Origin of the sequence: Lysinibacillus sp. K60, from assembly GCF_019731275.1 — a bacterium.
Classification (GTDB): Bacteria; Bacillota; Bacilli; order Bacillales_A; family Planococcaceae; genus Lysinibacillus; species Lysinibacillus capsici.
Window position 1 is genome coordinate 288,356 of the sequence record NZ_JAASJR010000003.1, and the last position, 230,686, is coordinate 519,041.

At 38.3% G+C, this 230,686-nt stretch carries 215 protein-coding genes, 1 other RNA gene, 3 pseudogenes and 3 riboswitches (2 of these 222 cut by a window edge); of the genes and pseudogenes, 155 read left to right on the forward strand and 64 right to left on the reverse strand.

Translation table 11 applies throughout. From position 1 onward, the window contains the following. The 5 genes from HCH28_RS08785 to HCH28_RS08805 form a co-directional block, all read left to right on the forward strand. Positions 1-424, forward strand: the 3' portion of a protein-coding gene (locus HCH28_RS08785) for an isocitrate lyase/PEP mutase family protein (protein ID WP_221680631.1). The gene continues 344 nt to the left of window position 1, outside the view; 424 of the gene's 768 nt are visible here — the last part of the coding sequence; its start codon lies off the left edge, out of view; the stop codon is at positions 422-424. Positions 425-449: 25 nt separating this feature from the next. Continuing rightward, positions 450-1,007: a bifunctional transcriptional activator/DNA repair enzyme AdaA gene (locus tag HCH28_RS08790; protein ID WP_221680632.1), complete on the forward strand. Its 558-nt coding sequence runs from the start codon at positions 450-452 to the stop codon at positions 1,005-1,007. Between the two features lie 14 nt (positions 1,008-1,021). Continuing rightward, complete coding sequence (locus HCH28_RS08795) at positions 1,022-1,936, forward strand: DNA-3-methyladenine glycosylase family protein (protein ID WP_221680633.1); 915 nt, start codon at positions 1,022-1,024, stop codon at positions 1,934-1,936. Further along, a complete protein-coding gene (locus HCH28_RS08800; protein ID WP_221680634.1) occupies positions 1,923-2,408 on the forward strand; it encodes a methylated-DNA--[protein]-cysteine S-methyltransferase in 486 nt (161 codons plus the stop codon). Before HCH28_RS08795 ends, HCH28_RS08800 begins: the two co-directional genes overlap by 14 nt. 182 nt (positions 2,409-2,590) lie before the next feature. Next, on the forward strand, positions 2,591-2,908 hold the full coding sequence (locus tag HCH28_RS08805) for a DUF378 domain-containing protein (protein ID WP_004232735.1): 318 nt from the start codon (positions 2,591-2,593) through the stop codon (positions 2,906-2,908). 92 nt (positions 2,909-3,000) lie between these two features. On the opposite strand, the gene HCH28_RS08810 is transcribed toward HCH28_RS08805, so the two are convergent. The 3 genes from HCH28_RS08810 to HCH28_RS08820 form a co-directional block, all read right to left on the reverse strand. Further along, positions 3,001-4,521, reverse strand: coding sequence for a CoA-acylating methylmalonate-semialdehyde dehydrogenase (locus HCH28_RS08810; RefSeq protein WP_221680635.1), 1,521 nt, complete (start codon positions 4,519-4,521; stop codon positions 3,001-3,003). A 13-nt stretch (positions 4,522-4,534) separates the two neighbouring features. After that, the gene (locus tag HCH28_RS08815; protein WP_221680636.1) at positions 4,535-5,896 is read right to left on the reverse strand and encodes an aspartate aminotransferase family protein; all 1,362 of its coding nucleotides are present in this window, start codon (positions 5,894-5,896) and stop codon (positions 4,535-4,537) included. A gap of 172 nt (positions 5,897-6,068) precedes the next feature. Next, positions 6,069-7,238 carry a PucR family transcriptional regulator gene (locus HCH28_RS08820; RefSeq protein WP_221680637.1) on the reverse strand — a complete coding sequence of 390 codons (1,170 nt, stop codon included), beginning with the start codon at positions 7,236-7,238 and terminating at the stop codon, positions 6,069-6,071. A 140-nt stretch (positions 7,239-7,378) separates the two neighbouring features. Here HCH28_RS08820 and HCH28_RS08825 point away from each other — a divergent pair, with 140 nt between their 5' ends. The 10 genes from HCH28_RS08825 (at position 7,379) to HCH28_RS08870 (ending at position 20,289) form a co-directional block, all read left to right on the forward strand. Then, complete coding sequence (locus HCH28_RS08825) at positions 7,379-8,623, forward strand: Zn-dependent hydrolase (RefSeq protein ID WP_221680638.1); 1,245 nt, start codon at positions 7,379-7,381, stop codon at positions 8,621-8,623. A 44-nt stretch (positions 8,624-8,667) separates the two neighbouring features. Further along, entirely contained in the window at positions 8,668-10,071 is a 1,404-nt protein-coding gene (hydA, locus tag HCH28_RS08830; RefSeq protein ID WP_221680639.1) for a dihydropyrimidinase, read from the forward strand. Positions 10,072-10,171: 100 nt separating this feature from the next. Next, complete coding sequence (locus HCH28_RS08835; protein WP_221680640.1) at positions 10,172-11,539, forward strand: NAD(P)-dependent oxidoreductase; 1,368 nt, start codon at positions 10,172-10,174, stop codon at positions 11,537-11,539. A gap of 195 nt (positions 11,540-11,734) precedes the next feature. Next, positions 11,735-12,997, forward strand: a complete 1,263-nt coding sequence (gene preA / locus HCH28_RS08840) for an NAD-dependent dihydropyrimidine dehydrogenase subunit PreA (protein WP_221680641.1) — start codon at positions 11,735-11,737, stop codon at positions 12,995-12,997. Between the two features lie 124 nt (positions 12,998-13,121). Then, complete coding sequence (locus tag HCH28_RS08845; RefSeq protein WP_221680642.1) at positions 13,122-14,636, forward strand: NCS1 family transporter; 1,515 nt, start codon at positions 13,122-13,124, stop codon at positions 14,634-14,636. Between the two features lie 45 nt (positions 14,637-14,681). Beyond that, a complete protein-coding gene (locus HCH28_RS08850; RefSeq protein ID WP_004232753.1) occupies positions 14,682-14,891 on the forward strand; it encodes a hypothetical protein in 210 nt (69 codons plus the stop codon). Between the two features lie 256 nt (positions 14,892-15,147). Continuing rightward, positions 15,148-16,521 carry an amino acid permease gene (locus HCH28_RS08855; RefSeq protein WP_221680643.1) on the forward strand — a complete coding sequence of 458 codons (1,374 nt, stop codon included), beginning with the start codon at positions 15,148-15,150 and terminating at the stop codon, positions 16,519-16,521. A 153-nt stretch (positions 16,522-16,674) separates the two neighbouring features. Beyond that, entirely contained in the window at positions 16,675-18,069 is a 1,395-nt protein-coding gene (locus HCH28_RS08860; RefSeq protein ID WP_221680644.1) for a spore germination protein, read from the forward strand. Positions 18,070-18,097: 28 nt separating this feature from the next. Then, positions 18,098-19,180 carry a GerAB/ArcD/ProY family transporter gene (locus HCH28_RS08865; RefSeq protein ID WP_054550732.1) on the forward strand — a complete coding sequence of 361 codons (1,083 nt, stop codon included), beginning with the start codon at positions 18,098-18,100 and terminating at the stop codon, positions 19,178-19,180. Then, positions 19,177-20,289, forward strand: a complete 1,113-nt coding sequence (locus HCH28_RS08870; RefSeq protein WP_221680645.1) for a Ger(x)C family spore germination protein — start codon at positions 19,177-19,179, stop codon at positions 20,287-20,289. The genes HCH28_RS08865 and HCH28_RS08870 overlap by 4 nt, the downstream gene beginning before the upstream one ends. A 36-nt stretch (positions 20,290-20,325) precedes the next feature. On the opposite strand, the gene pgeF is transcribed toward HCH28_RS08870, so the two are convergent. Next, positions 20,326-21,090 carry a peptidoglycan editing factor PgeF gene (gene pgeF, locus HCH28_RS08875; RefSeq protein ID WP_221680646.1) on the reverse strand — a complete coding sequence of 255 codons (765 nt, stop codon included), beginning with the start codon at positions 21,088-21,090 and terminating at the stop codon, positions 20,326-20,328. Positions 21,091-21,248: 158 nt separating this feature from the next. On the opposite strand from pgeF, the gene HCH28_RS08880 reads away from it, so the two are divergent. From HCH28_RS08880 to HCH28_RS08895, 4 genes are all read left to right on the forward strand, one after another. After that, positions 21,249-21,878 (forward strand): transmembrane-type terpene cyclase, encoded by a 630-nt coding sequence (locus tag HCH28_RS08880; RefSeq protein ID WP_221680647.1) that lies wholly within the window; start codon positions 21,249-21,251, stop codon positions 21,876-21,878. A 231-nt stretch (positions 21,879-22,109) separates the two neighbouring features. Further along, the gene (locus HCH28_RS08885) at positions 22,110-22,718 is read left to right on the forward strand and encodes a CAP domain-containing protein (RefSeq protein WP_221680648.1); all 609 of its coding nucleotides are present in this window, start codon (positions 22,110-22,112) and stop codon (positions 22,716-22,718) included. Positions 22,719-23,058: 340 nt separating this feature from the next. Further along, on the forward strand, positions 23,059-24,033 hold the full coding sequence (locus tag HCH28_RS08890; RefSeq protein ID WP_221680649.1) for a VanW family protein: 975 nt from the start codon (positions 23,059-23,061) through the stop codon (positions 24,031-24,033). A 98-nt stretch (positions 24,034-24,131) separates the two neighbouring features. Beyond that, complete coding sequence (locus tag HCH28_RS08895; protein WP_221680650.1) at positions 24,132-24,956, forward strand: methyl-accepting chemotaxis protein; 825 nt, start codon at positions 24,132-24,134, stop codon at positions 24,954-24,956. A 46-nt stretch (positions 24,957-25,002) separates the two neighbouring features. Here the strand turns inward: HCH28_RS08895 and HCH28_RS08900 are convergent, their stop codons facing one another. The 3 genes from HCH28_RS08900 to HCH28_RS08910 all read right to left on the reverse strand — a co-directional run bounded on the left by HCH28_RS08900 (position 25,003) and on the right by HCH28_RS08910 (position 27,759). Beyond that, positions 25,003-25,620, reverse strand: a complete 618-nt coding sequence (locus HCH28_RS08900) for an HAD-IA family hydrolase (RefSeq protein WP_221680651.1) — start codon at positions 25,618-25,620, stop codon at positions 25,003-25,005. 241 nt (positions 25,621-25,861) lie between these two features. Next, positions 25,862-26,638, reverse strand: coding sequence for a YibE/F family protein (locus tag HCH28_RS08905; RefSeq protein WP_221680652.1), 777 nt, complete (start codon positions 26,636-26,638; stop codon positions 25,862-25,864). Beyond that, entirely contained in the window at positions 26,635-27,759 is a 1,125-nt protein-coding gene (locus HCH28_RS08910; protein WP_221680653.1) for a YibE/F family protein, read from the reverse strand. Before HCH28_RS08910 ends, HCH28_RS08905 begins: the two co-directional genes overlap by 4 nt. Before the next feature lie 220 nt (positions 27,760-27,979). Further along, positions 27,980-28,105, forward strand: a riboswitch (FMN riboswitch). Positions 28,106-28,221: 116 nt separating this feature from the next. Continuing rightward, a riboswitch (FMN riboswitch) is annotated at positions 28,222-28,347 on the forward strand. A 199-nt stretch (positions 28,348-28,546) separates the two neighbouring features. Between HCH28_RS08910 and ribE the strand changes: the two genes are divergently transcribed. The 7 genes from ribE to HCH28_RS08945 all read left to right on the forward strand — a co-directional run bounded on the left by ribE (position 28,547) and on the right by HCH28_RS08945 (position 35,037). Next, entirely contained in the window at positions 28,547-29,185 is a 639-nt protein-coding gene (gene ribE / locus HCH28_RS08915; RefSeq protein ID WP_221680654.1) for a riboflavin synthase, read from the forward strand. Positions 29,186-29,209: 24 nt separating this feature from the next. Then, entirely contained in the window at positions 29,210-29,839 is a 630-nt protein-coding gene (gene ribB / locus HCH28_RS08920; RefSeq protein ID WP_221680655.1) for a 3,4-dihydroxy-2-butanone-4-phosphate synthase, read from the forward strand. Between the two features lie 15 nt (positions 29,840-29,854). Then, positions 29,855-30,337 (forward strand): 6,7-dimethyl-8-ribityllumazine synthase, encoded by a 483-nt coding sequence (gene ribH, locus HCH28_RS08925; protein WP_221680656.1) that lies wholly within the window; start codon positions 29,855-29,857, stop codon positions 30,335-30,337. Between the two features lie 138 nt (positions 30,338-30,475). After that, a complete protein-coding gene (locus HCH28_RS08930; RefSeq protein WP_221680657.1) occupies positions 30,476-31,942 on the forward strand; it encodes a spore germination protein in 1,467 nt (488 codons plus the stop codon). Between the two features lie 280 nt (positions 31,943-32,222). Further along, on the forward strand, positions 32,223-33,530 hold the full coding sequence (locus tag HCH28_RS08935; RefSeq protein WP_221680658.1) for an ATP-binding protein: 1,308 nt from the start codon (positions 32,223-32,225) through the stop codon (positions 33,528-33,530). A 99-nt stretch (positions 33,531-33,629) separates the two neighbouring features. Further along, positions 33,630-34,178: a histidine phosphatase family protein gene (locus HCH28_RS08940; protein WP_221680659.1), complete on the forward strand. Its 549-nt coding sequence runs from the start codon at positions 33,630-33,632 to the stop codon at positions 34,176-34,178. A 13-nt stretch (positions 34,179-34,191) separates the two neighbouring features. Then, entirely contained in the window at positions 34,192-35,037 is an 846-nt protein-coding gene (locus HCH28_RS08945) for a GNAT family N-acetyltransferase (RefSeq protein ID WP_221680660.1), read from the forward strand. A 118-nt stretch (positions 35,038-35,155) separates the two neighbouring features. On the opposite strand, the gene HCH28_RS08950 is transcribed toward HCH28_RS08945, so the two are convergent. Then, positions 35,156-38,257 (reverse strand): copper amine oxidase N-terminal domain-containing protein, encoded by a 3,102-nt coding sequence (locus HCH28_RS08950; protein ID WP_221680661.1) that lies wholly within the window; start codon positions 38,255-38,257, stop codon positions 35,156-35,158. Between the two features lie 419 nt (positions 38,258-38,676). On the opposite strand from HCH28_RS08950, the gene HCH28_RS08955 reads away from it, so the two are divergent. The 4 genes from HCH28_RS08955 (at position 38,677) to HCH28_RS08970 (ending at position 42,680) form a co-directional block, all read left to right on the forward strand. Next, a complete protein-coding gene (locus HCH28_RS08955; RefSeq protein WP_004232790.1) occupies positions 38,677-38,901 on the forward strand; it encodes a transcriptional regulator SplA domain-containing protein in 225 nt (74 codons plus the stop codon). A gap of 12 nt (positions 38,902-38,913) precedes the next feature. Further along, positions 38,914-39,942, forward strand: a complete 1,029-nt coding sequence (splB, locus tag HCH28_RS08960) for a spore photoproduct lyase (protein WP_036219626.1) — start codon at positions 38,914-38,916, stop codon at positions 39,940-39,942. 472 nt (positions 39,943-40,414) lie between these two features. After that, positions 40,415-41,350: an arginine deiminase family protein gene (locus HCH28_RS08965; RefSeq protein WP_221680662.1), complete on the forward strand. Its 936-nt coding sequence runs from the start codon at positions 40,415-40,417 to the stop codon at positions 41,348-41,350. A 16-nt stretch (positions 41,351-41,366) separates the two neighbouring features. Next, complete coding sequence (locus tag HCH28_RS08970; RefSeq protein ID WP_221680663.1) at positions 41,367-42,680, forward strand: amino acid permease; 1,314 nt, start codon at positions 41,367-41,369, stop codon at positions 42,678-42,680. On the opposite strand, the gene HCH28_RS08975 is transcribed toward HCH28_RS08970, so the two are convergent. Next, positions 42,627-43,433 (reverse strand): YqcI/YcgG family protein, encoded by an 807-nt coding sequence (locus HCH28_RS08975; RefSeq protein ID WP_221680664.1) that lies wholly within the window; start codon positions 43,431-43,433, stop codon positions 42,627-42,629. The two genes, HCH28_RS08970 and HCH28_RS08975, sit on opposite strands and share 54 nt — an antisense overlap. Before the next feature lie 425 nt (positions 43,434-43,858). Next, a complete protein-coding gene (locus HCH28_RS08980) occupies positions 43,859-44,296 on the reverse strand; it encodes a MarR family winged helix-turn-helix transcriptional regulator (RefSeq protein ID WP_221680665.1) in 438 nt (145 codons plus the stop codon). Positions 44,297-44,417: 121 nt separating this feature from the next. Between HCH28_RS08980 and HCH28_RS08985 the strand changes: the two genes are divergently transcribed. After that, complete coding sequence (locus tag HCH28_RS08985; RefSeq protein WP_004232802.1) at positions 44,418-45,005, forward strand: NAD(P)H-dependent oxidoreductase; 588 nt, start codon at positions 44,418-44,420, stop codon at positions 45,003-45,005. A gap of 24 nt (positions 45,006-45,029) precedes the next feature. Here HCH28_RS08985 and HCH28_RS08990 read toward each other — a convergent pair whose 3' ends face one another. From HCH28_RS08990 to HCH28_RS09005, 4 genes and pseudogenes are all read right to left on the reverse strand, one after another. Beyond that, on the reverse strand, positions 45,030-46,103 hold the full coding sequence (locus HCH28_RS08990; protein WP_221680666.1) for a sensor histidine kinase: 1,074 nt from the start codon (positions 46,101-46,103) through the stop codon (positions 45,030-45,032). Then, positions 46,100-46,777 carry a response regulator transcription factor gene (locus HCH28_RS08995; protein WP_221680667.1) on the reverse strand — a complete coding sequence of 226 codons (678 nt, stop codon included), beginning with the start codon at positions 46,775-46,777 and terminating at the stop codon, positions 46,100-46,102. Before HCH28_RS08995 ends, HCH28_RS08990 begins: the two co-directional genes overlap by 4 nt. A gap of 14 nt (positions 46,778-46,791) precedes the next feature. Further along, a pseudogene (locus HCH28_RS09000) lies at positions 46,792-48,550 on the reverse strand (ABC transporter ATP-binding protein). A gap of 131 nt (positions 48,551-48,681) precedes the next feature. Further along, positions 48,682-50,400, reverse strand: a complete 1,719-nt coding sequence (locus tag HCH28_RS09005; protein WP_221680668.1) for a PucR family transcriptional regulator — start codon at positions 50,398-50,400, stop codon at positions 48,682-48,684. 214 nt (positions 50,401-50,614) lie between these two features. Here HCH28_RS09005 and HCH28_RS09010 point away from each other — a divergent pair, with 214 nt between their 5' ends. Then, the gene (locus tag HCH28_RS09010) at positions 50,615-51,223 is read left to right on the forward strand and encodes an ankyrin repeat domain-containing protein (protein ID WP_221680669.1); all 609 of its coding nucleotides are present in this window, start codon (positions 50,615-50,617) and stop codon (positions 51,221-51,223) included. A 366-nt stretch (positions 51,224-51,589) separates the two neighbouring features. After that, complete coding sequence (locus HCH28_RS09015; protein ID WP_221680670.1) at positions 51,590-52,840, forward strand: MFS transporter; 1,251 nt, start codon at positions 51,590-51,592, stop codon at positions 52,838-52,840. A 61-nt stretch (positions 52,841-52,901) separates the two neighbouring features. Here the strand turns inward: HCH28_RS09015 and HCH28_RS09020 are convergent, their stop codons facing one another. Then, a complete protein-coding gene (locus tag HCH28_RS09020) occupies positions 52,902-54,776 on the reverse strand; it encodes a multicopper oxidase family protein (protein WP_221680880.1) in 1,875 nt (624 codons plus the stop codon). Positions 54,777-55,096: 320 nt separating this feature from the next. Here HCH28_RS09020 and HCH28_RS09025 point away from each other — a divergent pair, with 320 nt between their 5' ends. From HCH28_RS09025 to HCH28_RS09055, 7 genes are all read left to right on the forward strand, one after another. Beyond that, entirely contained in the window at positions 55,097-56,521 is a 1,425-nt protein-coding gene (locus HCH28_RS09025; protein ID WP_221680671.1) for a tetratricopeptide repeat-containing diguanylate cyclase, read from the forward strand. 318 nt (positions 56,522-56,839) lie between these two features. Continuing rightward, complete coding sequence (locus tag HCH28_RS09030; RefSeq protein ID WP_016994292.1) at positions 56,840-57,322, forward strand: cell wall elongation regulator TseB-like domain-containing protein; 483 nt, start codon at positions 56,840-56,842, stop codon at positions 57,320-57,322. A 16-nt stretch (positions 57,323-57,338) separates the two neighbouring features. Further along, positions 57,339-58,532, forward strand: coding sequence for a pyridoxal phosphate-dependent aminotransferase (locus HCH28_RS09035; protein ID WP_221680672.1), 1,194 nt, complete (start codon positions 57,339-57,341; stop codon positions 58,530-58,532). Between the two features lie 28 nt (positions 58,533-58,560). Further along, positions 58,561-59,856 (forward strand): asparagine--tRNA ligase, encoded by a 1,296-nt coding sequence (gene asnS / locus HCH28_RS09040; RefSeq protein WP_221680673.1) that lies wholly within the window; start codon positions 58,561-58,563, stop codon positions 59,854-59,856. 77 nt (positions 59,857-59,933) lie between these two features. Further along, entirely contained in the window at positions 59,934-60,662 is a 729-nt protein-coding gene (locus HCH28_RS09045) for a DnaD domain-containing protein (RefSeq protein WP_221680674.1), read from the forward strand. Positions 60,663-60,675: 13 nt separating this feature from the next. After that, positions 60,676-61,338, forward strand: a complete 663-nt coding sequence (gene nth / locus HCH28_RS09050; protein WP_221680675.1) for an endonuclease III — start codon at positions 60,676-60,678, stop codon at positions 61,336-61,338. Then, positions 61,335-61,646, forward strand: a complete 312-nt coding sequence (locus tag HCH28_RS09055) for a YpoC family protein (protein ID WP_221680676.1) — start codon at positions 61,335-61,337, stop codon at positions 61,644-61,646. The genes nth and HCH28_RS09055 overlap by 4 nt, the downstream gene beginning before the upstream one ends. A gap of 149 nt (positions 61,647-61,795) precedes the next feature. On the opposite strand, the gene HCH28_RS09060 is transcribed toward HCH28_RS09055, so the two are convergent. Together HCH28_RS09060 and recU are read right to left on the reverse strand one after the other, a co-directional pair. Further along, positions 61,796-64,468, reverse strand: coding sequence for a penicillin-binding protein 1A (locus tag HCH28_RS09060; RefSeq protein WP_221680677.1), 2,673 nt, complete (start codon positions 64,466-64,468; stop codon positions 61,796-61,798). 2 nt (positions 64,469-64,470) lie between these two features. Further along, complete coding sequence (gene recU / locus HCH28_RS09065) at positions 64,471-65,115, reverse strand: Holliday junction resolvase RecU (RefSeq protein WP_221680678.1); 645 nt, start codon at positions 65,113-65,115, stop codon at positions 64,471-64,473. A 381-nt stretch (positions 65,116-65,496) separates the two neighbouring features. Between recU and HCH28_RS09070 the strand changes: the two genes are divergently transcribed. From HCH28_RS09070 to HCH28_RS09080, 3 genes are all read left to right on the forward strand, one after another. Beyond that, entirely contained in the window at positions 65,497-65,694 is a 198-nt protein-coding gene (locus HCH28_RS09070) for a hypothetical protein (protein ID WP_004225568.1), read from the forward strand. Positions 65,695-65,901: 207 nt separating this feature from the next. Beyond that, a complete protein-coding gene (locus HCH28_RS09075) occupies positions 65,902-66,285 on the forward strand; it encodes a YppE family protein (RefSeq protein ID WP_221680679.1) in 384 nt (127 codons plus the stop codon). Then, positions 66,260-68,527 carry a DEAD/DEAH box helicase gene (locus HCH28_RS09080; RefSeq protein WP_221680680.1) on the forward strand — a complete coding sequence of 756 codons (2,268 nt, stop codon included), beginning with the start codon at positions 66,260-66,262 and terminating at the stop codon, positions 68,525-68,527. Before HCH28_RS09075 ends, HCH28_RS09080 begins: the two co-directional genes overlap by 26 nt. Before the next feature lie 665 nt (positions 68,528-69,192). On the opposite strand, the gene HCH28_RS09085 is transcribed toward HCH28_RS09080, so the two are convergent. After that, the gene (locus tag HCH28_RS09085) at positions 69,193-69,822 is read right to left on the reverse strand and encodes a DUF2306 domain-containing protein (protein ID WP_221680681.1); all 630 of its coding nucleotides are present in this window, start codon (positions 69,820-69,822) and stop codon (positions 69,193-69,195) included. A 1,213-nt stretch (positions 69,823-71,035) separates the two neighbouring features. Between HCH28_RS09085 and HCH28_RS09090 the strand changes: the two genes are divergently transcribed. From HCH28_RS09090 to HCH28_RS09275, 38 genes and pseudogenes are all read left to right on the forward strand, one after another. Beyond that, a complete protein-coding gene (locus tag HCH28_RS09090; RefSeq protein ID WP_221680682.1) occupies positions 71,036-71,815 on the forward strand; it encodes an SDR family NAD(P)-dependent oxidoreductase in 780 nt (259 codons plus the stop codon). A 106-nt stretch (positions 71,816-71,921) separates the two neighbouring features. After that, positions 71,922-72,494 carry a TetR/AcrR family transcriptional regulator gene (locus HCH28_RS09095; protein ID WP_221680683.1) on the forward strand — a complete coding sequence of 191 codons (573 nt, stop codon included), beginning with the start codon at positions 71,922-71,924 and terminating at the stop codon, positions 72,492-72,494. A 236-nt stretch (positions 72,495-72,730) separates the two neighbouring features. Continuing rightward, positions 72,731-72,919 carry a hypothetical protein gene (locus HCH28_RS09100; RefSeq protein ID WP_221680684.1) on the forward strand — a complete coding sequence of 63 codons (189 nt, stop codon included), beginning with the start codon at positions 72,731-72,733 and terminating at the stop codon, positions 72,917-72,919. Between the two features lie 973 nt (positions 72,920-73,892). After that, entirely contained in the window at positions 73,893-75,023 is a 1,131-nt protein-coding gene (locus HCH28_RS09105) for a DUF3419 family protein (protein ID WP_221680685.1), read from the forward strand. After that, positions 75,020-76,165: a Glu/Leu/Phe/Val dehydrogenase dimerization domain-containing protein gene (locus tag HCH28_RS09110; RefSeq protein ID WP_221680686.1), complete on the forward strand. Its 1,146-nt coding sequence runs from the start codon at positions 75,020-75,022 to the stop codon at positions 76,163-76,165. Before HCH28_RS09105 ends, HCH28_RS09110 begins: the two co-directional genes overlap by 4 nt. Before the next feature lie 148 nt (positions 76,166-76,313). Beyond that, the gene (locus HCH28_RS09115) at positions 76,314-76,685 is read left to right on the forward strand and encodes a DUF5367 domain-containing protein (protein WP_221680687.1); all 372 of its coding nucleotides are present in this window, start codon (positions 76,314-76,316) and stop codon (positions 76,683-76,685) included. Positions 76,686-76,696: 11 nt separating this feature from the next. Beyond that, positions 76,697-77,713, forward strand: coding sequence for an SDR family oxidoreductase (locus HCH28_RS09120; protein WP_221680688.1), 1,017 nt, complete (start codon positions 76,697-76,699; stop codon positions 77,711-77,713). 460 nt (positions 77,714-78,173) lie between these two features. Continuing rightward, positions 78,174-79,421 carry an aspartate aminotransferase family protein gene (locus tag HCH28_RS09125; RefSeq protein WP_221680689.1) on the forward strand — a complete coding sequence of 416 codons (1,248 nt, stop codon included), beginning with the start codon at positions 78,174-78,176 and terminating at the stop codon, positions 79,419-79,421. Between the two features lie 20 nt (positions 79,422-79,441). After that, positions 79,442-79,921: an SRPBCC family protein gene (locus HCH28_RS09130; protein ID WP_221680690.1), complete on the forward strand. Its 480-nt coding sequence runs from the start codon at positions 79,442-79,444 to the stop codon at positions 79,919-79,921. Continuing rightward, positions 79,921-81,030, forward strand: coding sequence for an acyl-CoA dehydrogenase family protein (locus tag HCH28_RS09135; protein ID WP_221680691.1), 1,110 nt, complete (start codon positions 79,921-79,923; stop codon positions 81,028-81,030). Before HCH28_RS09130 ends, HCH28_RS09135 begins: the two co-directional genes overlap by 1 nt. A gap of 618 nt (positions 81,031-81,648) precedes the next feature. Next, entirely contained in the window at positions 81,649-82,041 is a 393-nt protein-coding gene (locus tag HCH28_RS09140) for a hypothetical protein (protein WP_221680692.1), read from the forward strand. 247 nt (positions 82,042-82,288) lie between these two features. Beyond that, on the forward strand, positions 82,289-82,804 hold the full coding sequence (locus HCH28_RS09145; protein ID WP_221680693.1) for a serine hydrolase: 516 nt from the start codon (positions 82,289-82,291) through the stop codon (positions 82,802-82,804). 381 nt (positions 82,805-83,185) lie between these two features. Next, complete coding sequence (locus HCH28_RS09150; protein WP_221680694.1) at positions 83,186-84,436, forward strand: ribonuclease H-like domain-containing protein; 1,251 nt, start codon at positions 83,186-83,188, stop codon at positions 84,434-84,436. 121 nt (positions 84,437-84,557) lie between these two features. Beyond that, positions 84,558-84,854, forward strand: coding sequence for a cell division regulator GpsB (gene gpsB / locus HCH28_RS09155; protein ID WP_004269307.1), 297 nt, complete (start codon positions 84,558-84,560; stop codon positions 84,852-84,854). A 60-nt stretch (positions 84,855-84,914) separates the two neighbouring features. Next, positions 84,915-85,295: RNase P RNA component class B (gene rnpB / locus HCH28_RS09160), an RNA gene on the forward strand. Positions 85,296-85,779: 484 nt separating this feature from the next. Beyond that, the gene (locus HCH28_RS09165; protein ID WP_221680695.1) at positions 85,780-87,525 is read left to right on the forward strand and encodes a GGDEF domain-containing phosphodiesterase; all 1,746 of its coding nucleotides are present in this window, start codon (positions 85,780-85,782) and stop codon (positions 87,523-87,525) included. Between the two features lie 3 nt (positions 87,526-87,528). Further along, positions 87,529-88,665: a THUMP domain-containing class I SAM-dependent RNA methyltransferase gene (locus HCH28_RS09170; protein ID WP_221680696.1), complete on the forward strand. Its 1,137-nt coding sequence runs from the start codon at positions 87,529-87,531 to the stop codon at positions 88,663-88,665. A gap of 85 nt (positions 88,666-88,750) precedes the next feature. Next, the gene (locus HCH28_RS09175; protein ID WP_221680697.1) at positions 88,751-90,658 is read left to right on the forward strand and encodes an ATP-dependent DNA helicase; all 1,908 of its coding nucleotides are present in this window, start codon (positions 88,751-88,753) and stop codon (positions 90,656-90,658) included. A 226-nt stretch (positions 90,659-90,884) separates the two neighbouring features. Next, a complete protein-coding gene (locus tag HCH28_RS09180) occupies positions 90,885-92,345 on the forward strand; it encodes a sensor histidine kinase (RefSeq protein ID WP_221680698.1) in 1,461 nt (486 codons plus the stop codon). Beyond that, complete coding sequence (locus tag HCH28_RS09185; RefSeq protein ID WP_004269312.1) at positions 92,338-92,916, forward strand: ANTAR domain-containing response regulator; 579 nt, start codon at positions 92,338-92,340, stop codon at positions 92,914-92,916. The genes HCH28_RS09180 and HCH28_RS09185 overlap by 8 nt, the downstream gene beginning before the upstream one ends. Before the next feature lie 83 nt (positions 92,917-92,999). Beyond that, positions 93,000-94,250 (forward strand): ethanolamine utilization protein EutH, encoded by a 1,251-nt coding sequence (gene eutH / locus HCH28_RS09190; protein WP_004269313.1) that lies wholly within the window; start codon positions 93,000-93,002, stop codon positions 94,248-94,250. Between the two features lie 19 nt (positions 94,251-94,269). Beyond that, positions 94,270-94,611, forward strand: a complete 342-nt coding sequence (gene eutS / locus HCH28_RS09195; protein WP_004269314.1) for an ethanolamine utilization microcompartment protein EutS — start codon at positions 94,270-94,272, stop codon at positions 94,609-94,611. 10 nt (positions 94,612-94,621) lie between these two features. Then, entirely contained in the window at positions 94,622-95,122 is a 501-nt protein-coding gene (locus HCH28_RS09200; RefSeq protein WP_221680699.1) for a EutP/PduV family microcompartment system protein, read from the forward strand. A gap of 17 nt (positions 95,123-95,139) precedes the next feature. Next, positions 95,140-96,561 carry an ethanolamine ammonia-lyase reactivating factor EutA gene (locus HCH28_RS09205; RefSeq protein ID WP_221680700.1) on the forward strand — a complete coding sequence of 474 codons (1,422 nt, stop codon included), beginning with the start codon at positions 95,140-95,142 and terminating at the stop codon, positions 96,559-96,561. Positions 96,562-96,566: 5 nt separating this feature from the next. Next, positions 96,567-97,937, forward strand: coding sequence for an ethanolamine ammonia-lyase subunit EutB (locus HCH28_RS09210; protein ID WP_008176446.1), 1,371 nt, complete (start codon positions 96,567-96,569; stop codon positions 97,935-97,937). Positions 97,938-97,946: 9 nt separating this feature from the next. Next, positions 97,947-98,957, forward strand: a complete 1,011-nt coding sequence (gene eutC, locus HCH28_RS09215) for an ethanolamine ammonia-lyase subunit EutC (RefSeq protein WP_221680701.1) — start codon at positions 97,947-97,949, stop codon at positions 98,955-98,957. Between the two features lie 11 nt (positions 98,958-98,968). Beyond that, a complete protein-coding gene (gene eutL / locus HCH28_RS09220; RefSeq protein ID WP_221680702.1) occupies positions 98,969-99,619 on the forward strand; it encodes an ethanolamine utilization microcompartment protein EutL in 651 nt (216 codons plus the stop codon). A 15-nt stretch (positions 99,620-99,634) separates the two neighbouring features. Then, a complete protein-coding gene (locus HCH28_RS09225) occupies positions 99,635-101,125 on the forward strand; it encodes an aldehyde dehydrogenase family protein (RefSeq protein WP_202341743.1) in 1,491 nt (496 codons plus the stop codon). 20 nt (positions 101,126-101,145) lie between these two features. Then, positions 101,146-101,424, forward strand: coding sequence for a BMC domain-containing protein (locus HCH28_RS09230; protein WP_004269321.1), 279 nt, complete (start codon positions 101,146-101,148; stop codon positions 101,422-101,424). Positions 101,425-101,552: 128 nt separating this feature from the next. Further along, the gene (locus tag HCH28_RS09235; protein WP_221680703.1) at positions 101,553-102,143 is read left to right on the forward strand and encodes a phosphate propanoyltransferase; all 591 of its coding nucleotides are present in this window, start codon (positions 101,553-101,555) and stop codon (positions 102,141-102,143) included. A 12-nt stretch (positions 102,144-102,155) separates the two neighbouring features. Continuing rightward, entirely contained in the window at positions 102,156-103,025 is an 870-nt protein-coding gene (locus tag HCH28_RS09240; RefSeq protein ID WP_009370493.1) for a phosphate propanoyltransferase, read from the forward strand. Positions 103,026-103,061: 36 nt separating this feature from the next. After that, the gene (locus tag HCH28_RS09245; protein WP_004269324.1) at positions 103,062-103,346 is read left to right on the forward strand and encodes a EutN/CcmL family microcompartment protein; all 285 of its coding nucleotides are present in this window, start codon (positions 103,062-103,064) and stop codon (positions 103,344-103,346) included. After that, on the forward strand, positions 103,339-103,707 hold the full coding sequence (locus HCH28_RS09250) for a BMC domain-containing protein (RefSeq protein ID WP_221680704.1): 369 nt from the start codon (positions 103,339-103,341) through the stop codon (positions 103,705-103,707). The genes HCH28_RS09245 and HCH28_RS09250 overlap by 8 nt, the downstream gene beginning before the upstream one ends. Then, entirely contained in the window at positions 103,707-104,654 is a 948-nt protein-coding gene (gene mdh, locus HCH28_RS09255) for a malate dehydrogenase (RefSeq protein ID WP_004269326.1), read from the forward strand. The genes HCH28_RS09250 and mdh overlap by 1 nt, the downstream gene beginning before the upstream one ends. A gap of 267 nt (positions 104,655-104,921) precedes the next feature. After that, positions 104,922-106,016 carry a helix-turn-helix domain-containing protein gene (locus tag HCH28_RS09260; RefSeq protein ID WP_221680705.1) on the forward strand — a complete coding sequence of 365 codons (1,095 nt, stop codon included), beginning with the start codon at positions 104,922-104,924 and terminating at the stop codon, positions 106,014-106,016. A 76-nt stretch (positions 106,017-106,092) separates the two neighbouring features. Further along, positions 106,093-107,589: a carboxypeptidase M32 gene (locus HCH28_RS09265; protein ID WP_221680706.1), complete on the forward strand. Its 1,497-nt coding sequence runs from the start codon at positions 106,093-106,095 to the stop codon at positions 107,587-107,589. A 352-nt stretch (positions 107,590-107,941) separates the two neighbouring features. Then, positions 107,942-108,208, forward strand: a complete 267-nt coding sequence (locus HCH28_RS09270) for a hypothetical protein (protein WP_054550783.1) — start codon at positions 107,942-107,944, stop codon at positions 108,206-108,208. Between the two features lie 528 nt (positions 108,209-108,736). Next, positions 108,737-109,042: pseudogene (locus HCH28_RS09275) on the forward strand (carboxypeptidase M32); the annotation flags it as partial. A 64-nt stretch (positions 109,043-109,106) separates the two neighbouring features. On the opposite strand, the gene HCH28_RS09280 reads toward HCH28_RS09275, so the two are convergent. The 4 genes from HCH28_RS09280 to HCH28_RS09295 form a co-directional block, all read right to left on the reverse strand. Further along, complete coding sequence (locus HCH28_RS09280) at positions 109,107-110,768, reverse strand: b(o/a)3-type cytochrome-c oxidase subunit 1 (RefSeq protein ID WP_221680707.1); 1,662 nt, start codon at positions 110,766-110,768, stop codon at positions 109,107-109,109. Then, entirely contained in the window at positions 110,755-111,246 is a 492-nt protein-coding gene (locus tag HCH28_RS09285) for a cupredoxin domain-containing protein (RefSeq protein ID WP_004269330.1), read from the reverse strand. Before HCH28_RS09285 ends, HCH28_RS09280 begins: the two co-directional genes overlap by 14 nt. Before the next feature lie 24 nt (positions 111,247-111,270). Further along, positions 111,271-111,441: a hypothetical protein gene (locus HCH28_RS09290; RefSeq protein ID WP_175400755.1), complete on the reverse strand. Its 171-nt coding sequence runs from the start codon at positions 111,439-111,441 to the stop codon at positions 111,271-111,273. Positions 111,442-111,725: 284 nt separating this feature from the next. Then, entirely contained in the window at positions 111,726-112,187 is a 462-nt protein-coding gene (locus HCH28_RS09295) for a chemotaxis protein CheX (protein WP_004269332.1), read from the reverse strand. A 592-nt stretch (positions 112,188-112,779) separates the two neighbouring features. Here HCH28_RS09295 and pcp point away from each other — a divergent pair. The 4 genes from pcp to HCH28_RS09315 are packed head-to-tail and all read left to right on the forward strand — an operon-like array spanning position 112,780 to position 115,674. Beyond that, entirely contained in the window at positions 112,780-113,394 is a 615-nt protein-coding gene (pcp, locus tag HCH28_RS09300; protein WP_221680708.1) for a pyroglutamyl-peptidase I, read from the forward strand. After that, positions 113,378-114,073, forward strand: coding sequence for a 5-oxoprolinase subunit PxpB (gene pxpB / locus HCH28_RS09305; RefSeq protein WP_221680709.1), 696 nt, complete (start codon positions 113,378-113,380; stop codon positions 114,071-114,073). The genes pcp and pxpB overlap by 17 nt, the downstream gene beginning before the upstream one ends. 3 nt (positions 114,074-114,076) lie before the next feature. Then, positions 114,077-114,940, forward strand: a complete 864-nt coding sequence (locus HCH28_RS09310; RefSeq protein WP_205442542.1) for a 5-oxoprolinase subunit C family protein — start codon at positions 114,077-114,079, stop codon at positions 114,938-114,940. Beyond that, positions 114,940-115,674, forward strand: a complete 735-nt coding sequence (locus tag HCH28_RS09315; protein ID WP_370635367.1) for a 5-oxoprolinase subunit PxpA — start codon at positions 114,940-114,942, stop codon at positions 115,672-115,674. The genes HCH28_RS09310 and HCH28_RS09315 overlap by 1 nt, the downstream gene beginning before the upstream one ends. A 40-nt stretch (positions 115,675-115,714) precedes the next feature. On the opposite strand, the gene HCH28_RS25405 is transcribed toward HCH28_RS09315, so the two are convergent. Next, entirely contained in the window at positions 115,715-116,035 is a 321-nt protein-coding gene (locus HCH28_RS25405; protein ID WP_221680711.1) for a DUF4183 domain-containing protein, read from the reverse strand. Positions 116,036-116,059: 24 nt separating this feature from the next. Further along, complete coding sequence (locus tag HCH28_RS09325) at positions 116,060-116,482, reverse strand: DUF4183 domain-containing protein (protein ID WP_221680712.1); 423 nt, start codon at positions 116,480-116,482, stop codon at positions 116,060-116,062. 243 nt (positions 116,483-116,725) lie between these two features. On the opposite strand from HCH28_RS09325, the gene HCH28_RS09330 reads away from it, so the two are divergent. The 6 genes from HCH28_RS09330 (at position 116,726) to HCH28_RS09355 (ending at position 125,708) form a co-directional block, all read left to right on the forward strand. After that, positions 116,726-120,337 carry a dynamin family protein gene (locus HCH28_RS09330; RefSeq protein WP_221680713.1) on the forward strand — a complete coding sequence of 1,204 codons (3,612 nt, stop codon included), beginning with the start codon at positions 116,726-116,728 and terminating at the stop codon, positions 120,335-120,337. A gap of 10 nt (positions 120,338-120,347) precedes the next feature. Continuing rightward, on the forward strand, positions 120,348-121,157 hold the full coding sequence (locus HCH28_RS09335) for a sulfurtransferase (protein ID WP_221680714.1): 810 nt from the start codon (positions 120,348-120,350) through the stop codon (positions 121,155-121,157). Between the two features lie 411 nt (positions 121,158-121,568). Beyond that, the gene (locus tag HCH28_RS24995; protein WP_255601007.1) at positions 121,569-122,666 is read left to right on the forward strand and encodes a hypothetical protein; all 1,098 of its coding nucleotides are present in this window, start codon (positions 121,569-121,571) and stop codon (positions 122,664-122,666) included. Next, positions 122,659-123,213, forward strand: coding sequence for a hypothetical protein (locus HCH28_RS09345; RefSeq protein ID WP_221680715.1), 555 nt, complete (start codon positions 122,659-122,661; stop codon positions 123,211-123,213). The genes HCH28_RS24995 and HCH28_RS09345 overlap by 8 nt, the downstream gene beginning before the upstream one ends. A 54-nt stretch (positions 123,214-123,267) precedes the next feature. Beyond that, positions 123,268-124,098 carry an MBL fold metallo-hydrolase gene (locus tag HCH28_RS09350; protein WP_221680716.1) on the forward strand — a complete coding sequence of 277 codons (831 nt, stop codon included), beginning with the start codon at positions 123,268-123,270 and terminating at the stop codon, positions 124,096-124,098. 407 nt (positions 124,099-124,505) lie between these two features. Next, positions 124,506-125,708, forward strand: coding sequence for an NAD(P)-dependent malic enzyme (locus HCH28_RS09355; protein WP_004269353.1), 1,203 nt, complete (start codon positions 124,506-124,508; stop codon positions 125,706-125,708). Positions 125,709-125,807: 99 nt separating this feature from the next. Here HCH28_RS09355 and HCH28_RS09360 read toward each other — a convergent pair whose 3' ends face one another. The 3 genes from HCH28_RS09360 to gdhA form a co-directional block, all read right to left on the reverse strand. After that, entirely contained in the window at positions 125,808-126,461 is a 654-nt protein-coding gene (locus HCH28_RS09360) for a Yip1 family protein (protein ID WP_221680717.1), read from the reverse strand. Positions 126,462-126,607: 146 nt separating this feature from the next. Further along, the gene (locus HCH28_RS09365; RefSeq protein ID WP_004269355.1) at positions 126,608-127,294 is read right to left on the reverse strand and encodes a phosphoribosylaminoimidazolesuccinocarboxamide synthase; all 687 of its coding nucleotides are present in this window, start codon (positions 127,292-127,294) and stop codon (positions 126,608-126,610) included. Positions 127,295-127,511: 217 nt separating this feature from the next. Continuing rightward, positions 127,512-128,885 (reverse strand): NADP-specific glutamate dehydrogenase, encoded by a 1,374-nt coding sequence (gdhA, locus tag HCH28_RS09370; protein ID WP_004269356.1) that lies wholly within the window; start codon positions 128,883-128,885, stop codon positions 127,512-127,514. A 175-nt stretch (positions 128,886-129,060) separates the two neighbouring features. Between gdhA and HCH28_RS09375 the strand changes: the two genes are divergently transcribed. Both HCH28_RS09375 and HCH28_RS09380 read left to right on the forward strand, forming a co-directional pair. Continuing rightward, positions 129,061-129,534, forward strand: a complete 474-nt coding sequence (locus tag HCH28_RS09375; protein ID WP_221680718.1) for a YaiI/YqxD family protein — start codon at positions 129,061-129,063, stop codon at positions 129,532-129,534. Beyond that, complete coding sequence (locus tag HCH28_RS09380) at positions 129,524-130,852, forward strand: D-serine ammonia-lyase (RefSeq protein ID WP_221680719.1); 1,329 nt, start codon at positions 129,524-129,526, stop codon at positions 130,850-130,852. Before HCH28_RS09375 ends, HCH28_RS09380 begins: the two co-directional genes overlap by 11 nt. Before the next feature lie 538 nt (positions 130,853-131,390). Here the strand turns inward: HCH28_RS09380 and HCH28_RS09385 are convergent. Further along, complete coding sequence (locus HCH28_RS09385) at positions 131,391-132,560, reverse strand: pyridoxal-phosphate-dependent aminotransferase family protein (RefSeq protein ID WP_221680720.1); 1,170 nt, start codon at positions 132,558-132,560, stop codon at positions 131,391-131,393. A gap of 141 nt (positions 132,561-132,701) precedes the next feature. Here HCH28_RS09385 and HCH28_RS09390 point away from each other — a divergent pair, with 141 nt between their 5' ends. After that, positions 132,702-133,751 (forward strand): DUF1835 domain-containing protein, encoded by a 1,050-nt coding sequence (locus tag HCH28_RS09390; RefSeq protein ID WP_221680721.1) that lies wholly within the window; start codon positions 132,702-132,704, stop codon positions 133,749-133,751. Positions 133,752-133,779: 28 nt separating this feature from the next. Here HCH28_RS09390 and HCH28_RS09395 read toward each other — a convergent pair whose 3' ends face one another. Together HCH28_RS09395 and HCH28_RS09400 are read right to left on the reverse strand one after the other, a co-directional pair. Further along, complete coding sequence (locus tag HCH28_RS09395) at positions 133,780-134,277, reverse strand: hypothetical protein (RefSeq protein WP_221680722.1); 498 nt, start codon at positions 134,275-134,277, stop codon at positions 133,780-133,782. A 350-nt stretch (positions 134,278-134,627) separates the two neighbouring features. Continuing rightward, complete coding sequence (locus tag HCH28_RS09400) at positions 134,628-135,254, reverse strand: nitroreductase family protein (RefSeq protein ID WP_221680723.1); 627 nt, start codon at positions 135,252-135,254, stop codon at positions 134,628-134,630. A gap of 194 nt (positions 135,255-135,448) precedes the next feature. Here HCH28_RS09400 and HCH28_RS09405 point away from each other — a divergent pair, with 194 nt between their 5' ends. Further along, positions 135,449-137,479, forward strand: coding sequence for a methyl-accepting chemotaxis protein (locus tag HCH28_RS09405; RefSeq protein ID WP_221680724.1), 2,031 nt, complete (start codon positions 135,449-135,451; stop codon positions 137,477-137,479). Between the two features lie 37 nt (positions 137,480-137,516). On the opposite strand, the gene HCH28_RS09410 is transcribed toward HCH28_RS09405, so the two are convergent. Continuing rightward, positions 137,517-138,749: a ferredoxin reductase family protein gene (locus HCH28_RS09410; protein WP_221680725.1), complete on the reverse strand. Its 1,233-nt coding sequence runs from the start codon at positions 138,747-138,749 to the stop codon at positions 137,517-137,519. A gap of 157 nt (positions 138,750-138,906) precedes the next feature. On the opposite strand from HCH28_RS09410, the gene HCH28_RS09415 reads away from it, so the two are divergent. After that, a complete protein-coding gene (locus tag HCH28_RS09415; RefSeq protein ID WP_004269365.1) occupies positions 138,907-139,395 on the forward strand; it encodes a metal-dependent hydrolase in 489 nt (162 codons plus the stop codon). Between the two features lie 41 nt (positions 139,396-139,436). On the opposite strand, the gene HCH28_RS09420 is transcribed toward HCH28_RS09415, so the two are convergent. Then, on the reverse strand, positions 139,437-140,258 hold the full coding sequence (locus HCH28_RS09420) for a squalene/phytoene synthase family protein (protein WP_221680726.1): 822 nt from the start codon (positions 140,256-140,258) through the stop codon (positions 139,437-139,439). Between the two features lie 214 nt (positions 140,259-140,472). Between HCH28_RS09420 and HCH28_RS09425 the strand changes: the two genes are divergently transcribed. The 5 genes from HCH28_RS09425 (at position 140,473) to HCH28_RS09440 (ending at position 143,552) form a co-directional block, all read left to right on the forward strand. Continuing rightward, complete coding sequence (locus tag HCH28_RS09425) at positions 140,473-141,207, forward strand: SDR family NAD(P)-dependent oxidoreductase (protein ID WP_004269367.1); 735 nt, start codon at positions 140,473-140,475, stop codon at positions 141,205-141,207. 628 nt (positions 141,208-141,835) lie between these two features. After that, on the forward strand, positions 141,836-142,672 hold the full coding sequence (gene coaW / locus HCH28_RS09430) for a type II pantothenate kinase (protein WP_131519759.1): 837 nt from the start codon (positions 141,836-141,838) through the stop codon (positions 142,670-142,672). A gap of 126 nt (positions 142,673-142,798) precedes the next feature. Next, the gene (locus HCH28_RS09435) at positions 142,799-143,023 is read left to right on the forward strand and encodes a hypothetical protein (protein WP_004269369.1); all 225 of its coding nucleotides are present in this window, start codon (positions 142,799-142,801) and stop codon (positions 143,021-143,023) included. A 14-nt stretch (positions 143,024-143,037) separates the two neighbouring features. Continuing rightward, positions 143,038-143,169: a hypothetical protein gene (locus HCH28_RS25000; protein ID WP_004269370.1), complete on the forward strand. Its 132-nt coding sequence runs from the start codon at positions 143,038-143,040 to the stop codon at positions 143,167-143,169. A 56-nt stretch (positions 143,170-143,225) separates the two neighbouring features. Further along, the gene (locus tag HCH28_RS09440) at positions 143,226-143,552 is read left to right on the forward strand and encodes a DUF3889 domain-containing protein (RefSeq protein WP_221680727.1); all 327 of its coding nucleotides are present in this window, start codon (positions 143,226-143,228) and stop codon (positions 143,550-143,552) included. Between the two features lie 35 nt (positions 143,553-143,587). On the opposite strand, the gene HCH28_RS09445 is transcribed toward HCH28_RS09440, so the two are convergent. After that, a complete protein-coding gene (locus tag HCH28_RS09445) occupies positions 143,588-144,142 on the reverse strand; it encodes a DJ-1/PfpI family protein (protein ID WP_221680728.1) in 555 nt (184 codons plus the stop codon). Between the two features lie 167 nt (positions 144,143-144,309). Here HCH28_RS09445 and HCH28_RS09450 point away from each other — a divergent pair, with 167 nt between their 5' ends. From HCH28_RS09450 to HCH28_RS25010, 6 genes and pseudogenes are all read left to right on the forward strand, one after another. Next, positions 144,310-144,708: a MarR family winged helix-turn-helix transcriptional regulator gene (locus tag HCH28_RS09450; RefSeq protein ID WP_004269373.1), complete on the forward strand. Its 399-nt coding sequence runs from the start codon at positions 144,310-144,312 to the stop codon at positions 144,706-144,708. Positions 144,709-144,713: 5 nt separating this feature from the next. Beyond that, positions 144,714-145,904: an MFS transporter gene (locus HCH28_RS09455; RefSeq protein ID WP_370635370.1), complete on the forward strand. Its 1,191-nt coding sequence runs from the start codon at positions 144,714-144,716 to the stop codon at positions 145,902-145,904. A gap of 499 nt (positions 145,905-146,403) precedes the next feature. After that, positions 146,404-147,012: pseudogene (locus HCH28_RS09460) on the forward strand (NUDIX hydrolase). A 244-nt stretch (positions 147,013-147,256) separates the two neighbouring features. Continuing rightward, positions 147,257-147,952, forward strand: coding sequence for a response regulator transcription factor (locus HCH28_RS09465; protein WP_004269376.1), 696 nt, complete (start codon positions 147,257-147,259; stop codon positions 147,950-147,952). 79 nt (positions 147,953-148,031) lie between these two features. Continuing rightward, a complete protein-coding gene (locus HCH28_RS25005) occupies positions 148,032-148,862 on the forward strand; it encodes a hypothetical protein (RefSeq protein WP_255601010.1) in 831 nt (276 codons plus the stop codon). Next, positions 148,852-149,991 (forward strand): sensor histidine kinase, encoded by a 1,140-nt coding sequence (locus tag HCH28_RS25010; protein WP_255601011.1) that lies wholly within the window; start codon positions 148,852-148,854, stop codon positions 149,989-149,991. The genes HCH28_RS25005 and HCH28_RS25010 overlap by 11 nt, the downstream gene beginning before the upstream one ends. 374 nt (positions 149,992-150,365) lie before the next feature. Here the strand turns inward: HCH28_RS25010 and HCH28_RS09475 are convergent, their stop codons facing one another. The 5 genes from HCH28_RS09475 to HCH28_RS09495 all read right to left on the reverse strand — a co-directional run bounded on the left by HCH28_RS09475 (position 150,366) and on the right by HCH28_RS09495 (position 153,527). Beyond that, positions 150,366-150,569, reverse strand: a complete 204-nt coding sequence (locus tag HCH28_RS09475; RefSeq protein WP_221680730.1) for a hypothetical protein — start codon at positions 150,567-150,569, stop codon at positions 150,366-150,368. A gap of 53 nt (positions 150,570-150,622) precedes the next feature. Then, a complete protein-coding gene (locus HCH28_RS09480) occupies positions 150,623-151,369 on the reverse strand; it encodes an amino acid ABC transporter ATP-binding protein (RefSeq protein ID WP_221680731.1) in 747 nt (248 codons plus the stop codon). Positions 151,370-151,380: 11 nt separating this feature from the next. Beyond that, positions 151,381-152,037 (reverse strand): amino acid ABC transporter permease, encoded by a 657-nt coding sequence (locus tag HCH28_RS09485; protein ID WP_004269380.1) that lies wholly within the window; start codon positions 152,035-152,037, stop codon positions 151,381-151,383. 67 nt (positions 152,038-152,104) lie between these two features. Further along, positions 152,105-152,902, reverse strand: coding sequence for an amino acid ABC transporter substrate-binding protein (locus tag HCH28_RS09490; RefSeq protein ID WP_221680732.1), 798 nt, complete (start codon positions 152,900-152,902; stop codon positions 152,105-152,107). Between the two features lie 232 nt (positions 152,903-153,134). Beyond that, entirely contained in the window at positions 153,135-153,527 is a 393-nt protein-coding gene (locus HCH28_RS09495) for a ribonuclease HI family protein (RefSeq protein ID WP_221680733.1), read from the reverse strand. A gap of 186 nt (positions 153,528-153,713) precedes the next feature. On the opposite strand from HCH28_RS09495, the gene HCH28_RS09500 reads away from it, so the two are divergent. Next, positions 153,714-153,905, forward strand: a complete 192-nt coding sequence (locus HCH28_RS09500) for a zinc-finger domain-containing protein (protein ID WP_004269383.1) — start codon at positions 153,714-153,716, stop codon at positions 153,903-153,905. Positions 153,906-153,964: 59 nt separating this feature from the next. On the opposite strand, the gene HCH28_RS09505 is transcribed toward HCH28_RS09500, so the two are convergent. Together HCH28_RS09505 and pepF are read right to left on the reverse strand one after the other, a co-directional pair. Then, positions 153,965-154,948 carry an SEC-C domain-containing protein gene (locus HCH28_RS09505; RefSeq protein ID WP_221680734.1) on the reverse strand — a complete coding sequence of 328 codons (984 nt, stop codon included), beginning with the start codon at positions 154,946-154,948 and terminating at the stop codon, positions 153,965-153,967. 227 nt (positions 154,949-155,175) lie between these two features. Next, on the reverse strand, positions 155,176-156,990 hold the full coding sequence (gene pepF / locus HCH28_RS09510; protein ID WP_221680735.1) for an oligoendopeptidase F: 1,815 nt from the start codon (positions 156,988-156,990) through the stop codon (positions 155,176-155,178). 217 nt (positions 156,991-157,207) lie between these two features. On the opposite strand from pepF, the gene HCH28_RS09515 reads away from it, so the two are divergent. Then, positions 157,208-157,648 carry a Dps family protein gene (locus HCH28_RS09515; RefSeq protein ID WP_016994902.1) on the forward strand — a complete coding sequence of 147 codons (441 nt, stop codon included), beginning with the start codon at positions 157,208-157,210 and terminating at the stop codon, positions 157,646-157,648. A gap of 190 nt (positions 157,649-157,838) precedes the next feature. Beyond that, entirely contained in the window at positions 157,839-158,276 is a 438-nt protein-coding gene (locus HCH28_RS09520; RefSeq protein WP_048390084.1) for a general stress protein, read from the forward strand. Between the two features lie 115 nt (positions 158,277-158,391). Here HCH28_RS09520 and HCH28_RS09525 read toward each other — a convergent pair whose 3' ends face one another. Both HCH28_RS09525 and HCH28_RS09530 read right to left on the reverse strand, forming a co-directional pair. After that, a complete protein-coding gene (locus HCH28_RS09525; RefSeq protein WP_131519768.1) occupies positions 158,392-158,748 on the reverse strand; it encodes a hypothetical protein in 357 nt (118 codons plus the stop codon). Between the two features lie 134 nt (positions 158,749-158,882). Next, positions 158,883-159,782, reverse strand: coding sequence for a DMT family transporter (locus HCH28_RS09530; protein ID WP_004269389.1), 900 nt, complete (start codon positions 159,780-159,782; stop codon positions 158,883-158,885). A 133-nt stretch (positions 159,783-159,915) separates the two neighbouring features. On the opposite strand from HCH28_RS09530, the gene HCH28_RS09535 reads away from it, so the two are divergent. From HCH28_RS09535 to HCH28_RS09555, 5 genes are all read left to right on the forward strand, one after another. Further along, complete coding sequence (locus tag HCH28_RS09535) at positions 159,916-160,797, forward strand: LysR family transcriptional regulator (RefSeq protein ID WP_048390089.1); 882 nt, start codon at positions 159,916-159,918, stop codon at positions 160,795-160,797. Positions 160,798-160,868: 71 nt separating this feature from the next. Continuing rightward, positions 160,869-161,543: a phosphopantothenoylcysteine decarboxylase domain-containing protein gene (locus HCH28_RS09540; protein ID WP_221680736.1), complete on the forward strand. Its 675-nt coding sequence runs from the start codon at positions 160,869-160,871 to the stop codon at positions 161,541-161,543. Positions 161,544-161,645: 102 nt separating this feature from the next. After that, positions 161,646-162,248 (forward strand): TetR/AcrR family transcriptional regulator, encoded by a 603-nt coding sequence (locus HCH28_RS09545; RefSeq protein ID WP_131519769.1) that lies wholly within the window; start codon positions 161,646-161,648, stop codon positions 162,246-162,248. After that, positions 162,232-163,326 (forward strand): DUF418 domain-containing protein, encoded by a 1,095-nt coding sequence (locus tag HCH28_RS09550; protein WP_221680737.1) that lies wholly within the window; start codon positions 162,232-162,234, stop codon positions 163,324-163,326. Before HCH28_RS09545 ends, HCH28_RS09550 begins: the two co-directional genes overlap by 17 nt. A gap of 170 nt (positions 163,327-163,496) precedes the next feature. Then, a riboswitch (SAM riboswitch) is annotated at positions 163,497-163,592 on the forward strand. 70 nt (positions 163,593-163,662) lie between these two features. Continuing rightward, positions 163,663-163,818, forward strand: coding sequence for a YezD family protein (locus tag HCH28_RS09555; protein WP_004269393.1), 156 nt, complete (start codon positions 163,663-163,665; stop codon positions 163,816-163,818). An 89-nt stretch (positions 163,819-163,907) separates the two neighbouring features. Here HCH28_RS09555 and HCH28_RS09560 read toward each other — a convergent pair whose 3' ends face one another. Next, positions 163,908-164,393, reverse strand: coding sequence for a flavin reductase family protein (locus HCH28_RS09560; RefSeq protein ID WP_221680738.1), 486 nt, complete (start codon positions 164,391-164,393; stop codon positions 163,908-163,910). Between the two features lie 149 nt (positions 164,394-164,542). Between HCH28_RS09560 and HCH28_RS09565 the strand changes: the two genes are divergently transcribed. Then, on the forward strand, positions 164,543-165,328 hold the full coding sequence (locus HCH28_RS09565; RefSeq protein WP_221680739.1) for a VOC family protein: 786 nt from the start codon (positions 164,543-164,545) through the stop codon (positions 165,326-165,328). Positions 165,329-165,727: 399 nt separating this feature from the next. On the opposite strand, the gene HCH28_RS09570 is transcribed toward HCH28_RS09565, so the two are convergent. Beyond that, entirely contained in the window at positions 165,728-165,997 is a 270-nt protein-coding gene (locus HCH28_RS09570; protein ID WP_221680740.1) for an amphi-Trp domain-containing protein, read from the reverse strand. Between the two features lie 143 nt (positions 165,998-166,140). Beyond that, the gene (locus tag HCH28_RS09575) at positions 166,141-166,341 is read right to left on the reverse strand and encodes a cold-shock protein (protein WP_004269397.1); all 201 of its coding nucleotides are present in this window, start codon (positions 166,339-166,341) and stop codon (positions 166,141-166,143) included. Between the two features lie 213 nt (positions 166,342-166,554). Here HCH28_RS09575 and HCH28_RS09580 point away from each other — a divergent pair, with 213 nt between their 5' ends. The 7 genes from HCH28_RS09580 to HCH28_RS09610 all read left to right on the forward strand — a co-directional run bounded on the left by HCH28_RS09580 (position 166,555) and on the right by HCH28_RS09610 (position 177,118). Beyond that, complete coding sequence (locus HCH28_RS09580) at positions 166,555-168,234, forward strand: formate--tetrahydrofolate ligase (protein WP_221680741.1); 1,680 nt, start codon at positions 166,555-166,557, stop codon at positions 168,232-168,234. A gap of 426 nt (positions 168,235-168,660) precedes the next feature. Beyond that, the gene (locus tag HCH28_RS09585; protein ID WP_221680742.1) at positions 168,661-170,697 is read left to right on the forward strand and encodes a hydantoinase/oxoprolinase family protein; all 2,037 of its coding nucleotides are present in this window, start codon (positions 168,661-168,663) and stop codon (positions 170,695-170,697) included. A gap of 3 nt (positions 170,698-170,700) precedes the next feature. Next, positions 170,701-172,380 carry a hydantoinase B/oxoprolinase family protein gene (locus HCH28_RS09590; RefSeq protein WP_221680743.1) on the forward strand — a complete coding sequence of 560 codons (1,680 nt, stop codon included), beginning with the start codon at positions 170,701-170,703 and terminating at the stop codon, positions 172,378-172,380. A gap of 12 nt (positions 172,381-172,392) precedes the next feature. Further along, positions 172,393-173,145, forward strand: a complete 753-nt coding sequence (locus tag HCH28_RS09595) for an IclR family transcriptional regulator (RefSeq protein ID WP_221680744.1) — start codon at positions 172,393-172,395, stop codon at positions 173,143-173,145. A gap of 22 nt (positions 173,146-173,167) precedes the next feature. Continuing rightward, complete coding sequence (locus tag HCH28_RS09600) at positions 173,168-174,742, forward strand: OPT/YSL family transporter (protein ID WP_221680745.1); 1,575 nt, start codon at positions 173,168-173,170, stop codon at positions 174,740-174,742. Positions 174,743-174,758: 16 nt separating this feature from the next. Continuing rightward, entirely contained in the window at positions 174,759-175,802 is a 1,044-nt protein-coding gene (locus HCH28_RS09605) for an S-methyl thiohydantoin desulfurase domain-containing protein (protein ID WP_221680746.1), read from the forward strand. A gap of 701 nt (positions 175,803-176,503) precedes the next feature. Continuing rightward, positions 176,504-177,118: an HD domain-containing protein gene (locus tag HCH28_RS09610; RefSeq protein WP_221680747.1), complete on the forward strand. Its 615-nt coding sequence runs from the start codon at positions 176,504-176,506 to the stop codon at positions 177,116-177,118. A gap of 139 nt (positions 177,119-177,257) precedes the next feature. Here HCH28_RS09610 and HCH28_RS09615 read toward each other — a convergent pair whose 3' ends face one another. Beyond that, on the reverse strand, positions 177,258-178,664 hold the full coding sequence (locus tag HCH28_RS09615; protein ID WP_221680748.1) for a pyridoxal phosphate-dependent decarboxylase family protein: 1,407 nt from the start codon (positions 178,662-178,664) through the stop codon (positions 177,258-177,260). A gap of 101 nt (positions 178,665-178,765) precedes the next feature. Between HCH28_RS09615 and pdxR the strand changes: the two genes are divergently transcribed. The 13 genes from pdxR to HCH28_RS09680 all read left to right on the forward strand — a co-directional run bounded on the left by pdxR (position 178,766) and on the right by HCH28_RS09680 (position 194,918). Next, positions 178,766-180,232, forward strand: coding sequence for a MocR-like pyridoxine biosynthesis transcription factor PdxR (pdxR, locus tag HCH28_RS09620; RefSeq protein ID WP_221680749.1), 1,467 nt, complete (start codon positions 178,766-178,768; stop codon positions 180,230-180,232). A gap of 121 nt (positions 180,233-180,353) precedes the next feature. Beyond that, entirely contained in the window at positions 180,354-182,240 is a 1,887-nt protein-coding gene (locus tag HCH28_RS09625; RefSeq protein ID WP_221680750.1) for an ABC-F family ATP-binding cassette domain-containing protein, read from the forward strand. 12 nt (positions 182,241-182,252) lie between these two features. Then, entirely contained in the window at positions 182,253-183,380 is a 1,128-nt protein-coding gene (locus HCH28_RS09630) for a conserved virulence factor C family protein (RefSeq protein ID WP_221680751.1), read from the forward strand. A 628-nt stretch (positions 183,381-184,008) separates the two neighbouring features. After that, complete coding sequence (locus HCH28_RS09635) at positions 184,009-185,241, forward strand: M20 family metallopeptidase (protein WP_221680752.1); 1,233 nt, start codon at positions 184,009-184,011, stop codon at positions 185,239-185,241. Further along, a complete protein-coding gene (locus tag HCH28_RS09640; RefSeq protein ID WP_221680753.1) occupies positions 185,238-186,326 on the forward strand; it encodes a tartrate dehydrogenase in 1,089 nt (362 codons plus the stop codon). Before HCH28_RS09635 ends, HCH28_RS09640 begins: the two co-directional genes overlap by 4 nt. Position 186,327: 1 nt before the next feature. Further along, complete coding sequence (locus HCH28_RS09645) at positions 186,328-187,074, forward strand: SDR family NAD(P)-dependent oxidoreductase (protein WP_221680754.1); 747 nt, start codon at positions 186,328-186,330, stop codon at positions 187,072-187,074. Between the two features lie 10 nt (positions 187,075-187,084). Further along, positions 187,085-188,539, forward strand: coding sequence for an aldehyde dehydrogenase family protein (locus HCH28_RS09650; protein ID WP_221680755.1), 1,455 nt, complete (start codon positions 187,085-187,087; stop codon positions 188,537-188,539). A gap of 15 nt (positions 188,540-188,554) precedes the next feature. Further along, the gene (locus HCH28_RS09655; RefSeq protein ID WP_221680756.1) at positions 188,555-189,589 is read left to right on the forward strand and encodes an ABC transporter ATP-binding protein; all 1,035 of its coding nucleotides are present in this window, start codon (positions 188,555-188,557) and stop codon (positions 189,587-189,589) included. Then, positions 189,558-190,571: an ABC transporter ATP-binding protein gene (locus HCH28_RS09660; protein ID WP_221680757.1), complete on the forward strand. Its 1,014-nt coding sequence runs from the start codon at positions 189,558-189,560 to the stop codon at positions 190,569-190,571. The genes HCH28_RS09655 and HCH28_RS09660 overlap by 32 nt, the downstream gene beginning before the upstream one ends. A 3-nt stretch (positions 190,572-190,574) precedes the next feature. Continuing rightward, complete coding sequence (locus tag HCH28_RS09665; protein WP_221680758.1) at positions 190,575-191,546, forward strand: P1 family peptidase; 972 nt, start codon at positions 190,575-190,577, stop codon at positions 191,544-191,546. 17 nt (positions 191,547-191,563) lie between these two features. Further along, positions 191,564-193,120: an ABC transporter substrate-binding protein gene (locus HCH28_RS09670; protein ID WP_221680759.1), complete on the forward strand. Its 1,557-nt coding sequence runs from the start codon at positions 191,564-191,566 to the stop codon at positions 193,118-193,120. A gap of 16 nt (positions 193,121-193,136) precedes the next feature. Further along, a complete protein-coding gene (locus HCH28_RS09675) occupies positions 193,137-194,078 on the forward strand; it encodes an ABC transporter permease (RefSeq protein ID WP_221680760.1) in 942 nt (313 codons plus the stop codon). Between the two features lie 12 nt (positions 194,079-194,090). Continuing rightward, complete coding sequence (locus HCH28_RS09680; protein ID WP_221680761.1) at positions 194,091-194,918, forward strand: ABC transporter permease; 828 nt, start codon at positions 194,091-194,093, stop codon at positions 194,916-194,918. On the opposite strand, the gene HCH28_RS09685 is transcribed toward HCH28_RS09680, so the two are convergent. After that, positions 194,907-196,544, reverse strand: a complete 1,638-nt coding sequence (locus HCH28_RS09685) for a PucR family transcriptional regulator (protein ID WP_221680762.1) — start codon at positions 196,542-196,544, stop codon at positions 194,907-194,909. The two genes, HCH28_RS09680 and HCH28_RS09685, sit on opposite strands and share 12 nt — an antisense overlap. 140 nt (positions 196,545-196,684) lie before the next feature. Here HCH28_RS09685 and HCH28_RS09690 point away from each other — a divergent pair, with 140 nt between their 5' ends. After that, positions 196,685-198,040, forward strand: a complete 1,356-nt coding sequence (locus HCH28_RS09690) for an aspartate aminotransferase family protein (RefSeq protein WP_221680763.1) — start codon at positions 196,685-196,687, stop codon at positions 198,038-198,040. A 43-nt stretch (positions 198,041-198,083) separates the two neighbouring features. Here HCH28_RS09690 and HCH28_RS09695 read toward each other — a convergent pair whose 3' ends face one another. Further along, positions 198,084-198,536, reverse strand: a complete 453-nt coding sequence (locus HCH28_RS09695) for a MarR family winged helix-turn-helix transcriptional regulator (RefSeq protein ID WP_004229576.1) — start codon at positions 198,534-198,536, stop codon at positions 198,084-198,086. Between the two features lie 122 nt (positions 198,537-198,658). On the opposite strand from HCH28_RS09695, the gene HCH28_RS09700 reads away from it, so the two are divergent. Together HCH28_RS09700 and HCH28_RS09705 are read left to right on the forward strand one after the other, a co-directional pair. Then, on the forward strand, positions 198,659-199,090 hold the full coding sequence (locus HCH28_RS09700) for a GNAT family N-acetyltransferase (RefSeq protein WP_066037722.1): 432 nt from the start codon (positions 198,659-198,661) through the stop codon (positions 199,088-199,090). A 94-nt stretch (positions 199,091-199,184) separates the two neighbouring features. Then, on the forward strand, positions 199,185-199,868 hold the full coding sequence (locus tag HCH28_RS09705; RefSeq protein ID WP_255601016.1) for a hypothetical protein: 684 nt from the start codon (positions 199,185-199,187) through the stop codon (positions 199,866-199,868). Between the two features lie 138 nt (positions 199,869-200,006). On the opposite strand, the gene HCH28_RS09710 is transcribed toward HCH28_RS09705, so the two are convergent. The 6 genes from HCH28_RS09710 to HCH28_RS09735 form a co-directional block, all read right to left on the reverse strand. After that, the gene (locus tag HCH28_RS09710) at positions 200,007-200,396 is read right to left on the reverse strand and encodes an RDD family protein (RefSeq protein ID WP_221680765.1); all 390 of its coding nucleotides are present in this window, start codon (positions 200,394-200,396) and stop codon (positions 200,007-200,009) included. A 63-nt stretch (positions 200,397-200,459) separates the two neighbouring features. Further along, complete coding sequence (locus tag HCH28_RS09715; RefSeq protein WP_221680766.1) at positions 200,460-201,422, reverse strand: carbohydrate kinase family protein; 963 nt, start codon at positions 201,420-201,422, stop codon at positions 200,460-200,462. Further along, on the reverse strand, positions 201,422-202,306 hold the full coding sequence (locus HCH28_RS09720) for a DMT family transporter (RefSeq protein WP_221680767.1): 885 nt from the start codon (positions 202,304-202,306) through the stop codon (positions 201,422-201,424). The genes HCH28_RS09715 and HCH28_RS09720 overlap by 1 nt, the downstream gene beginning before the upstream one ends. A gap of 39 nt (positions 202,307-202,345) precedes the next feature. Continuing rightward, positions 202,346-203,596, reverse strand: coding sequence for a glutamate-5-semialdehyde dehydrogenase (locus HCH28_RS09725; RefSeq protein ID WP_221680768.1), 1,251 nt, complete (start codon positions 203,594-203,596; stop codon positions 202,346-202,348). Between the two features lie 13 nt (positions 203,597-203,609). Continuing rightward, the gene (gene proB, locus HCH28_RS09730; RefSeq protein WP_221680769.1) at positions 203,610-204,704 is read right to left on the reverse strand and encodes a glutamate 5-kinase; all 1,095 of its coding nucleotides are present in this window, start codon (positions 204,702-204,704) and stop codon (positions 203,610-203,612) included. Between the two features lie 390 nt (positions 204,705-205,094). After that, a complete protein-coding gene (locus HCH28_RS09735; RefSeq protein ID WP_004229554.1) occupies positions 205,095-205,478 on the reverse strand; it encodes a hypothetical protein in 384 nt (127 codons plus the stop codon). Between the two features lie 215 nt (positions 205,479-205,693). Between HCH28_RS09735 and HCH28_RS09740 the strand changes: the two genes are divergently transcribed. Then, positions 205,694-206,317 carry a LysE family translocator gene (locus HCH28_RS09740; protein WP_221680770.1) on the forward strand — a complete coding sequence of 208 codons (624 nt, stop codon included), beginning with the start codon at positions 205,694-205,696 and terminating at the stop codon, positions 206,315-206,317. A 12-nt stretch (positions 206,318-206,329) separates the two neighbouring features. Continuing rightward, positions 206,330-207,118 carry a DUF1835 domain-containing protein gene (locus HCH28_RS09745; protein WP_221680771.1) on the forward strand — a complete coding sequence of 263 codons (789 nt, stop codon included), beginning with the start codon at positions 206,330-206,332 and terminating at the stop codon, positions 207,116-207,118. 142 nt (positions 207,119-207,260) lie between these two features. Here HCH28_RS09745 and HCH28_RS09750 read toward each other — a convergent pair whose 3' ends face one another. Together HCH28_RS09750 and HCH28_RS09755 are read right to left on the reverse strand one after the other, a co-directional pair. Then, complete coding sequence (locus HCH28_RS09750) at positions 207,261-207,827, reverse strand: DUF5412 family protein (protein WP_221680772.1); 567 nt, start codon at positions 207,825-207,827, stop codon at positions 207,261-207,263. Positions 207,828-207,917: 90 nt separating this feature from the next. After that, positions 207,918-208,799 carry a LysR family transcriptional regulator gene (locus HCH28_RS09755; protein WP_048390154.1) on the reverse strand — a complete coding sequence of 294 codons (882 nt, stop codon included), beginning with the start codon at positions 208,797-208,799 and terminating at the stop codon, positions 207,918-207,920. Positions 208,800-209,084: 285 nt separating this feature from the next. On the opposite strand from HCH28_RS09755, the gene HCH28_RS09760 reads away from it, so the two are divergent. Together HCH28_RS09760 and brnQ are read left to right on the forward strand one after the other, a co-directional pair. After that, complete coding sequence (locus HCH28_RS09760; RefSeq protein ID WP_221680773.1) at positions 209,085-209,837, forward strand: alpha/beta hydrolase; 753 nt, start codon at positions 209,085-209,087, stop codon at positions 209,835-209,837. A 166-nt stretch (positions 209,838-210,003) separates the two neighbouring features. Next, entirely contained in the window at positions 210,004-211,344 is a 1,341-nt protein-coding gene (gene brnQ, locus HCH28_RS09765; RefSeq protein WP_221680774.1) for a branched-chain amino acid transport system II carrier protein, read from the forward strand. Positions 211,345-211,392: 48 nt separating this feature from the next. On the opposite strand, the gene HCH28_RS09770 is transcribed toward brnQ, so the two are convergent. Further along, positions 211,393-212,151: an SDR family oxidoreductase gene (locus HCH28_RS09770; protein WP_048390161.1), complete on the reverse strand. Its 759-nt coding sequence runs from the start codon at positions 212,149-212,151 to the stop codon at positions 211,393-211,395. A gap of 155 nt (positions 212,152-212,306) precedes the next feature. On the opposite strand from HCH28_RS09770, the gene HCH28_RS09775 reads away from it, so the two are divergent. Further along, complete coding sequence (locus tag HCH28_RS09775) at positions 212,307-212,888, forward strand: TetR/AcrR family transcriptional regulator (protein ID WP_221680775.1); 582 nt, start codon at positions 212,307-212,309, stop codon at positions 212,886-212,888. A 164-nt stretch (positions 212,889-213,052) separates the two neighbouring features. Here HCH28_RS09775 and HCH28_RS09780 read toward each other — a convergent pair whose 3' ends face one another. Further along, positions 213,053-214,249 (reverse strand): YhgE/Pip domain-containing protein, encoded by a 1,197-nt coding sequence (locus HCH28_RS09780; protein WP_221680776.1) that lies wholly within the window; start codon positions 214,247-214,249, stop codon positions 213,053-213,055. Between the two features lie 58 nt (positions 214,250-214,307). Beyond that, the gene (locus HCH28_RS09785; RefSeq protein WP_255601018.1) at positions 214,308-214,895 is read right to left on the reverse strand and encodes a TetR/AcrR family transcriptional regulator; all 588 of its coding nucleotides are present in this window, start codon (positions 214,893-214,895) and stop codon (positions 214,308-214,310) included. A gap of 152 nt (positions 214,896-215,047) precedes the next feature. On the opposite strand from HCH28_RS09785, the gene HCH28_RS09790 reads away from it, so the two are divergent. The 10 genes from HCH28_RS09790 (at position 215,048) to HCH28_RS09835 (ending at position 224,770) form a co-directional block, all read left to right on the forward strand. Then, on the forward strand, positions 215,048-215,362 hold the full coding sequence (locus tag HCH28_RS09790) for a PadR family transcriptional regulator (protein WP_221680778.1): 315 nt from the start codon (positions 215,048-215,050) through the stop codon (positions 215,360-215,362). Position 215,363: 1 nt separating this feature from the next. Then, on the forward strand, positions 215,364-215,900 hold the full coding sequence (locus HCH28_RS09795; protein WP_221680779.1) for a DUF2812 domain-containing protein: 537 nt from the start codon (positions 215,364-215,366) through the stop codon (positions 215,898-215,900). A gap of 77 nt (positions 215,901-215,977) precedes the next feature. Further along, a complete protein-coding gene (locus HCH28_RS09800; protein WP_221680780.1) occupies positions 215,978-216,508 on the forward strand; it encodes a DUF2812 domain-containing protein in 531 nt (176 codons plus the stop codon). A gap of 13 nt (positions 216,509-216,521) precedes the next feature. Beyond that, positions 216,522-217,427, forward strand: coding sequence for an ABC transporter ATP-binding protein (locus tag HCH28_RS09805; protein WP_221680781.1), 906 nt, complete (start codon positions 216,522-216,524; stop codon positions 217,425-217,427). Continuing rightward, the gene (locus HCH28_RS09810) at positions 217,411-218,655 is read left to right on the forward strand and encodes an ABC transporter permease (protein WP_221680782.1); all 1,245 of its coding nucleotides are present in this window, start codon (positions 217,411-217,413) and stop codon (positions 218,653-218,655) included. The genes HCH28_RS09805 and HCH28_RS09810 overlap by 17 nt, the downstream gene beginning before the upstream one ends. A gap of 139 nt (positions 218,656-218,794) precedes the next feature. Continuing rightward, entirely contained in the window at positions 218,795-219,052 is a 258-nt protein-coding gene (locus HCH28_RS09815; RefSeq protein ID WP_221680783.1) for a hypothetical protein, read from the forward strand. A gap of 67 nt (positions 219,053-219,119) precedes the next feature. Continuing rightward, entirely contained in the window at positions 219,120-220,289 is a 1,170-nt protein-coding gene (locus tag HCH28_RS09820; RefSeq protein WP_221680784.1) for a toxic anion resistance protein, read from the forward strand. A 219-nt stretch (positions 220,290-220,508) separates the two neighbouring features. Beyond that, positions 220,509-221,045, forward strand: a complete 537-nt coding sequence (locus HCH28_RS09825; RefSeq protein ID WP_221680785.1) for a hypothetical protein — start codon at positions 220,509-220,511, stop codon at positions 221,043-221,045. A 134-nt stretch (positions 221,046-221,179) separates the two neighbouring features. Beyond that, on the forward strand, positions 221,180-222,088 hold the full coding sequence (gene rarD / locus HCH28_RS09830) for an EamA family transporter RarD (protein WP_221680786.1): 909 nt from the start codon (positions 221,180-221,182) through the stop codon (positions 222,086-222,088). Between the two features lie 777 nt (positions 222,089-222,865). Further along, positions 222,866-224,770 carry an endonuclease MutS2 gene (locus tag HCH28_RS09835; RefSeq protein WP_221680787.1) on the forward strand — a complete coding sequence of 635 codons (1,905 nt, stop codon included), beginning with the start codon at positions 222,866-222,868 and terminating at the stop codon, positions 224,768-224,770. 40 nt (positions 224,771-224,810) lie between these two features. Here the strand turns inward: HCH28_RS09835 and HCH28_RS09840 are convergent, their stop codons facing one another. Beyond that, a complete protein-coding gene (locus tag HCH28_RS09840) occupies positions 224,811-226,064 on the reverse strand; it encodes a helix-turn-helix domain-containing protein (protein ID WP_221680788.1) in 1,254 nt (417 codons plus the stop codon). Between the two features lie 121 nt (positions 226,065-226,185). Here HCH28_RS09840 and HCH28_RS09845 point away from each other — a divergent pair, with 121 nt between their 5' ends. After that, positions 226,186-227,481, forward strand: a complete 1,296-nt coding sequence (locus HCH28_RS09845; protein ID WP_221680789.1) for an MFS transporter — start codon at positions 226,186-226,188, stop codon at positions 227,479-227,481. Positions 227,482-227,517: 36 nt separating this feature from the next. Here HCH28_RS09845 and HCH28_RS09850 read toward each other — a convergent pair whose 3' ends face one another. The 4 genes from HCH28_RS09850 to HCH28_RS09865 form a co-directional block, all read right to left on the reverse strand. Further along, the gene (locus HCH28_RS09850; protein ID WP_221680790.1) at positions 227,518-228,234 is read right to left on the reverse strand and encodes a LutC/YkgG family protein; all 717 of its coding nucleotides are present in this window, start codon (positions 228,232-228,234) and stop codon (positions 227,518-227,520) included. Then, positions 228,234-229,661, reverse strand: a complete 1,428-nt coding sequence (locus HCH28_RS09855; protein ID WP_221680791.1) for a LutB/LldF family L-lactate oxidation iron-sulfur protein — start codon at positions 229,659-229,661, stop codon at positions 228,234-228,236. The genes HCH28_RS09850 and HCH28_RS09855 overlap by 1 nt, the downstream gene beginning before the upstream one ends. A 15-nt stretch (positions 229,662-229,676) precedes the next feature. Then, positions 229,677-230,393: a (Fe-S)-binding protein gene (locus HCH28_RS09860; RefSeq protein WP_221680792.1), complete on the reverse strand. Its 717-nt coding sequence runs from the start codon at positions 230,391-230,393 to the stop codon at positions 229,677-229,679. A 137-nt stretch (positions 230,394-230,530) separates the two neighbouring features. After that, on the reverse strand, positions 230,531-230,686 hold the 3' end of the coding sequence (locus HCH28_RS09865) for a FadR/GntR family transcriptional regulator (protein ID WP_255601019.1). The gene runs 576 nt beyond the window's last position; only the last 156 of its 732 coding nucleotides appear in the window; its start codon lies beyond the right edge, outside the window; its stop codon occupies positions 230,531-230,533.

A 230,686-nucleotide genomic window follows, 5' to 3' on the forward strand; every position in this document is an offset into this window, starting at 1 on the left:
ACATCAAACAGGCTTAAGAAGCATAATTGAACACTGTTATTTATTAACAAACATGAAGAAAGAATTAGATAATCATGGCTATAAAGATTTCTTTATTAATGCTCGAACGGATACGTATTTTCAATTGGAGCAACCATTTGAGGAAACATGCACAAGAGCAAAAGCTTATATTGAAAGTGGAGCAAGTGGTATATTTATCCCAGGCTTAACAGATGCCAATGAAATAAGCACGGTGACTTGTAATATAAATGCGCCCATTAATCTTCTTTCTTTACCTAATTTAACGAATGTCAAGCTGTTAAAAGAATTAGGGGTGAAACGTTTTAGCTTTGGTAATGCACTTTCAGATAAAATAATTGCGCATTTAACAAAGCATGCTGCAAAATTATTAAAAGACCAAGATACTTCTGTGTTATATATTTAGTCGATGGGAATGAGGTGAAATAATCATGGACGATGCAGTCAATTTATCATTTGAGGAAAAATGGGAAAAGATTATAATGTGTGATCAAACCTATGATGGGCTTTTTTATACAGCGGTTAAAACTACTAAGATTTATTGTCGTCCTTCCTGTAAATCCAGAAAACCGAAAAAGATGAATGTTGAATTTTATGAAGATATCCAAAAGGTAGAGGCGGCTGGCTATCGGGCATGTAAACGATGTCAGCCTGAAATCGAACATTCCCCTCACACGCAATTGATTAAAAATGTCACGACTTTTATGATGAACGAATATAAACAAAGAGTGACTTTACAGGATATGGCGGAGCATGTTGGCCTCAGTCCCTTTCACCTTGAACGACTATTTAAACAAGAGACTGCTGAGACACCCCGAACGTATTTAGAGAAAATCAGAATTGATAAGGCTGCCCATCTATTAAAACATACCGACTTTACAAATTTAGAGATATGTTATGAAGCTGGCTTTCAAAGTCCATCTAATTTTTATAAAGTTTTTCGACGGATGAAAAATTGTTCACCTACAGAATACCGTAACTTATCGTAACAGGGGGACATGATATGAAATGGACAAACGATGTTGGTTATTTAGTGATCGAGTTACCACAAGCATTTAATTATAGAGAGTGTTTGCAGTTCTTAAAGCGCTCACATCACGAAATTCTTCACCATATAAAGGATAATGTGCTCTACAAATTATTGAAGATTGATGAACAGTTTATTTTATGTGAAATAACTGATCAAGCCCATAAAATAATAGTAACATTTCCAATGAAACAGCCAGCTAGCCATGAACAGGCAATCATCGCAAAATATGTCGCAGAGTGGTTTGATTTAACAAAGGATTTGCAGGGGTATTACCAGATGGCTGAAAACGATCAAATCTTAAGTTCACTTGTGAAAAAATATAGCGGATTACGGTTAATCGGGATTCCTGATTTATTTGAGGCATTAGTTTGGGCAATTATTGGTCAACAAATAAATTTATCTTTTGCCTATACGTTAAAAAAGAGATTTGTCGAGCAATTTGGAGAATATATTTACTTTGAAGGGCAAAGCTATTGGCTGTTTCCAACGCCAGAGAGAATAGCTGTTATTGAGGTAGATAATTTGATCAACCTCCAATTTACACGGCGGAAATCAGAATACATTATTGATATTGCCAAAATGATCGCAAGCGGTCAATTGACAAAAGATTTGCTGTGTCAACAAGAGGACTACGAAGCCATGAAAAAAAGATTAATGGACATTCGAGGAATTGGAGCATGGACAGCAGATTATGTGCTTATGAAGTGTCTGCAACAACCGACAGCATTTCCTATAGCAGATGTTGGTCTGCATAATGCTTTAAAAACACAACTAGGCTTAGAACAAAAACCAACAATTGAAGAATTAAAGAACTATGCGGAACATTGGCAAGGCTGGCAAGCTTATGCCACCTTTTATTTATGGAGGTCACTGTATGAAACGGTATAAATTAGATTATCCATCACCAATTGGGATTATAGAAGTTGAGGGAAGTGATACAGCAATTGATGCCATTAACTTTGTAGAGCGAGAGCAAGTCGTCAATGCTCCTCAGCAAGACACACCTGAAGTTTTACTAGAATGTGTTAAGCAATTGCATGAGTATTTTCTAGGTGATCGTCAGGAGTTCTCATTTCCTTATGTTTTTCAAGGTACAGATTTTCAACAAGCTGTTTGGCATGTTTTACAGAGTGTAGGATTTGGTGAAACGGCTTCATATAAGGATATCGCCATTGCTATTAACAATGAAAAAGCTGTAAGGGCTGTTGGTAGTGCGAATGGTAAAAATAATATCAGCATTGTTGTGCCATGTCATCGAATTATCGGCTCCAATGGAACGCTAACAGGTTATGGAGGCGGGATGTGGCGCAAAGAATGGCTGCTTCAGCATGAGCAGACACATAAAAATCCATCCAAGTAACGCCATTCATCAGCGTACGTTATTTCGCCATTTGTACACAGTATAAAAAAGAGGTTATTGCAAAAAATAAGACCGTCAAAACGGCGGTTGTAATGACTAGTCTTTGTCATTTTATCGCTTCTTATGACACCTCCCTGCTAAGAAATATAGCTTGGAGTATTGAAAATAAAGGAGGTGTACACATGAGCGTGCTTTATAGAATCGCCTTAGTACTAGTTATTATAGGTGCAATCAACTGGGGACTCATTGGATTCTTTAGATTTGATTTAGTGGCTTATTTATTTGGTGGACAAACGGCGGTCTTATCTCGTTGGATTTATGCACTCGTTGGTCTTGCTGGGCTAGTTTCGATTCCAATTCTTGTAAAGCGATTTGAAGACGAGGATGATGTGGATACATTCACTCGTATGGATAGAAATCCTAGCTATGGCATGGAGGCTGGGGAAGAAACAGATTTCTCAGAAGTAAGAAAAACGGAAGAGAAAAAAGAGAACAAGTAGTTAAACTGTAAAAACTGATGACCATGTTGGTATGTCAGTTTTTTCAAAATATTCGCGTAGTTATTGACTACGCGAATATTTATTTTTTAGGATTAGTCCTGATTACTTGGAAATGCAAAGGAAGAGGTAACGTCATTCCCTTGTTCTATCCATTTTTCTGAAATGGTTTTCGCTTTTGTGAAGAAACGTACTTGGTCAGGTCCAAACATATACCCCTCACCAAATCTTGAACGTTTCCAGCCACCAAAGTTATGATAACCTACTGGAATAGGAATCGGTACATTGACACCTACCATACCTACTTCAATTTCAGTGGTAAACTTTCGAGCTGCTGCACCATTGTTTGTAAAGATGGTTACACCATTTCCTAATTCATGGGCATTAATAAGGGCTATAGCTTCCTCTAATGTTGCCACGCGGACGACATTCCGTGCAGGTCCAAAAACCTCTTGTTCATAAATTTCCATCCCAGGCTTTACATGATCGAGTAATGTAGGTCCAAGATAGAAACCGTTCGATTGTTTGGCAATTTCCGGATTTCGCCCATCGCAGACCAGTGTTGCGCCTTCTTCTAGGCTACGATCGATATAGCCAATGATGGCATCCTTAGATTGCTGAGTAATGACTGGTCCAAAATCAACTTCGGCATCTGTATAGGGACCCACTTTTAATTTGGCAATTTTATCGGCAAGAATACCCACTAATTTATTGGCTGTATCCTCACCAACAGGAATAATGGTAGACAGTGCCATACAACGCTGGGAGGCAGCTCCATAGGCAGCCCCTAAAAAGGCATTTGCTACATGCTCTAAGTCAGCATCTGGCATAACCACCATATTATTTTTACCTCCCCCTAGTGCTGTGACACGCTTCCCATGTTTAGAGGCTGTAGCATAAATGGCTTCTGCAACTGGCGTAGAGCCTACAAAGGAAATCGCTTCAATGGCTGGATGGCATAACAGCTCATTCACAGCATCTTTGTCCCCATTAATAACAGTCCAAACCCCATCTGGTAAGCCTGCCTCTTTCCACAGCTCTGATAAAAATAATGCGGAGCAAGGAACCCGCTCTGACGGCTTCAGAATCACACAGTTTCCTACAGCCACCGCCATGCTTGTAATTGCTAGCGGTACCATGACAGGGAAATTAAATGGTGAAATAGCCGCTACAATGCCTAATGGTTCTTTCAGAGAATAGGCATTGATATGACCACCAACATTCACCGAATACTCTCCTTTAAGTAAATGTGGAGCATTGATAGCTAAATCAACAGATTCTAACCCGCGAGTAATTTCGCCCTTGGCATCCTCAATCGTTTTGCCACTCTCTGTACAAATCATATCAATTAGTTCATCGATATTTTCTGTTATGAGTTGGCGGAATTTAAGGATAATTTCAGCTCGTTTACCAACTGATAAGGCACGCCAAGCAGGAAAAGCCGCTTGGGCAGCAGCAATCGCCTCCTGTACCTCTTGTTTTGTTGCCAAAGGTACGCGAGCAATGACAGTACCAGTGCTTGGGTTGAATACATCTGAAAACTGGCCGCTTTTCCCTAGAACTGTTTGTCCATTGATAAAATGACCTAAATCCTGTATGTCTGTATTCGTTACCATCTAGTTATTCCTCCTACAGTTTAATAGAATGTAAGGCTTGTACAAATTTTTCAACAATGAAATTCTTCTCATCTGAGGAAATATTCAGAGGAGGAGATAAGGTTAACACATTATTGAAACCTGCCACGGTTACCCCGTTTTTCCCAATGATTAACCCTTGTTCCTTGCATTGTGTGATTACTTTGTTCACAAGCGTAATGTCGAGCGGTATTTTGCTGTCTTTATCTTGTACTAGCTCTACGCCAATTAATAAGCCTTTCCCACGAACATCCCCAACATTCGGGTGCTCCTTTAATTGCTCCTGTAATGTAGTGAGTAATGTAGCACCTAGAGCAGCCGAGTGGGCAAATAAATTTTCCTTTTCCATTATTTCAATATTTTTTAATGCGACGGCACATGCTGCTGGTGATCCACCGAATGTGTTGACATGACGGAAAAAGTCATATTCCTCAGTTCCAGCAAACGCCTCATAAATTTCACGACGAACAGCTGTAGCAGACAGTGGCATATAAGCGCTTGTTAAGCCTTTCGCCATAGTCACAATATCAGGCTGGATGCCGTAGTTTTGGAATCCAAAAGCTTTGCCTGTACGACCAAAACCACAAATGACTTCATCGACAATGAGTAGTGCGCCATGCTTCTCACAAACAGCTTTAACTCCTTGTAAGTAACGGTCGTGGGGCATAATTACCCCACCGCCAGTAATAATAGGCTCCATAATGACTGCTGCTATGGAATCTGACATTTCCCAAGTCATAACATGATCGATTGCTTGGACGGATGGTAATGCACAAGGGTCCTTACTTTGAATATGGTCCTCATTGGCACGATAAGTGTCAGGTGGTGTGACATGTAAAAAACCTGGTGCCAGTGGCTCATATTTATATTTTCGTTGAGCTTGTCCAGTTGCTGCAAGAGCACCCATCGAGCTACCATGATAGGCACGGTAACGAGAAATAATTTTCGTTCGATTGACGTGACCTTTTTGTTGATGATATTGTCTAGCTATTTTGAAGGCTGCCTCATTTGCCTCAGAGCCACTATTAGAGAAAAAGATGACATAATCATCCCCTAAAAGCTCATTAATTTTTTCACTTAATTGAATAGCAGGGATGTGCCCAATAGATAATGGGGTATACGTATTTTCTAGCAGTTGCTCATAGGCAACTTTGGCAATCTCCTCACGTCCATAACCAACGTTCACACACCATAAACCTGCCATTGCATCTAAATAGCGCTTACCTTCAATGTCAGTAATCCATGCTCCTTTAGAGGATTGGACGATCATTGTTGCATTTGGATTGTAGGGCTTCATAGAATGCCATACAAATTGTTCATCTTTTACTTGCCAATTGGGACTTGTTACATTTGTCACGAAGCTTCACTCCTTCTAAACAGGTAGTTGATTAGCATGCATATGTTTTCCTCAGATGTGGACAACAAAAATGCACAGTCGCCCCCATTTGTACTTTATATGTATGCTTCCAGAATTTTAGAAGGAGTATTTAACGAGAAAGATAATTCAGTTAATTTAAAATTGTGACAGGCTATTGATGCATTAAGACATCCTCAATTAAAAAGGCAATATACAAATTAGTCTTCGTAAAGGGATTGCCTAAGTCCATATCTAATAGCATTTCAATTTTCTTAATTTTATAGAGGACCGTGTTTCGATGTATAAATTGACGTTCACTAATCCTGCTTGTACTGCCATTTTCCTCAACGAAAATCCGTAAAAAAGGTACATAGTCTGTCCCATGTAATTCATCGTAGCGATAAAGCTGTCCTAAAATATCCTGACTGAACGATTTCATTAGGGGCTGATTTTTCACAGCCATCAATATTTTATAGGCACCGATTTCTTTATACTTATACAAATAACGGTTGTTATGAAGCTGTGCTAAATGGATGACGGTTAAGGACTCATCATAGCTTTGGCGAACATTTTCTAGCTCTTTATGAAAGTTACCTTTGCCGATAATAATATCCAAGTAACCATTTTTTAGTGTGATTTTTTCATAGATTTCTTCCACAACTTTTGAGAAGGGGATATTAGGTGTATTGATTTGTGCTTTATCAATTAAAAAGATGAGGTGATTTTTATGCTTTAATTTTAAGAAGCGTTGATAGCGATTTTGAAAAGCGAATTGGATCATGACCTCATAACGGTCAATAGCTGTTTGAGAGCCGATGGTTGTACAAGTTATGATCGCTAATTCTCTTCCTTGAGGAAATCCTAGCTGTGCTAGTTGATCTTTCATTGTGTTAGTGTTTTGTTTGTAATGAAATAGTAGATTGAAAAGAACCTTTTCTTCGATAGAAAGCTCTTGATGGTGATTGGCAATAAATTGAAAGGTAGTTTTTAATAGATCAGCAATGCGATAATTCCATGGCATTTGAAAAATAGGGAAATCATGTTGATTGGCAAAAGAGATGACGGCTTCTGGAATGCTAGGAATGAATGGTCCTGTATTAATGATAAAGCCAGCTACTTTTTTCGTGTATGCCTGTTTGACAAGATGTTCCAAGGAGTCTTGCTGCGCATCTAAATGAATGCCTGTTGTGACAACCAATTCATTGGGTCTACAAAACATGATTAAATCACTGCTTTCCACAACATTAATACCAGTAACTCTGCGATACGTACCACTATGTCCAGCGACTAATGTGAGCATTGGGAAATGAACTCCCTCTACAATTTTACGAATCGTCCCCATACGTTCCCCCCTTAATTATGAACATAACTTACCATATATGATGTGCAGTTGCACATATTTTTTTAGTTTACTATCCATATCTCACAAATTTTATCTATTTTAGAATGTTTATTAACTACTGTGAAAGAGAGGACTTGCATATGTATAAATGTAATAGTAGACGATTGCAAGAGTTAATTGAACAATTTAGTCAATTTGGGGCCACCGAAAATGGTGGCGTCACACGTTTGTCTCTTTCGAATGAGGATGTATTAGCAAGAAACTATTTTTGTGAGTGTTGCAAAACGTTAGGAATGGATATTCAGGTGGACGATATGGGCAACATTTACGCCACTCTTCCTGGTAAAAAGAATGTGCCACCCATTGTCATGGGTTCCCATCTAGATTCAGTAGAAAAAGGTGGAAAATTTGATGGTGTGTTAGGTGTACTAACAGCGATCGAGGCCATTCGAACAATAAAGGAAAATGATATCGAAGTGGACATTCCTCTTACGATTGTCAATTTCACGAATGAAGAAGGGGCACGTTTTGATCCAGCCATGATGAGTTCAGGCGTCATCACCTCGAAATTTGACAAAGAAAAAATGCTCCAATCTACGGATAAAAACGGCATTCGTTTTCAACAAGCTTTACAAGCAAGTGGCTATGAGGGAGAGCAAGCCAATCGTCTGAAGGAAGCACTTGCGTATATCGAATTGCATATTGAACAAGGGCCAGTATTAGAAGCAAAACAGCAGGAAATTGGTGTGGTTGAGGGTGTGCTAGGTATGGTCTGCTATGAAATTACAATTAGAGGGCAATCAAACCATGCAGGTACAACCCCAATGTCAATGCGTAAAGACCCAATGATTGTGGCATCAACCATCATTAAAGAGCTATATGAACAATTAGGAAAAATTGACGAACAACTTGTTTTTACTTTTGGTCGTATGAATGTTTCCCCAAATATTCATACCGTCATCCCAAATAAGGTGACATTTACAATTGATTCACGTCATCAAAAACCAATGGTCATGCAACAGGTTGAGGATATTCTCAACGCGCTTCCTGAGACAGCAGGCGGATGCCATATTCAGCCTGTCAAATTATGGGGCAGAGATACCGTGTATTTTGATAGTGCGATTTGCAATGAAGTAGAAAGAGCTTGTCAAAGCTTTGGCTATTCATCTCATCGTATGTTTAGTGGCGCTGGACATGATGCACAGTATATGGCAAGTATGGTTCCTTCCGCGATGATTTTTGTTCCAAGTATTCAAGGGAAGAGTCATTGTGAAGAAGAGGAAACAGCCTTTGAAGATTGTGCAAAGGGCGCAGATATTTTATTGGAAACGGTGTTAACGCTACAAACGAAGTTTAGTATGGGCGAAACATATACACTGCATTAACTATCAAGCATTCTCTAATTTTGTGATGAAGGGTGAGAGGCATAGTGAAAAAAATCATTAAAGGTGGACGAGTAGCAACAGCTGCTGATGTATTTGAGGCAGATATTTTAATTGAGAACGGTAAAATTGTTCAGATTGGACAAAATTTAATCGAAGCTGGTGCTGAAATTATTGATGCTACAGGCAAGTACGTATTGCCTGGTGGCATTGATCCCCATACGCATTTAGACATGCCATTCAATAATACGGTGACGGATGATGATTGGAAATCAGGCACCATTGCAGCGGCTTTTGGTGGGACAACTACTATTTTAGATTTCTGTTTAACAGCAGGAGAAGAAAAATTATCGACAGCCGTAGAGAAATGGCACGACAAGGCAAAAGGAAAGTCTGCTATTGACTATGGCTTCCACTTGATGATTGGTGATCTAACACCTGAAACCGAAGCTGAATTACCACAATTATTGGAGCAAGAGGGCATTACTTCTGTCAAGGTCTTCATGGCTTATGCAAAAGAATTCCAAGCAACAGATCGTACACTATTTAAAGCCTTTAAAATCGCTAAGGATCTTGGTGCGATAGTGATGGTTCATTGTGAAAATGGCTCTGTTATAGATGAGTTAGTAGAGGAGGCAAGACGTGCTGGACATAAGGAACCGATCTATCATGCACTAACTCGTCCAGCGGAATTGGAGGGAGAGGCAACAAAACGTGCTATCGAATTAGCGCATATAGCTGGTGCGAAGCTCTATGTGGTGCATGTGACATGTAAAGAAGCTGTAGATGAAATTATTGCTGCTCGTGAAAAGGGCTATGATGTTTATGGTGAAACTTGTCCACCGTATTTAACGCTTGATCAATCCGCATTAGCGCAACCAGGCTTTGAAGGAGCCAAATATGTTTGGTCACCGCCACTTCGTCCTAAATATCATCAAGAACATTTATGGAATGCCTTAAAGGCAAAACAGCTACAGACGATTGGCTCAGACCAATGCTCCTTTAGCTTTAAAGGTAAAAAGCAGTTAGGCTTAAATGATTTCTCGAAAATTCCAAATGGCGGACCATTCATTGAAGACCGCTTCAGTATTTTATACTCAGAGGGCGTGGCAAAAGGCAGAATTTCCATCAATGAATTTGTAGATATGATCTCTACTAGTGCCGCAAAAATATTTGGCTTATTCCCGCAAAAAGGAACGATTGCAATTGGTTCAGATGCGGATATCGTCATTTTTGACCCAGAGGCACAGCGCCAAATTTCAGCTAAAACACATCATATGAATGTGGACTATAACCCATATGAAGGCTGGGAGGTAACAGGTGAGCCTGTTAGTGTACTCGTACGTGGGGAATATGTCATTAAAAATAAAGAATTTGTAGGTGTACTTGGCAGTGGACGATACATTAAACGTCCATTAAAAACAGTAGCTGCGGAAGCACTAAACATTTAGCTTCCTGCAGGATAGGACCGATTGTTTTGACTGGAGAGCAAAGCAATCGGTCTACGTAATTAGGGTACGGAAAAAATGAACACATGAGGGGGATGTGGAAATGGTTCCGATTCAAGAAAATGCAATGACCGTTCAGCTTAGACGTAATTTTGTAGAATTAAAAGGTAAGATGACAAAGAATGAGGCTATTGAGGAAGCCAATCGTTGTCTGTATTGCTATGACGCACCATGTATTAAAGCATGTCCAACAAGTATTCAAATACCCAATTTTATAAAAAAAATTGCATCTGGTAATATGAAGGGTTCTGCTACGACTATATTAGAAGCAAACCCAATTGGTGCAAGCTGTGCAAGAGTTTGTCCAACGGAAGAACTGTGTGAAGGGGCGTGTGTCTTAAATTCTTCAACAAAGCCAATTAAAATTGGTGAGTTACAACGTTATGCAACGGATTGGGCAATGGAAACCAATGCTCAGCTATTTAAGGCAGGTCCACATAATGGACAGAAAATAGCCATTGTAGGGGCAGGTCCTGCTGGTTTGTCTGCAGCTCGTGAGCTCAGTCGCTTAGGCTATCAAGTAACTATTTATGAAGCTGAAGCGAAGGCTGGGGGCTTAGGAAGCTATGGAATTGTAGCATTCCGATTACCAAATGATGTCGTAGATTGGGAAGTAGAGCAGATTGAACAGCTTGGTGTGGACATTCAAACGAATACAGCTGTAGGTGTGGATATTTCTGCAGATGAAATTTTGGCGCACTATGACAGTGTGATTTTAGCTGTTGGTATGGGTGCTGTCCCAAACTTGGGCATTGATGGAGAAGATTTAGAAGGGGTACATGATGCAATTGAGTTTATTCGAAAAACAAAAATGGGACCGCTTACAAATGATATTGTAGGGAAACGAGTAGCCGTAATCGGTGCTGGAAACACGGCGATAGATGGTGCTACAAGTGCGGTACGTTTAGGTGCAGACAATGTACAAATTCTCTATCGCAGAACAGAAAAAGAAATGACAGCATACAAATTTGAATATGAATTTGCCAAGCAGGATGGTGTGGAATTTAAATGGCTAACTGCACCTAAAAAAATTATTGGCAACGAAGCAGGAAAGGTGACAGGCATTGAATGTGTGAAAATGAAGCTCGGTGAGGCAGGTCCTGATGGTCGACAACGCCCTGAAGAAGTAAAGGGCTCCAATTTTATCATTGAAGTGGATGCTGTTATTAAAGCCATCGGGCAAACTCGTTTTGTATCGTTAATTGAAGCCTTTGGTTTAGCTCATACAAATGGTGTCGTAGACATTGATGAGACAACAATGCAAACGTCCAATGACAAAGTATTTGCATGTGGAGATGTTGTCTTTGGTAATGGACAGGGTGAAGCGATGGTAGTGACCGCTGTACAGCAAGGAAAAGATGCAGCATATAAGATTCATGAACGTTTAAGAAAACCAAGTGAGATTGCATAAAGTGAACCTTCAATCAGTGGAGGCTCTTCCTTCACTGATTGTTAGATTCACCAATCGGGTTTTTACAGGCTGTTAACCCTCTTCAGAATGATTATACAGTATCCTATGTTCTGAAATGGTGGTCATACAGCCTGTATCTGGCACTATGCTTTCAGTTGACAAAAGATTGTTAGTACGGTTAGAGGGGGAACTTATATGGCAGACTTACGCATTAATTTAGCGGGCATCAAATCGCCGAATCCATTTTGGCTAGCATCTGCTCCACCAACGAATTCAGGCTATCAAGTACAACGTGCATTTGAAGCGGGCTGGGGTGGCGCAGTTTGGAAAACGTTAGGAGAACCTATTTTAAATGTGTCTTCCCGTTTTGCAGCAGTTAGCTATAATGGCCAACGTGTAGCAGGCTTTAACAATATTGAATTAATTACGGATCGACCATTAGAAGTGAATTTACAAGAAATCTATGAAACGAAAAAGAAGTTTCCTAACCACGCAATTATTGCCTCGTTAATGGTGGAACCAAAGCAAGAAAAATGGCATGAAATTGTGAAACGAGTAGAAGATGTGGGGGTTGATGGTCTTGAGCTTAACTTTGGTTGTCCACATGGGATGGCAGAACGAGGCATGGGTTCTGCCTCTGGTCAAGTCCCTGAATTGGTGGAAAAACAAACGTACTGGGTAAAGGAAGCGGCGCGTACACCTGTCATTGTTAAACTAACGCCCAACATTACGGATATTACCGTGACGGCGGAAGCGGCAACACGAGGTGGAGCAGATGCTGTGAGTATGATTAATACGATTAACAGTTTAGCCGGTGTTGATTTAGATTCTTGGAATACCGTACCACATGTGGCTGGAAAAGGAGCTCATGGGGGCTATTGTGGTCCAGCAGTTAAACCAATTGCACTAAACATGGTTGCAGAATGTGCTCGTAATCCATTAGTCAATGTACCGATATCAGGTATTGGTGGCATCTCGAATTGGCAGGATGCAGCAGAATTTATTTTAATGGGTGCGACAGGCGTGCAGGTATGTACAGCAGCGATGCACCATGGCTTTAGTATTGTAGAGGATATGATTGATGGTCTAAATAATTATTTAGATGATAAAGGTCTAGCTTCCGTCATGGAATTAGTTGGTCGCTCTGTGCAAAGGTATTCAAACTGGGGTGATTTAGATTTAAATTATAAAATTGTCGCAGAAATTAATAATGATGTTTGTATTAATTGCAATAAGTGTCATATTGCTTGCGAAGATACATCCCATCAATGTATTGACCTTTATACGGAGGATGGTCGCCCAATGCTAAAGGTTCGTGAGGAAGACTGCGTAGGCTGTAATTTATGCTCAATTGTTTGTCCTGTCGATGGTGCCATTTCAATGGTTGAACGTCCATCCACAATTCCGCCAATGACATGGAATGAACGCCAATCACTTCTTAGCAGTCTATCAAAATAAAGGACCGTTGTTCAATTTTGAAGAAAGATTAAAATCGAAATTCCACCTTCCTTCAGCATTTTGGGTGAAGGAAGGCACTTCAAGTAGGTTGTCACGGAAATTAGGAAAAAAGGAGAGAAACATTATGGAACGTGAAGGGAATTATTTAAAATCCCCAGATTTACTTCCAGTGACACATCAACAAAGAAATATTGGAACATTTGGTTTTGCGGTAATTTGGATAGGAATGGCAATTGTATTAGCGGCTTTTGCCATTGGTGGTTCGGCTATTATGAGTTTATCCTTACCCATGGTGATTGTGGCAACATTGGTAGGTTCTTGTTTAATTGGCGTCTTTATGACGTTAATTGGTGATATAGGAATAGAGCATGGATTATCTTTCCCTGTTTATATGCGTGCACCATTTGGCACATTCGGTACTCATATACCTTCCCTTGTACGTGGTATTACAGCTGCCTGTTGGTTTGGTTTGAATACGTACTTTGGTGCCTTAGCGATAAACGGAATTTTAAATTTATTGTTTGACTTTGATAATTGGTTTATCTGCTTCCTTGTGTTTGCAGCGCTTCAACTCTTTAATACATCACTTGGTATTAAATCCATTGAGCGATTTGCCGATTTAGCAGCCCCTGTCATTATTTTAATTTCTTGTTGGATGTATTACACATTGGCAGATAATGCAACATCTCAGGGGAAAAATATTTGGACGTGGGTGGAAACCCCAACAACAGGCTTCGCTGCTTTTACCGCCTTTATGGTAGTAGTGATGGCAAATATGGGCTTTTGGGCAACATTAGCAGCTGATATGCCATCCTTGTCCCGATTCTTTAAGGCACCTAAAAATGAGCGTAATTGGTTTAAGCGTAATAAAACACAGCTTGTAGGCTCTTTAATTGTTATGCCCATTACAAACACATTCATTGTTACGATTGGTGCAGTTTGCTATATGGCAGTTGCCTCGGCAGACCCAATTAATGCCTTACAGCAAAGTGCAAGCGGCTTTATTCTTGGGATTCTATTGCTGATGATTGTATTAGCACAATGGTCGACAAATACCTCTGCCAACGTTGTACCAGCAGCTACTATTTTCTCTAATATCGGGGGGCCAAAAGTGCCATTCTGGGTAGGGGTAGTTATTGCAGGGATTATTGGTATTCTTGCACAGCCTTGGAGTCTATTTGATGTCATGGTCAATGTCCTATTAATCATTGGCGGTATTTTAACAGCGATTGTAGGTATTTTATTTGCTGATTACTACCTGATTCGTAAACGGCGCGTACATGTAAAAGAGCTTTATGAATTAGATGGGCAATTTAAATATTATAAGGGCTTTAATATGGCTGGGTTAATCGCCTGGGTAATCGGTGGTGCAGTTGCCAATATATTTTCAACTTACTCTTCTTTAGTAGGGTTCGCTGTAGGCGCGATTGTATATTATGTATTAGCGAAGTATTGGTGGTTTAAAAAGTATCCACAAGCTGAGCTAGATGATCCAAGTGATGCCAAATATTTAGGTATTACAGTCGGATATAATTTAGATGAAATATTTGGCCAACCAGCAGCTCCAACGGCGGTCCCAAATGAAGATGAACTGGTGGAGCAACCAGATCCTCTGTTAGAGATGAAGGGTGCCGAGTAAGTGAGACAACATCAAGACATTTTCAAAAGAAGGTGAGGTGATGGCATGTCTGAATTCCAACAAAGCACAGAGGAAATTCAAAAAGTAGATCATTATTTAGATAGTGGCTTTAAAATCAAATATGTCTACGAAAATTTAAGTGGGATGTTTGTAGAATTTGCACGTCAAGAAGAAGTGACTTTGCTACAAATTCTAACAGCAGATGCACGTAAATACTTCTCTGCTAAATTACACGAACAAACTTTATTACAATAACGAAGCAAACTCTATTCCTTTCGACTTGAATGGAATAGAGTTTTTTGAATTTTCTGATTTAAATAATGTTGAAGTAACATCATATTTCGTACAAACATCAATTAAATCGTCGTTATTACCTATTTTTCGTTATTCTATTAAAATAGCAATATTTTTTGTTTTTCCTAAAAATACATTTGTCTTTTTTAGAAAAATTGATTATTATTTTAAAGTAAAAACATCGTAGAAAGAACAACAGGAAAAGAGGCGTTATGGAGTGGCCAATAAGGAATTGAAAAGAGGATTAGAAGCACGTCATATTCAAATGATTGCACTTGGCGGTACGATTGGTGTTGGGCTATTTATGGGCTCAGCAAGTGCTATTCAATGGACGGGACCTTCTGTACTCCTTGCCTATGGTATTGCAGGTATTTTTATTTTTTTCATTATGAGGGCAATGGGTGAGATGCTTTATATGGAGCCAAGTACAGGCTCTTTTGCCACATTTGGCTATAAATATATTCATCCTTTAGCAGGGTATTTAACAGCTTGGAGTAACTGGTTCCAATGGGTTATTGTTGGGATGTCTGAAATTATAGCAGTAGGAACGTATATGCAATATTGGTATCCAGAATTACCGGCTTGGATACCTGGTCTAATTGCAATGGTGATTTTAGGTGTGGCGAACTTCATTTCTGTCAAATCATTTGGAGAATTTGAATTCTGGTTTGCGATGATTAAAATTGTTACGATTATTTTAATGATTATTGCAGGGGTCGGACTTATCTTCTTTGGCTTTGGCAATGATGGGATAGCAATCGGCTTATCCAATCTGTGGAGTCACGGTGGCTTCTTTACAGGTGGCTGGACAGGATTTTTCTTTGCCTTATCTTTAGTTGTTGCGGCCTATCAAGGGGTGGAGCTCATTGGAATTACGGCGGGAGAAGCAAAAAATCCGCAGAAAACAATTACCAATGCGATTCAAAGTATCATTTGGCGTATTTTAATTTTCTATATCGGTGCAATCTTTGTCATTGTTACAGTGTATCCTTGGGACGAGCTTGGCACAATTGGTAGTCCTTTCGTTGCGACATTTGCTAAGGTAGGTATCACAGCTGCTGCAGGCATTATTAATTTCGTCGTCATCACTGCTGCAATGTCAGGGTGTAACAGTGGAATCTATAGTGCTGGACGTATGTTATATACACTTGCTATGAATGGACAAGCACCAAAATTTTTCGCAAAGCTTTCTAGTAATGGCGTGCCTTTATTTGGAACAGCGGGTGTATTAGTGGGGTTAGTTATTGGTGTTATACTAAGCTATATTGCCCCTAAAAACTTATTTGTTTATGTGTATAGTGCAAGTGTTTTACCAGGGATGATTCCATGGTTTATCATTTTAATAAGTCAAATTCGTTTTAGAAAAGAAAAGGGAGCGCAGCTAGCTAAGCATCCTTTCAAAATGCCGTTCGCACCGATTACAAACTATGTAACAATCATCTTTTTAATCATGGTACTAGTCGGCATGTGGTTCAATGATGATACACGCGTGTCATTAATAGTGGGTATTATTTTCTTAGTTCTTGTAACCATTAGCTACTACGTATTTGGTATTGGTAAAAACCGATACAGCAAAGATTCTATAGAATAGCGTAAAAGGATGCATCTCTAAATGGGATGCATCCTTTTTGTATGGCTATTTTTGCTAGCACAATTTTTACATAATTAAATGAAAAAAAGACAAACTACTAAAAATTGAATGATATGGACTGGTATTTATCGGAACAAAAGGGGTGGAGCGAAAATGAACGAGATACCCGAGCAGATTGTCGCTAAATTAAAGCAGGAGATTAACGAAGTCGATGACGTAAAACTGAAAATGATTGCTACAGAAGAAGGGGATGTGACGGTCATTTATTTCTCCTCACTCATCGAAAAAATGACCTTACAAACCATGGTGACGATTCCACTAGCTAATAATTTGAAACAAATTCATCAAATGGCTCAATATGTGGACCCGAAGGATGTGAAAGGTGTCGTTAAAAAATTGAATGCTGGGCAAACCCTTCTTTTTTTTCACGAAACCAACGCCCTATTAAGCGTCGATACGTATAGCGCACCTACAAGGGCCATTACGGATACGGAAACAGAGTCGACTGTAATTGGTCCACAGGATGCATTTACAGAATCATTAGAAACGAATATATCGTTAGTGAGAAGACGTATTCAAAGCTCCATGCTAAAAAATGAAAATCGAATTGTTGGGTCAGAAGCCAATATTAAAATATCGATTATGTATATGGATAATATCGTGAGCCATGAAAATTTAGATGATTTAAGAAACCGTATTGACCAGGTAGATTATCCGTTATTTACGGATATATCCGTGTTGAAGCAATTAATTGAGGATAATCCATTATCGCCCTTTCCACAATACTACATGACAGTCCGTCCAGATAGTATTTGCCGTTATCTTCTGGATGGGAGAATCGTCATTTTTATGGATAATAGTCAACTAGCCATTGTCTGTCCCACATCTTTTTTTGAAATGTTCGTGTCGATTGAGGATTACTACAACCGTTGGACAACAGCATCTTTATTAAGGATGCTGCGCTTTTTTGGTTTTTTCTTAACGATCATGATTACACCAATGTATATATCAGCCTTAACCTTCCATCCAGAAATTTTGCCATACGAATTATTACTAAATCTTCAGGAATCAAGAAGTAAGGTACCTTTTCCTCCACTGATTGAAGTATTATTTATCGAGCTTATTATTGAAGTGTTGCGAGAAGCGGGCTCCCGAATGCCTGCCAAAGTCGGACAAACAATTGGTATCGTAGGAGGTATTGTAATTGGTACAGCGGCTGTAGAAGCTGGATTACTTAGTAATATACTCATTGTATTAGTCGCTACCTCAGCGCTACTTTCCTTCTTACCGCCAATTTTCTTAATGAGTAATACAAGTCGTTTTGTAAGGTATATTTTTATCTTATCAGCAGGGCTGTTTGGCTTATTTGGACAGATGCTCGCCTTTGCGTGGTTGATTCACCATCTATTAAGTCTCAAATCTTTAGGAACGCATTATATGACACCTGCTATTCCAAGAAAGCCAAGCGATTTATTGGATAGTGTCATCCGATTTCCAACTAAATATATAAGAAGTAAGACTGGTATTTCAAAAGTACAGAAAAAATAGTGTCAGAATGAGAATGAGGTGGTTAACTTTGAATACAACAAAAGGAAAGGTGTTAAATCGTTATCATGTCATCTTCTTAGCGCAAAGTATTATGATTGGTACCGGTATCCTTTCGCTCCCTCAGAAATTAAGTCCTATGGGCTACACACAATCATTTATGCCTCTTCTCTTTGGTGTGATTGCTAGCCTGACACTATTTGCGATGGTATGGCTTTGTTCGAAGTTTCCCAATGATGATTTATTTCGAATGAATGAAATATTATTGGGAAAATGGCTCGGAAAATTTATAAATCTACTCGTCATTATTCAATTTATTGTTTTTAGTGCAGGGATTATTAGTAATTATATGCACTTAATTCAAAGTACAGCATTGCAGGAACAAACCATCACCATGCCTGTTCTTTGCTTTTTACTGCTACTTATTTATATTGTAAGTGGGGGTATTAAATCTATTGCACGATTTTGTATAATGACATTTTTTATTACCATTGGATTATTCTATTTTACACGCTGGGCCATTGAAAAAGGTGATCCAAGTCATTTTTTGCCACTCTTTAATTTTACGCCTAAGGAATTTTATGAAGCGTTAAAGCAAGGATATTTTTCTATCCTTGGTTACGAATTAATTCTATTTTATTTTCCATATATCATCGATCAAAAAAAGGCATTTCGTCATTCCTTAATCGGTATTTGGATTAGTATATTTTTATGCTTTATCACAACAGCTATTAGCGTCATGTATTATTCAGAGTGGCAATTAAAAAATGTAGAGTTTTCAGTATTAAACCTATTTAAGGCAGGAGAATTTACCTTTATTGAGCGAATCGATATCATTGGCATTACGCTTTGGGTTTTTCTAATCTTATCCTCGATTACAGCCTATGTATGGTGTGCAAAGAGGGGTATGGATACCTTCCTTAAAAAGAAAAAGCAAAGTTATCAGTTGTATATCATCGCCTTGATTATTTTCTTTATTGTAAAAATGCCCTTTTCGCGTGAATTCCAAGAAAAATTATTTATGGCAAGTAACTATGTAGGCTATGTGCTGGTAAGCTGGCCAGTGTTTTTAATCCTGATATATGTTATTCGAAAAAAGCAGGTGCAGGTATGAAAAATAAACATCTATGCATCATTTCTTTTTTGATTTTCGTTTTACTTGCAGGTTGTTCTAAAAAAGAAATAAAAGTTCCTCTAGAGGATGTTGGGATGGTAGATTCGATGGCTTTTGACTATATCGATGAGAATCAGATGAGACTCACAGTAGCGATCCCCCAATATTCTCCAGACGCAGAAAAGGACACACAAACTTTTTCTATCACAACAGATTTAGTATCAAGCGGCATCGTGGAAATAGAAAAGCAATCCGATAAGAAAATAGTCTTCAATCAATTGCGAGTTGTCTTAGTAAACGAAGATTTTGCGCGGAAAGGGAATGTTCGAAAAATTGTTCAGCACTTATATCGCAATGCGGAAGTAGGTAATAAAGTATTGATAGCTGTTGTGAAGGATAATGCGGAAGCGATTTTAAAAGGGGATTATCCTGATAAGCCAAGTATTAATTTTTATTTGAACAATCTATTAGAGCCGAGTATCAATACTGCTTTTAATCCCAATACCAATATTCATGATTTTATGTACTCGATTACAAATCCTGTAGTGGATACAGTATTACCCTATGTTGAAAAACGAGGGGAGAAATTAGAGATTAAAGGCGTTGCCATATTTAAAGGGAATCAGATGCATGAATTAATTAAACCTGAGGAAGCACTAGTTATTCAAGCTTTAAGTGGACAGAAAAATCTTGCTCCTTTGCACCTTGATTTAAATGCGGGACATGGAGAAGAAAAGGTAATGATTGATTTAATCGAGAGCAGTGTGAAAAAAGAGAGTAATAAAAATATGGAATCACCCAAATTAACGATTTTCTTAAAAATAAAGGGTACTTTAAGCGAATATAAGGGAGAAAGAGAATCACATTTATTTACAGTTGAAAGTATAAGTGATTTGGAAAAAGATGTGAATAAACAGCTGGAACAGGATATTAGTGAATTTTTAGCGCGATTAAATAAAACAGAGGTAGATCCAGCTGGCTTAAGTGAAGAATTTAGAATGTATCATCATGGAAAATGGACATCGAAAAAAACAAGAGAGCTTATTAGAAAATTAGACGTGAAGGTCCATGTAGAAACGTCCATTATTAGTACAGGTACTTTAAAATAACAGCAAAGACCCATTCGATAAGAAGGGTCTTTGCTGTTAGTGTGTTTTTCGCATAATAAAGCTTAAATGTCTTCCAGCTTGTTTGTCTTGACGATAAGAAAAGCCATCGGGACTAAGGAATGTACAGGTTTCATCAATTTGTATTTGATTCGCTGGAATACCCGCAAGCTCACATTGCTTTTTGACTGTTTGCTGATTATCAATATGGTATTTTTTCGTTTCTGCATTGTAATACATAAATTCTTCAGCATAACCAAGACTGTGAAATTTTTCATATACATCTGCGTCTACCTCAAATTTCTGCTGACTCAGTGCCATACCGATTTGAACATGAAAGTCCTCAGGTCGACACTGTTCTTCATTCATAAGATGCTGAAACATCTTGGGTGTTATTTCTTTGACTGTTCCTTGCCATCCCGAATGAATCACACCGACAAGTCCATTCACAGCATTATAAAAAATAACGGGCACGCAATCTGCCGTAAAGCTACATAATAGTAAGTTAGGCTCAACTGTATAAAGCGCATCTGTATTCTTCACCGCTGTATCCATTTGCGCAGCGCCTCGTCCTTGATCGGCTAATGTGACTTTATGAAAGTTCGCACTATGTGTTTGCTCTGTACAAATAAAATTTTGTAAATCACAGTTCAATGTCGCAGCTAAATGCTGACGATTGTTAATGATAGCTTGAACATCATGGCAACTATGCAAAGCCATATTATTGTGTTCTACTTCCATCTCATCTTTTAAGGTCGTTCCCGCGATAAATTGCTCATTATCTATATACATTTTTATTTTCATTTAATCACCTCATTTTACTATATAGGATTGCTTATGGAATGTATAGGTTGCCGTTTTTTACTATTTAGCTACTCCTTTACCCGTCTATCAAACTTTTAGACATAAAGAATCGATTCCCTCATATAGTAGAAGGAATGCTAGAGAGGGGGAGAGCGTGAATGTTGAGTGAACAAGACATATTATTAATTTGCCAAGTAGGAATGGGTCTTTTTTGGATTTTTACATATATACTTGTTATTTACAAAGGATGGCAAGATAAAACCTATGGCATGCCTATGGTCGCTATTTGTGCCAATATTTCATGGGAATTTATCTTTGCCTTTTTCTATCCACAAAATGACCTGCAACGCTATATTACGCTGATTTGGTTTGTATTGGATGTCTTTATCTTGATGCAATTTTTACGGTATGCTCCAAATGAATATCGAAAGATGCTATCAAAAAAGCTATTGTATTTCTCCTTTTTGATCACATTAATTTTTAGCATGCTGATTATTTTAGGTGTAGTCTATGACTTTCAAGATTTCGAAGGTAAGTACGTAGCATTCTTCCAAAATCTTATGATGTCAGGACTATTTATTGCTTTATTATTGCAAAGAGGGAATTTAGCTGGTCAATCAATGGGGATAGCAGTTTGTAAGATGGTGGGTACATTATTTGCAGCGGTTGGCTTCTATCTATACTTTCGCACACCATTAATTACCATTATTTCTGTAGCAACGCTCTTTTATGATTGGCTCTATATTCTCTTAATTTATCGATTACAGCGTAAGCAATTAGCAAAATAGGATATATTGTGCAGCTATTGATCGCTGAATATATTAGTAATATATGCCAATTACAAACATATTGCAACTTGATGACAATTCCAATGGGAAAGAATAGCGAGATAAAGGGCTTTACCCAAACATATGACGAGCTTGTCATACAATTGTAAAAATCCTTCCAAATATTTTGTGATGATTATGGCTCAGAAACTATTTACGATAATGGTAGAGCAATTAGGAAGGGTGATTAACATGTTTAAAAAAATAAAAAAAGTAGCACTAGCTTCAGTAGTAGCAACTTCATTATTAGTGCCAGTTGCGGCAATGGCCGCCGAATCCTATACAGTGACATCTGGTGATACTCTATGGAAAATAGCATTAAAAACAGAAACGGGTGTACAGGAATTAATTGATGCCAACCCACAACTCGCTAACCCAAATCAAATTTCTCCAGGTCAAAAAATTAACGTCCCTGTAAAAGAACAGGCAACAGTTGAACAAGAGGTTGTGAAACTTGTCAATGCAGAACGGGCAAAAGCAGGTCTTCCAGCATTGCAAGAAGATTGGGAGCTATCAAGGGTTGCTAAATATAAGTCGCAAGATATGCACGATAAAAATTACTTTGACCACACAAGTCCAACGTATGGTACACCTTTTACAATGATGAAAAACTTCGGTATTGCGTATAAATCTGCTGGCGAAAATATCGCGAAGGGCCAACGTTCCGCACAGGAAGTTGTAACGGCCTGGATGAACAGTGAAGGACACCGTGCCAATATCCTTAATAAAAGCTACACACATATTGGTGTAGGCTATGTACAGGACGGTAACTACTGGACACAAATGTTTATTCAAAAATAAAAAAGAAAGAGTATCTATTGGCTTTTGGGATAGCTAGTAGATGCTCTTTTTCGCGTTAAATACTAAAGTATACCGTATTGGAAGCGTATATTACTTTTTAAATTCTCCTAAATCACTAAAAGGTTAATCAAGGCAAAAATGGCGATTTACTGAGCAGTAAAAACAACTTTACAGGTTGATACTCATCTTTTGAAACATCAAACTGGAGATATGTCAGGTATAAGGATAATGTAGCGTGTTTTTGCTGTCTTGACAAATAAAAATAACCAAAAAACAACACACTATTAGCAATAGACGAATAAGATGTCTCTGTAGTATGAAGATAGAGGTGGTGTTATGGTTGAAAAAGAAGTGGTTAGCTACATGCTGCGTTATCTGTATGATAGGTCTAGTAGGTTGTGAAAAAGAAGCAGTCCATCATAACAAGCTAGAACAAGAAATTCAACAACGTGAGGAAGTTCAGCAACCTGTTACATATGAACAAATGATTGATCCTATTGTAGAGGTTGTTGATCCAACTACGAGTAAGGTACTTAAAACAATATCTCCAAAGGAATGTGGCTTCGATACTGACCCACAAGCCTATCAAAAACATCTAGAACAATTAGCAAGAGAATGGGCGAGAGGAACGGACACATCAAATGGCTATGATCAGCGTATGCTGCTTGATCGATTGGATGAAAACGGGCAAGTGATTAAGGGGAAGCCGCAAATTATTTTAAAGGAAAGTGAGCTAGTGGAGCGTATTATCGAAGCTTCTGCGACTGGTGGTCAGGTAGAAATGCCGCTCTATATAACAGAAAGTGGCTATTATTTTGAGGATCTTCCTTTATTAGAGGAAGTGGTTGTTGCATCTTATACTACTTATTTCAATCGTGCTGATTTAGGAAGAAATAAAAATATAGAGCTGTCTGCCAGAGCCATTCATAATGTGATTGTAGGCAGTGGCGATTATTTTTCTTTTAATACAATTGTAGGTCCAAGAGATGAGGCAAATGGCTATCAACCCGCACCTGAAATTATTAATAAGAAGGTAGTCATGGGAATTGGCGGTGGAATCTGTCAAACTTCTTCAACCTTGTTTAATGCAGTAGACCAAATTCCCATCAAATATGTTGAGCGCCATCATCATTCGTTAGATGTAGGATATGTCCCAAAAGGAAGAGATGCTACGGTATCTTATGATACGTTAGATTTTAGGTTTCAAAACTCAAATGATGTACCATTTTTAATTAAGGCAAGCTATGGAGCGAATTCTCTAACAATTGAAATTCGAACGGCAGAAAAATATGTAGAATTATTGAAAAAATCATAATCTTGTAATGAGACACCACTGGACGTTGGTGTCTTTTTTCGGATCGCATGATATAGTTAAATTGATACAGTTCAGAAAATTTTAGGGAGGAAAAGACAATGCATCCTAAACTACAAGCAACTATCGATTCGATTGATTTATACCAAGCAACTTACCCAGAGGATGCTTGTGTCATCGTGGCAGATACGGAAAGAGTGCTTGCCTACAAACCAGGAAAAAAGGTTGACTTAAAAGTTGGGGTTGGTGATCCAGTACATAAATATCGAGGTACAGCAACAGAAATAGCGTTAAGTTCAGGGAAATTTGTAAAAGAGGAGCGTGGTGCAGAAGGTTTTGGTATGGCCTATATTGCCTCTGCCCAGCCTATTTTTGAAGGAGGACGTGTTATTGGCGTAGTAAGTGCCATTATTTCCAATGAAAAAATGGATAGTATGCGCCTACTGGCAACCGAGCTTTCAAGTGCTGTAGAAGAAATGACAGCTACAAATGAAGGATTAGCCACTGCCAGTAAGGATGTATCCAATCGTTTGGAAGAGTTGTCTAATTTCTCAGAATCAATGACAGGCGATATAGAACAAATTAATGTGATTGTCCATTTAGTAAAAGATTTAGCTATGAAATCGAGAATTCTTGGTCTAAACGCATCCATAGAAGCGGCACGTTCAGGTGAGCATGGGCGTGGCTTTGCGGTGGTCGCTTCTGAAATTCAAAAAATGTCTCAGAGTAGTACAGAAAGTGCTGATAGCATAACTGTGCAACTAGAAAACATTAAACAATCCATCGATCAGGTCAATGCATCATCGAATCAAATTGCTGCGTTTACACAGCAGTTTGCTGCGAGTATGCATGAATTAACAGATGCCTACAAAGGGGTTAATAGTACAGCAGAAAAGCTTATGCAAATTAGTGACATCAAAGGATAGTCATATAAAAAGGATAATAGACAAGTGCTATTATCCTTTTTCATGATTAAATGATCTCTAAAATTTCCTGTGGTGTTGAGACACTGTATTCAGGTTCGTCATTTTGCACGACCTCTTTGGCATCATAGCCCCATTCCACCCAAATAATTGGTACTCCGGCTTTCTTACACGCAACAATATCCCTTTGCTCGTCACCAATGTATACGACGTCAGATGAGTCAACATTCGCTTCCTTTAAAAACTTTTTCATTACTTTGTCCTTACCAAAAATGCGGTTGGAGCAAAGTACATCTGCTACACAATGAATACCATTCATTTTAAGAAATTCTAAAATATTCTCTTTAGAGTTTGAGGAAATAATCAGGATTTTATAGCCTCTTTTATTAATCTCTATTAATACTTCCTTCATTCCCTCGAACAGATGAACATCATTTAATGATTGGCGATATAATTTATAAAATTGCGGTAAAATCATAGGCAACTTATACATTGGAAAGTCGAATAACTTACTGCGTTCTGAAATTGATAATTTTTTTAATGTATCAATTTCCTTCAATTCAATGCCTTTAAATTTATATTTTTGGGCTAAAGTATTCCATGCTGATGCAAACACAGCAGTAGAATCTGCCAGCGTCCCATCAAAATCAAAGATAATATGCTTCATTGCAAACTTTCTCCTTTTTCATCTCGTTGTATTGACGTTCTATGCTAAAAAATGTTACATGGAATGGGCGATCTAGTAATCTTGAAATAACCACCATTTTGAGCGTACGTAAACATCTTATGGTAAATATTATCAGAAAATGAGGCGATTGCAATGGAAATGCTACAACAAAAAGAGGTGTCTCAAAAGTCCATTGAGACACCTCGGCATTATTTTGTTTTATGATAGGTGCTGGTAATTTTTATAAAAGTTTTTCTGCTTTTTCGCGTGTACGAATTAAATAATAGGCATTGATGCAGGAGGCAATCGGAATAATCAGTGCAATGCCGATACCTGCACAAAAAATGGTTGTCATTTCTGCACTAAAAACTTTGGAGTTAACAATTTCTCCAATCGAATAGGAGAGGTCCTTGAACCAGATTAACAAGCTTAAATAGCCACCAAAGAAAGCAAAAAATAACGTATTGGTATCGGTTCCTAATATATCTCTTCCTATACTTAAGCCAGCTGCAAATAGTTTTTTTCTACTAATCGAAGGATTACGATAAAAAATCTCATGCATGGAGGTAGCGATAGAAATAGCTACATCCATAATGGCACCTATCGTACTCATAATGATGACTGATGCACCAATCTGCACAAAATTAACACCAATGTAGAGAGAAAAGATGCTGATTTCTTCAGTTGATTCTTCGCCAAACCCTTGGATCATCGACTTTTCCGTTACAAAGGTAATAAAGAGTAGTAACACAACTATCGTCACCATCGTCGAGATAAAGGCTGTAATGGTTTTACTATTTGTTTTATTGATATAGAAAAGGCTAATACAGCTAATGATCGTACAGGCAATAAACGTCAAGATGATAGGGCTATTTTTAGGGTTTGTCATTAAAAAAATGGTGACAAAGAGTACACCAAAGTTTAGGAATAAAGAAAGAAATGAGCGTATCCCCTGTCTACCGCCGACTAGAACCATTAACACGCACAATATAACTGCTAATAAGACGACAACATTCATTCTCGAACCCTCTTTCGATTAATGAAAAATATAGCGGTATACAGACTAATAGGAATCGTAAGGACAACACCAATACCCCCTGCTAAGGCACGGGCTAATTCTAAAGAAAGATTTAAGGACAATGTAAGCCCTAATGTGGAAGAATTTTTTAAATAGAGAATAATCATAGGTATGGAGCCGCAAAGGTAGGCAAAGAATAAAATACTTGTAATAGTACCCATGATATCTTTACCGATTTCATGTCCCGAAGATTTAAGTGCTTTGACAGGGATCGTAGGATCTTGCTCGTATAAAGCAAAAATCGAAGAAGCCATTGTAATAGAAACATCCATTACTGCCCCGAGTGAGCCAATAAATAAACCTGCCATAAAGACGGTACGATAGGGACGCGTTAAAAATTGCATTTCTTCATAACGAAGACCATTTTCACCTGTCAACCACATTACAATAGAGCTTATGATAAGCGCTAGAATAGTGCCTAAAAGTGTGGACACGATGGCTACATATGTTTTTGTATTTAATCCACTAATAAGTAGTAGCGAGATAATTGTAAATAGCACCGCACAAATGCCGCTGACTACTAATAGGCTTACGCCCCCATGCTTCACATAAAGATCTAATGCGAATGATAAAATCACAGCATTGACCACCAGGCTAATGATAGAAAATAAGCCTTGTCTTTTACCTATAATAAGTAGGGCAAAAATAAAAATCCATGCAATCATTACCATGGTTTGATCACGTTTTAAATCGACAATGGTTCCTGTTAAAACTGATTGTGCTGTGCGATCATCTAGCGTGACAAAGATTTCATTGCCTACATGGTATTCTTGATCAAAAGCACCAGACGAAGAATAGTCATTCGTCAAATGAATGGATTGCCCCTTATGCTGACCATTTTTGATAATGGCCATAATTTCCTGTGTAAATAAAAAATCCTTATTTTCATACATGTCTTTCATTGGTTCTGATTTTGTTACATCCACTTGCGTTATTTTCGCTATCGGTCGATCATAAAATTGTTCATTATGATGTACGAAAACAATCGAAACCCCACAACAGAGTGCTAATAGGGCATAGAAAATAGCTTCTTTAAAAGGTATATTTTTTAAAAATGTCAAGTAAATGACCTCCAAACGGCTAGACTGAATAGTCACTTGTAAAGGAACGTTTTTTTGATTAAGAAGTTCCATTAACAGGTTAAATGTGATCATTTTAATAACATCCTTTACATTTTTCAAGTCTCGTCAGAGCTGTTTAAAATTTATGCTTCGAAAAAAATTTAAAAAGAAGGATGGATAATATAATAAAATAGTGTTATCGTAAGACTAGCTAAATAAAAATATTCTTCGGGGTAGGGTGAAATTCCCGATCGGCGGTGATGAAGCAATTCAAAGTCCGTGAGCGCAAGCTGATTTGGTGCAAATCCAAAACCGACAGTTACAGTCTGGATGGGAGAAGGGTAAAAATGCGAACTTTTTAAATTGATTCTAATTTAGAAGGTTTATTTGACTATGCATTTATTACAAAACTTCCCAATCACCTTGTGGGAAGTTTTTTTATTTAGCTACAATCGAATAGAAGATGTTCTTCGGGGTAGGGTGAAATTCCCAATCGGCGGTGATGAAGCAATTCAAAGTCCGTGAGCGCAAGCTGATTTGGTGCAAATCCAAAACCGACAGTGATAGTCTGGATGGGAGAAGAACGAATGAGATGACAGTCTATGAAAAAATTGTTTTCAGATAGGCTTATTTGTTGATGTCTTATACTCCCAAAACCCCTTTGATGTAAAGGGGTTTTTATTTTTTATTGTTAACGAGAGAAGGGAGAAGGATAAGGCACAAAAACAGGTGGATAAACTTTAAAAGTAAAGGATAGAAGTGCTAATAAAGTAGAGTAGGTGATGGAATGTTTACTGGACTTGTAGAGGATATTGGTATCATAAAAGCCGTGCAAAGCGATCGGAACAGTATGAAAATTACGGTTCAATCAGCCAAGATAACGGAGGATGTCAAGCTTGGTGACAGTATAGCGGTCAATGGAGTTTGTTTAACGGTGACACATTTCACACAACAGCAGCTTACGATGGATGTTATGCCTGAAACAGTCAAAGCAACAAATTTACAGCAGCTGGCAATAGGTGATTCTGTTAATTTGGAGCGGGCCATGCCTGCTAATGGACGATTTGGGGGTCATTTTGTTGCTGGTCATGTTGATGGAGTCGGCAAAATTTTGCGAAAACGTCCAGTGGCAAACGCTGTTTATATTGATATCGAAATGTCAGAGGAACTAACCAACTTTTGTATTCCAAAGGGTTCCATAACAATTGATGGCACAAGCTTAACCCTTTTTCATGTTGAAGCCAATAGTGTCACGATTTCGCTCATTCCTCATACTTACAAAGAAACCGTTTTAGGTTTGAAGAGGGTTGGAGCATTCGTTAATATCGAAACCGATTTAGTCGGAAAATACATTATAGGGCAATTAAAAAAAGGGCAAACAACGCCAGCTATTACAAGAGATTATTTAGCACAACATGGTTTTTAAATCATAGAATAGGAGTTGATCATCGTGCTACATTCAATTGAAGAAGCCATAGAGGATTTAAGGCAGGGCAATATGATTGTGGTGGTTGATGATGAGGATCGGGAAAATGAAGGAGATCTTCTGGCACTCGCTGAATTCATCACACCAGCAACAATCAACTTTATGGCAACCAATGGTAGAGGTTTAATTTGTACGCCGATTTCGCAGCAGCTTGCACAACAGCTAGATTTATATCCGATGGTTCAGCACAATACGGATAACCATCAAACCGCATTTACGGTAAGTATCGACCATGTAGAAACAACGACAGGGATTAGCGCCTTTGAGCGTGCGCTAACGATACAAAGGATGATAGAAAAGCAAGCTAAGCCGACTGATTTTCGTCGACCAGGCCATATTTTTCCGTTGATTGCGAAAGAGCAAGGAGTGCTGGAACGGAGAGGGCACACAGAGGCGACGATTGATCTAGCGAAGCTTTGTCATAGTGTAACTGCAGGTGTTATTTGCGAAATTATGGGTGATGATGGGCACATGCTTCGGTTTGAAGAACTGACAAAGTTCGCTGCACATCATGGCTTAAAAATGATATCGATAGAAGCATTGGTTGCTTATCGTAAACAATTATCCACTAATAAATCTAAAATTTCTATGTAAAAAGGAGAAAGAACAATGGGTCAAACATTTGAAGCACAATTAATTGGAACGGATTTGAAAATTGCAGTAGTAGTGGGTCGTTTTAATGAGTTCATTACTAGCAAATTATTGGATGGGGCAATGGATGGTTTAATTCGTCATGGGGTTGATCCTGCATCTATTGATGTTGCTTGGGTGCCAGGGGCTTTTGAAGTTCCTTTTATGGCAAAACAACTAGCAGAAACAAAGAAGTATGATGCCATTATTGGTTTAGGTACTGTTATTCGTGGCTCTACAACACACTATGATTATGTTTGTAATGAATCTGCAAAAGGCATTGCCAATGTGTCATTGTCAACGAATGTACCAGTTATTTTTGGAATTGTTACTACCGAAAATATTGAACAGGCAATTGAACGTGCAGGAACGAAATCTGGTAATAAAGGCTATGATGCGGCAATGTCTGCAATTGAGATGGCAAATCTAAAGAAAATGATTGGATCAGGACAATTTAAATAGTCGTCACAACATTTGTTTCTTTGAATATTTTGAACAACCATGGGAAAAATATGCTTAAGTGTATTTATTGAATGTGATTGTTTTCATAAATGTACTAATCTTGAGCTGGCTCAGTAGGAGATGAGAAGTATTTCATCAATGGAACAAATTAATTTGAAAATGTTGAAATCACTATTTCAACGCTCTGCTGATGTGATTTTCCAACAATATAATTTTCAGCAATATACAGTACATTTGATAACTTGTGATGCAATGGTCAATGAGCAAATTCTTCAAACTGTGGTTGTTCAACGTGTTCAATCTTTGTTAAGCAATGTCACTGAGGACATGCTAGAGGAAGAAATCGAACAGCATTTACACATTCCCTATTTACAAAAGATTTTATCGAAAGAGGATGCGGTAACTAGGGTCTATAAAGGCCATGTCTTATTGTATTTTGAAGAAAATCAATTACTTTATTCTAGTGATATTTCAAAAAGACCCAATCGAGAGCCTGGGGAAACAACACTAGAACTAGTAGTAAAAGGACCTAGAGATGACTTTATTGAAGATGTTTTTATTAATATTGCTTTATTAAGAAAACGATTACCCACTAATTCTTTTAGTGTGGAGACATTAGAAATTGGCAAGCGTTCTAAAACAACCGTAGCCATACTATATATGGAAGACATTGTGAATTTAAATATGCTGGAACAAATTCGACTTCAATTACAAAAAATTGATACGGATATTGTTATTAACGGTGATTTGTTAATGGAAGCAATTGAAAAGACAGCCACAATTCTTCCAAGACATGATTATACAGGAAGACCTGATTTTGCTCTGCAGGCGTTAATTAGAGGAAGAATACTCTTAATGATTGATGGCGTTTCCTATGTCTTGATTACACCTACGAATATTATGCTGCTCTTTAAATCGGCAGAGGATAATGAATATCCAATTATTGTCGGCTCAGTAGAACGATTACTTCGAATTATAGGGATATTAATTAGTATGCTACTGCCAGGTTTTTGGCTAGCATTGACGACTTATCATCAAGAGCAGCTTCCGTTTCTTCTACTTGCTACGGTTGTCGAATCGAGGTCGGGATTGCCCTTTCCAACAATTCTAGAAATCTTAATGATGCTATTTATGTTTGAATTGTTTCGAGAGGCTAACTTGCGTCTTCCCAGTGCAATCAGTGGCTCAGTTAGTGTGGTAGGGGGACTAATTATTGGGGATGCAGCGATTAAAGCAGGTGTTACAAGCCCCTCAATGATAGTTGTGATTGCCATTTCCAGTATTGCTGCTTTTACACTGGTCAATCAATCCTTTGTGACAGCTATGAGTATTTTTCGATTAATCATTATTATGGCTGCGGCATTTTTTGGTTTATTTGGCTTTTTTATATCCGTGTTTTTCATTCTTTTATACACTGCAAATATGAGAGTCTTGGGAGTGCCGTATGTAAACTTTAGTGCTGATTTTGAAAAGGGCAATATACGTAAGTCGTTATTGAGACTTTCTCCAAAGGGCTATAGTAAACGGCCTACCTTTCTAAAACCGCAAGATCAAACACGTACTTCAGAAAAAAAAATAAGTAATTTTATTAAAGATCAGGTATAGTGGATACCTGATCTTTTTGTTAGTCTTTTAATTTTCCATTTAAATTAGGAAATGAGACATAAAACATTATTGCTTACCTTTTTAGTTTACTTTCTTGTCAGGGATTATTAAACTATTTGTTACAGTGTGTAATTTTGGGTATGAATAAAATAAAAATTGATTTTGTGTTTTAATTTATGTAGGATATACAAGCAATGTTTGCTTTACAAACAAAAAAATAGAGTTAATTATAATATAATAATATTCTAGAATATTTATAGATGAGGAAGTACCGTTTTTTATGAAAAATAGAAAAATAAAACTAATATTAATTCTATCAACGATTTTATTATGTTTGTTTACAAGTTTAAACGTCTTTACATCCTATGTAAAAATAAAAAAGACCGTTGAAGAGTCGATTGCCAATCAAAGTTTAGAGGCAGCCCATTCTATTGCTGCATCCATTGATACGGATGCCTATCAGCAATTTTTAAATAATCCACAGGAAAATGATTATTATTGGAAAGTAAGAAATTATTTAAACGATGCTAGGATAAAATTAGGTGCACTATTTGTTTACACTTTAAAGGTGGATAATCCTGAAGTATCTATAGCCATGATTACAGGCATGCCAAAAGAAATGAAAGAGGGCTTCGGTATTGGAGTAGTTTGTACTGTTCCTGCAAAGCATGTAGAAAAGGCCTATAATGGTGAAACCTATGTTACAGAGGTAATTCATGATTCTGAACATGGGTCTTATTTATCTGTTGGTGCACCCATCAAAGATGATAATGGAACAATTATCGGGTATTTAGGCATTGACATTAGTGCAGATACGCTAAATGGTATTAAGGGTAAAGTCATTGAAGACAACCTATTTAATTTTATTTTTAATGGTGTACTTATTTTAATTGTCATCGGTTCTTTTTTATTTTTACAAAGATGGTATCAAAAAGAGGTGGCGAAGGAAGTTGGCGCTACAGAAGACACGTATCTAGCAGAAATCAAAACATTGATTACTTCGGTGTCGTCCCTACGTCATGATTTTACAAACCATATTCAAGTGTTACATGGTTTATTGCAATTAGAAAAAACAGATCAGGCGAAACAATATTTATCCTCACTATCGAAAGAAGTGCAAGCGATTAAGTCATTAAAATTAAATATTGATCATCCAGGTTTGTCCATCTTATTGCAAACGAAGAAATTAACGGCTCAAAATCATCATATTGATATGGATTTTACGATTTCTCAAAATGACTTTAATAGGATTAAAACGACAGATTTAATCAAGATTCTATCCAATTTAATTGATAATGCGATTGATGCTGCTGTTGAATTACCTGAGGAACAACGTAAAATTAAGATTTGCTGTACTGCAGATGTATCACAGTATGAATTCAAAATTACCAATACAGGGCCAAATATTGCGAATCCTGATCAAATATTTAAACAAGGATTTTCAACGAAAAAACATGAGAATGGTAGACTAAGAGGACAAGGCTTATTTATTGTCAAAGAAATTATCACTAAATATAATGGTCATATTTCAATTGATTCATCAAAACATTTAGAAACGACTGCTATTGTCAGAATTCCAATAAAATAACAGAAAAAAAGCTTCCTACAAAAAGTTGTGGGGAGTTTTTTCTATGTATAGCACATACATTACAAAGTAGAGAGTGATATGATGAAGGAGATGAAGAAAATGAAAAAGGGTCTCCTAGCGTTATTGAGAAGGGGTGGGCTCACTTTATATGCAAGACACGGGACAGCAACTATTGGTGTAGATCAAGCATATGGTACATTTCAAAGTTGTCAAAATCAACGGAATTTATCAGATCAAGGTCGTAGGGAGGCAATTTATTATGGTCAAATGCTACGCTATTGGCAAATTCCCATCCTTTCCACCATCACTACCAGTCCTTTTTGTCGGACCATTGAAACAGCGCGTTTGGCATTTCCAAACAGCAATCTCCAAATTGACCCCTTCTTGTTTGAAATCTTTATGCTAGGTGGCAATCTTCCTACAGTAGTGCAAAGCAGTATATTAACGACTTCTACATCGATGCTGGAAATCGTCCCACCCGAGGGCATAAACAACATAATCATTGGTCATAGCTTTCCAAGAAATGCGGGGCTGGGCATCATTTCGAATATGGGGACGGTTGTCATAAAACCTAAAGGTCAAGGACATGGTTATGAGATTGTGAGAAAATTAACCTTAGAAAATTTAGCAGCATTAGATTCCATTTGAAAAGAGGGAGAGTATGAAGATTAAAACAGTTGCACAATGCACATTAGATGAAGTATTGAAAGCATGGAACAAAGGCTTTGAAGGTTATTTTATTGAAATTAATATGACAGCAGAAATGTTTTTACAGCGACTAGTGGGGGAGGGGTTATCTCCTGAGCATTCTATCGTCGTTTTTGATCAAGAGGAACCAATTGCCATTGTGGTGAATGGCTTTCGTACCATCGATGGCCAAAAAACAGCTTGGAATGGGGGGACTGGTATTTCTCCAGCGTATCGTGGTAAGGGAGTCTCGCGCCTACTAATGGAGGAAACCCTAGCTATCTATAAGAGAGAAAATGTTGAATTGGGCACGTTAGAAGCGATTAAGGAAAATCAAGTAGCCATTGCTTTGTATAAAAAATATGGCTATGTGGTTGCCAATCAATTACTATTTTTAAGCGGCGAGTATGAAGCGAAGGCGATACCTACAGTAGCCCTTCAAATAGAGGCCATTCGCCCAGAGCAGCTAGCACATCGATCTTTCTATCAGGAAAATGTTCCATGGCAGTGTAGCTGGCAGAGCGTAAAGCAGGGAGAAGCAAGGGTGTTTTATAATGATAGCAATGAACCACTGGGCTATATGCTATACAAAACCTTGTGGAATGAATGTGGTGAGGTGGAACGTATTCTACTTTACCAATTGGTAATACTAGAAGATAGTAATGTAGATTTACTCCCGCAGTTTTTAGCAAGTATTACAACAGATAAAGTCCATTTGACGACAGTGAATTTCTTAGCGAGCAATCCAGCAACGAGCTATTTATTGAAGCAAGGATTAAAGGTGACAACAGAGCAGGTACATATGACAAAGGAACTATAGGAAGTTGTCGTTCAGTATACGAGCCATAAAAAGTAATCCATTATTACAAAACAAGAAAGTACTCCCTATGGTGATGTATACGCCATAGGGAGTACCTGCTATAAAAATAATGGACCAATTAATTAATTTGAGGGTCTTGGGCCGCCTCATTATTGATATTATCAGGAGATTTCTGGAGTTGCACTGAATTATTGGATGTGTTTGATAGCGAATAAGTTCCTTTCGCCAAAATCAGAACCTTAGCAACATATTCTGTAGATGAATCAAGTTGATTACCAAATGCATCTAAAGGTGTGCTTAGCGCTTGGCTAACGTTGGGAAGGCTATTCGGAAAAATTCTAGTACTATGTGTACTTTTAATAGCATCCTCCAATTTGAAACTATCTGCTTTATCCTTAGGTAACATAAACACTCTATACTCCGTTACGCTTTGACTATTTTTGACATCAAAGCTAATGTTTATATCGTTATATTTATATCCCTTATTCAAAATACTAAGTGTCACTTTCTCCACTGATCCAGAGGCTGAAAGGTCTTCCAAAGCAATGTAGGAAGATGGGTAGGATAAGCTATACATTTCCTTAGAATTCCCACTGCCTACAGACAATATATATACGCGATATTCTTCGCCATTCGTTATAAGTCTACCGTCTGTATCTTTACTAGTAGCTCCCAATTTCATACTATACTGGCCTTTACCCCAACCTGTATAATTAGTTGCTCTAATAGCTGTGTTCAGATCAAAGTCATTTGCCTTTGATGCGGGTACAACTAGAATACGGTAGCTATCTATATTTGATTCATCAGAAGGTTTTGTAAACGATATCTGTAGATCTCGACCATCTCCATAATCACCAACATCGCTTACATTAATATTGCTTACTGCCTGAACAGCTTTGCTTTTACTAATTGTAATCACAGATGAAGGAGAGGACAGAGCATAGGCATTTGAAGAATTACCATTTGCAACAGTCAGTACATAGACGCGATAGCTAGTTCCTTCTGTAATAAAATTACCTCGTACATCCCTAATCCCATCCAAGGTTCTATTTGCTACTAAATTTCCACCTTTGCCTTCTGTGATGTAATAAGAGCTACTATTGGCTTGTGAAAGATTAAAGCTACTGTAATATGCAGTTGGTACCATTAGAATCCGATAATGATTAACATTCGATTCATCCGTAGGCTTCGTGAATGTTACTTGCACATCACGGCCATCCCCTTTATCATCTATATCTGCAACATTTAGATTAGTTACAGCTTGCACAGTGAAGTTTTTAGTTAGTGTAATCGTAGATGTTGCGGCAGTTAGCGCATTGTTTCCTATGGTATTTCCATTGGCAACCGTCAATACATAGATACGGTAGTTCGTACCTTCTTTAATAGAATTTCCGCGTACATCCCGAGTATTTTCAGATAACGCTTGCTCATATGTGGATTTCCCAGTTTTGTTAATAGTCGTGTAATTGCTGCTGGATATGCTATTAGCATCCGTCAGACTAAAACTATTGTAATTTGCTGTTGGTACCACCATAATTCGATAGTGATTAATAGGTGTCTCATCAACAGCTTTATTGAATGACACAAAGAGGTCGCGACCGTTACCATAATCGCTCACATCGCTGGCAATAATATTCGACACTGCACCCACATTGTTGCTAAGCAGCGAAATCATATTGGAGGCTGAAGATAGCACATTATTTGCAGAGTTATTAGTTACTGCCATAATAAATACACGATAGCTAACGCCATTTTGAATGGCATAACCGTCAGTATCTTTTGCCCCTGCAGAGAGTACCTGAGTAATATTGTTGCCTGTTTTGTTCACTTGTGTGTAATAAGTGTTAGATAAACTGTTGGCTTTAGTCAATGTGAAGTTCGTATAGTTGTTAGCTCTTACAACAAAAATTCGGTAAGAGTTAACATTAGATTCATCAGACACTTTGTTGAAGCTAACTCTCAAATCGCGTCCATCACCAAAATCATTAACATCATCTACTTGTGTAATAGTCGGAGTAGATACAGTAAGCGTTACTGATAATGAAGCAGGCGAGAGTTTATTAATGCCCGAATTCGTATTACTTACAGACATAACGAACGCTGTGTAGGATTCGTTATGCTTTATAAAGTCACCTGAAGTATCTCGTGTTGAGGAGGACAGTGTTGCTATCAACGTACTGCCGTTGCTTCCCGATTTGTCCACTGTTGTATAATAATTGCTGGATAAATTATTTGCAGTGGTAAGACTAAAATTGTTAGCATCCTTGGTCTTTACTATAAACACACGGTAATTGGAAGTATTGCTATCATTTTGTGGACGAGTAAAGCTAACTGAGACATCACGTCCATCGCCAAAATCATTAATATCGCTAATCTTCACATTTGTTGCCGCGGTAACAGTAGACATGTTTGTTAGTGTAATTTTCGGTGAAGAAGTTGATAATACGCTAGAATAAGAACCTTTGCCAATGGCAAGTATATAAACCACATAAGACTGATCATTTTTTATGTAGTCTCCGTCCACATCTCGTGTGCTTTGCGATAAAGTTACGGCACGATTCGAATTTGAAGTCGATACCACCGAATAATTAGAAGAGGAGACTTTCAGAGCTGATGAAACATTAAAACTTTTAGAAGCCTTCACAACCATAACCCGATAATGATCTACGTATGATTCTGTAGACGATTTAGAGAAGTTAACCTCAAGATCACGCCCATCTCCCTGATCATTGACATCTCGAACTGACACATTGCTCACTGGAGCAATACTATTATTACTTGGGATGTCTTTGTCAGTTTTAATAGATACTTGCTGCTTTTCCGAGTTCCAATCAACATCCTGACCAAGTGCTTCACTGACGAAGCGTACTGGCACCATTGTTCTACCTTTTAATACCTGTGCTGGTACATCAAGCGTTACTGTCTGGTTATTAATAGTAGCTGTCTTTGATTTAATCTTGAGAACTACCGTTGTATCACCTTTTATCCCTGTGACTGTTTGAGTCTTTTGGTCCCAGTTTACGCTTGCATTCAATGCTTCAAAGATCGCTCTAAGTGGCAACATAACACGTCCTTGAATCATCGCTGGTGGCTGATCGGTTTTTAATTGAACCCCATCCACATTAATTGTGATGGCTTTTGCCGCTTGTGCGGTTGCCGGCTGTAATAATAACGGTACAATAAGTATCGCAGCAAAAAGTAAAGTCCATATTTTTTTCATAAATTCCACCCTTCTGCATGCCATTTGATTGACTTAGCATGACACCTAATTTAACGTATGAGCAGCATAAAAGTTTCACCCTTTTACCTTTTGAAGAAAATTTAACCATCACACAGTATTGATACTTTTTCTGGCTTATTTTCCTTATAACTGGACTGAAAAGAGTTAGGGGATTTTGAGTGGATATCGTCCCACTATTCAACGCAGGAGAGTTGAATAAAGCAGGTTAAATTGAAGGACGACGTTACAATGCTTAGGCAGTGGCAATTTTCTTGCTCATAATTGTTTATACCATCACTAGCTTGCTATTTTATTAAAAAATAACCGAAAATATATTGGATTTTACCAACTAAATTTTTTATGACATATTTTTTGTACACTTTCACCAAACTAATGGAAAGGCAGAGGAAGGTGAAGAGATGCAACAACCATTTGATGTGGGTGATATTGTTTATATTTTTTACCGCAATCCACATATTCAAGATGTAACGAATATACAGGAAGCAGCAGTCGTTTATCATCCAGAAAAACCAGAGGAGCTAGCTCTATTTTTATTTGAAACCTATTATCCAATCACGAATGATATGGTAATTTTTGCAAGTGAGATGGCGGCTGAACAGGCCTATCACCAGTATTTTCATTAAGGGAGGACTCACATGATGAAGCCATTTACCCCTCAGCTTGTTTATTTTGAGCCAGATGCCCTCCAGTATCCATTAGGTCAGGAGCTAAAAGAGAAGTTTGAGCAGATGGGAATTGAAATTCGCTATACCACTTCCCATAATCAAGTGAGAAACCTTCCTGGAGACAATGATTTTCAAAAGTATCGGGTAGCAAAATCGACCTTAGTAGTGGGTATTCGAAAAACATTAAAGTTTGATACATCTAAGCCCTCAGCGGAATATGCCATCCCATTTGCGACTGGCTGTATGGGACATTGTCATTATTGCTATTTACAAACAACTATGGGCAGTAAACCTTATATTCGGACGTATGTCAATGTCGATGAAATCCTAGAACAGGCCGATCACTATATGGCAGAACGAGCACCTGACATCACTCGCTTTGAGGCATCCTGTACTTCTGACATTGTAGGGATTGATCATCTTACACATACCTTAAAGCGAGCCATTGAGCATTTTGGACAAAGTGAGCTAGGTCAGTTACGATTTGTAACAAAATTCCATCATGTGGATCATTTATTAGATGCCAAGCATAATGGTCGTACAAGGTTTCGTTTTAGTGTCAATGCTGATTATGTGATTAAGCACTTTGAGCCAGGTACATCACCATTGGAAAAGCGCATTGAGGCAGCGGGGAAAGTGGCAAGAGCTGGATACCCACTCGGATTTATTGTTGCGCCAATCTATCTTCATGATGGCTGGCAGGAGGGCTATTATCGTATGTTTGAGCGATTGGATGCTGAATTGCCAAAGGATGTGCGCGATGACATCACCTTTGAATTTATTCAACATCGCTTTACAAAACCTGCAAAACGAGTGATTGAAAAAAATTATCCAATGACAAAGCTAGAGCTCGACGAGACGGTAAGACGATATAAATGGGGTAAATACGGCATTGGTAAATATATCTATCAAAAAGAGGAAGAGGAAGATATAAAAGAGCATCTGTATGGTTACATGCAGAAGTTTTTCCCTCAAGCAAAATTAGAATATTTTACATGACAATTAGAGAGAGAACGGCTTGTTTTCTCTCTAAATTAATTATGCGATATATCGATGGTCTTTTAAATCGTTTGGTAAATGGAGAAGAGATAAATATTGCCGTATCTCTGATTCATTGTAATCAATCACTAAATGACCGAGTCCATCTCTTGTATAGAAGAATGCGGTAACGGCGTACAATTGACTTTAAGGTAACAATTAGTACGTGAAAAACCACCTAGTAACTGTAAATCCGTAATGGCTAGTCCTTTTAACAGTATTCTTTAAGCCCTTGCCTAATTTCAGCAAACTACCAGGAAGTCCCCATCCTCCCTTCTATCTTTTTTACAGTAATAGACCACCAAACCAGGTAAAACGATTGTTTAATACCTACATTTAATTGGGGAAATTTTCTTGATTATGGTCCTTGTATAATCTTAAAGTCAATGGTAACGCTAACAGAGATTGTTGTGAAGAAGGAGAGAATACTTGAATGGATTCATTTCAACTAAATTGTTGGTCAGAACATGGAGAACTGAAAGTGGTGATGCTTTGTGCACCTTCCGTCGTAGATGTAACGGATTTAACAATAGCAGAGCAGGTTGGTTGGAGTGATGCAGTCAACCATCAGAAGGCAATGGATAATTTCATGGCATTAAAGACAACATTCGAAAACGCAGGGGTACATGTACTTGATTATGCAAGGGAACTAGCCCATGATCAGCAGCTATTAAGTGAACAGCTGCTTAATCGTTATTTTGTGCGTGACCTAGCCTGTGTCATTGGGAATCGACTTTTACTTGGAAATGCTGGAAGCTCACTTAGAAAACCAGAGTACCCTCTTGCACATTCACTATTAGAAAAATGGTTTCCACAACAATGGAAAGCTAATTTGCAACCGCTTCATTCCTTCGAATGCGGAGATTTGTTAATTTTAAATAAAGATGCTGTGCTTATTAATCTTGGAATGAGAACATCGATAGAAGCTATCGAAAGCTTAAAGGAAAGCATTTTTCAGGAGGGGTTTTCTGAAATTGCCGTAATTGATTTACCGAAAAGCAATGATACGCTGCATTTAGATATGAATTGTAATGTTGTAAACGCGAATCTGGTTGTTGCTAAAAGCTTTGTACGCCATTATCCTGTTCAGGTATTAACAGTTCAAAGCAGTCGTTTTGATATGGTAGAGTCATTTTTAAAGCGTCATGGTTTGGATGTTTACTGGCTTGACTCGTATAAGACCATTCCAGACATCAACTTTATTAACCTGAATCCAGAAACAATCATAATAAGTAAGCAGGCAAAGCCACAACAATTATTGGCGCATCCACTACTGAAGAATAAAAACTTGCTTGAAGTTGATGTCACTGAGCTTGAAAAAGGCGGTGGTGGCATTCGATGTATGACATTGCCATTGGTAAGAACGTAACGAAGGGTTGAGAACAATGACTTCAAAAACAGCTAAAGGAAGTATGGCCTGGTGGCAGCTTTCGCTTCTAGGTATTGGTTGTACTTTGGGCACTGGCTTTTTTCTTGGGACAAGTATGGCCATTCATAAAAGTGGGCCTGCCGTATTAATTCCTTTTTTATTAGCGGCCATTTGTACGTATATCGTGTATGATGCACTTGTTAAAATGTCTGTGGAAAACCCAGATAAAGGCTCATTTCGTACCTATGCCAAGCAAGCCTTTGGACGCTGGGCAGGATTTAGCAATGGCTGGGTGTACTTAATTTCTGAGCTATTAATCATGGGAAGCCAGCTGATGGCGCTCGGCATTTTTACGAAATTTTGGTTTCCGGCGCTGCCCCTGTGGGTTGCTGCCTCGATTTATGCTGCTATTGGTTTAGTTGTTATTCTCACAGGCATGAAGGGCTTTGAAAATTTCCAAAATATCTTCGGTGCCTTAAAGGCAGCTGCCATCATTATGTTCATTATTGTAGCAGTGTTCATCATCATGAGAGGTACACCATCTACTACAATGGCTTCACTTCAGGCTAATTATGAAGCATTTTTTTCACAAGGACTAAAAGGTATTTGGCTCGGATTACTTTATGCCTTTTATGCCTATGGAGGAATTGAAGTGATGGGTTTAATGGTCATCGATTTGAAAAATCCAAAAGAGGCGCCAAAAGCGGGGAGAATTATGCTGATCGTGATTACCGTTATTTTCATCATGGCCATCGCCCTTTCATTAGCACTCGTTACGTGGAAAGACTTTTCGATCGATGAAAGTCCTTTTATTACAGCGCTTCAAGGATACCATATCCCTTATGTGGCAGATATATTTAATGGTGTGCTAATCATTGCTGGTTTTTCAACAATGGTGGCCTCGCTTTATGCGGTTATCACCATTCTCACTACACTTGCAGAGGATCATGATGCACCGGCAGTACTTGCAAAGAAAGGAAAAATGAAAGTTCCTTTTCCAGCCCTTTTATTTTTAACGAGTGGACTAGTAATCACAATTGTGATTGGTTTTTTGATGCCAGAAAAAATCTTTGAATATTTGATTACAGCGGCGGGTTTAATGTTGATCTATAATTGGCTTTTTATTTTAGTGACCTACTGGAAGCTCATGGAGTTAACAAAGTGGGGGCATGTAAAGAATGGTATGGGGATGTTGCTCATTGCTGTGACGGTATCTGGAACTTTAGGTGAAAAAACAAGCAGACTCGGTTTTTACGTGAGCCTGCTCTTTATAGTCTTAATCAGTGTGGCGACCTGGATTGTTGTGAAAAGGCAAAAAAACATTACGTAATGAACCATTTGCCTGAGACATCCTTAAAAAAGGACATTTGGATGGACTATGGTTATCATCACTTAAGAAGTATTGTTTCCATTCATAACTATCTTCTTGCCCATACCATTTTAAATCTGGATGTCCTGGGACTGTGTCGTAGTCTGCAATCCGCTGACGAATGAGCTTTTTGATTTTTCGCCCAAAGGCTGTGGTGTCGTTTATATCATCGAATATCCAACGTGGTTGAATGGCCATTAATAAAGTGGAAAAATGACGACTCTTTCGTAATTTATGAGCTGGTGTTGCACAAGAGATAAAATAGGGTTCACCATGAAAGCAAAACTCCCATTCATGGTGAGTAGGCTCCATTGGTATTCCCTCAGGCCAATTCATCTCATCCAAATTGGTTAAATTATTTAATATGGACCAAAATAACTGCTGATAATCTGCCACCTCAAAGCTATCTTGCATATCGTGAGGGGTATGAAAGAACACAGTAAGAGTTGTATACTTCCCGAAAGTTCGTGATGCTTTCGTATAGTCCTTTAAGCATTGTGCTAACATTTTAATCGATTGCTCTTCCCGTGGATCCCCGATAAAACTATAGCGCAAATGGTTTGATAAAAAGCCCATTCTTGCTGGTATACATGGAAACGTATTCGCTTCATCCGCAATCGTGGCAGCAAAATCTGTATAGGCCGACTGTTGCCATAATGGAAGTGTTTCAAACTGTTCTTCAATCCACTCCCGATCAAATATTACTACTTCCACTTGAGACTCCTCCTTCTACTCACCTTTATACTATTAAAGAAAAGACAAAGTGGTTACGAATCTGTGGTGCGTGACACTAAAGATTTTTAATGAATCAAGTCAAATTATGGCTAACCTTTTTGCGTGAAAAGAAAAATGATTCCATGAAGAAGAATGAGCAGTTTTTGGTTTAGAAGTGATCACTTCGAGCAAGGAGATGAGCAATTTAAAAGAGAGAGCTACAAGCCAAGGAAAGAGCGGCTGTGAATAAGAAGTGAGCACTTTAAACCAAAGAAAGAGCGGTAGCGGTTCAAAAGTGAGCACTCCGAGCCAGAGAAAGAGCGGTTTTGAATAAAAAATGATCACTTCAAACCAAAGAAAAAGCAATTCAGTCAAAAAAAGATCTCGTCCCCTGCTACGCCAATAGTGATCAAAGAAGTATAGTCTTAGTCGTTTTGATGAAAAACCTTTTCCTCTAAAATGGTTAGAGCATGCTGGATGTCCTTTAGATCATCCTGTGTTGCGTGGTGAATAAGCTGTAAAAAGCGTTCTTCTATACAGACAAATGCCTCCTCCATCAATTTTTCACCTTCTTTGGACAAACGGACATACTGTTTTCTACGATCGGCTGTGTCACTAAATTTTTCGATTAGCTGCCGTTCCTGCAATTTCCGAAGTTCACGGCTAGTGTTGGGTAAGGACATATGCTGACACTCACTGATTTCGGTTGGTGTGACAGGTTGGCTTACTTTAATATATTCAAGAATTTTATAGTGTAGCGGTGTGATATTCGCAGCGGTAACATTTTGTGTGAGATCATGTGTCACTTGATGGACTGTTGCTGTAAATGCTACAAACTGATGAAATAAAGCGCTTTTATTCAATGGGATCACCTCTTACTGTCAAGATAACAAATAACTTGTCCTAAAACAATTATCATTTGACAACTAAAATGAAATGAACTATTATTTTGTTATCAAATGATAAGTAATGAGGAGGCACACAATGAAAACGTTAATTGTTTATACATACCCCAACCATAAAAGTTTAAATTATGCTTTTTTACAAGAAGTGATAAAGGGGTGTCGTGAGAACCCTGCCATTGAGGAGATTCAGATACTCGATTTATATGAAGAAGAGTTTGATCCACGCTTAATTTTCCATGAACATAAACGACGTCGTGATATGTATCGGGATCCGAAAATGGAGAAATATCGCCAACAGCTCTCTTGGGCAGATCAAATTGTATTTGTTTATCCGATCTGGTGGGGGAGACCGCCAGCCATGCTGTTAGGGTATATCGACCAATTATTTGCAGCAAATTTTGCTTATCGAGATACAAAGGGGTTATTTCCAGAGGGTCTTTTAAAAGGGAAGTCTGTAGTCTGTGTGTCCACGATGAAGGGGCCAACCAATTATCCATTTTTATGGTTGAACAATGCACATAAAATTTTAATGAAAAGGGCGTTGTTTAAGTTTGTTGGAATGAAAAAAGTGAAGTTTTTTGAGTTTGGTAATATGGAAAGTAAAAAGGGGAAGCAACAGCAAAAACTAAATAAAGTATATCGATACTTTAGCAAAGTAGCTTATTAGAAAAAATAACTCATGCAGACGGTGTTAGTCGTTTGCACGAGTTGGCGTACTGTTGATGGGGACAGTAATCAAAAATCTTGTATATTCTGCTATTTTGCTTTCTACAGCAATGGTTCCATGATGCATCTCAATTATTTTTTTGACAATGGCTAGCCCTAATCCGCTACCGCCATTTCCAGCAGTTCGCGAGTGATCGGCCTTATAAAATCTTTCGAAAATATGCTTTTGTTGTTCTTCTGTTAAGCCAATACCAGTGTCTTGAACCATCACCATTATCGTGTGGAATTGCTTTTTCATAGATAATGTGATGGTTCCATTGGTAGGTGTAAACTTAATACTGTTTGTCAGCAAATTCATCCAGACTTGATTCATCAAATCCTCATCTGCAGTGATGCTCAGGTTATCAAGATCGAGATCAAAGTCAATCTGTTTGGCTAACCAATTCGGTTCCAGTGCCAACACTACATTACGTAATTGTTTATCGAGTCGATAAGTTATAGGTTCAAATGGATGATGCTGCGATTCTAAGGAAGTTAGCTTGAGCAAATTGTCGCTAATTTTTGATAAACGATTACTTTCTAATTCGATTATAGCTAAATAATGCTGACGTTTTTCTTCAGGTAGGTTAATATTTTTCAGCGCCTTTGCAAAGCCATTAATAGACGTTAAAGGTGATTGAATCTCATGGGAGACGTTGGAAATGAACTCCTGACGCATTCTTTCCAGTTCACCTAACTCAACGGCCATATGATTAATACCATGAATCAATTGCCCAAATTGATCCTCCTCATCTGCTCTTAAATCCAGTTGAACATCAAAATCACCTTTTGCCATACGGCTTAATGCATCTACAATCGTGTCCCAATAGTTGCGTTGTCGATTTAGTCCGATGAAAAAGATAATGGCTGCTGAACAGGCAAAGAGTGCAAATACACCAATCACTGTTGCTAGTTGTAGCCAAAATCCCTGAGGCTCTACCCCTAACCGACCATATAGCCACGTAGTTACATGATAGGAAATAAAAGCGAAAACGGTGTTTGCTACAAGAAACAGGCAAAAGACCATCACTAATCTTAACAAGAATCTTCGTTTTCTCATGTGCCTAGTTCCAGGCGGTAACCAAGACCACGAATGGTGCGAATGGTAATACCGCTCGTCTCCTGTGGAAAGCGTTCTCGTATTCTTTTGATATGGACATCAACTGTTCGTTCATCTCCCTCATAGTCGTAGCCCCAGATTTCTTCGATTAATTGTTCACGGGAAAAGGTTTTGCCAACATAGCTTGCAAGTGTAAATAATAGCTCGAACTCCTTCAGACGAAGTAGAATCGTCTCGCCGTTCATTTCCACTTCATATGTATGGCGATTTAATTTGACATTACCAGCCTCTACAACTTGAGAAAGGGAGATACGATATCTTTTTAAAATAGACTTAACACGTACGATTAGCTCGGCAGGCTCGAATGGCTTTACAAGGTAATCATCTGTCCCTAAATGAAAGCCCTTGATTTTTTGAGAGGTTTCTCCTTTAGCTGTTAGCATAAGGATTGGTAGATCTGTATTGAATGAACGTATTTCCTCGCATAATGCCCAGCCATCCATGTTGGGCATCATAATATCCATCACGACCATATCGATTTTCTCAGCGTCTAATTTAGACAGTGCATCGACACCATCGATAGCCTCTATCACTTCTAAGCCCTCATTTTGCAGAAACACTTTTACCAATTCTCGAATATGTGCATCATCATCCACGACTAATAGTTTTGTCATCTCAACAAACCCCTTTATTCAATGTCTTTAATGCGTAATTGCTGCATGGCAAACTCACGATACATAGCATGTGTTTCAAAGAGTGTTTCGTGTGTACCACAGCCTGTAATATGCCCTTTCTCAATAAACAATATTTGATCGGCATCTACCACTGTCGATAAACGGTGCGCAATGACTAGTGTTGTGCGTCCTTGCATTAAGTTGTCTAATGCTTTTTGTACATAAATTTCTGATTTACTATCTAAGCTTGATGTTGCTTCATCCAGCATTAATATTTGCGGATTACGTAATAGCGCTCTTGCGATAGAGATACGCTGACGTTGTCCTCCTGAAAGCTTGATGCCTCGTTCTCCAACTTCAGTGTCAAACTTGTCTGGAAGTTCGTTAATAAATTGATCCGCATAGGCCATTTTAGCCACTTTTTCTAGCTCATCATCTTGCACTTCACGGTCAATACCATAGCAAATATTTTCTCGAATCGTTCCTGATAGCAGGGCACTTTCCTGCGCTACATAGCCGATTTGACTGCGCCAAGAGTGGAGTGAGAATGTTTCGATAGGTGTATCTCCTAGCATGATACTACCGTTTGTTGGCTGATAATATCGTTCGAGCAGAGAAAATGTAGTTGTTTTACCGCCACCACTTGGACCCACAATGGCTGTTACTTTGCCTGGCTCAATTGTGAAATTAATATCGGATAAAATGGGTTCCTCACCATAAGAAAAATCAACATTTTTAACATAAATGGGTTGATCTACTTTTTCTACAGTTAAGCCTTCTTCAATATGTTCTTCCTCGTATTCAAGTAATGCACTAATTCGTTCTGTAGCACCCATGGCTTTTTGGAGCTGGGTAAAGAACATCGTTAATTGCGTCATTGGCATAATGATTTGGATTAAATATAAAATAAATGCCACCATATCGCCAGCCGTCAGCTCTCCAGAGGAAACACGAACACCACCATAGCCAATAATAGCTACAAGCACGGACATCAGAACGAATGAAATCAGCGGGGAAATCAGTGCGTGGATTTTTGCTTCTTTTAGGCCGAATGTAAAGAGATTAGTAATGCCCTTTTTTCCACGCTCATATTCAATTTGCTCAGCATTTGAAGCCTTGACTAGGCGCGTTTCAGGTAATACTTGATTTAATACAGACGTAAATTTCGCTGTTTCATCTTGCATCCCTTTTGAAATCACAAACATGCGTCGCCCTAGCAGCATTAAGATCACCATAGCCAATGGCACGGCAATCAGCATGACTAAAGTCATTTTCCAATCTAAAAATAGAAGAATGATAATAGAACCTATTATGGAGATAACGCCAGATAAACAGTTGGCTAAATGCTCTGTTATAAGCTCTTTCACAACCGCTGTGTCATTCGTAACACGGCTCAATGTTTCACCGGTATCATGTTCATCATAATAGGGGATTGGTAAATGCAACAGCTTTCTCCATAGCTGGTCGCGTAATTTTGCCACAGACATGATGTCCAACTCGATTTAAATAGTAGATGGATAATCCACTGGCAATAGCCTGTGCAATAAAGGCAATACCCAGTATAATGATTTGCCAATAATTAAGCGATTCTAACGAAAAGCCATCCACTAATTGTTTTGTAAATAATGGAACAATAAACCCTACACCTGTCGTTGCTAAACTCATCACTAAAGCGATGACAAGTAGCCAAATCGGTGGTTCGGCACGTTTTACTAATTGTATAAAACGGCGCCAATCTTTTTGTTTAGACATATCATTTGATGTTTCTTGCAAAGAAATAAGCCTCCTTCATTGTCTGAAAACAATGTATTTCGTTTCTATGGCTTTACTATAGCATGCGTTTATGAACTGAATATGAAATGAATGGTCATCAAAAAAGGTGATGCGATCACCACCTTTTGATACTAGTCTGCGAATTCATCGTGGTATAAAGACTTACCAAGCAAGCGATAGATTCTCAAAGCTAGCTGGATTTGTAACAGCTCCTCATAGCTTTTTAGATCGGTTTTTAAAATTTCTTTAATCTTTTCAATTCGATAAATTAACGTGTTGCGATGGATAAACATTTCCTTGGCTGTTTCACTTATATTCATATGATTGATAAAGTAATTTTCTAATGTAAGTAGATAGCTTGTCCCGTGTAATAGATCGTGCTCAAAGACAGAACCCAAGCTTTCTAAGAAAAAGTCCTTTAGCTGCACTTCATTAATATTTGAATCTAAAAAATGATAAATGGAGTGATCTGCATAATGAGCCACTGCTCCACGCTCTTCGAAGCGGTGCATAAGACGGAGAGCTTCATGTGCCTCTGCAAAGCTTTTATGGACAAAACGTATATGTTTATATTCTTTGCCAATTCCAATTAAGAAGGAGGTTTGCGTATGTTGTTGTACTAATAATTGGAGAATGTTTTCTGCGTATTGCTTTGTTTCATTGATCGTGAAATCTTGTTTGTCGTCTTGCTGTCCAACTAATATAATGATTTGGTTATTGCGATAAAGGCATGTAATTTCCCCATTAATTGTGCTAGAGTGCTCATAAATTAAGTTCATACATTTTTTTGCAATATTATCGGTTTCGTATTTTCTAGAGATTAAATCATGCTGGTTTTGCAAATTTTTATGGCTAATAGAGATGACGATGCAATAATATTTATGGTTGATCTTTAAGCCGTGGAGATCACATAGTGTTTGTAGCGTTTCAAGCGAAGTGATTTTTCCAGTCAATAAATCATCAAAAAACTCTTGTTTAATCTTTAAACGTACACCCTCAATTTCCTTCTGTTTTATCCTTTCTAGTGCCACAATCGTGGAGGCTTGCTCTAAAACGATGAAATCAAACTCATTCAGATCCCGTACAGTTTGCCAAATGACAATATAGCCATAAATATAGTTGGCCACTGCGACAGGGAGAATTCTACAGGTTACTGCTAGATCTTCTAATTGATAGATTCGTGTAATGGATTTTTGCATTTCGTTGAGATCGTTTGGAATGGTATCAATAAAATCCTTTGAAAATGTTGGACGATTCTTCTTTAGGTTGATCCCATAGGCAAGTGGTACAGGATTCGTATCAAGATCTGTATAATGCAGTAAATTCCAGTCATTATCTAAAAAGATTATCGGATTATTAATTGTTTCAGCTAATTTAGAGGAAATGGATTCAATGCCTCCTCCTTCAAGCGCCACCTTAAATAGCGTATTGTGCATATCCAAAGATTTTCTATTTAATAGATCATAACGTCCACATGCCTTTTCATTGATAATCGAGATGACCTTGGAAAGGGTGTAATTATAAGGTAACTCTAATAACGGTAATCCATGCTGATTGGCAATATCGATCATGTTTTGAGGCGTCTTTTGTAAATAGCGCCTCATTTTGATAACAAGGCCTGCACAATTGATTTTAGAGATTTCTTGGATGATTTTATTTTGTAAGGCTTCATTATCTTGGAAGATGTAACCAGTCGTTAACAATAATTCATTCGGCGTCAGCCAATCAAATGCATCGGGATTTTCGATAATATTCACAAGTGCAATTTCATTGTGAATTCCTTGCTCTCCAGCAACAATTTTAATTCCTTCCAGTGCCTTTATCTCTAATATATCTTTAATTGTTAGCAAATGATTTCACTCCTTCGCCATAATCTTATCACAAAACATTGTACATATTGCCTAAATGATCTACATTCTTTTTGGTTTTGCTAAACAATGATATCTACAGGATAAGAGAATAAAATAAAGCTTGTAAGACGGAAATGTGAAAGTAATAACATTCTCGCGGTTTATTTCTTTTTAGTCGAAATGAACAATAGGTCAGAGAAATGGAGGAATGAAATTGGTAGATATAAATGTGGTCTCAGAATTTTTAACTGCAGCTGAAGCAGGTGATATTAACGCTCTGAAAGGTTATTTACAACAAGGTGTGGATATTAATTCTCAAAATAAGCGCAAACGTACAGCAATTTTACTTGCTGCAATGAATGATCAATTAGAAACAGTAAAATTTTTGATTCAGGAAGGGGCAGATATTGACCTTCAAGATCAAATTTGTTTGAACCCATTTTTGTATGGATGTATAAATGGAAAGTTAGAGCTTGTGAAAATAATGCTACAAGCAAACACAGATTTAGAGCGTTTAACACGCTTTGGCGGTGTAGGGATTCATCCAGCAAGTGAGAAGGGCTTTGTAGAGGTAGTTCGTGAACTTGTAACGACTACAGACATCAATGTCAACCATACAAATATTTGTGGCTGGACACCATTGATTGAAGCCATTCTCCTCAATGATGGTGGAGAAGAGCAACAAGAAATAGTTCGTCTATTAGTTGAACATGGAGCAGATACACAATTAGTGGATCAATATGGTGTGACACCATTAACAATGGCTAAAGAAAAAGGATTTACTGAAATTGAAAAAATTCTACTAGAAGCAGGAGCGAAATAGTAGTACTCCTACACATAAAGAGGGTGTACATATGATACATGCCAAATCGGGTGATGATTTTCAAATGATGCTCAAAGCCGAAGCCTATCCATTATTTTCAGTGTAGATCGCTATGTTAGTCAGGCAACAACGGCTATGATTGAGCAAATTAAACATTACTTTAAAAGCAAATAGGATGAACAAAAAGGAAAATATAAAAATATGTTCCTTTTTTTGGAGAGTTCACATATACTATTTATAAACCGACAGTCAGTCTAATTTGTAGGGCAAGTTCAAGAAGCTGTAAAGCCTCAACTTGTGCCTACAATTTTTTAACATATTAAATGACCGACTGTCGGTCTAAAAATAATAAGGGGTGTTTTTCATATGGAAATGCTAGTCAAAGAAAAAGGCTTTTCGAAAGATTTTATCATTATGGTAGTTGGGCAAATTATTTCAATTTTAGGCTCTGCACTTTTAAGGTTTGCTCTTTCACTTTTTGTTTTAGATATAACAGGACGGGCAGATCTTTTTGCTGTGCTTTTTGCTATTTCAAGCCTACCTGTTTTACTTACACCATTTGGTGGCGCAATAGCAGATCGTTTTAATCGGCGAAATTTAATGGTCCTATTTGATTTTGTCAGTAGTGGCATTGTATTGATTTTTTTTATTGTATTACTAACAGACAATCATTCTGTGCTATGGATTGGGTCGGTTATGGTGCTTCTTTCATTCATTAGTGCGATGTACACGCCAGCTGTAATGGCTAGTATTCCGCTATTGGTTAGTGAGCAAAAGCTTGAGCAGGCTAATGGGATTGTCAATGGGGTCCAGGCATTAGCGGGGGTGACAGCACCTGTGCTAGGTGGGATTTTATATGGAATGCTCGGCCTCAAACTTCTCGTCATAGTAAGTGGTTTATTATTTTTCATTACGGCTATTGTAGAAATGTTTATGACGATCCCATTTGTGAAACGTAGCTATGATGGTCATTTGGTACCGACATTAATCAAAGACATGAAAGAAGGTTTTACTTATGTGGTGAAGCAAACATTTATTTTAAAATGTACGCTACTTGCTGCTTTATTGAATTTACTATTGACCCCACTTTTTATCGTTGGTGTGCCTATTATTCTTCGTGTCACGATGAAAAGTAGTGATACATTGTATGGAATAGGAATGGGGATTATTGATTTTGCGACGATTTTAGGCGCGTTAACGATGGGTTACTTTGCAAAAAAGCTGCGTATGCACACCCTCTATATTTGGGTATTGGTGTCAGCCTTTTTGGTGATTCCTATGGCTATGTCTGTACTCCCTCACGCCCTTCAAATTGGCTATTATCCCTCGTATAGCTTATTTATTGGGTGTGCGCTTATCATTGCGATGATGATGACGATCATCTCCATTTACGTAATGACCCTTGTCCAAAAAGAAACACCAAATGAACAATTGGGGAAGGTCATGGCGATTATGATGGCAGTATCACAGTGTATGGCACCACTTGGACAGATGGGGTATGGGTTGCTATTTGAGTACTTTCAAGCCAATATCTATATACCAGTCCTGATGATCTCTGTGTGTGTATTATTATTAGCTTTCGTAACGAAAAGAATATGGCGATTGGAGGCCAAGTAAATTGCTAGAACAAAGAAAACCACCTTTTCATTGGTAGTTTTCTTTGTAAAGCGATACCTAGCTAAAATCTTCTGGTTCTACGACGAGGACTATGCCTGTTGGTAGGAGTATTGGTAGGAAGGGTTGGTAACAGTAGCGTTGGCATATGTCGTGTATTATCTCCTATATGAATAGTAATGGATTCCTCTTCATTAGGTAAGGCTACCTTTTCTTCCTCAAGTACTGAGTGTTCTACCTCATTTAATAGTGGTGCTGAAAATTCGCTATGATGGGTAGTACTTGTAGTACTTGTAGTACTTGTAGTACTTGTAGTACTTGTAGTACTTGTCGGAGCTGTTGATTCTTGATGTGTTACGGGATGTTCTACTGCTGCATGAGGCTGCTGAACAGCATGGACGTCTTTCATAACGAGAATGGGTCGCATCATATCATGATCCTCATGCTCAAGGAAATGACAATGCCACATATAATTCCCGACATGATCTTTCCAATGCATAATAATTTTTGTAACCTTTCCAGCGTCAGCCTTCACCGTGTCCTTCCAACCTCGCTCATAGTCTCTTGGTTCTTCAGGCGGCCCTGTAAATTGTACGATGCCTTCATTTTGATAGATATCTAAATCAAACGGCCTTCGTTCCAAAATTTTAAATTGAATGAGATGTAGGTGAATAGGGTGGATAAAGGGTGTAGCATTAATAAAGTTCCAGATTTCAACACTATCTAAAGAAGGTTTTTCCGTTGCTGGATCATGGTACATACGATCATTTAATAGCAACATAGGTCGCCCAAATTCATCGGTAGTCGCCGTCAATGGCAGTTGTCTTTCTATATGTGCATGGTGTGGATGTAGATCCATAGAAACGGCAAGTCTTTCTGGAATTTCACTTGTATCTTCACATTTCAAAGGTAAAATTACTCGAAACTGCATAATCACGTTTGTATGTTCATCACTGAAATCGGTATCAGTATTAAGTAAGGTAATCTCCTGTCCAGCACAGCTTGAAAAATCGATAATGACATCCGTGCGTTCAGCTGGCAGCAACTCGACAGATTGGATAAGCTGTGGGGCTGGTAGTAAACCGCCATCTGTACCAATTTGAAACATTGGTTGACCATTGGAAAGACTAATGACATAGCCTCGTCGATTAGATCCATTTAGGAAACGAAATCTATATTTACGTGGCTCTACATCTAAATAAGGCCATAGTTTTCCATTAACCACTATCGTATTGCCAACAAAGCCTGGTGTGATAGAGGGGTGAACAGGCACGGGAAATGGTGGTTCGTCAGGATAAAACAATGAGCCATCCTCATTAAACGATTTATCTTGTATCAAAATCGGATATTCATAGTCTCCACATGGTAAATTAGAGCGTTCCTCAAGGGCATCCCTTAATAAATAAAAGCCTGCTAATCCTGCATAAACATTTAAACGTGTTAAAGCCATGGCATGGTCATGATACCACATGGTAGTGCCAGGCTGATGATTCGTATATTCATGTATTTCCTTATTAAATTTTGGACCAGTATGCCGATAGTCTTTTGTGTACCATGCTTCAGGATGACCATCACTCTGCCAATCCACATTGGCACCATGTAGGTGAGTAACTGTTCTTACTTCTTGTGAATCGTTTGCAGCATGAAGCGTAAAATCTACTGGCAAAAAGTGCTGTAAGGGCAGCTGATTTTTGTATTTCACATAGATAGTTTTATCTTTTGAAGCTTCTATGGTTGGCCCTGGGTAAAGTCCATTATAGCCCCAAATTAATGAGTTTGGAAAATGCTTATGAAAACGATGCTGGCCTTCCATCATGACCAATTCGTAATAATCATTCTTCTGTTGCCCTCTGCTGTATTTTGGTTTGGCGATCATTGGTTTTGGAAGTTCATCTACAAATTTTGGAATCGTTGCTGGATCAGAAGGGTTAATTTGCATACTCACAACATCACATCCCTTTTCGATACTAAAATAGCTAATAAACTCATCATATGGGTAAAAACAACAGGTAACGAGGACAAAAATGGAGAAAAATGTGTAAAGAACATAAAAAAATTAATTACATATTATAGGAATAAAATGATTCATTTTAAAGCAAACAGATGGAAGATTTTAAAACAATCGTCACAAGAGATTTTTGCGTTGTAGGTAATAGTTGGTATCTTACGAAAAAGGGGACGAAGTGAATAAATATGTCTTATAATTGAGAAAGCACAAAGTAAACTGGATGATATGGGGCATGGAGAAGTGATGAAACGGTGGAATTAACATTAGAAGAATTAAATAAAACGATAATGGAGATGCGCACAAAGGGGTATTTAACGAAAGCACTAAAGCTTGCTGATCAAGGTCTTTTAGTCGCATTAGAGAGCAATAACTATGCATATGTCATGGATTTGTACTATCAAAAAATATTAGTTCATCATTCTTTAGGTGACACATTAAGCATGGTTAATCTTATTCATGATTATGAGGCCATTTGTCAAAATTATGGTACGACAAAAGATTTAATGCATTATCATTTAGTGATGTCATTAATCTATGATTTAGTGGGCATCCGTGAAAAAACGGTGGAAATGACGAAGAAATCTATCGCCTATGCACAGGAGCTACAAGATCCTGTCATGCTTGTTCGCTGTCATAATAATCTGTGCTATTTAGAGGTAGAGAAGGGCTGTACAAAGGAAGCACTTCAAGCAGGGCTATTAGCTAGAGAATATAACAAATCTCTTGCTAGAACAATGCCTGAGCTAGCAAAATTACATGATATTCGTATTAATAATAATTTAGCAGATGTGTATATTTTAGAAGGGGATTTTAAAAAGGGGAAGGCATTGCTGGACAGTACTTTATCCTCTGCAATTATTCATCATCATAAACGAGAAAAAGTAGCGGCATTGTTTGGCTACGGTTTTTTATTTGAAAAACAGGAAAAGCTTGAAGAAGCCGTATTCTATTATAAACAAGCCATAGATCTTGCCCAATCTTATGGAGATAAGCCGATAACAAAAAAAGTGATGCGCTTACTGTTAAACGTATTGTATCAATTGGATTGGCGAGATGAAATTTTTGATGTACAGCGTGAATATATTGATCTATCAGAAAAAATGAGTGTTGCAAATTTATTACAACAAGTAATGAACTTGGAATTTAAGCGTCAAAAGGAAAAGCTTGAGATAAAAGCACATTATGATCCATTAACAGGTGTTTTAAATCGTCATTTTTTAGACTATGAGCTACAGGAATGGCTCAATGCAGCCGAAATAGCGCAATCCTATGTATGTATTACGGTTTTGGATGTCGATTATTTTAAACTATTTAACGACACGCATGGTCATTTATTTGGAGATATGATTTTACAGCTTTTAGCTAACAGCTTGAAGGATTTTTTACAGGATGAAGATGTGAAAATTATTCGCTATGGCGGAGATGAATTTATCCTTTGTTTCAGGCATTCGCAAAAGGACTATATCAAAACATTGGTCCATAACACACATGCCTATTTGCTCTCATTAAAGCTCGAACAAGAACAGCAAAGTTATCCTTTAAGGGTTAGTATGGGTGCTTGTGTGAATAATCAGAAAGACTATCAATACAAGGAGCTATTTGAGCAAGCAGATAGCTGTTTATACCAAGCAAAAGCGAATGGCCGTGCTAGCTGTGTGCTATACGAATTATCATAATGACAGGTTCCTATTTACATAGTTAAATAGGAATTTTTCTTGTGATTGGACCATGTTTTTTATGCCCAAAACGAGGCTTCTATGAGGTGGAATGAAATTTACTGTAGTCATCATTTGAAAACGTTGTTCTAGCAACGTACAATATATGAAATTAAGAAACACGACAGCACAAAATTGTTGTATAATGTTGTGGTATGAGGAAAGAAAGCAGGTTGACAAAATGGAAAGCAAAATGAATGGTTACACAGTTATAGACACACACATGCATCAGCTATGTGTTATGCCAAAACAGCTCGATGTGAAACATAAGGTGAATAGATGAAAAACTGGTTAATTTTCATTTCTGTCTTTATTGTTTCGTTGTCACTTGTCATTAGTATTTTAGTACTCTGGAAAGCCGAGGCTCCGTTCCGTTCAATTGAAGAGCAGGCTGAACAGTTGGCACTAGATGCCAAAGCCCTCGCAATTGTATCGGAGTCCTACACATATAATGGCAAACATTCGTATGTTACTGTGTTCGGGGTAGACGAATACGGTGATAAAAAAGCTGTCTTTGTTCCGACGAATCTAGACGAGGATTCCATTCAGGAAGTGTTATTAGAAGATGGTATTACGGAAAAGCAAGCATTATCGGTTTTTAAAAATGAAGGAAATGTACAAAAAGTCCTCCACATGAAATTAGGCTATGAGGAGCCTGGCGCAGTTTGGGAAATTACGTATCTGAACGACCACGACCAGCTCAACTATGTCTATATTCTGTTTAAGGATGGCGACTGGTGGAAGCGCATTACGAATTTATAAGAGGAGTAGATCCCGAATGAAAAATTTATTAGCAACACGTGTAAAAACTTTAACACCATCTTCAACATTAGCGATTACTGCAAAAGCAAAAGCATTGAAAGAGCAAGGTATTGATGTTATTGGTCTTGGAGCTGGTGAACCAGACTTTAATACACCTCAAAATATTTTAAATGCTGCCATTGATTCAATGGAAAAAGGTTATACAAAATATACACCCGCTGGCGGACTTCCAGTTCTGAAAAAAGCCATTATTGATAAGCTTCAACGCGACAATAACCTTACTTATCAGCCAAATGAAATCATTGTTGGTGTAGGGGCAAAGCATATTTTATACACGCTATTCCAAGTGATTTTAAATGAAGGCGACGAGGTTATTATTCCTATTCCTTATTGGGTGTCTTATCCAGAACAAGTGAAATTAGCTGGCGGCGTACCAGTTTATGTTGAAGGTACACGTGAACAAAGCTATAAAATTACAGCGGATCAACTGAGAGCAGCTGTGACAGACAAGACAAAAGCAGTGATTATAAATTCTCCTAGTAACCCATCAGGGATGATTTATTCTCGTGAAGAGCTTGCAGAACTTGCTGCTGTTGCAGAAGAAAAAGATATTTTAATCGTGTCAGATGAAATTTATGAGAAGCTTGTATACAATGGTATTGAGCATTTTTCAATTGCACAACTTTCTGATGCAGTGAAAGCACGTACAATCGTTGTTAATGGTGTGGCAAAATCTCACTCTATGACAGGCTGGCGTATTGGATATGCTGCAGGTGACGCAGACATTATTAAAGCAATGACTGACCTTGCATCACACTCAACATCTAATGCGACAACAACAGCACAATATGCAACTGTGGAGGCGTATAATGGCTCTCAGGATACGGTAGAGGAAATGCGTCAGGCATTTGAATCTCGTCTTGAAAAAATTTACCCACAGTTAAGTGCTATTCCTGGCTTCCATGTATTAAAGCCACAGGGTGCATTCTACCTATTACCAGACGTAGCAGAAGCTATGGCTCACACTGGCTATGATTCAGTAGATGCATTTGCTGCGGATATTTTAACAGAAGCAAACGTAGCAGTGATTCCAGGCTCTGGCTTCGGTACACCAACTACTATGCGATTATCTTATGCTACATCTTTAGACTTATTAGAAGAGGCAGTCCGTCGTATTGATACATTCGTAAAATCAAAATGGCAAGACTAATCCTTCTAGTCAACTTTGGAGGATTTCTATGAAAAAAATTATGATTAAAGATATGCCACAGCATATCGGTGAAACAGTCAAAATTGGCGCTTGGTTAGCCAATAAACGTTCAAGCGGAAAAATCGCGTTCCTACAGCTTCGTGATGGCTCTGGCTTTGTACAGGGCGTTGTAGTGAAAGAAGAAGTAGGCGAAGAAATTTTTGCTACGGCAAAAGGGATGACACAAGAAACTTCTATGTATGTGATTGGTGAGGTGAAAGCTGACGAACGTTCAAGCTTTGGCTGTGAGCTTGCTATTACTGGTATCGAGGTACTACATGCAGCAACAGATTTCCCAATCACACCAAAAGAACATGGTCCAGAATTCTTAATGGATAACCGTCATTTATGGCTGCGCTCCCGTAAACAACATGCCATTATGAAAATTCGTAATGAAATTATTCGCGCTACTTACGAATTTTTCAATAACAACGGTTTTACAAAAATGGACCCACCAATTTTAACAGGTTCTGCGCCTGAAGGTACTTCAGAGCTGTTCCATACAAAATATTTTGATGAAGATGCTTATCTATCTCAATCTGGTCAGCTATACATGGAAGCTGCTGCGATGGCTTTAGGAAAAGTATTCTCATTCGGTCCAACTTTCCGTGCTGAAAAATCTAAGACTCGTCGTCATTTAATCGAGTTTTGGATGATTGAGCCTGAAATGGCATTCGTAGAGTTTGAAGAAAATTTAGAAGTACAAGAGCAATATGTAGCGCATATCGTACAATCTGTACTTGCAAACTGCAAATTAGATTTAGAGCGACTTGGCCGTGATACATCAACACTTGAAAACATTAAAGCGCCATTCCCTCGAATTTCTTATGATGATGCGATTAAGCTTTTACACGAACAAGGCTTCGACGATATTGAGTGGGGCGATGATTTTGGTGCGCCACATGAAACAGCGATTGCGAATTCATTTGACAAACCAGTATTTATTACTTGTTACCCAGTAGGCATTAAACCGTTCTATATGCAACCACACCCAGATCGTGATGATGTTGTATTATGTGCTGATTTAATTGCACCAGAGGGTTACGGAGAAATTATTGGTGGTTCTGAGCGAATTCATGACTACGATTTATTAAAATCACGTCTGGAAGAGCATAACCTATCATTAGAGGCCTATGCTTGGTATTTAGAGCTTCGCAAACATGGCTCTGTCCCACATTCAGGTTTTGGTCTTGGGTTAGAGCGAACTGTAGCATGGATTTCAGGCACAGAGCATATCCGTGAAACAATTCCATTCCCACGTTTACTAAACCGCTTATATCCATAAGCTAATCAATTTAAAAGTCGCGTAGTGAACTATCTACGCGGCTTTTCTACTTACTTAAAGAAGGAGTCTGGAGAATAATGAACATAAATAATCATCGGCTCCGTACATGGACTGAGCAGAGAATGGTTCCCATTCCTCAGCTTTTTTTTCAGTTTTATAAGGAGTTAAATATGGAGGATGAAGAGGCACTGATTGTCATGCATTTATTGGCCTTTCATATGGAAGAGAATGACTTCCCAACACCTAATGATCTAAAAAATCGTCTCACAATGTCTGATAATGATATCACATCACGTTTACAGCGATTAATGCAAAAGGGTTTTCTTGAAATTACACGAGATGTCGACGCGGGCGGCAAGCTATATGAAAAGTATTCCGTATACCCGCTATGGGAGCGCATTTTACAGATGATCGATATGAAAGAGCAGCAACAAACGGCAGTGACACTTCAACAAGAAGAAGGAGAGATATTCCGTCTTTTTGAAGAGGAAATGGGGCGTCTTTTATCTCCTTTAGAACTTGAAAAAATTGGATGTTGGCTTGATGAGGACAAGCATAGTCCCGCACTCATCAAAGAGGCGCTAAAGGAGGCTGTCTTTGCTGGGAAACTGAGTATTCGCTATATTGATCGCATTTTATTAGAATGGAAAAAGAAAAATATTACAACACCACAAGCCGCACAAAAGCAAAGTGAACAGTTCCGTGAGAAACAGACATTTAACAGAGCACCAGCTCGAACAGTTCAACAAGAAACGCAATCAACGGGGAGAGTTCCATTTTATAATTGGTTGGAAGAAAGAGAATAGGGGGGCATCCAGTTTGTTATCGAAAAAACAGTGGGAGCATTGTCTAGAAGAAATGGATCGAATGTTTCCGGACGCACATTGTGAGCTCGTTCATGATAATGCTTTTGAGCTAACAATTGCCACATTATTATCTGCGCAATGTACAGATGTACTTGTCAATAAAGTAACGAAAACCTTATTTCAAAAATATAAAACACCAGAAGATTATTTAGCTGTTTCTATAGAGGAATTGCAACAGGATATTCGCTCTATTGGCCTTTATCGCAATAAGGCGAAGAACATTCAGGCTCTATGTCAACGTTTACTAGATGAGTACGATGGTGAAATCCCTGCAACACGTGAAGCCTTGGTGACGTTACCAGGTGTAGGACGAAAAACGGCCAATGTTGTGCTTTCAGTAGCCTTCGATATTCCAGCACTTGCAGTGGATACCCATGTGGAGCGAGTATCCAAACGCCTAGGGCTCTGTCGATGGAAAGATTCGGTGCTTGAAGTGGAAGAAACGATTATGAAGAAAACGCCAATGGAGAAATGGTCAAAAACGCATCACCAATTAATTTTCTTTGGACGTTATCATTGTAAGGCCCAAAATCCTGGATGCCGTACTTGCCCTTTACTGGACGATTGTCGTGAAGGGCAAAAGCGTTTAAAGAAAGGCCTGGTGAAGGAAGCGTGAATAGTGAAGCCATAGCAAAAGAAAAGGTTGATGCATGGTTTGCCCAATGGACTTCTCTACAAGCCGCTATCCATAAAGCACATGATGCAAGAAATGGACTGGCAAAAGGGCTAATGGAAGATGCCATCGAGCTATTTGAACAACTTGTGCAAGCTGCAGGCGATGAAGTGCTACCGATTAATGGTGTTGAGCGACTAGCCTTTATTAAAGCTAAGCCAGGTCAATATGCATGCTATCGTCAACTAGATGAGCTATTTAAAGAAACGAAAAAGCGCGCAGCACGACTGCGAATTCAAGCTAATGGATAGAACAGGTAAAGTGAAGGATAGGACGCGAAAAGTGACGGATAGACCGTGTAGAGTGGCGGATAGATCGTCAAAACTGACGGATAGCCTCAGAGCCTTCATCAATAAAAAAACCGAGAAGCAGTTCATTCACTGCTTCTCGGTTTTTTTCTTTATTCTGAGCTTTGGTCTTCTTCATTTGGGTTGGTAGGCTCGGTAGGAGGTGTTGGCTGCTGATTTCCATCATTATTGCCATTGTTTCCACCGTTGCCGTTATTTCCATGCCCATTGCCATTCCCGTTATTACCATTATTATTGTTGTTATTGCCGTTGTCGCCATTGCCATTATTGTTATTACCTTGATCATTGTCCTCTTGATCAGGATCAATCGGTAAATCAATATCTGGTTCATCTGGATCTTCCGTTTCCAAATCTTCCTCAGGGGTACTTGTGATCTGGAAGGTAGTTGTCCCAGGCTCACTGCGTGTGCCGTCTACAATGGCTACGACAGAGATTGTATAGTTACCATCTTCAAGCGTGTTAGCAACAGTTAAGCCTTTCGTGTCTGCTGTGCCAAGGATAACCGTTTCTCCACCTTCACGTGTGGCAGAAACTTCAAATGAAGTTGGTAATGGTTCATCGGTTTCTGGATTTAGGATGGCATCATGTTCCCAAGAAATATTGATCGACTGTGCTCCTAAATCTAAGCTTGCTGAAACATTATAAGGTGTAGATAGCTCTGGCGCCTCATAGACCTCAGAAACCTCTGTTGGTTCAGTTCCGCGAACGAATAACTCTGTTTGACGTAGTTCGCTAGGTGTATAGTCACTTGCCAATCTTAAAGGATTAGAGCCTACTTCCACCGTTGCTTCTACAACAGTACTTGGCTTTTTGAAGCTAGCTGTCTCAACATTTGCTGAAATCTCTTGCATAATTGTCTTAAATAGGTTTTGTGGTAATCGACGTTCTTCCCACGTTGTAATTGGATCAAAGTGTTTTTCATAGCCACTCCATATAGCGATGGAATAGTTAGTTGTGTAACCAGCAAACCATGAATCTGGCACACTTGTATTCGGTAAATTATATTTGTTAAAGTCTTCTGCTGAATAGTTAGTTGTACCTGTTTTACCTGCGATATCTAAGCCAGGCACATTGGCTGCAGTTCCTGAGGCATCAGGCTTATTGCCGACTACATCACGTAGCATGTCTGTTACCATGTAAGCCGTATAATCATTCATAGCCACTTTAGACTCAGGTGTATAGTTTTTAGACGTTTTACCATCACGATAAACAATTTTTGTAATCGAATGCGGATCTGTATAGACCCCGTTATTACCGAAAGCAGCATAGGAAGCTGCCATTTGAATAGGGGAGATAGTAATAGCACCACCACCAATTGCATCGGACTCATAGAGGTTTTCTGTTTCTATCCCTAAACGTCCAACAAATTCCTTGGCTTTTTCAGTGCCAACCTCCTGTAATGCTTTAACAGCTGGAACGTTTCTTGAAGCATATAATGCTTTACGTGCAGTCATAGCACCCATATATCTGCCATCCCAGTTTGTGATTGTTTGCTTTGTGCCTGTATAGTTCATTGGTTCGTCGACAAGTGTTTGACCTGTAGACCATTTTAAATATTCAATTGCTGGCCCATAGTCGACTAACGGTTTCATTGTGGAACCTGGTTGATTATTTGTTAAGTCCTCGGCATAATTCCAGCCACGTTCTGCACCATATTTACGACCGCCACCAACGGCTTGAATGGCACCAGTTTTTGTATCAACGACCGCCACACCTGACTGAATTTCTTCAGTTGGGAAATTACTATCATCATTCATGACATTCTCTACAACTTGTTGAGCATTTGGATCAAGTGTCGTATAGACTTTGATTCCTTCTGCCATTGCCGAACCATCACCATTATTTTCTAATTCATTAATAACAATATCCAGGAAGGCATCATATTTGGAACCTGCAAATGATTGACGTGTTGCATCATCCGCTAAACCTGATTGAACTTCTGCTTTTTTTGCTTCTTCCATTTCGGCTTTAGAAATTTTTCCGTGTTGATACATTAATCCTAAAACGGTATTACGTCGTTTTTTTGCAAGCTCAGGGTTTTTTAATGGATTATACGCATTTGGTCGTTGCACTAACCCTGCTAATAATGCTTCTTCATCTAATGTTAAATCTTTTAATTCTTTACCATAGAAGTATTGTGCGGCTGTGCCGAAGCCATAGATACGACCTGACATAAGCATTTTGTTGAAGTACATTTCAAAAATTTCTTCTTTTGTATACTTACGCTCTAATTGGAAGGCAAGCCATGCTTCCTGTGCTTTACGCTTTAATTTCTTCTCGTTTTGTAAAAATGAGTTTTTAACTACTTGCTGTGTTAAAGTCGATGCACCTTGCGCACCAAAGCCATCACGGAAGTTTGCAAGGATTGCACCGCCTAGACGATAAAAATCCATCCCATGATGCTCAAAAAAGCGTACATCTTCTGTAGCCAGAATCGCATTGATCATATCTTCAGGTATATCTTCATATTTTATATATTTACGGTTTTCAGCACCGATTGTTGCAAATAATTCACCGTTTTTATCGTAGAACTCTGAAGAAACAGGATCTTTCAGTAATTCTTCATCGAGCTCTGGAGCCGTGCTTGCATAGAAGGCAAATAATGCAGCTCCTCCAATTAAGCCTGCTACACCGATTGCTAAGACTGTTAAAAAAATGCGTTTAAACCATGACTTAGCGGATGAGGCTGGTTTCGTTTTTTTATTTTTATTTTTTTCAGCGAGAGCTTTTTGATGCTCTCCACGTGTTCGACGACGTTCAGTCATTCTTATTTCTCCTCACTTTCAGACCCGTAGCATTTTGCATCAATCAATTGTTGGATAATGGGTAAATAATCGATACGCGGATAATAGCTCGTGGGAATTTCATATGCCTCTTCTTCGATAATCGAAAAGGGTATCGATTTACGATTGCCATTTTCCATTGCTTGCCAGGCCTTTTGTAAAACTTTGTATGGCACAATAAAATATCGTTCAAAAGCAGAAAAACGAACGATAATAAAAGCCACACCATTTTGTTCCGTCACTTGCTGCATATGTGTCATTTGATGCTCATGAATATTTTTTAAGGGGAAACTTGTTTTGGAAGCAGTTTCCTTTGCATCAAAATCTATATAATGCCCTTCCCAAACACCATTGTAGTCGGTTGTAGAGGGTGTTCGAAAATAAGCTTCACGAATGACAGCAGCACTTCGTGAAGGGTACTCTACTTTGACGATTTGCACAGGAACAGGTTTCTTATGAATGATAGCAAGTCGTCTTTTTATATAATAGTCGTTTGCTTCATTAATTTCATCTTCTAGCGTCTTCCCACGATTACTAAAAGATAAATCTTTGTTTTTGCTCTTTTTTTCTGTTTTCTGTACAGAAGCATTTGGGGTATACAATTTCCCGTTTGGATAACGAATTGTCATTAAGCTCACCCTTTACCTTACTGCTTTTCTATCCACTAGTTTACCATGTTTTAATAGCTGTTCTCTACCTCAATCATTCATGAAATTGTTACTAGAATAGTAGAAAACAAATGGTAAGTAGGAATAATTTGCGTCGAAAAATCGCCAGCTTTATTCTTACTAGAATCGCCAAAATAACTGATAAATTTAAGTAGGTCATTGGGATGAAAATATAATCACACAGTGACCTTTCATTCATGACGATTTTTTTTGTCAGAGGTTCACTATTAAAATTTTATCGAAAATCTTCTTCTTTCAGCTAACTTACGCTTATTTTGTCACGCATGAAGGTAATTCTATACATACGAGGAATACTAAAGTTAAAGCAAAGGAGGCGTTATTTTGAACAAGTTAGAACAATTAGTTGCGCAGTTAGATCTGGTCAATCAATTACTTTTCACGAGAGTGTCGCTGGAAAACAATGCTCATAGTTTGCATTTTTTTATGCAACTTAAAGCGGTTAGCCAGAAAGTAAGCTTAGCAGAAAAGAACTGGCAAGTAAAGAATGCTTGTTCGCCTATTAGTAGTGAAAAATCATAGACTTTGGTACACTTATCTCATAAGCAATTGAACTAACGCAATAGCATGAAGATTGAGACATTATTTTCCACAAAGGTGTGGTAAATAGGTGTCATAAACAGTGATATTTCCATTGCTGACGTGCAAAACAAAACATACTCACCATGTATATGCCGTCACTATGAAATATATTTGCTATGTGTAATTGTTGAGAGATGAGGTGCAAAATTGTTAGTTATCCAGCAAACATCCAAATTAATAGATGAATGTGATCAGTGTGTTTCACGTTTTTGGCAAATGCGTGAGGAAGATCGGACACCTGATTTTTTTCAAGAGGTAAAGCCACATGCAGATGAAATCCATCAATTTTTGAAGGAATGGCAGCAAGAAGCCAATAAATGGATTCAAAAAAATCGACCAAAATACATGCATACGCAACAAATTGCTTCAGTCGTTGAATCGATGGAGCAATTTGTTGTGCAATCTTTTTATAAAGAAACAAGTAAAAAACGTTTTTTAGATGCCATTCATTCTACTTCCTATACTTTGAAAATATTTGAACGATTAGTTAAGGAGGGAGAGAAGGATGCTATCGAAGAAACGAACGATTAGTGAGCTTTTACATGAGTGGAGATATGATGAAGAACTTAAAGAGCGTATCCTGCATTGGCAAACATTAGAAGGGCGTCCAGCTAACTATGCACCATTTCCTAGGAATTTACACCCCTCTTTAGTGAAAGCTCTACAGACAAGGGGTATTGAGCAGCTTTATACCCATCAGCGAGAGGCATTTGATTTGGCACAGAGTGGTACGTCTTTTACTGCGGTTACACCAACTGCTTCAGGTAAATCCTATTGCTATCATCTGCCAGTGCTACAAAAAATAATGGAGGATAAAAATGCACGTGCCATTTATTTATTTCCAACAAAGGCACTGGCACAGGACCAGAAAAATGATTTGAATGAACTTATTGAGCAAAGCGGTGAGGAGATTTTAAGCTATACCTATGATGGAGATACGGCTCCAGGCATTCGCCAAAAGGTTCGTAAGGCAGGGCATATCGTGATGACGAATCCTGATATGCTTCATTCAGGGATTTTGCCGCATCATACAAAATGGGTTTCACTTTTTGAAAATCTACAATATATTGTGATTGATGAATTGCATACATACAAAGGTGTGTTTGGTTCCCATGTGGCGCATGTTATTCGGAGATTAAAAAGAATTTGTGAGTTTTATGGGAGTAAACCTGTGTTTATTTGTACATCCGCTACCATAAAAAATCCTAAAGAGCTTGCTGAGTTGCTAACGAATGAATCACACATGCTCATTGCTGATTCGGGTGCTCCAGTTGGTAAGAAAACCTTTCTTTTTTACAATCCGCCGATTATTCATAAAACATTTGGCGTGCGTAGAAGTGCTGTATTAGAGGTAAGTGATTTAGCTAAGAGGTTGTACACGGCTGGCATTCAATCCATTATTTTTGCCAAAAGCCGGGTACGCGTAGAAATGATTGTAACCTATTTAAAGGAACTTACACGTAATAAGCTGCTCGATGAATCTGTACGTGGCTATCGAGGTGGGTATCTGCCATCTGAGCGACGTGTCATCGAAAAAGGCTTGCGTGATGGGACAATCCAAACAGTAGTTAGCACCAATGCATTAGAATTAGGTGTCGATATCGGTCAATTACAAGCATGTATTATGACAGGTTACCCAGGAAATATTGCGAGTGCTTGGCAGCAAGCAGGACGTGCAGGGAGACGTCAGGATGAAGCATTGATTATTTATGTTGCGCAATCTTCCGCGTTGGACCAGTATGTGGTCAATCATCCACTATTTTTACTAGGCAGTACACCAGAGGAAGCACGTATTTATCCAGAAAATATGCTGATTTTAATGGATCATTTGAAATGTGCTGCCTTCGAGCTACCTTTTTCAACAGGCGATATGTATGGAGAATATGACATACAGGAATTGTTGGAATATTTAGCAGAGGAAGGGGTAGTTTTTAAGACGAGTGATAAATGGCATTGGATGAGTGATCGTTTCCCGGCGCATGATATTAGCCTACGTTCAGCGTCACAAGAAAATGTAGTCATTATTGATCTTACTATTCCTGCACAGACAAAGGTTATTGGTGAAATGGATCGACATAGTGCCATGACACTCTTGCATGAAGAAGCCATTTACTTGCACCAAGGTATTCAGTTCCAAGTAGAGAAGCTTGACTGGGAAGAAAAGAAAGCCTATGTACGTGAAGTAGATGTTGATTACTATACAGATGCCAATCTAGCAGTTGAAATGAAAGTTTTAGAGGAAGATCGTAGCCGTTCATATGCAGGTGGTACAATTTGCTTTGGCGATGTTGGCTTAGTTGCACAAGCAACGATTTTCAAGAAAATACGCTTCGGCACACATGACAATATTGGCTCAGGACCTATACATTTGCCACCAGATGAAATGCATACAAGTGCTTCGTGGTTATCGTTCAATAACACACCTCAGTGGTCAGAGGCAGAGCTTACGGATGCAATGACTGGAGTTGCTTACGCAATGAATGCGTTTATTCCAATATTCATTCAGTGTGATAGCAGTGACGTAGCAGTAGTTCCGCAAGTAAAAGCATCCCATAATGAGCTGCCTACGTTTTTTGTCTATGATAAGTATCCTGGTGGTATCGGGCTAAGTGAAAAAGTCTATGATTTATGGGAGGATCTATTGACTAAAACTTTTCAACATGTGGCGAATTGTCCTTGTGAGTCAGGGTGTCCATCCTGTATAGGGGCTCAAGATAGTTTACATGAAGGGAAGAAGAGGGTAATAGAACTTCTTCGAATATTAAATGATTAAACCAAATTAAATTAAAATGAAATTAAAAGAAGGCTTAAGGGATGACCGTGTTAGTTCCTTAAGCCTTCTCCATTTATTAATTTATAAATCTTTTTGAGGTTAATACCAGTTAGTCCTAAAGCATCAGGATGTTTTTGATCTCATACCGGGCCAGAAATTTGACATTCGAAAATCATTGAGTGGAGATTATGGCAAACAGTACTGTTGTGCACATAATTTAAGGAATCGATGTCTACTAACCTTGTAACCTATATTTACTTCAAGCTTACATAAGCCAATTTAAGAATAGTTGCGTCCCATTTCCAAATCTTATTAGCATGTTAGAAAAATTACGAAGTAACAATCTTGTTCTAGGAATGATTACAAATTGAAAAGGGGGTTTAAGGTAATAATATAAGGACTTTAGGTATTTTGAACCAATTTTATTATCTGAATGAAAAGGAATTAAAAAATCTGACACTCAAATATTTAAGAAAGCCTTGGAGCTTCTGAATGTTTCTCCTAATGTATATTTGTTGGAGACCGCACCAAAAATAATGTGATTGCTGCTCAAAATATAGGGATGAAAGGGAATTTGGGGTAACATCAGAAAATGCGAATTTCCAACGATAAGCATTTTTTATGACAATTACCTCGATTTTAACAAATGTCAAAAAGGCTTGTAATTATTTTATATCATACAAGTATTTTTTTTTAATCACAATTTCGGCTATTGCTAAACTGAAAATCCAGCAAAGCCATACTGCAATCGTATATGAAAGATCATAGGAAAGATCTAATCCATTATGTGTAATTGCGACCATGATATAAATAATCATATTGGCAAAGGATAGAAAGAAACTTCGGATGATCCATTGACTATGCCGTAAGACATCTTTTCTTTTTATATATATATAGCCTAATATTGTTGTTATAAGCCAAAGTGTATTTAAGATAAGAAACCCTATTGTACTTGGCCAGCCACCTGTCGCAAAGAACGAAACGTATAAACCGGCTATAAAGTTTAACACAATAGATAAAACATAGACTCGACCATTCCATCGGTGAAATGTTAAAGATTTTAAACGTAATCTCTTAATTATTCCGAGAGGTCCTGTAAGAAGTGCAATTATCGCAAGTATAATATGAACTCGTATCATCAATACCCATAGCATTTGATTAGAAAGAAGTTCATCTTTTTTTGATAGGAATCCCTGAAAACTTGGATCAACTACAAAATTCTTTGTTAGTGTATGCATTACCCACATTCCTGAAATAATTAATAAAATCGTAATTAGGAATTTGCGTTGCTTCATTTACCTATCCTCCTCAGTTTTATAAAAGTATAGAAGGATTAGTCATTATAAATGAGTGCAAAGAGTATGCAAGCGAATAATGTCCAACTATACAACTTAAAACTTTAAAATTCTTCTTCAAAAAATCCTCAGTTTTTTTCTGAATCATTTATTATCTAAGTTTTTTAAAATCATGCGCATAATTCGAATTGTTACCATTACCATACATATCTCCAGCTCCACCCATAATTAAAATAGTACCTTCAGCGTTCGGATCGGTTATTCCTATGGCATCAATTTCTATGTCATTAACGCCACTTTTGACTAGTCTTTTCCCTGCAACTGTTATAAACTCTACTATTACATTTTTAGGTAAAAAATTGCTGCAGGTGCAAAAAACTCAAAAGTAATTGCAGCAATTTAATCGATCCCACCAAATAAAACAATTTGAAATTTCATACACTTACTGTTTTTTTATTATCAGACTGAACCATTATATAGTATATGCTTGGTTGTAATTAATGAAATTGTGAATTATTAATGAAAAAACCCTAAGTTGGGGTCATTTAAGAAGAGTAGTTCTCCTTTAATAAGTGATCTTCAACAATTGGTGCGATTCTTGAAGAAGGTTAGCTTTACCTATAGAACTAACAGGGGCTTTCGTGGAATAAGAAGATTTATAATAATCAATCTTTCTTATGAAAAGAGTTCTTAAAAATAAAGAAAGCTATCGTTTTATTAACATATTTATTCAAAACGATAGCTTTTAAAATAGAAATAGTAATCTCTACATCTTTTATATTGGGATTCATAAGTTCACCTTACTATTACTTGTTTCTAGACAATTAAAGTATACAAAAATCGGTGAATTTTTTTGTGCATGCAATTTTGTGAAAATCCCAATAATTATTTTAATTTATAACTAGAATAGGAAAAAATTATCAAATTAAAAAGAAACTTATCTATAAATAAAGAGTGTTAGAGTTCAACTATTGCTTATTTAAATTTATGATTAAGATGTTCAGACACGACCTTTCTTTGCTAAATTCTAATGAATTAATTGAGGTCTTTCCATACATTAATAGCTAAATATATAATTATTTGGAGAAAAGAGTATGTACTTCTTCTAAGTGTGCGATATACTAAAATGTAAGGAATTCCTAATTTTGAATGAGATTTTAGTTGTAGAAACTTTAATATATGTGGAAAAACTTATAAAAGAGAGGACTATAAAATGAAAAAGAAAACAGTTTTATTGACAGGAGCTAGTGAAGGGATAGGCTTGGAACTAGCAAAAATATTTGCTGCAAAAGGTGATAGACTAATTTTGATTGCCCGTAACCATATGAAATTAAATGAAGTGTTTCGAAATCTCAATCAACTTACTGAAGTAATTATAATTGAGAAAGATTTATCAGAAATTGGAGCGGCAAAGGAAATTTATGATGAAATAAAGTCTAAAGGAGAACAAATTGATATACTTGTTAATAATGCAGGGATGGGGTTACAAGGGTATTTTCACCAAATGTCAGAGCAAGAACAGCTACGTATGATTCAATTGAATATTATGACTTTAACTGAACTTACTCATTTATGCATTCAGGATATGCTTAATAGTGGTTACGGTCGTGTAATGAATATAGCTTCTATTTCATCTTTTGTTGCAACACCTAGTATGGCTGTCTATGGAGCAACTAAAGCTTATGTATTGTCTTTTTCAGAAGCATTAAATATAGAACTTCAGAACAAAGGAGATTTTTTAGTAACAACTATTTGCCCTGGACCAACTAAAACAAACTTTTCAAAAAATAATAATATGAATAAATTGGATCAAATAGCAAATATTGTTGGTACCCAACCAGACAAGGTAGCAAAAATAGCTTATAAAACATTAATAAAGAAAAAAATAATTAATATACCCGGTAAACGTTACAAAGCTACTATATTAAGTACAAAGTTATTACCAAGATATATGGTACAATTTTTTATTGGCAAATTGATGCTAAGAAAATGAGATAGTATAAGGTTTGATAGGTAATTGAAAATCGGAATTATCATAATAATTTTAAATAAAGTTAGTTATATAAATAACTAACTTTATCTGAATCGGAGATGTTTTAATGGCGAAACCAATGGGAAAATCAAAGCAGGAATTAGTACAGGCGGCAATGCAATGTTTAGTAGACAACGGGATAGGAAATTTTACATTGAAATTGGTCGCATCATATGCTGATGTAACACAAGGTACTATTTATTACCATTTCAAGACAAAAGAACAAATTCTTTTAGAAATAATTAAATTTATATGTGAGGATTCTTGGGGAAAACTACTTGCAAATGATCAATTCACAATAAGCGCTGCTCTTGAATCTGTAAAAAGTCGTTATGAAAACGATGTATTCTATCATAAATTATTAATTGCATTGGTAGCACTAGGATTTAATAATCGCTTAATAAAAGAACAACTTGGACAAGTTTTAACGAATGAAAATGATAGTTTACTTATTGGTTTAAAAAGAATATGGAAATCATCTCCAATTAAAGGCGTGTCTTTAACAACATGGAGCATTTTTTTTAATGCATTGATTGATGGTATAGCAATACAGCTTGTTACATGTGAAAATTTCCCATTAGATACTTTCTATGAAGAACTAGAAAAAATACTTAATACTATCCATCAATTAGATAATTAATTAGTAATGGAGGATTCACATGAGATATTTTCTATCATGGAGATTTTTAAATTGAGTGAAAACTTAGTTTTTAGATTTGCTGGATAGTAATTCTGTCAATGATCAATGTTGATTAAGTTGTAAAATCAATGGAAAAATATCACGTCTGTAGATGATCTAGTTTCTACTTTAAAAGAGAGTTCCTCTTTTAAAGTAGAAATCACCATAACAAACTTTTTACGAAGGAGGAATCTCTATTGGCTAAGAAAAGCATGATTTTCAACCTACTTCAAAACTTTCTTTTGGAGGAAGAAGTTCAAACAATTTTAGCGGAATTTGATTTTACAGATACTACAAATAAATGTAAGGTTTCGACACTCAATTGGCGCTGTATCATTCTTCCTCGAATCAATAGATTTAAAACAGGATGGTACTATATGCAGTAGTTAGAATATCTATGTTTTATCATCGTAGCCAATCGTACTTATTTTTCCATCTATAAATCGATCGCTACATCCAATCGAAACAAGATTTTGCCATTGAGTAAAAGGACAATGTCCATTTAAACCGTAGAAAAGACTTTTCCTAAAAAATAATTTTAAGTGGAAAATAGATTATATTTATTTACATTAATTACATTAAATGTTATATTGATGTTAGAGATAGTTAGTTGACTAACTAGAAAGGGGGATAAAAAAAATAATCAGACCTCACATCACCACACCACACCACACCACATCACACCTCATCTAAGAAAGAACTAAAGAAACATACGCTAAAAGTAATCGATTGAACACTTTTCCATGGTTTCAATTAAAAACATGTATAAACATATTGACACGCTTTTGAAAACACTGAAAAGATGGATAAAACTGCTTGTAGATAATGTGAGAATTTAGGCATAGTTTTTAAATTCAAACGAGGGGTCATGAATCACTCTTTGGTCTCTGCGAAAACGGCTGAAAATACTTTGAATCATGATTAAGATCAATAATCACAGAAAATACGTATACGAAACATTCTTCTATAATCAAAAAAATTGTACCTTTTTCGTAATCCAGTACGCCAAGTAAACAAAAACTTTTACTATTTTTATGATTTTGTATTCTTTAAAAATAAACCAGAGTTCAAAACCGCCATATCGAATAGTCCATCTTCAAAATTGTGCTTCAGTTAGGTTCAACTGTTTTACTTTAAGGATAGATGGCGATAGGGTTTTTTTCGTATAGCCATCAGAAATGAAGAGAAACAACATAGTAGTTTTTAATAAACGAAGTGTTTTTCATTTTGAGCACTAGTTGACTTCGTGCATTTCTTTTGCACATTCGATTGTCTGAATAATCACTTTTCATTTGCGTGAATTTCATGAAGGTTTTAGTCTACATTTAATTTAAGAATTAGGGGGATGTATTTAAATCTATGTTTAAATTTTTTAAAGAAGTAATTCATTTAATGAGACAAACTGATGATTCGTGGTTATTGTATACAACCTCTAATGAAGATTCTCAATCAGAGTTAAATGCTTTGAATATAACAGAGACTGATTCTGTTGTATCAATTACTGGAAGTGCATGTAGAAGTTTAGCTTTATTAACAAAAGGTCCTAAAAGATTATATTCTATAGATGCGGATGAAAAACAAAATTATTTAATGGAATTAAAATTAAGTGCCTTTCAACATTTAACTTATGAAGAACTTTTAGCTTTCCTAGGTATATATCATACCAAAGAAAGATTAAATTATTATCAAAAAATTAAAGTTGATTTGTCATCTAATGCGTTGGAATTTTGGAATAAGCATAAAAAAGAGATTGAAAAAGGCATTTTATTTACTGACAGGCAGGAACTTTTTTATCGTCATATAGTTGGTCCGGGGATAAAACTATTTCACAGAGCGGGAATAAAGGAAATTCTTAATTGTAGAACGATTGAAGAACAAAGAATTGCTTATGAAAAATTAAATAATGGTCGTTGGGAGAAGAATCTAAAATTACTATGCAAGAAGGGGTTTTACAAGCACATTTTAAAAGATCCTAGCTACTTCGTTTATAGCGAGGTGAATTCTTTAGGTGAATTTTTGCATTCCCGACTAGAATACACGCTTAAAAATCATCCGGTTAAAGATAATCATTTGCTTACATTTTTATTAACAGGAAATTACATATATGAACGTTCATTACCGGTTTATTTATTAAAAGAAAATTACGAGAAAATTCGTAAATACGCAAATCGAGTAGAAATTGTAACCAGTCCAATTGATTGTTATTTGAAATCAATGCCAGATAATTTCTTTAATAAGTATTCTCTTTCTGATATTTCAGGCTGGGTTTCTGATAAGCTTTTTGACAAAATTCTTAACGAAATAATTCGTACAGGTGAGAATGAAAGTATCTTTTGTTATCGGAATTTTTTAGCAACGAGAAAAATTCCGGAAAAATATTTTGAACAGATTGAGAGAAAAGAGAATATTATAAACCAGTTAAATAATGATGATCGGTCTTTTGCTTTTACATTTGAAGTTGGAAAACTAAAAAAAGGAAGTGAAAAATGATGTCTGTGTATAAAGTGATTTTATGTGATCCTGAAATTAATTTAGAAGCTTATATTGTTATAGATACTATTGTAAATGGAATGAGTGCAGGTGGTCTTAGGATGACGAGCAACGTTACGTTAGAAGAGGTAGAACAATTGGCTCAAGTGATGACGAAAAAATACATTATCTCTGGAGCACGCATGGGTGGAGCCAAATCAGGAATTGTATATGATCCAGAAAAGCACGACCGAGAGAAGTTATTAAAGAGATTTGCAGAATTAGCGAAGCCATTTTTAACAGAGAATTATTTAATAGGCGAAGACTTAGGAATAACAATAGAAGATATAGAAAATATTTATAAATCAATTTACTTTGACCCAGTCTCAGCAATGAAAAGTAAGCTTGAATTACAAGGAATAAAAGTGGAAGTTCCTCAAGATACAACATTAAATGTACTATTTAATAAGGAAAATTCAATAAAGTTGGTAGGCTCCACTATCATTAATTCGACACTGATGGTTTTAAAAAAGTTAGAGAAGTCTATAGAGGATACCAAGGTAGGAATTCAAGGATTTGGAACAATCGGTCAGGTAAGCGCAGAAGCTATCTATAATCTGGGTGGAAAAATTATATCAATTGAAGATAAAAAAGGATGTATTTACTGTGACAGAGGTTTGGATATTCCTTATTTAATATCAAAAACAGATAAATTTGGAATAATTAATCGTGAAAAAATATTTGATCATTATATATTAAAACCAAATGGAGCATGGTTAGAGGATGCAGATTTGTTAATACCTGCTGCTATTAAACATTCTATAAATGAAACAAATGTAGATAGAGTGAAAGCTTCTGTAATTGTTGAAGCAGCAAACATACCAATTGAAAAAGGTATAGAAAACCTCCTTATAAACGAAGGAACTATTATTGTTCCAGATTTCATTTGTAATAGTGGAGCAGCTGCTTTTTTTGGAATGTTGGCTTCTGGACAAGCAAATTTCGAAGACATATTTGATAAAGTGGAAAAAAATATTAAGTTATCATTGGAAAATATAATGGAAAATACACATAAATATAACGGTAATATAAGGGATGCTGCTAATCATTATATTTTGGAAATGCAAAATAGTCTAGCATCTAGCAAGAAAATAAAAATATGAAAAAAAGATTTTTTCGTATTCCTTTGAATTACAAAGAATCAAGGAAATCGAAAAATACTATATGTATTTCGAAGTGAATAAATTTCTTCACTATTTAAAGGAAAGATTCAACCCGTTGAAATATCAGTTTTTATAGGGAGGTATTAAAATGCCATTTTTCTTTTTATGGGGATTCCTTGTGTGGTTAGGTGCAAGCCTTATTTTTAGGTTTTTAGGTCAAGTTTTTTTTATTCCTGATAACACGTTATTAATTGTATTGTCTTATATTTTTGTCGTTCCGTTGATTCTAGTTCTTACATTTCCAATTTATAAGTTGAAAAAAATTCAAGAGAATGAGGATAGAATAAAGGCCGCTGTGTTTATAGCTCTTCCTGGAATGCTAATAGACTCCGTTGTATTAATCTATTTTGATCAAGTTTTTGTAAATTTGTCTGTCGAAACAGATAGATTTTTCGCATCATGGTTAATGTGGGCATATTCATTAATTCTCTTTACTGGATTCTATAATAACAAAAAATAGGAGGGTTTGCCTTGTATAATAATATATTTATTACTGGGGGAAGTGGGGTACTTGGAACCTCTGTCATTGAGAAACTACATGATTTTAAATTACACTGTTTAGTTCACAATACTCCTTTAAAAAAAAATAATGTTAATACGATTATAGGTGATATACGTTTACCACAATTAGGGTTAAATAACGAAGATTATTTAGAATTGTGTGAAAATATAGATTTGATTGTTCATATGGCTGCACTTACAAATTTTAATATGTCGTATGAAAAAGTTTGTACTACAAATGTAACTGGGACTTTAAATATTTTGCAACTAGCAAAGGATGCAAAAGTACCTTTGTATCATGTTAGCACTGCATATGTTCACAATTTCAATCAAGAGGATTCTTATATTACAAAGGGCAACGGTTATGAGGATTCAAAAATAGAAGCTGAAAGATACTTATGTGACAGTGGTATCCCTCTTACAGTAATCCGACCTTCAATTATTTTAGGTGATTCTAAAACTGGAGAAATTGCTAATCAACAAGGATTTCACTTTATTGCCAAATTATTATTACAAAATCGAATCCCTATTATACCTGGTGATGCTGATTCAAAAATAGACATAGTATCTCAAGACTATGTTGCAGATGTTATTTCTCATTTAATAAGAAGTAACAATAGAGAAGGAGAATTTTTTGTGACACTGGGAAATAATGCACCGAAATTGGAGGAAGTAGTCAGTAATATTATACATTCAGGTATAGAAATTACAGGCCAGGCGCTTACAATGCCGAAAATAGTTTCTGGTGAGATATTTGACCGATTAATTAAACCAGTATTTTTACCAAAACTACCCTTTCAATATCGAAGAGAAATAAAAGTGGCATTGTATATGTTTAAGTACATAAATATTAGTGGCTCTTTACCTAGTTCAATGGAATTTCTGAGAGATACCATTGGGATGGAAGAACATCCCGATGTAAGTGGTGTTATATATAGTAATGTAAAGAATATTTTAGAAAATGAATTATTAAAAGCATCTGTATAGGAATATACCTGTTCAATGGATTTAGAGAATACTTTTGTCATATGCATTGTTATCGAAAAAAGTAAGGCAAGAATGATAATTAAGGGCGCGCGATTTAAAAACTAATCTTTTTTAAGCAATTAAATGTAAGTTTTAAAGTATTTTATTTACTAATTCTGGCTGTACGTATAATATGCGAAAAAAGCAAAATTCTCGTCGGTATTGAACTAATCGAATATAACTGTATGAATATTGAGGGAGCTTTAGAGGCTTTGAAAAAGACTAAATGGCACTTGAAAAGACCATATTACATGGAATGTTAAGAGAATATAGCTAAAAATTTCATACATTATATAAGAAAAGTATTCAGTTTATATCTGGTTCAAGCGGTGAATGACTTTTATCGTTTCGCTGAAGTGGCCTAATTAGAACCTTTCATTGCCTAATGATACTAAAATAACATTTCTTAAGGGAGAATCTTATGTGTGAAATTGAGAGAGAAGTTGTAATAAATATGTATCGAGATCATGTGAATAGTGGTTTTGCAAAACTGTCTGAACTAATGCAAGTACCCTTACAAGTTAAGTCCAATGGACCTTATGTGTATGACGAGACTGGAGAGAGATATTTAGATTGTGGAGGATACGGTGTCTTTTTATTAGGTCATTCTCATCATCGTATTATTGAAAGAATAAAGCAACAACTAGATAAGGATGCACTATCAAATAAGCTATTAATAAATCCGGAAATTGGTAAAGCTGCTAAAGCATTAGTAGAAATTACCCCCGAGAGTTTGGATTACGTGCTGTTTTTAAATTCAGGAACAGAAGCAGTTGAAGCGGGTTTGAAAATAGCAAGACTTAATAATCGAAGTACAATAATCTCCACAAAACAAGGCTTTCATGGGAAAACACTTGGAGCACTTAGTGCGACCGGTAGAAAGGAGTTTCAAGAACCTTTTAAACCACTCTTACCTAATGTTTTTCATGTTACATATGGATCGTTGGAAGATCTTGAAGCAACATTAAAAAATCATCAGGCAAATGCAGTTGTCATATTGGAACCTATTCAAGCTGAAGGTGGAGTAAACATACCGCCACAAGGTTACTTACTAGGTGTTAGAGAGTTATGTGATAAATATGAAGCATTATTAATAATTGACGAAATACAAACGGGTCTGGGTAGATTAGGTGATTGGTGGGGGATAAACCAAGAGGGGGTTATCCCTGATATGCTGCTAACAGGAAAAATATTAAGTGGAGGAATTATGCCTGTTTCTGCCGTTCTGGCAAATAAGAAAACATTTGAGCAATTGAATAAAAATCCTTTGCTTCATACCTCTACATATTCGGGAAATGCTTTGGCGATGGTAGCTGTACAAGAAACAATTAGTGTGATTCAAGAAGAGGGTCTTATTTTAAAAGCAAAAATAATAGGAGAAAGATTTCAAAAAAATTTTGAAGAAGTTCTGGAAGAAAATAAAGCCGTCCTTACCGATATACGAGGAAGAGGATTACTATGGGGATTCGAATTTAAAGATAGTGGGCTATCTGGGAGATTTATGATGGGGCTTTTGAAGAAAAAAATCATAGTATCAAATTCCTTAAATTCTAATAAAGTCGTTCGTATTACGCCACCTGCTATTTTAGATGATGAACAAATAGTATATATAGAAAATTCTATCAAAGAAGTAGTGAACCAAATTGCGAATATCAGAGTAAAAATATAATTATACGAAGGAGTTATATGATGGGGAAAATTATAATTACATCTTGTATACCAGCGACAAAAGCACTAGAAACCTATCTTAAAATTTCAGATTTTAGTGAGTATTCAAATTTTATAGATGTGATACGAGATATATCAGTAGAAGTAATAAATGATAATTCAAGTATATCGAAGTGGGAAGTAGATTTTGAAAATGGAGTTCTGTGCTGGAAAGAAAAAGATTCTTTTGATAGGGCTGCGTTAAGAATTAATTTTGAAAAATTCGAAGGTGATATTGATAAATTTATTGGGACTTGGATTGTGTCACAGGAAGAGGAGGATTCAGTAATAACATTTGAAGCAGAATATGATTTGGGCATGTCTTTATTAGAAGATATACTGGATCCAATTGCAGGTGATATTCTTGCACATACAATACAAGAAATATTAAAAGGGCTCTTTGATAATATTCATTTTAGGAGTATTAATATACAGACATTAGCCTTGAAGGAGGAGATTTGATGACACAATTTCTAGCAAAAGAACGTGCGGTATTAGAAAAATATTTCCCGGGTTTTGATGATTACTTAAAATCTTTCACTTTTGAAAAACGTGAAGAAGAAACGGAAATACTCATAAACAAGTTTAGAAACATAAATGGCACTTCTTTGTTGATTCCCAAAAAATATGGTGGTCTTGGAGCCAATATTATTGAAAGTCTATCCATTCAAAGAGCAATAGCAACAAGATCTCCATCGCTAGCAATTGCATATACGATGCACCATTTTTCAGTTGCATCTTTAGTAGAAATTGTTCAATCACATGGGGACTTAGATAGTGTATTAAAATTAATAGTTGAAGAAAAATTATTATTATCTTCTTGTTTTGCGGAAGGAAACGCAAATAATACTTTTTCTCCTTCAGTAAGTGCTGAAGACATAGGAGAGTATTATATTGTTAACGGTACCAAAAAACCGTGTACTTTATCGAAATCAATGGATATTTTAACAGGTAGTGTAAAGTTACCTGATGGAAGACTTGGTGTTTTCACAATCCCTAAAGATAGTCAGGGTATCGAAGTGAGAGACTTTTGGAAACATTGGATATTAAAGGGTAGTGAGACTGAAGAAATTGTATTAACAGATGTAAAAGTACCAAAAGAGTCAATGTTTGTTGCAGGTAATGAAGAAGAATTGCATCCTTCAATTGTAAGAGGATTAATATGGTTTGAATTAATAGTTTCTACATCTTATATTGGTGTTTGTTCCTCATTAATTGAGAAAGTAATTTCAAAAGGCAGTTTGCCTCCCTATGAAATGAGGAACATGGTATCATTGATAGAGGCAGCGATGAATGCAATTGAAGGTTTGGCACACAAGTTTAGCATGAATTATACTGAAAATGTGTTGTCAGAAGTAATTTTTGTACGTAAAAGTATTGAAGATATTATTAAGGGTGTTGCTTCCGATGCAACAAGACTTTTAGGTGGAATGCAATTTATAACGAATAAAGAGATTTCTTATCAATTATTAGTCTGTCAGTTACTTCATTTTCATCCACCAGCAAAACAAGAGTCTTTTCAAATAATGGATAATTTTTTTGCATATCCACCAGAAAGTGTTTTAAGCTAAATCGAGTATTTTTAAGAGTTTTCCCAATAAACATTTCTGCGTGGAAGGTGTCTAATTGAACAGCGCTTTCAATTATTAGAAAAAATATAATATTGATATGCTCCCCTTAAGGTAGACAGATAAAATATAAAAATCTGATTTATCTTAAGGGGGAGTTTTCTATGTCATTAGTTTACTCTGAAAAGTAGCTTTGAAATAAAGATCTGATGTTTATAAAAAAGATACGATATTTAAAATAAAGTCACGATGATTGTAAAAAGTTACGATTCATTTTTCACAAAGAAACGTTTAATTATTAAGTTTTTCTGTGGGATTCTTCTTTTTCCATTAAATTAAATTTTTGTATTTTCGCACGGAAAAGTGGAACTAATATTTAACAATTTATGCTGTATTGTAATCTGCTTTTGATAAAGAATAACCATAAATACGCTATCCCTTTATCTTGTAGATCGGATGGTACAGTGGATACTGCTTCAGATTTACTTAGGATGTTAAATTAGATAAAGAGGGCTTAAGGAATAAGTAAGTTCGTTCCTCAAGCCCTTTTATGTTTTATAAATATTATTAGTTACGGAAACGAAGGTTACCTTCTAGATTTGTGGGGAGGAGGAAGTCGATTTGCTATTCGATCATATGACGCAGTTTCTTTTTCATTTTCTTGATATTAAGATTTTATCAAGCAAAGCCTTGAGAGCCATTGCTTACTGTTTACCACAAAGGGGGACTGCTAATTTAATGCTTGGAGATCACCAATACAGACTGCCCAAAAATGGTGTTTACCTCTGCTCTGCTGAAAGTGCTCGCATCTTAAAGGTGGAATTAGAGAAGCTAACTACAGTTTACCTTATTACCTTTAATGCCCTCTCTCAAAGTGCAAAGCGATGGGAGACGAATGATGGAGGAGAAGTGATAAATCTTGAACAAACAGAAGAAATCATCCGTCTTTGTAACAGTCTTATGTCGCTGGTAGAGAGTCCCTTAAAGAGGACATTTTATAAATCCGCATTATGATTATATATTTTGCTTAGATAATGTGACGGATGAGCAGCTGACAGTATTACAAAAGCGAGGGCATGTTTATCGACTTGCGTGGAGTAGTTTATCATGGCGTGAAAAGTTGCTCGAGATTGCGAAAATCCTAGATACAGAGCTGGAAGCAAGGAAATGGTTGTTAGAATACCAGACTGTACAAGATGCCGTTGCTAGCTTAGCGTACACTTCCCCTGAGCACAGTATGTATTTTTGTTAGTGAGGGGGAATGAAGGATCATCGAGATATTGCAACAAATACAGATGTACTTCGTTTACTAACCGAACATAGACCACAGGCCAATTTTGAGCCAGGTGAAAAATATCAATATAGTAATACAGGCTATGTTTGCCTAGCGATGGTCATTGAAGAAGTATCAGGTATGTCCTATACCATGTTCATGTTACACCATATATTTAAACCGTCAGCCATGCAACGAATAAGGGTCATGAATCGGAGATATCAGCCTGAAAAGGTTGAGGATTTTGCTTTTGGCTATATCCGTGATGTGAATCGTGCATTATTTACCTTTCCTGACGATCTTCCAGGTTATGAATTTGTGAACTATTTAGACGGAATCCAAGGGGATGGAATGGGTCATTCAACGATAATGGACTTATTTTCGATTGACAGAGCGCTTAAAAAATGGTCATTTGCTTTGTGCTTCATCACTAGAATTGGCTATGTCCGCAACTGTAACAAAGGATGGCCAAAAAACACCATGTGGCTTTGGTTGGTTCATTGATCAATCACCAAAATAGGAAAAAAGGTATTTCATAGTGGTGGTTGGCCTGGTTATTCTACGATGTTATGCCGTTATGTAGAGACTGATTTTACCATTATTATCCTCAATAATGTAGAATGCTATATAGAAGATAACCTGCAGGAAAGCGCGTCAGATTGGTTACATCAAATTGAAGCCTATGTATTTAATTGAAAGTGATACAGTTAGAAACACAGTGGGATTTTTTCCATTGCGTTTTTTATCTTGATTTCGCGGATAGCATAGTTAGCTTCTGCTCCTAAGTCGTGAAAAGCTAGACATAATGACTTTGAATGGGGTAACAATCATGATACTCTTGCAAGAGAGATGTCTTATACAATAAGCAGAAAATGAGTGAAATTCATGTCTTACGAAAATAAAATATTACAAATGAAAAAAATGCTGGGAAAAAAAACGATGTCCGCTAAACAAAAAGTTGAAGAACCAGCGTTCCAAAAACCTGCTAGGCCAAGCTATACAGAGCAATGGAAACAGGCGGGATTAACGGTTGTTGAAAATGATTTCGGCATCGTATTTAAGCGTCAGGTAAGCTATCCGTTTAGCTATCAGCATGGACATTATCAACTGCAATCATTCTTTGAAGCCCTGAAAAAATGGCAAGATGCTGAGTTTGAGCATCCTTATGCGCTCGATATGGAAGAGTCCGTCTTATTTTTTGACACGGAAACAACAGGTTTAAAGGGTGTTGGGACCCATATTTTTTTGCTTGGATTTTTAGAGGTAGCTGAAGAATCCTTTATCCTCACACAATATATTATGGCAGATCCTGCACATGAAGCAGCCTTCTTATTTGAATCCAAGCTTTGGCAAAAGTCAGCTACTGTGATTACCTATAATGGGAAAAGCTTTGATTGGCCACAGCTTGAAACACGATGGACATTGCATCAAAAAACCTTACCAAAATTACGCTCTCAGCGACAGATCGATTTGTTGCATAGTTCGAAGCGTTTATGGAAAAATGATATGGAGCGCTTAAAATTAAAATCTGTTGAGGAAGAAAAGCTTGGTTTTTCGCGTAAAGGGGATATTCCAGGCCATCTCGCACCTATTATTTATTTGGATGCAGTGAAAAGTGGCATTCCAGATGCTCTTATAAAGGTTTTGCACCATAATGAGTGGGATTTACTATCACTTATCACACTGTATAGTCATTCTACGTATTTATTGTTCGAGCAGGACCATGAAGAATCGGCAAAAACTTTCACCAACATTGGGAAATGGTATGGTGATTTAAGAGAAAGCACACAAAGTGTGAGGATTTTAGAAAAGGTGACATCGAAATTTGATGCACTAGAAGCGGGTCATGCTCAATATTATTTAGCTTTGCAGCACAAGAAAAATAAACGCTATAGTGAAGCTATTGACTCATTCGTGGCCTCCCTTCATTTTGTTGAAGCAAGAACAAAGTTACATGCCCTTGAGCAGCTAGCCATACTTTATGAGCACCAAATGAAGGATTATGAGCAGGCCCTTTATTATACGCAGGAAGGCATACGTCTCATTCAAAATAATGGGCAATGGAGAGCAGAACAAAAACAAAAATGGGGAATTTCTTGGGAAAAGAGACTACACAGATTAGGAAATAAGAAATAAATTCTTGGGTAAGCGCATGAAACGACAAGTTTAGCCTTACAATTAGTATTTTCAGACGATATAATGTGATGAAGTATGCTATAATGTATTCGTGTATGTAGTGTGAGGAAGGGCGATGTGAATGGACATTAAATTAACGTCAAAAATGATCCTTGAAAAGGAATTTAAAAAGAACTTTAAAGGCTACAATGTAGAAGAAGTAGATTCTTTTCTTGATGAAATTATTCAAGACTATGAAACGTTTGAAAAAGTGGTGGCCCAACTACGTGAAGAAAATAGACAGTTAAAAGAAGAAATTGAAAGCACACCTAAGAGACAACCGGTTGCTTCAGCGGCAGCTGGTACAACGAATTTTGATATTTTAAAACGTCTTTCTAATTTAGAAAAACATGTATTTGGTAGCAAGCTGTACGAATAAATTTAGTTAATTATATTGTATTTAACATAAAACTCTAGTATAATCTTTCGTATCATCACGAAATTCTGGTAATCGCTGCGGCGCTAGACGTCGTAGAGGAAAGTCCATGCTCGCACGGTTCTGAGATGACCGTAGTGTTCGTGCTTACTGAAAAAATAAGGTAAGGCAGCTATTAAGGCTGACGGCGGAAGGAAGACCTAAGTCCTCTGGATATGGTTGACACTTCCTGAAAGTGCCACAGTGACGAAGCTTGCTTGGAAACTTGCAAGGTGGAACGAGGTAAACCCCACGAGTGAGAAACCCAAATTATGGTAGGGGCACTCTCTAGAAGGAATTGAACGGATAGAGGGACAGAGTTTGCTCTGTAGATAGATGATTACCACCTGATCGTACGAGGCGCAAGCTGTTTGAGTACTCAGGAACAAAACATGGCTTATGGAATTTTTTGATGCTTATCTACGAAATAACAAGCGCTCTCCAATTCGGTGGAGAGCTTTTATTTTGAATTCATGAGGAAAAAGTAACCTTGTTAATCAAGTCTTGGTATGCGCTATACGTTTGAGAAGTATCGCTACCGCTTCTAAGTCACAACATCTGAAAACGGTTATCGCATCAATGTGATGTATTGATCTTGACTGCTCACATATTTTGTAATGTAAGCAAACGCCAGGAATAACAACCACCTCTTTAAATGGTTTATCAGTTGAAGGTGTATGGTTACCTGTTTATCAAGAGAATGCCTCGGCGATTGTCATAGATTTACTTGAGGCGCTTTTCGAGCAAGTTCGAAAAATCTGGACGCATTCATTGCACGAAAGAGAAGCGTCAGTGACAATTACACCGAGCGTAATAGATTACATAGTGGTTGGCCTGACGTAAATGCCCTTCTGAGAGGGAGTATAGAGAGATAGGATGGAGCGGAAACATGAACGGAGTAAACAATTGGGAAAGTACGGATAAACTGAAACTGATATCTAAATATCCGACTACCTTAATACTTAAAATCTTCGAAAATGTATCTGAAGGTATCATGATTACTGATGAGTACAAAAAAATAGTAATGGTTAATCCTGCCTTTGAATTTGTGACAGGCTATACATGTGACGATGTGGTTGGAAAAACGCCAGCCGTTTTACAATCTGGTGTACATGAATTGCCGTTCTATTTAGAGATGTGGGAGCAGATACGACAAGAAGGCATTTGGCAAGGTGAGATATGGAATCGTCGTAAAACTGGAGACGTATATCCTGAATGGTTAACAATTGTTTGTGTAACCAACGATGAGGGTGAGGTTACAAATTACTGTGGTATTTTCACAGATTTGTCTGAAAGAAAAATAGTAGAAAATGAATTAGAAAAGCGTTTGCTCACGGATTCATTAACAGATGTATCCAATCGTTTTGCCTATATCGAAAGAATGGATAATCTCTTGGAATCGACTTCTGCTATTTCTCATTCAGTGCAGCATGCGATCTATTTCTTAGATTTGGATCGATTTAAGCAAATTAATGATACATTAGGCCATGCTGTTGGAGATTCAATTTTAATAGAAGTAGCAAATCGACTAAAAAAATTACTGAAAAATAAAGATATTATTGCAAGATATGGCGGAGATGAATTCGTCATTACATTAACGAATGTGAAAAATGTTAAAGAGGCTGCACAATTCGCTGAACAAATTATTAGTAGTATTGAACAGCCAATGATGATAAATGATCAGGAAGTTTTTATTTCAACGAGTATTGGTATTAGCGTTTATCCAGTTGATAGTAAAAACACAGAAGAACTGATCAATTGTGCAGATAGAGCGATGACTTATTCAAAAAAGAATGAATTAAACGGCTATTCCTTCTATTTTGATGAGCTGCAAACAGACGCACAACGAGTGCTATTGCTAGATTCTGAGTTAAGAAGAGCAATAGAAAATCGTGAATTTGAGCTACATTTTCAGCCAAAGATTTCTATGGAAAATGAGCAAATTCAAGGTTTAGAAGCACTAGTCCGCTGGAATAGCGAGAGGCTAGGCTTTGTTTCACCTGCTGAGTTTATCACTTATGCGGAGGATACAGGTCTAATCATTCCATTAAGTGAGCTCATTATCGAAAAAGCATGTGAGGCAGTCATTCAAATGCGACAATATGGTTGGAAAACACCTGTCGCCATTAATATCTCGAGCATTCACTTTAAACAGCAGAATTTTTTGGAGTCGATCCAAACAATATTAGAGCGCTATAATATGCCAGCTAACAATTTTGAAATAGAAGTGACAGAGCGAACGGTGATGAACAGTGCCAATGAGACAGTTAGTAAATTGGTTCGTTTAAAACAATTAGGCTTTAAAATCTCAATCGATGACTTTGGGACTGGCTATTCATCTTTAAGTTATTTAGTTCGCTTCCCATTAGATTGTTTAAAAATTGATCGTAGCTTTATCCAGCATATTGGATCACTCGATGAAAAACAGGCAGTTGTAGATGCGATTATTCAAATGTCCCATCGCTTAAAAATGAAAGTTGTTGCTGAAGGTGTAGAACAAGCACAACAAGTGGATATACTACGTAAAATGAACTGTGATATAATCCAAGGCTATTATTACAGCAAACCACTCCCATTAAACGAATTGATGGAGTTTATGGAGTATTGGGAAATTGAGCATCAAGGAAGGAAATAATCTATGGCAAACTATCAATTAGTAGCTACGTCAGCAATGGGCTTAGAAGCTATTGTGGCACAAGAAGTAAAAGCACTTGGCTATGAAACAACCGTTGACAATGGCAAAGTATATTTTGAAGGCGATGAAACGGCGATTGCGCGTACCAATTTATGGCTACGTGTAGCGGATCGTGTAAAGATTGTCGTTGGGCAATTCCCAGCAAAATCGTTTGAACAATTATTTGAAAGTGTGAAGGCACTCCCTTGGGAGAAGTATTTACCAGTGGACGCTGCTTTTCCTGTTTCAGGAAAGTCCGTAAAATCGAAATTGTTTAGTGTACCTGATTGTCAAGCCATTACCAAAAAGGCAATCGTTGAGCGAATGAAACAGCATTATAAGCGACTTGGCTTTTTGGATGAATCTGGAGCGACTTACAAAGTTGAGGTTTCGATTTTAAAAGATGTGGCGACACTAACAATTGATACATCTGGTGCTGGCCTACATAAGCGTGGCTATCGTCAGGCACAAGGTGAGGCACCATTAAAAGAAACATTAGCAGCTGCACTTGTACAAATTTCAAAATGGAATCCAAATCGTCCGTTTGTTGACCCATTCTGTGGCTCTGGTACTATTACATTGGAAGCGGCGATGTTTGGACAAAATATAGCTCCAGGCTATAACCGTGAATTCATTTCTGAGGAATGGCCATGGATGAAAGCGGCAATCTGGGATACGGTTCGTGATGAAGCAGATAGTTTAGCGAACTATGATCAGCCGTTAGAAATTATTGGTTCCGATATTGATCACCGCATGGTCAGCATTGCGCAAGAAAACGCAATAGAAGCAGGCTTTGGAGAGTTAATCACGTTTAAGCAAATGCAAGCACGTGATTTTACAACACAGTTAACGGATGGTGTCATGATTGGGAACCCGCCGTACGGAGAGCGTATTGGTGATGTGGAAGTAGTGGAACAGGTGATCCGTGATGTTGGGAAGGTCATGAAAAACTATCCAACTTGGTCTGTTTATATGCTATCCTCCATGAAGAATTTTGAAGAATTATATGGACGCCAAGCGACGAAAAAACGTAAATTATTTAATGGTTTTATTGAAACAAATTATTATCAGTTCTGGGGTCAAAAGTCTAAAAGAGATTAACGAATAGTAACGGAAGATAAGATTTTTTCTTATCTTCCGTTTCGTCGCGTATAATAGCAACAGATAGTAAGAGGGGGAACATTAATTGCGTAAATCTTTACCATTTGCATTATCAAAGGACCGTTCATTTTTTGATTCATTAGGTGACTGGATGGGCGATGTTCTTTATGATGAATTACCAGAAAAGGGCTTTGAATGCCGTGATGAGCAAATCTTTATGGCTTATCAAATAGAACAAGCACTAAAAGAAAAAAATGTTCTCTTTGCGGAGGCGGGAGTGGGAACTGGCAAAACGATCGCTTATTTGCTTCCAGCTATTTCCTATGCACGTTACACAGGGAAACCGGCCTTGATTGCTTGTGCAGATGAAACATTAATCGACCAACTTGTAAAAGAGGGGGGCGATATTTATAAACTCCAAAAAACGTTAGGACTTGATATTGATGTTCGCCTAGCAAAATCGAGAGATCAGTATTTATGCTTAAAACGCTTTGAGGAAGCAGAAAAAGTGGAGTCGGATGAATGGATTGATGATATTTCCTTTTCTATCCCTGATGGTGTTTATGCACAAGGTTCAATGATTGCTGTTCATCCATATGGGGAACGCAGTGATTATCCAACAGTCAGTGATGAGGATTGGCAAAAGGTTAATTACAATTCGATTATGCAATGTTCGGTTTGTGATCTTCGGAATCGCTGTGGGCAAACGTTGCATCGCTCTCATTATCGAAAATCAACCGATCTTGTTATTTGTTCACAAGATTTTCTAATGGAGCATTTGGCTACAAAGGAATCTCGTGAGCGTGAAGGTCAGCTAGCATTACTGCCTGAGGTATCAATGATGGTGCTGGATGAAGGACATTTATTGGAGTATGCTGCGCAAAAAGCGATGACCTATAAAGTACAGGCGACGACTATTGTGCAATTACTGGAGCGCTTGATGGTAGATGGTGTACGCGAGCGCACACTGTATGCAATGGAGAAATTACAGGATGATCATGAACTATTTTTTGATCAACTTCGCGATGATATCGTCGCTTCTAATGAAGATCGCAAACGCATAAACAAATCAAAAACATTGCTTACTTACGGGAAGCAGTTAATAGATGATGTAGAAACATTGATGGAAGAATTCGTTTTTGAATCAGAAATGTACATGATTCCTGAATATGAGCTAAATATGGCAGAAGAATATTTAGAACAATATGAGGCTTCGTTGCGTATTTTCATCGCACAGGGAGATGCAGTAGATTGGTTAGAGGAAACAGATGGTGAAGAAACGCTCGTCATTATGCCTCGTTTAATCACAGAAGTTTTAGCAGAAAAATTATTCTCTAAAAAGCTTCCAATCGTCTTTTCTTCTGCCACGCTATCGGTCAATAAAGACTTTTCTTATATTGCCTATAGTTTAGGAATTCGAGATTACCAATCATTTTCTGTGCCATCCCCATTCGACTATGAAGAGGTTATGAAAATCTATTTACATGAGCTTACACAACGAGACAAAACAGCACGTGTTCAGCAGTTGTTGCGTGATGGCGAGCAAACGTTGATTTTATTTAAATCGAAGCAAGCCATGCTAAACTTCAAGGCAGAATTACCAATAATGGAACGTATGTATGTAGCATTTGAGGGAGATCGAGAGCTATCAGCCATTGTTCGAGACTTCCAGCAAGGAACAGTTAAAACATTATGTTCATATCATTTATGGGAAGGGTTAGATTTGCCTGAGGAAGCATTAACGCGTGTGATTATTTATGATTTACCGTTTCCTCCACAGGACCCATTGTTTGATGCGAAACGTACATTTGCAGAAAACCCATTTGAGGAAGTGGAATTACCTTTCATGCAATTACGCTTGCAGCAAGGGATGGGGCGCTTAATTCGTACATCGAATGACCATGGTGATATTCACATTTTATTAAATGAAGATGAACAAAAACAGCGTGCAGCCTTTGAAAATATAGTAGCAGTTGTACCAGAAATAAAATAGAAAGAAGCGAGTTTACCCAAAAGGTAAGCTCTTTTTTTATTATATTGAAATAACATTATGTGTGTAGTTAAATTATGGATCTTTAAAAAACTGTTGAATATTTCTCTTTTAAGCTATATAGTTCTTTGTAATGCAACGAAATCTTGTGAAAGAATATATTTTTTATATTGAAAATAATTTCACAAAAGGTTTATAATAATGACAAAGATTTTTAAGAATAGTCAAATTGCTTGCTGACTATTCATTGATAGGGGGCTTAAACCTGTCGAACATTCAATCATTGTGTAGAAAATATACAAATCTATCGGCAACGGATATTGACAAGTTAATAGAAATAGAGGCTACGCTAACGTATTATGCTGAGTTGACTGATTGTTACATGTTCATAGATTGCCTGTTGGAGAATTTACCGCATGCAATTGTTGTGGCAGAGGCATTCCCGAAGAAAGAGATTGGTTTATACGAAAAATCAGTTATCGGAAAATTCGTATTTGAAAGTTTTGAACCAGCTGTATTTGCTGCGTTTAAACATAAAGAAAAATCATCTATTTCCAGAGCAATTACGCAGGAAGGCATAACGGTGGAGCAAAATGTCATTCCAATTTTTAATGAGCAGCAGCAAGTAATTGCTGTATTGATTCAGGAAAAAATGGTGAAGATGCAAACGACACCGAAGGATGATTTTCAGAATATGCCCTTTGCATTAATTGAGCATATTGTTGAACCAAATTCTCAACCAATTCCAGTTGTTTCTGATTTACTCGTAGAGTCGATTATTCTCACAAATCACGAAAATAAAGTGATTTATAGTAATCCAGCAGGCTATCATTTTATTTCGGAGCTATCTGGATTAGAAAATTTTGACAATATAGCGTTGAATAAAATCTTACCTTTTTTACAGGAGGTCTATGATAAAGGTGACGATGTCTTTTTCCTAGAAATTACGATTGATCGTAAATCCTTTATTGTGAAGAAGATTCCTATTCGCAGTCATAACGAGAAAGTCACACTACTCATTATTCATGATCTAACAGAGCTTAAGCTGAAAGAAAATGAGCTAATGATGAAAACATTTGCGATACGAGAAATTCACCACCGCGTGAAAAACAATCTTCAGACAGTGACAAGTCTATTACGTTTGCAAATGCGAAATGATCTGTCTGCTTCAAATGCAAGTGCGTTTCAAGAGGCATTAAATCGAATCTATAGTATTTCATCGGTATATGAGCTGATTTTAGAAAATGAAGATAACGCTGAAGAAAGAGTGGATGTTATCGCATTAGCTAAAAAAATTGGTCATAAAATGATTGGTACGTCTAATACAGCAACTATTCAACTAGCCTTTCATCATGAAAATTTGCAGCTGTTCTGCCATTCAAAAAAGGCAGTCTCTTTAGCACTCATTATTTGTGAGCTACTGCAAAATGCATTAAAGTATGCGTTTATCGGACGTGATGAAGGAGTCATCGATATTCAATTCATTCAGGAAGATTCTACAATTTCGCTTCATATTTCTGACAACGGCGTTGGAATGCAAGAGGTGAAGGCATCTTTTGGTATGGAGATTATCACAAGGCTTGTAGAATATGATTTAGCTGGCTCATTTTCAATTATCCCTAGTAATGAAGGTACACATACTCAAATTCAGTTCCCTGTAAGTGAGGAGGTATTTATCGTAAATGACTAGGAAAGTTATGATTGTCGAAGATGAATCACTGATTGCGATTGATTTGAAGTTTATGTTAGAAGATAACGGCTACGAAGTTGTAGCTCAAGCGAACAATGGGGAAACAGCCATTGAATTAGCCTTTTTACATAAACCACAGTTAATCTTAATGGACATTAAAATGCCTAAACTTGACGGTTTAAAGGCAAGTAAAATTATTGAACAACAGCTTGGTATACCCGTTCTTTTCATCTCGGCCTATAGTGAAAAAGAATTGTTGCTATACATGAAGCAGGATAATATATTAGGATATGTAATGAAACCGTTTTCTGAAAAAAATGTGTTGCCTGTGCTAGAGGTTGCTTTTCATCAAATTGATAAATTCAACCGTCTCAATGGGGAGATCTTACATAAGCAAACACAATTAGATAAGCGAAAAGTCATTGAACGAGCAAAGGGCTTGCTGATGCAGGCTGAAAATATAAGCGAGGACGAGGCTTACCGTAAGATTCGTAATGAAAGCATGCAAACACAACAGGAAATGGTGCATATTGCACAGCAAATTATTAACAACCTACAAGTCAATAGTTGAAGCAAAGGCGCTTTAAAGAGATTTCTTCTTTAAAGTGCCTTTTTTTATATAAATTTATAAATAAAAAAGGGGTGATGAGTAAGATGGCAATGATAGGAACGATTATCGTTTATATTATTATGATTTGTGCTGTTTTAGGGGCAATCGGAGCTATCCGAGATGCTGAGTATGGGATTGGGAAAGAATTTATGAATGGGATCCATACAGTTGGTCATATTTTTGTCCCAGCAGCAGGGATCATGGCAGCTATACCTTACTTAACATGGTTTATTAGTCATTTTATTAGTCCGATTTTTGAGTTAATTGGTGCAGATCCGGCAATTGCAGCGACGACGATTTTAGCATCGGACATGGGTGGTTACCAATTAGCCAATGCGTTAAAGGAGTCTTATGAGGGATGGGTAATGGCTCTTGTTGTTGGTTTTATGTCAGGTGCTACTATCGTATTCTCGATTCCAATGGGCCTTGCGATGTTGGATAAACGTGATCATAAATACATGGCGCTAGGAATTATGGCTGGCGTTTTAACAATTCCGATTGGTGCATTTATTTCTTCTATCATGATTGTGCTATTCAACACAGAAGTACGTGAAGTCATTAGTACAACAGAGGCTCCTACATATGTATTTGCCATTTCTGTTTTACAAATATTAATTAACTTACTACCTTTATTCATTTTCGTTATCTTAATCGCACTAGGCTTAAAGCTTATTCCAAACGGGATGATTACTGGCTTCATGGTATTCGGTCGTGTAATGGATGCCGGAATTAAACTGGTGTTAGTGTTCTCTATTGTTGAGATTTTTACAGGTATTTTTACAAAGATTTTTGGCGCGTGGGGCTTCGATCCAATCATGGCTGATGAAATCGATCAGTTCCGAGCATTAGAAACAGCCGGTTATATCGGGATTATGCTAGCGGGTGCCTTCCCAATGGTGTATCTAATTCGAAAATATGCTTCCAAGCCACTTGAAGCAGGTGGTAAAAAATTAGGCTTATCCTCTGTAGGAAGTGCGGGGTTATTAGCAACGATTGCGAATATTTTGGCGATGTTCACACTAGTTCGCCATATGCCACCAAAGGATAAAGTAATTAACATTGCGTTTGGTGTATGTTCGGCCTTCTTATTAGGTGATCACTTATCATTCACGGCGAACTTCCAGCCAACGATTATCCTGCCTGTTATCGCTGGAAAGTTTTTAGCGGGTGTTATTGCGATTATTTTAGCCTATAAGCTTTCAGTACCAACTGCATTAAGGCTAGAAATTGAGGATCGCAAGGCTGGCATTATTAAAGAAGGCGAGTATTTAACAGATCAAAATCATAATCAATGAAAAAGTGAGGTGATGACGTGTGAGTGAAGAGAAAAAACGATTTATTCAGGAGTTTGTGCCGGGTAAACAGCTAACATTGAGTCACCTTATTGCCAATCCTGATCCAGAAATGTTTCAAAAGCTAGGTATCCAAGAAGCAGGTGCCCTTGGCATTATGACTTGTACGCCAAGTGAAACGGTAATTATTGCAGGAGACTTAGCGACCAAGGCTGCCAATGTCAAATTAGGATTTTTAGATCGTTTTACAGGTAGTCTCGTTATTGTTGGTAGTGTGTCAGAGGTAGAAATGGCGATGTTAGAAATCAATCGTTTTTTATCCGAGGTATTAGGTTATACACCATCAAAAATAACAAAATCATAGGATGTGTCATATGAAAAATCGAGTAATGATAATAGGCGGTGTGCAAGCAGGAAAGTCAACATTGATGAATACATTGTTGGGCAAAGAAAGCAGTGCCAACAAAACACAAGCACTCGTTTATGATGACTGGATTGTTGATACACCAGGTGAATATGTAGAAAATCCAATGTATTACAGAAATATTATGGCAACATCTTTGGAAGTAACCCATGTAATTTACTTGCAGGATGCCACATCAGCAAGGAGTGTATTCCCTCCGCAATTTAGCTTAGGGATTCCCAAAATACAAATAGGTGTTATTACCAAGATCGATGCCCCTAATGCAGATGTAGAAAGGGCTACCGCCTTATTAAAAAATGTTATGACGCAGGGCCCTATCGTGAAAACCTCTTCATGGCAAAAACTTGGCATTGAATTAATTGAACCATTGATTCAACTCAAGACAAATGAAGAAATTCGACAATTTGTTAAGGAAAGCGATAGTCCGTATCTCATGTATTGCTCACAGTAGCGAGAGGGAGGTGTAGGGTGAAAACTGAAAAAATATTTAGTGCAGGCATTGATATTGGGACAAGTACCACAAAAATGGTTGTCAGTAGTTTTCTGTTAAAGAATGTGGCTGGGGTAACACATGTGCCAAGGATTGAAATTATTGAGAAAACGGTGTTGCATCAAAGTCCAATTATCAGAACACCTTTCATCAATAAAGACATCATTGATATGAAAAAGATAGAGGAATTTATTTCTCAACAGTATCAATTGGCACAAATTGCTCCATCTGATATTGCAACAGGGGCCATCATTATTACTGGTGAATCAGCTACGAAGGAAAATGCAAGTGAGGTTGTCCATACCATTGCAGATGGCGCAGGTCATTTTTTAGTTGCTACCGCAGGTCCTGATTTAGAGGGCATCATTGCTGCCAAAGGGGCAGGTACTTTACAGCAATCAAAGAATTCATCCAAAGTCATCGCCAATATCGACATTGGTGGAGGGACAGCGAATATTGCTGTTATGCAATTTGGAGAGGTCATAGGTACATGTACCTTACATGTTGGTGGTAGATTGATTGAGTTTAAGGATGGCAAGATTCAATCAATTTCTCCGCCACTCATGCGATTGATGGAACGATGGGCTAATCCGTTAGCGGTTGGTGATGCGGCCGAAGATATTCGAGTGACACATTGTATTGAAGAAATGGTGCAAACACTTGCCATGATTCTTTATGGACAATGCAGAGATGAAAAGCATCCGTTATTACTAGGGCATTTACCAAACTGGCATAAACCTGTGGATGCTATTGTTTTTACGGGTGGAGTGGCCTCTTGTATTTATGAAAATGAATGTACACAGCGTCAATATGATGATATTGGTGAAAAATTAGCGAAAATGCTACAACAGCATGAACAGCTACAATCATTTTTATGGTTACGACCAGAGGAAACAGCACGTGCAACAGTGACTGGTGCTGGTACGCAAACCACTGAAATCAGTGGGGCAACCATTCAGGTGGATGCACAAGTGTTACCACTAAAAAATGTACCTGTCTTCAATTGTCATCTAGATCCTTCAACAGACTTTAACTCGACGGTAAGGACAGCAGTAGAGAGAGCAAATGATTTATTTTCTATACAGGACAATCGTTCGCCATTTGCACTCTATTTTAGTGAATTGCCATATTTAAGCTTTCAGGATGTACATGCATTGTGTCAGGCCATTTTGCTACATTTGGCAACAAGATGCTCTAAGGACATACCAATTATCATAGTCATTCAATCAGATTATGCAAAGATTATTGGACAGACCATACAAGCCATAAATGCGACAGTACCAATTATTTGTATCGATCAAATTAAAGTGGAAACGGGCGATTACATCGACATTGGAGAGGTTCTGCCATCTGGCGTTGTTCCTGTTGTGGTGAAGACCCTTGCCTTCCATTCAAAGTAAGGAGGATGAATGTGAACTTATCGGTGATATTTGGTGGAGAAAAATATAATTTTAAATCATTAAAAGATGTTATGGCTAAGGCCAATGAAGAAAAATCAGGTGATCAGCTAGCAGGTATTGCCGCTGAGACGGTTCAACAACGAATCGCAGCAAAGGCTGTATTAAGTGAGCTTTTAGTTAAAGATATCCGCGAAAATCCATTAGTGCCACAAGAAAATGATGAGGTTTCACGCATTATTGAGGGCGATATTAATGAGCAAATATATGGAGAAATCAAAAACTGGAGCATCGAGCAGCTGCGTGAATACATTCTATCAAATGACACGGGTGATCGTGAATTAAAGCGTTTAAGTAAAGGGATGAATTCCGAGATTATTGCCGCTGTTACAAAACTAATGTCCAATTTAGATCTTGTACATGCAGCCAATAAAGTTGAAATACTTTCAACGTGTAATATTACGATTGGCCAAAAAGGGACGCTGTCATCTCGTCTACAGCCAAATCATCCGACAGATAATATTGATGGCATTATCGCTTCTCTAAAAGAAGGACTGTCCTATGGTATTGGGGATGCTGTTATCGGCATTAATCCTGTAGATGATTCAGTTGAAAGTGTCAAAAAAGTACTTACGGCTACAAAGGAATTCATCAATGATTGGTCGATTCCTACGCAAAACTGTGTATTAGCTCATATTACAACACAGATGAAGGCGATTAAACAAGGCGCCCCAGCAGATATGATTTTCCAAAGTATCGCAGGGACAGAAATTGCTAACCGTTCGTTCGGTATTTCTGCTGATTTAATAAGAGAAGCAGAGGAGCTCATTAAAAAGCAAGGAACAGGTACTGGTCCAAATTTATTCTACTTTGAAACAGGTCAAGGGTCAGAGCTATCGGCAGAGGCACATATGGGCATTGACCAAGTAACTCTGGAATCGCGCAATTATGGATTTGCAAGACATTTTAATCCTTATATTGTGAACACCGTAGTTGGCTTTATTGGCCCAGAGTATTTATACAACAATAAACAAGTCATTCGAGCAGGTCTCGAGGATCACTTCATGGGCAAGATGCATGGTATTCCTATGGGGGTAGATATTTGCTATACCAACCATATTAAAGCTGACCAAAATGATGTGGAAGATTTAAGTGTATTGCTAACAGCTGCTGGCGTTAACTTTATTATTGCTGCGCCAATGGGCGATGATGTGATGCTCAACTATCAATCGATGAGCTTCCATGATGTGGCTACATTACTCCAAACATTTGGTAAAAAACCAGCACCAGAGTATTTAGCCTGGTTAGAGAAAATGGGCATTTATGAAAATGGTCGACTGTCAGCAAGAGCTGGCGATTTATCCATTTTTGAAAGGTAGGTGAGTCAAGTGAATGATCAATTAGTTTCTATGATTACACAGCTTGTCATGGAGAAGATGGAGAAAAGTACAGGTAGCCAAACACCTGAAATAGCAGCTACTCCAACAGAGCAACCACTTATTAAATTTTATGATACAGTAGAAAATCGTTCTTCAGAAACAACAGAAGCTATCGCAACATCACAGGAGCCATTAATTCAGCTGTATCAGCATGGAGCTCCACAGCAAGTAACAACGGTTGCTTCTGCTACTTTCGACCAACCAGTAAATGACGCTGTGCCGATCAAGCCCTTTCAGTTTGAGGCAGGATCGTTAAGTGAAAGTGTGCAGGCTGCTAAGAAACATACACCAGCTCGTATTGGTGTAGGGAGAGCGGGAACAAGACCGAAAACGAAAACCTGGTTAAAATTCCGACTCGATCATGCTGCTGCAGTAGATGCTGTATATGGCGAAGTGACAGAAGAACTTTTACAAAAGCTTGATGTCTTTCAGGTCACAACGAAAGTCACAGATAAAGAGGAATACATTACAAGACCTGACTTAGGGCGTCGTTTATCAGAAGAATCAAAGGCATTGATTCAGCAAAAATGTAAACCACAGCCAAAGGTACAGATTATTATCTCGAATGGCTTGAGTGCAAGTGCGATTGAGGAGAATGTTCAAGATGTTTACTTAGCCCTTCAGCAAAGTCTTAGCAATTTAAAAATTGACATCGGTACTACGTTCTATATCGATAAAGGGCGTGTTGCCTTAATGGATGAGATTGGTGAGCTGCTACAGGCAGAGGTAATTGTTTATCTAATTGGTGAGCGTCCAGGGCTCGTATCGGCAGAATCGATGAGTGCATATTTATGCTACAAGCCAAGAATTGGGACAGTGGAAGCTGAACGCATGGTAATTTCAAATATCCATAAGGGTGGTATCCCACCATTAGAAGCGGGAGCTTATCTTGGCACAGTCGTAGAAAAAATCCTGCATTATCAGGCAAGTGGCGTAGAGCTTGTCGCAAAAGAAGGTTAGGAGGCTGAAATATGTATCCTCAAAAAATTATGGCTCAAATCTTGGCGATGCAAACCATTCCAAGAGTCAATAGTGAACTAGCAGAGCAGTTAGATTTAAAGCCACATCATCATAGCATTGGACTTGTCACACTGACAATCGACGATGTGGGCTATGTAGCCTTCGATGAGGCGACGAAAAAGGCAGATGTCGATGTTGTCTATGCAAAAAGCTTTTATGCGGGAGCGGCACATTCGTCTGGTCCATTGTCAGGTGAAGTGATTGGCATTATTGCTGGAAGCTCACCTGATGAAATTCGTAGTGGTCTTGATGCCATTCAACAAAAAATTGAATTTGATACGTATTTTGAAGCCATTAATAATAATGACAATCATGCCTTGTTTGCCCATACTGTGGCAAGCTGTGGGACGTATCTTGCTGAGCTTGCAGATGTAAAGGTTGGCACCCCACTTGCTTATTTAATCGCACCGCCGCTTGAAGCAGTTGTAGGATTAGATGCAGCATTAAAGGCTGCAGATGTTGAGCTAAAGGTTTTCTTTGGTCCTCCATCTGAAACCAATTTTGGGGGCGGCTTATTAACTGGCAGTCAATCTTCATGCGAGGCTGCGGCACATGCATTCAGAGAAGCTATTGAAAATATAGCTAGAAACCCAGTGATCTAGAAGGGAGGCGGCTTTATGGCCACATTAGACAAAGACTTATTAGCGATTCAGGAAATGAGAGATGCCGTTAAACATGCTAATACAGCACAGGCTGCCTATATGCAATTTTCTCAGCAACAAGTAGACAACATTGTAAAGGCTGTCGCGGATGCTGCCTTTAAGGAAGCAGAGCGTTTAGCAAAAATGGCTGTGCAAGAAACAGGAATGGGTATTCCTAACCATAAAAAGATGAAAAATGAAGTAGCTTCACGAGATGTCTATGAAGATATTAAAGAATTAAAAACAGTTGGTATTGTGGGCTATGATCGGATGAAAAAAGTAGCCGAAATTGCAAGTCCTTTCGGTGTCATTGCTGGTATCGTACCAACAACAAATCCAACCTCTACAGCGATCTTTAAGACACTTATTTCTTTAAAAACGAGAAATGGTTTAGTGCTTAGTCCACACCCATATGCAGTGAAATGTACAAAAGAGGCTTTAGATATTTGTCGAGTAGCTGCTGAAAAAGCAGGTGCGCCAGAAGGATTACTACAATGTTTAACAATGTCCTCCATGGAAGCAACACAGCAGCTAATGAAGCATCCAAACATCCATTTAATTTTAGCTACGGGTGGTGGTGCATTGGTCAAGGCAGCCTATAGCTCTGGCAAACCTGCCTATGGGGTTGGGCCAGGAAATGTACCAGCTTACATTGAAAAATCGGCTAATATTCAAAAGTCTGTACGCCAATTGGTGCAAAGTAAATCGTTCGATAATGGCACAATCTGTGCAACAGAGCAAGCTATTATTGTGGATAAGGTGATTGCCGAGCAAGTGCAAACAGAATTAAAGAAAAATGGTGCCTATCTATTAAATGCCGAAGAAAAAGCTAAAATGGAAAAATTGATCTCGCCAGTTCCTGGGAAAGTAAATCCTCAGATTGTTGGTAAATCAGCTACTTGCCTAGCTGATTCTGTTGGTATCACGGTACCAGACGATACAAAAGTTCTTGTGGGCTTCGAAACAATGATTGGTAAAAATATTCCGTTTTCTCTTGAAAAACTATCACCAATCTTTGCGCTTTATGTTGTTGAAAACAGTACAGAAGCCAAGCAGGTGATGATTGACCTGCTAAATATTGGAGGACGCGGACATACATGCTCTATTCACACTGAAAATGCAGCATTAGCAGAGCAATTTTCTGTCGAATTACCAGTATCACGAATTGTGGTTAATACATTATCCTCAATTGGTGCAGTAGGTGGCACAACAGGCTTGGCGCCATCCTTTACATTAGGCTGTGGGACATTTGGCGGCAATATTACGTCAGACAACATTACAGCAAGACATTTATTAAATATCAAACGTATGGCGTATGGCATTAAAGATGTGGAAGTGCCAAAACCAGAATTCGAAGTACAGTCCGTTGTTGAGTCGGTAGTTTCACAAGAACCTACTCTTGATACAACGATGGTTCAACAAATTGTCGATCAAGTATTAAAACAAATCACATTACAAAAAAAATAAATTATTTGGAGGAATGACAAATGAGTACAGCATTAGGAATGGTAGAAACAAAAGGTTTAGTAGGAGCAATTGAAGCAGCAGATGCAATGGTAAAGGCAGCAAGCGTTAATTTAGTAGGCAAAGTACATGTAGGTGGCGGGATCGTAACAGTTCTTGTACGTGGTGATGTAGGTGCAGTAAAAGCAGCAACAGATGCAGGGGCAGCAGCAGCACAACGTGTAGGAGAGCTATTATCTGTCCATGTAATTCCACGTCCACACCACGAATTAGAAATGATTTTACCAAAAGCAGAAGCATAATTTCAGTTTCGTTTAAACGCTATAGATGGAAAAATAACTACCATTTATAGAGGAGAGCTGGATCTATCTTTAGAACAGCTCTCACCTTGTCCAGATAAGATCATCAACAAAATAAAGAGGTGGCTAACATGACAACAGCAACAAAAACTTTTCCAGTGGCCATTTCGGCGCGTCATATCCATCTAAGTGAAGCGGATTTACAAGCACTTTTTGGTCCCAATGCAACCCTAACGAAAGATTTCGACTTATCACAGCCAGGGCAATTTGCTGCAAAAGAGCGCGTCTCTATTGAGGGACCCAAAGGTGTTATTCATAATGTCCGTGTCCTTGGACCTGTAAGACCAGCAACCCAAGTAGAGGTAAGCCGCACTGATGCCATGAAGCTAGGAGTGACACCACCTTTACGTCAATCAGGTGATATTGACAATTCTGCGGGCATTAAAATACTTTCTCAAGACAAAGAAATAGAGATCCAGCAGGGAGTCATCATTGCACAGGCGCATATTCATATGACTGAGGAAGATGCCAAAGAATTGGAAGTACGAAATAATGAATTAGTTTCAGTGGAAGTTGTAAGTGATAGACCTGTCACTTTCCGAGGTGTCGTTGTACGTGTTTCCAATGATTTTAGTCTGGAAATGCACATTGATACGGATGAAGCAAATGCTGGTTTTATTGAACAGCAGGCACAGGGTAAATTAATAAAAGTATCATCGTAAGGAGGAGGCAAGATGCAAGAAAATTTAGTGCAAAAAATTGTGGAAGAAGTTCTGCAGCAGGTCTTAAAAAATCAATCTTCCCCTCCACATGACGGTAAAATCCCGATTGGTGTATCTGCCCGCCATGTCCATCTTGCACAAGCAGAAGTGGAACAGCTCTTTGGTGAAAATTATCAGCTCACACCAAAATTTGAGCTTTCACAGCCAGGGCAATTTGCTGCGGAAGAAACTGTAGTAATTGCAGGTCCAAAAGGGTCAATTGAGCGAGTGCGTATTCTTGGTCCCGCTCGTTCCTTATCCCAAGTGGAAGTAAGCTGGACAGATGCTATGAAATTAGGTCTGAAGCCACCATTAAGAATTTCTGGTGATATACAAGGTTCCAGTCCTGTTACATTAATTGGTCCAAAGGGAAGTGTTGTGTTAAATGAAGGACTCATTATTGCACAGGCACATATTCATATGTCCCCAGCGGATAGTGCGAGATTCCAAGTCGTAGATGGGCAATCTGTCCAAATTAAGGTAGAAGGTATTCGCCCAATTATTTTATCGAATGTGGTTATCCGTGTTTCAGAGCGTTATCGCTTAGAAATGCATATTGATACAGATGAAGCAAATGCAGGGTTAATTCAACAAGGAACGCTTGCAGAAATCGTGCATCATCAAGTAAGTGAACCTATGATCACTGTGAAAGAGCAGTCGCCAGTCGTACAGAAAGTAGAGCAACCGTCCGTCTATCATTATGACAAAAAGCTACTTTCACAAATAGAAGTGCTCGATATCGATGCACAAGAAATTGTCGTTCCAAAGAAAACCATTGTGACAGCATTGGCTTATGATAAGCTGCGAGAGTTAAATAAAACATTAACGATTCGTTCAGAGTAGTAAGACAATGTGTGTCGCATAAAGAGGGTGAAGTTCATGCAAATGGGAAGAGTGATAGGCAGTGTATGGGCAACACGCAAGGAGGAGGGGCTGAATGGTTTAAAGCTACTAATCATTCAACCTATTGATTCCAATCAACAGCCGATTCGCACAGAAATGGTTGCAGCTGATCGTATAGGAGCGGGTATTGGTGATGATGTCCTGATTACAAGTGGTGGGTCATCTCGCTATATTATGAAAGATAATCCGTTACCGATTGATGCAGTTGTCATTGGTATTATTGATTCTACGGAAGTAATGAGAGGTGAGGACAATGAGTAGCGCAATTGGAATGATTGAAACAAAAGGATTAGTTGGTTCTTATGAAGCTGCTGATGCGATGATTAAAGCGTCAGATGTCACAATCGTCAAACAAGAATTTGTAGATGGTGGTATCGTGACGATTGTCGTGAAGGGTGACGTAGGTTCTGTACAAGCCGCAGTAGAGGCTGGAAAAGCAGCCGCTATGCGTGTTGGTGAATTATTAGGCGCTCACGTCATTCCGAGACCTGATGAAGATGTCTTTAAAATGATTAAAGGACCAGAAGCACCAAAGAAAAAGGCTGTTTCTGCACCAGCAGCAACGCGTGCTAAAAAAACAACAGAAACAACATCGTCGACAGATAATCGAGGTGAGGCATAATGGCATTTCGTAAAAATAAAATCGCTGTTATTGGAGCAGGTCACACTGGCTCCACACTGAGTTTATTTTTAGCACAGAAAGAATTAGGTGATGTAGTGCTTGTTGATATTCCAGAAGCCGAGAACCCAACAAAAGGGAAAGCTTTGGATTTACTACAAACAGGCCCCATCGAAAAATTCAATGTGTCCATTAAAGGCACGAGTCAATATGAAGATATCGCTGGCGCGGATATTGTTGTCATTACAGCAGGTATTCCACGTAAACCAGGGATGAGTCGGGATGACTTAGTCACAACAAATGCTAAAATCATTCAACAGGTTTCAAGACAAATTAAACACTATGCTCCAAATAGTATTGTTGTTGTGTTGAGTAATCCTGTTGATGCCATGACGTATGTATGTCATAAGGAAACAGGCTTTGCCAAAAATCGTATCATTGGTCAATCTGGTGTGTTAGATACAGCTCGCTTCAACACGTTTGTGGCGCAGGAGCTTCACATTGCACCAGAGGATGTATCAGGCTTCGTCCTAGGAGGACATGGCGATGAAATGGTACCATTAATCCGTTATTCCTATGCAGGCGGTATTCCATTAGAGAAACTAATTCCTCAGGAACGACTACAGCAAATCGTGGAGCGTACGCGTAAAGGCGGTGGTGAAATTGTTGGCTTACTAGGTAATGGTAGTGCCTACTATGCACCAGCCGCAGCGTGTGCCCAAATGGTTGAAATTATTATCAAAGATCAACGGAAAATTATCCCCTCTATTGCCCTATTAGAAGGAGAATATGGGTACCACGATCTCTTTTTAGGGGTACCAACTATTTTAGGTGGCAATGGCATCGAATCTGTCATCGAATTGCACCTAACAAATGAAGAACAAGCAGCCCTTCAGCACTCTGCAGAGGCTGTGAAACAGGTAATTGCTATTTGCCAAAACATTGAATAGAGTAAACAGACTCTATTTTTCAATGGATCGAAAGGATCCCCAACTTTCTTTCCAATAAAACTTCATGATAGCTCAAAAAATGTTTGATTGGAAACCGAACATGACTTGAAGGCTAGTATAAATCCCCAATTATATAGAAAGCTCTCCTCTATTTATGAGAGCAGAAGCTGTAGCAGACTTTAAAGTTTGCTGCAGTTTTTTTCATTCACAACTTATATCATAAAAATCATTATCGCTTCTACTATAATTTAATTAGGAGGGATGTGGATGAACAACATTGTACAGGAGATGATAGATTGGATTGAGCGTCACCTATCAGAAGGATTTTCATTAGAGCAATTAGGAAAGGATATGGGCTATTCTCCTTATTACTGTTCTTTTAAATTCCATCAGACGACCGGGATGACGATTAAAAAATATAGATCACTACGTAAAATTTATCTTTCTACTATTGCATTAAAAGATCCACAAAAGAAAATAATCGACATCGCCTTTCACTACGGCTTTTCATCACAGGAATCCTTTTCTAGAGCTTTTAAAAGGTACTTTGGTATAAGTCCGAATGATTACAGAAAGTCTCCTCAACCTTTACAAACCTTTGTAAAGTTGAGATTACAGGAGGATGGAGGATGGTTGACGATGGATATTTCTCAGAAATTAAAAATTGAAGCATTACAAGAGAAGATGAATGCGCAATACGATGAAGAGCTATTGAATGTATTAAATGGTCAAATGATGTATGAGGAGTTCGCAAAACAACAATTAATGGGCAACAGTGATTACGTTCCTTTCAATGAAGCGATGTGTGCGAATCCAACGATTAGTCCGATTTTCAGTGAAGAATTTAATAAACTGCGTGCTATAGGGCATGAGGTGTCTTTACAGCAATATGAGCAGGTGACATTGAAGCCGTTGAAGCCATTGTTAACAAATGACTATGAATGTATTGTTTTATGGTTTGGAGATGATATGTTTTGTCAGATGAATTTATTGACCGTCCTTGCTTTCTTAGAGCAACAAAGGTACCAAGGCAAAGTCTATTATTATATGGTCAAGGAAATGACCTATGATGTGGAAGAAACAGAGATAGAACTTGGACCGTATGGGGAGGTCTATCAAGAGGTATTGTTGCACCATCGTTTGCCCAAGACAACGCTTATACCTGTCATGTATCAGGGCATTCAATTATTTTTCAGTTATTTAAATGAAGAGTATGAGATCACTACGTTTATAAAAAAACACCTCAATCTATCTCAAAATGACCTGTTAAAGCAATTGTTTTCCCTATTTCCACACTATGGATTAGGGGATAGACAATACATCAAAATAATAGAGAAGTTAAAAAATGAATATTCTGAATAATTATCCTAGAAAGTCCGCAATATACAAAATTTTCGAAAATATGATAAACTTATAACGTGAAAAGGAGGATGAATGCATGACTGTTCAACAATTTATAGACTATGTGAAGAAAATGCAGCATTATGAGGAAGCGCTCAATGTGATTTATTGGGATATGCGGACGGGTGCACCGAAAAAGGGGTTAGCACAACGTTCTGAGGTAATTGGTACATTATCAGCCTCCTTATTTGATATGCAGACTAGTGAAGAACTAGGAGAGCTTTTAGCAGCATTAGAGGCACAAAAAGCTGATCTTGACTATGTAACACTACGTTTAGTAGAAGAAGTAAGAAAGAATTACGATCAAAATAAAAAAATCCCTGCGAATGAATACAAAGAATTCGTCATTCTTCAATCGAAGGCAGAAACGGCTTGGGAAGAAGCGAAGGCGACGAATAATTTTGCTCTATTCCTACCATACCTAGAAGAAATCATACAATGGCAGAAAAAATTCATTCAATATTGGGGCATTAAAAATGGATCTCCATACAATACATTACTAGATTTATATGAGCCAGATATGACAACAGATGTCGTAGATCAAGTATTTGGTGAATTACGAGAGTCTATTGTGACGCTTGTTCAAAAAATTGCTCATTCATCGAATAAACCCGATACTACCATCTTATTTAAGCATTTCCCGCGTGAGGCACAGCGTGAATTATCGTTAGAATTGCTTGCTCAGCTCGGCTATGACTTCGATGCTGGTCGCTTGGATGAAAGTGTCCACCCATTCATGATTGGCTTAAACTATGGTGATGCGCGTATTACGACGAAATATGATGAAAGTGATTTCCGTTCAGCTATTTTTGGCACGATTCATGAGTGTGGTCATGCGATGTATGAGCAAAATATTGATGAAAAACTTGCAGGTCTGCCATTAGCTACTGGTACATCGATGGGGATTCATGAATCACAATCATTATTTTATGAAAACTTTGTCGGCAGAAATGAAAAGTTCTGGGAGCATAACTACGAGCGTCTTCAGCACTTCTCACCCGCTCAATTTGGTGATGTGGCGTTAGCAGATTTTTTACGTGCCATCAATATGGTAGAACCATCATTGATTCGCATTGAAGCAGATGAACTAACATATCCATTACATATCATGATTCGCTATGAAATTGAACGTGACCTGTTCAATGGGGATTTACAGGCGAAGGATCTACCACAGGTATGGAATGATAAATATGAGGAATATTTAGGTATTCGTCCTGAGACAGATGCACAGGGAGTACTACAAGACATGCATTGGTCAGGTGGCATGTTTGGCTATTTCCCATCCTATGCATTAGGAATGATCTATGCAGCGCAGTGGAAGCATGCGATGGACAAGGATATTCCTAATTTTGATGAATTACTAGAAAAAGGTGAGTTACTGCCAATTCGAGAGTGGCTAACAGAGAAAGTACATCAATACGGTGCGCTGAAAAAGCCGTTCGCGCTATTACAAGAGGCTACAGGGGAAGGCTTAAATGCTAAGTACCTAGCAGATTATTTACAAGAAAAATATACAAAGCTTTATCGGCTATAGAAAAACAAGCGATTTCTCTAAAATGAGAAATCGCTTGTTGCTTTGAAAATATTCTTACCAAAGCTTAAAGCCTTTGAGCCCGTGGTGAATTTGAAATAATTTCGAAGATTGGAATTGTGTAAGCTAATATAAATAAGGCTACTAAAATTACAAGTCAAGATTTAAAGTAAGCTACATTTCATGTTACATCAATATTTTTTATATAATGTTCAACATTATAAAGAGTCATTTTTAAATTGAACTATTGTGTTAAACAATCTGGCCAGATTGTTGAGTAAATATTTACTTATGTATGATGAACCGTATATAGTTTTTACTTTTTTGACCAATTAAAAATTTAGGGGTGATTATGGTGACACTTAAATGGTTGTGGATATTGGTTATTGCATTTTGCGTACTAGAATGGATTTCAATCCCATTCATAAGTGCATTTACAGGAAAATTGTATCAAGTAGTTGATGGTGTATTAATAATTACTTTTATTATTTATCCATTATTTTTCTTGACTACTCTTTTATTATTACAAAAGGGGAATAAAAAAATTGGTGCAGTAATTTTGCTTATTCCACTAATTGTGTATGCCCCCGTGTTAATAAGTCTTCAAACGTTGGTTAAATAATGAATTACTAATTGAGTTAACGTAGAGCTTTGTACAACAAGAGTTTCAAAAATTATCGAACTTTAAAAAATTTAATCTATGCCATTCAATAAGAGCAAGCTTTGAACAATCATTTTTTCAAAATTTGCTCTTTAGTTTTGTTCTCATATCAAGGTTGATATCGTTAATTTAATCAAACTTTATTACAAATCAAATCTACATCAAGAAGCATTTGGGTATTTACGTTAGAATACGATTAAGTTTGTGAAGTAATGGACTTAAACTCGCAGGGTAGTTTAATACAAAAATTTCATGATATTATAAGAAATATATCAGCAAATTGAGACTAGGGATGATTAAATTTGCTGAAGGATTATTAGGTTTAGACTTAATGAAAACATGGGTGAATATCTGTTGTGAGTGGGAAAATCTAGTTGAATGATGTTTAAAATTCTTAATTGAAGGAACTCTTATTAATTGTTCTTTAGTCTAGTATCACATTAATTTTCTATTTGAATTTTATTAGAATTAATCTATAAATTGGTAAATTCAGGTATACTACAAGACATGCATTGGTCAGGTGGTATGTTTGGCTATTTTCCATCCTATGCATTAGGAATGATCTATGCCGCGCAATGGAAGCATGCGATGGACAAGGATATTCCTAATTTTGATGAATTACTAGAAAAGGGAGAGCTACTGCCAATTCGAGAGTGGCTAACTGATAAAGTTCATCAATATGGAGCATTGAAAAAGCCGTTTGAATTGCTGAAAGAAGCGACAGGGGAAGGCTTAAATGCCAAGTATCTGGCAGACTACTTACAAGAAAAATATACAAAGCTATATCAATTATAAAGTGAAAAAAGCGATTTCTCGTTATTGAGAAATCGCTTTTTTATAGGAAGATGCGTTTGGATGCTTACCACAATTGATAGCCTTTGGAGCCGGCAGGTGAGTTCGAAATAATATCGATAATTGGTACTGTGTAAGCGAATAAAATTAAGGCTACTAAAATAACAAGCCAGATTTTAAAGTTTTCTAAAATAGCTGGTGTCGGACCGCTAAGCTCATGTACGTCACCTACAGGGAATTCTTCGTCACCTTTAGGTGCGAACCAAGCAAGTTTCACGACGATATAAATGATCACTAGGATGGCGATAAAGAGGATTGTTCCACCCACAGCTTGCGCGATTTGATAAGGAATCCAATCGTAAGCCTGCTGAGCGCCACCATATTCTGAGTAATCTGAGCGACGAGGTGCGCCAAACAGACCAGCAATATGCATTGCTGAAGACATAATCGTCATACCAGTACCCCATAAGATACCAGCGAAATTACTAAGATTATTTAAAGACTTCGAAAGTGTACGACCTGTTAAATGTGGAATTAACCAGAATGCCGCACCGAAGTAAGTTAAAACAACAGCTGTTGCAATCGTTAAATGGAAATGCCCTGTAACCCAAATGGTATTATGAATTAATTGATTCATTTGATAAGAGGCATTGACAATACCGCCTGCACCCCCTGGAATAAATGACACCATACCGATAAATGGTACGAAGAAACGAGCATCCTTCCAAGGTAATTTTTTAAACCAACCAAATAGTCCTTTGCCACCTAATTCACGTCCACGTAACTCGAACATGGCAAACATCGAGAAGGCTGTCATTAGAGAAGGCACGATTACAGCAAATGTTAAAACAACTTGAATGAACTTCCATGTACCATCAATACCAGGCTCTGTTAACTGATGGTGAATCCCAACAGGAATAGAGAAGAGTAAGAACAGCATAAACGAAAGTCTTGCTAAAGAATCGGAGAAAATTTTTCCGCCAATTACTTTTGGAATAATCACGTACCAAACCATATAGGCAGGTAATAACCAGAAGTATACGAGTGCATGGCCAAAATACCAGAAAAGTGTACGTGATAATGCCACATCGACACGTTCAATTAAACCTAAGGACCATGGTAATAATTGAATTAAAACAGAGGCTGCCACACCAAGCGTTGCCACGAACCACATTAAATTATTAACAACTACCATAAATGATAGTAACGGGCTACGTTGTCCACTCGCTTTATTTTCTTTGCGCCACTGGACATAACGTAATATTTGACCTGCGCCGCCAACCCAAGAACCAACAACGACTAATGTAAGACCTAAATAGAAAATCCAATGTGCCTTTAATGGTGCATAGAATGTATAAAGAACAGTTGCTTTATTCAATAACACCATCGTTGCGGCAGCAGCTGTCCCGATAGTCATTAACCAGAAACCAATCCAGCCAAGTCTTCTCTGAGTATCAGTGAATGTACCAGATGTTCGACTTACACTTGCAATTTGGAAGCCGTAAATAAAGAATGTAGTTAATATAAGACCGAGTAATACACCATGAACTGTTAATACTTGATAATAACCAATGCCTGCTGGTAATGTAAATTGACCAGAACGTACAAAAACCTGTAATAAACCTGCAAGACCACCTAATAACAATGCGATAAATGCCACGTAAATATGTGCCATTGCTAGCTTTGCATCTCGACGATCCACTTTTGTCATTGAATTAGTGTGACTCATTTGAATCCACCACCTTTAGCATAGAGTGCATCATCGTATGTCCTGTACCACAATACTCATTACATACGATTAAAAACTCGCCAACCTTATTGACTTCTGTCACATATTCCGAAATATAGCCAGGCTCAAGCATCATATTGATATTCGTACCTGCAACCTCAAAACCATGCATAACATCCTCGCTTGTTGCGATAAATTTCACTTTTGCACCAAGTGGAACCTCAATTTGTGGAGGATTATAATTGAATGCAGAAGCAACTACTACCACTTCGTAATCCCAATCCTTACCTTCAACCTTATGGACACCTGGATTATCAAAAGGTGCTGTCTCTTTCACTTTCTCGTAATCTAGTGTTTTTTTACCATTGTTTGGATGAGAGCCTTGATGAAATGCTCCGATACCGAGAATGATCAGGAATGCCACTAAAGTGGTAACTCCAAAAACAAGCCAGTATTTCTCATACTTATGTATGTGCATATGTTTCTGTCCCTTCTTCGTAGATTAAAACCGTCCAATGAACAAATCGAAGCAGTACACCCAAAGTAAAATGATGATAATACCTACTCCAAAAACTGCATAGAGTGAACCTTTTAAATTTTCATCTGACTTCTTTTTATTTGCCATTTTTGCTCCTCCTACGCTTTTTATTGTTGTGTTTCTTACTGTCATCATATAAAAATCTCCTACATTTTGATGTGAAAAAAATCACACTTCTAGGGGAATTATGTGAAAAAAGTGTGAAGAATTTAAGAGAGAAAAAAAACAAGCCATCTCAAAAGTCATTGAGATGGCTTGTTTAATGATTATAATTAACTTTTTTTAATAAAAATAATAGATTTTAAGGAAGGAGAACTGTCCTTCTTATTTCTTTTGGGCAAACGGTAAGTCTTACAAATAAATGCTGAAAGTCTTGCATACAATGTCTTATTTGGAACAGACTTAAAACCTATTAAGCTCTATTCCGCTTCTTCTTCAATTGTTAATAGAACTGTTAGGGCACCGACGCTTGGGACCGAAACTGGGAGTGCAAAGGCCTTTTCAAAGCCATATAATTTTGTATTGCCCACCATCACCGTTGGCGGAGTGATATCAATTTCTAAGCTTTCTTGCCCAACAGCTGTACATAAATTTCCTGCAATCATGTTACCAAATTCCCCTGTAAAGGATTCTAGCATTTCTCCTTCAAGCGGCATACCGAACATGGTACTACCGATCCCGCTGAACACTTCGGGAGAGGAGTCAATGATGACGCGTCCCTTTAAATCTCCGATTAAGCCAATTAATACGCCCATTTGTTGTTGTTGAAAGGGTTCAGAAATAATACTAGGCGACTTTACTTCTATATCCATAGGAAGAATGGTTTTTAAAGCGTGAATTGTCCCGTTTAAAATAGTTTGAAAGTACTTCGAATTACTCATCATTACCGCATCCTTTTTCCGACTTTTCTACATCTTACCATGTAAAAAGGGTAAGATGAAAGTATGTCTTGACGAATTCACATGAAATTTATAATATATTAATGAGAATGATTTTCAAATTCAATGTAAACGTCTGAAAACTTAACGAAAAATAACGAAGAAGGAGCGGTTCGCAATGACATTCGTATTGATTGGAGCAGCTGTCGTGATCTATATTGGAGTTGGAAAATACGTCATGAACCAGGCAACTGCACATTTGAAATAAGAGCTAAACAAAAGAGTATGAAGCTGCTGTGCTTCATACTCTTTTTCATGATGTTAAGAAAGAAAATAGATGTGCAGAAAAGGGCTTTAGCAAGTGTCCATTTTCACTTACCCTCCAGGATCTTATCTGTAACACTCATCGCCTATGAGTGACACGGTCTCCTCTGCAATCAACCAAGTTACAAAAGTTTCTCCATAGTATATAGGAGGGAAAAGAATCGGCTCTTTTTTTACATGTTTTTGTTCAAGGGAAATATTTGTTTTTTCAGAAATCTATTGTAAAATGAAGCAAACCTTTAAGATTATTTAAAGAAATTAGGTGACAAATATGACAAAAATATTAGTAACAGGGTTTGAGCCATTTCTTGATTATAAAATAAATCCAACGATGCAAATTGTGAAAGCATTAAATGGAAAGAAGATAGATAGCTATGATATCGTCGGACGAATTCTATCTGTAGATTTTCAGCAATCAGCGGAGCAATTAAAACAACATATAGAAGAAGTGAAACCACAAATCATTATTTCATTAGGATTAGCTGGAGGACGTTTTAAAGTGACACCCGAGCGCATTGCTATTAATGTGAAAGACGGAGAGCCTGATAATAATGGCTATACACCAGTTGATGAGCGCATCCATGAGGAGGGGGCAGATGCTTATCTAACAAACTTACCGATTCGCAGTATGGTAAATCGTTTGCATGCAGAAGGATATCCAGCGGAAATCTCCAATACAGCGGGTACATACTTATGTAATAACATTATGTATGAGGGGCTTGCTTATGCGCAGCAACATGAAGGGGTTCGTGCTGGCTTTATTCATATTCCAGCATCATTTGAGCTGGCAATCCAACATGGCAAAATTCCAGGCTGGAGTATCGGAGATTTGATAGCTGCGGTACAGCTTTGTATTGAGGAGACGGCACGTGCAACCAATCATTGATTTTCCGCATTCCATGTGGATTAGTCAACATACTATTCGTTTTGCATTCAAAGAGGTAATTTCCCACTCAAACTTTCACGCGGTCCAAGCGTTCAATCGATTTCTGAAACAGCAGCTACAGCATAACCTAGTCGAAAGTGTTGCAAGCTACCACACTGTGACAGCTTATATTAAACAAAAAATAGATGTTGAACGTTTAAGGATGCAGTGGCTTGAGATGCAAGCCTCCACAACCATTGACGAAGGAACGAATCGACTTTTAAAAATACCCGTCTGCTATGATGAGGAATTTGCCTTAGATCGCAAGCGCGTAATGAATTTCACAGGATTACCTTTTGAGGACATTAAAACATTGCATATGTCCAAAAGCTATTATGTGTATTTAATCGGCTTTTTACCAGGGTTTCCATACTTAGGTGAGCTTGATTCTAAATTATTTGTGCCACGCTTACAGAAACCAAGGGCATCTGTATCAGCGAGTTCAGTTGGGATTGGGGGTGGACAAACGGGAATCTATCCTGTTGATTCACCTGGAGGCTGGAATATTATAGGGAAAACACCGTTTGATTTATTTGATGTTCATGGCAAAGAGCCATTTTTATTTGAACTTGGTGATGAAGTTCAGTTTTATGAAATAACCCAACAGCAATTTTGGGAAATGAAAAGCAAAGGAGTGTAGCAATTGAAGCCACTTCTGCTTGTAACAAAACAAGGGGTTTTTGGAAGCTTACAAGATAAAGGAAGGTTCGGCTATCGGGCATTTGGTATTCCGTTATCTGGACCAATGGATCACCGATCGTTTAATGCAGCTCAAAGAATCTTACATCACCATCATGATGAAACGTCTTTTGAAATGTTTGTAGGTGGTTTTGAATTTGAGGCGCTGGCTGATTGTGTTTATGTATTAACAGGAGGACATGGTACATGCTTGGTTAATCAAGTACCAATCGAAATGTGGAAAACATTCCATTTAACAAGGGGAGATAGATTATCTATCAAGAGTGTCCATCAAGGCTCTATTGTTTACTTAACTCCATTAGGAGGTTTTCGTACAAACGATGAGCTTGGTAGCCAATCCTACCTTCCGCTTGGGAATTTGGGAACATGCATTACAAAAGGAAGTATTTTATATGGGCAAGTATCACCATCTCTAAAAAATAATAGAGGGCTATATGCACCCTATCGTCCGCGTTTTGACAGTTCCATAACTGCTCGACTGTTTAAAGGACCTCATTTTCATTTATTTACAGAAAAAAGTCAGCAACAATTTTTACAAAATCCTTTTCAATTTATTGGCGGCAATCGTATGGGCTACTACATCAAAGGACCTGCCTTACAACTTCAGGAAATGAAGGATATTCTGTCAGAAGCTACACAGTTCGGAACAATCCAAGTGCCTCAAAGTGGTGATCCCATTATCCTAATGGCTGATGCTCAAACAGTAGGAGGCTATCCTATTATTGCAACAGTTCATGAAGAAGATTTACATAAAGTAGCGCAAATGCGTATGTTTAACACAATTCACTTTGTACTGGAGGAAACATGATGTCAATTGATATCAATTGTGATCTAGGTGAAAGCCATGATGCTTTTATAACGGGTAAGGATGAAGAACTATTAGACTATGTAACGTCCATCAACATTGCATGCGGCTATCATGCGGGACATCATTCAATCATGCATCAAATCGTACGTAGCGCCATTCGTAAAAACGTTCACATTGGTGCGCATCCAGGCTATCCAGATCGAGAGGGGTTTGGTCGCCGTAACATGGAATGTAGCTCAGGTGAAATTTACGATATGATGGTTTATCAAATTGGTGCCTTACAAGCATTTGTGGAGATTGAAAATGGTACGCTTCATCATGTTAAACCACATGGCGCACTTTATAATCAATGCGCGAATGACCATGAAAAAGCGTTGGCTGTAGTCAATGCAGTGTATGATCTTAATCCACAGCTTATTTTATATGCCTTATCTGGTAGCCTCATCGTAGAGATTGCTAGAGACAAAGGGCTTCAAGTATATGAGGAGGTTTTTTCGGATCGACGCTATAACAATGACGGCACTTTAGTGAACAGACAGGAACCAAATGCCTTAATACAATCGGAAGAAGAAATGCTAGTGCATGTAAAAGGTATTTTGACTGCTAATGAAGTGTTGTCGGTCCAGTCCAAAAAAATTAAAGTTGCAGTCCAAACCTTATGTATACATGGAGATGGCCCACATGCACTAGACTATGCGAAAAAAATTGCAGGTCTCAAAAAGCGATTACAATAAAATGTAAAAATGGATGCCCTAAACAAGGCATCCATTTTATTTAGATTGTTGTCACTAGCTCCACAGCTTCTAGCACAATTGGCGTACCAGCAGAAAGAGTACCTGTGACAGTATTGAACGTTATTTCAGTTGTAGAAACTGTATAGGCACCACCCTCCTGTAGAACACCATTGATATATAAGTTATAGTAACCATTTGCGACTTCCGGGAATGCTGTTGCTGCTGTACCGCTATCATTTAAAAACGTTGTTGCAGCGACTGTTGTGCCATCTGCAATGGCAAGGGGTGCAGCTAAGACGTTAAAAAATCTTGTAGAAGTACCTGTTACATTGACGTGAATATTAATAATGGAAAGTGCCACCCGATTCACCTCCTTTCATTTCCTTTATTTTGTTGTAAAGCCTAGCGATTCAATAATGATGGGTGTTCCTCTATACAATGTGGCATTATAGGGTACGAGTGTCAGGGAGGCTGGGGTTACCGTATAAATGCCGCCTTCCTGCATCACTGCATTAATATAAAGGTTAACGTAACCATTGGGTGAAAAAATTGTAAACTCAGTAACGGAATTTGCTTCATCATTCCAAAAGAGATCGGCTGGAAGAGTTGCCCCATTAGATAGATCAAGATCAGCTGTAACGATATAAAAATATCGGTGGATTGTTGGGATAATCATACCTTCAGGGACTATTTCAGGAGGATTAATGGGTATTCCGTTTGTTGCTTTTATACGGGGCCAGATAAATCGCTCCTCACAGTTACATGAACAATATTTTTCAATGATTTGATGAGACTTAGGATTTATCATATGGCATCACACTCCCTTCATAAAAAAATAACTTTGCCCCGAATATGCTTACTATAAAATATGAAGAAAAAATAAAAAGAACTAGTTGACCATCTATCATTTGGCATAGATTTTTTGTATAAACATGTTTTTCTAAGGATGGAAACGTTGGCATATATGCTTTAAATTAGTGTTATACTTTGCTAGTTGAATAAGGTAGAATACTAATTATGAATAATTAATGAAAAAGGGGTTACTGGTTTCATGAAAGATTTTGAACAACAATTGGAGGGGCTATTAAAGCAAGCCTCTTTGCAATACATAATTTATCAGCATAATGGTGATACAGAGCGCATGGATAAAACATCACTTTTTGCTCGAAAAATTCAGCAAAAAGAGTATGTGATTGGCTTTGCAGGCCATTTCTCTGCAGGGAAGTCCAGTATGATTAATGCGCTGTCTGGTGAAAATCTGCTGGCATCTAGTCCTATTCCAACAAGTGCAAACATCGTAAAAGTTCATAAATCAGAGGAAGACTATGCGATTGTTTATATGCACAATGAAAAGCCTGTAAAATTTGAGGCTGGCTATGATTTTAAAACAGTAAAAGAGCTAAGTAAAAATGGGGATTTAGTGTCACAAATTGAGATTGGACACAGTGCCTCTACACTACCACTAGGTGTCACTGTAATGGATACGCCAGGGGTAGACTCCACAGATGATGCGCACCGCATGTCAACGGAATCAGCATTACATATTGCCGATATCGTATTTTATACAATGGACTACAACCATGTGCAGTCGGAATTAAATTTCCAATTCACAAAGCAATTAATGAAATATAATCCAAATGTTTATTTAATTGTCAACATGATTGATAAGCATAAAGATAATGAATTGAGCTTCGAAGAATTTAAAGCAACTGTTCATCAATCCTTTGCAGCATGGGGTGTTGTACCGAAAGGTGTTTTCTTTACTTCATTAAGAGAGCCTGAGCATCCACATAATGATTTTGAGGCAGTTAAGAAAATTGTGATGGACAGTATGAATGATTGGCAGGAGCAGCTTGTACAAACAGCTACGAATACATTGCGTTTATTGCAAAGCGAGCATGACAATTATTTAATGGAAGAAAGACAGGATCGTTTGGCAATTGATGAAGAAATTTTAAGTGCGGATGACTGGGCACACCATCAGGATATTTTAGAGCAATACAATAAATTAAATCGTCAGGTTGAATTATTCTCAGTAGAAGCTTGGAACGAAACGTTTGAGGAGCAACGTAAGGAGCTGCTCGCTAATGCTGCAATTATGCCAGCTGATTTACGCGATCGCTTACGCCTTTATTTAGAAAGCATGCAGGAAGGTTTTAAAGTTGGGGGGCTCTTTACTGCAAAGAAAAAAACAGAGGAAGAGCGAAACCGACGCAAAGAAGAAGCGTATAGTGCCTATCAAAATGTGGTCCATGCACAAATCACGGGGCATTTAAAAGGTCTTATGAAAAAGGCATTGAAGGACGTTGGTGCATTAAATGAGGAACGTGCCGCAGCCATTGATGCCTATGTATTTGACTTACCTTTTTCATTGATTGAGCAGCAAGTTCAAACAGGCGCTATTTTAACAGGTGATGCTGTGTTAAACTTCGCTAACCGTATCGCAGAAGCAACAAAGCGCTACTTCATTCAGGAGACAGATAGCTGGAAAAATGCGCAAGCGACAACTCTTGAAGCTGTTGCAACAGAAACTGCCGCACCATCAAAATTAAAAATGGCGGGTATGCAGGACAAAGTAGATGCCATTAATGCGGTCCTTGAAATTGAAGGCTATCAGCAATATAGTGCAAGTACTATGCATCAAGCGAGCAATGAAATTCGTACAGTTGCCAATCAACAGCTTACTAATTGGGAACAATCATTTAAACAAGATTTAGCAGAAATTCGTTTATTTGACGAGTCTATGTTGCAGCCAAAAGAGCAAATCATCCAACAAGAGGAAGCTCAGCAAGCTACTAGTGCAACGACTCTACCAATCGATGGTGTGATTAACCGTGCACTTCATACTGCTAATGCAGTCAAAGAGGTGCAAGGCTTTGCCGAAGTAGCCCAATACCTTGAAAATAAAGTAGAACGACTACAGAAAAAAGATTTTACCATTGCATTGTTTGGCGCATTCAGTGCTGGGAAATCTTCCTTCTCGAACGCTTTAATGGGAGCCAAGGTGTTACCTGTATCACCAAACCCAACAACTGCGGCCATCAATAAAATTCGTCCAGTTACACCTGAACATCCACATGAAACAGCGGATGTACAGCTTAAAACTGCTGAACAAATGCTAGAGGATATTCAAGGCTCCTATGCGGCGATTGGTTTGTCTGTATCGACATTGGAGGAAGCCTATAATCGTGCTGATGAAGGGCTTGCAGTTCAGTTAACGGACGAACGTTTAAATGTTCATAAATCATTTATTCGTGCCTATAAAGAAGGCTATCCAACCTTTAAGTCTGAGTTTGGTTCTATCCTTCGCGTAGACCGTGAAGAGTTTGAAAAATTTGTAGCACAAGAAAATAAATCTTGCTTTGTTGACAATATCGACTTCTATTATGATAGCCCATTAACACGTATGGGCGTGACACTTGTTGACACGCCAGGAGCTGACTCTATTAATGCCCGCCATACAGGCGTAGCATTTGAATATATTCGTAATGCTGATGCCATCTTATTTATTACGTACTATAATCATGCCTTTGCCAAAGCTGACCGAGAGTTTTTAATACAACTTGGTCGTGTGAAGGATGCATTTGAGCTAGATAAAATGTTCTTTATTGTCAATGCAATTGATTTGGCAACAACGGATGAAGAACAGGAAGATGTAAAAGGCTATGTACGCTCAGAGTTACAACGCTTTGGCATTCGCTTCCCGAGACTATATGGGGTATCTAGTCTTTTAGCGTTGGAAGAAAAGGTAGAAGGTGCCGATTTAACATCAGGTATGCCACCATTTGAAAAAGACTTCCATACATTCTTAAATGATGAGTTGAGTGCATTAGCCGTTCAAGCTCTTGCAGAGGAAGTTGATAAAACGGAGCAACGTTTGGCGGATTTAATTGCCCAAACAGAGGAAAACTTAAAACGTAAAGATGAGCGACTAGAGGAATTAACAACACTTGAACAACATATTCAATCGAAGTACAGTGTACTGAATACGAGCATGTTAGAGAGTGAAACAAAACAGGAGCTTGATGAGCTACTTTATTATGTTCTTCAACGTGTTTATTATCGTTACCCTGAGTTCTTTAAGGAAGGCTACAATCCTTCTACCTTTGCTGCAATGCCAGCACAACAAGCATTGGAGCATGCATTAAAAGAAGTGATGCAAAGCTTGCGTTTTGATTTTACTCAAGAAATGCGTGTAACAAACTTCCGTTTATCGCAGTTCATTAGCAAAAAGATGCAACAACGTTTTAAAGATGAAGTACGCGAATTGAAAGAGTTAAATCGAAGCTTCTCATTCCTAGCCTTTGAATCTTCTGAGCCAAATTTATTGGATTTTGAAGGACCGTTTGCGGATATTTCCAAATATGCTAGCGTAAAATCTCATTTCCGCAATCAAAAAGCTTTCTTTGAAAAGAACGAAAAAGTGAAGCTAAGTGAGGCACTAGAAGCCGTAACAAAACCCGATGCACAAGATTATTTAGATGCACAGAAAGTTTCCCTCATGACATGGGCGATTACGTTTATTGCAGAGGAAGCCGAAAAATTACGTTACTATATTTATCATCAAGCGCTTGAACAAATTGACACAGAAAGATTAGCCTTACAAGAAGAGAGTCGTTTAGCTTCTTGGAAAGCGATTTACGCACAATTACAATACGCATGAGGTGATTCCAATGGGAAAAGTATTCAAATCAGTGGATGAAATTCAACTTGATGGTGTCCGTTTTATCGATGCTCGTTACGATCTTCAGGACAAAGAGGCTGGCAAAAAGGCATTCGAGGAAGGTCATGCTACTGGTGCTATCTATATTGATTTAGAACAGCAGTTATCGGATATGGACAGTAAAGACGGTCGTCATCCGATGCCAAGCAAAGAAAAATTGGCATCCGTTTTTCAAGAACTAGGATTACGCTATGAAGATCAGATTGTAGTTTATGACCAAGGAGCAGCTCCATTTGCCCCACGCGCCTGGTGGATGCTAACCTATGCTGGTTTCCCAAATGTAGTGATTGTCAACGGAGGTGCCCCAGCACTAGAGGCGAAAATTCCTTTTACCAAGGATATTATTAAATATCCCCCAACCATCATTGAGTTTGATTGGAAAGATGAGCTTTATGCACCACGCCAAGCCGTAAAAGCCATTGTGGATGGAGAGGTGAAAGCCACTTTACTCGATGCGCGTGCTGCTGCAAGGTACCGAGGAGAAGTAGAGCCATTGGATAAAGTAGCAGGTCATATCCCAACTGCGAAAAACTTTGACTGGGAGCAGTTGAAGTCAAATGGTCAACTAAAGGCAAATGATGCATTACGTCAAAAAGTTTCACCTGATGAGCAGGTTGTTGTTTACTGTGGCAGCGGCGTAACCGCCTCTCCTCTTTATGCTGTGTTAGCAGATGAAGGCTATGACAACATCCAATTATATGTAGGTAGCTTCAGTGATTGGATTACAGAATATGACGTGGAAAAAGGCACAAACGAATAAAAAGAAACGCTCACTTCGGTGGGCGTTTTTTTATATAGTGCGGTGGATATAGCGTAAAGTAGAGGTTAGAATTTAATGTAGCGGATAACCTCTTCAGATTGGCGGATAAGGAAGAAAAAGTGGAGGATAGAACGTTAAAAGTGACTGATAAAATTTCATGTAGCGGAAACCTGCTCAAAGTGGTGGATAAGAATGAAAAAATGAAGGATAGCCCTTTGAAAGTAGTGGATAGAATTTAATCCCTGAAGAACTTCCTGAGAGGTGGGTGTTGGAGGATATGATAATGAAGCTTTATTGAGATTCTATCATGATTATACATTGCCTCAGGTGGCTTAAGTATTGCAGCGGAAATTAGGGACGACCAAAACCATTTTATAAATTAAAGCAGGCACTGGAACAGGAGGGGGAAGGGTGAACGATCTAAAAAAGCAGATGGATCTAATAGACATTCCAGAATCGTTACATCAGCGTAGTCAACAAGGCATTGAACAAGCAAAAAAAGAGCAGTACAAAACTAAGAGCTGGGTGCCCAAGATTGCTGTAACACTTGCGGCGGGTGGATTTGTGGCATTAATGAAGGGTGAACAGCACTTAGATAATGCTCGGGCTAGTGCGTTAATGTCACAATTAGATAATTTACCTCCGCCGATGTATTGGATTTTGGCTATTTTATGCGTATTCATCATACTATTCATCTCTAGAAAAAAGCTTAATCAGAAAAAGACAATTGGTGTTGCCATAGTTTCGATTCTACTGATCGGTAACAGTACGATTTTTTTACAACATCAATTAAGAAAACCAGTTGTGGTGCCTACAATAATTGAAGTTACGGATAGCTCACAGAATGCTTTAGAGATACGCTATATTACAAACAAGTATGACCATCGATATGTGAAATATTTGCAGGCAGAAGATGTGCAATTACCAATAGTATACGATCAAATGGAGCAAGAGAATTTAGTAAATGGTTTTTATTATCCATTCGATACTTCGCAAGATTTACTCTATCAAAATGTTCGATTAGCTTTTTTTCAGCTTGATTTAAACACGATGAAAAAAGTGATGGCAAGTGAGACTGTTTATCTTTTACTAAATGACGGGATGAAATTGCCTGCCCCAATTCATTTTACGAGGGAAATCTTCATTGATGAAAAACAGATCATGAATAATAGCTATAGTCAGTCACAACATGATTCGGAACAAATCATTTCATTTATCCTTCAACAGGATGCTATTTTTGATGCATTTTATGTTCCCGCTGCATTAGAGGGTAAGATACTATTGAAAGAATGGAGATTAAACGATCAGCGTTACACAGCAAGTGATTTTCCTTTTTCAGTGACGAAAGGTCAACGCTTGGAGATAACTATTCAATTGAAGGAAGCCCCCTTAGATATCAATACATCCATAGGTTTTAGTGGCCCGGATGGTTATTTAACTAAAAGATTATATTCACAAGCGTATTTTACGACAAATTTGGTGAAAAAGGTGCGTGAAAACAATGAGTGAATCTACACAACAGGTAAAACTTTTACAATGGTTAGCAGTGGCGCTCTTTTTTCAATTGATCTATTTAAATGTTTTTAAATACGCTAATCTTGTACAAGATATCCTTGTTTATGGGGCCTATTTAAAAAGTCTTTCGTTCTATAAAGAAAAGGCACCTATCAAAACATATATGGCCTGCGCTCTGATGATAACCTTGATGAGTACCATCTTTTCTTTCCATCTTCTCTTTTATTGGAGTACGGTTTTAATTCAAGGAATTGAATTGCTGATTATAATGGAATTTGGAAAAATTTTATTATGCATTGAACAAAAACACGATGTACAGGGTACAACTACAAGAGTGATGAAAAAATATATAGCGATATCCTTTGCCGTCATTATTAGTTGGACACTATTGATGAATGTTACAAGTGATTGGCAGATGGGATTATTGTTCCTGGGCGCATTGCTTTTATTGGCTGTAAATTTACGGTTATTTCTTCATGTGTTAGCACTTCGTAAACATGTAAAAAGCAAATCCTTTGTTGTTACCTACTTACAAAAATGACTCACCATTCATTTTATGCTACACTTTTTGTACAAGGGGCAAAGGGGGAGCAGGATGTTTAAACGGGAGAAAAGTATCGAGATTCAGCAGCATCGCGGTGTACAATGTGCGCATGGGAAAGTTGCGGTTCAGGGGGTTGGTATGAGTGTGTACAGCTTTTTTGTGGATGGGTTACTGATTGATACAGGTTCCTACTCACTGTCGCAGGAATTTCAAACCTTTTTTAAGGATATACCGATAGAGCAATTGGCATTAACACATTCACATGAGGATCATGCTGGAAATGCAGCGTGGATTCAACATCATAAGAATGTACCTATTTATATTCATCGTGATTCAGTCAATCTTTGTGCTGAGGATGGAGAATATCCACTCTATCGTCAGGCATTGTGGGGGGAACGACCAGCGTTTGTTGCCCAACCATTTGGTCAAACATTACAAACGAACGCAGCAACATGGGATGTCATTGAAACACCTGGACATACAGCAGATCACCTTTCTTTTTACAATCGAGAAACAGGCGCTATGTTTACAGGAGATTTGTTTATCCAGCCAAAGACGAAGGTTGTGCTTGATGAAGAAAATATTGTCCATACCCTGGCGTCTTTGAGGAAAATAGTAAACTATGATTTCGATGTCGTCTATTGCTGTCATGCAGGCTTTATAGAGGATGGTCGAACGAAAATACAAGAAAAAATTGCTTATTTGGAAGACATGCAAGGAAAAGTGAAACAATTATTTATGCAAGGTTACTCTGTTGAAGAAATCACCAAAACAATTTTTCCTCGTGATTATCCGATTACAAAAGTTTCGGGAGAGCAATGGTCTTCCAAGCATATCATTACGGCCTTTATTAATCATTTTACCGAAGAGTCCTATATATAGGGCTCTTTTTTTGGCTTGTTAAGAATTTCACAAATACTTTGATCTGTATAATAAAAAACTTTGTGAAAAAATGTGAATAAATTGTGACGAAGTCAATCAGGGCAATGGATGCGCTTACAAAAGTTTGTGAAAAAATTCTCATTTACATAAGAAAAATACTATGTGAAAAGTTGAACAGGCTAAATGGCTCTATGTGTACACTTTATAATGTGTTAACAATTGCATTAATTATCTTAAAATAATTGATTGTGAAACGTTTAATTTGACAGAAAAATGTAATGAAAGTCATTAAACATTGAACTATTGAAGTTAAAAATAAATTGACAGAAAATTCGTTGACTATATTTTCACAAAGTATTATGATTCTGAAATATAATAAAAAACCAAAGGGAAAAGGATGGGATAGAATGGACGTAATGAAAAAGGCATTAGAAATGCATGCACACTATAGTGGGAAATTAGAGGTGAGCTCAAAAGTACCTGTACAAGATTCCTATGATCTTAGCTTAGCTTATTCACCAGGGGTAGCAGCGCCATGTGTGGAAATTGAGAAAAATCCTTCGCTTGTGTACGACTATACAATGAAGGGGAATATGGTAGCTGTTGTATCTGATGGGACAGCAGTTTTAGGGTTAGGAGATATCGGCCCGAAAGCTGCCTTACCTGTAATGGAAGGGAAGGCGATTTTACTAAAGCGTTTTGCCAATGTTGATGCTTTTCCAATATGCTTAGATACAAAAAATACGGATGAAATCGTCAGCATTGTGAAGGCGCTTGCCCCGACATTTGGTGCGGTAAACTTAGAGGATATTTCAGCACCAAGATGCTTTGAAATTGAGGATCGCCTACGTCAAGAATGTGATATTCCAGTTTTTCATGATGATCAGCATGGAACAGCGATTGTTGTAGGAGCAGCGATGATTAATGCCAATCGTATTGTGAAAAAGGATGTAGCAACGATGAAGGTTGTGATTAATGGTGCTGGTGCTGCAGGCATTGCAATCTTACGTATACTTGTGCAAATGGGCTATAAGAATATTTATATGTGCGATACAAAAGGTATTATTTATGAGGGTCGTACAGAGGGGATGAACCCGATTAAAGAAGCGGTTGCTCATTTGACGAATCCAGAGAAGCAACATGGTACACTAGAGGATGCACTAACAGGTGCAGATGTCTTTATTGGAGTTTCTGTAGCCAATCTATTAACGGAGGCACATATTGCGTCCATGAATGAAAATCCAGTTGTCTTTGCCTTAGCTAATCCAAATCCTGAAATTACGTATGAAAATGCCAAAGCATGGGGGGTACGTGTGATGGGAACGGGACGTTCTGATTATCCAAATCAGATTAATAATGTTCTCGCATTCCCTGGTATTTTCCGTGGAGCTTTAGATGTGCGTGCTACGGATATTAATGAGTCAATGAAGCTAGCTGCTGTAGAAGCGATTGCCTCCCTTGTGAGTGATAAGGAACTAAAGGAAGAATATATTGTTCCTAAGTCTTTGGACGAACGCGTAGTGGCTATCGTCTCACGCGCAGTAAGTGGGGCAGCTGTTGAATCTGGCGTATCTGAGCTATTCCAGCAAAGTACAGCACTTTCTGTCTAATAAAATTAAAAAAGCAGATAGAGAAAAGTTTCAGGCTTTTTCTCTATCTGCTTTTATTATTATGCTGTATCAAGTTAACAAAGGCCTTATCTCAAGTTTTTAGACCATGCCAACACCAATAATTCCGATGAGTATGACAAAGAAAAGAACAAATAATACGATGAAGATAATAATGGCTGGAATAAAGATGGTGAAGAAAGCCATCCAGTTCGAAATTTGGTGTGCTTCAGCGACTACACCTACAGAAATAACAAATGACCAAATCGTCACAATGATGCTTACTAAAATAGTTGGCCAAAAAATCCACGGTAATGAACCCATAAAATTAGGATCCAATAATGAATCGGGTGAAGTCATTAACCAAATAATATAAAGTGGAATCAGTACGATATATGGGATTGCTGTTAAGCTTAACCCCTTAAATAAGTCCGAGTAAGTCCCAGTACCTTTAAATAATTTCCCGAATAGCCAAGAGATGAGTGCAGAAATAGCTGTGCCAATCACACCTGCGATTGGAGCAAAAATGACACATAATAGGACTAAAAGCCATGGCGAAAAATCAGGGAGAAATTCTGAATCAATTAATCCAGACATAAGAGAGCCAATATAACCAATAGACAAAACCAAAATTGCAAAGCCGATAGATTTTTCATTAATCATATAACGAGTCGTTTGCTTTGGATGCATCCAAACTGATAAAAATGGATTTAGTTTTGACCTTTCTTCTTTCGATGTCTCATTCAAGTTTTCCATCAAACTACCTCCAAAATAATAGAATAATTGCTTGTTACATATAGTTAATATACGAGTGAAGTAAAGAAAAGTTTCATGGAAAATAAAAATAAGCCCACACATAAAAAAAGAGTCGTAATTGTCGACTCTTTTTAAGGTTGTTTCTATTATTCAGCTAACATAATTTTCTCAAGTTCTAACGGCTCAATATATTGATCACCTTTGTAAGCACGCATATTACCGCCTGAAATTTCATCGATTAATAAAATTTCATTCGTTTTCGCATCGCGGCCGAATTCTAATTTAATGTCATAAAGCGTTAAGCCTTTTTTAGCAAGCTCTGCCGCTACAAATTTGGAAATTTCAATTGTACGTTGTTTTAAAATGGCGTATTCTTCATGAGTTAACAGGTTTAACATCGCTAAAGCATCTTCAGAAATTGGAGGATCTAAACGATCATCATCTTTGATTGTTACTTCTACAAAGGAGTCTAAATCTTGTCCTTCCTTTACATAGGCACCATAACGGCGTAGGAATGAACCAACTGCCTTAAAGCGGCAAATCACTTCTAAGCCATTACCGAAAACAGTTGCCGGTTTTACTGTCATTGTTGCATCTTCAAAGTTAGCATCAACGAAATGAGTAGGAACTCCTTGTTCGTTTAATTTTGAATAAAAATAAGAAGTTAAACGTAAACCAGCCAAGCCAGCCCCATCAATTGTTAAACCAACAGTATTTGCACCTGGATCAAACACGCCGTTTTCTCCTGTAACATCGTCTTTAAATTTTAATAAATAATGACCATCTTCTAATTTAAACACATTTTTTGTTTTACCTGTATACAATAATTCCACAAAAAACCCTCCAATATTTTTCATAGTACTCTAAAATTATAACACGAATGTTTTAAATATTTAATGATAAAAATGTTCGTTTAAAACGTTTATTTTAATGTTTTATAACTGGATTATAAATAAAAAATAAGGTGATAACGAATGTTCGTTATCACCTTGGTTGAAATTAAGAATATTCCGAAATCAAATCCTAGGAAACATTGAAAATAGAATGTTATTAATAGACACCTTCAGTAAGCATTCCATCTGCTACTTTGATAAAGCCAGCAATGTTTGCACCAACTACTAGGTTACCTGGGAAGCCATATTTTTCTGCTGCTGCTTTGCTGTCTGTATAAATATTTTTCATAATTTGATGAAGTTTCGCATCTACTTCTTCAAATGACCAAAATACGCGGCTAGAATCTTGTGCCATTTCAAGAGCAGATACCGCAACTCCCCCAGCATTCGCTGCTTTTGCTGGACCAAATAATACGCCTGCCTCTAGGAATTCATTGATTGCTTCAAGGTCTGATGGCATATTAGCACCTTCACCGATTGCTTTCACGCCATTCGAAATTAATGTACGAGCTGATTCACCGTTAATTTCATTTTGCGTAGCACACGGTAGGGCAATATCACAAGGAATCGTCCAAATTCCTGTACAACCTTCTGTAAAAGTAGCATTTGGTCGGTAATTAACGTAAGTTGAGATACGGTCACCTTTTACTTCTTTAATTTCTTTGATGGCATCTAAATCTAAGCCCTCTGGGTCATAGATATAGCCTGAAGAGTCTGAGCAAGCAACCACTTTGGCACCATACTGTTGCGCTTTTTCAATGGCATACGTAGATACATTACCAGATCCAGAAACAACCACTGTTTTTCCTTCGAATGAGTCATTTGCATCCTTTAGCATTTCGTTCACAAAGTAAACAGTACCGTAACCAGTTGCTTCCTTACGTGCTAAAGAGCCACCGTAGCCAGGAGTCTTACCAGTTAATACACCTGATTCATTTGCTTTTGTTAAACGCTTATATTGGCCCCATAAATAACCTACTTCACGAGCACCTACGCCAATATCACCAGCAGGAACATCGACATCTGGACCAATATGACGGTATAATTCAGTCATGAATGCTTGGCAGAAACGCATAATTTCTGAATCTGATTTTCCTTTCGGATCAAAGTTTGAACCACCTTTACCACCACCAATAGGTTGCCCTGTTAAAGCATTTTTAAAGATTTGCTCAAAGCCTAGGAACTTAATGATGGATTCGTTGACAGAAGGGTGGAAGCGAAGACCGCCTTTATATGGGCCCATGACATTGCTGTATTGTACACGATAGCCACGATTCACTTGTACTTGATTGTTATCATCTTGCCATGCTACACGGAAAGAAATAATACGATCTGGCTCCACAATACGAGATAAAATATTGGCCTTAATATATTCAGGATGTTGCGCGAATACAGGTACTAATGAGATGAAAATTTCTTCAGCTGCTTGTAAAAATTCCGCTTGATGACTATTCTGTTGTTTAAGTTGCTCAAATACGCCATCTACGTATTCTTTTGCTAATTGTTCATTGCTAACAGTTGTAATTGTCATAAATAAAACCCCCATTTAGTTGATAGGTGTATCGTATATCTATTTTTCAAACTATTCAATAAAATACTTTTAAAGTTTGTGAAAAATTGAGCAAGAGAGGTTGTTTTAAAATTATATTTAAATAATTTAGTTCTAAGTGATTCATCTGATTATGAGAAAGGAATGATGCCTTATTGTGAAGGTTCTTATAGACGCTGATGCCTGTCCAGTAGTGGATTTGGCGCTATCTATATCATCTGAGTTTGAGATAGAAACTATCTTGTTTTGCGATACATCACATCGTGTTGAACGTGATAATGTAATAACAATTATTGTACCCAAAGGTCCAGATTCGGTTGATTTTACGCTAGTGAACGCGCTTTCAAAACACGATATTGTTATTACACAGGATTACGGATTAGCAGCCATGGTTTTAGCACGAGGGGGGTATCCGATTGATCAAAATGGACGAGAAATGTCTAATGAAAACATCGAACGTTTGCTCGATATGCGTCATGTTGGTCAAAAAATTAGAAGGGCAGGTGGACGAACAAAGGGACCTAAAAAAAGAACACAAGAAAACAATATTTCGTTTGAAATGAAATTTCGACAAATTTGTGAACGAGCAATTTTAGCCTATAAACTGGAGGAATCTACAGGTGAAAAATGAACATAAACACGAACTATTCGAACAATATCCGCAGTTAAACGAACTAGCAAAAAAGGCTACTGTATTGTGGGAAAATACAAATTGGATGAAAAATCCTGGAACAACGCTCTTTACTATGGCTGAAGTGGATGATGCGGAAGCAACATTACAACGTTTTTCTTCTTATTTAAAAGTAGCATTTCCAGAGCTTCTAGAAAGTGATGGTTTAATTGAATCAACGATCAAGGAAATTCCTTCAATGAAAAGTGCTATTGAACAAGCATATGGTGTGGCGATTCCCGGCCAATTGCTTTTAAAATGTGATCATGCATTACCGATCTCTGGCTCGATCAAAGCACGTGGAGGAATTTATGAGGTATTAAAACATGCGGAAAGGCTAGCTTTGGCAAGTGGAAGACTTAAAGAAGTAGATAATTATGCAATTTTAGCAACAGAGGAATTCCAGTCGTTCTTCCAACAATATACGATTGCAGTAGGCTCTACGGGGAATTTAGGATTAAGTATCGGCATTATGGGCAAGAAGCTCGGCTTTAATGTCGTTGTACATATGTCGAGTGATGCCAAGGAATGGAAAAAAGCCTTACTCCGTGAAAAGGGTGCTACAGTGATTGAATATGAAGCTGATTACAGTGTAGCTGTTGAGCGGGGGCGACAGGAAGCTGAGCGAGATCCAAAGTGTCATTTTATTGATGATGAAAATTCAAAGGATTTATTTGCTGGCTATGCCGTAGCTGCCAAGCGTTTAAAGGAACAGCTCGAAAGGACGAATATTACAGTAGATGAAGCACATCCATTGTTCGTCTATTTACCATGTGGCGTAGGTGGAGGACCAGGTGGTGTTGCCTATGGATTAAAAGAAATTTACGGAGAGCATGTGCATATTTTCTTTGCAGAACCTGTCGCTTCTCCTTGTATGACGATCGGACTGATGACAGGCTTACATGACACAATTAGTGTAGAAGATATCGGCCTTGACAATCGAACAGAAGCGGATGGGTTAGCCGTTGGTCGCGCCTCCAAATTTGTAGGAAAAGTGATGGAGACGTATATAAGTGGTTGCTATACAGTATCAGATGAAGAGCTGTTTACATCTCTAGGATTAGCGATGGAAAGTGAAGGTTTATTTTTAGAGCCATCTGCACACGCAGGAATGTATGGAGCCATTCGTTTATTGCAACAAGGTCAATCCTATCTAGAAAGGCACGCATTAGTAAACCATCTACCACAAGCCACACATCTCGTATGGGCAACTGGCGGTAGCATGGTCCCACCTACAATGCGAGCTGCTTATTTAGCAAAGGTCAAGGAATTTAATTAAAGTCGGTGTGAAGCTATGTTTGGATGGAAGCTTGACCTCTATTAGTTATATCCCACTTGAGCATGGAGTAAAGCATTCGAATAGTGAGTGAGATGCCACTCTCATGTAGGACCAAAACGCTCACAACATGTATGGACCCGCTCAAGTAGGAGTCCAAAGCGCTCACAAAATGTGTAGACCTGCTCAAGTAGGAGTCCGAAGTGCTCACAAAATGTGTAGACCTGCTCAAGTAGGAGTCCGAAGTGCTCACAAAATGTGTGGATCCGCTCAAGTAGGAGCCCAAAGCGCTCGCAAAATATGTGGACCCGCTCAAGTAGGAGTCCAAAGCGCTCACAAAATGTGTAGACCCGCTCAAATAGGAGTCCAAAGCGCTCACAAAATGTAAGGACCCGCTCAAACAGGGGTCTTAAGCGCTCGAAAAGTGAAGCAACCCGCTCAGATTAGCGTCTACAAACGCGCAACGCAACTTCAAGCTTAGTAGAAACAAAATCAAATTAAAAAACAGGTGGGGGCATTTTTCTCCACCTGTTTTTGCTGTTTAACGTTGTAGTGCTTTACGTTGTGCGGCTAAGTATACTTCTTGTGCTGCAAGTACGCCTGCTCCTGGATCGAAATCATAGGAGAAATCTTGTAAGGCAGCCTCAAGTAGGGAAACGGCTTGTAAAATGTCACTTGGGAAACAATAGCCCATATGGCCGAATCTAAAAATTTTACCCTGCAGATGACCTAGTCCGCCTGCGAAATCTAAATGATAGTGTTGCTTAAGGTGCGCCAAAAATTCACCAAGATCAATTCCTTGAGGTGTTTTAATTGCTGTAATAGTTGGAGAAGCGTATTGATCTTCAGTTAATAGCTCAATGTGTAATGCTTGCATTGCATTTCGCACCATGTTTTTCATAAGGTTATGGCGGGCAACTGTTTGCGTAAAGCCACCTTCCTGTTCAATTAACTTACACACCTCATGCAGTCCGTAAATCAGTGTGATAGCAGGGGTATTAGGTGTCATGCCCTTTTCCGCCCAGCTACGATAGCTTTGAAGATTTAAATAATAAGCAGGTGTTTGATTTTCTTCAATGACTCCCCAAGCTCTTTCGCTTACGCTAACAAGAGAGAGTCCAGGTGGGAGCATCATCGCTTTTTGAGAGCCTGTCACGAGAATATCAATGCCCCAAGCATCCATTTCAGCAGGAGCGCCACCAATACAGCTTACACCATCAACGATCACAAGGGCATTTGTTTCTTCATGGATGACTTTTGCTAGTTCGGCAACTGGGTTTAAAATACCTGTGGATGTTTCATTGTACGTAACAAAAACGGCTTTAATACTTTGTAATGGCTGTAAAAATGCTCGTAGTTCTTCGGCTGTGCAAGCTTGTCCCCATTCTTTTTCAAGCTTATGTACATGGAAGCCATATTGCTCACAGATCGAAACGAAATAGTCGCCAAAAGCTCCAACTGTGATGACAACAACCTCTTCACCAGCAGATACCGTATTAACAGCCGCAGCTTCAAGCGCAGCTGTCCCACCTGAAGGTAATAGTAAGATGTCCTGTGTCGTACCGAAAACAGGCTTTACTAATTCAATTGTTTCTCGGTATAATTCTACAAATTCCTGACTACGATGACTAAAAATATTCTGATTCATCGCAAGCTGTACCTTTTTTGGAATGGGTGTTGGCCCCGGATGTCTTAAAATATTTTCATGCATATTCATCAATCCCCTTTGCTATAAATTCAAAATTTTCTAACTATAATAATAGCATATTTATGGTGCTAGCTAACTACTTTTTTGAAAAATGATGGAAGAGATTGTCATTGTGGTACAATTTTTAAAAAGGAGGCAGTGCGAATGGAAACATCCATGCATTATCCATTTATCTATTTCTTCTACGACACAAACCAGGTGCTAGTATATAGAATTCAAGCTTTAGAGTATATCACAGTAGCAGATGTGATGAAGAAGGGGGAATGGCAGAGGTATGAGCTTGAGCCATCTGAATCTGTTACAGCATTTCATCATGAACAAAGCATACCTCAGCAGGGGTGGTCTCTCTTTATGGGGCAGGAAGAGCTCTATCATTTGGTAGAAATTATTAATGATTATATTCAACAGGTCATAACTACTACTTCAGCACAAGTGGTACATATTGTTTGCTCGGAATCTGCAGCAGGCTCATTACGAGCGGCACTTGTTCCACCGAAATATGTGATCGGGTTTCCAGAGGATTTGTCGATTGGACCATTGTGGAAACTCGATGAAAAAAGAGGACAGGCATTCCGTGATAAGTGGCTAAGAGAAAATATTAATGATGGAATGGATGATTTTGTAAATCAGAATAAATTGATGAACACAATCAGAGAGATACAGGATATTCCAAGCAACCTGCCGATTTACATTTGGTGTGGGTCCAATGGAGAAGAACAGTGTGGCCTTAGATTTCTTCTTTATTTATTACGTGATAAAACCAATGAAGTTGTTCTTATCAACACAGGTGAACAACGGGCTATAAACCACCAATGGAACATGGAAATGTATGATGTAAAGCGATTGTCCGCGAAGGAGCGTCTATTTTTTCAGCAGCAGTGGGAAAGTTTAGCACAGACAAAGGATGTTTGTCGTCTATGGCTACATCAACAAATTCAAGCAGTCCAAGAGAGTTATTATGATAATTTGATTATGTCAACGATTGGACAACGTCATAAGGAGCAGGGGGATACTGATTTTATACAAACAGGTGTATTTATCTCTGAGCTATTAACAAGCATGGATGCTCCCCCAAATATCTTCTTTTTAGAATATAGAATTCGCTATTTAGTATATAGTGGGGTCTTTGAGTTAAAGGGAATTCCTAAATCAATGCACCATTACTCTGTGAAATTACGTAAAAAACCTCTTTAGCCTGTGGCATAAAGAGGTTTTAAAACAATTAAGCAACGAAAGGTCTGTTCATGCGCATTAAGCCGTAGATGGCAAAGAACAATCCACCTGTTATTACCATTAAGATTGTGTATAATACAGCCTTACCTGTTTCACCACACCAGCGGTAGAATAGGCGATACGTGAAATAGAGTGTAAAGCCTGCCGCTCCTAAAGAAGTCAGAATACCGATAAATGGAATAAACGAAACAATGATCAAGCCCGCATAAATAAGCGTATTTTTTAAAGCTGTTGCACGTATTGTTTCTCGAGTATCCCCACCAGCTGTCAGCAGGAAGAGACTATATACATTAATAATGGGAATCCAAGCAATATAGGCTACATCTCCAAAACCATTTGTTTTAGATGTCATAAAATAAATAAGTGCACTAATAATGTAGGCAATTAAACCAATAGCAAGGCCGGCTAGTATAAAGATAAAAAATAAACCACCCATGGCTGCATCTAAATCTGAGTAATAATAAGAATCATTATAGTCATAATTCATCAGAAAAACCTCCCTTCATATGAAAATACCTCCTAATCATAACAATCCTCAAGTGTTTAAGCTACAACAATTTAGATGTAATATTTAGTAGAAATCGCACAAATGTACTAGAATGTAGTTGGTTATTTAAGACTTTAATGATGATTTTTTGAGTGCCTTATGATAAAAATGCAAAAAATATCCTTGGAAACATTATTATGCTAGTTTTTGAGAATCATTTTCCGTTTTATTCATTTCAAAAAGTACATAGAAAAACATTACTATCCTATGATGGTAGATGCACAAGAAATGCCACAAAAAATAAAAATAGCCATCTTAACTACATTGTAAGATGACTATTTTCACGTGTATTAAATGAATTTGGCGATGTGCTCAAGTTCAATGCGGGAAGAATTGTAAGCAGGTGCGGCTGCCTTACCAATCGCAATTAAAATAACTGGGACGATATGGTCAGCTAATTCAAAGCGTTGAGCAAAGGCTTCTTTATTAAATCCACCCATTGGCACTGTATCATAGCCCATGTCTTTAGCTAGTAGCATGATTTGCATGGAAATTAGACCAGCATCAAATGTAACGATATTTTTTAACACTTCTTGGGGAAGTTGAGAATATAGATTGATCGAGTTGTTAATCATTAACTCTTTTGTTGCCTCATTGATATAGCCAAGATCGAAGTTCTTTGTATAGACAGCCTCGGCATTTTCGTACATTTTTGTATCACCTAAAACGGCAATAATTGCTGAGGAAGTTTCTACTTGTTCTTGGTTATTGGCAATAGCACGTAGCTCTTTTTTGACCGCTTCATCCTGAATTACTAAGAAGCGCCAAGGCTGTAGGTTACTAGACGATGGAGCAGACGTTGCTTCTACAAGTAATTCTTCTAATTGTTGCTGCGGGATTTTAAAGTTTTCATCGTATTTACGAACGGATTTACGCTCATGCATAACTTTAGTTAAAGAACTTTTTGTCACTGTCATTATTTTGTCTCCTTCATGGTATGATGCGTTTTTTACTATACGATAAATGAATTCATTTTCCAAGTAAATTGCTCGAATTAAAGAGTCTTGAATCTAGGATTTAAAAGTTACAAAAAAAACATATTTTTGTTGGTATAATCCATTTATACTAGAGATTGAATAGAGCAATAATAATAGATATGGAGTGAAGGTGAATGAAAAAGCTATTAGGAAATTTAAATATTATGGCAAAAATCGCAATGCTTATTCCTGTCATTACTGTTTTTTTAGGTGGTATGACCTTCCTTAACTATTTGAACGTATCCAATGAACTTGAAAGCTCTATTGAAAATGAAATGTCTATACTAGCAGATGACGTTGCAGGTTCCGTTGAGGGCAAACTGCATGCACACATTCAGCTCATAAATAGTGCAAAGACAACAATAGAATCGGCTGACAGTATGATGACCAGAGAGCAATTTATTCGCTACGTACAGCAGCTATTGCCTTTCAATAAGGAAACGTATGGTATGGGATTATGGCTAGAGAAGGATATGGCAAATGGACAAATTTTTGGGCCGTATGTCTATAAGGAAGAAGAAAAAATTGTCTCCACGGATGCTTATGAAGATCCTGCCTATCATTTTCACGAGCAAGAATGGTATCGCAATAGTATCCAATCTAATAAGGTAGTTCATACAGCACCTTATTTTGATGAAGCTCTGGGGGAAATGTTTATCTCATTTGGTACACAAATAGTCAAAGATTCTACGCCCATTGGCGTTATTACAGGAGATTATGTATTAGATTCAATTCAATCCATTGTTTCTGACGTGAAAATTCGTGAGAGTGGTTATGCATTTTTAATTGATGATAGTGGAAAAATTTTAACGCACCCTGATGTAAATAAAGTGAATAAAGAAACGATCCAGCAGTTGTTGAACATGCCTGTGGAGCAGATTTCTGATCAAAAAAAGTTAATACATACAAGCAGTGAGGGTAGTGATTTTACCTTACAATTTATGCAAATACAAGATATGCCGTGGAAATTAGTTTTACTGGTTCCGACAACTGAGCTTTACGGCGAAATACAGGCCATGCTCCAACAGCAAATCGTGATCAGTGTCGTTCTAATTTTACTTATCGCAATTAGTATTTATTTCCTTGCTCGTTACATCCGTGGGGAAGTGAAAACGATGAATACGCATTTAGGCTATCTTGCTACGGGTGATTTAACGCAACAAATGGCCGTTCATACAAAGGATGAATTTGGTGAAATGGCGCAGTATTATAATGACTCTGTGGAAGCATTAGGTTCAATGATGCAGCGCATTGTAGCTGAAACCGAGACAGTTGCTTCTACTGCAGAGGAATTAACGGCAAGTGTGCAGGAGGTCAATAAAACTGTTACAGAAGTTGCGATTTCTATGCAAGAGGTGGCAGAAAATACGAGTTCGCAACAACAGGTGAGTGGGGAGTTAGAGGGTGTAACAACACAACTAGGTGGGGATATGAAGACCGCCATGGACGATTTACATGAAGCAGTCCAACAATCGCAAAAAACCTCTGAACTTGCTACTGGCGGATCACAAAAAATACATGGTTTCGTGAATGATATTGTCCACCTACATGCACAGGTTGACAGTAGTGCCAATCTGGTGAATGGCTTGAAGGAGCATTCGCTTCAAATAGAGCAGATGAGTCAGCTCATTTCAGCTATTACAGACCAAACCAATTTACTATCACTTAATGCTGCCATTGAGGCAGCACGAGCAGGGGAAGCAGGGAAAGGCTTTGCCGTTGTTGCAGGAGAGGTCAAAGCACTTGCCGAACAAACTAGCCGTGCTTCGTTAGATATTGCAAAGGTTGTGCAGACGATTCAGGAACAAATGAATGACGCGGTAGAGATGATGGAGCAAAGTCGAAAAATAGCCCATCAAGGCATTGGTTCTGTTCAACAAGCAGGCACGACCTTCGATACAATTGCCAGTGCAATTGAAGGTCTCCAAAACACCATGCAAAAGACAAGCAAAACGACATCTGATGCTTTTGAAAAGTTGCAGGCAGTAACCAAAAAAGTACAGGCAATTAGCAAACAGGCACTTGCAACAAATGATCATACATTAAATGTATCAGCCATCACGGAGGAGCAGGCATCAACGATGAATGAGATGTCCATAGCCTCTGAGCAGTTAGCACAACTTGCTCAAAATTTGCAAGAAGAAGCAACTAAATTCACGATTTAATGGTAAGGTGTACATCTAGATTTAGGTGTACACCTTTTTAAGATCTAAATGAAAAAGCTTCCCACTGTACATTTTTCTTAGGTGCAGCCGATTTGAAATGCTTGATCATTTTTTCGGGTCCACATATATAAATACTAGTTTGTGGAGAGATGGATAACTCATCAACAGAGAGTCTGTTTCGCTGTGTTGTATCTATAAACGTGACAGTAAAATGGTCGTTTGCTTGTGCATAATCCTCTAAAAAATCTTTGTAGATGACATTGTCTTGCCCGTGAAAAGAATAATATAAGTCAATTTTCTTATCAGGCTTCGTGTGTAAATAGGCAAGAAATGGGGTGATGCCCATACCACCTGCAATCCATAGCTGCTGTGCATTCCCGTTGCCGAAGTCAAAATGACCATAGGGGCCATCTACAGCAACCTCTGTATGGACTTGAATAAGGTTGTAGACCTCTTTAGTATAGTCTCCAATAGCTTTCATCGTAAGATTGATTTGTTGTCCACATCCCCCAGAAATAGAGAAGGGATGTGGTGCTTTTTCAATACCCTCTTGAAAGACTTTCAGAAAAAGAAATTGTCCTGGTCGATAATCCAGCTGTTTTGTAAGCTTCAACTTAATTTCCAATATCTCAGGGGTCAGCCTTTGAATGGATGAAATCTGACCTTTATAGGGAAAGAACATATCCTGATACATTGTCAGCATATAAAGAGCTGACATAAATCCAATCGTAGTTGTTAATGCTGTAAAAATCCCTAAAGCTGAGGGCTGTAATAAATCATAGTGGCTAGAAAAATAAGCATGGTAAATACCCAATGTATAGGGCACAAGTAATAATCGATGAAGCCAGCGCCAATGCTCGTACTTCAGAAATTTTGCAATAAAGGCAAGAATGATTAGAAAGATAAAGCCGTATTGAGCCAGCTCGCCAAGATCTTTTGCGAATTCGTTGAGTGGCGTTTGTTGTGTTATCTCTTCATCAGGAATCATTTTTTGTAATTGCCCGTGAATAAGAATCAATACAAGTGAAAGGATTGCTAGTAATTTATGATAAAAATAGACATGCTCAAGACCACTAAACCAACGCTCCAACATTTTTATTCTTGTAGCTAATAAGAATACAAGAAATAAACACGTTATGGCTAAGCCTCCAATGACATGACTTAGTGTGTTCAACGGATGGATAGGTGCCATAGGTTTGCTAAAATACCAAAGCAAAGCACTACCACACAAAATGCTGAAAATAAAAAGTATCCCTTTATACGCTCTCATATTTAACCTCCATCACTATGTTTATCCATAATTTAACTAGCTATACAATCAGAGAGGAAAAAAGTTTCGAGCGTACGTTCGGAATGTATGTTCCTTTTTGTGTCGAATTATGTTACATTAAGAAGGAAAAATAAGAGAAAAGGAGTGGAAGTAATTTATGCAAGGGAATACCCATATCGTTGGGGGCATTACAGCAAGTCTTGCCTTTGCACAGTTTTCAAATGATAACCCACTTGTCTTAGTTGGTGCGGGGGTTATTGGTGCGTTACTTCCAGATATTTGTCATAGAGGTAGTAAAATAGGTCGGACATTTCCCCTCATCGCGAAGCTAGTGAATACAGTATTTGGACATCGTTCCTTTACACATAGTTTGTTATTTTTAATAAGCATGATGGTGTTATTACATATGTTGATTCCTTATCGAGCCATATCTATTGGAATAATTATCGGAATGGCTAGTCATATCATACTTGATATGTGTACAAAAAAAGGGGTTAAACTATTTTTCCCTGCGACTGTCTCAATTCGTTTTCCCCTTACAACGAAAACGGGTAGCAAGGTAGAAGGTGTCGTACTGATGTTGTTATCGATGTTATCTATCTATTTCAGCTATGAATTAATTGTAAGATTTATTGATGCGATATAAATAAGAAAAGCCCCAGTAATCGTTTACTGGGGCTTTTCATGTTAGTCTGCCTGTACCTCTTCAACAGTTTGCTCTACCTCGGCACGAGTCATTTTTTCTCGTCCTTCTTGCATTGCCTTTAGTGTTTTGTGAGCTAAGGCAAGTGGTAGGCGACAGAACAGCAGAATAGTACGTTTATTGATATCCTTCATATATAAATCTGCTTTGGTTAAATTTTCCTCTGCATACGCAAATAAATCCTCACGTGTCCATCCCTCTGGTACGAAACTTACACCACGTTCATCTAAATCCTCATGCTGATTACGTAAGATGTTGACAGCCTGCAATCCACGGCCGTAGCCTATTGCTAGCTCGCGATCTGTTTGAACGCCTGCACCCCATGCCCAAAGCTCAGACAGCATCGTCCCTACAAGCCCAGCCACGTAGTATGTATAATCGTCTAAATCCTCACGTGTGCGGACCTGCCAATTCGCCTTTGCCCATTTTGCCATCCCAAAAGCCATTTCACTTGTGGAAGCCTGTACAATTTTTCTGGATTCCTCAGGACAAAATGTCAGCCAATCTGCTAAACGAAGGGAGACTTCAGGTAATTGCTCTGCATAAGGTGCGAGTAATGACTGATAGGCTTCGTTATTGAAATTGTCCTTAAGTAATTCACTCATTGCTGACAGTAAATCAAATTTGACATCATTAGAAAGTTCTTCATGGTCTTCAATTTCATCAATGGCACGCATTGCTAAATAGGCTGCAGCCACTGATATCTTTAAATCATTTTTTAAAAATGTAATAGGTATATAAAACGTGCGGCTTGTATCTTTCAAAACCTGCATCGCTTCTTTGTAAAGTCTTTTTTGCTCGTTCACTTGTATTCCTCCGTTCAAATGGTTCCACATCTATAGTATATCGTATCGTAAAAATAGGGAAAGATAAAACAGATTGTTCATATTTAGAGAGATATTCTTTGAAAACGTTTCCTAAAAGTGATATAGTTTAATAGTAAACTATTTAAACTTATACTTTCATTGTGGACGAAAGTATAAGTTAAACCACATTACAAAAGAGAGGAAGTTTAGAAAAATGGGACGTTTAGATAACAAAATTGCGATGATTACTGGTGGCGCATCTGGTATGGGTGCAGCAATGGCGAAATTGTTTGCCCAAGAGGGTGCTACGGTAATTGCAGCTGATATTAATGAAGATAACCTAGCAAAAATTTCTGAGCTTGACCATGTAGAGGGGATGAAATTAGATGTTTCCTCTGACGAAAACTGGGCAGAAGTGACGAAAGCCATTGTGGAGAAATATGGTCGCATTGATATTTTAATTAACAATGCTGGTATTTCATCAGAAAAAGGACCAGATCAAATTACACAAGCGGATTGGTCAATCATGCATAATATCAATGCTTTTGGACCTTTCTTGGGCATTAAACATGCCTCTAACTATATGAAAGAAGCTGGAAAAGGCTCTATCGTTAATACATCCTCTTACACAGCGATTATTGGTGCGGGCTTTAATGCCTATACAGCTTCTAAAGGATCATTACGAGCGATTGCTCGTGCAGCGGCATCAGAGCTTGGTGCTTTCAATGTTCGTGTTAATACAGTATTCCCTGGTGTCATTGAAACACCAATGACTGCTAAATTATCAGAAGCAAAAGAAGCAATGGATATGTTAGTAAGAGCGACACCAATGGGACGCCTTGGTCAACCAGAAGAAGTAGCTAATGCTATTTTATTTTTAGCATCTGATGAAGCTTCTTACATTACAGGTGCTGAGCTTGTCATTGATGGTGGCTATTCAGCACGCTAATTAATCGTTTTAGGAAAGTGAAAGTGCCTGTTCAAGCAGTGCATTTTCACTTTTTTTGCATTTTTCAAGGCTAAATAGTGGAACCTGAGATTCGGATGCTTCCATTTTTTAAAAGCCACGTTTTTCTACCTAAACGCCTTGCATGGTTATACTCCTCATTTAAGCACTAATGAGCGTTCTTCTGGAATCTGTCTATATAAATCTTCGTGTTCCGCTTTTGAATATTCGTTAAATTTCAAAAACAGCATTATGCTTTAACAAAGCTTTATTTTTTTAGTAGAATGATGATAAAGCTTTCGAATTGCAATATAAAATTCAGCTATCCATTAGAAAAAATTTGATATTTTCCATGATTTTTTCATGAAAGTTTACGAAGTTATTGCACAATCATTTCAACAGCGTTAAAGTTTAGAAAGGGCGAAAATGTCATTACACAATTTGGGGGATTGTACTAAGCGTTTTGCTTTTGTACGAACAAATTAATTGGTCAGGATTTTGGCACACAAAAAAACTCCTTGCAAAATCCTTCGTACCAAAGAGGGCATGTACTTTAATAGTTGCCTTAATCATCGCGTAAACTGCAATCATTACATGACAAAGTTGCGTAATAAAAACAAAGGAGAATTGTATGCCAAAGGCTATAGGTATTGATGCAGGCGGCACATTGACAAAGGTTGCTTATTTAGATCAACACAATGAACTTGTTTTAACAACCTTTCCGTCTAATGATTTACAGTCTGTAAAAAAATGGATTATTGATCATCCAGATATTGAGGATATTGGTGTTACGGGGGGACGTACAGAGCAATTACTTGATGTCATTAAAACAATGAAATCGATTCATTATATAGTGGAATTTGAAGCAACATTAAAGGGTGTCCGATTTTTATTAAATAAAGAAGGCTACTTTTTTGAGCGCAGCATGATTACCAATATTGGGACAGGTACTTCCATTCATTACATGGAGGGCAATACCCATATTCGCGTTGGCGGGACAGGCGTTGGTGGTGGGACATTAATTGGATTGTCAGCGCTTACAACAGGGATTACAGATTACAATGAAATACGAGAAATGGCTGACAATGGCCATCGTGAGAGTATTGATTTATTAGTTAAGGACATTTATCAGGGAATGGATACACCTATTGATGGTCATTTAACTGCAAGTAATTTTGGAAAAGTAGGCATTACACGGTCCATGAAACATCCAGCAGAGGATATTATAGCGACGGTTCAGGGTCTAGTAGGCGAAGTTATTACAACACTTAGCATTCAATATGCGGAAGAAAAAAAGGCTCAACATATTGTCTATATTGGATCAACTCTCAGCAATAATGCTCATCTTGCCCGTGTGATTGCAAATTATACACGCACTAAGAAGCATACACCTGTTTTTATTAACGATCATGGTTTTTCAGGTGCTGTTGGAGCATTGCTAAACATTACAGAATATACAATTGTCTAGGGACGAAATAAGAATGAACATGACTAATGCACATTAGTCATGTTCATTTTTTTACAATTAGCGAAGAAACTGATCTACATAGTAACGCCTCTATTTGAACAAATTATGTGCAGGAGGTGATGTTACGTGGGCAAACGTAATAATCGAAATAACAGTAAAACCATGAATATGCGAACGCATAATCCTTTTGGTACCTACAAAAGCAAAGATCTTGATCGAAGTAATAGCAATAATAACAATCCGAATGACAACCTAAACGAAGAATTCGCAGCAGAATTTGATGCGAAAGCTAAAAATAAAAACAATAAAACGAATCATGATAAAAACCAGCAGTCCAATAAAACGAAATAACGGAGGTACAAATCATGGCAAAAAAGAGAAAAACAAGCTTTAAAAAGAAAAAGAAGGAAGATACTCATAAAAAGAATGATCGTGAGGAGTACTCAGCCGAGTTTAACCAAGTCATTCATAATAACCCTCAACAGCCAAAGCAATAAAGACAAGCTGCTCCAAAATTTTTTGGAGCGCTTATTTTTTTAAAGGAGTGATTCAAGTGAGGAAGTTATATTTACTTTGGATTGTTTTTGCTTGTCTTACTGTGTTCATACAAACAGCAATGGTCGCAAATGCACAACAAGAAACACCAGCCTATGCCAAATGGGGACAACTGGCCATCAAAGAGGTAAAGGCAAAATATCCATCAGCCAAAATTATCGATTATTTGCATGAGGGTAAAGAAGTACACGGGGCGTCAACAATTGAAAAGTTTAAGCTTTGGCTCAAGCAACCTGATAAGGAATTTGGTGTCTATGTAAGAATTAGTTATCAAAGTGCAACACAAAAGGTAGAAAAAATTGAATTACAAGAAAGCACATCATGAAAAAAAGGATGCCCAGAAAAGGCATCCTCATTCATTTAACCTTCAAGCTTTTGAATAAACGCACGCATCAAGCCTGGTAAATCAGGCCATGCATGTCCACTTACTAAATTGCCATCTGTATGAAGATTGGCATCAATATAAGTAGCGCCAGCCACTTGCACCTCTGGCTTGCAAGCAATATAGGCTGTCAGCTCACGTCCTTTTAGCACTTCAGGAATCGTTGCGAAAATTTGTGCTGCGTGGCAAACGGCTGCAATCGGTTTATTCATTTCGAAAAAATGGGACACGAGTGGTGGCACATGCTCATTTAAACGAATATATTCTGGCGCACGACCACCAGGAATAATCAATCCATCAAAATGGGTTGGATCAACATCAGCAAAAGAAGCATGTGCCTCTAAGCCATAGGCAGGTCGCTCGATGTATGTATCGACGCCATCTACAAAATCGTGTAGTACAGTTTGTAATTTCTTAGCGGATGGTGCTGCAATTGTGACATCATAGCCTGCCTCAAGACAACGATAATAAGGATAAAAAATCTCTAAAGCCTCTACGGCATCTCCTGCAAGTATTAAAACCTTTTTCCCCATGATTCCATCTCCTTTACATTGAAAGTTTATTAACTTTTATTCGACACATGAAAAAAATTTCCTGCTGCTGATCGAGCCATCTTTCCAAATTACTTCCTTTACAAAGAAAAAAATGAAGCGTATAGTATTTATTTAGCTAGGTAAATAATTTTAGGAGGTAGATAGTGATGAATCCAATTTTCCATGCTTTATTCCAAAAAAATCGCTATTTAACTAATTGCTTAAATGAAGTGCTGAAGCAGCATCATTTATATAGTTCTCAGTGGACCATTTTATATTGCTTACATAAAAATGGACCGATGACATTGACGCAAATTTGGAAATATTTAAATGTGGAAGCGCCAAGTATCACAAGAGCGATTACAAGGCTTGAGGCATTGGGCTGGGTACAACGATTAGATGGTGAGGATAAACGAGAAAAGATAGTGACTTTATCCACACAAGCAGAGGAGCGCCTACCAGCCATTACAGCAACTATTCGAGCGTTTGAGGAGGAAATGGTAGGATCTTTAACTGCTGAGGAACAAGAGCAATTTCTAAAGCTATTGGAAAAAATGAAAGGTTGATGGACATGCAGCAAGAAGAGAATACACAAATATGGACGAAGCGTTTCATTAGTCTATTTTTAACGAATATCTCAGTTTTTTTTGTATTTTATGGACTTGTAACGACTTTGCCGCTTTACGCAATAGGGGAGCTACATCAGACAGATAAGGAGGCAGGGCTTCTATTGTCTGGTTTTTTATTGTCAGCAATCATTGTACGCCCGTTTTCAGGAAAACTGTTGGATGTATTCGGTAAGAAAAAACTGTTGGTCCTCTCAATCGTGGGCTATTTTATATGTACCGTCTTATATTTATTTATTCATCCATTCGGACTTTTACTTGGTCTACGTTTTATACAAGGGATTTTCTTTAGTATTATTACAACAGCTGCAGGATCTTTAGCGGCTGATATCGTTCCAGCTAAACGAAAAGGGGCAGGCCTTGGCTATTTCACGATGTCTACAAATCTAGCTGTCGTTATTGGTCCATTTATCGGACTATTATTAATACAATATAGTACCTTTAACGTATTGTTCATCGTTATGAGTATCTGTATTCTAGCAGGAGGAATTCTAGCGTTAACGGTCAATACCGATGATTTACCGAAACCTGCACATGAAGGAAAACTAACCTTTAAATTTGATGATTTGTTTGAGCGAAAGGCGTTACCTGTTGCTGCGATTGCTAGTTTAGTAGCCTTTTCGTATGCCAGTGTTTTATCCTTTTTATCGGTCTATGCACAGCAAAAGGGTTTAATGGCTGTGGCCAGTCTTTTTTATGCCGTGTTTGCTGCATCCATGTTAATTACGCGTCCGTACACAGGTAAACTTTATGATACGAAGGGGCCACAATTTGTTATTATTCCTGGCATTATCTCCTTCGCCATCGGGCTCGTTATGCTCGCTTTTGTAGAAGGGCCCGTATTATTTTTGAGTGCTGCTATTTTTGTAGGCTTCGGCTATGGTGCTGTGACGACAAGCTTGCAAGCATTAGCCGTTCAATCCACAGCCATACAGCGAAGTGGCTATGCTACAGCAACCTATTTTACGATGTTTGACCTTGGGATCGCACTAGGTTCCTATATTTTAGGAATGGTAGCCGTGCAGGCAGGCTATGCTTCAGTCTACTTGTCAGGTGCAGGCTTACTAGGGGTTGTCTTTATTATTTATCTATTACGACTTGCAAAGATGAAACCGAAAAAGGTAGTGAATATATAGTAAAACAGTTGAGCCTGTCCCAACTGTTTTTATGATTATAGGCAATCATGTAGCGTCTCCGTTTTTGACCAAAATATGGTATAATAAGAGAGTAACTAGATAGAGGTTTCATGGGCGGTTGGCACAATTTTAACCTATCTCATTCAACTTATTGAAGAGAAAGGAGTTGATGCCTTTGACTATTTTTGAAGCAATAATGGTTGCAATAAGTCTTTCTACACTTATTGTTTCTGTACTTGCATTGTCATTTACTTTTACACAAAAAAAGTAAACCGCCCCTGCCTCGCCAGCATGTGAGATGGTTTACTTTCATCACTTTGCAAATCGCCTTTGAAGCGATTCGTCTTGTTACTAGGACCATTGGTGTTCCAGCACCAATGGTCTTATTTACTTATATACATCTTCACTAAGAATTATAACATGGATAAACAGTTTTTTTCAAATAATGTAAATTTAATTGTCATTGACTACAATGATTTTTGAGGATTCAGTTGGTAGCGTGGAACCTAAATGGCTTGAGTGGGCAAAACAAATACAATCAATTGCACAGGCAGGACTAACTTATTCGAAGGATATTTATGACTTGGAAAGGTTTGAATCATTAGAGAAATAAGCGTTGACAGTATAGCACACCATACAGAGATTGATAAGACAGTTATACGCGATTTATTTGCTCATGAGACGGGTTATGCCCAAAATTAGATATTCGGGTAGTGGTTTTTAGTGACAATAAAATATGAATGGTTAAAGAAAAGATGGATGGTGATTGGTCATTACCAGGTGGCTGGGGCGACATCGACCTTACGCCTAGTGAAGTAACCATCAAAGAAACAAAAGCAGAATCGGGATTTAATGTAAAAGCAATCAAACTCATAAGTGTATTTGATAAGAAGTGCCCCCCTCATCCACCATCTCTCTACCATGCCTATAAGATGTTTATCCAATGTGAAATCATTGGAGGACGTGCAGAAGAAGGTAAACTAACGCTGTTGCGTTCTTTGCAGAAAATGAACTGCCCTCTCTATCAATGGCTAGAAATACAAAGTCACAACTAAAGTTAGCTTTTCGTCATTTAAATAATCTACATTTACCTACCTATTTTGATTGATATCTCAAGCTGAATAATATGAATTGTATATTTGACGATTAAAGGAGAGCCGCTCAAACCTGCTTTCCTTTTTTATTGTTTTCCTTGAATTTGTATTTGACATCAAGTGTGCATAAAGGAAAACACTAAGAAAATCTTAAGAATTGATGTCTGAGTTTGTTAAGATTTAATTAGTATTATATCCTTATACGAATCCTATAGGGGTGATTGACATGAACCTAAAGCGGTGGAGGAGTGAATGTAGTTGAACATTTTGATTTGTGATGATGATAAAGAAATTGTTAGGGCGATTAGCATTTATTTAGAAAATGAGGGCTATCAAGTATTCAAAGCTTACAATGGGATAGAGGCAATCGATCTTATTCGGGATCACGTTATTCATCTTATTATTATGGATATTATGATGCCAAAAATGGATGGGATTACGGCGACGATGAAGATTCGGCAAGATAATATGATTCCGTTAATTATGCTTTCTGCTAAATCGGAGGATTATGACAAAATACTGGGTTTAAATATCGGAGCAGATGATTATATGGCTAAGCCGTTTAATCCATTAGAACTTGTGGCTAGAGTGAAATCGCAGCTCAGAAGGTATACGACCTTTGGAAGTCTCGAGAGAAGTAGTGCTGTATTTCAAACGGGTGGTCTTGTGATTGATGATGAACAAAAAGTCATTACTGTTGATAAACAAGAGGTTCATTTGACACCAGTGCAATATAAAATCTTAAAGCTTCTGACAGCCAATGCTGGAAGAGTATTCACGATTGAAGAAATTTATGAAAAGGTATGGAATGTCAGGGCTATTAATCCTGAAAATACAGTTTCGGTTCATATTCGAAAGATTCGAGAAAAAATTGAAATTAATCCAAAAGAGCCGAAGTATTTAAAAGTTGTATGGGGAGTTGGGTATAAGGTTGAGAAAGTTGAGAAGTATTAGTCATGCACTTATTACGAAAGTAGTTGTGTTTCTAATTGCTGTTGCTTGTCTAACTGGTATAGCGAGAGTAATGATTAACATGGAATTTAATGAGATTCATCTTAGTAGTATAAATCAAGATAACTATTTTGAAAGCCGAGCATTCGCAGATGAAAGTTACAGCATTATTGCTCCTTTAGCGCAATTAATCGGAAAATATAAAAGTGAAGAATATATTTTAAGTGGAAAGACACTAACAGGAGAGGATAATAGAAGAATCGAAGAGGAATTATATTATGATTTCCGTAATTCTTACAGATATAATCCTAATGTGAGTGAAGAGGAAAATAAGCACATCTATCAAGAAAACTATGCAAAAGACATTGCTAGAACAAAAGATGAAAGTATGAAAGAACAGGTAAGAAATTTTTATCAATTACGCAGTTCGCTCGAAGCCTATGAAGGAATTGTGTTTTATGCAAGTGACGGTGAACATGAGTTCTCCAATAGTGATCTCACTAAGAAAGAGCAATTTGAATCCTTTGATGCATATATGTTATTTGAAGATTATCAACAAAAGCTTTACCCAAATGAAGTGAAAGAAAGTCAATACTTGGATTATTTTACACACGAAGTTAACATGTTAAACCCACAGACAGATGTTATTTATGTGGCGTTTAAAGATTCTTACCTACAGCAAAAAATATCGGAATGGGAAAAAGATAAAGCGGCTGCCCAAGGTTTTCTGAATGAATGGATGGTATTTCTAGCAGGATTTATTTTTTGTTTTGTATATTTAATTATAGTTATTGGAAGAACGCCATTTGATAAAGAAGAAATTCATTTCCATGTCATAGATAAACTTTATAATGACCTTAATATTGTGCTTATCGGTTTGCTTAACAGCGATGTGGATCGCCATGATTGTTGAAGTCTTCCGTGATATGTACATGTTCTTCACCGTGCCTATTTTTATCATTGGCTTACTATTGATTTTATCACTCGTAAAGCATATTAAAAATAGAACGTTCTTTCAGCATACACTCCTCTATCAACTTTTCAAAAAGATATTTATTTTAGTGAAACATGTTTTTGACAGTGGCAGTACAGGCGTGAAAATTGTGCTACTAGTAATTGGCTATCCATTAGTAGTAGCGGCTACGTTTTTCATGTTTCCTATTACGATGGGGATAGCTGCCTGGTTGGCAATGAGAAAGGTGAAGTCGTTTAACCGCATTAAAGAGGGCGTAGAGCAAATTAAAAATGGGGATCTTCATCATCGAATTGAAGTTGATGGAAAAGGGGAGTTTCATCAACTTGCAGAAAATATTAATCGTATTACAGATGGGTTAAAAAAGGCAGTGGATAGTGAAATCAAGAGTGAGCGTTTAAAAACAGAACTTATTACGAATGTTTCGCATGATATTAGAACGCCTTTAACGTCAATTATTACGTATGTTGATTTATTGAAATTAGAAAACGATCCTAAAATGATTGCAGAATATGTAGATGTGTTAGATCAAAAATCGAAAAGACTCAAGCTTTTAACGGATGATTTATTTGAAGCGGCTAAAGCATCAAGTGGTAGTATACCTGTTCAGTTAGAACGGATTGATATCGTATCATTGCTAACGCAAGGAATTGGAGAAATGGATGAAAAAATTGAAGCCTCATCCTTAGATTTTAAGTTAGCCCATCCAACAGAAAAAGTGTATGTGAAGGCTGATGGTAAGCTCCTATGGCGTTCCATCGAAAACTTATTCTCGAATATTTTTAAATACGCACTGCCTACATCAAGGGTATATATTGGTGTGGAAGATTTAGGGAATGAAATACTTGTGACATTTAAAAATATTTCAGCTTATGAATTAAATATTTCAGTTGATGAGTTAATGGAACGCTTTAAACGAGGCGACGAATCAAGGTCAAGTCAAGGTAGCGGATTAGGGTTGTCGATTGCTGAAAGCCTTATTCACATCCAGAATGGCAAATTCTTAGTTCAAGTAGATGGTGATTTATTTAAGGTCATGATTTATCTACCGAAATTTCCAAATGAATAGTGTAATAAAGGAATAGGATCCACGCGTATCCTATTCCTTTTCTGTTGTTGAAAAAAGATCATGTTACTAGAAAAAGACCTTTTAGCAAGGTGAGGGGTTGATTTCCGTTCCGCCAGCGTCCTTGCCAGGGGGCGTCCGATGAGCCGCTTCACTCACTTCCGTTCGCTCCAGGTTCTCCTCTGTGATGCTAAATCCCCTAGGAGTGACGCTGGCTCCACTCCAATCAACCATTCTGCAAAATGTCTTTACTTTTTCCATCATAGCGATCAAATAGCCCATTATTTGTATTCTTAGAGAGGATAAGCTCTTATTTTCAATGTGGAGAAGTTATGCGTGACAACACCTCTTCATAAAGAGTAGTGAATAACTTCACTTTATTTGAAAACCTTTTCTAAAAAGGTAACACTTTTGTAGGTTTGCGTGGAAGGCTTGACTCCCGTAGGATAGCCTCTAAACGAAGCGGCTCGGCGTTCGCCCATAGGAAAGCAAGTAGCCTGCAACGGAAATCCATTTTCACCTTTCACAAAAATTCTATTGATTGTTTTGTTTTTCAACACTATAAAAGGAATAGGATCCATGCATGTCCTATTCCTTTTCTGTACGTAAAGACCTGTACAAAAAGAGAGCCAACTTAGTTAAAATTGTTTTGTAAAAACGATTTTGTACGGTCGTTTTGAGGGTTTGTAAAGAAGTTGTCTGGATGGTCGGATTCGATAATTTGACCACCATCCATAAAGACTACCTTATTTGCTACCTCTCGTGCAAAGCCCATTTCGTGTGTCACTACAATCATCGTCATCTGGTCCTCTGCTAGGCTTTTCATAACCTTTAATACTTCACCCGTCAGCTCAGGATCTAAGGCAGAGGTAGGTTCATCAAATAATAAAATTTGAGGATTCATCATTAGGGCACGTGCAATTGCTACACGTTGTTTTTGGCCACCAGAGAGATTGGCCGGATAAGCCTTGGCCTTGTCGGCAAGACCAATTTTTTGTAGTAAATCTTGACCGCGTTTTGTAATGGCCTCTGTCGATTCTGTTTTTAATAAGCTTGGTGCCATTTCAAGGTTTTGCTGAACGGTTAAGTGGGGGAACAGGTTAAAGTGTTGAAAGACCATTCCCATTTTAGCTGTAATTGCTTTGATGTCCTGTGGCTTTGTATATTGTCCATCTTGCACTAAATAATCGCCATCTACTACAATACTGCCACCATCGATTTCTTCTAAATGTATTAAGCTTCGAAGCATTGTACTTTTCCCAGATCCAGAGGGACCGATAACTGCAATGACATCATTCTTTTCTACCGAAAATGTAATTTGTTTCAGAACCTCCACCTGATCGAATGATTTCTTCAAATTTGTTACTTCCATTAATGCCATATGTGTCACCTCTATTCGAATTTAAAGCGTTTTTCTAGCCATTTAAAGAATACGGTCAATACAAGGGTCATGACTAAGTAAATTGCACCAGCAATAAAGAATGGTGTAATTGTGAAGTCACGATTGACAGCTGTTTGCGCAAAATGTAGTAATTCTGGAACAGCAACTGCATAAAGTAGGGCTGTATCCTTAATTAGTGTAACGGATTCATTTGATAATGCGGGTAAGGCGACGCGAAACATTTGTGGCAAAATAACACGTGTCGTCGTTTGCCATTTGGATAAGCCGAGTACCTGGGCTGCCTCATATTGTCCTTTATCGATGGCAAGAAGACCACCACGGAATATTTCTGCAAAGTAGGCAGCATAATTTAAAATAAAGCCAAGACAAGCGGCCACAAAACGATCGAGTACTAAATATTCACCGATTACTGGCAGCATAGGTAAACCGAAGCAAATCAATAATAATTGTAGTAATAGTGGTGTACCACGCATGATATAAATATACGTATGTGCAAGCCAAGCGAGTGGTTTTATCCGACTTTTTACGGCGAGTGTTAGTAAAAAGCCGAATGGAATCGATACCAGAATGGCGATGAAAAACAGTAAAACTGTCATTTTTGCCCCTTCTAGCATCGGTAATATCATAGTTTGCCAGTAATCCGCCATAACGATGTCCCTCCAAAAAGAGTAAGAGTTCCACTAAGGAAACTCTTACAGTTGATGTATCCTGTCATTATTTTAATACTTTGTCTTCACCAAACCATTTTGTTGAAATGTCAGCCGCAGTACCGTCTTCATTCATTTTGTCTAACGCGGCTTGTAGTTTTTCTAATAAGGCTTCATTTCCTGGTTTCACACCAATACCGTATTGCTCAGGTGCGAGTGATTCCTCTAATAATTTGAATGTGTCAGGCTCTTGCGTCATGTAATATTCTGCAACTACAGCATCAATTACCACAGCATCAACACGGCCTGTTTTTAAGTCGGATAATGCTAAAACATTATCCGCAAATTCTGTAATTTTTTTCACTTCTTTATGAATTGGGTTACCGTTTAATGCATCGGCCGCAGAAGAAAGGGATTGAATACCTACTTCTTGTCCTGCTAAATCACTTAGCTTTGTAATCTTTGAATCTGCCTTTGTTATCACAACTTGAGAGTTTTCAAGATAAGGCTTTGTAAATAAAACTTTTTCCTTACGTTCATCTGTAATGGTATAACCGTTCCAAATTAAATCAATACGTCCACTTAATAATTCAGCCTCTTTTGTTTTCCAATCGATTGGCTGGAATTCTGCTTCAACGCCCATATGCTCTGCTGCAGAACGAGCTAAATCAATATCGAATCCAACGATGTCATTTTTATCATCGCGGAAGCCCATTGGTGCAAATTTATCGTCGATTCCAATAATAATTTTTTCTTGATCTGCTGCTGTTTCGTCTTTTTCTGCTGTCTTTTCTTTTGAAGAGCCGCACGCTGCTAAAACGATGACAGCTGTCAGCATCATAAATAAAGTCACTACACGTTTCATTTTTGTTTCCCCCTATAATCTATCGCTTTCACTTGCTAAACTACTAATGTGTTAAAGGATAACATCGTCCTCTAACAATGTCAATATCGTTTTGGATTAATCAGAAAATGCGTGACGTTTTCTAGCATTTTTTTGAATATCATAAAATAATGAAATTGGGGGATAGTAAATAACTGAAGAATAGGGAAAAGAAAAAAGGACTGCTCCAATAGAACAGTCCTGGGAAATGAGGCTAGGCATTTTTGCTTTGGATTGCTTTTCGTGCCAAGGCATCAGCCGCTTTGTTTTGTGAGTCGGGCACCCATTTGATAAAGAATAAATCAAAGCTAGTGGCAAGCGCTAAAGCTTTTTCTAAATAAGGTTTAAATTCCTCATTTTTCACATATTCTTTTTCCATAGAAGCCACAACGATTTTGGAATCTGAACGCACCGAGACAAGAGGGGAGCCTAGCTTTTGTGCTTCTTCAAGACCACGAACCAATGCCGAAAATTCAGCAATATGGTTGTTTGTCTCACCAATATACTCGCTGATTTGGATATAGTGACCTTCACCTTTAATAAATACACCTATCCCACTTGGCCCAGGATTTCCTGCACTGGCAGCATCTATATAAACTTCTAACATATTATCCCTACTTTGCGTTTTGACTTCATTATAATTGTACAACAAGGCTATGGTTTAAAGCATCCTTGTGAGCAATTCGTGTTGAAAAAAATACGTAGGAAGTAAACAAAATAGTTGCTTGTTGAAATTGAACGCTTCATAATAGTAGGAAGTGAATTTTGGACGTGAAAGGAGCGAGAGTTCTACATGGATAAAGTGACGGTTATGAAGGATATTGATGAACTGCATGATACGTATTGTTCGGATTGCTTAGTGATTAAGCAATTACGTAAAGAGCGTGGTAAACCAGGGGCTCATCGTTTCTGCATTGAAGCCTGTTCAGTTGGAGAAAAGTTACAGTTCCTAGGGGAAGAACTTTTAAAAGTTTATAGTAAATAAACATATGAGAAAAAGCTACATGTATTAGCAAATACATGTAGCTTCTTTAATTGTCATGATTATTTCGTTTCAGCATAGCTGCTTAGATCTTGGTAATACTTTGTAAGAGAGGAAGCCGAAATATCAAATGTCGCAGCGATTTCTTTTACGGTCATAGAAAGGGACTCAAACAGCTCCTTTTCCTGGCCATAACGAATTGCACCAGCTGCAATGGCCGCTTCTTTACGGGCAGTCGGTTGACCTTCAATTAAATAGTCCTCTAAAAGCTCAAGCATCGGTGCTGTTTCACGCTCATTTTGCTCTAGGAAGTCTTTTACTTGTGTCAGGACATTGCTCTCAAAGTTTGAAAATTCCTCACCTTTATAGCCATTTGATACTAATAACTCCCAAAATGCTAGGTGCTCTTCTTTTAAGAAGGAGCCAGCCTTCTTCTCTGAAGCCTCAAAGCGCTTCTTGAATTCTTCAAAGACCTTCGCATGATCCTCTGGGAAGAAAATCAGTGTAGACACAGCTAAATAATGAGCGGATTTCTTCGTTCCATCTGGTAAAATGAAGGCAAATACATGCATACCTTCAGGAATCGGTTTGTTATTTTCACGTCGAATATAAAGCTCATCATTTGTAAGTATATGATTAGCCTTGAAATATTTTTCCTCAACAACAGACACCGTACCAATAAATAAAGTAGGCTGAGACCAATCTTCAAGTACTTTGACTGTAGAAGGTCTTACCGCCTTTTTCTTCGTTTTCTTCAAATAATTTTTCCAAATAGATGGCTCTTGGTGGAAGAAAAAGTCGTCTAAAGCGATGGCTTCAATTAGCTCTCGCTGTAAAACGCTCTCTAATTTAGGCTGCCATGTGCCCACATGCTCAATATAGGCACGAACATCTTTACGTTCTGGATATTCTAAGTAAAATGTTTGTAGCACACGCTCTAATTCTTCGATTTGTACTGTTTCCACTGTTACTTGTTGTTTGCCTTCACAACATTTTTTATATTTTTTGCCGCTACCGCATGGGCATGGATCATTACGTTTTACCATAATTAGAACACTTCCTTTAATCATTGTTAATCGTATATTGCTAAATAATTTGCGTACTCTTAATAATAACGGTACTTTTGTATGAAGAAAAATGATTGTCTATTTTGAAATATCTAAAAAATATAGAGGGACGCCCTGATTCTAGTATATGTACGTATTTTTCTACTTAGAACTAAAAAAAGAAAACGATCTATACCTTGAATAGGCAGGACCGTTTTCTAGTTAAATTATTGTTGAACCGCTTCGATTTCAACTGTCAGGCGTTCAAGCTCATCAATTAAATGGCCAATGTAGGCAATTGTATCACGAAGTGGTTGGTCGGTCGTAATATCAACACCAGCCATTTGCGCTAACTCCACTGGTGATTTTGTACCGCCAGCCTGAAGAACGGCTAGCCAATCTTCAACAGCTGGAGCGCCCTCTTTTAAAATACGTTGAGACACTTGTGTGGAGATGGTTAACCCTGCACTATATGTGTATGGATAAAGGCCCATATAATAGTGCGGCTGACGCATCCATGTGAGTTCAGCGCCTTCAGAAATAACGACTGTATCTCCCCAGAAATCTTCCAACACGGAACGTTTTAATTGATTGAGGATGGTTGCATTAACTGCTTCTCCAGCATCAATTAATTCATATACTTTGCGTTGATAGGCAGCTTCTAGTAAATGTGTCACAAAGTTATGATAATATGTTTTCGCTACAATATTGGAAATTACCCAACGTTTAAAGCGTAGATCTTCATTATGTGTTAGTAAATAATTCGCTAACAGCATTTCATTCATTGTTGATGGCGCTTCAATAAAGTACAAAGATGGTCGACTATTAAGATAAGATTGATGTTCATACGTATTTGCAAAATGCCCAGCATGACCAAGCTCATGAATAAGTGTAAAGACTTCATTCATTTGTTCATTCCAAGACATTAAAATATAAGGATGGCTACCATACGGACTTGAACAAAATGCCCCTGTAGATTTTCCTTTGTTTGGCGCATAGTCAATCCAGCGTTCATTAAAGGCTCTCTCCATTAATTGATTATAGTCTTCACCCATAACGGCTAATGCCTTTTCAACATATTCTTTTGCCTCAGCCATTGATAATCTTGGATCATACTCAGGATCCAGCGCAATTTTTAAATCTGCAAATGTCATTTGGTCGATTCCGTTGGCTTTTTGAATTAACGTTGCATAGCGACGCATATGTGGGGCAAGCTCTTTAGTGATTAAATCAATTTGACGATTATAGAGTGAACGATCGACATCCTGATCAAATAGTAAATAATCAATGACAGAATTAAAGCCTCTTAGGTCAGCCATTGTTTTTTCTTGTTGAATATGTGTGTTATATACTTGTGCCGTTGTATGCTGGTAATCGCGTAGCTTGCTTGAAAAGGCTTGAAAGGCAGCACGGCGTACATCTGTATTTGCTTCAAACTCCCAGTCATTTTCGTACAGCACAAAGCTAAGAGGATGCTTTTCGCCATTGACTTCAAATTCGCCAAAATCCATGTCCACTAATTTTGTCGTATTGTACGTTTTATATGGTGCGTCAAATGTGGCACTGAAGGCTGCCAGCGCTTTTTCCACTTCAGGATGGAGCTGGTGTGGTTTTTGTTTTAATAATTCCTCTAGATATCGTTTGTAAAGAGGGCTTAATGTCGCTGCTTCTTGTAAAACAGCTTCATCCAATGCTAGTAACTCGCTGCGCACGAAGGATAGTGCACTGCTGACTTTTCCGATAGCTGTACCAAACTTTGCAGCACGCATTTGTGCTACATCATTTGTGCGATCTGTCTCAAGATTTAAGCTTGCATATGTGCCAATCGGAACAAACTTTTTTTGTAGCTCTTCAAAGGCTGTTAACACGTCGATTACTTTTTGTGCATTTGTAATCGTACCTTTGTATTGTTGCTCGAAGTAAAGTGCATCTTCCACTAATTGTGCTAAGGTAGGTTCAAAATCAGCCTCATTGCTCAATAAATCTGTTAAATCCCAAGTTTCCTCTACTGCAACATCTTTTCGTAATGGTAAAACTTTCATTTATGGACACCCCTTTACATATAAGTGATTTCATTATAACGAAACTATTTCGGAAAGTGAAATAATTTCATAGAATAGTTGAAATATTCTTACTCTAAATCGTTTCTCATGAAGGATGTTTGAAATATTGTCGGTCGGGAACAATGAGTGTATAGCCAACATCTTTTATTACTCATACTAATGGCTAGAACAAGACATATTGGAGGAGAAATTGATTATGACACAAAACTTAAACAAACAATTAAATAAGCTAGTGGCGACATGGTCTGTGCTTTATACAAAGCTACACAATTATCATTGGTATGTCACAGGTCCAGCCTTCTTTACACTGCATGCAAAATTTGAAGAGCTATATAATGAAACAACATTGAATTTAGATGAAATAGCAGAGCGTATTTTATCAAAGGATGGCAAGCCAGTGGCAACATTAAAAGAGCATCTAGAGCTATCCTATGTAGAGGAAGCAACAGGTGAAGAAACGACAGAGGACATGGTTGCAACGACAATCTCAGATTTCCAAAAGCTGATGAAAGCATTAAATTCTACAATGGAGCTAGCCGCAGAAGAAGGAGACGACCGTACAGAGGATTTACTCAATGCCATGTATCAGTCTCTTGAAAAGCATACATGGATGTTAAAAGCCTTTCTTGACAAGTAAAAATGACAATTTGCATGCTGGAGAAGACATTCTCTCCCGCATGCTATTTTTCTGCCCTTGAACGTATGATGTCAAATCAGCAACATAGTTTAAGGCAATTTAACAATTATTACAGTTTAGTAAAAAGGGTTTGTTTGTGTGCAGTGCGGGTAATTACCTAGTAAGCCATACAACATAGGAGGAATTGAACATGATGAATGAACAAAATCCAAAAATTGAGGTGGCCCATACAAGGGATGAAATGCTTCACATTTTAGAGAATATGCGAATGGAAGGTTATCACCAAGACGATATTCATATTATTGCGAGAGATCCCCAACAGTTTGAGGATGTAAAGTGGGATGCCGATGTGCAAACGCATGAGGCTGGAAATTGGGTAGACCAATTTAAATCTTGGTTTACAGGCGACTCAGCCGTTACAGAGGGTTTAAAACGATTTAATCTGTCAGAGGGACAAATCGCTTACTATGCGCATCTTGTAGAACAAGGAAGTATTGTCTTATATGCAGAACATGAGGATGATGTTGATACACTCCAAACTTATCCAGAGACTGCTGAAGAGCAAGAGGAGCGTTTAAGAAATCAACAGCGTATGGCAGAGGCAGAGCAATATAGAAGATTTTTATAATGAATCAAACTAACGAGATATGACTATTCCTCGCTAGTTTGAATATAGACAAAGTCGATTGTTTCGACTTTGTCTATTATTTTATCTAGCATTTCTTGAAAAGAAGGGCTATTTTTTAAATGCCATCTTTATATTTAGAAATGTTATTTTTCGCATTTAGTATTGAGAGAATAGGATCACTTGTTTTCTTTTTAAAAGGTTGCGAAAGCAGGTCTTGTAAATTAGTAGATTCTCTAATATCAAGGCTTTGTTTGGTTTCCATGAGGAGAACCCTTTGTCCTGTTGGTTTGACAAGGTATTGACGTACATAGCCATTTTCGTATCTGACCTCAGTTTTCGATTTGTTCTTTTTTTCGTCTTCCTCTTCACGGCCACCGACATGTCTCATTAAATCCAGTAGGTTTTGTGTTTGAATTGGTTGATTATCCTTGTTTGGTAAATAATATGACGTATGTAAGGTTTGAAATTGCATGTATGAATATCCTTTATTTTCGTACCTGTAAAAATTAGTCTATTTTACATGCAATCGTGCTATAAAATCAATACATAGTAAAAGGAAGCTTGAGAAATAACGCTCAGCTTCCTTTTTTATTCATATGCACTATATTATTGTATGACTTTTTCCTGTGCATCCTTTTTCATAAAACGTAATACATGGAAATGCTCTAATTGTGCTACTAAATTCCCTATAAGAATGAAGCTGCCACCAATCATTAATTTCATTGTTATGCCTTCTCCGATAAACATCATGGCAAACATAGCGGCAAAAATTGGTTCTAAGGAGAATATAAGACCTGTATGTGTAGCAGAAGTATACTGTTGTGCAACAGTTTGACCCACAAAGCAAAACGCACTACAGATGATGCCAAGCCCTAAAATTGCAATCCAGGATATTGCTGAATTTGGCATTGTCGGTGTTTCGAATAGAAAGGTTAACACAAGTGCATAAATACCAGCAAAGCCAAGCTGATAAATTCCGTATGAAATGGACTCTACATTTCGTGTAAATGAGCTATTTAAAAGTAAATAAATTGAATAACATAATGCAGCAATCGCTACTAATAAATCACCTTTATGGAAAGTGAATGAGCCGTGTGCTGTTAAGACGGTAATACCAATCATGGTACAAATGATCGCAAAGCTAACTGCTCGAGAAGGTAATTTTTTTTCAATAAAGCTGCTGAAAATCGGCACTAACACGACCGTTAGGCTCAAGATGAAGCCAGCATTTGAAACAGAAGTAGATTGTAAACCAAATAAACTTAACGCGAACACAATGAATAATAAAAATCCTTGAATAGCCGCATATTTTAATGTTTTACCATTTACTTTGATCATCCGTTTGTAAAAAATAAGTCCTGCTACGAAAAATGCGATGATACAACGTAATGCCACCACATTATAAACTGCCAACGTTTCTAGCCCCATGACCATAAAGGTATAAGAGAGCCCCCAAAACATTGTGACAATAACCATCAATACATTTGCTTTTCCTTGGATACTCATTATGTTCACCTACCATCTGTGTACTAAAACAGTTTTATACTAAAAATTACTATATATCTTGTGTTGTGATTAGTAAAACGAATGTTTATAATGAATAGGATTAAAAAAATTCATGTATATAGAGGGATTGCGGATGAGCTTAGTTAAATATGAGATTTTAACAAAGGTGGCAGAGGTGGCAAGCTTTACAAAAGCAGCTGATGCGCTAGGGTTAACACAATCTGCTGTGAGTCATGCCGTGTCGAGTTTAGAAAAAGAGTTTGGCTTTGCGCTCATTCATCGAAGTCGTGTGGGTGTGACATTAACGAGTGAGGGACAAACAATGCTAAGGGCAATGCGTCAGGTTTTGGATGCTCAGGAATTATTGCAACAGGAAGCAGCTCACATTCATGGCGTGACAAGAGGTAAGGTTCGAATTGGTGTGATATCGAGTATTTCTTCCAATTGGATGCCAGAAATTGTTCGGATTATGGATAATCAATTTCCAGGGATACAGGTGGAGTTACGAGAGGGAGATTACTATGAAATTGAACAATGGCTCTTAAGTGGTGAAGTAGAAGCAGGGTTTTTGAATGGTCAAAAGTCAGAGCAATATCAGTTCACTGAGCTCCAACAAGACCCATTATTATGTATTGTTTCGGATAAAAGTCCATTGTTTGATAAGACAGAAATTGATATCGTAGATTTAGAGGATATGCCATTTATCATGACTTCCTATAAAGGGACAAATGATGTCAAGGTGCTATTAGAGCAATATCATGTCAAGCCGAATATCCGCTTTGAGCTTTCTGAGGAGGTAGGGATTCTTTCCATGATTTCTCATCATTTAGGGATCAGTATATTACCTCAGTTGGTTATTCAAAATTTACCGCCAACATTGAGAGCGATTCCGTTAAAGCAAGGTGGCTACCGAACGATTGGTATTGCCATGAAACACCATGCTTCGCCAGTCACAAAGAAATTTGCAGAGATATTAAGTGCTTGGCTAAAAGAACAAAACAGCTCCCTAAAATAGTGGCTATTGAAGCCTATCCTTACATTACGTTAAAATAGTATTTGTATATATTTCAGAAAATAGGTGAGTGTATGGGGACATTACAGGGCAAAACCGTACTCATTACAAGTGGGGGAACACTTGAAAAATGGGATCGTGTACGAGGTCATACGAATTTATCAAAAGGCACAATGGGGTGTTATTTAGCAGAGGCGGCGCTGTCTGCTGGCGCTAACGTAGTATACATGCATGGTTACTTTGCACAGCTCCCAGAAAACCAAAATGATATGACATTGATTCAATTTGAAGGCATAGAGGATTTAGGACAAAAGGTGCGTCATGCAGTTCAACAACAACATGTCGATATCGTCATTATGGCGGCTGCGGGCTCTGATTGGGTCATTGACAAAGTATATGATCAATCAGGTAATTTAATGGAGGAAACGGGGAAAATGCCTTCTGACGAACCACCTATTATTCATTTTAAAAAAGCACCAAAAGTATTAGGTCAAATTAAGGGATGGCAACCGAATGTAACGTTAGTAGGCTTTAAGCTCGAAGCAACGAATGATGAGGAATTCTTGTTAGCTCGTGCCAGACTGCGTATGGAAACAGCCAATGCACAATTTATGGTAGCAAATAGCTCTCAGTCTTTATATGGGGGGGATGAACCTCATTGGATTGTACCTGCTGATGGACAGCCTCTTAAAGTAATGGGCAAGCAAAAAACAGCAGAAGCTTTAATGATGTATTTACAAAATCAATAAATATGAACTGTGTAGAGAAATATTTCTACGCAGTTTTTTCTTGTCTAAAAGGTTAGCATCCTATAATATTTACTTAACGGTCGGTAAAAAAGGAGGGTAATAATGGGAAATAAAGAACAAACTTTTCAAAAGATTATAGAAATTGCTTATGGGATGTTTGCGGAAAATGGATTTGAAAAAACAAGCTTAGCAATGATTGCTACAGAGGTCGGTATTTCAAAACCAGCCATTTACTATTATTTTCAATCAAAAGATCAATTAATCGCTTTCATATTTGATGAATTGTATAAAGAAATTCAACATGATGTCGCTGTGGAGTATAAAGAGCTTTCTTCTGCTAATTTTAAGGAGGAATTACTTAAGCTAGGCTATAAATCTATTGAGGCACAGGACAAGGACCCTTATTTTAATAAAATATTTAATCAATATGTACTATTAGCGGCCCGCGATGAAAACTATAAAAGACAATTAGTAGAGCTAGAAACAAGCTTTTTAACGAGCTTTGTTGCTATCCTACGATATGGCGTACAGCTAGGCGTGCTAGAGGATACTCCCCATATAGAAGCGAAGGCACAGATGCTAGCCCTCGTCTATGATAATATCGGTAATTTCATGTTAACAGGCAACCAATTGAACTATAGGGCTATTTGGAAGGAGGCAGTGAATAGCGTTATCCAAGGGGGCAAAGATGACAAAAAGAAATGATGATCGGCGCATTGAAGGTCTTGATTTTGCAAGAGCTCTCGCCATGCTTGGCATGTTCATTGTCAATTTTGGCGTCATAACAGGTTCTACAACGAATGGTTCAACATGGTTAATGGCCTTCCAACATCTTTTCGAGGGACGTGCTTCGGCCGTATTTGTCATGCTAGCAGGAATAGGGACAGCCTTCATGACTCGTCAGGCTAGAGAGAGTAAGGACCCAATCCTTCTTCGTCAAAATCGACTTACTTTGTGGAAGAGGGCGCTTTTGTTATTTACGATAGGGATTATATTATATGCAATCGGCTGGACAGGAGATATCTTACATTATTATGGCGTGTATATGTTTGTTGCTGCTTGTTTGATTGCCCAATCCAAGAAAATGATGATCTTCATAATTGGTGCCATCCTTATCCTTTCACAATGGCTTCAAATTCAATTTAGTTACCTTGCTGGTTGGCATCCAACATATGTGCTACTAGAGTATCTTGATTTTTGGACACCAGCTGGATTTATAAGAAATTTGATGTTTAATGGCTATCATCCACTATTCCCCTGGATTTGCTTCTTTCTGATAGGGATGGTAATGGGCACATTAGATTTAACAAATCATACATTAAGAAAAAACTTACTGGTGATAGGCTTATTGCTAGTCATCGTGACTGAGACTTGTTCAACGTTATTCATTAAGATGACAACCATTCATTTATTAGATGTAGAGAGTGCATTGTATTTATTTGATACAGGACCGATTCCACCGAATATGATGTATGTCCTCTCTAATTCGGCTTCGGCTATTGTTATCATTGTTGGCTCCATCTATCTTGTAGAGACATGTAAAAATAAAGTTATACAATCTTTCATATTAACTGGACAAATGTCTTTAACGCATTATGTTGGCCATGTTGTTATAGGCATTGGAATACTAATTATTTGCCAAAAGCTGGAGAACCAAACACTTGCTTTTTCCATGCTGTATGCCTGCTGTTATTTTTTAGGATGTGTCGTGGTTTCTGTATGGTGGAGGACTAAACATCATCGAGGCCCACTTGAATTCATGATGAGGAAATGGAGCTTGTAATAAATTAATGGATTGCCATCTATTTCTCACTGACTAGGCATAAAATACTTTAGGTATAGGGAGTCTTTTAATCTAAACGACATATTGCATAGTATTCAACTAGGTTTTCTAATATTTTGTATTGACATTCCTATAGCAGAATTATAGAATTATTTTCAAGAAACGCAGTACTCTTATCAAGAGAGGTGGAGGGACTTGGCCCAATGAAGCCTCGGCAACCGAACAACAGGTGCCAAATCCAACAGATGGTGTCTGAGAGATAGGAGGGGCTATCAATCAGTTTGATGCGTTGGCCTCTTTATGAACAATAAGGATAAAAAAGAAGGGGTGTATCGTATGGCTCAGTCAGTAAAAGTAGATGATAAGAAACTAGAGGCAATTGCGAAGGCGATTCAAAATCTTGAATTTGGTGAAGTGCATATTACGATTCAAGATGGTGTGATTGTGCAAATTAATAGGCTTGAAAAGCAGAGATTTCCGCAGAAAAAATAACAATGATTTCAGTAGAACTTATGTCAAACGGCCACCTATAAGCATGAAGGATTTCCTGTGCTTACAAGTGGCCTTTTTTTGTGTAAAGGCTAGCTATAAAAGCTTTTTGGTATGGGACCGATATGGCGGCGATGATACAGCAAAGGCTCTTTTTGAGCATTTGTAATGTCTACGACCTGCCCAATAAAAATGGTATGGTCGCCAGCATCGATTTGCTGAAATGTTTTACATTGTAAATTAGCTGCGGTATCATGTAAAATCGGTAGTCCTAAAGAGGAAGTTGACCATGATGCTTGTGCAAAGCGATCAGGGATTTTACTAGCAAATAGTGTACATAAATGCTCTTGATCACTCGCTAAAATATTGACCGCAAAATTTGGCGCAGTCGTGAAATAGGGATGGAGCTGAGATTTTTTATCGAGTGACCACAAAATAAGGAGCGGGTCGATTGAAACAGATGCAAAGGAATTGACGGTTAAGCCAATCGGTTTTGTGTCATGACATGTCGTGACAACTGTTACGCCTGTAGGATAATTACCTAATGCCAATTTAAAAGCAGCTACTAAATCTGTCATTCAAATCACCTCTTTATGAAATTAGTGAACGGAGTTTGTAGGTAAACGAAACTTTTTTTCATATCCTACTAGTAACTCCTTTTCTTGAGTAAATTTTAAACTAATCAAACATACAGGTAAAGGTAATGGGGAAAGAAAGGGGAATGGCCATGACTTTATATTTTGATCATCTGGTTCATCAAGTGGAGTCACCAGAAAATATAAAGGTTTTCTTCAATAAACGAAATGTCCATACAGTGAATGGTGGGCAGCACACGATGTGGGGGACTTATAATACGTTAAGCTACTTTGGCTTAAGCTACATTGAACAAATTGCTATCTATGATCGTGATTTATTTGAGCAAGCGGCACAATACCCATATTCCCTACATTATACGTTTAAACGTGATCAAGAGCGCCAGGGATTTTCTCGAATTGCTCTGCGCACAAAAAATATTGACGAAGAGGGTCGACGCTTGCGAGCATTGGGCTATGAAGTATATGGACCAGATGCATGTAGCAGAACAAGACCAGATGGCACGGTGGTAGAATGGAAGCTACTGCATTTTGGTAAGCCAGATCTGCCAATTGATTTTCCATTTTTAATTGAATGGGCGGAGGAAAATGAAGAGCGTTTGGTTCAATTAAAGGCAAGTGGTGCCATTGATGTAAAACAGGCTATCACGATGGAATCCGTCCAATTCTACGTCAAGGACATGCAGGCAACAGTAAAACTGTGGCAAGAGGTGTTACAGCTACCAGTGCCTACGCAGTATGAGCAGTATATGTCACTACAGCTACCGAATATGCGTTTAGATTTCTATGAGGAAGAGAGTGCGATGGCAATGACACTTGGTCATGTCAAAGAGGGACCATTTGGTGTGACATTAAAGGATCCTAAACGAACAAAGGAAACATTAGTTTGTCCTGGTGCTTTTTATTGGATAAATCGATAATGAGAAAAAGGCTGGAACATAAGCTAAATAATCTCTAAATTAACAAAACATGATAACTAGGAAAACCGAACTATTCCAAAACACTTCGTGAGCATTTCAGTGGATAGTTCGGTATTTTTGTTGGCTGAAACACTTTTGACCCAGCCACTTTACATAGTGTTGAAAACAAAAATATCCATAGAATTTCTAATGCAGGCTACTTGCTTTCCTGTGGGCGAGCCGCTTCCTCCGCTATCGCTACAATCCACTCACTTTTTAGCAAAGGTGTTCACTACTCATTTTATCGAGAGGTGCTGTCACCCATCACTTTTCTAAAAGGTCTTTTTCTAGTGACATGATCTTTATTCAACAATGGAAAAATCCACTTCAACAGAGAAGTGGATTTTCGTTGCCTATTATTTATTCAATTGTCATTTTTTTCGATGTTTCTGTACCTGTATACCAATCAAATTCAATTTCAAATGAATGCTTGTCGCCCTTTTTTGTATAGGAGTAGTCGATTTTGAGCTGTTCACTTGGGCTGACAACTGTTGGCTCTGTGCCTTGAACAAAAGTGAATTCACCATTTTCTTTAAGCTTTTTTGCAATCGTTTCCAGTGTTGTTGCAAATTCTGCTACACTTTGTCGTTCTTTATGCTTCAAAATAACTTCAGTCATTGGTTTTTGCATCGAAATCCCTCCTTACGTATTCTTACTTCTATTATAGCATGGAGGGGGCATTCAGCTTAAAACAACACAAAAAGCGGATGAAGAAAACGATGCATTTCCTAATCCGCTGCTAATCTGGAACTACACGGATAGCCCCATTATGCTTATAGTTTTACAACATTTGATGCTTGGGGTCCACGATTGCCTTCCACAACATCAAATGAAACCTTTTGACCTTCTTCAAGTGTACGGAAGCCTTCCTCCTGGATGCCCGTAAAATGAACAAATACATCTTCGCCATCATCACATTCAATAAAGCCATAACCTTTTTCATTATTGAACCACTTTACGATCCCCTGTTGCATAAGCATTCGCCTCCAATGCGCTTGAATGTAAAATAAAGTTAAATAAATGGTGCTCTCATTGTGAAAATGTGAAAAAATTGCATTTTCTCTTAGAACATACAGGAATTGAGCAAAGATGTCAATTGATTGACGAAATGCTTGTATATCTGGCTTTCTTTTTTTTCACAATTAAGACTATAATGGAAATGAACAACATAGAAAGTAGGATGCCAAATGACAACGAAAAATCAACCATTATCAGATTTAGAAATCGCTAGTCAAGCAGTGATCAAACCTATTACGGAAATTGCCAATGCTGCGGGTATTCCAGAGGATGCTCTTGAGCAGTATGGACGCTACAAAGCAAAGATTGACCCATTAAAAATTACTGCTCAGGGCGAGGATGCAAAGGTAGTATTAGTATCAGCTATTAGTCCAACCCCTGCTGGTGAAGGAAAGTCGACTGTGACTGTTGGACTGGCAGATGCCCTTCATCAATTAGATAAGAAGGTGATGGTCGCATTACGTGAACCATCATTAGGTCCAGTCATGGGCGTAAAAGGTGGCGCAACTGGCGGAGGTTACGCACAAGTTATACCAATGGAGGATATTAATTTACATTTCACTGGCGACCTTCATGCGATTACAACAGCTAACAATGCTTTATCCGCATTTATTGATAATCATATCCACCAAGGAAATACACTCAACATTGATCCACGACGCATTATTTGGAAGCGTGTCATGGACTTAAATGATCGTGCCCTTCGTAAGGTAGTGGTGGGATTAGGTGGTCCTGTTCAAGGCATGCCGCGTGAGGATGGCTTTGATATTACGGTTGCCTCTGAAATTATGGCGGTATTCTGTTTAGCAACAAGCATTGAGGATTTACGTGAGCGCATCGCTAGTATCGTGATTGGCTATACTTTCGAGCGTGAGCCTGTCTTTGTGCGTGATTTACAGGTAGAGGGTGCCTTAACACTTTTATTAAAAGATGCCTTCAAGCCAAACTTAGTTCAAACATTAGAGGGAACACCTGCTATTATTCATGGTGGTCCATTTGCGAATATTGCCCACGGCTGTAATTCCATTATGGCGACTCAAACCGCTCGTAAGCTAGCTGATATTGTGGTGACAGAAGCGGGCTTCGGCTCTGATTTAGGTGCTGAAAAATTCATGAACATTAAAGCTCGTAAGGGAGGCTTTAAACCAAGCGCAGTTGTCATTGTAGCGACAATTCGTGCCCTAAAAATGCATGGTGGTGTTCCAAAAACATCACTTGTCGGTGAAAATGTGGAAGCACTTCTACAAGGGATTGAGAACTTAGCTAAACATGTAGATACAGTTCGTACATTTGGCGTTGAACCAATTATTGCCTTGAATCGTTTTATCACGGACACAGAGGCTGAGCTAGAAGCTGTTCTGCACTGGTGTCAAGAAAATCATGTCCGCATTGCCCGTACAAATGTCTGGGAAGAGGGCGGTAAAGGTGGTCTAGCCTTAGCTGAGCAAGTACTAGCTGTGCTAGAGGAAGAAAACAACTTCTCTCCTTTATATGATGTAACAGAGTCGATTGAAGAAAAGGTGCGTACGATTGTGCAAAAGGTATATGGCGGGAAAGATGTACAATTTACAGACCAAGCCAAAAAACAAATTGCCCAAATCGAAAAATTCGGCTGGGACTCTCTTCCAATTTGTATGGCGAAAACCCAGTATTCTTTATCAGACCAACCAAGTTTACTTGGTCGTCCAGAAGGCTTTACCATCACAATTCGCGAAGTTATTCCAAAGCTTGGTGCAGGCTTCTTAGTTTGTCTAACTGGCGATATTATGACAATGCCAGGACTTCCAAAAGCACCAGCTGCTCTACGCATGAATGTCGATAATGAAGGACATGCGGTAGGATTGTTCTAAACGATATTAAAGCTGCCTAACTAAATGGGCAGCTTTTTTTGATAATTTTGGTAAACATCGTTCGCAAAATCATCAACTGTCTACAACGCAAATATGGTATAAAAGTAAAATTTAGGATGATTACTTTATCTACCCCTTGAGTAAAAATTCGAAAATATTAATTTTTTTAAGATTCTAGTGAAAACTAGGATCTTTTTTGTGTTGCAAAAAAATCATGAGAACTTTCCTTATATAAATGTGTTTGGTATTTTTTATCAATATTTATCTGATATTGGAAAGATAGAGCGGATTTTTACAACGAAGGATAATTGTCAAATGAATTTTTATTTAAAAAATACATTGAATTTTCTTTTTATTTTAAATATAATTTATTTAATTCTAATTCGGAACACTGTACCGATAATAGGAACACGGAGGGATGAAGTCTTGAAAATCGCAACAGATATTGGCGGTACTTTTACTGACCTAGTTTTTACAGATGAAAAAGGAAATCTTCATTTTGATAAGGGACATACGACACCTGGTCACTTTGAGGATGGCATATTAAATGTATTAGGGCGACATGTAACGGAAGATTCTTTAATTGAATCATTTATTCATGGATCGACGGTTATCATCAATACATTAACGGAAAGAAAGGGGGGCGTAGTTGGGTTAATTACAACAAAGGGTTTCCGTGATGTTATAGAAATTGCTCGTGGAAATCGACCAGACTTATATAACTTTAAATATAAAAAGCCAGAACCATTTGTAGAGCGTTATTTACGTCAAGAAATTGATGAGCGAATCGACTTTAAAGGAAATATTATGAAAGCGCTTAATACCGAGGAAGTTGACGAGATCGTTCATCAATTTAAGGAATTGGGTGTTGAGGCAATTGCCATTTCCCTCATACACGGCTATAAAAATCCAATTCATGAACAACAGTTAAAAGAAGCCATTTTAAAAATTTGGCCGGAAGTATATATCACACTTTCAAGTGAAACGATTAAAGAATACCGTGAGTATGAAAGAACAAACACAACAGTCCTCAATTCTTATGTGAAGCCAATTGCACATGCCTACTTAAAAAGCCTAAAAGAGAAATTAAGCACAATTGGCATTACAGACCATTTAAAAATTATGCAATCGAATGGCGGGACTACAAGCTTTGATAAAGCAATGGAGCTGCCGATTAATCTTGTAGAATCTGGTCCTGTAGCAGGTATGTTTGGAGCTGCAAAATTAGGTCAACTTCTCAAAGAATCCAATATTATCGCTTTTGATGTTGGTGGGACGACAGCAAAATGTTCGCTTATTACAGATGGCAAAGTCAATGTCACAACAGATTACTATATTGAAAGAAATGAAAAATTTGCGGGCTATCCAATTAAAACACCAGTAGTAGATATTGTGGAAATCGGAAATGGTGGTGGCTCCATCGCACGTGTAGATCAGTTTGGCTCATTAAAGGTTGGACCAGATTCTGCTGGGGCAAATCCAGGGCCTGTAGCATATGGCTTAGGGAATACACAGCCAACAATTACAGATGCCAATGTTTATTTAGGAAGATTATCCTTAGAAAACTTTGATAACCCAGTATCCATTGACAAAGTGGAGGAGGCTCTTGTTGAAGCAATTGCGAAACCATTTAATGTGTCAGCAGAAGAAGCAGCACAAGGTATTTTAGATATTGCAAACTCCAATATGTTAAATGCACTGAAGCTGATCTCTATTCGTAAAGGCTATGACCCTGAAGACTTTACAATGGTAGCATTTGGCGGTGGTGGTCCTCTACATGCGATTAATTTAGCAGAAGAACTTGGTATGAAAAAAGTCATTATTCCTTATGGCTCATCCGTCTTCTCAGCATTAGGAATGATGATGACCGAATATCGACAAGATTACATTCAAACAAGTTTAATGAACTTTGACAAAGACCATCTTGCGGCTATCCAAGAAAATATTGATCAAGTGATTGCCACTGCCTATGCAGATGCACCATTATCAAAGGATCATTATTATTTTGAAATTAATTATGATTTACGCTACAAAGGTCAAGAGCATGCCGTTAAATTAAATGCATCAACTATTACGCTTGATGAAGAGGGGCTACTTGCATTAGCTGAAGCCTTCCATATCAAACATAAACAAGAGTTTTCTTTTGATTTACCAGCTACACCAATTGAGTTAGTCAACTTACATCTTACAATCTACGGGAAAGATGAGGCGGTTCAATTTAAAGAGCTAGACTTCTCTCATATCGACAATTCCACATGTATAAAGGCACAACGCAATTTATATGTGAAGGGAACAGGATGGGTAGAGGTCAATGTCTTTGACCAACAAAAATTAGTACCTGGCTATGTCATTACAGGTCCTGCAATTGTGGAAAATCCAACATCTACGGTCGTAATCAATAACAAGCAATCGATTGGAATTGATCAATACGGCAACTTGATTGTAGAGATGGAGGGGAAATAAAACATGAAAAAAGATGTTTTTGCAGTAGAAATTATTCAAGATTCATTGCTTGCTATAGGCGATGAGATGTTTGTTGCCCTAGCACGCTCTTCTATGAGCCCAGTTATCTATGAGGTATTAGACTATGCTTGTGGTTTAACAGATGCCAAGGGTAATTTAATTAGTCAAGGAAACGGTGTAACGAGTTTTATTGGGATGTTAAGTCCAATGGTACAGCGTGTAATTGAAAAGTTTGATAATGGGAAAAAACTACACGAAGGTGATGTCATTATTATCAATGACCCTTATGTTGGAGGCGGCTCACATTTATCGGATGTGGGCTTAGTTCTCCCTATTTTCTACAACGGTGAAATTATTGCGTACTCTGCCAATAAAGCACACTGGACAGAGGTAGGGGGCATGGACCCGGGTTCGTTTACAAGTAATTCTAATGAAATCTATCAGGAAGGTTTACAGCTACCAGGTGTCAAACTTTATCATCAAGGTGAGTTGAACGATGCAGTCTATGAAATTATTTCTACGAATGTTCGTTTACCAGAGCTTTCAATCGGTGATATGTTTGCACAAGTAGCCGCCTTAAAAACAGGTGAAAAACGAATCGCAGAGCTTTGTCAGAAGTTTGGTGCGGAATCGGTGAAATTGTCCATTCAAAAATTATTGGACAAGGGTGAGAAAATTGTAGAGTATGAGCTTCAACACCTACCTAAAGGTGAATTTTATGCGGAGGACTTTATTGAAGGGGACCCATTAAAGGGTGGACCTTATCCAATAAAAGTGAAAGTCACAATTAGTGATGAGGCGTTTATTTGTGACTTCAGAGGCTCACATCCTGCAGTCAATGTGCCAATGAACTGTTCTCAGTTTGGTTTAATGGCAAGTGTGCGCGTTATGTTCCTAGCATTACTTGGCGATATTGACGTAATTAACGAAGGTGTTTTTAAACGCTTAACGATTATCACAGATGACAATTCGATTGTTTCCGCTAAACGTCCACATCCTGTGTCTATGAACTTTGAGGCACGTATTGGGGCAGCTGATCTCATTTGGAAAGCTCTTGCGCCGCATTTACCAGAACGCTTATCGGCAGGGCATTTACAATCTGTTTGTACGTTTATTCTCACTGGAAAAAATCCTGATAATGATGAGTCATTCCTAATTGTAGAGCCATCTGTTGGTGGCTGGGGAGCAGCGAATGATGAGGATGGGCAAAGCGGGCAATACTGTATGGGAGATGGTGAAACATATAATCTTCCAGTTGAAATTGCAGAAACAAAATACGGTATTCAAATTGATGAATATAGCTTAAATTGTGACGGTGCTGGTGCTGGTCAATTTAGAGGTGGCTTAGGTGTTCGTCGCGTTTATACAGTCAATCATGATGGTCAAAAGGTTTCTGTGAACTTAGGTAGACATCAATTCGCGCCATTCGGCTTAAATGGTGGTGGAGAAGGCTCTCACAACTATTTAATCATTCATAAAAAGGATGGAACGAAAATTGGACCAGTGGGCGTACTTGCCAATTATGAATTGCAAAAAGGCGACCGTATTGAGCTTGTGACAGCAACGGGCGGCGGGTATGGTCCTCCACATGAAAGAAGCTCAGAGGCCATTAAACGTGATTTATTAAATGAATATATTTCTGTAGATGTAGCGAAAGAGCGATACGGTTATCAAAACGTTTAAAGGGAGAAATAGATGACTGTCAAGACATTAAAAAACTCATTGGATATACTAGAATGCTTTGCAACGAAAGAAAATGCATTAGGTGTTCGTGAAATTTCACGCATGATGAAACTGCCGACAAGTGTCGTGCAAAGAACCATTAATACATTTACAGAAGCGGGTTATTTAATACAGGATGAACACACGAAAAAATATAAATTAGGTTATAAAATGTACCTTTTTTATGATGTGTTATCGAATTCAAAAGACCCTCACTCGACCATTTATGAATTGATGCAAAATCTTGCCAGTGAAATCAATGAATCAGTATTTCTTACTTATATGGACAATGAATACGGTGTCACAACGAAAATAGCCGAAAGTAATAAAAATGTAAAGTATGCGGTGTCTTTAGGAACAAAGACACCCCTTTACATCGGTGCTTCCTGTAAGGTCATGTTTGCTTATTTAGAGGAGGACAGACAGCTGGAGTTAATGGCCTTCTTTCATGAGGAACAATCGAAGGAAGAGCAGGTTTCTTCCCTAGCGTCATTAAAGGAAGAGCTGCAACAAATTCGCCAAAACAACTGGTGTGTTACCGTCGGGGAGTATAATGAACATGCATTTGGCATCAGTGTACCGTTATTTAACTATAAAAAGGAAATCACTGCATCTCTTACAATTTCTGGGTTAGTATATGATTTAGATGATCAAAGGGAGAAAAATATGCTTGAACAGTTAGTGAAAGTAGCTCAGCAAATACAATCACACATTTCAAAATTATAACAACAATAGGGGAGCTGACACTATGAATAATAAAGTATTACATCCAAGGGCTTTAGAGCCTGTAACTCTACTAATGATCGTCTTAACATCTGTTGTGGGGGCAATTATTGGGATACAGCTGATTACGACTTTAGGGATTTCTGCCAATACATCAATCGTTGGGGCAATATTTGCGATGATTCTTGGAAGAATACCGATTGGCAAGCTAATTGCCTTTAAATCTGTACACAGACAAAATATTATCCAAACAGCCATTTCGGCAGCAACGTTCAGTGCAGCAAGTAGTTTAATGTTGCCAATTGGTATTCCATATGTATTAGGCTATGAAAATTTAGTATTACCATTGTTTATCGGTGTCATTTTAGCGATGTTTGTTGATGCTTTATTATTATATAAATTTTTCGATACAAAGATTTTCCCAGCAGCAGGTACTTGGCCACCGGGAATTGCAACAGCTGAAGCCATTAAGGCGGGCGATAAAGGTGGTAAGAATGCAAAAGTATTAATTGGTGGTGTGTTAATTGGTATCGTGGGATCTGTTTTGAAAATTCCAATGTCAGCTTTTGGGGTAGCGTTCATCGGTAATATTTGGGCACTGACGATGTTTGGTGTTGGGCTTTTATTAAGAGGCTATTCTGTTCAATTATTTAATGTTGACTTAAATGCTTACTATATTCCACATGGCGTTATGATTGGTGCTGGGATTGTAGCACTTTTCCAAGTAGCTTTTGCCTTATTGAATAAAAAGTCGGCTAAAAAGTCAGAAGAGTTAAGCTATTCAAAAGATGCAAAAGAAATTCGCCAAGCATTTGGTGTTGGTTTTATAGCTTATTTAGCCATTGCTCTATTAATCGCTATTTTAGGCGGTATTATTTCACACATGTCTTTCGGTATGTTAATAGGATTCATCATCTTTGCAACGATTGCTGCATTTGTCCATGAGCTAATTGTGGGTATCGCAGCGATGCATGCGGGTTGGTTCCCAGCATTTGCAGTGGCATTTATTACATTGATTGTTGGTATTTTAATTGGTTTCCCAGCGCCAGCACTTGCATTACTAGCAGGGTATAGTGCTGCTACAGGGGTAGCGTTTGCGGATATGGGCTATGACTTAAAAACTGGTTTCATTTTACGTGGTAATGGTAGTGATGTTGCATTAGAAAAAGAAGGTCGCAAGCAACAATTGATTGCTGGTATGCTAGCTTTTGCAATTTCGGCAGTTGTAGTACTACTATCCTATAAATCTTATTTTGCACAGGATTTAGTAGCACCTGTTAACCATGTGTATGCAGCAACAATTCAATCGGGCGTTACAGGCGATGTAGCAAAACAATTAATGATATGGGCGATTCCAGGTGCATTAATTCAGCTCATCGGTGGTTCAAAACGTCAAATGGGTATCTTATTTGCAACAGGTCTATTACTTGTCAATCCAATTGCTGGTTGGGCTGTCCTAGTTGGTATCTTACTACGTGTAATTTTCACATATGTGACGAAAGGTAAGAGAGAATCTGAAATGACAGTATTTGCAGCAGGTGTTATTGCCGGAGATGCTTTATATAGCTTCTTCACTTCTATTATCAAAATAGGGAAATAGAAAGGGGGAATAAAGAATGACTAAAGTATTGTCCTATGAGGATGGGATTGCGGCCGTTTATGGAGGAGCAATCCTTGGCGGAGGCGGCGGTGGTCTCCTAGAGGAAGGACTCAAGCTAGTTGAGGAAATCTTTGCAGCAGGTGAACCTCAAATGGTGGATATTACCGAATTAGATCAAGAAGATCTAGTTGCCTGTGTGGCAATGGTAGGTGCGCCATCAGCGGTCGATCAATATATTTCAAATGAACAGCTTTGTTGGAGCTATCGTAGTATGAACAACCATATCAATCAACGTCTAAAGGGCATCATTACAAATGAAAATGGTGCCATCACGACGATCAATGGCTGGTTGCAGTCAGTTTTATTAAATGTACCTGTTGTGGATGCTCCCTGTAATGGACGAGCACATCCAACGGGAATCATGGGTTCTTTAAATCTTCATGAACAAGAAAAATATCAATCCGTACAATTTTATGCAGGAGGAAAAGATGACTTCGCTGTCCATGGCTTTGTGGAAGGAAATTTACACAGCACCGCAAAGACAGCACGCCAAGCTTCTATATTAGCAGGCGGACTAGTAGGGGTCACTCGAAATCCTGTGACGATTGACTATTTACAAAAACATGGCGCACCAAATGCGATCACTATGGCCATAGAACTTGGCTATCGCTTCTTAAATGGGCAAACCTTTGAAGAAAAGTTAGCCCATGTGTTGCAATATTTGAATGGCGTGCACATCGTATCAGGTGCCGTCACAAATTATTCATTAACAAAGGAAAATGGCTTCGATGTAGGGGAATTATCAGTGGGTGATTACCATCTGACGTTCTGGAATGAATATATGACATTATCGAAGGAAGGGCAGGTACAATCCAAATTCCCAGACCTCATCATGACGTTCGATACAGAGAAAATGATGCCAGTTCCAAGTGCAAGTATTAAAGAGGGAATGCATGTCGCAGTGATACATGTAGACCAATCTAACTTAAAATTAAGTACAACCATGCAAAACGAGGCTCTATTGCGGGAAATTGATGAAGTGATCAAAGGCGTTCTATGAAATAAGAAAACAAAACAGTAAAAGCTGCCATCATCTACTTGAATGTAAGATGGGCAGCTTTTATTTGTCCTTCAGCGGGATGGTAATACATTTTATCACAATCGTTCCTACTTCCTTTTTCACTTCATACATTGATGGCTTAAATGAATTTCTTACTGATTTGCACAACTCATCGAACGTGGTATTCACAAGCTGCAAGCAATTATCGTGTACGATTTTCAATAAAGGGAGGAGCTACGTTCATACATAATCAAGGAATTGACTAGAAGAAGGTAACAACCAGTAATGAAAAAACAATGCACTTCTGCTACAACTGGCGAAATCCTTTTGGTCATGCAACAAACTAACTTGTTGTTCACATTTTCGGCATGTACATTTGGCTATGCGGGTTAAACAAAGAATTTCTAAGGGAAAGTGTTCACTTTTATTTGTTTAGATGATAGGTTTTCAATACGCACGTCATCTTTTAAACAGGTTATTCAATTGTAAGCCCGCTGAAGTTAATGTTAAATCTGTTAAACACACAGCTGTTGTACATTGCTGAAAAATATGAGGTACAGAACAGATAGCTGTTCTGTACGTTTATCATACAATATTCTGAAAAATTAGTCAATTGAAATAGATATGATTTTTAATTTTTCTAGATTACTTCTTATGTAATAAAATACAGTATAATTTGTAGGAAAGGATGAGTGTAGACTATGAATCATTTAATGAATAAAGTACGTGAAATATATGAGCAATTTGATGCTAGTCATGATTTTCAACATATTGAGCGTGTCTATCAAAATGCATTAGCTATCCTACATAGCGAGCCAACAGCAGATGAAGAAGTTGTGAAAATAGCTGTACTTTTACATGATGTCAGTGACAAAAAGTATACCGATAGCAAGGAAAAGGAAGAACAGCTTATTGCGGAATTACCTGTTAGCGAGGGAAAAAAGCAACATATTCGAGATTGCATCGCTCAAGTGTCATTTAATGGTGGGAATGAGCTAGAAGCAACATCATTGGAAGCAAAAATCGTCCGAGATGCAGATCGTTTAGATGCGATTGGTGCTATTGGCATTGCCAGAACATTTGCTTATGGTGGAGCAAAAGGTCGCAAGCTTTATGATAAGGAAGAAGAAGTACGCACAAATATGTCAGAGTCCGAATATCGTCAAAAAAATACCGCGTCTGTTACTCATTTTTATGAGAAATTATTACTGCTAAAAGATTTAATGGTGACGGAAAAGGGCAAGCAAATGGCACTTGAACGTCATCAATTTATGGAAAGTTTTTTAAAGCAACTGAAGCACGAAATCGGTCAGTAGCACATAGCTCAAAAACCGCCTTTTCAATTTGAAGGGCGGTTTTTGTTCTTTATTGAGTGCCATTCCTATGGCAAGGTAGTGATTTAGTTTTGTAGTGACTATCAAATAGATTGGAGGAGCAACAAGTGTTACTCCATTCTTAGATGGATTCATTAAAAAAAGAGGATATCGCTGTTGTTAATGCTTCCCAAATGATTGTCAGGTCTGCTTGGGAAGTGCGCCAATTACTGAAAGCCGCACGAATAGCTGGCATACCTTTGTAGACAGTTGGCGTCATGTATACTTGGCCTTGTTGATTTAAAGTTGTTAAAAATTGTTGGTTCATTTCAGCTGTTAGTGCCTCATGATTGACCGCAAAGCACACGATATTCAGTCGAACAGGTGCTAGCAATGTAAAGTAGGGACTATCATCTATTTTTTGACCAAGCTGTTGTGCGAGTAATACATTTTCTTCTATTAATTGTTGGTAGCCCAATTTACCATAGGCCTGTAAAGAAAACCAAGCAGGCAGCGCACGAAAACGACGTGAATTTTCAGGTGTAAGATCACAGAAATCTGGATTTTCAAGGGAACTACCAAGATAGGCTGCATTATTTTGAAAAACGGTTGCTTGCAATGATTGATGACGGGTAAATTGCATAGCGGCATCATAAGGGACGTTCAGCCATTTATGTGCGTCAATTGTGATAGAATCTGCATAATTCATGCCCTCAACAAAGTGACGATACTTTGGTGAACAGGCTGCAAAGCCACCAAAAGCCGCATCGATATGAAGCCAGAAAGGGTATCGCTTTTTTAGCTCGCCAATTGCTTGTAAATCATCAAAGTCAACGGTATTGACAGTTCCTGCATTTGCTACAACTATACACGGTTCATGTGGATTTTCTTCAAGAAACTGCTGTAATTTTATGATGTCAATTGCTTCTCGCTGCTCTAGGCATAGGATAGTATGAATGGAATTTCTCCCCATGCCAAGCATAGAAGTTGCTTTGATAATACTTGAGTGGGGCGTTCCGCTAACAATCTTTATTGGAGGGATACCATATAGACCATCCAGCGCAGTGTTTTTTCCATAGTATTGTGCAATCCATTCCCTTGCTTGAGCAAGTCCTACAAAATTAGCCATCGTAGCCCCACTGACAAATGTTCCTCGATAATCATCGCTTAATAGTAATAGCTCCTTTAGCATGTCAATTGTCGCAAGTTCCAGTGAACCAGCAATAGAGCCCTTAGAATGGGATAAATTTTGATCGTAAACACTTACTAACCAATCTCCAACAATTGAAGCAGGGGTAGACCCACCTGTGACAAAACCCAAGTATCTTGAGCCTACACTACTATTTAAGCCTTCAGCAAATTGCTTTGTAAAATATTGAAGTGTTGCCTGAGCACCCTCACCCACTTCTGGAAGTGTCGAAGCAGGAAGGCTAGGGGAATGGTTCGTTACAGCTCTATGCTCCAGATTAGTAAAAAAATTGGCTGCATGGTCAACTACATCCATTAAAAGCGTTTTTATTTTTTCCTGATCTTGCTTCATGTTCATCATGTGTCATCATTTCCCTTCATATTAACTTAGCTATTTCTGTCTCTACACTATATAGTGATATATATAACAGTCAAATGAAGACTATAACAGTTGGGGGTCCAATGGAAATAAAGCTGAATCGTCAGTCTGATCAATCTTTAATTAATCAGATTTCAACTATCCTTGCAGAAAAAATAAGGTCAGAATTTTTACAGGAAGGGAGCCAATTACCTTCTATTCGGAGCTTTTCAAAAGAAAATCAAGTGAGCCCTGTCACGGTCAGTAAGGCATATGCCTTATTAGAAAGAAATGGTTATATTGAAGTGATACATGGCAAGGGGGCGTTTGTTCGAAACAAAAAACAAAGAAGCACAAATGAGGGCGGTAGTGATTATAATTGGCAACTAACCATTCCTGATTACATTCAACGTTCACAATCTATGTTAAATAAAAGAATGGAATATGCGATCAAATTCTCCAGTGCTACCATCCATCCTGGGTTATTACCCTCTGTTTACTTGGTGAATGAAATTGTGGCCATATTACAGGCAGATCCTCAGATTGTGGCTCGTTATGGAACGGTACAGGGGGATGAAGATGTACGAAAGGCAATCCAAGACTATGTCCAAGCATATAGTAATATTACTACAACACCACAAGAAATTATTGTCACAAACGGTGTACAACAAGGTATAGATATAGTGGCTAAAACATTTATTGGACCTGGAGATATTGTCATTACCGAAGCCCCTACATATACAGCAGCAATCGATGTCTTTAGAAATCGTGGGGCCCACATTATTCCCATACCAGTAGACGAGGAAGGGATGCAGACAACCCTTCTAGCGACACTCTGCCTAAGCAAACAACCAAAGCTTATCTATACAAATCCAACCTTTCACAATCCTACAGGCACAGTTTTAAGTGCAGCGAGAAGGAGAGAATTACTGGATCTTGCCCAACAATATGGCTTTCTTATTGTAGAGGACGATTCATGGAATGAAATCTATTTTGACAATAACCCCCCACCACCACCTCTGAAAGCTTTAGATACAAGTGGTCATGTTATTTATTTAAAGGGCTTTAGTAAGACGTTAGCCCCAAGCTGTAGAATCGGTGCTATCCTTTCAAAAGGTACTGTTCATCAACGACTTTTATCTGCCAAATCCAGTACCGATTCAGGTAACCCCTTATTAACACAAAAGGCACTGATTCCATTTTTACGTTCAGACCGAATGCATGCCCATTTAGAAAAACTGCGCATTGCGCTTGAGATAAGAAGGGATCAGACGATTGCATTGTTGAATAAGTATGCACCAAAGGGCGTTAGGTGGATCGAACCAAAAGGTGGGCTTAATATTTGGGTGTCTTTACCTAGTAATGGCAATACGGATGAGCTGTTATGGAAGGCCCAACAAGCCCAAATTACCTTTTTACCAAGCTCAGCTTGTTATCCAGGAGAGCCACAATATCACCATCTGAGAATTAGTTATTCTTATCCTGAACCGCACGACTTAACACAAGGAATCATCAAGCTTTGTCAGCTTATGGAATCTTATTTACAGGACATGCCATCAGTTCGTTGCTAGTTTGTTGTTCTTTGTTTACCTGCGGTTTGATGTTATGATGAGTAGTGGATATCAATAATCGTCTACATAAAAATCGTGTGGGCATGAACAATACCTAACATGAAAGAGATGGAATAGTGGAATGAGTCATTTAATTGTACAAAATTTAACCAAAACAGTGGGCGATAAAACGCTTTTTCAAAATATTGAATTTACCATTTATGAGGGAGAGCGGGCAGGCTTAATCGGTATAAATGGAACGGGAAAATCAACTCTATTATCCATTTTAGCTGGGGACATGGAAGCGGATTCGATGACAGTAGATCGTCCGAATAAATACCGTGTCGCTTATTTACCTCAGGAGCCTACATTTCAGGCAGGCGAAACGGTTTTACAAGCTGTCTTTTCAGGCGATTCGCCCATTTTACAGCTGAATCGTCAATATGAGGAAACGGTTGCTGCTCTAGCAAGTAACCCAACATCCGAAAGTTTACAAAAGACGTTATTTAGTCTGCAACAGCGCATGGATGAAGAGCAGGCATGGGATGTCAATGCCCTTGCGAAGACGGCTTTAACAAAGCTTGGGATTGAAACTTTTGAAAAAGAGGTACTAACGCTATCAGGCGGTCAGCAAAAACGTGTTGCATTAGCGAAGGTGTTAATTGAACCAGCGGATCTTTACTTATTAGATGAGCCCACAAACCATTTAGATGTACAGTCTACCGAATGGCTTCAAGAGATGGTCTTACGATTAAAGGGTGCAGTGATTTTCATCACCCATGATCGTTATTTCTTAGATGAATTATCAACACATATTTACGAGTTAGCGAATCAAACCTTGTATCGTCATACAGGGAATTACGGTGATTATTTAGAGGCTCGAGCTATTCGTGAGGAGATGCAAGCTGCTTCTGCACAGAAGGATCGCAATCGTTATCGGTCAGAATTAAAATGGATTCGTCGTGGTGCGAAGGCGCGTTCAACCAAGCAAAAAGCTCGTATTCAACGCTTTGAAAAGCTAGAAGAAAACCTAGAGCGCAAATCAGAAGATGTTTCCTTGGATATGGGACTTGCGACAACACGACTTGGTCGTAAAGTGCTGGAGGCTGAGAATATTTCGAAAGCCTTTGGACAGCAAAAAATCCTTGAAAATTTCTCATTTTTACTACAGCAAGGTGATCGAATTGGTATTATCGGCGCGAACGGTGTAGGAAAATCAACTTTATTGAACATGCTAGCAGGAGAGCTGACACCCGATCAAGGTGAAATTCTTGTTGGGTCAACAGTGAAGTTGGCACATTTTAAGCAAACATTGCCGAAAATGAATGAAAATGAGCGCATGATTGAATATATACGTGAGGCTTCAAATGATATTACAGATGCAGAGGGCGTCCGTTACTCAGCAGCTCAAATGCTGGAGCGCTTTTTATTCCCGCTGCATGCTCATGGTACACCAATTGGAAAATTATCGGGCGGTGAGCGCAAGCGTCTTCATTTATTACGTTTATTGATGGAGCAACCAAACGTGTTATTACTTGATGAGCCAACGAATGATTTAGATATTGAAACATTAGGTGTGCTAGAGGATTTCATCGAGCATTTCCCAGGCGTGGTTATCACAATTTCCCATGATCGTTTCTTCCTCGACCGTATTGCGAAAAAGCTATGGATACTAGATGGTCAGGGACAAGTTGAGGAAACACTGGATCTATACAGTGAGTATCTGGAGAAACGTGAGCAGGCAGCGACTGTCAAAGTAGAAACGCCAAAAGTGGAAAAGGCCAAATCAGAAAAGCCAAAATCAGACAAAAAAAAGCTATCGTTTAAAGAGCAAAAAGAATGGGAAACGATTGCAGATGATATAGAGAAAACAGAAACGGCTATTATGGAGACCGAAGAAGGAATCGCCAATGCAGGCTCAGATTTTACCAAGCTACAGGAATTAACAGCTAAGTTGGATGAGCTAAATGCACAATATGAGCATCTTATTGAAAGATGGTCGTATTTAGATGAAATAGTGAACGGATAAGGAGCGATAGACATGAAGATTATTACCATTGAACCGACGCCAAGTCCCAATTCTATGAAGATTGTTGTTGATACAGAGCTACCATTCGGGAAGAGCTATAATTTTACAAAGGATAATAAAGACGAAGCATCAGGCGAGGCGGCTGCTTTTTTAGCGATTGAAGGAGTAAAGGGCGTTTACCATGTAGCCGATTTCTTTGCTGTTGAGCGTAATGCCAAATATGCATGGGAAGGTATCCTAGCAAGTATTCGACAAGTGTTAGGGGAAGATGTCCAAACACAAGAAGAAACGGTTGTGGCCAATGAATTTTATGGAGAGGTTTATGTCCATGTACAGTTTTACAAGCAGGTGCCTTTACAAGTAAAAGTTTTTGATAACCAACGTGAATATCGTATAAGCTGCGGAGACCGTTTTGTCGATGCTTTTAATCAAATTATTGAGTCGGCAGTAGATGAAAACTATATTTTCCAACGTAAGTGGATTGATTATGGGGTTCGCTACGGTGAGCTGGAGGAAATTGCTGAAACAGTCAAACAGGAAATTGATGTCACTTATTCTGCAGAACGTTTAGCGGAAATTGTCACAGCTATCAATAATGATGGTGAAAAAGCGGCTGTGAAAACGGACAAGCTCAAAGTGACAGTAGAGCAGTTCAAGCAACCCGAATGGGAGAAACGCTTCCAACTGCTCGATCAAATGGCTGATCCTGAGCTAGACGATCTACCGCTATTAGATTTAGCTTTACAGGATGAACAAATGTCTATCCGTCGACTAGCGACGGTGTACTTAGGCATGATTGAGGATGTGGCAGTTGTCCCTTATTTAGAAAGAGCCCTCCAAGATAAAAGTGCAGCAGTACGTCGAACAGCAGGTGACTGCATGAGTGACCTGGGCTTTGTAGAATTTGAAGAAGCCATGCTGCAAGCCTTACAGGACAAAAACAAATTGGTTCGCTGGCGCGCAGCCATGTATTTATATGAGGTCGGCACAGAACAATCCTTAACAGCATTGAAGGCTGCCGAAGATGACAAAGAATTCGAAGTGAAGCTACAAGTGAAAATGGCCATTGCCCGTATCGAACAAGGTGAGGAAGCAAAAGGCTCGGTTTGGAAGCAAATGACCGAATCCCGTCAACAATAATCAGGAAAAACCAGCAAATGCTGGTTTTTTTGTTTTGTAATGCTGGAGTTTGCTCTAATAAGAGGGTGAGGTTGCATCTGAATAGTGAAGGTCCTCTCCAAGAAGTGAGCGAACCACTCCAATGAAGTGGGAACCCGCTCTTAAAAAGGGTGAACCGCTCCAAAGAAGTGAGAATCCGCTCTAAAAAGAGATGAAGCCGCTCCAAAGAAGTGAGAACCCGCTCTAAAAAGAGATGAAGCCGCTCCAAAGAAGTGAGAACCTGCTCTAAAAAGAGATGAAACCGCTCCAAAGAAGTGAGAATCCGCTCTCAAAGGAGAGAAAGCCGCTCCAAAGTACCAAAAACTCTTTCTCCAAATTAAAGAAATCCCGCTCAAAAAAAGTGTTGCTCTCTTCCAAACTAAAAATCTCTAACCACGTCAAAATCAAAATCAATACTCTCTTTCATTCGTTGGATTGATCGAAAAACCGCGTAAAACAGAAAAAAATGTTATTTTCTAGTGATTTATTGCTAAACAAAAAGTTAAAGGCGCTCTTTGAATCATTAACATATTGTCTAGTTTCATAGAGAAAGGACAATGTTAAAATAACATAAATTCAGAATATTCTTTAAAAATAGGAGGTCCTTTGCATGACAGTAACTAGTTTAAAGACAACAGAATCGTATGTGCGAGATCGTGAGACGGTCATTGCCCTAACACAGAAGCTCGTGCGCATTGAAAGCGTTTACCGTGAGAACGATCCGAAGGGCAATGAGCAAGAGGTGGCAACTTTTGTAGCGGCGTATTTACGAGATATTGGGATCGAGACGCATATCGAGGAGGTTGTGCCGGGGCGACCGAATGTCATTGGCATTATTGATTCGGGTAAGCCTGGGAAAACATTACTTTTCGAAGGACATACAGATGTGGTGACAGAGGGCAACCGAGAGGCTTGGGCCTACGATCCATTTGGTGCAGAAATCATTGATGGGCGTATGTATGGCAGGGGAACGAATGATACAAAAGGGAATCTTGCTTGTATGATTACAGCTTGTCAGTCATTGCTACTAGATCAAGAGGCGTTTACGGGCAAAATTATTTTATGTATTCCTTGTGATGAAGAAGGGCTTATGCTGGGCATTAAACATTTTATTAAAAATGGCTGGGCTGATGGTGTGGATGGTGCGATTATCTGTGAGCCACAGGAAAATAATGTGTGTATTGCACAACGTGGGGCTATTCGTTTACAGGTAGATATTTTCGGTAAAATGGCGCATGGTGCGATTTCGTGGAGTGGCATCAATCCTAACTGGCGTATGGCACGTTTCATCGTAGAGCTTGAAAAGCTGGAAAAAGAGGAGCAAGCACGATTAGGGCGTGATCCAATGCTGAATTGGCCATCTATTACACCTACGATTTTACGTGCGCCTGTAAAAGGCGATGCACAAATCAATGTCATTCCGGATCATTGTATGACAACACTCGATATTCGCACGGTGCCTGCGCAGGATCATGATGAACTGCTGAGTAAGATTGAAGCGATTATTAAACGATTACAAGCAGATGACCCTGATTTCAAAGCTGAACTGACGGTTCTTGATAACCGACCTGCAACAGCAACAGCGAAGGAAGACCCCGTTGTACAGGCTATATATGAGGCTGTGGCAGAGGTAACAGAAAAGGAACCAAAATATAACGGTGTTCCAGGCGCGACAGATGGCACGTTTCTTCATGTGCATGGTATTCCAATTGTAACAGTTGGTGCAGGAGATCGAGAAATCCCTCATCAAATCAATGAGTATGTGGATATTGAAGAATTGGCAGAAACAACGGCAATTTACCGTTTAGCAGCATTAAAATTTTTGGCGGGTGATGCACAATGACGGCGATCAAAATAGCAGTAATACCAGGAGATGGCATAGGAAAAGAGGTTATGCAGGAAGCGTTAAAAGTTTTAAATTGTTTGCAAGAACAACATAGCTCCTTACAAATTGAAACAACCATCTTTCCTTGGAGCTCCGATTACTACGTGCAGCATGGCTGTATGATGCCTAATGATGCACTGACAACACTTCAAACATATGATGCGATTTTATTTGGAGCTATTGGCGATGCTCGTGTGCCCGATGATGTGACCGTTTGGGAATTGATTATGCCGATTCGGAAACAGTTCCAGCAATATGTGAATTTCCGTCCTATTAAATCACTGCCAGGGATCGCGTCTCCGTTGGCTAACGGCAAAGAAATTGACTTTGTGATCTTCCGTGAAAATGCAGAGGGTGAATATTCGGATAGTGGTGGTCGACTGTACCAACAGCAGCCGCAGGAAATGACGATTCAAAATACCATCATGACACGAATGGGGATTGAAAAAATTGTCCATGCTGCCTGTGATTATGCGAAGCAACACGGTAAAACCAAAATAACAAGTGCGACAAAATCAAATGCCATTATTCATTCAATGAAATTCTGGGACGAGCATACAAGCAAAACGGTGGCTCAAAGTTCACCAGCACTACAGCTCGAATCCATTTATATTGATGCACTCGTTGCTTATTTCGTAGAACGACCACAGGATTTTGAGGTGGTGGTGGCGTCCAATTTGTTTGGCGATATTTTATCTGATTTAGGCTCTGCCATTGTCGGAGGACTTGGCCTGTCTCCATCAGCCAACCTGAATCCAGAAAAGGATTTTCCATCGATGTTTGAGCCTGTTCATGGCTCAGCACCAGATATTGCAGGCAAGGGCATTGCCAATCCAATTGCTCAAATTTGGTCGCTTGCCTTACTGCTTGGCCATCAAGGCAGACCAGATTTAGAACAGCTCATTGTTAAAGCTATTACAGCTGTGCTGCAAGAAGGCGTTGTGAAAACAGCAGATATTGGTGGACAAGCGACAACAGCACAAATGGGCGATGCGATTTGTCAGGAAATTATTAATAGAACTTTAACAGCAGGAGGTGTTTAGCATGGCAGTTGAGCAAAAGGTGATTGTGGTTACTGGTGCAGGAGGCGGTATGGGAAAGGCTATTATTCACGAGCAATTAAAGCAGGGCAATCGAGTTATTGGACTTGATCTATCCATAGATGCCTTATCAGATATTACACAGGATGCCCTTCAATGCTTTGAGGTCAATGTGTTACAGGAGGAACGTGTGCAAGACATCTGCCAGCAGGTTTTTGATAAGTATGGCAGAATAGATGGTCTTGTTAATGCACTGGGAATTGCCCAGTCAGCTACGCCGATTGAAGAGGTCACAATGGATGAATGGAATCGTTTAATGGATGTTAATGTGAAAAGTTTATTTATCACGACAAAGGCAGTTGTCCCTTTTATGAAAAAACAGCAAAGGGGTTCTATTATTACAATTGCCTCGATTTCAGCAGTGCGACCAAGGCCGGGCTTACAGGCTTATATTGCATCGAAGGGTGCAGCAGAGAGCTTTACGAGAGGACTAGCAATTGAACTAGCATCTAGTCAAATTCGGGTTAATACGATTCATCCAGGACCAGCCGACACACAAATGCTTGGTCAATTTGCCGCACAAGGTGCAGACGTAGAGCAGACGAAGCAAAGTGTCTTTGTGCAATCTGTGCCATTAGGACGATTAGTGAAGCCAGCAGATATAGCAGGAGCTGTTAGTTATTTACTCTCAGATGCAGCAAGCATGGTCACAGGAACGACATTACATGTAGATGGTGGCCGTGGATTATAGGAGGGGTACAATGAAAAAAATTCCTATGTTGATAGATGGTGAGTGGGTTCACGGTGATGCTCAGACATACCTCGATGTTAAGAATCCCTCAACAGGTGAAGTGATTGCACAAATTAGCAACGCGAGTAAAGAACATGTAGAAGAGGCAGTACGTGCAGCTCGTGTAGCCTTTGAACGAGAGGACTGGCGTCAATGGAAAGCCTATGAACGTGGGCAGCTATTGATCGAATTTGCTCATTATATTCGTAAGCATGCAGAGGAATGGAGTTTACTAGAATGTCGGGATGTAGGAAAGCCCTTATCACAGGCAAGAGCAGATATTGAAGCAGCGGCACGCTATTTTGAATTTTATGGTGGTGCAGCGGATAAGGTGATGGGAGATACCATTCCGATTGAGGATGGGCTTTTAAATGCAGTAGTGCTAGAGCCAGTGGGCATTACGGTACATATTGTGCCATGGAATTATCCGATTCAAATTACGGCAAGAAGTGTAGCAGCCGCTATAGCAACTGGTAATGCAGTCATTGTGAAAAGTGCGGAGGATACACCGCTAACAACGCATGCCATTACACAATGGTTCGTCGATAAGTTGCCGAAAGGGATTTTCCAGCATATTACGGGCTTGGGACGAGAAGTTGGTCCTTATTTAACTTCACATCCCGATATTAATCATATTACGTTTACAGGTTCTGTTCCGACAGGAATTGCCGTGATGAAGGCGGCTGCAGAAAATGTTGTACCTGTGACATTAGAGCTTGGTGGTAAATCTCCTAATATTGTTTTTGCGGATGCTAACATGGAGCAGGCATTAGAGGGAGTTGTACGTGCGATTATTCAAAATGCTGGTCAAACTTGTTCAGCAGGGGCACGTTTACTCATTGAGGAACGAATAAAAGAGTCCTTCATTTCCCGATTAGCGCAAAGGTTCCAAGCGATCCAAGTAGGACCAGGTGAAGCAGATATGGAGATGGGACCGTTACTGAATGAACAACAATATACAAAAATCACTGCATTATTACAGCAAGCAAAGGTAGATGGCTATGTTGTGACGGGTGGGGAACCATTGACATTGGCAGGCTATGAGAATGGCTTTTATGTTCAGCCAACTATACTTGATGGTGTTGATCCAAATGATCCATTAGCCCAGGAGGAAATTTTCGGTCCAGTGTTAACCGTCTTGACATTTTCCACTGTAGAGGAGGCCATCGCATTAGCCAATAGTACGGACTATGGCCTAGTGGCGGGCATTTGGTCACAAAATATCGATACGGCTCATTATGTGGCAAGTCGTGTGCAGGCGGGACAAGTATTTGTCAATAATTATGGGGCTGCTGGAGGCATTCAAATGCCATTTGGCGGCTATAAAAAAAGCGGAATTGGTCGAGAGAAGGGCTTTGTTGCACTGCGAAACTATACGCAAATGAAAAATATCGCTATACGCTATGCACCACCTAATCAACACTGAGATGGAGGGACGCATATGGAACAGCCAAAAGAAAAAGATGTGCTTTTAGAGGTCAATCACTTATCAATTAAATTCCATTTAAAAAATGGCAAAGAGGCAAAAGTTGTGGAGGATGTGAATTTTACTATTCATAAAGGAGAAACCGTTGCACTGGTTGGTGAATCGGGAAGTGGCAAAAGTATTACATCCTTAGCCATTATGCGGTTGCTGCCTATACCTCCAGGAGAAATTGCGTCAGGTTCTATCACTTTAAACGGTAAAAATCTACTTACCTATAAAAATAAAGAAATGAGCCGTATACGAGGCAATGAAATTAGTATGATTTTTCAAGAGCCCATGACCTCTTTAGATCCCGTTTTTACGATTGGCAATCAAATGATTGAAGGCATACGAAGACACCAAAAGGTATCGAAAAAAGAGGCATGGAATAAAGCGCTACAGCTTTTAAAAGAAGTCGGGATTGCGAATGCAGAAAAGGTCATCGCCGAATATCCTCACCAACTCTCAGGTGGGATGCGACAACGAGTCATGATTGCCATTGCGATGTCGAATAATCCGCAGCTATTGATTGCGGATGAGCCAACTACGGCACTTGATGTCACGGTTCAGGCACAGATTTTAAAGCTGATGCTAAAAATGAAGGAAGAGCATCGATCAGCCATTTTATTCATTACCCATGATATGAGCGTTGTTGCAGAGACAGCTGACCGCGTTATGGTGATGTATGCGGGACAGATTGTCGAGGAAGCCCCAGTAAGAGAGCTCTTTTTAAATCCACAGCATCCTTATACAACAGCGCTTTTAAAGACGATGCCAAGCCTTGAAACAGATGTCAAAAGGCTACCATCGATTCCTGGTACAGTGCCACCTGCGTATGCATTACCTGACGGCTGTCGCTTTGCGCCACGTTGTCCCCATGCGCTGGCACATTGTCATCAGGAGCAACCTGCTGTTCATCACATTCAAGAGGCACATAAGGTACGCTGTCATTTATTCACGGAGAAAGGAGAGCTGGCTCATGACGGAGAAAGAAGTTTTGCTGGAAATTAATCATTTAAAAGCCTACTTTCCTGTGAAACGTAAGTCGATGAAGGAAGAGAAAAAGGTCATTAAAGCGGTGGATGATATTTCGATTGAGATTTATAGAGGGGAAACGCTTGGTATTGTTGGCGAATCAGGCTCAGGAAAATCCACCTTTGGGCGAACAATTTTGAAGCTCGTTGAACCAACAGCAGGGGAAGTGTTGTATAAAGGACAGCCCATCCAGCATTTAAAGGGGAATAAGCTGCAAAGTTATCGTAATCAAATGCAAATGATTTTTCAGGATCCCTTTGCCTCCCTCAACCCACGGATGCGAATCGGCTCTATTATCGAAGAACCGATGAAGCTGCAATTAACCTTGACGAAGGAGCAACGCAAAGAGCGTGTGAAGGAACTATTACAAAAGGTAGGGCTACCTGAGGATGCCATGCATAAGTTTCCACATGAATTTTCTGGTGGGCAGCGGCAGCGTATTGGGATTGCACGGGCATTAGCGATTCATCCAGAATTCATTATTGCCGATGAGCCCGTTTCAGCACTGGATGTGTCGGTGCAATCACAAGTGCTCAATCTCATGATGGATTTACAGGATGAATTTCAATTAACCTATTTATTTATCTCACATGATTTAAGCGTTGTGAAGCATATTAGTGACCGTGTGGCAGTGCTGTATTTAGGCAGAGTAGTGGAGATTGGGACAAAGAAGGAGCTATATGCCAATCCGTTGCATCCCTATACACAAGCATTACTATCTGCAATACCAGTTGTGAATTTTGATGAGCCTAAGCAAGAAATACTTTTACAGGGTGAGTTACCAAGTCCGATGAATCCACCTGTTGGCTGTGTCTTTCATACACGTTGCCCGTATGTGATGGAAAGATGCCATCAGGAGAGACCGAAGCTTCACGATGAAAATGATCATCAACGAGTAGCCTGTTTTTTATATGATAAAAAATCAGAAAATTACAATTATTTAACAAGTGAGGTGTGAAGGATGTTTGGCAATATAACGGATGTGCCAGGTGTTAAGGTAGGACATCGCGAGAATAAAGAGGGCATCACAGGCTGTACGGCGCTATTAGTGGAAAACGGAGCGGTGTGTGGAGTGGATGTTCGGGGTTCTGCACCAGGTACTCGTGAAACAGATGCGTTAGATCCCATCAATGAAATTGACCGAGTCCATGCCATTTGTTTAGCTGGGGGTAGTGCTTTTGGGTTAGATGCTGCTACAGGCGTCATGCAATTTTTAGAGGAGCAAGGGATTGGGGTAGATGCAGGAGTAGCGAAAATACCGATTGTACCAGGAGCTGTACTCTTTGACTTGTTTATCGGTGATCCACATGCACGACCTACTGCACTTATGGGCTATGAAGCGGCACAAGCGGCACAAGTCGGTTCATTTCCAAACGGCAATGTAGGCGCAGGCTACGGAGCAACTGTAGGCAAATTAGCTGGTCCAGCATTTGCAATGAAGGGTGGGCTTGGTAGTGCTTCCTATGCGGGGAAAGATGGTCTTGTAGTAGGTGCTATCGTGGCTGTCAATGCAGTTGGAGATGTCAAGGACCCCACAACGAGGCAAATTTTAGCTGGAGCAAGAGATACACATTCTGGTCAATGGGTGGATTGCTGTGCCTATTTAGAGCAACATGCACAATCAGAGGCTTTAGCGGGTACTAATACAACCATTGGTGTTGTGGCAATGAATGCCAAGCTAACGAAGGCGGAGGCTAAAAAGATTGCGCAGCTTACGCAAAATGCCTTAGCACGCACGATTTATCCTGTTCATACGATGCTGGATGGCGATACGATTTTTGTGCTTGGTACAGGGGATCAATCCTATGCACTTGATTATTTAGGCCAGCTAGCGACAAAGGTGATGGAGGAAGCGATTCTGGCTGGCATTAAAGCCGCTGAACGATTGGCGGATGTTGAGAGTTATACAAGCATTCAAAAGACAAGCACTTAAAAAAAGGGGGAACAGCCATGCAATGGAAAAAAAGCGGATTGATACTACTAACACTGTTAGTGGCAATCGTTATGGCAGCGTGTTCAAGTGATGGAGAGAAAACTACGACTACTTCAGGTACTACAGATGGTCAAACGGCAACAGATGTTCCACAGGAAATTGTTGTACGTGTGAATGATGATCCAGATTTTTTAGATCCACATAAGGCGACAGCATCCATTTCGTATCAAATGATTCTAAATATCTTTGAAGGGCTAATGGCTCCTGAAACAGATGGCTCCTTAAAAGAGGGACTTGCTGAAAGCTATGAAATCTCTGAGGATGGCTTAACCTATACGTTTAAAATTCGCCAAGGTGTGAAGTTTCATAATGGTGATGATTTAACGATGGAGGATATTCAATATTCCTTTGACCGTTTAATGGGGAAAAATGGTGGGGAAAAAATGTCCAATAGCTTTGATAACGTAGCATCTACAGAGGCGCCTGATGCAAGTACATTTGTGATCAAGCTAAAAGAGCCAAATTCAAATTTCTTGTATTCCTTAACAGGGAGACAATCAGCTATTATTCCAAAGAGCAATGATGGGAAGCATAATGAAAATCCAATTGGTACAGGTCCATTTGCCTTTGTGAAATATGCACCAGGTACAAATTTAGAACTTAAGAAAAATGAACAGTACTGGCAAGAAGGATTGCCTTATTTGAATAAAGTAACCTTTGCCTTCCAATCAGATGATCAGGCAGCCATTATGAGCTTGATGGCAAACGAAGTAGATTTAACGAGTGTTCCTTGGCACCGTGTGAGCGAGGTAGAGGGAAGCTATAGTTTATCACACCAAAATAATAACTCTTCTCTTATTGTTACATTTAACGAAACAAAGGCACCATTTGATAATGTGAAGGTTCGTCAAGCAATCAATTACGCCATTAGTAAAGCCGATATTATTGACTCCGTGTTTGCAGGCTATGCTGTGCCACTTGGCTCTAATATGAGTCCAGCGATGGGTGATTTCCAAAAGAAGGGTTTAGAAAGCATGTATGAGCGAGATGTGGAAAAAGCGAAGGCGCTATTAGCGGAAGCGGGCTATCCTGATGGCTTTAAAACTAAAATTACCGTCTCTTCACACAATGATATTTACTCAAATATTGCACAAATTGTCGTAGCTAATCTACAAGAGATCGGAATTGATGTAGAAATTGAAGTAGTGGAATGGGGAATTTGGCTAGATCGCGTTTACTTTGGTCGTGACTATGCAATGACAACGATTGATTTAACGGGTCGTGCATCTGCTTTTGAAGTGTTGAATGATTACATTTCTACAAATGATAGTGAAAACTTCTTCTTATTTAAAAATGAAGAATACGACAAAATTATGGCTGATGTTTTAAAGGAAACCGACCAAGCCAAGCAAATAGAGTACTATCATCGTGCACAGGAAATATTAGCTGAGCAGGCGACAGCAGTATACATTGCGGATTATCAAATTGTTTGGGGATCTGACAAACAGGTGACGGGGCTCAAGAGCTATCCATTCTGGTTCCACGATATGTCAGAGGTCAAGTTTTCAAACTAGAAAGGGATGAGTGCTTATGATGTATATCCTACGTCGAATCATCCTGTTAATAACAACCATCCTTCTAGTATCCATTATTACATTTGGTGTTTTTCAAATTTTACCTGGTGATCCAGTTCGCACAATGCTAGGGACAGAGGCGGATCCCACTCAAATTGAAAATTTACGATCTGAGCTTGGCTTGGATCGTCCTCTTTATGAACAATATGTGGATTGGATGAAGGGCTTATTGACAGGGCAATTAGGGAATTCCATTCGATTTTCCATGCCAGTAAAAGAACTATTATTTGATCGACTTCCTGTCACCATGTCATTAGCAGGACTCACCCTTATCATTGTCTTAATCATCTCTTTACCTTTAGGGATGTTTGCAGCAAGAAGACAAAATAAATTAAGTGATGTGTCATTATCGACAGTAACCCAAATCGGTATGGCAGTGCCTTCCTTTTGGCTAGGGATGATGCTTATTCTTTACATTGGCTTACAGTTCAGCTTCTTTAAAATTAGTGGCTATATACCTTGGACACAAAGTATAGCAGGGGCGCTCAGTACGCTAATACTTCCAGCTTTAACCATTGCGATTCCACAAATTGCGGTGAATTTTCGTTATGTTCGTACAGCCATTTTGGAGCAGGTCCAGCTCGATTATGTCCGCACGATTCGCAGTAAAGGGATGTCTGAACAAAATGTAATGTATAAGCATGTATTGAAAAATTCCATGATTCCGATATTGACGGTTTTTGGGTTGATTATGGCAGAAGTTGTAGCAGGGACGATTATTGTGGAGCAGGTGTTTTCATTGCCAGGGATCGGTCAGTTATTGATTACGGCTATCAGTAATCGCGATTTCCCACTCGTACAAGGGATCGTTATGTATATTACAGTAGCTGTTGTCATGATTAATTTTATCGTCGATGTTTTATATTCTGTGTTGGACCCGAGAATTCGATTACGTTAAGAGGTGACTACCATGAAACAATTACAGCGCTATACTAAAAAAATCAATTTAGTCATTGGTCTCCTCGTCATTGTTGGCTTTCTGCTCGTCATGATTGTTAGCTTTTTTTATACACCCCATGATGTCAACGCGATGAATATACCTGAAAAATTGCGTGGTCCAGGTGGTGCCTATATGTTTGGAACAGATGAATTTGGGCGAGATATTTTTAGTCGCATTATGAAGGGGACACAAACAGCCTTTGCCGTGGGTCTATTAACGGTTGCGATCGGAACGGTATTTGGTATTCTCATAGGCGGGATTGCAGGCTATGTTGGTGGCTGGGTCGATGAAATATTTATGCGCACGATGGACGCTTTAATGGCCTTTCCAGGAATCATCTTAGCATTAATGCTTGTAGCGGTATTCGGCCCAGGAATAACGAATACAGCGATAGCACTTGGAATTATCGCGATACCTGCTATTGCGAGGATTGCCCGCAGTGGCTTTGTGCAACAACGTGACTCGGAATATGTGCTGGCAGCGAAGTTAATTGGTGTTAAGCCTTATAGCATCATGTTCCGTCATATTTTGCCAAACATTTCGTCGCAAATTATTGTTGCAGCAACCGTGACTTTTGCGACAGCAATGTTAGCCGAGGCAGCACTGAGCTATTTAGGGCTTGGCGTACAGCCACCAAACCCTAGCTGGGGCAGAATGTTAAAAGATTCACAAGCCTATTTAATCGGTGCCCCTTGGTATACGTATGCCCCTGGGGGAGCCATTACGATTCTTGTTCTAGGCTTATATATGCTCAGTAATGCTTTACGAGATTTTATGGATCCGCGTTCAAAATCGTAATAGATCAGGTGCTGTCTTTTGCAACAGTTCATATGCCTTAACAGCCATCTCAATATTGAGGCGGTGAGGAGCTTGTAAAAAATCAGCACCTAGTATACTTTCTAATCGTTCTATTCGTTTGTAAAGTGTTTGACGGACAATAAACAGCTGTTCTGCTGTATCATTTTTAGCCCCATTACAGGTCAGATAGACAGCCAATGTTTGAAATAAATCATGGCTACTTTTTTGATCTAATACTAAAATTTCCTGTAAATAATCTTTTACAAATTGTAGGAGGTCTGTTTGATCTTGCTGTAATAACAATCGATAAACACCTAAATCTTTATAATAGATGGAGCTCGTTAATTGATGATGCTGCATTTGGATGGCTGATTTGGCTTCCTTATAGCCCAGATGAACACTTTCGATCGATTGATAGACATTGCTAATACCACAGCTAAGGGTAAGTTGCTCAAAAAATTGTGCTGCTTTTCTTGCAATAATTTGTGAAATCGCTTGATCAAAAGCGTCGCGATTGTCTTTCATATAATCTGCAGCAATGAAAAAGGCTAAAATAATTATCTCGTGCTGTCTTACTGAAACAGTAGGGAAAAATCCAAGCTTTTTCAGGATCGAACGAACATACATGGCATTTTGTAGCTGGATTTCCTGCCATTCTTCTTCAGGCACAGTATTGGCTTCATCATGGAGATTGAACACAACGACTCGGTAAAATAAATTACGACTTTCGATTGGTAAATAGCTTTGATAGTATTGAATATCTACTGGCTGACCTTGAATTAAGGCTAGTATGAATTCATCTTCACGGCTTTGTTGTCGCTCCTGAAGCATGCGGTTACGCATTAAAATATGGGCAATCGACATAGTTGCTCGTTCAAGATTTAACAAGGTGTAATCACTCTGCTTTGGCAGTTCAGAATGCATACATAAATAGCCCCACACTTGTCCAAGCCCATTAACAGGAATAATGACAAAATGGTCTTTTCCCAAGGATAGAAGATGCAAGGGCTCTTGTAGTTCTAACTGCTGACAATGCTCCTCCATGACACGTAAGTATTTTTTAGCCTCCATAGGATAATAAAAGCTTTTTGTATCTTCTGAAACAAATAGAAAGGGAGCATTTGTATCTTGATGGAGCACTTGTAATATTTTCAAAATACCATTTGGCATTAATGATAATTCCATAAAGGTTTTGGATAGTGTATCTAGCTGTGTAAGTGCCTGCTGGTGTTGATTAATTATGTACGTGTGCAAATCTTGCGTAATATCGATAAATCGTACAATTTCTTCAAAGATGATGATAGGGAAATGATGGGCATTTGCCATGGCAATCAATTCTACGGGAACATGGTCAAAATAATCGCCAATTTCTATACAAAGACCAGCTGCCTCATTACGAATAAGGTTTTGTAAGTAGGCGATTTGTGTTTCTCGTTCTAGCTGTAAACCGACACCCGTGGTTAATATTAATTCACCACCATTGATTAATGTTTCAAAATCTTTAATTTCTAATATATGTGTCCACAATACTTGGCGATCAAGACCATGCTGCCCTGCAATAAGCTTCGCCGATTCAAAATGCTTGCGCTTGAGGACATCACGTACGAGTAGAGGATGTTTCGACATCAATTAGCACCTGCCCTTCGAATGTACAATGTCTATTTCATTATGTTAGAGAAATCAGAAAATTTCAATATTATCTAGCTTAATAGGGAAAATGGTGATAGACAAAAAGACACCGATGATACACGATTGGAGGTCATGATATGGAGCGAAACGATCAGATTACACATACTTTACAGCAAAAAGATCATGAACACATTTGGCATCACATGTCTATCTATAATGACAAAGCACCTCCCATTATTGAACAGGGAGAAGGGGCATGGATTACTGATAGTTTAGGCAATCGCTTTTTAGATGGTATGTCAGGCTTATGGGCAGTGAATGTAGGGTATGGGCGTGAGCGTCTTGCCAGAGTTGCGTATGAGCAGCTAAAAAAGCTTTGCTATGCTCCTTTAACACAAAGCCATGAACCTGCCATCAGGCTCGCTGAAAAAATTAACAGCTTACTTGATGATGACTATATGATGTTTTATTCCAATAGTGGCTCAGATGCGAATGAAGTAGCGTTTAAGTTAATACGTCAATACCATCAACAAAATGGGGAAGGGAACCGCTACAAAATCATTGCTCGTTATCGGGGCTATCATGGCAGTTCACTTGGGGCATTAGCAGCTACAGGTCAGGCTTTACGTAAATTTAAGTACGAGCCGCTGACACCAGGCTTCTTACATGTTGCTCCACCTGATCACTATCGTCGTCCAAAAGGGCAATCAATTGAGGCATACAGCCTAGCACTTGCCCGAGAAATGGAAGAAAAGATTATTTGGGAGCAAAAAGAAACCATTGCGGCTGTCATTATGGAGCCACTCATCACGGGTGGTGGAGTGCTTATTCCACATCCTACATATGTCAAAGAAGTCGAGCGCATTTGTAGAAAGCATGGGGTATTACTCATCATGGATGAAGTCATATGTGGCTTCGGACGGACAGGTAAGCTATTTGGTCATCAGCATTTTGATATTCGACCAGATGTCATTACCATGGCGAAAGGATTAACGAGTGCCTACCTACCACTATCCATTACAGCTATACGGAAAGACATTTATGAAAAATTTAAAGAGACGGACGGCTATAGTCATTTTCGCCATATCAATACGTTTGGGGGCAATCCAGCAGCTTGTGCAGTGGCCATAGAAAATATAAAAATCATGGAAGAGGAAGGACTTGTGCAGCGAGCAAGAGATTTGGGTATTCAATTCCTACATGATTTGCAAGACCTATTAGAGCTGCCTTTCGTTGGCGATATTCGTGGGCTTGGGTTACTCATCGGCATTGAGCTGGTCGAAGATAAACAATCTCAAACACCTGCCAAGCCTGAGCTAATCGCGAAAATCATAGCTGATTGTCAAGCAAATGGCTTAATTATTGGAAGAAATGGTGATACAGTTGAAGGCTTCAATAATATCATTACGTTAAGTCCACCGCTGTGCTGTACAGATGAGGACTTTGAGTTTATGGTTGCTGTATTAAAACGAGTATTTGCAGCCAATGTCTAGCCTAAGGCGATTCCAAATGTGCGAAAAACACGAGGAATCGCCTTTAATACTGTCGTTTATGCCCTTTCTTCACCTCTTCCCAGTCAATTTCGATGTTATGCAACACACGTGTTAGAAGACTGTGAATGCAGTTAATCTCCTCATTAGAAAACCCCTCAAGCGCACGAGCATTGGAATATTCGCCCTCCCGTTTTAAAAAAGGATAGATGTCCATGCTTTTAGCTGTAGGAAAAAGTAATTTATTTTTCTTATTACCTTGTTCAATTCGTTTTTCAATAAAGCCTTTGGTCTCCAATTTTTGAATAGCTCGTGAAGCCGTTGTACGGTCTACCTTCAATAGCTCTGCGACTTTCTCTTGAATAATACCTGGATGTTCACAAATACGGATGACATATAAATATTGCCCCTTCGTCAAATCCAATTCCTTGAATTCAATATTGCTTATCGAGTCTAATGCCCGTGCAATGGCACCTATTTCACGTAAGATTTCTTTCATGTTCGATCCTCCTGAGATTTTTGTTGTAATTGCAATAAAAATCATTCTATACTAATACTATCATCTTCAAAGTGAAATTGCACCTAGAGAAGATGATTCAGGAGAAACTAGGAGGAATAGTAATGACTATAAAAAAAGTAACAACGGAAGCAGAATTACAAACAGCGTTTGATTTTAGACGTAGCGTTTTTATTGAGGAGCAGCAAGTCCCTGAGGAAGAAGAATATGATGAATTTGATGCACTAGATGCTCCATGCGATCATATTTTGGTGTATTACAATGAGCAACCGGTTGGAACAGGTAGACTTCGAGTTGTAGAGGACTATGGCAAATTGGAGCGTATTTGTATATTAGAAGAATACCGCAAATATGGCCTTGGTAAGGAAGTTATTGTGGGCCTAGAGCAGATTGCTCGAGATAAAGGGCTAACAAAAGCAAAATTAAATGCTCAGTCCTATGCAGAAGGCTTTTATGAAAAATTAGGCTATCAGCGTGAAGGTGAAGAATTTATGGATTGTGGCATCCCCCATATTTTAATGAAGAAATACTGGTAGCAGACGAAATTCACCCGATTATAGAACATGCCAGACTTAGCGTTATACTTTGTAACTTTTTAATCGTTGCTTGGGTCTACTGCTTAAAGGGGGGATGTTGTTGAAGAAATGGATATGCCTTTGTATCATGTGTTTGTTGTTACTGACTGCTTGCGGTAGTCAAGCCATCATCGAATGGGTTGATTTAATTAAATGGGATGGTAAGCAATATGAAGCTGTTTATGAAGTCGCGTTAGCCGATCGTTCATTCATTGAAAAGGAAATAGGGGAAGTTGATTTTAAAGTGGCTGATCATGTAAAAAGAACCTCCTATCGCTTTAAGGATGGCGATGCAGCCTTCCGTGAGAAGGGGACAAAGCTTTATGCGATAAAGGGTCTTGAAGATGCTATTGCGGTAGAGGATCAGTCGGTCATTAATGGCTATCGAATTTATATGATAAGAGATGAAGCTCCGCTGCGACAGAATTTTGATCAGGTTCCATTAGAAGAAGTGAAGAAAATAGAATTTTACTCATCTATGGAAGAAGGCAATCGGAAAACGGCTAGCTATACAGACCAGTCTGACATGGAAGCTATAAAGGAGATTTTAACCAACAGTAAACTAGCCCCATCCTTTGAGCCGAATGGAGATACGAAGCGTTATGATGTACTCCTTTATACAGACGATGCCATTGCTTTTCAATATGGCATACAATTTGATGGTACTACTTATTTTTGGTTTCCGTCAGAAAACGCGATTTTATCGAATGATATACAGCAATTTATTTCCAAAGATTAGCGTACTTCTCTAGAGAGGCTTATATTGAAGTATATTTCCATGCTACTTTCTGTAATGGTTCAGGCGATCAGGGAGATTCACACTTTAGCAAAATGCTCCAATTAAAGGAAGCTGCCCAAACGATAAGGCAGCTTTCATTTATTTTTCCTTTACAACCGTACCTGCAAAGCTATCATGAGGAAGACGTTGACCCTGCTGCTGCTCGAAGGCGTGGCGATCTTTTAGATAATCGAACGTACTGATAGTGTCTCGATAAGCCATGCGTTTAATAATTTGACCTTCTGATAATGGACGACCATCTTCATTTTCGAGTGTCAATCCCATTGCTTTGTAGCCAATCGTTTGTCCGTTTTTACGGAGTTGTGCATATTCTAGCGCCCACAATACCACAGTTGGCGTAACGAGTGCATGAACAGCCTCATTTTTTACTTTTTTTCGTAGGAAGTATTCAACCCCAAACGTGACAGCTGTTGAAACAGCTGTATCGATTAAAAATGCAGCTGTGCGTTTTTTTGTTATCGATTCCATATAAGCCCTCCTTTAATGACCTGTCACTAGTACATACGAACAATAAGGACAAAAAGTTTCGATTTATCCTAGATTCATATCTAATGAAAGTACAGGATAGGATGGAATCGCCCCATGCTTTGTGGTTGAAATGCCTGCATATCCGTTTGCAAAAGAAAGCAGAGAGATCGCATACTGTTCACAATGAGCTACCATTTGAGCTACTGTTAGTTGATGATGAAGAAATTGACTTAAAATCGCGCCAATAAAAGCATCACCAGCCCCCGTTGTATCAACGGTTTTTACCTTGTCAGCAGGAGCCTTCACATGATGTTTTTTCGTATATAGGGTAGCCCCAGCAGCACCATGTGTAATGATGATAACTTTTACAGATCCCTTGAATAACGTTTGAACAGCTTCCTGTTCATCTTCTAGAGTAGTTAAAAACAGCAGTTCTTCCTCTGAAAGCTTGACAATATGGGCTTTTGGTAAAAAGGCTAAAATGGTTTCACAACACGCCGTCTTATCCTGCCATAAAGGAAGGCGCACATTCGGATCAAAGGATATAAGGCTCCCTGCTTGATGTGCCTGTTCAATAAGGGCAAGATGTGCTTGTTTCATAGGACTCTCTACAAGATTAACAGAGCAAAAGTGAACGATATCGTGCGCTGTTAATAGCTGCGAGGGGAGGTATTCCTGTTTGTATAAGAGATCTGCAGCATGTCGGCGATAAAACTGAAAATCTCGATCGCCATGTTCATTTAATGAAACAAAGGCAAGACTTGTTTCGCCATCCGTTGTTTGACGAATAAACTGGGTATCTACACCTGCTTGCTGCAACGTTTTGATTAGGAAGTCACCAAAGGCATCCTGACCTACTTGTGTGAGAAGGGCCGCCTGCTGTCCTAGCTTTGCACAGACTGCGGCTACATTGGCAGGTGCCCCTCCTGCATGTTTAGTAAAATGCTCAATGTTGGCTAGGGAGCCATGCTGCTGTGTCGGTGTAAAGTCAATTAATAATTCTCCAATTGTGAAGAGCTTGCCCATTATGAGACCTCCTGTGGTAGTCGCTTTTTCTTTGGAACATAAATCGTATAAAAAATACCAGCGAAAATGAGAAGGATCCCCATCGTTTGCGTAAAGCTTGGCATAAAATCAAGCAATAGCATATCCAGTAAAATGGCGACAACAGGGTCGACAAAAACCAATACAGAGACAAGAATCGTAGATAGGCTTCGAATACTATCAAAAAATAAATAGTACACAAATCCTGTATGAATAAAGCCTGTTCCTAGTATATAAAACCAATTGGTTGACGTTAATCCATCAAACAGCGAGAAGTCGATAAAAGGCAGTAGTATCACGATTCCAACTGTTGTTTGAATATAGGTTAACGCATACGAGCTAAGCTTCGTGATGGTTTTGCTTGTTAGCATTGTAAGTGCATAAAATATCGCTGACAGTAATGCCCAGACAAAGCCAGATTGCATAAATTCTGAGAACGATACAAAATTATTGAGACCGATGATAAAAATACTACCGATAAAGCAAGTGATTGTTGCGACAAGAGCCTGAATGGTCATTTTTTCCTTCAAAAAGATAGCGCCTAAAATTAACACAAATATAGGGGCCAAATTATAGATGGAAATGGCAATCGAAATGGACATTTCCTCAAAGGCTTTAAATAAAAATACCCAGTTTAACACAATAAAGACACCGCAAATAAGCGTTTGAAAAATTTCCTTCTTATCCCATACCTCTGTTTTATGTCCACCCGTTATGAGCCACATACCACCTAGAAAGAGGGTTGCGCAAATGCATCTAACAAAGACAAGCTCTGTAGCGGGAACACCAGTGTGAACGGTAAAAAAGCCGATGGAACCAAACAGTGCCATGGAGACTGTTAGTTTAATGATTGCTGAGATGTTCATACGAAACCTTCCTTCTATTATTTTATTAAACTATAAGAACTATTCACGAATTTGGCCGTTGCCATGAATAACATATTTTGTTGATGTTAATGCAGGCAAGCCCATTGGTCCACGGGCATGTAGCTTTTGTGTACTAATACCAATTTCTGCACCATAACCAAATTCAAAGCCGTCTGTGAAGCGGGTGGAGGCATTATGATACACTGCTGCTGCATCGACATTGTTTAAGAACGTCTCGGCGGTTAATTGATCTTCTGTAATGATGGCCTCAGAATGATTTGTGCCAAAGTATTGAATATGCTCAATTGCTTCATAGACATTTTCCACTAATTTAACGCTTATTTTTAAATCAAGGTACTCTGTCGCATAATCATCCGCCGTAGCTGGAAGGGCAGCTTCAAACTGCTGACATACTTGCTCATCCCCGATGATGGTTACACCTGCATGATGAAGAGACGTTAAAAGCTGGACGCCATGTTCTTTAAACCAAGTAGGATGAATGAGTAAGCTTTCTGCTGCATTACAAACAGAAGGACGCTGTGTTTTAGCATTCAGACAGATTTTTTCTGCTTTTATGTAATCCGCCATTTCATCCACGTAAATGTGGCAGTTGCCTGCACCTGTTTCCAGTACAGGAACAGTCGCTTCATTGACAACTAAATCAATCAGGGCTTTGCCACCGCGTGGAATGAGCACATCTAAGTACTCTTTTAAATGGAATAGTTCTTTGGCTGTTTCGCGGCTTGTATCCTCAATTAATTGAACAGCATCGATAGGGATGGATGTTTTAGCAAGCGCTCGATGAATACTTGCGACAAGAGCCATATTAGAAAACTTGGCGGAAGAGCTTCCGCGCAAAATAACGGCATTGCCTGTTTTTAGAGTGAGTGTTGCTGCATCGATTGTGACATTTGGTCGAGCTTCATAGATCATACCAATAACACCAAGTGGGACAATTCGTTTTTCGATGCGTAGCCCATTGTCTTTTTCAATACGTTCAACAATTGTACCTACTGGATCGTTTAAGGAGACGAGTAAATGAATGGCATCGGCCATTGCCGCAATCCGTTCTTCATTGAGCATGATGCGATCTAACGTAGATGCAGGTATACCTTGCTGCTCACCCTGTGCCAAATCCTTTGCATTTTCAGCCATAATGTCATGTTGATCGATTAATAGCTGTTCTGCAATTTTTTTCAGTGCCTCATTTTTCTCGCAGGTCGTTTTAATATTTAACATGTAGCTTGCGGCTTTTGCGCGTTGTCCTTTTTCTTGAATTTCACTTGTCATTTGTCATTCCTCCTTAATTCGTTTGAATTTTCAGCCATTTATCTCTGTGAATTACCTCAATAGGGCTTTTCAGCAATGTATCAGTCCGTTTTCCCATGGCAGAGATAAGCTCTTGAGAAGAGTACAGCACTTCGCCACGTCCTAGTAAGTCCTTTTCACTATAGACTTCTACAACATCACCTTTTACGAAATCACCTTCTACACGATAGACGCCAGCAGGTAATAGACTTTTCCCATTATTCATTAAAGCCTGTTCAGCACCACTATCTATAAAAATTTTACCAGAAATTTCCGTTAGTGCAATCCACTGTTTATGATTTGTTAATACAGCAAGCTCATCATGCTCCACATAAGTGCCATCACCATGTCCTGCTAAAATATCGACGAGCTTCTGTGCGCCATGACCTGTACCGATAAATACCTTCACCCCTGCACGTAGCGCTGTTCGTGCAGCCAGAAGCTTAGAGGCCATGCCACCTGTGCCAACCTTTGAACCTGTACCATCCGCAAAGCTTAGCAGGTCATCTGTAATAGCAGCTAATCGATCAATGCGCTCTGCCTGTGGGTTTTTATTGGGATTGGCATTATAAAGGCCATTGATATCTGTTAGAATGATGAGCTGATCCGCGTGGACAAGTCCACTGACGAGTGCTGAAAGCATATCGTTATCTCCAAAGGTTAATTCACTAATAGACACTGTATCGTTTTCATTAATAATCGGTAGCATGGATCGTTCTAACAATTCCTCGAAAGTCGCATAGGCATTTTTATAGCATTCTTTTTTAGAAAAATCTGTTCGTGTCAATAATATCTGTGCAGGCACGATATCGTAAATACTAAACAAAGTACTGTACGTTTGAATAAGTAGGCTCTGTCCTACAGCAGCAGCTGCCTGCTTTCCTTTCACTGTCACAGGGCGAGCAGGGTAGCCAAGTTGTTTAAAACCCGCCGCTACAGCACCTGACGAGACAAGCAACACTTCATGTCCCAATTTCTTCAACTCGGCGATTGCCTGCACATGGTCCATTAAGCGAACTTTATCGATTTCACCCTTTGCATTCGTTAAAGAGCTACTACCAATCTTAACAACAATTCTTTTTCTCTCCATCTCACGACCTCCATCATTGCTAAATCAAGATAAAAAAAGCCTTTTCATCCTAAAAATTAGGACGAAAAGACTTGCCTTCCGTGGTACCACCTACATTGAATATCATGCGACATTCCACTTTTCTCATAACGCTCGAGACTGCGCCTAGTTTGGCTAGGACGTTTCACGAAGTAGGTTTCATTAGTCTTTCTTGTACAATGCCTTCCAGCCGATGGGCATCGCTCTCTTTTCAAGCAGTGGCTAACTACTGGTCTTCGTTCGTTTTCTCATCTATTGACTAAAGGATGCACTACTTCTATAAGTCTGTCAAGCTGAACGGATAAATTACTTGAAAGTTTTGATAAATTAAGAAAGGAATGCGTTAAAATGATAAAGAGGCTGCTTATTCATTTATTTAAACCACCAAATAGCTATGAAAAGGGGAAGCATAGCCAGCACAATGACAAAGAAACTCCAAATGACTTGTTTCCCTGAAGACATATTTTTGGGTTTAATACTCATTTGTTCATACAGCTGGTTAATGGCTCGTTGCTCTTTTGCATAAAGCATTGCTTGAAATTCTTCGTAATCTTGTATATAGCTAGATGGGGCACGTGGACTGAAGCGTAAATTTCGAATGGAATCCGTAATCTCTTTGTCAGCCATCCAATACGTGATGACAGGTGCTAAGCCTGCGTTTTGTGTGGCCTTTACCTCAATGTCATGGGATTTCATTTTATAGTAGACCTGTCCATGCTCATCTTCATATTGCGTGACAATATCACTTACTGCCATTATCAATCACCTCTTATGGAAGTTATCTATTTTATCATGAGTTTCTACTATTATAATGGATTAGGGAAGAAAAGTATCGCTTGAGCGAGCATAAATTGTGAAACCCAAATTGAAAAAAAGTTTTGGATAAAGTCATAAACTTACATCTAGTGAGAACAACGTCATGTAGTATAATGTAAATAGTTTTTTAAAAGAAGTTGAAGGAAGGGAAAGTTTTGGACATTTCAACGTTATTTGCGTTTTTAGGGGCTGCGATTATTTTAACCATTATGCCAGGGCCCGATAATTTATTTGTGCTTGCCCAAAGTATTACACAAGATAAAAAAGCGGGTATTGCCACATCACTTGGATTGTGTACAGGACTACTTGTTCATATTAGTGCAGCAGTACTGGGTATTTCTGCGATAATTTATCAATCGACCATTATTTTTTCCATCGTCAAATTTGCAGGAGCAGCGTATTTATTATATCTAGCTTGGCAATCATTTCGTGCTAAAGGAGACCCTTTTACGTTGCAACAGCAAAATACGCAAGCTTATATTAAATTATATAAAAAGGGAATATTAATGAATATTTTAAATCCTAAAGTATCGTTATTTTTCCTAGCGCTGTTACCACAGTTTGTTAATCCATCGCAAGGACATGTGGCGTTTCAAATGCTTATTTTGGGTATTGTATTTTTAATACAAGCACTTGTATTATTTTCATTGTTTAGTATATTTGCAGGGAAAGTTAGACAAGTCATTATTGGTAAACCTGCGATTGCTAAACGACTAAATATGGTTCAAGGTATTCTCTTCACATTTATCGGGATACAGATTGCCATCAGCAAACAGTAGGGAGGAATGGACATGGCTATTTTACATATTACCTTTAGCTTAGCAACGCAGGGTTCTATGAAACTTGCAATTCGTCAACATCGTTTGCAGCGAAATGAATCAGTTCTAAGTGTCCATGATGATCTCTCGATTGGACCTCTTCAAAACTTTGAAGAACGTAAAACTTGGTTAACCACGCATATTTTAGATGATGATGACCAGCAATTGTATGATGAGATGTATGAAAACTGGAGGAAAAAGATCGCTAATTTACCTTGTGATGTGGATGTGTGGATTTGGTATAGTCACAACACACATGAACAAATAGGACTGCGCTATGTGATGAGTGAGTTAATTCATAAATGCAGTATGGTGTATGGTATTGATGCAACGGAGAATCTAAAGAGTATCCAGCCCAATCTAGACATTCGCCATACAGGCGAGCTTTCCTCGGAAATGCTCATGAAGCTTCGCCCTAGTGCGAAACGATTCTCTGTGCAAGAATGTCAGCAACTCGCTAAGGAATGGGAGAACATCAAAGAACAGCCAAGTACATTACGGTTATGGAAAAGTGAACTATTGCATGTAGAGGAAGATGCAATGGATGCATACATTATCGCCAGTGCAAAAAAATTGCATTTACAGCAAAATGAAGAGTGGCTAATGCCTACGCATATTTTGGCACAGATATTTGAAACATTTGTCCATTATGTAGGAAATGATTTTGTAGAGTATCGCTTACTGACCCTCGTCGAACAGGGCGTATTTGCCATGAAAGGCGATACAACGGATATTTTTTCCTATCAGGTTAAATTACTTTAATTCATTTAAGTGAATGAACAGTAAAAAATCAGGCGAGCAAAGCCTGATTTTTTATTGTTCCAAATGCTTGAAGCTGCTTGTATTAGTAGTGCTCAAAGGCAGTCGTTTCAACATAATGATTCAGCACAGTAACTTAACCGTTTTAATTTTGATAACACTTTTCATATTCATCTTTCATCAACAAACTTTGACATGCCAAGCCATTTTCATGATAAATTTCTTTATCAATATTTAATACTAGACTTCTATTTGAATTGGTATAATTAGGCTCTTTATTAACAATGGATAATTTTTCCTCGTCTAGCCATTTCATCGAGAATTGACTTTTAGCCTCTGCATAATAGACGATTTTGTTTGTGTGAGCTTTATTATTTAAAATTTCTATCCATACATGAACACCACCACTTGGACCTGCACCACCATATGGTTCATAATAAGCGTGCGCTGTATATTCTCCTGTAGGAGATAACACAGATTCGGCCACCTTTTGCGTATTTTCTTTATCTAAAGTACTAAACGTAAAAAAATATTGAATATATATAAATATTCCCAAAAACAGGACTAAACCTGTCAATAGTGCTGTTAATGTTTTTTTAGGGAAGTTTTTCTGTTTAAAAAAGAAATTTATTAATTTGATTACAAAAATGAATAATACGATCAAGGTAAATAAAAATACAAAGAAACCTAATGTATTAAGTAATAAATTCAAATTATTACCTCCCTAGTATGGTGAAACAGTGCCTTTTAGAAAATAAAGCGAGTAACAAGGACATCTAGATGATGTTGTTACTCGCTCTTTTTATTTATTGTCATAAAAATCGAAAACAAATTGTTTAAACTGACGTGCAGATGGCGATAAATAACGATTTTCTATCCAAGCCATGCCGATAATTCGTTCACATACCATATCCTCAACATGGATTTTAACGATTTTTTTGGGGTTTAAATCCTCATCATCGGGTAGTAAGGAAACGCCAAGCCCCGCACCAACAAATCCAGCGATTGTCGATACTTCATCACCTTCATAAGAAATTTTAGGCTTAATGCCCGCAGCATTTAATAAGCGATCAGCTGAGCGACGTAATGCATAGCCCTTTTTCATTAAGACAAAACTTTCATGCTCCAATTCTTTCATTTTGATGCTTTTACGATGGGCTAATGGATGGTCAATTGGGACCATTATAAAGAGCTCATCTCGCCATAATTCCTTCCAACAAACTGGCGGCTCTGTATCGATCGCAGCTAGTAGGCACAGGTCTAACTCACCTGCCAGTAATTGTTTTAACTGTGAATGGGAGTAGTTTTGTGTGAAATGAAAACGTATATGGGGATGTTTTTGACGGAAGGCACGAATCAAGTCGGGTACAATACTCGTTCCAAGTGTATGTAAAAAACCGAGTGATACATCTCCGAGTTCTGGATTATTAAGTTCCTGTAATTCTAAAACAGCCTTTTCATATTCCTTACGCATGCGCTGGACACGATATAAAAATAGCTCTCCATATCGGTTTAGCATAATCGAGCGCCCTTGTCTGTCGAAAAGCGGTACACCTAATTCTTCCTCCAGCTTTGAAATTGAACGACTAAGTGCTGGCTGTGAAATCGCTAATGCTTCGGCAGCCCGTGTCATATGCTCTAACTTTGCAACGGTTACAAAATATTCTAATTGTTGCCACTCCATTTTTTTCACCTCTTTTCTTGTGAATTTTGAGTTATCTGCATTATAACGGGAAACAGACGGGAAGTATAGGTAGCAAAAAATTTTTAAAAGGACGTTGCAATTATTTAGCAGAATGGAAAAGTTAAGTAGCAGAAAGTGTGATAGTACAGCCATTAAGTTGACATCATTCATGCATAATACACATTGATTTGATAAAAACTATAAATTGTACATTATGAATAAAGGGTGGTAAGATAGACACATAAAATACACAATTATTAATTTCCGTGAAGGGGATATCATAAAATGAAGTTAACAAAGCCACAACCTCTAACAATCGAGGGAGGCAAAAAAGCCGTACTATTACTGCATGGATTCACAGGTAGCACAAAAGATGTGAAAAAGCTAGGAGAATTTTTATCTCAACGAGGTTATACTGTGCATGCACCAATTTATAGTGGGCATGGTGTAGAACCAGAAGCATTATTAGAAACAAAACCAGAAGATTGGTGGAACGATGTAGTAGAAGGTTATAACTTCCTACAAGAGAAAGGCTATGAAGAAATCGCTGTTGTTGGGATTTCACTTGGAGGCGTCTTTTCATTAAAAGTGGCAGAGACATTCCCAGTGAAAGCATGTGTAGCGATGTGTGCACCGATTACACGTGATAATTCAAAAGGCTTATTTACACGTTTGTACCATTATGCTCGTTTATATAAACACTTTGAAAATAAATCAAAAGATCAAATTATTTCAGAATTACATGAATTACGTATTTCACCGAAGGATTCATTGGACGGCGTAACACGTTTAACAACAGAAACGCGTGAAGAATTATCAACGATCAAAGCACCAACTCTTGTGTTACAAGGCTCATTAGATGATGACCTATATCAAGAAAGCGCACCTTTTATTTTAAATACTGTGGAAACAGACGACAAAGAAATCATTTGGTATGAAAACTCTGGCCACATTATTACATTGGATAAAGAACGCGATAAAGTGTATGAAGATGTTTATAAATTTTTAGATCATATTGAATGGTCAGTTGCAAACTAAGAAGGGGCTGTCAGTAGACAGCTCTTTTTTTGTTGAATCTCACTGGATAAACGAAAAAACTATTGTAATTATAATAAATGCTTGATAACATGATGAAATTGTAGTGAAAAATCATTCGATTAAAATAATTTGCTATAGTCTAAAACTTCTAAGGAGCACATCAATTATGCAACAAAAAATACCTTTTTCAACTTACGCAGTCATTGGAACCATGTTATTTGGACTGTATTTTGGAGCAGGGAACCTAATTTTTCCTATTCAAATGGGTCAATTTGCTGGGACTAATTTTTGGTTTGGATTAATCGGATTTTTAGTGACTGCTATCGGCTTACCATTCCTCGGAATTTTGGCAATTGGCTTATCAGGTAGTAATGGTTTACGTGATCTAGCCAATCGTGTTCATCCTATATTTGGTATTATTTTTTCATTAGCACTGTACTTAACAATCGGCCCATTCTTTGCCATCCCACGTACAGCAACTGTACCTTTTGTAGTAGGGTTTGAGCCATATATTCAAGCACAACATGCAACACTGCTACTAGCTGTATTTAGCTTTATATTTTTTGCCATTGTCTACTATTTTTCTTTAAACCCAGCAAAAATAATGGATTATATCGGTAAATATTTAACACCTGCATTTTTAGTTGTTTTATTTATTTTAATTATTACAAGCATTACAAAGCCAATGGGCCATTTCCAGCAGCCAATCGGTGAATATATGGATGCTGCCTTTATGACAGGCTTTAAAGAGGGCTATAATACGATGGACGCCCTTGCCTCACTAGCCTTCGGGATTGTTGTCATTAATGCAATTAAAAGTGCGGGGATTACAGATCGTAAGGAAATTGCCAAGGCTACATGGACATCAGGTATTTTTGCAATGGCTTTAATGACGCTGATTTATGGTCTCATAACCTATATGGGCGCTTCTAGTATTAATGCTGTCGGGACTTTTGATAATGGTGGTTTAATCTTTGCGGCAGTGGCCGATCATTATTTCGGCTCATTTGGAGCTATTTTATTGGCGGTCATCATTGTGCTCGCTTGCTTAAAAACAAGTATCGGCTTAATTACATCTTGTAGTGAATTTTTCCATGAGGTATTTCCAAAAATCAGTTACAAATGGTTTGTGTTCCTGTTGTGTGCTGTATCCTTTACGATTGCAAATTTTGGTTTAAACAATATTATCAAATATGCTATTCCAGTTTTAATGTTCTTATATCCATTAGCAATCGTCTTAATCTTGCTTGCTCTAAGCTCATCCTTCTTTAAGAATAAGCAAACAGTGTATGCCATTGCGATGATTTTTACATTTTTCATTAGCCTGATTGATGGCTATAAAGCCCTGGTAGAAAGTGTGCCAGATGCGAAGTTAGGTGTATTGGATGCAGTAGAGAAATACTATTCTGCGATGCTACCTTTTTATGATATTGGCTTAGGATGGATACTGCCAGCGTTAATAGGGGCAGTAATTGGAAGCATGATTCCGTCTCGAAAAGTTATATAATGAAAGAAACACGCACAGAAAATGTCTCTGTGCGTGTTTCTTTATGAATTAGTAAGCTGTCCAGCCACCATCAACTGCAATAACTTGTCCATTCACAAAGCTAGCCTCATCCGAGCCTAGGAAGATCGCTAATTGAGCGATTTCTTCTGGCTGACCAGCCCGCGGATTGATGGATAGTCCTAGTGCTTGTCGTGCAGCTCCTGTTTGGCTCATATTTGTCATAGAAGAGGCGATATTGGTCATCACTGCTCCTGGCGCAATACCATTACAGCGAATATTTTTATCAGCATACATAAAAGCTGTATTTTTTGTTAAACCAACTACCGCATGTTTTGAAGCTGTATAAGCAGCCCCAGCCCGTGCACCATATAAGCCACCTGCAGAAATATTATTGACAAAGACACCGTGACCTTGTGCAAGGAAAATTTCGGTAGCCATACGCATAGAGCGCATAACAGCTGTTGTGTTCACTGCAAATACTTTTTCCCATCGTTCATCAGAAATTTCTCCAACTGGCTCCATACCATCCATAATACCTGCATTGTTGACTAATATATCTAATTGACCATAGTTCGTTTTTGTTTCATCAAATAAGCGTTGTAAGTCTTCTGTAGATGCGACATTGGTTTGAATGGCAAATGCTGTTCCTCCAGCCGCTTGAATACCTTCCACAACCGCTTGGGCACCCTCTAAATTTAAGTCTGAAACGGCAACCTTAGCGCCTTCTTTTGCATATCCTTCTGCAATGGCTTTCCCCATACCTGAAGCTGCACCTGTCACAATGGCTACTTTACCTTCTAATCTCATCTCAAAGACCTCCTCATAGTAATTTCTTTACTTATTGAACATCTGTTCATTAAAATCATATAATAAAAATGAAAGCGATTTCAATATGCAAAAAAACGGGATGTGTTGAGTAATCAACACATTTGGACAAACTGTTTATTAAGGAGCTGAAAAAATTGCGTACAACAGATTTACGGATTATTAAAACCAAGCAAGCTCTCCACGATGCTTTATTGACCTTGCTTAGCCAAAAGCCATTAGAGCAAATCTCCATTGCTGAAATTTGTAGAGAAGCAAAGGTCAATAGAGGAACCTTCTATTTACACTACGAGCAAAAAGAGGGGCTCTTTGAAGAATACTTTCAGGAGATAATGGAGGATTTATATCAATCCTATGAAGAACCCTATCGTGCGGTCACGACATTGAACACAAATCAATTAGATCCCAATACCATCCGTATTTTTCATCATATCGAACGCTTTAAAATGTTTTACCGTATCGTCTTTTCTAAAAATGTCCCGCTGACCTATTATTACATGCTTTTTGATGGCATTTATTCTCTGCTAAAACGAGATATTACCACACAGCACATACATCAAATGGAGGATCATATATCGATCGACTATTATAGCGCCTATCAAGCAAACGCCATCATCGGTCTCATCATTCAATGGTATCGCGGCGATTTCAGCGATAGCGTGACCATGTTAAATCAACAGCTAGCAGCTATTTTAAAGAATGTGAGAAGTGGGGGATAGAGTAAGAAGCAGTGGATAGAACGTTAGAATTGAAGGATAGAGAGAAGTAGCGGATAGAATGCCCGAATTTGAAGGATAGAAGAGAAGAAGTAGCGGATAGAACGCTCAATTTGAAGGATAGAAGAGAAGAAGTAGCGGATAACCCCTCAAAGAGAAGGTCTACATCAACTTGTAGACCTTTTCTTTTCTATTAAATCATTTGTTGGCTTAAATGTGACGATCAGCGTAGCAATGGCTAGTGTCACGAAGATGATGATGCCTAAGGAGCTACTGTTTTGCAGGAGATTATCGGTACTACCACCAAAGATGATCGTGTAGTAGCCATCTGCTCCATAAGTGGCAGGTAGCATGGCAGCGACCTGCTTGTATCCTTCAGATAGCATGGTTTTTGGAACAAGTACACCAGATGTTACTAATTGGAGTGAGAGAGCACAAATATTAAATATCATCCCCATATTCCCAAAGGCAATCACAAATACTTGGGCCAAGCTAAGGAAAGCAAGATACATTACAGATTGGAAGAGATAAATCGACAACAGGCTTTCTTGACTATCGATATTAAAAAGGTGCATCAAACCAATTGTTATGAATGGCAATGTAAAGGCTACGCCCACATTGAGTAGCTGTCGTGCGAGAAACAATTGCCATTTTGATAGGCTTGCTTGAACGAGCTGTGCTGCTTCTTGGTGTTGCATAATCATGACCATCGCTCCCACAAAGGAGGAAATGATGACCATAAATGGGACGAAGTTTGCAGCAAATCCCTTTACATCATTGGTTTTTACAATTGTACCATCGACGGGATGGTCTTTGACATTCATTACAGTCGTTTTGACAGAAGTGGTAATTTGTTGGGCAGTGTCTTGCTCGAATGGAAGCTGAGCAAATTGTTGAGCAAAGACTGCAACCGCTTGATTTTGCTGCATTGGATAAAGGGCTTGATTGATTTCTTCTGTTAATTGCTTTGCAACACCCTCCATCATATTTTTCGCTACACTTGCATTGGCTTGATTAATCGCATAAATAATTTCAGCCTCTTTCCCTGCTTGGATTTGATTTGTAAAATCGGCTGGAATCTGCATAATCATATTAATTTTTCGTTCATTTAATGCGCTCTCAGCTTTCTTCATCGAAGAATAGTCCTCCATTGCAAAGGGGATGGAGCCTTTGATGTTATGTGCTACCTGTTGCCCCATTACAGAATCTTCCACAACAATGCCAATGCTTAACTGTTCAGCTCTTTCATTGACACCATCATAGGCAGTCATCCAGATTGTAAAGAAGATTAATTGAAAGGCAATGGTTGCAACAATGCCAATATAGGTTTCGCGAACTCGTAAAAATGCTTGTAAACCTGTCATTTTTTATTCCTCCTAAAATTAAGTAAGTACTTACTTGCATTGATTGGAAAAATTTTTTCTAGGAAACGAGTCCCCTAGAAAAAATAGCAACACTAGTTTGTAAAAGTTCTTCCGTTGGTAAGTCAGACACGATTGTTCCAAGTTGAGCACGTGACATAAAATGACCAAAATTCAAAGCGATAAGCGATAATGCTGCTGCTTCAAAATCAACTTCTCTTATTTTCCCCTGACGATGCATCACTTGAAAATAGTGAATGAGCTCCTTTTTGATGAGGAGAGGGATATTGGCGATTTCCTCACTAATTTCAGGAAATTGAATAGATTCCTTAAAGCCGATCATGACAAAATCTTTTATCGACATTAAAAAATGAAAATGCTTCAATGAGAAATTTAATAAATCCTTTTCTAATTCCCACGTTACATTTTGATTGATCTCCTGCTGTAGAAGCGGATAATAAGAAAATTGCTCAATAATGGCTTTTAATAAACCACGTTTGTTGCCAAAGTGACGGAAAAGAGTTACCTCATTGACACCTGCTAATTCTGCAATGGTTTTGGTAGTTGCAGCTGTATAGCCTTTTTCACTAATCAATTGTAAAGCAGCTTCGATAATTCGTTGTGCAGTTCCTTTCGTTGTCAAAAACATACTTCCTTCCATGCAAGTAATTACTTACATCCTAGCATAGTGTACGAGGAACTGCAACACTATGAATGAGCGTTGACAATTATATCGACTGCTGATATATTTTAGTATATCGACTGACGATATATTGATGGACGATATAAAGGAGGATTTGTATGACACAGCAGCATCCGCCATTAACAGAGGGCGTTTATTATATTTTATTAGCATTATATGAGGCGAGGCATGGCTATGGCATTATGCAATTGGTGGAAGAAATGAGCAATGGAAGAGTGCGCTTAGGGGCAGGAACCATATATGGTGCGATTAAAACATTGTTGGAAAGAGGATGGATAGAGGCACTTGGTGGGGATGGCAGAAAGAAAGAGTATGTTATTACCGAAACTGGAAAAACAATGGTGGAATATGAAATTTTAAGATTAAGGGAACTTTTTGACAATGGTATCCGTATAACGAGAGGAGTTGAATAATATGCATAAATATCGATTGATGATTAATCCCTATGCAATAGAGAAGTGGGTCAATGACATGGCTAGTCAGGGCTGGTACTTGAAAAAATTTACATGTATTCGCTTTACGTTTGAGCGTGGAGAACCAAATAACTATGTTTATCGCCATGATGAATTAGAGCGATTCGGTACGCACTATGAAGAGGAATATCTCGAATTTCTTAAAACCTCTGGTATTGAGCAAGTAGACCGTTCTGGTAATTTTGTATTTTTTAGAAAAGCAGCACGGGAAGGTCCATTTGAGCTGTATACAGATAAAAAAACGAAAATTGGTAACCTGTCAAAAAAGATGATGCTCTTACTTTCTCTTATTCTACTTAATTTGTTCATTGGACTGATCGGTTTAATTGGCGATTTTTCGGAGCAAACAACAGACTGGGTTGGTTTCACGTTAAATACGCTGAATTTTGTGGTTGTAGCATTATTTGCCCTCCCATTCTATAAGCTTATGCGTATGCGCAATCGATTAAAGAGAGAATTAAATGTATTTTCAGATTAACGAAGCGTCTATTATTTTCCGGGAAATCAGAAAATAATGAAAAAGGAAGCATGATTTTATAGTAGGGGTGATGCAAAATGAAAAAAAGAATGTATCGTTTTTTTATTGATTACGAAAAGGAAGAACGATGGGTCAATGACATGGCAGATCGGGGGTGGAATCTTAAAAAGACAGTGGTAGGCTACTTTGTTTTTGAAAAAGGGACACCAGGTCAATATATTTATCGAAATGAATTTGTTAATAGAAAGTCGAAGGATTATTTTGAATTTTTAGATGAAATGAATATCGAGTGTGTGTCTAAGTTTGGTGGGTGGGCCTATTATCGAAAACCAAAATCGGAGGGGCCTTTTGAGATATTTTCAGATGCTTCCTCGAAAATAAACTATATTAAATCCATGAATCGCATATTTATATTTGTGTTACTGTTAAATTTAATCATTGGTATTTACAATCTATCGCTAGGTTTACAGGAATTCGCTGCAGGACCTATGAACACAAGCGTGGGGTGCATAAATTTGATTGTAGCCTTACTGCTATTCATTCCTATAGTGAAAAATGGAAATCGTAAAAAGGGCTTGAAACAAAACTTACATATATTTGAAGGATAAGGAGGATGACAACATGACGTTACAGTTACAGCATGTTACAAAGAAGTATAAGGATTTTACAGCTGTGGATGATTTGAATTTTACCATTGAAAAGGGTGAAATTTTCGGTCTAATTGGTCAAAATGGTGCAGGGAAAACGACGACATTCCGAATGATTTTAGATTTACAGGAGACGACGGAGGGGACAATTACTTGGGATGGTAAGCCAGTTAATGCCATTAACCGAGATGTCCTTGGTTATTTACCAGAGGAGCGTGGTATCTTCCCAACAATGAAGGTAGAGGAGCAGCTTTACTTTTTTTGTGAGCTACGAGGTATGAAGCGAGCAGAGCTGAAAAAGGAAATAGATTTTTGGATTCAACGTTTTGAATTGGAAGAAAAACGTAAAGATAAGGCAGAAACATTGTCAAAAGGGAATCAGCAAAAGGTACAGCTAATTGCAAGTTTTATCCATAAACCTGCGTTTTTAATTTTAGATGAGCCGTTCAGTGGGCTAGATCCCGTCAACAAAGATTTACTAAAGGATGCTATTTTACTATTGAAAGAGCAAGGCACGACGATTTTGTTCTCCAGTCACCAAATGGATAATGTCGAGGAGCTTTGTGATCATTTGTGTTTATTAAAACGAGGTGTTTCTTTATTTTCTGGAAGCTTACTAGATTTAAAGAAACAATATGGTAAAACAAAGCTTGCAGTTCGTACGGATTGGTCAACAACACAATTATTGGCACTTGAGGGTGTCAAGGATGTGCGTGTAGAGAAGGAGCAAACAGTGCTTACATTAGTAGACGAAAGCTTTGCTCAAGGTATCTTTGAGCAGCTATCCAATGGGAAGTATATTGAAAAATTCAGCTTAGATTATTTATCATTAGATGAAATCTTTAAAGATAAGGTAGGTGGCCATGTTGTCGAAGTTTAGTTTATTAATGAAGCAATTATATAAAGCTAAAATTAAATCAAAATCCTTTATCTTAATGACTTGTTTATATGTCCTTGTCATGTCAGTGGCTGTCTTCTGGTCAGAAATTAAGGAACTATTCACAGGTGATGATGAAGCACAGCAAATCGCGATTATTAATGAAACCTCTGCTGATCTAAGTGGTATATTTGTCTCGAATGGAGATATGAACTTTATTCAGGATGAGCAAGATGTATCGACCCTTGAAAAAAGAGTAAAGGACGGCAAGCTGGATGCGATTGTGACGATTAACGATCAAAATGGTCAATTACATGCGGAAATTGCTACGTTCACACCACTGAAATTAAACGATCAATCTACATTATCATCCTTATTACAATATGCAGGACAGCACTTTGCCGTACAACAATTATCACTTTCATCTGAGCAAGCGGCACAAATTATGGCAGCTCAAACAACAATTTCAACGAAAAACTTAAATGAGGAATCAGCCGGTGGAAAAAGTGAAGAAGAAAAGCAATCAGGGCTAGTAGTTTCCTATGCGGTAGGGATTTTAATCTATTTCTTCATTTCTACATTCCTATCGATGATTACGACTGAAATAGCTTCTGAAAAAGGCTCACGCGCAATGGAAATGCTTTTAGTTAGTGTCAAACCTGGGACACATTTTAAAGCAAAAATTGCTGGAGTATTATTGCTTGCTTTAACACAGATGGGCATTATTGCGATCGTGTTCCTTATCTATGCGAAGTTTATCAAAGGTGGGATGGTTTGGGATGCAGCTGCTAGCATTGTCAAGGAATTGTCCATTGGCTATGTCGTCTATGCTATCGTATTCCTACTGTTAACAGTTATCCTGTATCTTATCATCGGTGCATTATTTGGCTCTTTAGTATCGAAAGTAGAAGAGGCAGGTCAAGTATTAATGCCTGCGATGATTATTACGATCATTGGCTTCTATGTTATGCTGACAGGCATGGGGAATCCAGATACAATTATTATTAAAATATTCTCTTATATCCCACTAACTTCTGGCATGATCATGCCAATGCGTATTGGCGCTACAGATATCGGTGGCATTGTACCATTACTTTCATTAGGAATTTTAATCGTAACGATTGTTGTCGTATACCTATTTAGTTTATCGTTCTATAAACGTAGTGTATTGACATATAGCTCTGGCGGCGTCATTCAAAAAATTAAAACGGTATTAAAGGTAACAACATAATATATTGGCAGCTACATGGATAATGTAGCTGCTTTTTTGGTGTCATGGTGCCATTGCTAGCAAACAATGTAAAGGAATTTGCGGAATCAGTCGAATTTTGGATAGAAAGAAGCTATAATTTATAAAAGGGGATGAGATGATGTTAGCTAAATCAGAGGTGGAAGCAGTCCTGAACCGATCATCAAATCAGCGTTTAGCAACAAGCGAAGAAAAAGTGCAGCTCTTTCAAAAGTTTCAACAGCTGTACCCTAATAGTAAAGAAATAGAAGAAATTCTTCACTATTGCACTGAAGGGGAAATTTTTATTAATAGTGCTCACCCTAACCAATATAGTTTGCAATATAAGCTACACCAGAATGGCTATTGTATAGCAGATTCGTATTTTTTCATCCTATAGAAAATGAAACTTTTTTACATGGTAATCGTAAGTAATTAGTAGAGATAAATTGCAGGGGGTAAAACATATGTCTGAATTCAACAATGATCTTTTAAAATCCAAGGACCCATTCGCTTCAGAAAATCCTTTATTACAGCCAAAACCACTTTTACAGCAGGCAACTGAGCAAAAGCCAGTACTTGTATCAGAGCAAGAGCTATCACAAATCGCTCAAAATCAGCTAATGTTAAAGCAAGATCCAGAGGTTCATACACTTGCACAAAAAATTGATGTCAAAGATCAAATTGCCATGCTAGAGCTTGGTAAAGAAACAGCAAGTGGCATTTCAACTTTTTCCGATAAAATGCTCGCAACGATGAAAGCTAGTAAGCTGGAAGAATCGAGTGTGTTATTAAATAACCTGAATAAAATTATGGATAAATTCGATCCACAGGACTTTGCGGAAGAGAAAAAGGGCGGTTTCATCTCCAAGCTCTTTAACAAAGGAAAAGAGCAATTGGAAAGGTTCTTATCTAAATATGACAGCATGAATAAAGAAGTGGATGTCATTTACCGTGAAATCCAAAAATATGAAGGGGAAATGAAGCGTAATACCATTGACCTGGAAAATTTGTATGACCAAAACCTAAACTACTTCCAATCATTAAGTAAATTTGTTGCAGCTATTGAAGTGAAAACAGAAGAGGTTCGTGCGTCTTTACCAGCACTTGAACAAAAGGCTCAAAGTGGTGATCAATTGGCCGCTATGGAATATGAAACAATGCTTCGCGCTGTAGAATTATTAGAGCAACGTCGCTACGATTTAGAAATGGCGCAACAAGTATCATTCCAATCAGCTCCACAAATTCGCTTAATGCAGCAAGGGAACAATCATCTAATTGCCAAGATTAATTCTGCCTTTGTCACAACGATTCCGATCTTTAAGCAGGGGTTAATTCACGCAGTGACATTGAAGCGTCAAAAGTTGATTTCTGATTCTATGGTGGAACTAGATCGCCGTACGAATGAAATGCTTGTCCGTAATGCTGAAAATATTAGTAAGAACAGTGTGAATATCGCTCGTCAAGCTGGTAGCCCAAGCATTAAAATTGAAACCATTGAAACAACATGGCAAACAATTATGGCTGGTATTCAAGAAACGAAGCAAATTCAAGCAGAAACAGCAAGAAACCGTGAAGAAGGTCGTAAACGTATTGAGCGTTTGCAATTGGAATATGAGAAACTGAAAAAAATGTAAGGCTAAAGCTTCTTGCAGCTATTGTTGCAAGAGGCTTTTTTTATGGAAAGGGTAGGCAGATAGAGGCTCCTTCCACACAAGGGAAATGATCTTTGACAAAAAGCAAAATAGTGATTATGATAATATTAAATGAGAATGATTATCAAGTGGAAAAGGAAGCGGAAAGATGCACAAAGGTATTCGATTACATGTAATTATTCGTGGAGGAGTGAAAAATAAATGGCAAATAAAATAAATCCCTCTACATTGTCGTATGAGCCTTTTAAAGATGGAACGCTAGCTCTATACACGACAGATAGCTTAATGATTGTACCGCAAAATCGCTATCTAGAACTTTTGCATATGGAAGAGTTATATAATGCTATGTATAAAGATTTAGATAACAAGCAAAATGGTATAGAACGAGAACGAAAAATGCTAAAAAAACAAAATGCACAGCTAACAGAGGATCTACAAAAGTTAAAGCAGCAAAACACGGTTTTGCAGAAAAAGGTCACTGAATATAATTGTGTGGTGGAGGAGATGAAGGTGCTCCGTCAACAAAATACAGATCTTCTCATTGAACTAAGTAAATATACAGCGATGTCAAGAGAGTCATTGACAGGGCCCTTGAAGTCGATGATTCGAGATATGCGTGAGCAAGGGGTTGGAATTAAAGAAATCCATATTCGCATCAAGCGCCAAATCAATCCAGAGATTAGCTATAGTACTGTACGCAAGTATATTTCTGAGCTAGAGTCGGAACAGAAAGGTTAACAGCTTTTAAAAGGAACTAGAAATTTGGCATTTACAGCAGCTACTCAAAGTCCTATAATGAGTCTATTCTTTAACTAGTTTAAGATTATAGGAAATCGTTAACCGATTTCAGTAAGAGTAGGAGCGTTAATATCATGTCAAATGAGAAAAAAGGAGTTTTGGCTGCCTTTTTTGCCTATGCCTTTTGGGGAGCATTCCCTCTATATTGGAAATTACTTGAGCATGTACCAAGTATGGAGATTTTATTATCCCGTGTCATTTGGTCCTTTGTCTTTACGGTGCTGGCAGTGATCGTATTTAGAATGCGTCAGGATCTCATAGCAGATTTAAAATATTTATGGTCACATCAAAAGCATTTCTGGCAGCTTGCAGGTGCGTCCTTTGTCATTTCAATGAACTGGTATTTATATATTTGGGCAGTGACGCATAATCATCTCATTGAAACGAGCTTAGGCTATTACATTAATCCGCTTTTGTCTGTAATTTTTGGGGTGATTTTCTTTAAAGAATCGCTGAGTCGTGCACAATGGGTAGCGACAGGGATTGCATTTATTGCGGTGATTATTTTAACAATCAATTACGGCTCAGTACCTTGGGTAGCTTTATTGATTGCGCTATCTTTCGCTATTTATGGTGTGCTAAAAAAGAAAATTACACTGGATGCTACAAGAGGGCTAGCCATTGAAACGTTATTGATTTTACCCTTTGCATTAGGCTATTATGTCTATCTTTTCGCTACACATCAAGCCTCGTTTTTACATGTCGATGTTAAAACAGATATTTTGATGATCTTTAGTGGTTTAGTAACAGCCGTCCCGCTTATTTTATTTGCGAAGGGAGCACAAAATATTCCTTTATATTTACTAGGATTTATCCAATATGTATCGCCAACTATTGTCTTGATTTTAGGCATCGTGCTTTACAAAGAGCCATTTAGTCAAGTTGAGCTCCTTGCATTCAGCATTATTTGGGCAGCTTTACTTTTATTCTCTGGTTCGAAAATTATAGAAACAAGAAAAGCCCATCATAAATTAGTTTCGTAAAAGACTTGTAGATTTTTCTACAGGTCTTTTTTATGTAACTTTTACCACTTCGCTTTGTAATGCACAAAACTTTTTTATTCCTTATCGGATTGGGCTACTGAATTGCCTGCTATTTTGTTTAATCGTATCTTAAAGATCGATAAAATTCATCCACTAATATGGTAAAAAATATAACTATTAAAATCGCTAGAGCGAATGGGAGAACGATTACGATGGCTGCTGAATTTTTCAGTTCATGCTTTTGCCTTCTAAAGAAAAGCCAATTAATAATGGTAGCCATTATAAGTGCACTGAGCAGGATGAGGCTAACAATAGAGTCTTTTTTGATAGATTTGACAAAAATAGGAGAAACCTTTTGAAGGTAGGTACCTTTACTTTCCTGTTAGCATATAGTAAAATGTCAATAATTAGATAACAATGATCAATTAATGAGAGGTGCTTTTTGTGAGTGCGGTAGGTTCTAACTAGGTAAAAATTGAATGAAATAGTGGCGATGACGACAGCAGGGGATACATGTTATGAACACCCCTTATTTTGTCATGGACCTATTTCAACAACCTATGTAGATACCTACAATACTTTATTAAGCGTGGCATATAGGATGAAACTTCAATTAGCTGAAGTTTTATTTGTGATGCCAGGAAAACGCGCCTTTTAAAGATAGAGCTGTGGGGATTCCTCGCAGCTTTTTTATGTTGTTTAAACCATCATTGCTATCTATTTATTGGGTAGGTATCTTCATGTATGATAAAACATAACAATGAGGAGCAAAAAGAAATGAATAATACTACACTTGAAAAATTACAATATCATGAATTAAAGGACATCGTTAAATCCTACTGTGTCAGCGGGTTAGGAAAACAGCTTTTAGATAAATTAATGCCCAGCTCAAACTTAGCAGTGGTAAAAAATCGGTTGAATGAAACAACAGAAGCTCGTGCAATATTGGATGCAGAGGGGCATGTTCCGTTTTTAGGGGTATCAAATATTGAGCATATCATGACGAAGCTTGAGAAGGGGATGCTTCTAGATCCCAGTGAGCTAGTGAGTATCTCCGATTTTTTACGGGGCTGCCGCAACATCAAAAAATTTATGTTAGATAAGACATTTTTTGCGCCTGTTCTTTCCTCTTACGCTCATTCTATGGCTGAATTTAAAAGCGTGGAGGAGGAGATTAATTTTGCGATCAAAGCCAATCGTGTAGATTCGGCTGCTAGTCGTGAATTAAAACGCATCCGACATCATATGGAAACGACAGAGGAAAAAATTAAAGAACGTTTAACGAAATTTTTAAATAACAGTGCCAATAAACCGTATATTCAGGAATTTTTTATTAGTCAAAAGGATGATCGCTATACGATTCCGATTAAGGCGACCTATAAAAATCATGTACAGGGAACGGTCGTTGAAATTTCCTCAAAAGGGGCAACCGTTTTTATGGAGCCAAGTGTTATCGCTAAATTAAATGTAGAATTAGCTACCTTAAAGGCTGAGGAAGCCGTAGAGGAATATCAGATTTTAGCGTCTTTATCAGGGCTACTGATGGAACATCTTCATGCAATCACCATTAACATGGAGTTAATCAGTCAGTACGATATGGTTTTTGCCAAAGCGAAGTTCAGTAGACAAATTGGTGGTAGGGAGCCGCGTATAAATGATTACGGTTATATTCAGCTGATCAATGGTAAGCATCCATTACTACCAGGAAATGCGGTACCCCTTCAATTTTCCATTGCAAAAGACTACCGTAGCTTAATTATTACAGGTCCAAACGCTGGTGGGAAAACAGTTGTGTTGAAAACCATTGGCCTTTTAACATTAGCTACGATGTCGGGCTTCCATATTGTAGCGGACGAAGGAACGGAAATGGCTGTATTTGATCATATATTTGTTGATATTGGCGATAATCAAAGTATAGAGAATGCACTTAGTACGTTTTCTTCTCATATGAAAAATCTTTCAGATATTATGAGAGCTGCTAATAATCATACACTCTTACTGTTTGATGAAATTGGCAGTGGAACAGAACCAAATGAAGGAGCTGCACTAGCCATTGCGATATTAGAAGAATTTTATCAAATGGGCTGTATAACTGTGGCAACTACACATTATGGTGAAATTAAACGATTTTCTGAAATGCATCCTGATTTTATGAATGCGGCAATGCGCTTCCATGCTGAAACATTAGAGCCTTTGTACCAATTACTCATCGGCACCTCTGGAGAAAGCAATGCCTTATGGATTTCTAAAAAAATGAATGTCCGCGAAACTGTTTTACAAAGAGCAAAGGATTATATAAATAATAAAGAATATCAGCTGACGCTCGTTCAGGATAGTAAAATTCGAAAGCCTAAAGAAGAGAAAAAAAGCTTGGCAGCAGCGTATACATTTGCCAAAGGGGATCGTGTGAAATTATTGGACTATGATGATGTGGGATTGGTATATGAAGAAATGAATCCGTACAATAATGTCAGCGTATTCTATCAGGGGCAAATACTAGAGGTGAATGTAAAGCGGCTTGCCCTTGAATTACCTGCAACAGAGTTATACCCTGAAGGATATGATTTAGAGACATTATTTGTAGACTATCAGGATCGGAAGCTTCAGCATGATATCGAACGTGGTTCGAAAAAAGCGTTACGCAAGATCCATAAACAAATAAAGAGTGATCGTCAGCAATAAAAACAAGGGATTGCACAGCCTCGTGCAATCCCTTTACTAATTAAGTTATGGAATCAATCTGTGCCTTAATTGTTCGATAGACTTCCTCAATTTTTCGTTTATAGGGCAAATCCACTAAATCCAGTGAATCTGTATAGGCCATTTTTGCAATTTCATAGGCTGTTGTTAGCTCACCAAAATGGGCATAGCAAAGGGCTTTATAGGAAAAGCATTCATTCAAGCTTAAAATATCATATGGATGACTAATATAGATCGGTCTGTGTTTATATTGTTCGAATGCAGCCTTCGCCTCCTCATATTGTCCAAGTAAATATAAGGATTTTCCTTTTTCAGCATAATAAAAATTTGGATCTAGCTTGTCTAAATACTCATCGTGTCTAAGCTGATAAAAACGTTCTATTTCGATCAGAGCCTGCTCATAATTATAGCTGTAATTATTATAATAATGTGCCTTCAATACAAAGATAAAAGCATCAACCTCAACACGTTCAGCAAATGCCTGATATTGCTCCAGTTTCATAAACATATGATTGGTTTGTTCAAAATCACGATCAATCATGGCACAATAGGCACCAATTCTGTACATATTATCAATCTGATAGAACAGTTGGTTTTTATGAGCATTGGCAATCGTCTCTTGAATTAGTTTTTTCCCTTCCTCATGCTCACCAATTGCAAGTTGGAAAATACTTGTATAATAAGTCATTAATAAGGCATCACGAGAATCGAGCTGATAGTCCTCTTGTTCGATAATTTCCTTTGCCTGTAGGATACGATCGTAAGCTAATGTATATTGACGTTTTGCTGCTAAAATAGCCATCTCTAGGATAAAGGTTTTGAACCAATGACTGAGTAAATTAATCTCCTTAAAAATAGTGCGGGCTTGCTGAAGCGGGGCTTCCCATGTTGTTAATCCAGCTTCATACTGGGCATCTGCGTAAATATACAATAAACGGCCAGCTTCATAGCTTTGAGGCAGGCTCTCCACAGACGGCTTAATTAAATCGACAATTTCTTGATGATGATCAGCATCACCACGTTTTACTTCTGCAAATAAACTTTCAACCTGCTCTAATAGCTGGCGAATGGAGGATGGGGTTACTTCTTCCAGTAATGCACTAGCTTTTACACCTAAACGTTCAGCAATATAGTCAAGGCTTTCCATGGAAGGCTTGGCCTTATCATTTTCTATTTGGCTTAACATTCCTTTAGTTAGACGATCACCGGCAAGTGCCTCTAATGTTAATTTTTGATCTTTCCTTAATTTGCGAATTCGTGTGCCTAAAGAGTCCACTGCCTCGCCTCCTTTTGTTTAATTATATTAAACTTTTGCTTGCGTGAAAAGAGGGAGTTATGGTATATTTTGTTTAACCTAATTAAACTTTTTAATTTAGTTAAATAATGGAGGGGTTTAGATGAATGAAGCGGAAAAATTGAAAAAGGCGACCTATCACTTATGGACGTTCACGGCGAGTAAAATGATTGCCATGTTGGGAGCAAATGTCATGGCATTCGGTATTAGCTTGTATATTTTAGCGATGACTGGGTCGGCAATGAGTTTCGCTACCAATATGATTTGTTCAGTATTACCACGCGCACTTGTGGCACCCTTAGCAGGCTATGTCGCAGATAATTTTTCAAAAAAACGCACAATATTAATAGCACAGGCAGGAACCATTTTGACAGTAGGGGGATTACTGCTTTATACAGAAACAGTAGGAATGTCTGTTTATGCTATATACATAGCTACTGTTTTTAATACTATTTGCTCGGCCTTTTCTGGTGTAACGTTTTCATCTGCTATTGCCACACTTGTCAATCCAGAGCGATTACAACGTGCGATGTCATTTAACCAAATGTCAATGTCCGTAGCTGCAATTGGAGGACCAGTCGTTGGTGGTATGATGTATGGGTTTTTTAATATGGATGTGTTTTTAATGGTGAATATGGTGGCCTATGCGATTGCCTTTTGTTTAGAGGCAACAATGGACTTTAACCTTTATAGTACAAGAGGGGAAGATACGAAAAAAGAAAAGATGTGGGAAGGGCTGAAAAGTGGTTTTCATTATATCAAGCAACGAAACGTCATTAAGACCATTATGTGGGTAGCATTATGGATCAATCTATTCTTTTCTGCCATCGCTGTTGGAGGAACGTACATCATTATTGAATTGCTAAAAATAGAATCCACACACTTTGGCTTTATTGAAGCATCTGGTGCTTTAGGTATGCTCTTAGCATCCCTTTATTTCGCAACAAGACCTGAAGTAAAGGTACCTTTACGCTTTTCGAAAATCAGCTTATTACTATTGGCGGGAAGTGTCGGCTTAGCAGTCATCCCATTAGTCACTGATTTTTCTTATATAGCTATCGTGATCTTCTATCTCATCATTTACTTTATTTTCGCAATTTTTGAAATGGGAATAAATATGCCCATCGGTGTGTATATGCAAAAAATCATTGCGGAAGAGTATCGTGGGCGTGTTTTTGGGCTAATGGAAACGATGGCGATGTCTATGATGCCGATTGGTATGGTAGTCTATGGCATGTTATATGATACATTACCAGCAACTATTATTTTACCAGTAACGAGTGTCATTATTATTATCATTTCACTTGTGATGCTGCGCTCATCTATTTTAAAAGAGGCACATCCAGAGTATTATGAAAAAGCAGCTCTCCCAGAAGGGGTCGCGAACACCACAACTTAAAAGAACAGGCATGCGGTGAAATGCATGCCTGTTCTTTTACTGATCCTCAATGACAATATAGGTTGCTTGAATAGGGCCATGGACACCAACGATAAGAATCATTTCGATATCGGCTGAGTTACTTGGTCCCGTAACAAAGTTGATACAGGAAGCAATTTTTTCACCCTGACGGATTTTTTCACTAATCCAACGAGCTGCCTGTGTCATGCGAGGCACAATTGTACTTTTAGGAATGATAATGATCGACTTTTCAGGTAAAAAGCTAATGCTTCTCCCTCTATCTTTGCTACTAAAAAGCACGGCAGTTCCCGATTCTGCTAACGTCATTTCACTAATGGTTATCCCGATATTTGCTTTTTCAGCTTGACGGATATTTTCCTCAGGTTGCTGTGAATCCCATTCATAAAGCTGAATATTGGCTCGTGGCCATTGCTCGTTCATAAGTGCGGATAATCCGTAGTCTTGGAACCGTTTATCCTTCCATGTAATAACGGACTGACCTCCATAATTGTCAACAACATCCTGTAAATCCTCTGGAAGTGTGGCAGTGCTAGAAATGACAATATTGGTATGGATGTTGGTGCACTGCTTGATTAATATTTCTACCAATTCATCCTTTGTCGCATCTTTGAGCACACGATCCTGTGGCTGATACTGCCAAGTTGGTCTCGGAAGTTCTGTCTTAGGCGAACGCCCGAGCTGCTGCGCAATATTTGCTAAAAAGGTTTCTCGATGCTGAATCATACCAGTCATTATTGCCCGCCTCCTTTTGTACGATGCTTCATCCAGTCTCTAAAGCTGTCTTTACTTGGTGCAGGGAAATCCCTTGCCTCGGTCCATGCTTTTAGGGGGCCTGGTCCTTTAGAAATAGTCTTGTTTTTGGTAAATGGAGACATGGCAGGTGCAGCCATTCTTGTCGCCATTTTATAAAGGGTAGGGGAGGCAGCCCCTAGACCAAATGCCTTCATTAAAAGCTTTTCAGAGATAGGTGCCTTGCCCTCATTTTCAACAATGACCTGTCGATGGCGATGAATGAGCTGATGTAATGGTATTTTAACAGGGCATGCATCTGTACAAGCACCGCACAATGTAGAAGCATAGGGCAGTTCTTTAAAATCATCGTAGCCTCCTAAAAGTGGAGAGAGTACAACACCTACAGGTCCAGAGTAGATAGAGCCATACGTATGCCCACCAACATGACGATAGACAGGGCAAGCATTGACACAGGCAGCACAGCGAATGCATTGTAAAATAGGCTGGAATTCACTACCTAAAATAGCCGAGCGTCCATTATCGACAATAACTAAATGAAATTCATCGGGTCCATCCGTATCCTCTTCGTCTTTTACGCCTGTTAACGTTGTAATATAGCTCGTTAGCTTTTGACCGACAGCACTCCTTGTTAATAAACTAACAAGGACCTCCATTTCTTCAAAGGTAGGAACTATTCTTTCCATTCCCATAACTGTGATTTGTGTTTTTGGCAGCGCTGTTACTAAATCAGCATTGCCCTCATTCGTAACGAGTGTAATGGATCCACTTTCAGCAATAGCAAAATTACAGCCTGTAATACCAATATCGGCTGTTAAATATTCCTGTCGCAATTTTTCACGTACATAAAGGGCAAGTTCCTCTGGCTTTTCTGTTTGATTGTAGCCTTGTTTTTCCTTAAAAACATCTCGAATTTGCTCCTTATTTTTATGCAAGGCTGGCGCCACAATATGCGAAGGGGGCTCGTGATCTGCCACCTGCAAAATATATTCACCTAGGTCTGTCTCAATCACTTCACAACCAAGCGCTTCTAAAGCTGTATTTAAGTTAATTTCTTCTGTCACCATTGATTTGGATTTCACAATTTTTGCCGCATTTTTCTTTATAGCAATGCTTTGAATATAGTCGGTTGCTTCCTTTGCAGTTTGCGCAAAGAACACATGCCCACCTCGTTTGGCAACATTTTCGCTTAATTGATAAAGGTAATAATCAAGGTTTGCTAAAACATGCTTGCGAATTTCCTCTCCGTGAGAACGCCATTCTTCCCAATGTCCTAATTCCTCTGCTTGTTGAAGGCGGCGTGTTTGAAAACGTTCTTGGGCACTCGAAACCGCACGACGCATAAACTGATTATCTAGCTCTTTCGTGACACGTTGTTGAAACCGATCATCACTTGTTTTCATGGCCATGTTTATTTCCCCCTTTTATCGGCAATTTAACACTTCTGCAATATGCATCACTTTAATTGGCTTACCCTGACGTTGAATACGACCACCGATATTCATTAAGCAGCCTGCATCAGCTCCTATTAAAATGTCAGCGCCTGTTTCTTCCACGTTCAGTACTTTTTCATTGACCATTTCTCCAGAAATATTGCCCATTTTCACTGAAAATGTACCGCCAAATCCGCAGCATCGATCCTTACCAGGGAGATCCACATAGTGCAAGCCCTTGACGTTCTTTAATAATTGGAAGGGTGCCTCTTTCACACCAAGTAATCTTGTCATATGGCATGACGTATGATAAGTAGCTTTACCTTCTAGATACGCTCCTACATCTTCTATCATTAATACGTTGACAATAAACTCTGTGAATTCATAGGTTTTAGCTGCTAATGCTTGCGCTTTTGGCTCCCATATGGGGTCTCCTTTAAAAACTTCTTGATATTCCTTCAACATATAAGCGCAGGAACCAGAGGGAGAGACTACATATTCAGCATGCTCAAAGGCTGTGATCATTTTTTTCATCGCATTTTTTGATTCTTCGACATAGCCGCTATTGTAAGCAGGCTGCCCACAGCAAATTTGATCCTCTGGAAAGTCGATATCACAGCCTAGTCTTTCTAATACTTCCACAACTGCTTTTCCCACATCCCCTTGAAACATATCCACTAAGCAAGTGGCGAATAGTGTGACTTTCATATTCATCGCTCCTTTTTAGACAACTGGTCATCAGATGACTTATCGATAACTTAATCTTACAACAAATTTGAAAAAGTGAAAACGTTTTTTATGAATTTTCTGAAAAGAAAAACTACCTAGCGTGTACTAGGTAGTTTTTAGTGTGAATTGGATTCTGTTGTTTCGAAATATTGTAATAGCACTTTTTCAACATTGCTTAGATGAGATGCCATTGCATGTTTGGCTAGCTCTTCATTTTGCTGTTTAATCGCGAGGAAAATCTGCATATGTTCATCATATAATTGTTCGCTCGT

Excerpts from the sequence above, each read along its gene's own strand:
- HCH28_RS08995 (WP_221680667.1), bottom strand. The coding sequence starts at position 46,777 with ATGACAAAACTATTAGTCGTGGATGATGATGCACATATTCGAGAATTG.
- HCH28_RS09030 (WP_016994292.1), top strand. The coding sequence starts at position 56,840 with ATGAAAAACTGGTTAATTTTCATTTCTGTCTTTATTGTTTCGTTGTCA.
- HCH28_RS09645 (WP_221680754.1), top strand. The coding sequence starts at position 186,328 with ATGGCAGTTGAGCAAAAGGTGATTGTGGTTACTGGTGCAGGAGGCGGT.
- splB (WP_036219626.1), top strand. The coding sequence starts at position 38,914 with ATGATGAAGCCATTTACCCCTCAGCTTGTTTATTTTGAGCCAGATGCC.
- pcp (WP_221680708.1), top strand. The coding sequence starts at position 112,780 with ATGACAAAAATATTAGTAACAGGGTTTGAGCCATTTCTTGATTATAAA.
- HCH28_RS08940 (WP_221680659.1), top strand. The coding sequence starts at position 33,630 with ATGAAAAAGGGTCTCCTAGCGTTATTGAGAAGGGGTGGGCTCACTTTA.
- HCH28_RS09395 (WP_221680722.1), bottom strand. The coding sequence starts at position 134,277 with ATGAATTATGACTATAATGATTCTTATTATTACTCAGATTTAGATGCA.
- HCH28_RS08945 (WP_221680660.1), top strand. The coding sequence starts at position 34,192 with ATGAAGATTAAAACAGTTGCACAATGCACATTAGATGAAGTATTGAAA.
- HCH28_RS09325 (WP_221680712.1), bottom strand. The coding sequence starts at position 116,482 with ATGATAAATCCTAAGTCTCATCAAATCATTGAAAAATATTGTTCATGT.
- HCH28_RS09045 (WP_221680674.1), top strand. The coding sequence starts at position 59,934 with ATGAACATAAATAATCATCGGCTCCGTACATGGACTGAGCAGAGAATG.
- HCH28_RS09360 (WP_221680717.1), bottom strand. The coding sequence starts at position 126,461 with ATGGAAAACTTGAATGAGACATCGAAAGAAGAAAGGTCAAAACTAAAT.
- HCH28_RS09635 (WP_221680752.1), top strand. The coding sequence starts at position 184,009 with ATGACAGTAACTAGTTTAAAGACAACAGAATCGTATGTGCGAGATCGT.
- HCH28_RS08845 (WP_221680642.1), top strand. The coding sequence starts at position 13,122 with ATGGAACGTGAAGGGAATTATTTAAAATCCCCAGATTTACTTCCAGTG.
- HCH28_RS09265 (WP_221680706.1), top strand. The coding sequence starts at position 106,093 with ATGACTGTTCAACAATTTATAGACTATGTGAAGAAAATGCAGCATTAT.
- pepF (WP_221680735.1), bottom strand. The coding sequence starts at position 156,990 with ATGAAAGTTTTACCATTACGAAAAGATGTTGCAGTAGAGGAAACTTGG.
- HCH28_RS09780 (WP_221680776.1), bottom strand. The coding sequence starts at position 214,249 with ATGACAGGTTTACAAGCATTTTTACGAGTTCGCGAAACCTATATTGGC.
- mdh (WP_004269326.1), top strand. The coding sequence starts at position 103,707 with ATGGCATTTCGTAAAAATAAAATCGCTGTTATTGGAGCAGGTCACACT.
- HCH28_RS09285 (WP_004269330.1), bottom strand. The coding sequence starts at position 111,246 with ATGCACATACATAAGTATGAGAAATACTGGCTTGTTTTTGGAGTTACC.
- preA (WP_221680641.1), top strand. The coding sequence starts at position 11,735 with ATGGCAGACTTACGCATTAATTTAGCGGGCATCAAATCGCCGAATCCA.
- HCH28_RS09290 (WP_175400755.1), bottom strand. The coding sequence starts at position 111,441 with ATGATGACAGTAAGAAACACAACAATAAAAAGCGTAGGAGGAGCAAAA.
- HCH28_RS09835 (WP_221680787.1), top strand. The coding sequence starts at position 222,866 with ATGAATAATACTACACTTGAAAAATTACAATATCATGAATTAAAGGAC.
- HCH28_RS09240 (WP_009370493.1), top strand. The coding sequence starts at position 102,156 with ATGCAAGAAAATTTAGTGCAAAAAATTGTGGAAGAAGTTCTGCAGCAG.
- HCH28_RS09235 (WP_221680703.1), top strand. The coding sequence starts at position 101,553 with ATGACAACAGCAACAAAAACTTTTCCAGTGGCCATTTCGGCGCGTCAT.
- HCH28_RS09350 (WP_221680716.1), top strand. The coding sequence starts at position 123,268 with ATGTTTAAACGGGAGAAAAGTATCGAGATTCAGCAGCATCGCGGTGTA.
- HCH28_RS09755 (WP_048390154.1), bottom strand. The coding sequence starts at position 208,799 with ATGGAGTGGCAACAATTAGAATATTTTGTAACCGTTGCAAAGTTAGAG.
- HCH28_RS09385 (WP_221680720.1), bottom strand. The coding sequence starts at position 132,560 with ATGCATGAAAATATTTTAAGACATCCGGGGCCAACACCCATTCCAAAA.
- eutL (WP_221680702.1), top strand. The coding sequence starts at position 98,969 with ATGTATCCTCAAAAAATTATGGCTCAAATCTTGGCGATGCAAACCATT.
- HCH28_RS09700 (WP_066037722.1), top strand. The coding sequence starts at position 198,659 with ATGACTATAAAAAAAGTAACAACGGAAGCAGAATTACAAACAGCGTTT.
- HCH28_RS08880 (WP_221680647.1), top strand. The coding sequence starts at position 21,249 with ATGTTGAGTGAACAAGACATATTATTAATTTGCCAAGTAGGAATGGGT.
- HCH28_RS09400 (WP_221680723.1), bottom strand. The coding sequence starts at position 135,254 with ATGACAGTGACAAAAAGTTCTTTAACTAAAGTTATGCATGAGCGTAAA.
- HCH28_RS08820 (WP_221680637.1), bottom strand. The coding sequence starts at position 7,238 with ATGGGGACGATTCGTAAAATTGTAGAGGGAGTTCATTTCCCAATGCTC.
- HCH28_RS09745 (WP_221680771.1), top strand. The coding sequence starts at position 206,330 with ATGGCTATTTTACATATTACCTTTAGCTTAGCAACGCAGGGTTCTATG.
- HCH28_RS09105 (WP_221680685.1), top strand. The coding sequence starts at position 73,893 with ATGTTTAAATTTTTTAAAGAAGTAATTCATTTAATGAGACAAACTGAT.
- HCH28_RS08950 (WP_221680661.1), bottom strand. The coding sequence starts at position 38,257 with ATGAAAAAAATATGGACTTTACTTTTTGCTGCGATACTTATTGTACCG.
- HCH28_RS09500 (WP_004269383.1), top strand. The coding sequence starts at position 153,714 with ATGGATAAAGTGACGGTTATGAAGGATATTGATGAACTGCATGATACG.
- HCH28_RS09165 (WP_221680695.1), top strand. The coding sequence starts at position 85,780 with ATGAACGGAGTAAACAATTGGGAAAGTACGGATAAACTGAAACTGATA.
- HCH28_RS09665 (WP_221680758.1), top strand. The coding sequence starts at position 190,575 with ATGTTTGGCAATATAACGGATGTGCCAGGTGTTAAGGTAGGACATCGC.
- HCH28_RS09790 (WP_221680778.1), top strand. The coding sequence starts at position 215,048 with ATGACACAGCAGCATCCGCCATTAACAGAGGGCGTTTATTATATTTTA.
- HCH28_RS09610 (WP_221680747.1), top strand. The coding sequence starts at position 176,504 with ATGAATCATTTAATGAATAAAGTACGTGAAATATATGAGCAATTTGAT.
- HCH28_RS08905 (WP_221680652.1), bottom strand. The coding sequence starts at position 26,638 with ATGAATGTTGTCGTCTTATTAGCAGTTATATTGTGCGTGTTAATGGTT.
- HCH28_RS09640 (WP_221680753.1), top strand. The coding sequence starts at position 185,238 with ATGACGGCGATCAAAATAGCAGTAATACCAGGAGATGGCATAGGAAAA.
- HCH28_RS08965 (WP_221680662.1), top strand. The coding sequence starts at position 40,415 with ATGGATTCATTTCAACTAAATTGTTGGTCAGAACATGGAGAACTGAAA.
- HCH28_RS09130 (WP_221680690.1), top strand. The coding sequence starts at position 79,442 with ATGGGGAAAATTATAATTACATCTTGTATACCAGCGACAAAAGCACTA.
- HCH28_RS09020 (WP_221680880.1), bottom strand. The coding sequence starts at position 54,776 with ATGCAAATTAACCCTTCTGATCCAGCAACGATTCCAAAATTTGTAGAT.
- HCH28_RS09615 (WP_221680748.1), bottom strand. The coding sequence starts at position 178,664 with ATGATGAACATGAAGCAAGATCAGGAAAAAATAAAAACGCTTTTAATG.
- HCH28_RS09625 (WP_221680750.1), top strand. The coding sequence starts at position 180,354 with ATGAGTCATTTAATTGTACAAAATTTAACCAAAACAGTGGGCGATAAA.
- HCH28_RS09335 (WP_221680714.1), top strand. The coding sequence starts at position 120,348 with ATGGGAAAAGTATTCAAATCAGTGGATGAAATTCAACTTGATGGTGTC.
- HCH28_RS09590 (WP_221680743.1), top strand. The coding sequence starts at position 170,701 with ATGAAAAAAGATGTTTTTGCAGTAGAAATTATTCAAGATTCATTGCTT.
- HCH28_RS08825 (WP_221680638.1), top strand. The coding sequence starts at position 7,379 with ATGTATAAATGTAATAGTAGACGATTGCAAGAGTTAATTGAACAATTT.
- HCH28_RS09855 (WP_221680791.1), bottom strand. The coding sequence starts at position 229,661 with ATGGCCATGAAAACAAGTGATGATCGGTTTCAACAACGTGTCACGAAA.
- HCH28_RS09540 (WP_221680736.1), top strand. The coding sequence starts at position 160,869 with ATGGGGACATTACAGGGCAAAACCGTACTCATTACAAGTGGGGGAACA.
- HCH28_RS09225 (WP_202341743.1), top strand. The coding sequence starts at position 99,635 with ATGGCCACATTAGACAAAGACTTATTAGCGATTCAGGAAATGAGAGAT.
- HCH28_RS08795 (WP_221680633.1), top strand. The coding sequence starts at position 1,022 with ATGAAATGGACAAACGATGTTGGTTATTTAGTGATCGAGTTACCACAA.
- pdxR (WP_221680749.1), top strand. The coding sequence starts at position 178,766 with ATGGAAATAAAGCTGAATCGTCAGTCTGATCAATCTTTAATTAATCAG.
- HCH28_RS09060 (WP_221680677.1), bottom strand. The coding sequence starts at position 64,468 with ATGACTGAACGTCGTCGAACACGTGGAGAGCATCAAAAAGCTCTCGCT.
- HCH28_RS25010 (WP_255601011.1), top strand. The coding sequence starts at position 148,852 with ATGATTGTTGAAGTCTTCCGTGATATGTACATGTTCTTCACCGTGCCT.
- HCH28_RS09735 (WP_004229554.1), bottom strand. The coding sequence starts at position 205,478 with ATGGCAGTAAGTGATATTGTCACGCAATATGAAGATGAGCATGGACAG.
- HCH28_RS09390 (WP_221680721.1), top strand. The coding sequence starts at position 132,702 with ATGGAAACATCCATGCATTATCCATTTATCTATTTCTTCTACGACACA.
- HCH28_RS09145 (WP_221680693.1), top strand. The coding sequence starts at position 82,289 with ATGAAGGATCATCGAGATATTGCAACAAATACAGATGTACTTCGTTTA.
- HCH28_RS09815 (WP_221680783.1), top strand. The coding sequence starts at position 218,795 with ATGTTAGCTAAATCAGAGGTGGAAGCAGTCCTGAACCGATCATCAAAT.
- HCH28_RS09015 (WP_221680670.1), top strand. The coding sequence starts at position 51,590 with ATGGAAATGCTAGTCAAAGAAAAAGGCTTTTCGAAAGATTTTATCATT.
- HCH28_RS09475 (WP_221680730.1), bottom strand. The coding sequence starts at position 150,569 with ATGGATCCTATTCCTTTTATAGTGTTGAAAAACAAAACAATCAATAGA.
- HCH28_RS09600 (WP_221680745.1), top strand. The coding sequence starts at position 173,168 with ATGAATAATAAAGTATTACATCCAAGGGCTTTAGAGCCTGTAACTCTA.
- HCH28_RS09820 (WP_221680784.1), top strand. The coding sequence starts at position 219,120 with ATGTCTGAATTCAACAATGATCTTTTAAAATCCAAGGACCCATTCGCT.
- HCH28_RS09650 (WP_221680755.1), top strand. The coding sequence starts at position 187,085 with ATGAAAAAAATTCCTATGTTGATAGATGGTGAGTGGGTTCACGGTGAT.
- ribE (WP_221680654.1), top strand. The coding sequence starts at position 28,547 with ATGTTTACTGGACTTGTAGAGGATATTGGTATCATAAAAGCCGTGCAA.
- HCH28_RS09515 (WP_016994902.1), top strand. The coding sequence starts at position 157,208 with ATGACACAAAACTTAAACAAACAATTAAATAAGCTAGTGGCGACATGG.
- HCH28_RS09080 (WP_221680680.1), top strand. The coding sequence starts at position 66,260 with ATGCTATCGAAGAAACGAACGATTAGTGAGCTTTTACATGAGTGGAGA.
- HCH28_RS08900 (WP_221680651.1), bottom strand. The coding sequence starts at position 25,620 with ATGAAGCATATTATCTTTGATTTTGATGGGACGCTGGCAGATTCTACT.
- HCH28_RS09675 (WP_221680760.1), top strand. The coding sequence starts at position 193,137 with ATGATGTATATCCTACGTCGAATCATCCTGTTAATAACAACCATCCTT.
- HCH28_RS09565 (WP_221680739.1), top strand. The coding sequence starts at position 164,543 with ATGACTTTATATTTTGATCATCTGGTTCATCAAGTGGAGTCACCAGAA.
- brnQ (WP_221680774.1), top strand. The coding sequence starts at position 210,004 with ATGCAACAAAAAATACCTTTTTCAACTTACGCAGTCATTGGAACCATG.
- HCH28_RS09110 (WP_221680686.1), top strand. The coding sequence starts at position 75,020 with ATGATGTCTGTGTATAAAGTGATTTTATGTGATCCTGAAATTAATTTA.
- HCH28_RS09505 (WP_221680734.1), bottom strand. The coding sequence starts at position 154,948 with ATGGTAAAACGTAATGATCCATGCCCATGCGGTAGCGGCAAAAAATAT.
- HCH28_RS09315 (WP_370635367.1), top strand. The coding sequence starts at position 114,940 with ATGTCAATTGATATCAATTGTGATCTAGGTGAAAGCCATGATGCTTTT.
- recU (WP_221680678.1), bottom strand. The coding sequence starts at position 65,115 with ATGACAATTCGTTATCCAAACGGGAAATTGTATACCCCAAATGCTTCT.
- HCH28_RS09280 (WP_221680707.1), bottom strand. The coding sequence starts at position 110,768 with ATGAGTCACACTAATTCAATGACAAAAGTGGATCGTCGAGATGCAAAG.
- HCH28_RS09680 (WP_221680761.1), top strand. The coding sequence starts at position 194,091 with ATGAAACAATTACAGCGCTATACTAAAAAAATCAATTTAGTCATTGGT.
- HCH28_RS08930 (WP_221680657.1), top strand. The coding sequence starts at position 30,476 with ATGGAACAAATTAATTTGAAAATGTTGAAATCACTATTTCAACGCTCT.
- rarD (WP_221680786.1), top strand. The coding sequence starts at position 221,180 with ATGTCAAATGAGAAAAAAGGAGTTTTGGCTGCCTTTTTTGCCTATGCC.
- HCH28_RS25000 (WP_004269370.1), top strand. The coding sequence starts at position 143,038 with ATGGCAAAAAAGAGAAAAACAAGCTTTAAAAAGAAAAAGAAGGAAGAT.
- HCH28_RS08835 (WP_221680640.1), top strand. The coding sequence starts at position 10,172 with ATGGTTCCGATTCAAGAAAATGCAATGACCGTTCAGCTTAGACGTAAT.
- HCH28_RS09715 (WP_221680766.1), bottom strand. The coding sequence starts at position 201,422 with ATGGGCAAGCTCTTCACAATTGGAGAATTATTAATTGACTTTACACCG.
- HCH28_RS09760 (WP_221680773.1), top strand. The coding sequence starts at position 209,085 with ATGAAGTTAACAAAGCCACAACCTCTAACAATCGAGGGAGGCAAAAAA.
- HCH28_RS09095 (WP_221680683.1), top strand. The coding sequence starts at position 71,922 with ATGGCGAAACCAATGGGAAAATCAAAGCAGGAATTAGTACAGGCGGCA.
- HCH28_RS09355 (WP_004269353.1), top strand. The coding sequence starts at position 124,506 with ATGGACGTAATGAAAAAGGCATTAGAAATGCATGCACACTATAGTGGG.
- HCH28_RS09850 (WP_221680790.1), bottom strand. The coding sequence starts at position 228,234 with ATGACTGGTATGATTCAGCATCGAGAAACCTTTTTAGCAAATATTGCG.
- HCH28_RS08990 (WP_221680666.1), bottom strand. The coding sequence starts at position 46,103 with ATGAGAAAACGAAGATTCTTGTTAAGATTAGTGATGGTCTTTTGCCTG.
- HCH28_RS09480 (WP_221680731.1), bottom strand. The coding sequence starts at position 151,369 with ATGGCATTAATGGAAGTAACAAATTTGAAGAAATCATTCGATCAGGTG.
- HCH28_RS09800 (WP_221680780.1), top strand. The coding sequence starts at position 215,978 with ATGAAAAAAAGAATGTATCGTTTTTTTATTGATTACGAAAAGGAAGAA.
- coaW (WP_131519759.1), top strand. The coding sequence starts at position 141,836 with ATGCCAAAGGCTATAGGTATTGATGCAGGCGGCACATTGACAAAGGTT.
- HCH28_RS09550 (WP_221680737.1), top strand. The coding sequence starts at position 162,232 with ATGACAAAAAGAAATGATGATCGGCGCATTGAAGGTCTTGATTTTGCA.
- pgeF (WP_221680646.1), bottom strand. The coding sequence starts at position 21,090 with ATGAAAATAAAAATGTATATAGATAATGAGCAATTTATCGCGGGAACG.
- HCH28_RS09695 (WP_004229576.1), bottom strand. The coding sequence starts at position 198,536 with ATGAAAGAAATCTTACGTGAAATAGGTGCCATTGCACGGGCATTAGAC.
- HCH28_RS09490 (WP_221680732.1), bottom strand. The coding sequence starts at position 152,902 with ATGAAACGTGTAGTGACTTTATTTATGATGCTGACAGCTGTCATCGTT.
- HCH28_RS08955 (WP_004232790.1), top strand. The coding sequence starts at position 38,677 with ATGCAACAACCATTTGATGTGGGTGATATTGTTTATATTTTTTACCGC.
- HCH28_RS09035 (WP_221680672.1), top strand. The coding sequence starts at position 57,339 with ATGAAAAATTTATTAGCAACACGTGTAAAAACTTTAACACCATCTTCA.
- HCH28_RS09245 (WP_004269324.1), top strand. The coding sequence starts at position 103,062 with ATGCAAATGGGAAGAGTGATAGGCAGTGTATGGGCAACACGCAAGGAG.
- HCH28_RS08870 (WP_221680645.1), top strand. The coding sequence starts at position 19,177 with ATGAAAAATAAACATCTATGCATCATTTCTTTTTTGATTTTCGTTTTA.
- HCH28_RS09455 (WP_370635370.1), top strand. The coding sequence starts at position 144,714 with ATGCAGCAAGAAGAGAATACACAAATATGGACGAAGCGTTTCATTAGT.
- HCH28_RS08935 (WP_221680658.1), top strand. The coding sequence starts at position 32,223 with ATGAAAAATAGAAAAATAAAACTAATATTAATTCTATCAACGATTTTA.
- HCH28_RS08790 (WP_221680632.1), top strand. The coding sequence starts at position 450 with ATGGACGATGCAGTCAATTTATCATTTGAGGAAAAATGGGAAAAGATT.
- HCH28_RS09085 (WP_221680681.1), bottom strand. The coding sequence starts at position 69,822 with ATGAAGCAACGCAAATTCCTAATTACGATTTTATTAATTATTTCAGGA.
- HCH28_RS09405 (WP_221680724.1), top strand. The coding sequence starts at position 135,449 with ATGAAAAAGCTATTAGGAAATTTAAATATTATGGCAAAAATCGCAATG.
- HCH28_RS08850 (WP_004232753.1), top strand. The coding sequence starts at position 14,682 with ATGTCTGAATTCCAACAAAGCACAGAGGAAATTCAAAAAGTAGATCAT.
- HCH28_RS08800 (WP_221680634.1), top strand. The coding sequence starts at position 1,923 with ATGAAACGGTATAAATTAGATTATCCATCACCAATTGGGATTATAGAA.
- HCH28_RS09575 (WP_004269397.1), bottom strand. The coding sequence starts at position 166,341 with ATGCAACAGGGGATCGTAAAGTGGTTCAATAATGAAAAAGGTTATGGC.
- HCH28_RS09825 (WP_221680785.1), top strand. The coding sequence starts at position 220,509 with ATGGCAAATAAAATAAATCCCTCTACATTGTCGTATGAGCCTTTTAAA.
- HCH28_RS09115 (WP_221680687.1), top strand. The coding sequence starts at position 76,314 with ATGCCATTTTTCTTTTTATGGGGATTCCTTGTGTGGTTAGGTGCAAGC.
- proB (WP_221680769.1), bottom strand. The coding sequence starts at position 204,704 with ATGGAGAGAAAAAGAATTGTTGTTAAGATTGGTAGTAGCTCTTTAACG.
- HCH28_RS09690 (WP_221680763.1), top strand. The coding sequence starts at position 196,685 with ATGGAGCGAAACGATCAGATTACACATACTTTACAGCAAAAAGATCAT.
- HCH28_RS09170 (WP_221680696.1), top strand. The coding sequence starts at position 87,529 with ATGGCAAACTATCAATTAGTAGCTACGTCAGCAATGGGCTTAGAAGCT.
- HCH28_RS09845 (WP_221680789.1), top strand. The coding sequence starts at position 226,186 with ATGAATGAAGCGGAAAAATTGAAAAAGGCGACCTATCACTTATGGACG.
- ribH (WP_221680656.1), top strand. The coding sequence starts at position 29,855 with ATGGGTCAAACATTTGAAGCACAATTAATTGGAACGGATTTGAAAATT.
- HCH28_RS09345 (WP_221680715.1), top strand. The coding sequence starts at position 122,659 with ATGAGTGAATCTACACAACAGGTAAAACTTTTACAATGGTTAGCAGTG.
- HCH28_RS09125 (WP_221680689.1), top strand. The coding sequence starts at position 78,174 with ATGTGTGAAATTGAGAGAGAAGTTGTAATAAATATGTATCGAGATCAT.
- HCH28_RS09415 (WP_004269365.1), top strand. The coding sequence starts at position 138,907 with ATGCAAGGGAATACCCATATCGTTGGGGGCATTACAGCAAGTCTTGCC.
- HCH28_RS09185 (WP_004269312.1), top strand. The coding sequence starts at position 92,338 with ATGACTAGGAAAGTTATGATTGTCGAAGATGAATCACTGATTGCGATT.
- gpsB (WP_004269307.1), top strand. The coding sequence starts at position 84,558 with ATGGACATTAAATTAACGTCAAAAATGATCCTTGAAAAGGAATTTAAA.
- HCH28_RS09535 (WP_048390089.1), top strand. The coding sequence starts at position 159,916 with ATGAGCTTAGTTAAATATGAGATTTTAACAAAGGTGGCAGAGGTGGCA.
- HCH28_RS09785 (WP_255601018.1), bottom strand. The coding sequence starts at position 214,895 with ATGTTTTTGACAACGAAAGGAACTGCACAACGAATTATCGAAGCTGCT.
- HCH28_RS09450 (WP_004269373.1), top strand. The coding sequence starts at position 144,310 with ATGAATCCAATTTTCCATGCTTTATTCCAAAAAAATCGCTATTTAACT.
- HCH28_RS09200 (WP_221680699.1), top strand. The coding sequence starts at position 94,622 with ATGAAAAATCGAGTAATGATAATAGGCGGTGTGCAAGCAGGAAAGTCA.
- HCH28_RS09630 (WP_221680751.1), top strand. The coding sequence starts at position 182,253 with ATGAAGATTATTACCATTGAACCGACGCCAAGTCCCAATTCTATGAAG.
- HCH28_RS09250 (WP_221680704.1), top strand. The coding sequence starts at position 103,339 with ATGAGTAGCGCAATTGGAATGATTGAAACAAAAGGATTAGTTGGTTCT.
- HCH28_RS09595 (WP_221680744.1), top strand. The coding sequence starts at position 172,393 with ATGACTGTCAAGACATTAAAAAACTCATTGGATATACTAGAATGCTTT.
- HCH28_RS09495 (WP_221680733.1), bottom strand. The coding sequence starts at position 153,527 with ATGTTAGAAGTTTATATAGATGCTGCCAGTGCAGGAAATCCTGGGCCA.
- HCH28_RS09685 (WP_221680762.1), bottom strand. The coding sequence starts at position 196,544 with ATGTCGAAACATCCTCTACTCGTACGTGATGTCCTCAAGCGCAAGCAT.
- HCH28_RS09230 (WP_004269321.1), top strand. The coding sequence starts at position 101,146 with ATGAGTACAGCATTAGGAATGGTAGAAACAAAAGGTTTAGTAGGAGCA.
- HCH28_RS25005 (WP_255601010.1), top strand. The coding sequence starts at position 148,032 with ATGGAATTTAATGAGATTCATCTTAGTAGTATAAATCAAGATAACTAT.
- HCH28_RS08895 (WP_221680650.1), top strand. The coding sequence starts at position 24,132 with ATGCATCCTAAACTACAAGCAACTATCGATTCGATTGATTTATACCAA.
- HCH28_RS09520 (WP_048390084.1), top strand. The coding sequence starts at position 157,839 with ATGATGAATGAACAAAATCCAAAAATTGAGGTGGCCCATACAAGGGAT.
- HCH28_RS09860 (WP_221680792.1), bottom strand. The coding sequence starts at position 230,393 with ATGAAAGTCACACTATTCGCCACTTGCTTAGTGGATATGTTTCAAGGG.
- HCH28_RS09660 (WP_221680757.1), top strand. The coding sequence starts at position 189,558 with ATGACGGAGAAAGAAGTTTTGCTGGAAATTAATCATTTAAAAGCCTAC.
- HCH28_RS08885 (WP_221680648.1), top strand. The coding sequence starts at position 22,110 with ATGTTTAAAAAAATAAAAAAAGTAGCACTAGCTTCAGTAGTAGCAACT.
- HCH28_RS09445 (WP_221680728.1), bottom strand. The coding sequence starts at position 144,142 with ATGGGGAAAAAGGTTTTAATACTTGCAGGAGATGCCGTAGAGGCTTTA.
- HCH28_RS09810 (WP_221680782.1), top strand. The coding sequence starts at position 217,411 with ATGTTGTCGAAGTTTAGTTTATTAATGAAGCAATTATATAAAGCTAAA.
- HCH28_RS09560 (WP_221680738.1), bottom strand. The coding sequence starts at position 164,393 with ATGACAGATTTAGTAGCTGCTTTTAAATTGGCATTAGGTAATTATCCT.
- HCH28_RS09720 (WP_221680767.1), bottom strand. The coding sequence starts at position 202,306 with ATGAACATCTCAGCAATCATTAAACTAACAGTCTCCATGGCACTGTTT.
- HCH28_RS09330 (WP_221680713.1), top strand. The coding sequence starts at position 116,726 with ATGAAAGATTTTGAACAACAATTGGAGGGGCTATTAAAGCAAGCCTCT.
- HCH28_RS09135 (WP_221680691.1), top strand. The coding sequence starts at position 79,921 with ATGACACAATTTCTAGCAAAAGAACGTGCGGTATTAGAAAAATATTTC.
- HCH28_RS09605 (WP_221680746.1), top strand. The coding sequence starts at position 174,759 with ATGACTAAAGTATTGTCCTATGAGGATGGGATTGCGGCCGTTTATGGA.
- eutH (WP_004269313.1), top strand. The coding sequence starts at position 93,000 with ATGGCAATGATAGGAACGATTATCGTTTATATTATTATGATTTGTGCT.
- HCH28_RS09710 (WP_221680765.1), bottom strand. The coding sequence starts at position 200,396 with ATGGAATCGATAACAAAAAAACGCACAGCTGCATTTTTAATCGATACA.
- gdhA (WP_004269356.1), bottom strand. The coding sequence starts at position 128,885 with ATGACAATTACAACTGTTAGCAATGAACAATTAGCAAAAGAATACGTA.
- HCH28_RS09210 (WP_008176446.1), top strand. The coding sequence starts at position 96,567 with ATGAATGTGAACTTATCGGTGATATTTGGTGGAGAAAAATATAATTTT.
- HCH28_RS09705 (WP_255601016.1), top strand. The coding sequence starts at position 199,185 with ATGTTGTTGAAGAAATGGATATGCCTTTGTATCATGTGTTTGTTGTTA.
- HCH28_RS09150 (WP_221680694.1), top strand. The coding sequence starts at position 83,186 with ATGTCTTACGAAAATAAAATATTACAAATGAAAAAAATGCTGGGAAAA.
- HCH28_RS09770 (WP_048390161.1), bottom strand. The coding sequence starts at position 212,151 with ATGAGATTAGAAGGTAAAGTAGCCATTGTGACAGGTGCAGCTTCAGGT.
- HCH28_RS09485 (WP_004269380.1), bottom strand. The coding sequence starts at position 152,037 with ATGGCGGATTACTGGCAAACTATGATATTACCGATGCTAGAAGGGGCA.
- HCH28_RS09295 (WP_004269332.1), bottom strand. The coding sequence starts at position 112,187 with ATGAGTAATTCGAAGTACTTTCAAACTATTTTAAACGGGACAATTCAC.
- HCH28_RS08970 (WP_221680663.1), top strand. The coding sequence starts at position 41,367 with ATGACTTCAAAAACAGCTAAAGGAAGTATGGCCTGGTGGCAGCTTTCG.
- HCH28_RS09795 (WP_221680779.1), top strand. The coding sequence starts at position 215,364 with ATGCATAAATATCGATTGATGATTAATCCCTATGCAATAGAGAAGTGG.
- HCH28_RS08860 (WP_221680644.1), top strand. The coding sequence starts at position 16,675 with ATGAACGAGATACCCGAGCAGATTGTCGCTAAATTAAAGCAGGAGATT.
- HCH28_RS09545 (WP_131519769.1), top strand. The coding sequence starts at position 161,646 with ATGGGAAATAAAGAACAAACTTTTCAAAAGATTATAGAAATTGCTTAT.
- HCH28_RS08810 (WP_221680635.1), bottom strand. The coding sequence starts at position 4,521 with ATGGTAACGAATACAGACATACAGGATTTAGGTCATTTTATCAATGGA.
- HCH28_RS09425 (WP_004269367.1), top strand. The coding sequence starts at position 140,473 with ATGGGACGTTTAGATAACAAAATTGCGATGATTACTGGTGGCGCATCT.
- HCH28_RS09555 (WP_004269393.1), top strand. The coding sequence starts at position 163,663 with ATGGCTCAGTCAGTAAAAGTAGATGATAAGAAACTAGAGGCAATTGCG.
- HCH28_RS09570 (WP_221680740.1), bottom strand. The coding sequence starts at position 165,997 with ATGCAAAAACCAATGACTGAAGTTATTTTGAAGCATAAAGAACGACAA.
- HCH28_RS09655 (WP_221680756.1), top strand. The coding sequence starts at position 188,555 with ATGGAACAGCCAAAAGAAAAAGATGTGCTTTTAGAGGTCAATCACTTA.
- HCH28_RS09525 (WP_131519768.1), bottom strand. The coding sequence starts at position 158,748 with ATGCAATTTCAAACCTTACATACGTCATATTATTTACCAAACAAGGAT.
- HCH28_RS09670 (WP_221680759.1), top strand. The coding sequence starts at position 191,564 with ATGCAATGGAAAAAAAGCGGATTGATACTACTAACACTGTTAGTGGCA.
- HCH28_RS08985 (WP_004232802.1), top strand. The coding sequence starts at position 44,418 with ATGAAAACGTTAATTGTTTATACATACCCCAACCATAAAAGTTTAAAT.
- HCH28_RS09260 (WP_221680705.1), top strand. The coding sequence starts at position 104,922 with ATGAACAACATTGTACAGGAGATGATAGATTGGATTGAGCGTCACCTA.
- asnS (WP_221680673.1), top strand. The coding sequence starts at position 58,561 with ATGAAAAAAATTATGATTAAAGATATGCCACAGCATATCGGTGAAACA.
- HCH28_RS09725 (WP_221680768.1), bottom strand. The coding sequence starts at position 203,596 with ATGACAAGTGAAATTCAAGAAAAAGGACAACGCGCAAAAGCCGCAAGC.
- HCH28_RS09410 (WP_221680725.1), bottom strand. The coding sequence starts at position 138,749 with ATGAGAGCGTATAAAGGGATACTTTTTATTTTCAGCATTTTGTGTGGT.
- HCH28_RS09805 (WP_221680781.1), top strand. The coding sequence starts at position 216,522 with ATGACGTTACAGTTACAGCATGTTACAAAGAAGTATAAGGATTTTACA.
- HCH28_RS09090 (WP_221680682.1), top strand. The coding sequence starts at position 71,036 with ATGAAAAAGAAAACAGTTTTATTGACAGGAGCTAGTGAAGGGATAGGC.
- HCH28_RS09580 (WP_221680741.1), top strand. The coding sequence starts at position 166,555 with ATGACAACGAAAAATCAACCATTATCAGATTTAGAAATCGCTAGTCAA.
- HCH28_RS09530 (WP_004269389.1), bottom strand. The coding sequence starts at position 159,782 with ATGAGTATCCAAGGAAAAGCAAATGTATTGATGGTTATTGTCACAATG.
- HCH28_RS08805 (WP_004232735.1), top strand. The coding sequence starts at position 2,591 with ATGAGCGTGCTTTATAGAATCGCCTTAGTACTAGTTATTATAGGTGCA.